Annotated in this window: 213 protein-coding genes and 4 pseudogenes; 113 read left to right on the plus strand and 104 right to left on the minus strand. The window is 66.0% G+C overall.

From position 1 onward, the window contains the following. The first annotated feature begins 225 nt into the window (after window positions 1–225). A complete protein-coding gene (locus ABL838_RS31675) occupies window positions 226–1,593 on the plus strand; it encodes a HEAT repeat domain-containing protein (RefSeq protein ID WP_418126532.1) in 1,368 nt (455 codons plus the stop codon). A gap of 238 nt (window positions 1,594–1,831) precedes the next feature. Continuing rightward, on the plus strand, window positions 1,832–2,284 hold the full coding sequence (locus tag ABL838_RS31680) for a hypothetical protein (RefSeq protein ID WP_418126193.1): 453 nt from the start codon (window positions 1,832–1,834) through the stop codon (window positions 2,282–2,284). Here ABL838_RS31680 and ABL838_RS31685 read toward each other — a convergent pair. The 6 genes from ABL838_RS31685 to ABL838_RS31710 form a co-directional block, all read right to left on the minus strand. After that, on the minus strand, window positions 2,227–3,255 hold the full coding sequence (locus ABL838_RS31685) for a ChbG/HpnK family deacetylase (protein ID WP_418126194.1): 1,029 nt from the start codon (window positions 3,253–3,255) through the stop codon (window positions 2,227–2,229). The two genes, ABL838_RS31680 and ABL838_RS31685, sit on opposite strands and share 58 nt — an antisense overlap. After that, entirely contained in the window at window positions 3,248–4,834 is a 1,587-nt protein-coding gene (locus ABL838_RS31690; RefSeq protein ID WP_418126195.1) for an ArnT family glycosyltransferase, read from the minus strand. Before ABL838_RS31690 ends, ABL838_RS31685 begins: the two co-directional genes overlap by 8 nt. Further along, window positions 4,831–5,886: a glycosyltransferase family 2 protein gene (locus tag ABL838_RS31695; RefSeq protein ID WP_418126196.1), complete on the minus strand. Its 1,056-nt coding sequence runs from the start codon at window positions 5,884–5,886 to the stop codon at window positions 4,831–4,833. The genes ABL838_RS31690 and ABL838_RS31695 overlap by 4 nt, the downstream gene beginning before the upstream one ends. Then, on the minus strand, window positions 5,883–6,467 hold the full coding sequence (locus ABL838_RS31700; RefSeq protein ID WP_418126197.1) for a phosphatase PAP2 family protein: 585 nt from the start codon (window positions 6,465–6,467) through the stop codon (window positions 5,883–5,885). Before ABL838_RS31700 ends, ABL838_RS31695 begins: the two co-directional genes overlap by 4 nt. Window positions 6,468–6,552: 85 nt before the next feature. Further along, entirely contained in the window at window positions 6,553–6,822 is a 270-nt protein-coding gene (locus ABL838_RS31705) for a hypothetical protein (protein WP_418126198.1), read from the minus strand. A 15-nt stretch (window positions 6,823–6,837) separates the two neighbouring features. Continuing rightward, a complete protein-coding gene (locus tag ABL838_RS31710; RefSeq protein ID WP_418126199.1) occupies window positions 6,838–7,443 on the minus strand; it encodes a methyltransferase family protein in 606 nt (201 codons plus the stop codon). A gap of 177 nt (window positions 7,444–7,620) precedes the next feature. On the opposite strand from ABL838_RS31710, the gene ABL838_RS31715 reads away from it, so the two are divergent. The 4 genes from ABL838_RS31715 to ABL838_RS31730 all read left to right on the plus strand — a co-directional run bounded on the left by ABL838_RS31715 (window position 7,621) and on the right by ABL838_RS31730 (window position 11,422). Beyond that, on the plus strand, window positions 7,621–8,112 hold the full coding sequence (locus ABL838_RS31715) for a TolC family protein (protein ID WP_418126200.1): 492 nt from the start codon (window positions 7,621–7,623) through the stop codon (window positions 8,110–8,112). After that, entirely contained in the window at window positions 8,109–8,918 is an 810-nt protein-coding gene (locus tag ABL838_RS31720) for a MipA/OmpV family protein (RefSeq protein ID WP_418126201.1), read from the plus strand. Before ABL838_RS31715 ends, ABL838_RS31720 begins: the two co-directional genes overlap by 4 nt. 559 nt (window positions 8,919–9,477) lie before the next feature. Then, the gene (locus tag ABL838_RS31725) at window positions 9,478–10,146 is read left to right on the plus strand and encodes a response regulator transcription factor (protein WP_418126202.1); all 669 of its coding nucleotides are present in this window, start codon (window positions 9,478–9,480) and stop codon (window positions 10,144–10,146) included. Next, a complete protein-coding gene (locus tag ABL838_RS31730) occupies window positions 10,136–11,422 on the plus strand; it encodes a sensor histidine kinase (protein WP_418126203.1) in 1,287 nt (428 codons plus the stop codon). The genes ABL838_RS31725 and ABL838_RS31730 overlap by 11 nt, the downstream gene beginning before the upstream one ends. Window positions 11,423–11,642: 220 nt before the next feature. Here ABL838_RS31730 and ABL838_RS31735 read toward each other — a convergent pair. Together ABL838_RS31735 and ABL838_RS31740 are read right to left on the minus strand one after the other, a co-directional pair. Beyond that, window positions 11,643–12,263 (minus strand): annotated as a pseudogene (locus ABL838_RS31735) (efflux RND transporter permease subunit); the annotation flags it as partial. Between the two features lie 291 nt (window positions 12,264–12,554). After that, a complete protein-coding gene (locus ABL838_RS31740) occupies window positions 12,555–13,964 on the minus strand; it encodes a PLP-dependent aminotransferase family protein (RefSeq protein ID WP_418126204.1) in 1,410 nt (469 codons plus the stop codon). A 197-nt stretch (window positions 13,965–14,161) separates the two neighbouring features. Here ABL838_RS31740 and ltaE point away from each other — a divergent pair, with 197 nt between their 5' ends. From ltaE to ABL838_RS31760, 4 genes are read left to right on the plus strand one after another with little or no spacing between them, the layout of a single operon-like run. Then, entirely contained in the window at window positions 14,162–15,208 is a 1,047-nt protein-coding gene (ltaE, locus tag ABL838_RS31745; RefSeq protein WP_369662853.1) for a low-specificity L-threonine aldolase, read from the plus strand. Further along, window positions 15,201–16,304, plus strand: a complete 1,104-nt coding sequence (locus tag ABL838_RS31750; RefSeq protein WP_418126205.1) for a four-carbon acid sugar kinase family protein — start codon at window positions 15,201–15,203, stop codon at window positions 16,302–16,304. Before ltaE ends, ABL838_RS31750 begins: the two co-directional genes overlap by 8 nt. Then, on the plus strand, window positions 16,304–17,302 hold the full coding sequence (gene pdxA, locus ABL838_RS31755; protein ID WP_418126206.1) for a 4-hydroxythreonine-4-phosphate dehydrogenase PdxA: 999 nt from the start codon (window positions 16,304–16,306) through the stop codon (window positions 17,300–17,302). Before ABL838_RS31750 ends, pdxA begins: the two co-directional genes overlap by 1 nt. An 11-nt stretch (window positions 17,303–17,313) precedes the next feature. After that, a complete protein-coding gene (locus tag ABL838_RS31760) occupies window positions 17,314–17,985 on the plus strand; it encodes a 4-hydroxythreonine-4-phosphate dehydrogenase (protein ID WP_418126207.1) in 672 nt (223 codons plus the stop codon). A gap of 47 nt (window positions 17,986–18,032) precedes the next feature. On the opposite strand, the gene ABL838_RS31765 is transcribed toward ABL838_RS31760, so the two are convergent. From ABL838_RS31765 to ABL838_RS31790, 6 genes are read right to left on the minus strand one after another with little or no spacing between them, the layout of a single operon-like run. Further along, window positions 18,033–19,013 (minus strand): ornithine cyclodeaminase family protein, encoded by a 981-nt coding sequence (locus tag ABL838_RS31765; RefSeq protein WP_418126208.1) that lies wholly within the window; start codon window positions 19,011–19,013, stop codon window positions 18,033–18,035. 15 nt (window positions 19,014–19,028) lie between these two features. Further along, the gene (locus ABL838_RS31770; RefSeq protein WP_418126209.1) at window positions 19,029–20,171 is read right to left on the minus strand and encodes a DSD1 family PLP-dependent enzyme; all 1,143 of its coding nucleotides are present in this window, start codon (window positions 20,169–20,171) and stop codon (window positions 19,029–19,031) included. Between the two features lie 36 nt (window positions 20,172–20,207). Further along, the gene (locus ABL838_RS31775) at window positions 20,208–21,656 is read right to left on the minus strand and encodes an NAD-dependent succinate-semialdehyde dehydrogenase (RefSeq protein WP_418126210.1); all 1,449 of its coding nucleotides are present in this window, start codon (window positions 21,654–21,656) and stop codon (window positions 20,208–20,210) included. A 24-nt stretch (window positions 21,657–21,680) separates the two neighbouring features. Beyond that, a complete protein-coding gene (locus tag ABL838_RS31780; RefSeq protein WP_418126211.1) occupies window positions 21,681–23,006 on the minus strand; it encodes an NAD(P)/FAD-dependent oxidoreductase in 1,326 nt (441 codons plus the stop codon). Window positions 23,007–23,025: 19 nt separating this feature from the next. Next, window positions 23,026–23,745 carry a cupin domain-containing protein gene (locus ABL838_RS31785; RefSeq protein WP_418126212.1) on the minus strand — a complete coding sequence of 240 codons (720 nt, stop codon included), beginning with the start codon at window positions 23,743–23,745 and terminating at the stop codon, window positions 23,026–23,028. Between the two features lie 29 nt (window positions 23,746–23,774). Continuing rightward, on the minus strand, window positions 23,775–25,235 hold the full coding sequence (locus ABL838_RS31790; RefSeq protein WP_418126213.1) for an aldehyde dehydrogenase family protein: 1,461 nt from the start codon (window positions 25,233–25,235) through the stop codon (window positions 23,775–23,777). Window positions 25,236–25,364: 129 nt separating this feature from the next. Here ABL838_RS31790 and ABL838_RS31795 point away from each other — a divergent pair, with 129 nt between their 5' ends. Further along, window positions 25,365–26,216: a GNAT family N-acetyltransferase gene (locus ABL838_RS31795; protein ID WP_418126214.1), complete on the plus strand. Its 852-nt coding sequence runs from the start codon at window positions 25,365–25,367 to the stop codon at window positions 26,214–26,216. Here the strand turns inward: ABL838_RS31795 and ABL838_RS31800 are convergent. Then, window positions 26,197–27,114 carry a LysR substrate-binding domain-containing protein gene (locus ABL838_RS31800; RefSeq protein ID WP_418126215.1) on the minus strand — a complete coding sequence of 306 codons (918 nt, stop codon included), beginning with the start codon at window positions 27,112–27,114 and terminating at the stop codon, window positions 26,197–26,199. The two genes, ABL838_RS31795 and ABL838_RS31800, sit on opposite strands and share 20 nt — an antisense overlap. Window positions 27,115–27,619: 505 nt before the next feature. Here ABL838_RS31800 and ABL838_RS31805 point away from each other — a divergent pair. Genes ABL838_RS31805 through ABL838_RS31880 form a run of 16 tightly spaced genes read left to right on the plus strand, consistent with a single transcriptional unit; the run spans window position 27,620 to window position 44,576 of the window. Continuing rightward, the gene (locus ABL838_RS31805) at window positions 27,620–27,946 is read left to right on the plus strand and encodes a (2Fe-2S)-binding protein (RefSeq protein WP_418126216.1); all 327 of its coding nucleotides are present in this window, start codon (window positions 27,620–27,622) and stop codon (window positions 27,944–27,946) included. After that, window positions 27,928–29,313: an FAD-dependent oxidoreductase gene (locus tag ABL838_RS31810; protein ID WP_418126217.1), complete on the plus strand. Its 1,386-nt coding sequence runs from the start codon at window positions 27,928–27,930 to the stop codon at window positions 29,311–29,313. Before ABL838_RS31805 ends, ABL838_RS31810 begins: the two co-directional genes overlap by 19 nt. Continuing rightward, entirely contained in the window at window positions 29,310–30,479 is a 1,170-nt protein-coding gene (locus ABL838_RS31815; protein ID WP_418126218.1) for an NAD(P)/FAD-dependent oxidoreductase, read from the plus strand. The genes ABL838_RS31810 and ABL838_RS31815 overlap by 4 nt, the downstream gene beginning before the upstream one ends. Before the next feature lie 30 nt (window positions 30,480–30,509). Next, window positions 30,510–32,195: a peptide ABC transporter substrate-binding protein gene (locus ABL838_RS31820; protein WP_418126219.1), complete on the plus strand. Its 1,686-nt coding sequence runs from the start codon at window positions 30,510–30,512 to the stop codon at window positions 32,193–32,195. Window positions 32,196–32,211: 16 nt separating this feature from the next. Continuing rightward, window positions 32,212–33,168: an ABC transporter permease gene (locus ABL838_RS31825; protein ID WP_418126220.1), complete on the plus strand. Its 957-nt coding sequence runs from the start codon at window positions 32,212–32,214 to the stop codon at window positions 33,166–33,168. After that, on the plus strand, window positions 33,165–34,052 hold the full coding sequence (locus ABL838_RS31830; RefSeq protein ID WP_418126221.1) for an ABC transporter permease: 888 nt from the start codon (window positions 33,165–33,167) through the stop codon (window positions 34,050–34,052). Before ABL838_RS31825 ends, ABL838_RS31830 begins: the two co-directional genes overlap by 4 nt. Before the next feature lie 11 nt (window positions 34,053–34,063). Beyond that, the gene (locus tag ABL838_RS31835) at window positions 34,064–35,125 is read left to right on the plus strand and encodes an ABC transporter ATP-binding protein (RefSeq protein WP_418126222.1); all 1,062 of its coding nucleotides are present in this window, start codon (window positions 34,064–34,066) and stop codon (window positions 35,123–35,125) included. Then, entirely contained in the window at window positions 35,125–36,114 is a 990-nt protein-coding gene (locus ABL838_RS31840) for an ABC transporter ATP-binding protein (protein WP_418126223.1), read from the plus strand. The genes ABL838_RS31835 and ABL838_RS31840 overlap by 1 nt, the downstream gene beginning before the upstream one ends. A 9-nt stretch (window positions 36,115–36,123) precedes the next feature. Next, complete coding sequence (locus ABL838_RS31845) at window positions 36,124–37,452, plus strand: NAD(P)/FAD-dependent oxidoreductase (RefSeq protein ID WP_418126224.1); 1,329 nt, start codon at window positions 36,124–36,126, stop codon at window positions 37,450–37,452. 30 nt (window positions 37,453–37,482) lie between these two features. Further along, window positions 37,483–37,839 (plus strand): cupin domain-containing protein, encoded by a 357-nt coding sequence (locus ABL838_RS31850; protein WP_418126225.1) that lies wholly within the window; start codon window positions 37,483–37,485, stop codon window positions 37,837–37,839. 2 nt (window positions 37,840–37,841) lie between these two features. Then, on the plus strand, window positions 37,842–38,768 hold the full coding sequence (locus ABL838_RS31855; RefSeq protein WP_418126226.1) for a 2-hydroxyacid dehydrogenase: 927 nt from the start codon (window positions 37,842–37,844) through the stop codon (window positions 38,766–38,768). 3 nt (window positions 38,769–38,771) lie between these two features. Further along, window positions 38,772–39,947: a M20 aminoacylase family protein gene (locus ABL838_RS31860; RefSeq protein WP_418126227.1), complete on the plus strand. Its 1,176-nt coding sequence runs from the start codon at window positions 38,772–38,774 to the stop codon at window positions 39,945–39,947. Then, entirely contained in the window at window positions 39,947–41,341 is a 1,395-nt protein-coding gene (thrC, locus tag ABL838_RS31865; protein WP_418126533.1) for a threonine synthase, read from the plus strand. Before ABL838_RS31860 ends, thrC begins: the two co-directional genes overlap by 1 nt. 7 nt (window positions 41,342–41,348) lie before the next feature. Further along, complete coding sequence (locus ABL838_RS31870; RefSeq protein WP_418126228.1) at window positions 41,349–42,302, plus strand: homoserine kinase; 954 nt, start codon at window positions 41,349–41,351, stop codon at window positions 42,300–42,302. A gap of 19 nt (window positions 42,303–42,321) precedes the next feature. Continuing rightward, the gene (gene kbl, locus ABL838_RS31875; RefSeq protein ID WP_418126230.1) at window positions 42,322–43,524 is read left to right on the plus strand and encodes a glycine C-acetyltransferase; all 1,203 of its coding nucleotides are present in this window, start codon (window positions 42,322–42,324) and stop codon (window positions 43,522–43,524) included. Further along, on the plus strand, window positions 43,521–44,576 hold the full coding sequence (locus ABL838_RS31880) for an NAD-dependent epimerase/dehydratase family protein (RefSeq protein WP_418126232.1): 1,056 nt from the start codon (window positions 43,521–43,523) through the stop codon (window positions 44,574–44,576). The genes kbl and ABL838_RS31880 overlap by 4 nt, the downstream gene beginning before the upstream one ends. A 351-nt stretch (window positions 44,577–44,927) precedes the next feature. Here the strand turns inward: ABL838_RS31880 and ABL838_RS31885 are convergent, their stop codons facing one another. From ABL838_RS31885 to kynU, 6 genes are read right to left on the minus strand one after another with little or no spacing between them, the layout of a single operon-like run. Beyond that, a complete protein-coding gene (locus tag ABL838_RS31885; protein ID WP_418126234.1) occupies window positions 44,928–45,848 on the minus strand; it encodes a LysR family transcriptional regulator in 921 nt (306 codons plus the stop codon). Between the two features lie 33 nt (window positions 45,849–45,881). After that, window positions 45,882–46,820: a tryptophan 2,3-dioxygenase gene (locus ABL838_RS31890; RefSeq protein ID WP_418126236.1), complete on the minus strand. Its 939-nt coding sequence runs from the start codon at window positions 46,818–46,820 to the stop codon at window positions 45,882–45,884. A 17-nt stretch (window positions 46,821–46,837) separates the two neighbouring features. Beyond that, window positions 46,838–47,731 (minus strand): alpha/beta hydrolase, encoded by an 894-nt coding sequence (locus tag ABL838_RS31895; protein WP_418126237.1) that lies wholly within the window; start codon window positions 47,729–47,731, stop codon window positions 46,838–46,840. Next, complete coding sequence (locus ABL838_RS31900; protein ID WP_418126239.1) at window positions 47,728–48,717, minus strand: tripartite tricarboxylate transporter substrate-binding protein; 990 nt, start codon at window positions 48,715–48,717, stop codon at window positions 47,728–47,730. The genes ABL838_RS31895 and ABL838_RS31900 overlap by 4 nt, the downstream gene beginning before the upstream one ends. Window positions 48,718–48,766: 49 nt before the next feature. Then, window positions 48,767–50,164 (minus strand): FAD-binding oxidoreductase, encoded by a 1,398-nt coding sequence (locus ABL838_RS31905; protein WP_418126241.1) that lies wholly within the window; start codon window positions 50,162–50,164, stop codon window positions 48,767–48,769. A 51-nt stretch (window positions 50,165–50,215) separates the two neighbouring features. Next, window positions 50,216–51,469, minus strand: coding sequence for a kynureninase (gene kynU / locus ABL838_RS31910; RefSeq protein WP_418126243.1), 1,254 nt, complete (start codon window positions 51,467–51,469; stop codon window positions 50,216–50,218). Window positions 51,470–51,578: 109 nt separating this feature from the next. Between kynU and ABL838_RS31915 the strand changes: the two genes are divergently transcribed. The 6 genes from ABL838_RS31915 (at window position 51,579) to ABL838_RS31940 (ending at window position 57,732) form a co-directional block, all read left to right on the plus strand. Further along, complete coding sequence (locus tag ABL838_RS31915; RefSeq protein WP_369662885.1) at window positions 51,579–52,049, plus strand: Lrp/AsnC family transcriptional regulator; 471 nt, start codon at window positions 51,579–51,581, stop codon at window positions 52,047–52,049. Between the two features lie 457 nt (window positions 52,050–52,506). Beyond that, window positions 52,507–53,469 (plus strand): dihydrodipicolinate synthase family protein, encoded by a 963-nt coding sequence (locus ABL838_RS31920; protein WP_418126245.1) that lies wholly within the window; start codon window positions 52,507–52,509, stop codon window positions 53,467–53,469. 31 nt (window positions 53,470–53,500) lie between these two features. After that, window positions 53,501–54,304, plus strand: coding sequence for an aspartate dehydrogenase (locus tag ABL838_RS31925; protein ID WP_418126246.1), 804 nt, complete (start codon window positions 53,501–53,503; stop codon window positions 54,302–54,304). A 26-nt stretch (window positions 54,305–54,330) separates the two neighbouring features. Then, on the plus strand, window positions 54,331–54,876 hold the full coding sequence (locus tag ABL838_RS31930) for a 3-hydroxyanthranilate 3,4-dioxygenase (RefSeq protein ID WP_418126248.1): 546 nt from the start codon (window positions 54,331–54,333) through the stop codon (window positions 54,874–54,876). An 82-nt stretch (window positions 54,877–54,958) separates the two neighbouring features. Continuing rightward, window positions 54,959–56,392: an NAD-dependent succinate-semialdehyde dehydrogenase gene (locus ABL838_RS31935; RefSeq protein WP_418126250.1), complete on the plus strand. Its 1,434-nt coding sequence runs from the start codon at window positions 54,959–54,961 to the stop codon at window positions 56,390–56,392. 164 nt (window positions 56,393–56,556) lie between these two features. Further along, a complete protein-coding gene (locus tag ABL838_RS31940) occupies window positions 56,557–57,732 on the plus strand; it encodes a branched-chain amino acid ABC transporter substrate-binding protein (RefSeq protein WP_418126252.1) in 1,176 nt (391 codons plus the stop codon). Here ABL838_RS31940 and ABL838_RS31945 read toward each other — a convergent pair whose 3' ends face one another. Further along, window positions 57,733–57,939 carry a hypothetical protein gene (locus ABL838_RS31945; protein ID WP_418126254.1) on the minus strand — a complete coding sequence of 69 codons (207 nt, stop codon included), beginning with the start codon at window positions 57,937–57,939 and terminating at the stop codon, window positions 57,733–57,735. Window positions 57,940–59,009: 1,070 nt separating this feature from the next. On the opposite strand from ABL838_RS31945, the gene ABL838_RS31950 reads away from it, so the two are divergent. Further along, window positions 59,010–59,249, plus strand: coding sequence for a hypothetical protein (locus ABL838_RS31950; RefSeq protein ID WP_418126534.1), 240 nt, complete (start codon window positions 59,010–59,012; stop codon window positions 59,247–59,249). A gap of 14 nt (window positions 59,250–59,263) precedes the next feature. On the opposite strand, the gene ABL838_RS31955 is transcribed toward ABL838_RS31950, so the two are convergent. Continuing rightward, window positions 59,264–60,382 (minus strand): YihY/virulence factor BrkB family protein, encoded by a 1,119-nt coding sequence (locus ABL838_RS31955; protein WP_418126255.1) that lies wholly within the window; start codon window positions 60,380–60,382, stop codon window positions 59,264–59,266. A 277-nt stretch (window positions 60,383–60,659) separates the two neighbouring features. On the opposite strand from ABL838_RS31955, the gene ABL838_RS31960 reads away from it, so the two are divergent. Further along, window positions 60,660–61,520, plus strand: a complete 861-nt coding sequence (locus ABL838_RS31960; RefSeq protein WP_184641809.1) for an IclR family transcriptional regulator — start codon at window positions 60,660–60,662, stop codon at window positions 61,518–61,520. Window positions 61,521–61,538: 18 nt separating this feature from the next. Here ABL838_RS31960 and ABL838_RS31965 read toward each other — a convergent pair whose 3' ends face one another. The 5 genes from ABL838_RS31965 to gstA (ABL838_RS31985) are packed head-to-tail and all read right to left on the minus strand — an operon-like array spanning window position 61,539 to window position 65,917. Continuing rightward, window positions 61,539–62,543: a Bug family tripartite tricarboxylate transporter substrate binding protein gene (locus tag ABL838_RS31965; protein ID WP_418126257.1), complete on the minus strand. Its 1,005-nt coding sequence runs from the start codon at window positions 62,541–62,543 to the stop codon at window positions 61,539–61,541. Between the two features lie 39 nt (window positions 62,544–62,582). Then, the gene (locus ABL838_RS31970; RefSeq protein WP_418126258.1) at window positions 62,583–63,566 is read right to left on the minus strand and encodes a Bug family tripartite tricarboxylate transporter substrate binding protein; all 984 of its coding nucleotides are present in this window, start codon (window positions 63,564–63,566) and stop codon (window positions 62,583–62,585) included. A 35-nt stretch (window positions 63,567–63,601) separates the two neighbouring features. Beyond that, the gene (locus ABL838_RS31975) at window positions 63,602–64,579 is read right to left on the minus strand and encodes a Bug family tripartite tricarboxylate transporter substrate binding protein (RefSeq protein WP_418126260.1); all 978 of its coding nucleotides are present in this window, start codon (window positions 64,577–64,579) and stop codon (window positions 63,602–63,604) included. 32 nt (window positions 64,580–64,611) lie between these two features. Continuing rightward, window positions 64,612–65,259, minus strand: a complete 648-nt coding sequence (gene gstA / locus ABL838_RS31980; protein WP_418126262.1) for a glutathione transferase GstA — start codon at window positions 65,257–65,259, stop codon at window positions 64,612–64,614. A 31-nt stretch (window positions 65,260–65,290) separates the two neighbouring features. Continuing rightward, entirely contained in the window at window positions 65,291–65,917 is a 627-nt protein-coding gene (gstA, locus tag ABL838_RS31985; RefSeq protein ID WP_184641814.1) for a glutathione transferase GstA, read from the minus strand. Window positions 65,918–66,498: 581 nt separating this feature from the next. Between gstA (ABL838_RS31985) and ABL838_RS31990 the strand changes: the two genes are divergently transcribed. From ABL838_RS31990 to ABL838_RS32045, 12 genes are all read left to right on the plus strand, one after another. Beyond that, window positions 66,499–67,485 (plus strand): Bug family tripartite tricarboxylate transporter substrate binding protein, encoded by a 987-nt coding sequence (locus ABL838_RS31990; RefSeq protein WP_418126264.1) that lies wholly within the window; start codon window positions 66,499–66,501, stop codon window positions 67,483–67,485. 50 nt (window positions 67,486–67,535) lie between these two features. Next, window positions 67,536–69,095: an acetolactate synthase large subunit gene (locus ABL838_RS31995; protein ID WP_418126265.1), complete on the plus strand. Its 1,560-nt coding sequence runs from the start codon at window positions 67,536–67,538 to the stop codon at window positions 69,093–69,095. Window positions 69,096–69,141: 46 nt separating this feature from the next. Then, on the plus strand, window positions 69,142–69,936 hold the full coding sequence (locus ABL838_RS32000) for an SDR family NAD(P)-dependent oxidoreductase (RefSeq protein ID WP_418126266.1): 795 nt from the start codon (window positions 69,142–69,144) through the stop codon (window positions 69,934–69,936). Between the two features lie 25 nt (window positions 69,937–69,961). Continuing rightward, window positions 69,962–70,999, plus strand: coding sequence for a WD40/YVTN/BNR-like repeat-containing protein (locus ABL838_RS32005; protein ID WP_184641817.1), 1,038 nt, complete (start codon window positions 69,962–69,964; stop codon window positions 70,997–70,999). 16 nt (window positions 71,000–71,015) lie between these two features. Next, entirely contained in the window at window positions 71,016–71,534 is a 519-nt protein-coding gene (locus tag ABL838_RS32010; protein ID WP_418126268.1) for a VOC family protein, read from the plus strand. A 55-nt stretch (window positions 71,535–71,589) separates the two neighbouring features. After that, the gene (locus ABL838_RS32015; protein ID WP_176666444.1) at window positions 71,590–72,192 is read left to right on the plus strand and encodes an amino acid synthesis family protein; all 603 of its coding nucleotides are present in this window, start codon (window positions 71,590–71,592) and stop codon (window positions 72,190–72,192) included. 20 nt (window positions 72,193–72,212) lie between these two features. Next, window positions 72,213–73,064 carry an alpha/beta fold hydrolase gene (locus tag ABL838_RS32020; RefSeq protein ID WP_418126269.1) on the plus strand — a complete coding sequence of 284 codons (852 nt, stop codon included), beginning with the start codon at window positions 72,213–72,215 and terminating at the stop codon, window positions 73,062–73,064. Window positions 73,065–73,091: 27 nt separating this feature from the next. Continuing rightward, window positions 73,092–73,388, plus strand: a complete 297-nt coding sequence (locus ABL838_RS32025; RefSeq protein ID WP_418126270.1) for an NIPSNAP family protein — start codon at window positions 73,092–73,094, stop codon at window positions 73,386–73,388. A 47-nt stretch (window positions 73,389–73,435) separates the two neighbouring features. Then, window positions 73,436–75,118 (plus strand): bifunctional 3-(3-hydroxy-phenyl)propionate/3-hydroxycinnamic acid hydroxylase, encoded by a 1,683-nt coding sequence (locus tag ABL838_RS32030; protein ID WP_418126272.1) that lies wholly within the window; start codon window positions 73,436–73,438, stop codon window positions 75,116–75,118. A 77-nt stretch (window positions 75,119–75,195) separates the two neighbouring features. Then, window positions 75,196–76,635 (plus strand): NAD-dependent succinate-semialdehyde dehydrogenase, encoded by a 1,440-nt coding sequence (locus ABL838_RS32035; protein WP_418126274.1) that lies wholly within the window; start codon window positions 75,196–75,198, stop codon window positions 76,633–76,635. Window positions 76,636–76,646: 11 nt separating this feature from the next. Further along, the gene (locus ABL838_RS32040) at window positions 76,647–78,098 is read left to right on the plus strand and encodes an NAD-dependent succinate-semialdehyde dehydrogenase (RefSeq protein WP_418126276.1); all 1,452 of its coding nucleotides are present in this window, start codon (window positions 76,647–76,649) and stop codon (window positions 78,096–78,098) included. Between the two features lie 129 nt (window positions 78,099–78,227). Next, window positions 78,228–78,818 carry a nitroreductase family protein gene (locus tag ABL838_RS32045; protein WP_418126278.1) on the plus strand — a complete coding sequence of 197 codons (591 nt, stop codon included), beginning with the start codon at window positions 78,228–78,230 and terminating at the stop codon, window positions 78,816–78,818. Between the two features lie 27 nt (window positions 78,819–78,845). Here the strand turns inward: ABL838_RS32045 and ABL838_RS32050 are convergent, their stop codons facing one another. The 6 genes from ABL838_RS32050 to ABL838_RS32075 all read right to left on the minus strand — a co-directional run bounded on the left by ABL838_RS32050 (window position 78,846) and on the right by ABL838_RS32075 (window position 87,870). After that, entirely contained in the window at window positions 78,846–79,874 is a 1,029-nt protein-coding gene (locus ABL838_RS32050; RefSeq protein ID WP_418126280.1) for a WD40/YVTN/BNR-like repeat-containing protein, read from the minus strand. Window positions 79,875–79,894: 20 nt separating this feature from the next. Further along, the gene (locus ABL838_RS32055) at window positions 79,895–82,165 is read right to left on the minus strand and encodes an efflux RND transporter permease subunit (protein ID WP_418126535.1); all 2,271 of its coding nucleotides are present in this window, start codon (window positions 82,163–82,165) and stop codon (window positions 79,895–79,897) included. Between the two features lie 203 nt (window positions 82,166–82,368). Further along, window positions 82,369–84,033 carry a DUF1302 domain-containing protein gene (locus tag ABL838_RS32060; RefSeq protein WP_184641825.1) on the minus strand — a complete coding sequence of 555 codons (1,665 nt, stop codon included), beginning with the start codon at window positions 84,031–84,033 and terminating at the stop codon, window positions 82,369–82,371. A 46-nt stretch (window positions 84,034–84,079) separates the two neighbouring features. Continuing rightward, window positions 84,080–85,480 carry a DUF1329 domain-containing protein gene (locus ABL838_RS32065; protein WP_418126282.1) on the minus strand — a complete coding sequence of 467 codons (1,401 nt, stop codon included), beginning with the start codon at window positions 85,478–85,480 and terminating at the stop codon, window positions 84,080–84,082. 267 nt (window positions 85,481–85,747) lie between these two features. Next, the gene (locus ABL838_RS32070; protein ID WP_418126284.1) at window positions 85,748–86,377 is read right to left on the minus strand and encodes a cytochrome b; all 630 of its coding nucleotides are present in this window, start codon (window positions 86,375–86,377) and stop codon (window positions 85,748–85,750) included. A gap of 38 nt (window positions 86,378–86,415) precedes the next feature. Beyond that, window positions 86,416–87,870: an aldehyde dehydrogenase family protein gene (locus ABL838_RS32075; RefSeq protein ID WP_418126286.1), complete on the minus strand. Its 1,455-nt coding sequence runs from the start codon at window positions 87,868–87,870 to the stop codon at window positions 86,416–86,418. A 296-nt stretch (window positions 87,871–88,166) separates the two neighbouring features. Between ABL838_RS32075 and ABL838_RS32080 the strand changes: the two genes are divergently transcribed. Both ABL838_RS32080 and ABL838_RS32085 read left to right on the plus strand, forming a co-directional pair. Then, window positions 88,167–89,129 (plus strand): helix-turn-helix domain-containing protein, encoded by a 963-nt coding sequence (locus ABL838_RS32080; RefSeq protein WP_418126288.1) that lies wholly within the window; start codon window positions 88,167–88,169, stop codon window positions 89,127–89,129. 150 nt (window positions 89,130–89,279) lie between these two features. Beyond that, window positions 89,280–90,752 carry an APC family permease gene (locus tag ABL838_RS32085; protein ID WP_418126290.1) on the plus strand — a complete coding sequence of 491 codons (1,473 nt, stop codon included), beginning with the start codon at window positions 89,280–89,282 and terminating at the stop codon, window positions 90,750–90,752. Between the two features lie 18 nt (window positions 90,753–90,770). Here ABL838_RS32085 and ABL838_RS32090 read toward each other — a convergent pair whose 3' ends face one another. Further along, window positions 90,771–91,319: a GNAT family N-acetyltransferase gene (locus tag ABL838_RS32090; RefSeq protein ID WP_418126292.1), complete on the minus strand. Its 549-nt coding sequence runs from the start codon at window positions 91,317–91,319 to the stop codon at window positions 90,771–90,773. A gap of 158 nt (window positions 91,320–91,477) precedes the next feature. On the opposite strand from ABL838_RS32090, the gene ABL838_RS32095 reads away from it, so the two are divergent. Next, window positions 91,478–92,218: an IclR family transcriptional regulator gene (locus ABL838_RS32095; protein ID WP_418126294.1), complete on the plus strand. Its 741-nt coding sequence runs from the start codon at window positions 91,478–91,480 to the stop codon at window positions 92,216–92,218. 34 nt (window positions 92,219–92,252) lie between these two features. Here the strand turns inward: ABL838_RS32095 and ABL838_RS32100 are convergent, their stop codons facing one another. Beyond that, entirely contained in the window at window positions 92,253–93,575 is a 1,323-nt protein-coding gene (locus ABL838_RS32100) for an aspartate aminotransferase family protein (protein ID WP_418126537.1), read from the minus strand. A gap of 328 nt (window positions 93,576–93,903) precedes the next feature. Between ABL838_RS32100 and ABL838_RS32105 the strand changes: the two genes are divergently transcribed. From ABL838_RS32105 to ABL838_RS32115, 3 genes are all read left to right on the plus strand, one after another. Further along, the gene (locus tag ABL838_RS32105) at window positions 93,904–95,259 is read left to right on the plus strand and encodes a flavin monoamine oxidase family protein (protein WP_418126296.1); all 1,356 of its coding nucleotides are present in this window, start codon (window positions 93,904–93,906) and stop codon (window positions 95,257–95,259) included. 61 nt (window positions 95,260–95,320) lie between these two features. Beyond that, window positions 95,321–95,698 (plus strand): nuclear transport factor 2 family protein, encoded by a 378-nt coding sequence (locus tag ABL838_RS32110; protein WP_369662536.1) that lies wholly within the window; start codon window positions 95,321–95,323, stop codon window positions 95,696–95,698. A gap of 41 nt (window positions 95,699–95,739) precedes the next feature. After that, the gene (locus tag ABL838_RS32115) at window positions 95,740–97,191 is read left to right on the plus strand and encodes an APC family permease (protein WP_418126297.1); all 1,452 of its coding nucleotides are present in this window, start codon (window positions 95,740–95,742) and stop codon (window positions 97,189–97,191) included. A gap of 124 nt (window positions 97,192–97,315) precedes the next feature. Here ABL838_RS32115 and ABL838_RS32120 read toward each other — a convergent pair whose 3' ends face one another. The 8 genes from ABL838_RS32120 to ABL838_RS32155 are packed head-to-tail and all read right to left on the minus strand — an operon-like array spanning window position 97,316 to window position 107,296. Beyond that, window positions 97,316–98,605: a porin gene (locus ABL838_RS32120; protein ID WP_418126299.1), complete on the minus strand. Its 1,290-nt coding sequence runs from the start codon at window positions 98,603–98,605 to the stop codon at window positions 97,316–97,318. A 43-nt stretch (window positions 98,606–98,648) separates the two neighbouring features. Further along, window positions 98,649–99,605: a Bug family tripartite tricarboxylate transporter substrate binding protein gene (locus tag ABL838_RS32125; protein ID WP_418126301.1), complete on the minus strand. Its 957-nt coding sequence runs from the start codon at window positions 99,603–99,605 to the stop codon at window positions 98,649–98,651. A gap of 31 nt (window positions 99,606–99,636) precedes the next feature. Continuing rightward, the gene (locus ABL838_RS32130) at window positions 99,637–101,049 is read right to left on the minus strand and encodes an MFS transporter (protein ID WP_418126303.1); all 1,413 of its coding nucleotides are present in this window, start codon (window positions 101,047–101,049) and stop codon (window positions 99,637–99,639) included. A gap of 43 nt (window positions 101,050–101,092) precedes the next feature. Further along, the gene (locus ABL838_RS32135; protein ID WP_418126305.1) at window positions 101,093–102,163 is read right to left on the minus strand and encodes a CobW family GTP-binding protein; all 1,071 of its coding nucleotides are present in this window, start codon (window positions 102,161–102,163) and stop codon (window positions 101,093–101,095) included. 2 nt (window positions 102,164–102,165) lie between these two features. Continuing rightward, on the minus strand, window positions 102,166–102,534 hold the full coding sequence (locus ABL838_RS32140; RefSeq protein ID WP_184641838.1) for a hypothetical protein: 369 nt from the start codon (window positions 102,532–102,534) through the stop codon (window positions 102,166–102,168). 8 nt (window positions 102,535–102,542) lie between these two features. Beyond that, window positions 102,543–104,330, minus strand: coding sequence for a hydantoinase B/oxoprolinase family protein (locus ABL838_RS32145; protein ID WP_418126307.1), 1,788 nt, complete (start codon window positions 104,328–104,330; stop codon window positions 102,543–102,545). Next, complete coding sequence (locus tag ABL838_RS32150; RefSeq protein WP_418126309.1) at window positions 104,327–106,429, minus strand: hydantoinase/oxoprolinase family protein; 2,103 nt, start codon at window positions 106,427–106,429, stop codon at window positions 104,327–104,329. Before ABL838_RS32150 ends, ABL838_RS32145 begins: the two co-directional genes overlap by 4 nt. A 15-nt stretch (window positions 106,430–106,444) precedes the next feature. Further along, the gene (locus ABL838_RS32155; RefSeq protein ID WP_418126311.1) at window positions 106,445–107,296 is read right to left on the minus strand and encodes a fumarylacetoacetate hydrolase family protein; all 852 of its coding nucleotides are present in this window, start codon (window positions 107,294–107,296) and stop codon (window positions 106,445–106,447) included. A gap of 154 nt (window positions 107,297–107,450) precedes the next feature. On the opposite strand from ABL838_RS32155, the gene ABL838_RS32160 reads away from it, so the two are divergent. Further along, complete coding sequence (locus ABL838_RS32160; RefSeq protein ID WP_418126313.1) at window positions 107,451–108,380, plus strand: LysR family transcriptional regulator; 930 nt, start codon at window positions 107,451–107,453, stop codon at window positions 108,378–108,380. A gap of 182 nt (window positions 108,381–108,562) precedes the next feature. Here the strand turns inward: ABL838_RS32160 and ABL838_RS32165 are convergent, their stop codons facing one another. From ABL838_RS32165 to ABL838_RS32180, 4 genes are all read right to left on the minus strand, one after another. Then, window positions 108,563–110,212, minus strand: a complete 1,650-nt coding sequence (locus tag ABL838_RS32165; RefSeq protein ID WP_418126314.1) for a cyclic peptide export ABC transporter — start codon at window positions 110,210–110,212, stop codon at window positions 108,563–108,565. Between the two features lie 186 nt (window positions 110,213–110,398). Continuing rightward, entirely contained in the window at window positions 110,399–110,719 is a 321-nt protein-coding gene (locus tag ABL838_RS32170) for a hypothetical protein (RefSeq protein WP_418126316.1), read from the minus strand. A 161-nt stretch (window positions 110,720–110,880) separates the two neighbouring features. Beyond that, window positions 110,881–111,057, minus strand: a complete 177-nt coding sequence (locus ABL838_RS32175) for a hypothetical protein (protein WP_418126318.1) — start codon at window positions 111,055–111,057, stop codon at window positions 110,881–110,883. A gap of 174 nt (window positions 111,058–111,231) precedes the next feature. Then, window positions 111,232–112,146, minus strand: a complete 915-nt coding sequence (locus ABL838_RS32180; RefSeq protein WP_418126320.1) for an NmrA/HSCARG family protein — start codon at window positions 112,144–112,146, stop codon at window positions 111,232–111,234. Window positions 112,147–112,289: 143 nt separating this feature from the next. Here ABL838_RS32180 and ABL838_RS32185 point away from each other — a divergent pair, with 143 nt between their 5' ends. Beyond that, a complete protein-coding gene (locus ABL838_RS32185) occupies window positions 112,290–113,210 on the plus strand; it encodes a LysR family transcriptional regulator (protein ID WP_418126322.1) in 921 nt (306 codons plus the stop codon). Between the two features lie 93 nt (window positions 113,211–113,303). Here the strand turns inward: ABL838_RS32185 and ABL838_RS32190 are convergent. Then, a pseudogene (locus tag ABL838_RS32190) lies at window positions 113,304–113,387 on the minus strand (DNA-binding response regulator); the annotation flags it as partial. 150 nt (window positions 113,388–113,537) lie between these two features. On the opposite strand from ABL838_RS32190, the gene ABL838_RS32195 reads away from it, so the two are divergent. From ABL838_RS32195 to ABL838_RS32205, 3 genes are read left to right on the plus strand one after another with little or no spacing between them, the layout of a single operon-like run. Beyond that, complete coding sequence (locus ABL838_RS32195) at window positions 113,538–114,713, plus strand: efflux RND transporter periplasmic adaptor subunit (protein ID WP_184642803.1); 1,176 nt, start codon at window positions 113,538–113,540, stop codon at window positions 114,711–114,713. Window positions 114,714–114,723: 10 nt separating this feature from the next. Then, on the plus strand, window positions 114,724–117,867 hold the full coding sequence (locus ABL838_RS32200; protein WP_418126324.1) for a multidrug efflux RND transporter permease subunit: 3,144 nt from the start codon (window positions 114,724–114,726) through the stop codon (window positions 117,865–117,867). 4 nt (window positions 117,868–117,871) lie between these two features. Beyond that, complete coding sequence (locus ABL838_RS32205) at window positions 117,872–119,281, plus strand: efflux transporter outer membrane subunit (protein WP_418126325.1); 1,410 nt, start codon at window positions 117,872–117,874, stop codon at window positions 119,279–119,281. A 488-nt stretch (window positions 119,282–119,769) separates the two neighbouring features. Here ABL838_RS32205 and ABL838_RS32210 read toward each other — a convergent pair whose 3' ends face one another. Together ABL838_RS32210 and ABL838_RS32215 are read right to left on the minus strand one after the other, a co-directional pair. Beyond that, a complete protein-coding gene (locus ABL838_RS32210) occupies window positions 119,770–120,639 on the minus strand; it encodes an SDR family oxidoreductase (RefSeq protein WP_184642806.1) in 870 nt (289 codons plus the stop codon). A 54-nt stretch (window positions 120,640–120,693) separates the two neighbouring features. Then, window positions 120,694–121,629, minus strand: a complete 936-nt coding sequence (locus tag ABL838_RS32215; protein ID WP_418126326.1) for an NADP-dependent oxidoreductase — start codon at window positions 121,627–121,629, stop codon at window positions 120,694–120,696. 103 nt (window positions 121,630–121,732) lie between these two features. On the opposite strand from ABL838_RS32215, the gene ABL838_RS32220 reads away from it, so the two are divergent. Further along, window positions 121,733–122,608, plus strand: coding sequence for a LysR family transcriptional regulator (locus tag ABL838_RS32220; RefSeq protein WP_418126328.1), 876 nt, complete (start codon window positions 121,733–121,735; stop codon window positions 122,606–122,608). 537 nt (window positions 122,609–123,145) lie between these two features. On the opposite strand, the gene ABL838_RS32225 is transcribed toward ABL838_RS32220, so the two are convergent. Beyond that, window positions 123,146–123,316, minus strand: coding sequence for a hypothetical protein (locus ABL838_RS32225; RefSeq protein ID WP_418126330.1), 171 nt, complete (start codon window positions 123,314–123,316; stop codon window positions 123,146–123,148). Window positions 123,317–123,382: 66 nt separating this feature from the next. Between ABL838_RS32225 and ABL838_RS32230 the strand changes: the two genes are divergently transcribed. Further along, a complete protein-coding gene (locus ABL838_RS32230; RefSeq protein ID WP_418126331.1) occupies window positions 123,383–124,030 on the plus strand; it encodes a hypothetical protein in 648 nt (215 codons plus the stop codon). A gap of 179 nt (window positions 124,031–124,209) precedes the next feature. Here the strand turns inward: ABL838_RS32230 and ABL838_RS32235 are convergent, their stop codons facing one another. Next, window positions 124,210–125,133, minus strand: coding sequence for a YihY family inner membrane protein (locus ABL838_RS32235; protein ID WP_418126333.1), 924 nt, complete (start codon window positions 125,131–125,133; stop codon window positions 124,210–124,212). Between the two features lie 84 nt (window positions 125,134–125,217). Here ABL838_RS32235 and ABL838_RS32240 point away from each other — a divergent pair, with 84 nt between their 5' ends. From ABL838_RS32240 to ABL838_RS32250, 3 genes are all read left to right on the plus strand, one after another. After that, window positions 125,218–125,484, plus strand: a complete 267-nt coding sequence (locus tag ABL838_RS32240; RefSeq protein WP_418126335.1) for a hypothetical protein — start codon at window positions 125,218–125,220, stop codon at window positions 125,482–125,484. Between the two features lie 57 nt (window positions 125,485–125,541). Next, window positions 125,542–126,243, plus strand: coding sequence for an SH3 domain-containing protein (locus ABL838_RS32245; protein WP_418126337.1), 702 nt, complete (start codon window positions 125,542–125,544; stop codon window positions 126,241–126,243). A 344-nt stretch (window positions 126,244–126,587) separates the two neighbouring features. Continuing rightward, complete coding sequence (locus ABL838_RS32250; protein WP_184642813.1) at window positions 126,588–126,818, plus strand: hypothetical protein; 231 nt, start codon at window positions 126,588–126,590, stop codon at window positions 126,816–126,818. On the opposite strand, the gene ABL838_RS32255 is transcribed toward ABL838_RS32250, so the two are convergent. The 3 genes from ABL838_RS32255 to ABL838_RS32265 form a co-directional block, all read right to left on the minus strand. Then, window positions 126,807–127,037, minus strand: coding sequence for a hypothetical protein (locus ABL838_RS32255; RefSeq protein ID WP_418126338.1), 231 nt, complete (start codon window positions 127,035–127,037; stop codon window positions 126,807–126,809). The two genes, ABL838_RS32250 and ABL838_RS32255, sit on opposite strands and share 12 nt — an antisense overlap. Window positions 127,038–127,226: 189 nt before the next feature. Further along, a complete protein-coding gene (locus ABL838_RS32260; RefSeq protein WP_184642815.1) occupies window positions 127,227–127,544 on the minus strand; it encodes a CcdB family protein in 318 nt (105 codons plus the stop codon). Window positions 127,545–127,551: 7 nt separating this feature from the next. Further along, entirely contained in the window at window positions 127,552–127,821 is a 270-nt protein-coding gene (locus ABL838_RS32265) for a type II toxin-antitoxin system prevent-host-death family antitoxin (protein ID WP_418126340.1), read from the minus strand. A gap of 51 nt (window positions 127,822–127,872) precedes the next feature. Here ABL838_RS32265 and ABL838_RS32270 point away from each other — a divergent pair, with 51 nt between their 5' ends. The 5 genes from ABL838_RS32270 (at window position 127,873) to ABL838_RS32290 (ending at window position 132,016) form a co-directional block, all read left to right on the plus strand. After that, complete coding sequence (locus tag ABL838_RS32270; protein WP_418126341.1) at window positions 127,873–128,247, plus strand: hypothetical protein; 375 nt, start codon at window positions 127,873–127,875, stop codon at window positions 128,245–128,247. A gap of 345 nt (window positions 128,248–128,592) precedes the next feature. Next, complete coding sequence (locus ABL838_RS32275; RefSeq protein ID WP_418126343.1) at window positions 128,593–129,678, plus strand: type IV toxin-antitoxin system AbiEi family antitoxin; 1,086 nt, start codon at window positions 128,593–128,595, stop codon at window positions 129,676–129,678. Continuing rightward, the gene (locus ABL838_RS32280) at window positions 129,666–130,535 is read left to right on the plus strand and encodes a hypothetical protein (protein ID WP_418126344.1); all 870 of its coding nucleotides are present in this window, start codon (window positions 129,666–129,668) and stop codon (window positions 130,533–130,535) included. Before ABL838_RS32275 ends, ABL838_RS32280 begins: the two co-directional genes overlap by 13 nt. A 442-nt stretch (window positions 130,536–130,977) precedes the next feature. Beyond that, on the plus strand, window positions 130,978–131,526 hold the full coding sequence (locus tag ABL838_RS32285; protein WP_418126346.1) for a signal peptidase II: 549 nt from the start codon (window positions 130,978–130,980) through the stop codon (window positions 131,524–131,526). Window positions 131,527–131,857: 331 nt separating this feature from the next. After that, complete coding sequence (locus ABL838_RS32290) at window positions 131,858–132,016, plus strand: hypothetical protein (RefSeq protein WP_418126348.1); 159 nt, start codon at window positions 131,858–131,860, stop codon at window positions 132,014–132,016. A gap of 67 nt (window positions 132,017–132,083) precedes the next feature. Here the strand turns inward: ABL838_RS32290 and ABL838_RS32295 are convergent, their stop codons facing one another. Continuing rightward, window positions 132,084–133,076 carry a Bug family tripartite tricarboxylate transporter substrate binding protein gene (locus ABL838_RS32295; protein WP_418126349.1) on the minus strand — a complete coding sequence of 331 codons (993 nt, stop codon included), beginning with the start codon at window positions 133,074–133,076 and terminating at the stop codon, window positions 132,084–132,086. A gap of 34 nt (window positions 133,077–133,110) precedes the next feature. Further along, a complete protein-coding gene (locus tag ABL838_RS32300) occupies window positions 133,111–134,340 on the minus strand; it encodes a M20 aminoacylase family protein (protein WP_418126351.1) in 1,230 nt (409 codons plus the stop codon). 103 nt (window positions 134,341–134,443) lie between these two features. On the opposite strand from ABL838_RS32300, the gene ABL838_RS32305 reads away from it, so the two are divergent. Then, entirely contained in the window at window positions 134,444–135,406 is a 963-nt protein-coding gene (locus ABL838_RS32305; protein ID WP_418126353.1) for a LysR family transcriptional regulator, read from the plus strand. A 169-nt stretch (window positions 135,407–135,575) separates the two neighbouring features. Here ABL838_RS32305 and ABL838_RS32310 read toward each other — a convergent pair whose 3' ends face one another. Continuing rightward, window positions 135,576–135,950, minus strand: coding sequence for a nuclear transport factor 2 family protein (locus ABL838_RS32310; RefSeq protein ID WP_418126355.1), 375 nt, complete (start codon window positions 135,948–135,950; stop codon window positions 135,576–135,578). Between the two features lie 104 nt (window positions 135,951–136,054). Between ABL838_RS32310 and ABL838_RS32315 the strand changes: the two genes are divergently transcribed. The 3 genes from ABL838_RS32315 (at window position 136,055) to ABL838_RS32325 (ending at window position 138,744) form a co-directional block, all read left to right on the plus strand. Continuing rightward, window positions 136,055–137,080: a LysR family transcriptional regulator gene (locus ABL838_RS32315; protein WP_418126357.1), complete on the plus strand. Its 1,026-nt coding sequence runs from the start codon at window positions 136,055–136,057 to the stop codon at window positions 137,078–137,080. A gap of 378 nt (window positions 137,081–137,458) precedes the next feature. Continuing rightward, window positions 137,459–137,920 carry a hypothetical protein gene (locus tag ABL838_RS32320; protein ID WP_418126359.1) on the plus strand — a complete coding sequence of 154 codons (462 nt, stop codon included), beginning with the start codon at window positions 137,459–137,461 and terminating at the stop codon, window positions 137,918–137,920. A gap of 332 nt (window positions 137,921–138,252) precedes the next feature. Further along, window positions 138,253–138,744 (plus strand): helix-turn-helix domain-containing protein, encoded by a 492-nt coding sequence (locus tag ABL838_RS32325; RefSeq protein WP_418126361.1) that lies wholly within the window; start codon window positions 138,253–138,255, stop codon window positions 138,742–138,744. A 248-nt stretch (window positions 138,745–138,992) separates the two neighbouring features. Here ABL838_RS32325 and ABL838_RS32330 read toward each other — a convergent pair whose 3' ends face one another. The 3 genes from ABL838_RS32330 to ABL838_RS32340 are packed head-to-tail and all read right to left on the minus strand — an operon-like array spanning window position 138,993 to window position 140,460. After that, window positions 138,993–139,472, minus strand: a complete 480-nt coding sequence (locus tag ABL838_RS32330; protein WP_418126363.1) for an SRPBCC family protein — start codon at window positions 139,470–139,472, stop codon at window positions 138,993–138,995. Next, on the minus strand, window positions 139,469–139,810 hold the full coding sequence (locus ABL838_RS32335) for an ArsR/SmtB family transcription factor (protein WP_418126365.1): 342 nt from the start codon (window positions 139,808–139,810) through the stop codon (window positions 139,469–139,471). The genes ABL838_RS32330 and ABL838_RS32335 overlap by 4 nt, the downstream gene beginning before the upstream one ends. Beyond that, entirely contained in the window at window positions 139,810–140,460 is a 651-nt protein-coding gene (locus ABL838_RS32340; RefSeq protein ID WP_418126367.1) for a glutathione S-transferase family protein, read from the minus strand. The genes ABL838_RS32335 and ABL838_RS32340 overlap by 1 nt, the downstream gene beginning before the upstream one ends. Before the next feature lie 529 nt (window positions 140,461–140,989). On the opposite strand from ABL838_RS32340, the gene ABL838_RS32345 reads away from it, so the two are divergent. Further along, the gene (locus tag ABL838_RS32345) at window positions 140,990–141,343 is read left to right on the plus strand and encodes a hypothetical protein (protein WP_418126368.1); all 354 of its coding nucleotides are present in this window, start codon (window positions 140,990–140,992) and stop codon (window positions 141,341–141,343) included. After that, complete coding sequence (locus ABL838_RS32350; RefSeq protein WP_418126370.1) at window positions 141,343–143,214, plus strand: RecQ family ATP-dependent DNA helicase; 1,872 nt, start codon at window positions 141,343–141,345, stop codon at window positions 143,212–143,214. Before ABL838_RS32345 ends, ABL838_RS32350 begins: the two co-directional genes overlap by 1 nt. Window positions 143,215–144,346: 1,132 nt before the next feature. On the opposite strand, the gene ABL838_RS32355 is transcribed toward ABL838_RS32350, so the two are convergent. Both ABL838_RS32355 and ABL838_RS32360 read right to left on the minus strand, forming a co-directional pair. Next, on the minus strand, window positions 144,347–145,126 hold the full coding sequence (locus ABL838_RS32355; RefSeq protein WP_418126372.1) for a hypothetical protein: 780 nt from the start codon (window positions 145,124–145,126) through the stop codon (window positions 144,347–144,349). Between the two features lie 256 nt (window positions 145,127–145,382). Next, on the minus strand, window positions 145,383–145,973 hold the full coding sequence (locus ABL838_RS32360; protein ID WP_418126374.1) for a hypothetical protein: 591 nt from the start codon (window positions 145,971–145,973) through the stop codon (window positions 145,383–145,385). A 433-nt stretch (window positions 145,974–146,406) separates the two neighbouring features. On the opposite strand from ABL838_RS32360, the gene ABL838_RS32365 reads away from it, so the two are divergent. The 10 genes from ABL838_RS32365 (at window position 146,407) to ABL838_RS32410 (ending at window position 156,724) form a co-directional block, all read left to right on the plus strand. Then, a complete protein-coding gene (locus ABL838_RS32365; RefSeq protein ID WP_418126539.1) occupies window positions 146,407–146,493 on the plus strand; it encodes a hypothetical protein in 87 nt (28 codons plus the stop codon). 439 nt (window positions 146,494–146,932) lie between these two features. Then, window positions 146,933–147,706 carry an enoyl-CoA hydratase/isomerase family protein gene (locus tag ABL838_RS32370; protein ID WP_418126375.1) on the plus strand — a complete coding sequence of 258 codons (774 nt, stop codon included), beginning with the start codon at window positions 146,933–146,935 and terminating at the stop codon, window positions 147,704–147,706. 135 nt (window positions 147,707–147,841) lie between these two features. Then, window positions 147,842–148,483 (plus strand): TetR/AcrR family transcriptional regulator, encoded by a 642-nt coding sequence (locus ABL838_RS32375; RefSeq protein WP_418126377.1) that lies wholly within the window; start codon window positions 147,842–147,844, stop codon window positions 148,481–148,483. Window positions 148,484–148,585: 102 nt separating this feature from the next. Then, a complete protein-coding gene (locus ABL838_RS32380; protein WP_418126379.1) occupies window positions 148,586–149,557 on the plus strand; it encodes a Bug family tripartite tricarboxylate transporter substrate binding protein in 972 nt (323 codons plus the stop codon). Between the two features lie 10 nt (window positions 149,558–149,567). Beyond that, complete coding sequence (locus ABL838_RS32385) at window positions 149,568–150,335, plus strand: SDR family NAD(P)-dependent oxidoreductase (RefSeq protein WP_418126381.1); 768 nt, start codon at window positions 149,568–149,570, stop codon at window positions 150,333–150,335. Window positions 150,336–150,349: 14 nt separating this feature from the next. After that, the gene (locus tag ABL838_RS32390; RefSeq protein WP_418126383.1) at window positions 150,350–151,540 is read left to right on the plus strand and encodes an acyl-CoA dehydrogenase family protein; all 1,191 of its coding nucleotides are present in this window, start codon (window positions 150,350–150,352) and stop codon (window positions 151,538–151,540) included. A 4-nt stretch (window positions 151,541–151,544) separates the two neighbouring features. Next, window positions 151,545–152,639, plus strand: coding sequence for an acyl-CoA dehydrogenase family protein (locus tag ABL838_RS32395; protein ID WP_418126385.1), 1,095 nt, complete (start codon window positions 151,545–151,547; stop codon window positions 152,637–152,639). A 10-nt stretch (window positions 152,640–152,649) separates the two neighbouring features. Continuing rightward, on the plus strand, window positions 152,650–154,764 hold the full coding sequence (locus ABL838_RS32400) for an acetate--CoA ligase family protein (RefSeq protein WP_418126387.1): 2,115 nt from the start codon (window positions 152,650–152,652) through the stop codon (window positions 154,762–154,764). Then, window positions 154,751–155,308, plus strand: coding sequence for a nuclear transport factor 2 family protein (locus tag ABL838_RS32405; protein WP_418126389.1), 558 nt, complete (start codon window positions 154,751–154,753; stop codon window positions 155,306–155,308). The genes ABL838_RS32400 and ABL838_RS32405 overlap by 14 nt, the downstream gene beginning before the upstream one ends. Window positions 155,309–155,497: 189 nt before the next feature. Next, on the plus strand, window positions 155,498–156,724 hold the full coding sequence (locus ABL838_RS32410; RefSeq protein WP_418126391.1) for a porin: 1,227 nt from the start codon (window positions 155,498–155,500) through the stop codon (window positions 156,722–156,724). On the opposite strand, the gene ABL838_RS32415 is transcribed toward ABL838_RS32410, so the two are convergent. Then, on the minus strand, window positions 156,721–157,515 hold the full coding sequence (locus ABL838_RS32415; protein WP_418126392.1) for an SDR family NAD(P)-dependent oxidoreductase: 795 nt from the start codon (window positions 157,513–157,515) through the stop codon (window positions 156,721–156,723). The two genes, ABL838_RS32410 and ABL838_RS32415, sit on opposite strands and share 4 nt — an antisense overlap. Window positions 157,516–157,714: 199 nt before the next feature. On the opposite strand from ABL838_RS32415, the gene ABL838_RS32420 reads away from it, so the two are divergent. Continuing rightward, window positions 157,715–158,470, plus strand: coding sequence for an IclR family transcriptional regulator (locus tag ABL838_RS32420; protein WP_418126394.1), 756 nt, complete (start codon window positions 157,715–157,717; stop codon window positions 158,468–158,470). A 148-nt stretch (window positions 158,471–158,618) separates the two neighbouring features. After that, window positions 158,619–160,292: a flavin-containing monooxygenase gene (locus ABL838_RS32425; RefSeq protein ID WP_418126396.1), complete on the plus strand. Its 1,674-nt coding sequence runs from the start codon at window positions 158,619–158,621 to the stop codon at window positions 160,290–160,292. A 91-nt stretch (window positions 160,293–160,383) separates the two neighbouring features. On the opposite strand, the gene ABL838_RS32430 is transcribed toward ABL838_RS32425, so the two are convergent. The 19 genes from ABL838_RS32430 to ABL838_RS32520 all read right to left on the minus strand — a co-directional run bounded on the left by ABL838_RS32430 (window position 160,384) and on the right by ABL838_RS32520 (window position 179,868). Next, a complete protein-coding gene (locus ABL838_RS32430) occupies window positions 160,384–161,172 on the minus strand; it encodes an SDR family NAD(P)-dependent oxidoreductase (RefSeq protein ID WP_418126397.1) in 789 nt (262 codons plus the stop codon). A gap of 14 nt (window positions 161,173–161,186) precedes the next feature. Then, entirely contained in the window at window positions 161,187–162,146 is a 960-nt protein-coding gene (locus ABL838_RS32435; RefSeq protein ID WP_418126399.1) for a branched-chain amino acid ABC transporter permease, read from the minus strand. A 10-nt stretch (window positions 162,147–162,156) separates the two neighbouring features. Next, window positions 162,157–163,038: a branched-chain amino acid ABC transporter permease gene (locus ABL838_RS32440; RefSeq protein WP_418126401.1), complete on the minus strand. Its 882-nt coding sequence runs from the start codon at window positions 163,036–163,038 to the stop codon at window positions 162,157–162,159. Window positions 163,039–163,080: 42 nt separating this feature from the next. Beyond that, on the minus strand, window positions 163,081–163,800 hold the full coding sequence (locus tag ABL838_RS32445) for an ABC transporter ATP-binding protein (protein WP_418126403.1): 720 nt from the start codon (window positions 163,798–163,800) through the stop codon (window positions 163,081–163,083). Beyond that, on the minus strand, window positions 163,793–164,542 hold the full coding sequence (locus tag ABL838_RS32450) for an ABC transporter ATP-binding protein (protein ID WP_418126405.1): 750 nt from the start codon (window positions 164,540–164,542) through the stop codon (window positions 163,793–163,795). The genes ABL838_RS32445 and ABL838_RS32450 overlap by 8 nt, the downstream gene beginning before the upstream one ends. A 20-nt stretch (window positions 164,543–164,562) precedes the next feature. Then, a complete protein-coding gene (locus ABL838_RS32455) occupies window positions 164,563–165,315 on the minus strand; it encodes an SDR family NAD(P)-dependent oxidoreductase (RefSeq protein ID WP_418126407.1) in 753 nt (250 codons plus the stop codon). A gap of 15 nt (window positions 165,316–165,330) precedes the next feature. After that, entirely contained in the window at window positions 165,331–166,224 is an 894-nt protein-coding gene (locus ABL838_RS32460; protein ID WP_418126409.1) for an SMP-30/gluconolactonase/LRE family protein, read from the minus strand. A 51-nt stretch (window positions 166,225–166,275) separates the two neighbouring features. Next, window positions 166,276–167,499 carry an ABC transporter substrate-binding protein gene (locus ABL838_RS32465; RefSeq protein ID WP_418126411.1) on the minus strand — a complete coding sequence of 408 codons (1,224 nt, stop codon included), beginning with the start codon at window positions 167,497–167,499 and terminating at the stop codon, window positions 166,276–166,278. Between the two features lie 88 nt (window positions 167,500–167,587). After that, on the minus strand, window positions 167,588–169,240 hold the full coding sequence (locus tag ABL838_RS32470; protein WP_418126413.1) for a long-chain-fatty-acid--CoA ligase: 1,653 nt from the start codon (window positions 169,238–169,240) through the stop codon (window positions 167,588–167,590). 218 nt (window positions 169,241–169,458) lie between these two features. Beyond that, window positions 169,459–169,629: an IS66 family insertion sequence element accessory protein TnpB gene (gene tnpB, locus ABL838_RS32475; RefSeq protein WP_418126416.1), complete on the minus strand. Its 171-nt coding sequence runs from the start codon at window positions 169,627–169,629 to the stop codon at window positions 169,459–169,461. A 394-nt stretch (window positions 169,630–170,023) separates the two neighbouring features. Next, window positions 170,024–171,430, minus strand: a complete 1,407-nt coding sequence (locus ABL838_RS32480) for an FAD-binding oxidoreductase (RefSeq protein WP_418126418.1) — start codon at window positions 171,428–171,430, stop codon at window positions 170,024–170,026. A 21-nt stretch (window positions 171,431–171,451) separates the two neighbouring features. Beyond that, a complete protein-coding gene (locus tag ABL838_RS32485) occupies window positions 171,452–172,204 on the minus strand; it encodes an ABC transporter ATP-binding protein (RefSeq protein ID WP_418126420.1) in 753 nt (250 codons plus the stop codon). A 22-nt stretch (window positions 172,205–172,226) separates the two neighbouring features. Next, the gene (locus tag ABL838_RS32490) at window positions 172,227–173,357 is read right to left on the minus strand and encodes an ABC transporter substrate-binding protein (protein ID WP_418126422.1); all 1,131 of its coding nucleotides are present in this window, start codon (window positions 173,355–173,357) and stop codon (window positions 172,227–172,229) included. Between the two features lie 78 nt (window positions 173,358–173,435). Beyond that, window positions 173,436–175,259 carry an ABC transporter permease subunit gene (locus tag ABL838_RS32495; RefSeq protein WP_418126424.1) on the minus strand — a complete coding sequence of 608 codons (1,824 nt, stop codon included), beginning with the start codon at window positions 175,257–175,259 and terminating at the stop codon, window positions 173,436–173,438. Window positions 175,260–175,269: 10 nt separating this feature from the next. Continuing rightward, window positions 175,270–176,142 carry a branched-chain amino acid ABC transporter permease gene (locus ABL838_RS32500; protein WP_418126426.1) on the minus strand — a complete coding sequence of 291 codons (873 nt, stop codon included), beginning with the start codon at window positions 176,140–176,142 and terminating at the stop codon, window positions 175,270–175,272. A 54-nt stretch (window positions 176,143–176,196) separates the two neighbouring features. Continuing rightward, a complete protein-coding gene (locus ABL838_RS32505) occupies window positions 176,197–176,802 on the minus strand; it encodes a DAK2 domain-containing protein (protein ID WP_418126428.1) in 606 nt (201 codons plus the stop codon). Then, entirely contained in the window at window positions 176,802–177,800 is a 999-nt protein-coding gene (locus ABL838_RS32510; RefSeq protein WP_418126430.1) for a dihydroxyacetone kinase subunit DhaK, read from the minus strand. Before ABL838_RS32510 ends, ABL838_RS32505 begins: the two co-directional genes overlap by 1 nt. A 158-nt stretch (window positions 177,801–177,958) precedes the next feature. Next, on the minus strand, window positions 177,959–178,939 hold the full coding sequence (locus ABL838_RS32515; RefSeq protein ID WP_418126432.1) for a Bug family tripartite tricarboxylate transporter substrate binding protein: 981 nt from the start codon (window positions 178,937–178,939) through the stop codon (window positions 177,959–177,961). A gap of 38 nt (window positions 178,940–178,977) precedes the next feature. Then, on the minus strand, window positions 178,978–179,868 hold the full coding sequence (locus ABL838_RS32520; RefSeq protein WP_019655277.1) for a dihydrodipicolinate synthase family protein: 891 nt from the start codon (window positions 179,866–179,868) through the stop codon (window positions 178,978–178,980). A gap of 156 nt (window positions 179,869–180,024) precedes the next feature. Between ABL838_RS32520 and ABL838_RS32525 the strand changes: the two genes are divergently transcribed. Next, complete coding sequence (locus ABL838_RS32525) at window positions 180,025–180,756, plus strand: GntR family transcriptional regulator (RefSeq protein ID WP_418126434.1); 732 nt, start codon at window positions 180,025–180,027, stop codon at window positions 180,754–180,756. Window positions 180,757–180,821: 65 nt separating this feature from the next. On the opposite strand, the gene ABL838_RS32530 is transcribed toward ABL838_RS32525, so the two are convergent. Together ABL838_RS32530 and ABL838_RS32535 are read right to left on the minus strand one after the other, a co-directional pair. Beyond that, a complete protein-coding gene (locus ABL838_RS32530; RefSeq protein ID WP_418126436.1) occupies window positions 180,822–180,995 on the minus strand; it encodes a hypothetical protein in 174 nt (57 codons plus the stop codon). A gap of 40 nt (window positions 180,996–181,035) precedes the next feature. After that, on the minus strand, window positions 181,036–181,704 hold the full coding sequence (locus ABL838_RS32535; RefSeq protein ID WP_418126438.1) for a TetR/AcrR family transcriptional regulator: 669 nt from the start codon (window positions 181,702–181,704) through the stop codon (window positions 181,036–181,038). Window positions 181,705–182,081: 377 nt separating this feature from the next. Here ABL838_RS32535 and ABL838_RS32540 point away from each other — a divergent pair, with 377 nt between their 5' ends. Genes ABL838_RS32540 through ABL838_RS32550 form a run of 3 tightly spaced genes read left to right on the plus strand, consistent with a single transcriptional unit; the run spans window position 182,082 to window position 185,402 of the window. Beyond that, window positions 182,082–182,915: a tripartite tricarboxylate transporter substrate binding protein gene (locus ABL838_RS32540; protein ID WP_418126440.1), complete on the plus strand. Its 834-nt coding sequence runs from the start codon at window positions 182,082–182,084 to the stop codon at window positions 182,913–182,915. Then, window positions 182,915–183,688 (plus strand): cyclase family protein, encoded by a 774-nt coding sequence (locus ABL838_RS32545; protein WP_418126441.1) that lies wholly within the window; start codon window positions 182,915–182,917, stop codon window positions 183,686–183,688. Before ABL838_RS32540 ends, ABL838_RS32545 begins: the two co-directional genes overlap by 1 nt. A gap of 19 nt (window positions 183,689–183,707) precedes the next feature. After that, window positions 183,708–185,402: a CocE/NonD family hydrolase gene (locus ABL838_RS32550; protein WP_418126443.1), complete on the plus strand. Its 1,695-nt coding sequence runs from the start codon at window positions 183,708–183,710 to the stop codon at window positions 185,400–185,402. Between the two features lie 450 nt (window positions 185,403–185,852). Here ABL838_RS32550 and ABL838_RS32555 read toward each other — a convergent pair whose 3' ends face one another. Further along, complete coding sequence (locus ABL838_RS32555) at window positions 185,853–186,620, minus strand: alpha/beta fold hydrolase (protein ID WP_418126445.1); 768 nt, start codon at window positions 186,618–186,620, stop codon at window positions 185,853–185,855. A 55-nt stretch (window positions 186,621–186,675) separates the two neighbouring features. On the opposite strand from ABL838_RS32555, the gene ABL838_RS32560 reads away from it, so the two are divergent. Together ABL838_RS32560 and ABL838_RS32565 are read left to right on the plus strand one after the other, a co-directional pair. After that, complete coding sequence (locus ABL838_RS32560; protein ID WP_418126447.1) at window positions 186,676–187,014, plus strand: MerR family transcriptional regulator; 339 nt, start codon at window positions 186,676–186,678, stop codon at window positions 187,012–187,014. Between the two features lie 96 nt (window positions 187,015–187,110). Beyond that, a pseudogene (locus tag ABL838_RS32565) lies at window positions 187,111–187,561 on the plus strand (IS5 family transposase); the annotation flags it as partial. 145 nt (window positions 187,562–187,706) lie between these two features. On the opposite strand, the gene ABL838_RS32570 reads toward ABL838_RS32565, so the two are convergent. The 6 genes from ABL838_RS32570 to ABL838_RS32595 are packed head-to-tail and all read right to left on the minus strand — an operon-like array spanning window position 187,707 to window position 192,533. Further along, window positions 187,707–188,528, minus strand: coding sequence for an aldolase/citrate lyase family protein (locus ABL838_RS32570; RefSeq protein ID WP_418126449.1), 822 nt, complete (start codon window positions 188,526–188,528; stop codon window positions 187,707–187,709). Window positions 188,529–188,539: 11 nt separating this feature from the next. Continuing rightward, window positions 188,540–189,358 (minus strand): 2-oxo-hept-4-ene-1,7-dioate hydratase, encoded by an 819-nt coding sequence (hpaH, locus tag ABL838_RS32575; RefSeq protein WP_418126451.1) that lies wholly within the window; start codon window positions 189,356–189,358, stop codon window positions 188,540–188,542. Beyond that, entirely contained in the window at window positions 189,355–190,230 is an 876-nt protein-coding gene (locus ABL838_RS32580) for a fumarylacetoacetate hydrolase family protein (RefSeq protein WP_418126453.1), read from the minus strand. The genes hpaH and ABL838_RS32580 overlap by 4 nt, the downstream gene beginning before the upstream one ends. After that, entirely contained in the window at window positions 190,227–191,129 is a 903-nt protein-coding gene (locus ABL838_RS32585) for an amidohydrolase family protein (RefSeq protein WP_418126455.1), read from the minus strand. The genes ABL838_RS32580 and ABL838_RS32585 overlap by 4 nt, the downstream gene beginning before the upstream one ends. Before the next feature lie 10 nt (window positions 191,130–191,139). Further along, window positions 191,140–191,586 (minus strand): RidA family protein, encoded by a 447-nt coding sequence (locus ABL838_RS32590; RefSeq protein ID WP_418126457.1) that lies wholly within the window; start codon window positions 191,584–191,586, stop codon window positions 191,140–191,142. Then, the gene (locus ABL838_RS32595) at window positions 191,544–192,533 is read right to left on the minus strand and encodes a Bug family tripartite tricarboxylate transporter substrate binding protein (protein WP_418126459.1); all 990 of its coding nucleotides are present in this window, start codon (window positions 192,531–192,533) and stop codon (window positions 191,544–191,546) included. The genes ABL838_RS32590 and ABL838_RS32595 overlap by 43 nt, the downstream gene beginning before the upstream one ends. A 155-nt stretch (window positions 192,534–192,688) precedes the next feature. On the opposite strand from ABL838_RS32595, the gene ABL838_RS32600 reads away from it, so the two are divergent. From ABL838_RS32600 to ABL838_RS32610, 3 genes and pseudogenes are all read left to right on the plus strand, one after another. Beyond that, entirely contained in the window at window positions 192,689–193,306 is a 618-nt protein-coding gene (locus ABL838_RS32600) for a flavin reductase family protein (RefSeq protein WP_418126540.1), read from the plus strand. A gap of 18 nt (window positions 193,307–193,324) precedes the next feature. Further along, on the plus strand, window positions 193,325–194,128 hold the full coding sequence (locus tag ABL838_RS32605) for an IclR family transcriptional regulator (protein ID WP_418126461.1): 804 nt from the start codon (window positions 193,325–193,327) through the stop codon (window positions 194,126–194,128). Between the two features lie 133 nt (window positions 194,129–194,261). Beyond that, a pseudogene (locus tag ABL838_RS32610) lies at window positions 194,262–195,583 on the plus strand (IS3 family transposase); the annotation flags it as partial. 13 nt (window positions 195,584–195,596) lie between these two features. Here the strand turns inward: ABL838_RS32610 and ABL838_RS32615 are convergent. The 5 genes from ABL838_RS32615 to ABL838_RS32635 all read right to left on the minus strand — a co-directional run bounded on the left by ABL838_RS32615 (window position 195,597) and on the right by ABL838_RS32635 (window position 199,600). Further along, window positions 195,597–196,118, minus strand: coding sequence for a DUF6527 family protein (locus tag ABL838_RS32615; protein ID WP_418126463.1), 522 nt, complete (start codon window positions 196,116–196,118; stop codon window positions 195,597–195,599). Then, the gene (locus ABL838_RS32620; RefSeq protein WP_418126465.1) at window positions 196,115–197,524 is read right to left on the minus strand and encodes a phosphotransferase; all 1,410 of its coding nucleotides are present in this window, start codon (window positions 197,522–197,524) and stop codon (window positions 196,115–196,117) included. The genes ABL838_RS32615 and ABL838_RS32620 overlap by 4 nt, the downstream gene beginning before the upstream one ends. A 101-nt stretch (window positions 197,525–197,625) precedes the next feature. Next, window positions 197,626–198,954, minus strand: coding sequence for a HesA/MoeB/ThiF family protein (locus ABL838_RS32625; protein ID WP_418126466.1), 1,329 nt, complete (start codon window positions 198,952–198,954; stop codon window positions 197,626–197,628). After that, the gene (locus ABL838_RS32630) at window positions 198,951–199,334 is read right to left on the minus strand and encodes an E2/UBC family protein (protein ID WP_418126468.1); all 384 of its coding nucleotides are present in this window, start codon (window positions 199,332–199,334) and stop codon (window positions 198,951–198,953) included. The genes ABL838_RS32625 and ABL838_RS32630 overlap by 4 nt, the downstream gene beginning before the upstream one ends. A gap of 5 nt (window positions 199,335–199,339) precedes the next feature. Then, window positions 199,340–199,600 (minus strand): hypothetical protein, encoded by a 261-nt coding sequence (locus ABL838_RS32635; protein ID WP_418126470.1) that lies wholly within the window; start codon window positions 199,598–199,600, stop codon window positions 199,340–199,342. 300 nt (window positions 199,601–199,900) lie between these two features. Here ABL838_RS32635 and ABL838_RS32640 point away from each other — a divergent pair, with 300 nt between their 5' ends. The 11 genes from ABL838_RS32640 to ABL838_RS32690 all read left to right on the plus strand — a co-directional run bounded on the left by ABL838_RS32640 (window position 199,901) and on the right by ABL838_RS32690 (window position 210,305). After that, a complete protein-coding gene (locus ABL838_RS32640; protein ID WP_418126472.1) occupies window positions 199,901–200,506 on the plus strand; it encodes a hypothetical protein in 606 nt (201 codons plus the stop codon). Beyond that, window positions 200,503–200,907, plus strand: a complete 405-nt coding sequence (locus ABL838_RS32645; protein WP_418126474.1) for a hypothetical protein — start codon at window positions 200,503–200,505, stop codon at window positions 200,905–200,907. The genes ABL838_RS32640 and ABL838_RS32645 overlap by 4 nt, the downstream gene beginning before the upstream one ends. A 5-nt stretch (window positions 200,908–200,912) precedes the next feature. After that, entirely contained in the window at window positions 200,913–201,710 is a 798-nt protein-coding gene (locus tag ABL838_RS32650) for an ImmA/IrrE family metallo-endopeptidase (RefSeq protein ID WP_418126476.1), read from the plus strand. A 932-nt stretch (window positions 201,711–202,642) separates the two neighbouring features. Further along, complete coding sequence (locus ABL838_RS32655) at window positions 202,643–203,704, plus strand: ThuA domain-containing protein (RefSeq protein ID WP_369662581.1); 1,062 nt, start codon at window positions 202,643–202,645, stop codon at window positions 203,702–203,704. 106 nt (window positions 203,705–203,810) lie between these two features. Continuing rightward, window positions 203,811–206,033, plus strand: a complete 2,223-nt coding sequence (locus ABL838_RS32660) for a PQQ-binding-like beta-propeller repeat protein (RefSeq protein WP_418126478.1) — start codon at window positions 203,811–203,813, stop codon at window positions 206,031–206,033. Between the two features lie 39 nt (window positions 206,034–206,072). Continuing rightward, complete coding sequence (gene pqqA / locus ABL838_RS32665) at window positions 206,073–206,147, plus strand: pyrroloquinoline quinone precursor peptide PqqA (RefSeq protein WP_080898329.1); 75 nt, start codon at window positions 206,073–206,075, stop codon at window positions 206,145–206,147. Window positions 206,148–206,201: 54 nt separating this feature from the next. Then, the gene (pqqB, locus tag ABL838_RS32670) at window positions 206,202–207,122 is read left to right on the plus strand and encodes a pyrroloquinoline quinone biosynthesis protein PqqB (protein WP_418126480.1); all 921 of its coding nucleotides are present in this window, start codon (window positions 206,202–206,204) and stop codon (window positions 207,120–207,122) included. 30 nt (window positions 207,123–207,152) lie between these two features. Further along, window positions 207,153–207,881 carry a pyrroloquinoline-quinone synthase PqqC gene (gene pqqC, locus ABL838_RS32675; protein ID WP_418126542.1) on the plus strand — a complete coding sequence of 243 codons (729 nt, stop codon included), beginning with the start codon at window positions 207,153–207,155 and terminating at the stop codon, window positions 207,879–207,881. After that, window positions 207,878–208,147, plus strand: coding sequence for a pyrroloquinoline quinone biosynthesis peptide chaperone PqqD (gene pqqD / locus ABL838_RS32680; RefSeq protein ID WP_418126482.1), 270 nt, complete (start codon window positions 207,878–207,880; stop codon window positions 208,145–208,147). Before pqqC ends, pqqD begins: the two co-directional genes overlap by 4 nt. Beyond that, window positions 208,125–209,309, plus strand: a complete 1,185-nt coding sequence (pqqE, locus tag ABL838_RS32685) for a pyrroloquinoline quinone biosynthesis protein PqqE (protein WP_418126484.1) — start codon at window positions 208,125–208,127, stop codon at window positions 209,307–209,309. Before pqqD ends, pqqE begins: the two co-directional genes overlap by 23 nt. A 12-nt stretch (window positions 209,310–209,321) precedes the next feature. Beyond that, entirely contained in the window at window positions 209,322–210,305 is a 984-nt protein-coding gene (locus ABL838_RS32690; protein ID WP_418126486.1) for an alpha/beta fold hydrolase, read from the plus strand. Here ABL838_RS32690 and ABL838_RS32695 read toward each other — a convergent pair. Genes ABL838_RS32695 through ABL838_RS32715 form a run of 5 tightly spaced genes read right to left on the minus strand, consistent with a single transcriptional unit; the run spans window position 210,286 to window position 215,040 of the window. Further along, a complete protein-coding gene (locus ABL838_RS32695; RefSeq protein WP_418126488.1) occupies window positions 210,286–211,722 on the minus strand; it encodes an ELWxxDGT repeat protein in 1,437 nt (478 codons plus the stop codon). The two genes, ABL838_RS32690 and ABL838_RS32695, sit on opposite strands and share 20 nt — an antisense overlap. Before the next feature lie 3 nt (window positions 211,723–211,725). Continuing rightward, the gene (locus ABL838_RS32700) at window positions 211,726–213,006 is read right to left on the minus strand and encodes a TRAP transporter large permease (protein ID WP_418126490.1); all 1,281 of its coding nucleotides are present in this window, start codon (window positions 213,004–213,006) and stop codon (window positions 211,726–211,728) included. Beyond that, the gene (locus tag ABL838_RS32705; RefSeq protein WP_418126492.1) at window positions 213,003–213,566 is read right to left on the minus strand and encodes a TRAP transporter small permease; all 564 of its coding nucleotides are present in this window, start codon (window positions 213,564–213,566) and stop codon (window positions 213,003–213,005) included. The genes ABL838_RS32700 and ABL838_RS32705 overlap by 4 nt, the downstream gene beginning before the upstream one ends. Next, window positions 213,563–214,018: a type II 3-dehydroquinate dehydratase gene (locus ABL838_RS32710; RefSeq protein ID WP_418126494.1), complete on the minus strand. Its 456-nt coding sequence runs from the start codon at window positions 214,016–214,018 to the stop codon at window positions 213,563–213,565. Before ABL838_RS32710 ends, ABL838_RS32705 begins: the two co-directional genes overlap by 4 nt. A gap of 20 nt (window positions 214,019–214,038) precedes the next feature. Continuing rightward, a complete protein-coding gene (locus ABL838_RS32715) occupies window positions 214,039–215,040 on the minus strand; it encodes a TRAP transporter substrate-binding protein (RefSeq protein ID WP_418126496.1) in 1,002 nt (333 codons plus the stop codon). Window positions 215,041–215,192: 152 nt separating this feature from the next. Between ABL838_RS32715 and ABL838_RS32720 the strand changes: the two genes are divergently transcribed. From ABL838_RS32720 to ABL838_RS32735, 4 genes are all read left to right on the plus strand, one after another. Continuing rightward, entirely contained in the window at window positions 215,193–215,975 is a 783-nt protein-coding gene (locus ABL838_RS32720) for an IclR family transcriptional regulator (protein WP_418126498.1), read from the plus strand. 26 nt (window positions 215,976–216,001) lie between these two features. Then, window positions 216,002–217,018 carry a TRAP transporter substrate-binding protein gene (locus ABL838_RS32725; protein WP_418126500.1) on the plus strand — a complete coding sequence of 339 codons (1,017 nt, stop codon included), beginning with the start codon at window positions 216,002–216,004 and terminating at the stop codon, window positions 217,016–217,018. 330 nt (window positions 217,019–217,348) lie between these two features. Next, window positions 217,349–217,600 (plus strand): hypothetical protein, encoded by a 252-nt coding sequence (locus ABL838_RS32730; protein ID WP_184642408.1) that lies wholly within the window; start codon window positions 217,349–217,351, stop codon window positions 217,598–217,600. Further along, entirely contained in the window at window positions 217,590–218,243 is a 654-nt protein-coding gene (locus ABL838_RS32735; protein ID WP_418126502.1) for a hypothetical protein, read from the plus strand. The genes ABL838_RS32730 and ABL838_RS32735 overlap by 11 nt, the downstream gene beginning before the upstream one ends. Window positions 218,244–218,502: 259 nt before the next feature. Here the strand turns inward: ABL838_RS32735 and ABL838_RS32740 are convergent, their stop codons facing one another. After that, the gene (locus ABL838_RS32740; RefSeq protein ID WP_221297835.1) at window positions 218,503–218,718 is read right to left on the minus strand and encodes a hypothetical protein; all 216 of its coding nucleotides are present in this window, start codon (window positions 218,716–218,718) and stop codon (window positions 218,503–218,505) included. A 799-nt stretch (window positions 218,719–219,517) separates the two neighbouring features. On the opposite strand from ABL838_RS32740, the gene radC reads away from it, so the two are divergent. The 3 genes from radC to ABL838_RS32755 all read left to right on the plus strand — a co-directional run bounded on the left by radC (window position 219,518) and on the right by ABL838_RS32755 (window position 222,395). Next, the gene (gene radC, locus ABL838_RS32745; RefSeq protein ID WP_418126504.1) at window positions 219,518–220,144 is read left to right on the plus strand and encodes a RadC family protein; all 627 of its coding nucleotides are present in this window, start codon (window positions 219,518–219,520) and stop codon (window positions 220,142–220,144) included. 310 nt (window positions 220,145–220,454) lie between these two features. Then, window positions 220,455–220,850 (plus strand): ATPase, encoded by a 396-nt coding sequence (locus tag ABL838_RS32750; RefSeq protein WP_418126506.1) that lies wholly within the window; start codon window positions 220,455–220,457, stop codon window positions 220,848–220,850. Window positions 220,851–221,495: 645 nt separating this feature from the next. Next, window positions 221,496–222,395: an ArdC family protein gene (locus ABL838_RS32755; RefSeq protein WP_418126508.1), complete on the plus strand. Its 900-nt coding sequence runs from the start codon at window positions 221,496–221,498 to the stop codon at window positions 222,393–222,395. Window positions 222,396–222,579: the final 184 nt, after the last annotated feature.

Below are 222,579 nucleotides of genomic sequence, written 5' to 3' on the forward strand. Positions count from 1 at the left end.
ATGCTGGACCAAGCACGTATAGCGGCCGCGGAAAAAGAGGCCGACCAAGCGACTGACATCGCCGGGCGACTTGCCCCCTGGTTGCCTTTGTGGGCCGACGGGGATGAAGAAACGCGCAGTGCCGCCTTATCTGGCTTGGCAGATTCTCGATCAAGAGGGGATGCAGTGACGAAGGTGTTCGTCGAAGCCGCCTGCGATCCCTTTCCAGCCGCAAGATGTCAAGCCATGTGGTGGTTCGGCGACGAGGAGGACAGGGGCGTCGGCACGGCGGCATTCGAGGCGTTGACGGCGGGCCTGCGGGACGTGGATGCCTGCGTGCGCGCCGCCGCCGCTCAAGGTCTGCGTTTCAGCGACCCCGCTGCGATCGAACCGCTGTTGGTCGCACTGCGCGATACGGATGCCGATGTGCGCAGCAACGTCGTGATCGCTCTCAAGGACTTCGACCTGCCCGTCCCGTCCATCTTCGAGGCATTGATCCGCGTTTTCCACCACGATCCCGACTTGGAAGTTCGAGAGAATGCGCTCCATGCACTGGCTTACCTGGACGCAACCCAGGCATTGGATGTGCTCCGAACGGCCGCTCGCGCCGAGGACTTGAGGCTCCGGTTGGCCGCTGCACTGGCGCTTGGCGATTCACGCTCGCTGCCTGAGGCGCATCGGCTTGAACTCGTTTCGTTGATGCTGGCGGATACCGATGAGGAAGTCCGTGAGCGGGCCGTCCGCTCGCTAGCCCCTTTGTTCGACGAGCAGCCTGGAGCTGCTTCGCTTCCGCTTTGGCATGCTGCGCTGCGCGACCCCGCTGAAAATGTCCGGGTGGCGGCGCTGGAGGCATTGCCGCTTGCAGGCCAAGGCGTTGCAGAGCGCTTGTCGTCGCTCGTGTCCGAGCTGCTGGAGGACCCCGTTGACGAGATACGCCATGCCGCGATCAAGGCACTTGAGTTCGACGCGGGCGCGCCGATTCCTCCGGCATTGCTCCGTCTATTGCAGTCGCCTGGGAAGACTGGCCTCCATGCTCGCAAGCTGGCGGTGCAGGCACTCGCCGACCGTGGTCTCGCTGATGACGCGGTCCCGCTGTTGTTGCCACTCCTGAGTGAGAACGAGCTGACAAGGGACGTGACGGACGCGCTCATCGATCTACCGGATCGCCGTGCACTCGCCCCATTGATAGCGCAGCTCGATAACGAGGATGACGATTGCTGCGCCAACGCCGCGCTGGCACTGGCTGCGATTGGCGATGGCGAAGCTATCGGGCCGTTGATCCGCACTTTGGACAGACGTGAGCCTTACGTGCGCCGACGCATCGTGTGGGCGTTGAGTTTCTTCACCTCGAAGCGTGTGATGCCGGTATTGACCGGGAGCTTGTCGGACTCTGCCCCCAGTGTTGCGCGTACGGCAGCCAGGGTGCTGCTGGAAACGCTCACGCCAGCCCAGGTTCGCGCGTTGCTGTCCCGCTTGCCTCTGCTTCGTCGGTTATCGGCGCCGGCGCGCGAGCTGCTGCGCCGCGAGCTCGAGTACGAATTGGAAGAAGGTGATGGTTCTTCGGGTCCGAGGTGTCAGCGTCTGGTTCGTCTGGGAGCCACAGAATATGAATAAGCGCGGCGAACGAATCGAGCGAGGTTGCAATGAGTCGTTGGAACTGTTTTGCCAAGCAGTGACGCCGCGAAGACACTGTCCGCAATGACGAATGACGAATGACGAATGACGAATGACGAATGACGAATGACGAATGACGAATGACGATTGGTACAAGTGGCTCGAGAAGATGATGACCCGGAACCATGGAGAAGGTAGGTAAGGCATGAATGCAGATCGACTGTTTACGCTGGTTGGAATGACCGATACGGACAATGACGTGATCGATGCGATCAAGGTCAATGGTGGTTCCATCGATGCGCTTTCTTCGAAGAAGCTCAAGGAGTTGACGATCGACTTCGTCCAGCTGAATGATCTGGGTGTTGCGCTCGCATTCACGCCAAAGGAATTCTTCTCTCGAAACTATCGAGATCCGATGGGGTCTGGTCCGTATGCGATGAGTGGCGTGTTCTATTACCCGAATGGAGCACCAAAGGTATCCGCATACCTGGGATCCATTCCGTTCGCCACGGGTTCGGTCGGGAGTCGGGAGGAGGCGCTCGCGGCTTTCGGGCAACCACAGGAAACCGAGGAAGAAGACGGCGACGTCTATTGGGATATCTGGATGAAGGATGGCCGGCAGGTCAAGGTGGACTACAACGATGAACTGGCGGTAAAGACGGTTCTGGTCTCGTTCCCGATGAAGGATTGAGAACTCGGTTTCAATGAGTACGGGCAGGCATGCGGGGCAGAGTGGATGGATATGAATGACGGTCTCATCGAGGTCGCACAGGGCCGGCCTGCTTGGCTCGGCCCCGGACTCCGCCACAGCACACGCGCACCGCGCTGCAGCAACTCCGTCAGCGGTACTGGGCAAACGTGGCAGGCATCGCCGTGCCAGGGGAAGTCGATGGCGCGCAGCACTGCGTACTCTCGCATTCGGGCATGCGCATGCGGGTCTGCGAACAAGGCCGCGGAGGGGTGACACATCAGCACATCGCCGGTGCGTGCGGTGCGCAGCCAGCCATACAGCCGCGCGCGGTAGGCGTCGGCATCGCCGCCGAAGTCGTACACGCCCAGCAGTCCGCGGCTGTGGGGAATGCCACGAGCGCACGCTCTTCTCTGCAGGGCTGGCCCACCGAGCGCGTGGATCACCCGAGCCTTCAGGCCCTCCCTGCGCAAGGCGCCGCCCGGCGCGGTGCTGCGAAGCCAGGGCAGCGAGGCCGAATAGCGCCTGGAAATTTCCTCGAGCAGCAACTCGCGCACCACCGGGAATTGGTGGACATGCCGGTGACCGTCGATGAAGGCGGGCTGGCGTCCCATGGCGTCCTCGAAGCGTGTCAGCTGGTCGCGGATGTCGGCCAGCAGTCCCGCAGCGAACAGCGTTCGCGTGTAGGCCTGCGCGAGCAGGCGCGCGAGGCCGGGCTCAGGCCCCTCGACGCTCGCCGGACGCGTGAGATCCAGGTGCAGCCCGACGTCGAGCCGTGCCGGTGCGATCGAGCGCAGCGTCCGCGCACCGCTCAGCCAAGCGCCGCGGCGCACCATGGCGCTGGTGGCGGAAATCGTGCCGTGCCGGGCCAGATCGACGACTGCCGCATTGACGCCGGCGCTCAGGCCGAAATCGTCCGCGCAGATGCAGATTTCCTGCATGACGGTCGCCGCAACCTCCGTGGCCTCACTCATTGCCGATGGCTCCGGAAGCCGTTGCATCGGACGTGGAGCCCAGGCAATGGGGATCGCTGGTGGCACTCCCCGCGAAGCGCCATGCGGCGATGGCATCGTTGACCGCCACCAACCGGGCGCGAACCAGCCAGGCATTCGTCAGATGCGCAGTGTTCGGCGCGACGATCCAGGTGGCGCGCGGCACACAGAGCCAGGGGGCGAGCCTGCTTCGATCCAACAACGTTGCAGCCGTGCGCCCGGGCTCGAAGCGGCCCGCGTCGGAGAATTCCTTGCGCCAGTTGTCGCGCGTGTCGCGGGCCGCGGCCTGCCAGTCGTCGGACACGAGCACCGGTTCGCGCAAGTTCCAGTAGAAGGGAATCTCGTAGAAGTAGCGCTCGAGCATGAGCACCCGCTCTCCGGGCGCGATCGACATGCCGGTCGGCAGTCGCAGCCGTGTGCCCGGCGGCACGGAATAGATGGCCATGGCCGCCACGCAGGTCACGCACACCGCGGCGGACGCGAGCGCGGTCGCGCGCAGCCGGGTCCGCAGCGCATCGGGGGAGCGGCCGGCGAACACGCGCTGCGCGATCAGGTACGCGAGCGGCGGCAGCGCCGGCAGCACGTAGCCCACGAGCTTGGAGCGCGGCATCGAGAAGAACACGACGATCACCACGAGCCAGATCCACATGAGCCGATCGACGTCGCTGTTCTCGCAGCGCGCATCGTCGTCCTTGCCACGCGGCACCAGCAGCCAGCCGAACCACGGCAGCGTGAGCCCCGCCAGCACCGGCAGGTAGAACCAGAAGCCTTGCTCGTTGTTGAAGCCCGACGACGCAAAGCGCCGGAAATGCTGTCTGATGACGAAGTAGTCGAAGAAGTCGGGGTACTTCATCTGCATGGTAAGGAACCAGGGCCCGGCCACAGCGAGCAGCACGGCCCAGCCGGGCAGCCACAGCGCGAGCCGCAGTGCCAGCGACAGCCGGCGTGTCGCGCTGCACCAGATCGCGATCACCATCGCGGGCAACACCAGGCCGATGAGGCCCTTGGCCAGCAGACCGGCGGCCGCGAACAGATAGGCGCCCGCCAGCAGCATGCGCCATGGTTCCTCGCGCTCCTTGCTCAATGCCGCGCCCGACGCGAGCAGCACCGTGCACGCGATGCACCCGGCCACCAGCATGTCGAGGTTGGCGAACTGCGCGCCCAGGAAGAAAAAGGGCATGGTCGCCAGCACCACGGTGGACAGCAGCGCGACATGCGCCGCCGACCAGCGACGAAGGAAAAGGTACAGCGCCGTTGCACCCGCGACTGCGCCCAGCACCGAAGGCAACCGTGCCGCCCATTCCACCGGCCCCGTCACCGACATCGCAGCGGCGCCGATCCAGTAGAACAGCGGCGGCTTGTGAAAGAAAGGCAGGCCGTCCAGCCGTGGCACCAGCCAGTCGCCGGAGCGCAGCATCGCCAGCGCAACGCCGCCGTAGCGGCCCTCGTCGGGTGCCATCAGGGGCCGCACCCACGCGGTGGCCAGCAGCCATGCGAAGAGCGCGAGGAAGAGCCACAGCGGCCGGGGTGACATCCGATCCGCGGAACTGGCGCGCTTCATGGCTTGCCGGCGCGCAGGCCACTCCCGTGCTCGTGGCTCACGACGTACAGCGGCCGGCCCTTGACCTCCTCGTAGATGCGCGCGATGTACTCGCCGACGATGCCGGTGGAGATCATCTGCACGCCGATGAAGAACATCAGGCTTACGACGATGGTCGTCCAGCCGGAGACCGGGTTGCCGAACAGCAGGTAGTCGATGCTCACGTAGAGGCCGTAGCAGAAGGCGGACAAGGAGAACAGCAACCCGACCACGCTGACCAAGCGCAGTGGCCAGGTGGTGAAGGCCGTGAGGCCGTCGATGGCCAGGCGCACCAGGCGCCGTGCGTTGAAGGTGCTCGAGCCCTGCGCGCGTGGCGCAGGCGTGTACGGCATCGCCACCGCGCGAAAGCCGACCCAGGCATACAGGCCCTTCATGAAGCGGCTGCGCTCGGGCAGGCTCATGAGCGCATCGACCACCTTGCGGTCCATCAGGCGGAAGTCGCCAGCGTCCTTGGGAACGGCAAAGCGGTCCGAGGTGTCGAGGAGGCGATAAAAGAGCTTGCTGCCCAGTTGCTTGAAGCGGCTTTCGTCGCCGCGCTCCTCCCGCACCGCGTACACCACTTCGGCGCCTGCCGTCCATTGGGCGATCATCTTGTGGATGAGATCGGGCGAGTGCTGCAGGTCGCCGTCGAGCAGCACCACCGCGTCGCCCGTGGCGGCGGCGAGACCCGCGGTGAGCGCGGCTTCCTTGCCGAAGTTGCGCGACAGCGAGATGCAGCGAAAACCCGAGAGCTCGCACCAGGCGCGCGCGACTTCCGCGGTGTCGTCGGTGCTGCCGTCGTCCACCACGATGATCTCCCAGCGCAGCTTGGTGGCCCAGAGGATCTCCTCGAGGCGGGGCAGCAGGTGCCGAAGGTTGGCGCCTTCATTGAAGCAGGGAATGACGCAGGAGATGCCAGGCGTTAGCAGCTCCAATGGCGAACGTGCCTGCGAAGGTGCCTCCGGGGCGTCGACGTCCCCGATGGCCATGGCGGCCGCGACGCCTGCGGCTTCGGTCTTCGTGGGCGAGATCATGAATGCCTCCATGGCGAACGCGACGCCTGATGCGTGGGCGAACCGGGGTCCGCTCGCAGCGTGAGAAGGCCAAAGAGCCAGCGACCGACGGCAGCGATGCCGGCCACCGCGGCGCCGAGCACCAGGCCCGCGGCGATGTCGAGCGGGAAATGAACCCCGACATACACGCGAGCCCATCCGGTGATGGCCGCCAGCGCCAGAAGCGGCAGGCCGAGCTTGCGCAGGCCGGGGCTCAGCAGGAAGCCAAACGCAACCATGAACATCACCGCCGCATGCGTGCTCGGCAGCGAGCCGCGCGCGGAATGCGCGATATAGGCCGGCGCCAACCCCAGCACGAAGGGGCGGGGCACATCGAGCGACGTGGCGATGGCGTGCGACAACAGCGACGTGAGCGCCGCCGCGGCGGCAACCATGCCCAGGTAGGCGCGGTCGACGCGATGCCGCCACAGCGCGACCGCGACGATGAGTGCGCCCGGCCAACTGGCCCAGAGCGCGAAGGCCGAGGCGATGGAGAGCACCCACGGCGTGGGACGGCTGCCGGCGGCGAGCCAGTGGAAGAGCGTGAGGTTCAGCGCATCCATGGCGCTGTTCCGGAACGGGGGAACGAAAAGACGGGCGCAGGGAGGCACCCGGTGCGGCATGCGCACCTGCGGGAACTGGACATGGTCAAGACCTTTCGACGAGGAAGGAGCGCCGGACTGCGGCTGCGACGGGACGCGTCACGAGGCCATGACGTTGTCGTGCGGGACCGCGCAGCGAGGTGGTGCGACGCGCGCGGCGTCGCTCCGATGCCAGTGGCAGCGCCTTCATCCCTGCGCGGATTCGCACATGCATGGCATGCAGCGCCTGCTCTTGCAGGTAGCGGGGGACGATGATGTTCAGCTGCAGGCCGGCGTGCTGTCCGGTCGGGGCGAGGGACGGAGGATGGATGCTCATTGCGCCGCGCACGTCTCAGAAGACCACGAACAGCGGCGTCACCAGGCGGGTGCCCAGCGCATCGGCCAGCGCGACCACGCCCACGAGCCACACGAACCAGACGACATCGCCGGCCGTGCGGTGGAAATACCGCGGCCGCACCTCGCAGGCGTCGGGTTCACGGTAGAGAACGATCGAGGGAAAGAAGCGGGGCGTGCGTTCGCAGTACGCCTCGAACGCGGCGCCGAACTTGTTGCGCAGAAAGGCTTCTTCGCTGGCGATCACGCAGGGATACACCGCCGCGAAGAACAGCACGGCGGACAGCGCGAAGCTCACGCTGCGGGTGGACAGGCCCAGGCCCAGGAAGCCCAGCAGCGAAAAGAAACACTGCGGGTTGCGGGTCATCGAGTAGGGCCCTTGGCTCACCAGTTCGTCGTTCTTGCGCCCGCCGATGTAGAGCGCGCACCAGAGCCTTCCGACGATCGCGAAGCCGATCAGCATGAGGCCGATCGTCAGCAGCACGTTGCCCATCAGCCGGTCGGCGAACACGCGCTCGCTCAGGAGCAACGCCACCAGTGCGAGCAGCCAGAAGAGCCGCGAGATGGCTTTGCGGTGACGGGCGATGAAGAGGGAAAGAGGCATGGCGTGGCGTGGGCTGGAGGGGGACGGGGGTGGTGGCCGGGATGCTAGGCAGACGGTCGTGAACGAAAGATCAACGTGCCGCGCTGATGCCCCGGGGGCGTTGCGCATTGATATTTGCTTCACGCAAGGCTTCCTACGATCGCGGCCCCTTCCACTGCCAGGCCGTGCCCTGACCTCATGAACCTTCCCCGTACCCGATGGCTCCTGCCCATCGCCAGTACCTTCGCACTGATCGGCTGCGCGCTGCAGTCGCATCCGACGGTCATGGCGGCCGGGCACGAGCGCGCGGCGCTCTGGGACGAGATCGGCGTGGCGCGCGCCGAGCGCCTGCCGCGGCTCGATCTGGCCGCGTTGCTGGGCACGCAGTGGCTGCGCCCGGGCGGCGGCGCGACCTTGGTGTTGCGCACCTGGTCGGGGGCGCCTTCGCTCGCCGCCACCCTGTTCGACGGCAGACGAGGCGCGGCGGGCGTGGCGGCTGCGCAAGCGCGCTACCGGCACACGGTCGCGGTGCTCGAGAGCAGCGTGCGCACCGCCGCGCAGGACGTTGAGAACGCCCTGGCCGATCGGGTGTCCGCCACCGACCGCCTCATGGACATGGGTCTGCAACCACGGGCCCGCATTCGATCCCACGAGGCTCGTCCTCTTTTTCACCCACCGGAGTATTCATGAGCGTTTTCAGTTCCACCGTTGCCTTGCTGCCCGTTCCGCGCCTCGTCCACGGCGTGGTTGCATTGGCATCACTGATGGCCTTGCCCTCGGCATGGGCCGACCTGCTGGGCGACCAGACAGGGCCGACGGAAACCCGGTTCGGCCTCGGTCTCGGCTTCATGGCCAACACCAAGCCGTATGCCAAGTTCGGCAACGACACCGGCGCGTTGCCGATCCTGGCGGTCGAGAACAACTGGCTCAGCATCGCCGGCCCGCGCGCCGACCTCAAGCTCTATGCCGTCAACGGACTGTCGCTGCGGTTGCGCGCTGCCTATGGCGTCTCGGACGGCTACAAGGCCACGGACGCCGTGGTCCTCCGGGGCATGGCGGAAAGAAAGTCGTCCGGTTGGCTGGGCGTGGCCGCGCTCTGGCGCACCGACGTCGCGACCTTCTCGGCCGAATGGCTGCGTGCCTCGAGCCAAAGCAAGGGCCAGACGCTGAGGCTGTCCGTCGAGCGCGACTTCCCGGTGACCAGCGCCTTCAGCCTCACGCCCCGCGTTGGCGTGGTGCGGTACGACAAGAAGTATGTGGACTACTACTACGGCGTGCGTCGCGAAGAAGCGACGTTCAACCGGTCGGCCTACGCCGGCAGCGCCGTCACACAGGCCGAGCTCGGCCTGCGCATGACCTACGACATCGTGCCGAAGGCGCAGAGCGTTTTCCTCGACGTGAGCGTCACCTCGCTCGGCAAGGGCATCAAGAACAGCCCGCTGGTCGACCGCTCCAGCACCAGCAGCGTCAAGCTCGGCTACCTCTACAGGTTCTGATCGACATGCCGTCGTTGTTCAAGCCATGCGGCGGCATCCTGGCGGCGGCGCTGCTGGTGGGGTGCGGACCCGGCGGTGGCATCACGCAGGCGTTCGTTCTTGCCACCGTGCCTGCGTCGGTCCCCGCACCGGCCGCTGCACCCGCACCTGCGGTCCCGGGGATCGCCCCGGTTCCCTTTGCGCCGGGTGTGTTCAAGGGCCTCGGCGCGACGGGCACCGTGTCCGAGGTGATGGCCGCGCGGCCGGCTGGCTGGCCGATCCGGCGAATCGCGATGCGGCCAATCGCGATGCGGCGATGGCGATGTTGCTGGTGTCCTGGCCCGACATGCCGCGTTCGACGACCGAACGGCGGGCCGCTGCAGGCCCGGCGGCGTGGCACCGGCCTCCAACGGGGGCCGCGCGCCGGCCGAAGTCACGAGCCACACCGGCCCAGCCCCGCTCAGCTACCTCGTGGTGCCGCAGCAGGCCCATTCCCGTGCGGTCGGGTCTGCGTTGCCACGGCCTGCGATTGATTGCAAAGTCCGGGCACATCGCGCATTCGCATCGAGGAAAGTGTTTCATGAGAGTTCTTTTGCTGGAAGACAACCCGGCCCTGGCGGGCACCCTGTCCGACTACCTGGAGGTACAGGGCTGCGAGGTCGACCTGGCCTTTCACGGTCAGGCCTTCCTCGACATCGCGCAGGCCGCGACCTTCGATGCCTACATCCTGGATGTCGCGGTGCCTGGCATCGACGGCCTGCAGGTGTGCGAGCGACTGCGCAGCGGCCACCGCGACGACACGCCCGTCATCTTCCTGACCGCGCGCGACACGCTGGAGGACAAGAAGGCCGGCTTTGCGCGCGGCGGGGACGACTACCTCGTCAAGCCCTTCGAGATGGAAGAGCTGCTGTGCCGCATCCAGGCGCTCACCGCGCGCGGGCGGCGGCCGCAGGTGTCGACGCAGACGATCGGCGACCTGGTGATCGACCACGGCGCCGGCACGGCCGCCCGCAACGGACGCCGCATCAAGCTGCACGAGCTTCAGCTGCGGGTGCTCAAGATCCTGGTGGCGCGCGCGCCCGACGTGGTGGACCGCAGCTTGCTCGAGAAGGAAATATGGGGTGAGGACGTCCCCGACAGCGATCCGCTGCGCACCCACATCTATCGCCTGCGCAGCGCATTGTCTGCACCTGGCGAGAAGCCGTTGATCGAAACCGTGCATGGCAAGGGGTGGCGGTTTGTCCCGTAATCTGCATTTTCAACGCCGGCTCTCGCGCGTTTTCGTGCATTTCGCCGCGGCCACGAGCCTGCTCTACGGATTGCTGGTCTACGTGGCCGCACAAGCAACCGAAGAATTTCTGTTGCGGCGCTACGTGGGGGCGGTCCTCGAGTGGGCGATGAAGGATCTGGCGCAACAGCCGGCGGCCGGCCTGCCGCGGGCGAACAACCTAGAGCGCCTGCAAGCCCTCACCGGGGAGTCGCACGGCACGGCCCGCCCGACCTTGGCCGAGGATGTAGCCCGCCTCTACGTGCGCGCGTCGCCGGACCTGCCGGCCTGGGCGCGCGACTATGCGCCGGGCATCCACCGGCGCCTGGACGGCGACGCCGACGGCTCGATGGTCGGCGTCGCATCGCTGGACGGTGGCCAGGATGCGCTCTATGTCATCGTCGACGGCGACGGCCTGCTCGATATCGACCAGCTCGAACCGTACCTGCTCGTCGCGCTGCTGCTGATCGGCGGCGCGGTGACGGCGCTGGGCGGATTCACCGGCAAGGCGCTGGCGCGCAAGCTGGCGCAGCCGCTGGTCACGCTGACGGAGGAAATCGATGCGCACGGCGAAGGGCCTGCCGTGTTCTCGGGCATCCAGCGCGCGGACGAGATCGGTGCGCTGAGCCGCGGCTTTACCGGCCTGGTCGACCGGCTCAGCGGCTTCCTGCAGCGCGAGCGCGAGTTCACGCGCTTCGCGAGCCATGAATTGCGCACGCCGGTGGCGGTGTTCAAGAACAATCTTTCGCTGCTGCGCGTGACCAGCGATCCGGCGGTGCGCGAGCGGGCCCTGTCGCGCATGGCGCAGAGCGCGGAAGAGATGGAGGCCCTGGTCGCGACCTTTCTTGCGCTCGGCCGCGAGGCGTCGGAAGGCACGCTCCAGAGCCGGCAGCTGCGGCTGCAGGCGGACGTCGAGCGCGCGCTGGCGTATCTCTCGCCGGTGATCCGGCAACGCCGGCTGACGGTGGCGCTCGACGGGGACGGCGATGCGACCGTGTCGGCGCCACCCGAGCTGCTCGCCGTGCTGGTCGACAACCTGCTGCGCAATGCGGTGGCCTATGCCGCGACACACATCCGGATATCGCTGCGGCACGGTGTGCTGGAGATCTTCAACGATGTCGATCGCGATGTGCCGTCGTCAACCGGCTACGGCTTGCAGATCGTTGCTCGCTTCTGCGAGCGGCAGCAATGGACGTACACGCGCGAACAGGGCGATGCCGCGCACACGATGCGCATCGCGTTCACGCACGGGGACTGAGTGCGAAAGGGTGTGACGGCAGTCACACCCGAACCTGGGGCCGATGGGGGCGTTGTTGCATAACCCTGCGAGATTGGTCTCCGATCGTGGTCAGGCTCGACAGATGGGCAAACCACCGCGGGGAAGTTCTCCACAGTGACAGCGAAAATCCGGGCAGCGCATTGGGTGCGATCTGCCTGCGCTTTGCGGCCTGTCGGCGGAGTGGCCGCAGCGTGAGCTCTCATGGCGAAGCCTGCCCCAACGGATCGAGCGCCTTTGAGCGGGGCGTGAAGCGCTGCCGCAACCATTGAACGCCATCGTCCACGAAGCTATAGACGGCCGGGATCACGAGCAGGCTCAGGAAGGTCGAGGTCATCAACCCGCCGATGACGACGACGGCCATGGGAACGCGAAAGCTCGGATCACCCCCCAACCCCAAGACCACCGGAATCATGCCGCCGCCCATGGCCATCGTGGTCATGACGATGGGGTGCGAGCGCTTGCGGCAGGCATCGAGAATGGCCTCCGTGCGATCCATGCCGCGGTCACGTCGTGCAAGGATGATGTAGTCCACGAGCAGGATCGAGTTCTTCGTCGCGATCCCCATTAACATGATCAGGCCGATCATGGAAGGCATTGACAGCGCGGAGCCGGTGACCCATAGCGCGAGCATCGCTCCTGGTACGGAAAGCACCAGAGCCGCCAGGACCGTTCCCGGTTGCACGAAGTCCTTGAACAGCAGCACCAGGACCATGTAGATGCACAGCACGCCAGTCAGCATCGCCATTCCGAAGCCAGCCGCGAGCTCCTTCATCTCCTCGGCTTCGCCGAGTTCACTGCGCATGACGCCGGGCGGAAGCTGGGATTCAGATCCCGCCATCGGCCGACGAACCCGTACGTGGACCGGGCCGCTTAAGCACCAACCTGGTTCGCATACTGAGTCGCTTAACGAGTCAGGAGCCGCAATGGCGGATCGTCCCGACGAAGCCAAGCTTATCCCCGGCGACATCGCGCCGACCACGTGCCGGAGATTCACATCAACAGCGCCGCTTGGCGGCGCTAGATCCTGTGGTGGTTCGCACCGATGCGATGAGTTCCTCTGACCAGCCGAACCCATGGGAGGTTGATTTGTTCGAATGCTCGGCAACTATCGTCAGATGGCCGCGCACGCACCGCGAAGCAGATCGGCTGCCGCTTGAGTCTCCGTCCTTTCCATATGGCCATAGCCCATCAGGACCTCGTCGGTTTCGCCGCCGAAGTCGGTGACTGTCTGCAGCACGACCCCTCGCGCTTTCAGCTCCTTGGCTAGCTTCCGATCCAACTCCTTACGCCCGAGCGTCAATAAGAAATGCAGTCCGCCCTCAGTGCCGCGCACTTGCAGTTCAGGACATGCTTGGCGAATGGCAGCAAGTAGACGATCACGTTGGGTGGCGTGGTGACGCCTGACGCGGCGCAGATGCCGTTGAAGCTCTCCAGAGGCCAGCATCCACTGCAGCGACGCCTGCACGGGCCAGCTCGCGTGCAAGCCTTGTGCGGCGATAGATGACGCCAGCGCATCTGCCACGCGCTGTGGGGCGGCGATGAATCCGATCCTCAATGCTGGGCTGATGGATTTGGCGAACGTGCTGACCAAAACGGTTTGACCAGCAAGGGTCGCGGCCAGCGGAGCGTGGTTCTGTCCTTCGTAGATGAATTCGTGGTCGTACTCGTTCTCGATGACAAGCGTTCCCGCCTTCGAAGCAAGAGCTGCAAGCTCCGCGCGGCGCAACCCTGAAAGGCGCCCGCCCAGCGGGTATTGATTCGCGGGCGTCAGATGAAAAACGCTGGGAGCGGTGTTCGCGAAAGCCTCCTTGACGATCGCGCCTTGCTCGTCGATAGGCACGCGCACGATGGTGCCGCCCGCTAACTCAAACGCGTCCAGCGCACGCGAATAGCCGGGGCTTTCCACGGCGCAAAGGTCTCCTGGCCGCACGAGCGTCCGCGCAAGCAACTCCACCGCGCTTCCAGTGCCCTGAGTGATCACGATCTGCGCCGCTTCGTATCGCGTACCGCGGTGCCTGCGCAGCCATGCAGCGATCGCTTCACGCAGTGTGAACAGCCCTTGGGGATCCCCATAGCCCGACGGCGGAAGATTCCGCCCGGCCTCGCGGCACGCTGCACGCCACACATCCAAGGGGAGCAGTTGAGTGCCGCTCTGACCCAATCGCCAGTCCTGCGATACCGCACCGGGCGTGGTGGACGTTGAGGGCAAGCGTCGCACGATGCGAGGAAGCGAGGTTGCTGGCTGCAGGACAGCCTTGGCTTGCCGCGCCACAAAGGTGCCGAGCCGTCCACGGCTTTCGAGCAATCCCTCCGCCGTGAGGTCGGCGTAAGCGTCCACCACCGTGTTGCGACCCAGTCCAAGCTGACTTGCGGCATCCCGCGTCGGAGGCAGCCTAGAGCCGGGAGGCAGGCGCCCATCGCGTATCGCTTGCGAAAGCGCCAAAGCCAATTGGGTATTCCGAGCTTGGGATGTGTTGGACATCTCCAGTGTCGGGAGCACGCAAGCCGCGATGTTCGGCATCAATTTGGTTGCTCAATTTAGGAAGAAATTGGAGCTTAACAACCAACCAATGAACACGCAAACTTTTGAGCATGCAGATCCGGCCGTCGCGGACCTGACTCGGAGCAATTAAGAAGAAGGCTACGCATGAAGCATTTGGAATCCATCCCCACGGAGTGTGGCAACGCCATGCTGCACAACTTCTCGGACCAGGCGAAATGAACCCCTTAGTAGACCTCCGCAGCGACACCGTTACGCAACCGACGCATGCCATGCGCGAGGCCATGATGGCCGCGCCGCTGGGTGACGATGTGTTCGGCGAGGACCCCAGCGTGAACGCGCTGCAGGAAAAAATCGCCTCGCTGCTCGGTTTCGAGGCGGCGCTTTTCGTGCCGACCGGCACGCAGAGCAACCTGTGCGCGGTGCTGGCGCATTGCCAGCGTGGCGACGAATTCATCGCGGGCCAGTTACAGCACTGCTATCGCTGGGAGGGCGGCAATGCGGCCGTGTTTGGCGGCGTGCAGCCCCAGCCGATCGCGCACCAGCCTGACAAGACACTCGCGCTGGCCGACATCGCGGAGGCGGTCAAGCCGGACGACCAGCACTTCGCGCGCAGCAAGCTGCTGGCGCTCGAGAACACGATGATGGGAAAGGTGATCCCGCTGGACTACATCGCGGAAGCCACCGCCCTGGCGCGCAGCAAGGGACTTGCGACGCATCTCGACGGCGCGCGCTTGTTCAATGCGGCCGTGGAGCAGGCGCGCCGCACAGGAGGTGACGCCAAGGCGGAGGCCAGGAAGATCGCGCGGTACTTCGACACGGTTTCGGTGTGTTTCAGCAAGGGGCTGGGAGCGCCGGTAGGTTCCGCTCTCTGTGGTTCACGGGAACTGATCGCTCGTGCACGGCGCACCCGCAAGATGGCGGGCGGCGCGATGCGACAGGCGGGCTTCCTGGCGGCCGCGGTTTCGCATGCACTGGACCACCATATCGACAGGCTCTCAGAGGACCACGCGCTCGCGAGGCGGCTGGCCGAAGGCTTGCGTGGCATCGAGGGCCTGCAGGTCGAGGAGCCTGACACCAACATCCTGTTCGTCGACCTTCACGGTCCGGCGCGCGACAAGTCGGACGAACTGCTGGAAGCGCTCAAGCGCGAAGGCGTGCTGGCATGGGGGCTGTATCGCTTGCGCTTCGTCACCCATCTCGGTGTCGATGCCCAAGGCATTGACCGCTGTATTGCGGCGGTGCGGAGGTTCTTCCATGCCTGACGCGCAGCATCTCGCCGGGATAAGACAAATCCGGGTGATCGCCGATGATTTCACCAGCGCAACGGATGCGCTGCCCGCGTTCGCGCAGCGGGGATGGCGCACTTGCGTGGTACTTGGAGAACGGCTTGCCTCTCCGGAGCTTCCAGAGGTCTGGAGCACTGACACCGACAGTCGTACGCTGGACGACGCCAGCGCGGGGGGGCGAGTCGCGGCCTGGGCGCGCCAGTGGCGTGACGCGGACATCCTGGTCAAACAGTTCGATTCCACGCTGAGGGGGCCCCTTGCCTGCGAAGTGCTCGCCGCATGGCGGGCCAGTGGACGCGGGAAGCTGCTGGTAGCACCGGCTTTCCCTGCCGCCGGGCGTACCACGGTCAACGGCGAGGTGTGGGTCGATGGAGTTCCTGTCGCGGAGACGGATTTTTCCCGTGACCCTCAGTTACCAGTGCGAGTCAGCAGCGTGCCCGGCTTGTTCGCTGCCGCAGGTCAGCGACTGCACGTTGCCCGTGACGCGACCGAGGCCATCAGCCTTCTGGACAGGGTCAATGCGGTGGTGGTGGACGCATCCACCGAAGCCGATCTGGAAAAACTGATTGTTGCCGCCGGCCAAAGAAGAGATCTTCTTTGGGCCGGCTCAACCGGACTGCTGCGCGCACTGGCCGTTGCATTGCCCGGCCGGCAGCAGGTCGCGCCGGCCTGGAAGGGCGCGCAGTGCCCCGGCATCGTGGTTGGCAGCTTCAATCCCAGGTCACGCGCTCAGTTGCGTCACGCCGAAGCCTGCGGCGCCCTTGTCTGGGCCACCCCGGATGAGCGGGGTGCGTCAGCGGCGCTGACGGCCGATCTCGTTGACAGGGTCTGCGATGCGGTGCTGGCTGGTCGCTGCGACGGCCTTGCCGTCACGGGAGGCGAAACGGCCAAGCACATCGCCCGCCGTCTGCAAGCATTCGAGATCGTGGTGCTGCGTGAAGTTCAGCCGGGTATTCCTTTGTGCCTGATGCGGACACCCGAAGGGGAGTTTCCGTTGGTCACGAAGGCAGGAGGTTTTGGGGACGACGACGTCTTCAAGCGTTGCCTCAAATCTCTGGAAGGAGCAATCTGATGAAGCCCATCGTGGTCACTTTCGGCGACGCCGCGGGCATCGGCCCTGAGATCGTCGCCAAGACCTTCGCCGACACCGAGTTCATGGAACAGTATCCCGCCTTCGTCGTCGGAGACATAGGCATCATGAAGAACGCCGCGGCGCGTTGGGGTTCCTCGCTGGTGGTGGAGCCCATCCTCGCCCCTGAGGAATACGCACCCGCCGCCCGGCGAATGCAGGTGGTCAGTCTGAGTGGATTGCCCGCGGACCTGCGACACGGCGAAATCAGCGCGGCGGCCGGGGCAGCAGCTTTTGGCGCCATCCGCCAATCCATCGAATGGGCCAACGACGGACGCGTGAGCGCCATCTGCACGGCGCCGATTCACAAGGAGGCGCTAGCTGCCGCAGGCGTACCTTACCCCGGCCATACCGAAATGCTGGCCGATCTCTCTGGTACCAGCGACTACGGGATGATGCTGGCCAACCCGCACCTGCGCACACTGCTGGTGACGGTGCACTGCTCGATCCTGGACGCGGTTCGCAAGCTCAGTGTCGAGCGTGAACTGCAGGTCATCCGTCTGGCCCATCGAAGCCTGCAGAGCATGGGCATCGCCCAACCGCGCATTGCGGTGGCTGGCCTGAATCCTCATGCGGGCGAGGGCGGGCTGTTCGGCAGCGAAGACATGGAGTTGATCGCGCCAGCGGTGGCCCAGGCCCGGCAGGAAGGCATCGACGCGGTCGGTCCGCTTCCCGGCGACACGGTGTTCATGCAGGCCCGCAAAGGCCGCTTCGACATCGTGGTCGCCCAGTACCACGATCAGGGATTGATCCCCGTAAAGCTTCTGGGCGTGGAGGACGGCGTGAACGTTACGGTGGGTCTTCCCTTCGTGCGGACCAGCCCGGACCACGGCACCGCGTTCGACATCGCCGGCCAGGGCATCGCCGATCCATCCAGCCTCAAGACCGCGCTTGTCACCGCGCACCAACTCGCTCGCAGTTCCTCTGCGGCAACCATTTGAAGGAAATCACCATGTCCCACTTCGTCTTCATGCTCACAAAGGAGGACCGCACGGTCCCGGACGCCGCCAAGATTTACGCAGACTTGGCACACACTCCGCTTCGCTATATCGGATTCAAGGACATCGGCCTGCCCGTGGCGGAACTGGTGTCCCTTGCCACCGCCATGAAGCGGGACGGCAAGAAGGTGATGCTGGAAGTTGTGAGCACCAGCCGAGAAGCGGAAATGCGTTCCGTGGAGGCAGCCCGGGAGATCGGCGTGGACTACCTGCTGGGCGGCCGCAATGCGGAAGAAGCGGTTCGCATCCTTAAGGGCACCGACATCCAGTACTTCCCCTTCACGGGCCGTACCGAAGGCCATCCCACGCGGTTGGTAGGAACGATTGACGAGATCGTGGAGGATGCCAAGCGCCTGGCTTCGCTGCCGGGCGTGCATGGATTGGACCTGCTGGCCTACCGCTTTGCCGGCGATGTGGAGCAGCTGGCTACGCGAGTCGTTCAATCGGTCAAGGTCCCGGTCCTGGCGGCGGGCAGCATCGACGGCAATGAACGCGTGCAGGCCATGCGTCGCTGCGGCGTGTGGGGCTTCACCGTGGGCAGCGCCGTCTTCGACGGAGACTTCCTGCGCGAACCTGTTCCCCAGCAGATCGAGAACATCCTGAAGCTGGAAGGCGTCACGGCGTGACGGCGTGACGCAGCATGCGCGGCAGTCCCGAGCTGCCGCGCATGCATTCACCAAGGCCAGACGATCCGGTGCCCCAGCGCCTGAGCGCACGCTCGCTCGTAGATGAGGCGCGCCACCGTCAGATCCTGTAGCGCCAGGCCCGTCATGTCGAACACCGTGATGTCGCTGGCCGCGCGCGACAACGGCGTTTCGCCCAGGAGCAGGGAGCCAAGCTCGACGCAGGCGGTTTCACGCGCCCACTGCATCTCGCCCAGATGCAATGCCTGCTCGCGGTCATCGACCACCAGCCGTGCGCGCTCCAGAACGCCCGGCGGCAGTTCGCGCTTGCCCGCAGTATCGGCGCCTACGCAGTTCAGGTGAGTGCCTGGGCGCACCGCGCTGGCGTCGAAAAGCGGCCCTCCGCCCGGCGTTGCAGTGATGACGACATCGCTCTCAGCCACGGCACGGTCGGCATCTTGAGCGCAGTGCATGTCGCACTGGTCCGCGAACAGGGCCTCGAAGGCGGGGTCGGCCTTCCGGTCGACGGACACATACCAAACAGTGGCAATGCGGGGCAGTACGCGCAAGGCGAAGCGCAGTTGCGAGCGCGCCTGCACCCCGGTGCCGAAAACCGTGAGGCGCGTGCTGTCCTGGCGGGCGAGTTGTTCCAGCCCCAGTCCACCCGCTGCGCCGGTACGTACCGTGGTGATGGCATTGCCGTCGATCACGCACCGAGGCCGGCCCGTGGCCGGATCGAACAGCAGAATGGTCGCCTGGTGCGGCTCGCCGCCCAGCTCGCGGTTATGCGGCCAGAAACCAGCAGCTTTGAAGCCGAGCAAGCCCTGCGAGGGCACATCGCCGGATTTGATACCGAACACGCCGCCGGTGGAGAGCTTCTCGCGCACCAGCGGAAAGACGCGCCCTTCGTGCCGCCCGTGCAGCACGAAAGCCTCACGCACCGCCTGCGTGGCCTCGGCGGGCGTGAGCAGCTGTTCAACTGCGCCCTTGTCCAGCAGGAGGAGGGTCGCTTCGGAAGGATGGGATGTCATGCTCGCCCGCCGCCGCTATTGCCAGCCGCCAAACCGCGGCCACTGTGCTTCCACCCTGCTGGAACTGCCCCGTACCACGTGATAGTGCCCATGCTGCGCAGCTGTGGCGCAGGCGTGATTCGGCAGGACACGAACGCGGTCGCCGATGGCAAGGTTGGGCAGCACGCCGCCCGATCCGGGCCGCACCGTGATGATCCCGTGTTCCTGGTTGGCATCGGCCACGATCAAGTCTGCATGCGGCTGGCCGGCGATGTCGCAGACGATGCCGTAGCCCCGGTCGATCTCCTGCTTGCGCGTGCCCCGGTCCTGCGACATGGCCATCCAACCGGCGTCCGTGAGAATCCAGCCCTTTTCGCGCTGGTGGCCGATGACGGTCGCCAGTACCGAGAGGGCGATGTCGTCGACGCTGCAGACACCCACGCCCGCCATGACCAGGTCGAAGAACACGAACACGCCAGCCCGCACCTCCGTGACGCCGGTGAGATCCGCCGCGTTGTGCGCGGTCGGTGTCGAGCCCACGCTGCGCACGGGGCAGGCCAGGCCCGCCTCGTGCAGGATCGCAGCTGCATCGACCACGCTGCGCCGCTCGTCTTCCGCGCACTGCTGCAGTGCCGCGCCTCGCGCGGCATAACTGCCGCCCGCATGGGTCAGCACGCCGCGCAGTTCCGCGCCATCCGCCAGGGCGCGGCCGATGTCGATCAGGCGTTGCCTATCGTTGGGACGCACACCCGAGCGATGGCCATCGCAGTCGATCTCGATGAGGGCGGGTATGCGCGCTCCCGTCTCGCGCGAGGCCCGCGCCACCGCTTGCGCCTGCTCCACCGTATCGAGCACGACGGCCACATCGGCACCCTTGGCGCGCAGCGCCAGCACCTGTGGAAGCTTAGTGGGCACGATGCCCACCGCGTAGATGATGTCCCGCACGCCGGTGGCCACGAATTGCTCCGCTTCCTTGAGGGTCGACACGGTGGCCGGGCCGGCCGACGAGCTCATCACGCGCCGCGCGACCTCCACCGACTTGGCCGTTTTCAGGTGTGGGCGCAGCGCCACTCCCATTCCATCCAGCCGCTGGCGCAAGCGGGCGATGTTGCACTCCATGCGGTCCGCGTCGAGCACCAGGCAGGGCGTCGGCAAGTCCTTCAATGTGGTTGCTGTCATATCAGTCCGGGGGTGTTCCATTTCAGCTTGCTACGTTCACAGGTTGCCTTGGCACAGGTACTTGGTGTGCATGTAGTCTTCCAAGCCCCAATGGGAGCCTTCGCGTCCGTAGCCCGATTCCTTGACGCCTCCGAACGGCGCGCTCGGCGCCGAGATCGCCCCTTCGTTGATGCCCACAATGCCTGTTTCCAGCGCGGACGCTACGCGCCAGATGCGGCGCACGTCCTGGGAGTAAAAGTAGCCTGCCAGGCCGAACGGCGTGTCGTTGGCCAGGGCAATCACTTCGGCTTCGCTGTCGAAACGGAACACCGGCACCACCGGGCCGAACGTCTCTTCGCACGAGAGCTCCATCTCACGTGTGGCATTGACCAGCACGGTGGGCGCGTAGTAGTTCGGTCCTTGCGCAATCTCGCTGCGCACGCGGTGGCCGCCGACCACCGCCCTTGCGCCCTTGGCCACGGCATCTTTCACATGCCGCTCGATCTTCTCGACGGCGCGGCCATTGATCATCGGGCCGATCTCGGCGTCTGGCGAGGTGGCGGGACCGACGCGCAGCGCGCCTACGCGGGTCGCGAGCTTGTCCACAAAGCGGTCGTGCACGGCCTGATGGACGTATACGCGGTTGGGGCTCACGCAGGTCTGGCCGCCGTTGCGGAACTTCGCTGCCATCAGGCCCTCGACTGCAGCATCCACATCGGCATCGTCGAACACGATGAAGGGTGCATTCCCGCCCAGTTCCAGCGACAGCTTCTTCAGAGTGCCCGCCGATTCGCGCGCCAGCAGCTTGCCCACCTGCGTGCTGCCGGTGAAGCTGATCTTTCGTACCCGGCCGTCGGCCAGCCACACGCCCACCACCTCGGGCGTACGCTCGCGCGAGGCGGTCACGATGTTCAGCACGCCGGGTGGCACACCGGCTTGCTCGGCCAACTCCACCAGCAGCAGCGACGTGAGCGGCGTGTCCTCGGCCGGTTTGGCCACCACCGTGCAGCCGGCTGCCAGCGCGGGAGCGATCTTTCGGGCGATCATCGCGGCCGGGAAGTTCCAGGGCGTCACCACGGCCACTACGCCGACTGCTTCCTTCAGGACGAAGAAGCGTTTGCTCGCCACCGGGGCCGGGATCATCTCGCCATTGGCGCGCACGGCTTCCTCGGCGTACCACTCGACGTAACCGGCGCTGTAGGCGACTTCACCGCGGCCTTCGGCTAGCGGCTTGCCTTGCTCGCGCGAGATCAAGGCTGCAATGGCTTCTGTATTCTGCACGATGAGTGCGTGCCAGCGCTTCAGCACTTGGGCACGCTCCTGCGCAGTCGTCGACTTCCACCTCGCGAGTGCAGCCACGGCGGCATCGACCGCGCGCGATGCGTCCTCCACGCCGCTGTCGGGCACCTGCGCGATCAAGCTCTCGTCGGCCGGGTTGCGCACGTCAAACACGCGGCCGTTCGTGGCAGGCTGCCATTGGCCATGGATGTGGTTCAGTGTTTTCATATCATGTCAGTGGTGGTGCGTCGTCTAGAAGTCGGCGACCTTGCCCCAGGACGAGTCGCCAAACCGGCTGGGGTGATAGGGACGGGGATCAACGATTGGCGCGGCGCCCGTGGCCAAGTCCGCGATCAGGTGGCCCGCCCCTGGGCCGATGCCGAAGCCGTGCCCGGAAAAACCCGCGGCTAGGATGAACCCCGGTACGGACGCTACCTCGCCGATGGCCGGAACGCCGTCCGGCGTGCAGTCGACGAAGCCTGCCCACGTGTGCGTGACCTGGGCCGGCCGAAGTTGCGGCAGCAGTTCGACCGCACGGCGATGCGTCTTCTTGACGGTGGGCAGGTCGGGTTTGGGGTCGAGGATGCGCACGCGCTCCATGGGGGTGGGTGCGTCCAGGCGCCACCGCTTGAGTGTCTCGTGCCCGCCGCGGATGCCCTCGAGGCCGCCGGGGATCATGCTGCGCCAGCGCTTGGCGAACATTGGCACGAAATGGGTGGCAAACCGCATGAACTGCGGCGTCACATCCACCCGCGCGCGGCCGCTGATGGCCAGCGCATAGCGTCCGTCGGTCCGCCGGGTGACCGAGACGTCTTTGGTGAAGAGAGCATCGGGCAAGGGGACATCCACCGGCGACACGCTGAGGATGGTCTGCCGCACCGAAGCCTGCGGAAACCGGATGCCGAGCTGGCGGCAGAACGATGATGCCCAGGCCCCGCCGGCCATCACCACCATCCGGGTTTGGATGACTCCGGCTTCGGTCACCACGGCGCTGACGCGCCCGCCCTCCAGCTCGACGCCGCGCGCGGCACACTGCTGGATCAGCTTGCCGCCCAGCTTCATGAACGCACGGGCGACGGCCGGGGCCGCCTTGGCCGGATCGGCCGTGCCATCGCTGGGAGAGAAGACGCCGCCCTTCCACTCGCGTCCCGTCGCTTGTCCGCGCTGGGCGGCCTGCCGGCCATTGAGCATGATGGAGGTGACTCCCTCGCCTTTCGCGAAATCACGCCAGCTCGCCCAATGCGCGAGTTCCGCCTCGTCGTTGCTGAGGTAGAGCAGGCCGCAGCGGCGAAAGCCGGTGTCCTCGCCGGTCTCGGCGGCGAATCGCTCCCAGAGGTCGAGGCTCTTGCTGGCCATCGGCAGTTCGCGTGCGTCGCGGTTCTGCTGGCGGCACCAGCCCCAGTTGCGGCTGGATTGCTCAGCGCCGACACGGCCTTTCTCAATCAGGGTCACCAAAAGGCCGCGCTGTGCCAGGTAGTAGGCCGCGAACGCGCCGACGATGCCGCCGCCGATGACGACGGCGTCCGCCGAGGGCGGCGGCGTTTGTGGCGTCTCGATGTATTGGAGGGGAGGGGACATGGTCAAGCCGGCACGATGGTCAGGCCTGAGGGGTCTGGGTGGCGTAGAACTTCGCCACGTGCTCGTGGCTTTCCCAGCCGATGGATGCGCCCAGGGGGACGAAGAATGTGTCGCCGGTGGCGAGGGACAGCGCGCTGCCGTCCGGCGCCGCGAATCGCACGCTGCCGGCCACCAGGTGCATGAACTCGTTGGAGCGGTGCGGTCGCACGATGCGGTGGTAGGGCGTGGAATCCCAGGTGCCCGACGTGAATCGGGCAGCATCCTCGGTAAAGACGTTGTCGCTGCGGCATTCCGGTGCCGGGCCGAACAGCGCCTCCGGCGGCAGCGATCGCGACGGTTTGAAATCGGCATCGGCGCGTAGCCGCGCGATGCCGCTGCGCGTCGGTTTGTCGCAGGCTGCCGCGCAGAAGGACATCTGCACCCGCGAACTGGCGTGGATGCGCAGCGAGGTGCCGCATCCGATGACCGCGCCCGTGTGGGGACCGAGCACCAGCGGCGCCGCACCTGCTGCTGTGAGCGTCAGTTCGCCCTCGACGACAACGAGCGTCTCGACGTGGGGAAAGCTGGCGATGTCGAGTTCGCCGATGAAGCTGGTGCGACCGACGGCCATGGCGTCGGGTCCTTCCCAGGCGATCTCGCGATGGCGCGTGAAGGGATCGTCCTTGCCGAAGGCGGCCCGTCGGAACGACGTGGAAACGGGTGCGCCGTTGGCGCGATGCAGCACGAGGGCTACGGTCATTGATTGCTCCTGCGCGTTGTGCGCTGTTTTTAGTGAAAGCCGAGAATGGCCTTGGTTTCGAGGTACTCCTCCAGGCCTTCGATGCCGTACTCGCGTCCGTTGCCGGAGTGCTTGTAGCCACCGAACGGCGCATGGGGGCTCCAGGCCGGATGGTTGATGTGCACTTGGCCGGAACGAATGCGCTGGGCCACGGCGCGTGCCGCCACGATGTCCTTGCCCTGCACGTGAGCGCCGAGGCCGTAGACGGTGCAGTTCGCGATTTCCACGGCCTCGTCGACGCTGTCGTAAGGGAGCACGACAAGCACTGGCCCGAATATCTCTTCCTGCGCGATCTGCATCGGGGCACCGACCGAGGAGAACACTGTGGGCCGGCAGTAAAAGCCGCGGCGCAGATCGTCCGGGCGGCCGGCCCCTCCGCAGACGAGCCGCGCGCCTTCGGCGATGCCCGTCGCAATCATTTCCTGCACCCGGTTGAATTGGGCGCGATTGGCCACCGGGCCATGCGTGGTCTGCGCGGAGCGTGGATCGCCCACCACGAAACTCGCCGCCGTTTCCGCCGCGAGCCGTTCGACTTCCTGGAGCCGCTCGCGGGGGACGATCATGCGTGTGGGAGCGCTGCACGACTGGCCGACGTTGCGCATGCCGGCTGCAACGCCAAGGGGAACGGCCCGCGCCAAGTCCGCATCCGGCAAGAACACGTTAGGCGATTTGCCTCCGAGCTCCTGTGCAACGCGTTTGACGGTCGGCGCCGCCGCCTGAGCAACCAGCACCCCCGCGCGGGTCGAGCCTGTGATGGAGATCATGTCCACGTCCGGATGCGCCGACAACGCTGCGCCGACTTCGGGCCCCGTGCCGTTGACCAGGTTGAACACCCCAGGAGGTACGCCTGCGTCGTGCATCAACTCGGCGAAGAGCAGGGCGCTCAGCGGCGACAGCTCGCTGGGCTTGAGCACGACCGTGCATCCCGCGGCCAGCGCGGGGCCCACCTTCGCGGTGATCTGATAGAGCGGCCAGTTCCAGGGCGTGATCAGGCCGCACACGCCGATGGCCTCGCGCTGGATGGCCAAGTCACCGCGCTGCGAGAGGAAGGGGTAGCTCGTCGCGTTGTCCCGGGCGACGCGAATGTGCTCTGCCGCGACGGGGACCTGCGTGCTGCGTGCGAAGGCGATGGCGGCACCCATCTCCAGCGAGATCGCTTGCGCGAATGTCTCGGCGCGCTCCAAGATGAGGCTGTGAATGCGGTCCAGCAACGCAGCCCGTTCGTGGACCGGACGGACCGACCACGTGGGGAAGGCGCGCCGCGCGGCCGCGACCGCATCGGCCACGTCCCGTGCATCGCCCAGCACCATGTCCGTCAGGGGTTCTTCCGTGGATGGGTCGATCACGATGGAACGCGCCTGCCCATGGGGCCTGACCCACTCGCCTCCGATGAAAACCCGGTCCAACCGGCCGTCGAGGCGTTCGACGATTAAAGAGTCCGTTCGTGTCATGACGGCGCAGTATCGAAACGGCAGTTCATGCAGTCAAATTCCAATATTGCCCGTGTTCATGCTAGTTTGATATGAATGATCTGAGTCCTCCAACCGCATACTTCAGGCTCCCAGGAAAGGACTAGAGGTATGAAGCAAGGCATCAGCACCATCAACCTACGCCCATTCAGACCCGGCGACGTGCGATTGGCGCACGTCTTGTCCAGCGATCTGAAGTGGCCGCACCGGCCCGAGGACTGGCAGTTCGCGCTGTCCCTGGGTGAAGGTGTGGTCGCCGAACGCGATGGGAAGGTGCTGGGCACAGCGCTGTCATGGCAGTGGGGCGCGGACTACGCCACCATCGGACTCGTGATCGTCGCTCCCGAACTGCAGGGTCAGCGCATTGGCAACCGCATGATGCAGGCCCTGCTCGACCGCTTGGGTGCGCGCCATGTGCTGCTGCACGCGACGCAAGCAGGACGCGGCCTTTATGAGCGGCTGGGTTTCGTCGCTATGGGCGAGGTTTGCCAACACCAGGGCATGCTCGAGCGTTCACCGCAGCCGCACCGGCGGGAGGGCGATCACCTGCGGCCACTCGAGGAAGATGACATCGAATCTCTCATTGCCCTCGACGCTCGGGCCACAGGCATGCTCCGCACCGAACTACTTCGGCGCGCGTTTGCGGAAGACAGGACCGTGGTCCTGGAACGAGGCGGCCAGACCGCAGGTTTCGCAGTTTTGCGGCGTTACGGTCGCGGTCAGGCGATCGGCCCCGTGGCCGCTCCGGACCTCGAAGCCGCGAGCCTGCTGATATCGGACTGCTGTCGGCACGTCGACGGGTTTCTGCGTGTCGACGTACACGCCGATGGTGGCTTGTCGCAGTGGCTGCAGACGCAAGGGCTGCCGTGCGTCGGCGGCGGCACCGTCATGGTCCGCGGCCGTGTCTTCGAGCGGGGACCGGCGCGCGGCGGCTGGGTTGTGTTTACCCAGGCGATCGGCTGACCCTCTTGCGCGCGGCGTTCTCGCTGCCGCGCACCACGATCCGCAGCGCCTCGACGAAGTCGGCAACCAGCGCTTGCTCCGGCTGCTGATGGGCCCGTATCAGGTAGCAATCGAAGTGGATGGCTGGTTCGAACTCCAGCGCATGCACGCCTGCGAGACCGAGATCGGTGAGAACTGCCGGATTCACGATGCTGACGCCCAACCCGCGGGCCACCATGGCACACATCGTGGTGGCCAGCGTCGTCTCGATCTCGAGCTTGCGGACCTCGGGAACGAATGCCTTGTCGATCTCCGCACGTGCCACGTCCGGGGGCGAAGCCGAGATGAAAGACTCCCCAGCCAAGTCCCCCGGATTGACCTTGCGGCGGCGCGCCAGCCGGTGCCCCTTCGGCACGATGCAGACGGCACGCTGCGAAAGAACGAGCTCGCTGTCGACTTCCTGCGGCAGCGCGACGTAGGGCGCCAGGCCCAGGTCATAGTAGCGCGACGACACACCTTTGCAGATGGTTGCGGAATCCGCTGTGGTGACCACGATGGGCACATGCGGTCGCATGCCGCGAAATACCTGCAGGATGCGCGGCACAGGGTTGATGGCCAAGGCCGGCGTCACGGCGATCCTGAGGCCATCCACACCCAGCGTGCGGATGCGCTCTGCTGCTGCGCCGATGGACTCCAAACCCACGTAGACGCGGTCCACTTCCTTGAGCAATGCGTGCGCTTCGGGCGTGGGAAGAACCCGCAGTCCGACGCGCTCGAACAGCTTCATCTGCGTTTCGCGCTGCAGCAGCGCGATGGCCCTGCTCACGTTGGGTTGCGAGGTGTGCAACTGCGTGGCGGCAAGCGTCATTGAGCCTGTGTGCATGACGGCGCGGAAGCATTCGATCTGGCGGAGGTTCATGTCGGTAGTGTATGAAGTTCGAGAGAACTTCTATCTGGGTGCATGAAATCGCGTGTCGACCCCGAGGGGCTCCAGCACTTTGAAGGAGTCTCTCGATGACCGCACTGCATGGTCAAGGCCCTGCCGCCGGTCCAGGGCGAAGTTGCAGAATGGGCGCGGCGAACAGGTCGCTACAACGATCAAGTCCAGGTCGCCCAACGTCCGGCCCGGCTTCCAGTCCATGCTCCTGAGTCGCCGCTGAAGGGGTTCCCTGTGTGACGGCAAGGGTCGGGTTCGAGTAGTTGCATCCGCGAGGTCCGCTTTTGCGCTTTCGTGACGGTCGACCGGGAGCAGACACCCCTGCGATGAACTCCCACAGCGAATGGAAGCGACAGTGCCATGTGACACCCGACAGTACATATCCGAAGTGCATCAAGTGACCTGAAACTTGTATTTGACCGCATGCAGTGCCCCTTCGATACTGACTGAAGACAGCCAATCTTCATGTGGTGCAACGAGGCAACGAATGGACAGCAAGAACCCGCCAGAACGCCGCTTCGTGCGACTTGGCGAAACCGAGAGACGTGCAATTCAGATTTGGATCGATGGCCGGCCCGCACATGCTCTCGAGGGCGACACACTGCTCGTGGCGCTGCTGTCCAGCAGGGGTCACTTGCGCCATTCCGAGTTTTCAGACGGCGTGCGCTCCGGCTTCTGTTTGATGGGCGCGTGCCAGGATTGCTGGGTGCGGGACGAGCAGGGGCAACGCCTCCGCTCCTGCAGTACGCCTGCCCGTGACGGCATGCGCATCCTCACTTCCGCACAGGAGGTCGAATGGGCCAGGCTCGCATAGCCATCGTCGGCGCCGGCCCTGCGGGGGTCCGCGCGGCGCAAGCGCTGGTCGAGCGCGGAGTCCGGCCGGTCGTCGTGGACGAGGGGCGCCGTGACGGCGGGCAGATCTACCGCCGGCAACCGGATGGGTTCACGCGCCCCTACGCCAAGCTGTACGGAACGGAAGCCGACAAGGCGCAAGCCTTGCATCGCAGCTTCGATCAACTGCGAGACCGGATCGAATGGCGCGCCGAGACGTTGGCCTGGCACCTCGAGCCCCATGCGTTGCATGTCGTTCGCAATGGTGAAGCCGAAGTCCTGCCCTTCGATGCGTTGATCGTCTGCAGCGGCGCCACGGACAGGCTGATGCCGGTGCCGGGTTGGGACTTGGCGGGCTGCTATAGCCTGGGTGCCGCGCAGATTTCGCTCAAGTCGCAGGCCTGCGCGATTGGCCGGCGCGTGGTGTTCATGGGCACTGGACCGCTCCTGTATCTCGTCGCCTCTCAGTATGTGGCCGCGGGCGCGCAGGTGGAGGCAGTGCTGGACACATCGGCTTCGGTACTGCGCCTGCGAGCGCTGCCTAGGCTTGCCGCGCGGCCCGGCGCGCTGCTCAACGGCTTGAAGCTCGTGGCCTCGCTGCGGAGGGCGGGCGTGCACGTGATGACCGGCGTCACGCCCGTCGAGATCGGCGGTTCGCCTCGACGCGGCGTGACTGGCGTGCGCGTACGCGACGGACGTGGACGCGAACATGCATTCGAATGCGACGCCGTGGCGCTGGGCTATCACCTGCGCTCCGAAGCCCAGCTTGCGGACATCGCCAGATGCGAGTTCCGGTTCGATGCCGCGTCGCGCCAATGGCTGCCTCGCATCGACCAGGACGGCCGCAGCAGCGTCAAGGGCATGTACCTCGCGGGAGACGGCGTGCGTCTCTCCGGTGCGGATGGTGCCGAAGCCGCGGGCCGTCTGGCGGCGCTGACCTGCCTCGCAGACCTCGGCATTGAGCGCTCTGATCGTGCGGAAGTGGTGCAACTGCGCGCAGCCCTCGACAAGATGGAGCGCTTCCGGCTGGGCCTGCTGCAGGCGTTTCCCTGGCCGCACCGCGCGGCGGCCGCATTGCCGGACAGCACCGTCGTCTGTCGCTGCGAAGTCGTCACGGCGGGCGAGTTGCGCACAGCGGTCAGCGAACTCGGGGCCTGCGAGATCAACCGCGCCAAAGCCTTGTGCCGCGTGGGGATGGGGCGTTGTCAGAGCCGATACTGCGGCCACGCGGCAGCGGAGATCGTGGCGCATGCCGCCGGAATTCCTTTAGAGCAGGTTGGGCGCATCCGCGGCCAAGGCCCGGTGAAGCCGCTGTCCGTGTCGGCGCTGACAGTCGGAGGTGCGGAATGAACAGCAGGCATTTCGCCGCTGACGTCGTGATCATCGGCGGTGGCATCGTCGGTGCGGCTGGCGCCTTCTTCCTGCGCCGGCGAGGCCTCTCGGTCGTATTGCTGGAGCGCGGCCTGGTCGGCCAGCAGGCCAGCGGTGTGAACTTTGGCAACGTGCGCCGGCAGGGGCGGTATCTGCCGCAGCTGCCCTTGGCGCACCGTTCGCGCGAACTCTGGGGACGGTTGCCGGAGTTGATCGGCCATGACGCCGAGTTCACTGTCACCGGTCACGTGCGCGTGGTGTACGACGTGGACGGCATGGCCGCCATCGAAAAGTATGCCGCTGATGCGCGGCTTTGGGGCCTCGATTTGCAGATCCTCGGTCACGCCGAAGTTCACAAGCGGTTTCCTTTCCTTGGGCCAGACGTGATCGGCGGATCGCTGTCTCCGAACGATGGCCATGCCAACCCCCGCCTGGCGGCACCGGCGTTCGGTCGCGCGGCGCGCAAGGCGGGCGCCACCGTGCTGGAAAACTGCGAGGTTCTGGACCTGCAGAAGGGCGCACTTGACTTTCATGTCGCGGTCAAGGATGGAACCCGCGTCACTGCGCCTGTGGCGCTGCTCTGCGCAGGAGCCTGGGCCGGCAAATTCAGTACATGCTTCGGAGAACCGGTGCCGCTGGTGCAACGCGGTCCCACGATGGGCGTGACCGAACCCGTGCCCTACGGGATCTTGCCGGTGGTCGGCGTCAAGAGTTCCAACCCGGCTGACGACATGTACTTCCGCCAAGTCAAGCGGGGCAACATCGTGTTCGGCGGCAGCGTGCGCAACGACGCCTATCTTGACGAACGCCGCGCGCAGCCCAGGCCCGGCAACACTTTGCTGCAGCTGCCGCATCTGCGGCGCATCGCTCCGGCGCTCGCCAACCTTCACGTACTTCGCACCTGGAGCGGCGTGGAAAGCTATTTCCCGGACGACCTGCCGGTCATGGGACCCAGCCACAGCGTGAGCGGCCTGTATTACGCCTTCGGCTTCTGCGGCCACGGCTTCCAGACCGGGCCCGGCGTCGGGGACGTGATGGCAGAACTCATCGCCCGCGGTACCACCAGCATCGACCTGACCCCCTACAGCGTCCGCCGTTTCGGCGAAACCATCGGCGCGCCGCAGGCGAGTCTCGCCACCGTGTAACCACCCCGCAAACCAGCACAGGAGACAACCATGACTGACCACAAAAATAATTCAAGCTCCATCGGCCACCCTGGCCTGGGCAATCTGACACGGCGCGACGCCATGTTCGCCGGTGCGGCGGCCTTTGCGGCCGGGTCGCTGGGATTGGCTGTGAGTGCACGCGCTGCGGCGCCGGCTGCGAAGCCGACGGGCCAAGCCATTCTTGGGTTCTCGCAGGAAGTCACCGTCCTGCATCCGCTGATGACGTCCAACGAAGTGGATCAGGGCGTCTGGTGGAACCTGTTCAGCCCTCTATGGCTGATCGACGCTCGAGGCAACTTCGTGCCCGTGTTGGCCAAGTCGGTTCCGACCTTGGAGAACGGCGGCATTTCGGCCGACGGCCTGAGCTGGCGCGTGGAACTGCGCAACGACGTGAAGTGGCATGACGGCAAACCGTTGACGGCGGAGGACGTGCGCTATTCGATCGGCCTGATGAAGAACCCGGCCTTCCGCGCCCGTAACCGAACGGCCTTCGACATGATCGCGAGCGTTGCCGTGGAGGGCACTCATGTGATCACGTGGAAACTGAAGGAGCCCTATGCGCCGCTCACCTCCACGCTGAGCTGGACCTTCATCGTCCCGTCGCACGTCCTGTCGCAGGACCCCGATCCCAACTCTCCGAAGTTCGCGGCCGCACCTGTGGGCACCGGCCCCTATCGCTTCGTGAGCCGCAAGACTGGCGACTACGTGATGCTCGAGGCGAATCCCGGCTACTTCGGGACGGTGCCCGTCGTGAATCGGTTGATCTTCAAGTACGTGCCGGACCTGAACGCGATGTACACGCAGTTCAAGACGGGAGAGATCGACTTCGTCGGTCTGGCGGGCATACCGGCCAATTTCTACAAGGAAGCCTCGGCGCTGCGCGGTCGCCGTGTCTATCCTGCGGCGCGCTCCGCGGTTGAGAACCTGACGCTCAATCTGGCCCACCCCGCGCTGGCGGACAAGGCCGTGCGGAAGGCACTGAACATGGCCATCGACCGCCAGTCGATCTGCGACATCGTCTACTACGGCCTGCCAAAGCCCGCCAACAGCTTCCTGGTCCCCGGACACTGGGCCTACAACGCCAGTCTGCCCAAGTTCGAGTACGACCCCAAGAAGGCCGCCGCGATGCTTGACCAACTCGGCTGGGTGAAGGGTGCCGATGGCATCCGTGTGAAGAATGGCGTGCGCCTGTCTTTCACGAATTCCACCGTCACGGGCAACCAGCTGCGCGAGCAGACGCAGCAACTCATCGCTGACGACTTCAAGAAGATCGGCGTCGAGATGCTGATCAAGAACATGGTGGCGGCGGTGCTGTGGGCCGACTTCTGGCGGAACTCCGAGTTCGACAGCCTGATGACGGCGCCGACCTACACCATCGCCTCGGATCCGGATGTCACCCATCGCTTCGGTTCGGGAGCCATTCCGAAGGAAACCAAGTCGGGCTCGAACGTGAGTCTCTACAAGAACGCTGGGGTGGACACGCTGCTTGCCCGAGGCCGTCAGGAATACAACCTGGCCAAGCGCAAGGAGATCTACGCCAAGGTCCAGGAACTGATCATGGACGACCTGCCTTTCCTGCCGTTGTTCAACCTCGTGGAGGTTGAAGGCACGAAGGCGGGGCTGGACGGGTATGCAGGCAACGTGAACGCGCTGTCCAATGCCTGGAACGCAGCCAGCTGGCGCTGGACTGCCTGAAAGCGAGTGTCGCGTCATGAGCCGATATCTCCTGAGCCGCTTGCTGCAGGCACTGCTGCTGCTGTGGCTGGTTTCGATGATCGCTTTCGCGATCCTTCACCTGGCGCCCGGTGGGCCTCTGTCGCAGTTCCTGGCCACCGGTACCCTGGGGCCGGAGGACATCGAACGGCTCATGGCCCAGTACGGCCTGAACCGGCCGCTGCCTCTCCAGTACCTTGACTGGGCCGGCAATCTGCTAAGAGGCGACTGGGGCCGGTCGTATCGTGACGACCTGCCGGTCTTGACGAAGATCGGCATGCACGTCGGCCCCACGCTCGAGCTGATGATCTCTTCCACGCTGTTGGCGATGCTTATCGGTGGAATGATCGGCATCCTCGGTGCCGTAAGGCGGTATTCATTCTTCGACCACCTCGCCACCATCGGCGCCATGGTGGCCCTATCGATTCCCACCTTTTGGTTCGGGTTGGCGGTGATCTACGTCTTCTCCGTGAACCTGGGATGGCTGCCGGCCGGCGGACGGGAAACCATCGGCGATGGTTCTGTGCTCGATCGCATGCAGCACCTGATGTTGCCCTGCATCGTGCTGGCATTGGTGTCGACGGCAGTGTGGAGCCGATACATGCGTTCCTCGATGCTGGATGTGATCAATCAGGATTACATCCGCACGGCCCGCTCCAAGGGCGTCGCTCCGGTGCGCATTCTCATTCACCACGCCCTCCGCAACGCCTTGTTGCCCATGATCACCATCACCGGCTTGCATGTTTCCACGCTGCTGAGCGGCGCTCTCGTGACCGAAACCGTTTTCACCTGGCCCGGCATGGGGAGGTTGTTCCTGGACAGTGTGGGCAACCGGGACTATCCGGTGGTGATGGGCATGCTCATGTTCACTGCATGCATGGTGCTGCTGGGCAGTCTGCTGGCTGACCTGCTCTATTCCGTTGCGGATCCCCGCATCAAGGTTGGTGTCCAATGAGCGCCGTACATTCAACATCCCTCTCGCTCGTTCGTCGGTCCTTCAGCGAACGGCATCCTGCGATTCGCCGCTTCATGCGGCACCGTCTTGCCACGCTGGGACTGGTGGTGATCGGAGTCATGACGTTGCTGAGCTTCGTCGGACCTTATCTGACGCAGTTCAATTCTACGGACACCGACATCCGGAACCGCCTGGTTGCTCCCTTCGCGGGCGTCCATATCCTCGGCACGGATCCCCTCGGCCGCGACATCCTGGCGCGCCTGATGTACGCGGGGCGCATCTCCTTGTCGGTGGGCTTCGCCGCCACGTTGCTGTCCATGGTGATCGGCGTACTGGTGGGACTGGTGGCGGGTTTCTATCGCGGCGCAATTGGCACCGTACTGATGCGCTTCGTGGATTCCATGTTGTGCTTTCCGACGATCTTCCTGCTGCTGGCGGTCGCGGCGCTGATAGAGCCCTCGGTCATTTCCATTGTGGTACTTATCGCTGCGGCCAGTTGGATGGAGGTGGCGCGCGTGGTCGAGGGACAGGTCCGCTCTCTGCGTTCACGCGACTTCGCGGTTGCGGCAGAGTCGCTTGGCGCCAGCGACGTGAGGATCATGTTCCGCGAACTCCTGCCGAACGCAGTGGGACCCATCGTCGTTGCCGCAACGCTGAACATCGCCAACGCGATTTTGGCGGAGTCCTACATCAGCTTTCTCGGCTTCGGCATCCACCCCCCGACGCCGAGCTGGGGAAACATGCTCGAGAACGCGCAAAGCTATCTGACGAATGCGCCGTGGCTGGCCATCGTACCGGGGGTCGCCATCACGCTTACGGTGACCAGCTTCAACTTCATTGGTGACGGCCTGCGCGATGCGCTGGACACCAAACTGGATCGTTAAGGATGCTTGCCATGGACCATCTCGAGCCATTGCACTTCGTGCCCGCTGCCGAAAGCGCGGAAGTGGACAACATCCTGGAAGTGCGTGACCTGAACGTGACGTTCCGCGCATCTGGCGGACCCGTGCGGGCCGTGCGCGATGTGAGCTTTACTTTGCGCCGGGGCGAGAACCTGGCGTTGGTGGGAGAAACCAGTTCGGGCAAGAGCGTGACCTGCCTGGGCCTGCTCGGCCTCACCCCACCTGCGCCGCACTGCACCATCAGCGGTTCTGCCCGTCTGGCGGCGCGCGATGGCAAAACCTACGAACTCGTGGGTACGCCCGAGCGTGTGATGCGGCAGGTGCGCGGGGGCGCCGCCTCGGTGATTTTTCAGGAGCCGATGACCTCGCTCAACCCGGTGCACACCGTCGGGGCGCAGATCTGCGAGAGCCTGCACCTTCACCTGGGGATGAAAGGCCGTGCCGCCACGGAGCGCGCCGCTGAACTCCTGAACGAGGTCGGCATCTCTGATCCCAAGCGGCGGCTCGCGAACTACCCGCACGAACTGTCCGGCGGCATGCGCCAGCGCGTGATGATCGCCATGGCGATCGCATGCGAACCGTCCCTGCTGATCGCCGACGAACCTACCACAGCGCTGGACGTGACCATCCAGGCGCAGATCCTGGAGCTGCTGCAGAAGCTGCAGTCCGACAACGGCATGGCCATGATCTACATCACGCACAACCTCGGGACGGTTGCCGAGATCGCAGACCGGGTGATGGTGATGTACGCGGGACGCATCGTGGAAACGACGGACGTGGTGTCGCTGTTCGCACAGCCGCGCCACCCCTACAGTCGCGGACTGATCCAGTCTGTTCCACGGCTGCACTCTAATCGCGCCCGCAAGACCCCGCTGTTCGCGATCCCGGGCAACGTCCCCGACCCCACGTCTCACCCGCCGGGCTGCACTTTCGGGCCGCGCTGCAGCCATTTCGAGCCGGGACGCTGCGATGTCGCAGTGCCGGACCTCGATGGCGTCGGGCCTGGCCACCTGGTGCGGTGCGTGCGTTGGCCTGAAATTCAAGGAGCCGTGTGATGCAGCAAGAACATACAGCTGCCGCCCTATTGCAGGTCGAAGGCATGCGCAAGTGGTACTCGATCGGCGGGGGCTGGCTGGGCAAGCCAGCTCAGACCGTGAAGGCCGTCGACGGCGTGAACTTTGACATCCGCCGGGGCGAGGTGTTGAGCCTGGTGGGCGAAAGCGGTTCCGGCAAGAGCACCATCGGCCGCGCGATCCTGAACCTCGATGCGCCAACGGCAGGTCAGGTGCGATTCGACGGCAAGCCTCTGGTGGGCCTCACGCGCCGCCAGATGCGGCCCCTGCGGCGCGCGATGCAGATGGTCTTTCAGGATCCGTACTCGTCGCTGAATCCGAAGCACACGGTGGAGGAGTTGCTGTCGGCGCCGCTGCAGATCCACATGCCGGAGCTCACCGTGCAGGAGCGCCGCGACAGGATCGACGCCATACTGAAGACAGTGGGACTCAATCCCGCACATCGGACCCGCTATCCGCACGAGTTCTCGGGCGGCCAGCGACAGCGCATCGGCATCGCTCGCGCGCTGATGACCGAGCCGCAGCTGCTGGTGGCTGACGAGCCGGTGTCCGCGCTCGACGTTTCGGTGCAGGCGCAGGTGATCAACCTGCTGCTGGAGCTGAAGCAGCGCTTGGGTCTTACGATGCTGTTCATCAGCCACGACCTCGCTGTCGTGGGCCACATTTCCGATCGCATCGCGGTGATGTATTTAGGCCGGCTGGTGGAAATCGGCGACGCCGAATCGTTGCTGAACGATCCTCGGCATCCCTACACGCGCGCCTTGATGGCGGCGGTTCCGAACATCGACCCGCAGCAGCGGCGCCCACGCCAGCTGCTCAAGGGCGACATCCCCAGTCCGCTGGCGCCGCCCTCGGGTTGCGCCTTTCGCACGCGATGCCCGCATGCCCAGCCTGCTTGCGCGAACGCCGTTCCTGAACTCAGGTTTGTTGAGCGGCACCACGCGACCGCGTGCATCCGCGACGACATCTGACGCCAATCCATGTCGCCTTCTATCCTTCGCGTTCGCAGCGACGACAAGTTGCCCGAGCAAGCCGATGCAGTGATCATCGGCGGTGGCATCGTCGGTGTCTCTACGGCGTACTTCCTGGCCCAGCGTGGCCTTTCTGTGGTCATCCTGGAAAAAGGCTATATCGGCGGTGAGCAGTCCAGCCGCAACTGGGGTTGGTGCCGCCAGCAAAACCGCGATGCACGCGAGCTGCCGCTTTCGGGTCTCTCGATGCGTTTGTGGGATGAGATGGCGCGCGACATCGGGCGTGACCTTGGCTTCCAGCGCTGCGGCCTGTACTACGCGAGTGACGACCCGAAGCAACTCGCCACCTGGGAAGCCTGGGGAGCGCAGCATGGACGTCCTTTTGGTGTGCGCACACGCATGCTCGACGCCAAAGAGGCCGGAAACGTGATGCGAGGCAGCAACGCCCGCAGGTGGCTGGGCGGCGTGCACTCCATGGACGATGGCACCGCGGATCCGGCGCTAGCGGCACCTGGCATCGCAGAAGGAGCCCGTGCTTTCGGTGCCAAGATCCATCAGGACTGCGCGGCCCGCGGGCTTGACATTTCCAACGGTGCGGTCAGTGGCGTGTTCACCGAGAAAGGCTTGGTCAGGACGGGCGCCGTCGTGTGCGCCGGGGGCGCCTGGGCGTCTGGGTTCTGCCGCCGGCACGGCATCTCCTTCCCGCAGGCTAGTGTCCGTGCGTCCGTGCTGCGCACACCGCCCATTGAAGGTCTTGCACCAGCGCTGGCGACCCCGGAGTGCACGCTGACGCGCCGCCCCGATGGCGGCTACATCGTCGCCATCAGCGGAAAAGGGACGCTGGAGCTCACCCCCCAGGGCCTGCGGTACGCGCGTGAGTTCATGCCGATGTTCGTCAAGCGGCTCAAAGCGGTGGAGATCGGCGTAGGGAGTTCCTTCTTCCGTGGACCCGAGGCACTCAACCGCTGGGAGTTCGACGAGAAATCGCCGTTCGAGCAAATCCGTGTGCTGGACCCAGCGCCGGACCCAAAGGCGATCAACTACCTCTTGGACAGCTTCAAGCGGCTCTACCCGGCGCTGCCTGGGATCACGGCGTCCCAGGCCTGGGGGGCGTACATCGACAGCACGCCGGATGCGGTGCCCGTCATCTCGCCTGTGGACCGCATCAAGGGCTTCGTGCTCGCCGCCGGCTTCAGCGGCCATGGCTTCGGTCTGGGCCCCGGGGCGGGGCAACTGGCAGCGAGCATGGTCACGGGCGACGCGCCTCCTGTGGATCCCACGCCTTTCCGCTACTCGCGCTTTGGCGACGGCTCGAAGGTCAAGGTCGGCGCTATCTGAGCAGCTTCGATAAGTAAGGAAACCATCTTCATGAACAATCTCACCTTCTTCAAGTTCGACGATCTGGGTACGGCCCGCGAGGGCGGACCCTTGCCGGAACGCGTCCTCGCAGGCACTGCCAAGTTCAAGAACTGGGACGTCGACCGTTCCAACGACGAAAAGGTCCGCGCTGGCGTCTGGGAAACCACGCCTGGCACCTACCGATCCATCAAGGGTGGCACCTGGGAGTTCTGCTACATCCTCTCGGGCCTGTCGGAAGTGACAGAGGACGGAAAGGAGCCCGTGCGGGTGCGCGCGGGAGATTCCTTCGTCATGAGACCCGAATTCACGGGCATCTGGCATTGCATCGAAACGACCCGCAAGATCTGGGTGGTCTACAACAAGTAGCCATGGTCTTCGTCTACAAGGCCGACCCCGTGCGCGGGGCGGAATGGGCACGCCTGTTCGCCGCCAAGGCGCCCGAGATTCCGTTTCACATCTGGCCCGACATCGGCCCGCCCGAACGCGTGCGCTATCTCGCAGCGTGGACGCTGCCAGAAGGCTTCGAGCGGCAGTTCCCCAACGTGGAACTGGTATTCTCCACGGGTGCCGGCGTGGACCAGTTCGACCTGAGCAAGGTGCCGCCGGCCCTGCCTGTGATGCGCCTCGCCGAGCCTGGCGTGGTGGCGGGCATGGTGGAGTACGCCACCATGGCGGTGCTGGCTTTGCACCGGGACCTGCCAGCCTACATCGAGCAGCAGCGGCAAGGAAAATGGGCCGCGCACCGCGTCCATCCTGCCGCCAAGCGACGGGTGAGCGTTCTTGGCATGGGAGTGTTGGGTCGGGCGGTCCTCACGCAGCTTCGAAGTTTTGGATTCCAGCTTGCGGGCTGGAGCCGGACGCGTCATGAGTTCGAAGGCGTGACTTGCTACGTGGGTGAGGGCGAGCTATTGGGGATGCTGGCTGCCACGGACGTCCTGGTCTGCTTGCTGCCGCTGACGAGCGAGACGCGCAACATTCTCGATGCGAAGCTGCTCAATGCTTTGCCCTGTGGTGCATCTCTGGTGCATGTGGGGCGCGGCGCACAGCTCGACCACCAAGCCTTGCTGGACGCGCTCGACAGCGGGTGGATTTCTTCCGCCGTGGTCGATGTCACGGCACCCGAGCCGCTGCCTGCGAACCACCGGTTCTGGTCACATCCGCGCATTCTGTTGACGCCGCATATCGCCAGCATGACCCAGCCGGAAACAGCGGTTGATCTCGTACTGGAGAACATACGGCGCCATCAAGCAGGCGAGCCGTTGGTCGGTCTTGTGAGCCGCGACAGGGGGTATTGAGACGTGAGTGCAACCATTGACGATCTTCTGCCCGATCTGATTGCGCTGCGACGCGATCTGCACGCTCATCCCGAGCTGGCGTTCGAAGAGCGCCGAACCTCTGGCATCGTCGCAGCGGCGCTGCGTGAGGCGGGGCTGGAGGTGTATGAGGGCATCGGTGGAACGGGCGTGGTCGGCGTTCTGCGCCGAGGAGGCTCGCCACGGATGGTCGGCCTGCGTGCAGACATGGACGCTCTGCCCCTTGTGGAGCAAGGTGAGCGGCCGCATGTCAGTCGCTTCCCCGGCCGTCACCACGGGTGCGGGCACGACGGCCACACAGCGATGCTGCTCGGCGCAGCCCGGCAACTCGCTCGCGATGAAGCATTCGAGGGCTGCGTCGCCTTCATCTTCCAGCCGGCCGAAGAAGGACGAGGCGGTGCGCGCGAGATGGTGCTAGAAGGTCTGTTCGAGCGCTTCCCCTGCGAAGCCGTGTTCGCCGTGCACAACTGGCCGGACCTCCCGCTGGGCGTGGCGGCGACGCGGTCCGGCCCCATCATGGCCGCAGCGGATCGTTTCGATATCGTGGTGCGTGGACGTGGCGGGCATGCGGCGCAGCCGCACCACACACCTGATGTGGTGCTGGCCGCCAGCACGCTGGTGGCCCAGCTACACACCATCGTGTCACGGCGTGTGCCGCCCACCGAGAACGCGGTGCTCTCGGTCACCCGCATCAGTGGCGGCCAGTCGCACAACGTTCTGCCGGCAGCGGTGGAGCTGACAGGCACGGTGCGGAGCTTCAACGGGGCGGTGCAGGACATGCTCGAGCAGGCCCTGCACGACATGGCCGCAGGTATTGCGCGCGCGAGCGGCACCACTATCGACGTGGAGTACACGCGCTACTACCCGGCCACCATCAATAGCCCGGCGCACGCGCAGCTCGCGCTCGAAGCGGCACGCCGCGCCGGCCTGGAAGCGCAGACGGCTGGAGCACCCGCCTTCACCTCGGAAGACTTCGCGTTCATGCTGCAGCAACGGCCGGGTGCCTATCTCTGGCTTGGCCAAGGCGCGGGCACGAGCCCTGCGCCCTTGCACCACCCCTCCTACGACTTCAACGACGACGTGTTGGCCTTCGGTGTGCGCTGGTTTGTGACCGTTGCGCAGCTGGCGCTGCAGGACACGTCCACTCCTTCCCAGAAATGATGCTCTACCTATCCACCCGGGGCGATCCCGAACGCAAGCGCTTCTGCGAAATCCTGCTCGAAGGCCTCGCGCCCGATGGCGGCCTCTACCTGCCCGAGCAATACCCGCAGGTCGACACCGTCACGCTCGCCCAATGGCGCAAGCTGCCGTACGCCGAGCTGGCCTTCGAGATCCTCTCGCTCTACATCGACGACATTCCGCCGGCCGACCTGAAGGCGATCTGCGCGAAGACTTACACGGCCGAAGTGTTCGGCACCGACGAGATCGTGCCGCTGCGCGAGCTGGAAGACGGCGTGTACCTCGAAGCCCTGTCCAACGGCCCCACGCTGGCCTTCAAGGACATGGCGATGCAGCTGCTGGGCAACCTGTTCGAGTACGAACTGGCCCGCCGCGGCGCCGAGCTCAACATCCTGGGCGCCACCAGCGGCGACACCGGCAGCGCGGCCGAGTACGCCATGCGCGGCAAGAAGGGCGTGCGCGTCTTCATGACCTCGCCCGACGGCCGCATGAGCCCGTTCCAGCAGGCGCAGATGTTCAGCCTGCAGGACGCGAACATCCACAACATCGCCATCACCGGCGTGTTCGACGACTGCCAGGACATCGTCAAGGCCGTGTCTAACGACCTGGCCTTCAAGCGCAAGTACCGCATCGGCACGGTCAACTCGATCAACTGGGCGCGGCTGCTGGCGCAGGTCGTCTACTACTTCGCGGGCTACTTCCAGGCCACGGCGGCCAACGACAAGCCGGTGAGCTTCACCGTGCCCTCGGGCAACTTCGGCAACGTCTGCGCGGGCCACGTGGCGCGCATGATGGGCCTGCCGATCCACACGCTGGTGGTCGCCACCAACGAGAACGACGTCCTCGACGAGTTCTTCCGCACCGGCGTGTACCGCGTGCGCGGCGCCGTTGACACGCACGAGACTTCCAGCCCGTCGATGGACATCAGTAAGGCCAGCAACTTCGAGCGCTTCGTGTTCGACCTGGTGGGGCGCGACGCGGCGAAGGTGAAGCGCCTGTTTGGCGAACAGCTGGCGAGCCAGGGTCGCTTCGAACTCGCGGTTGATCCCAAGTTCGGCTTCGTGTCGGGCAAGAGTACGCATGCAGACCGTGTCTCGACCATCCGCGATACTTTTCATCGCTTCGGCGCGATGGTTGATCCGCACACGGCCGACGGCGTCAAGGTGGCGCGTGAGCATGTGCGCAAGGGGACGCTCATGGTCGTGCTGGAGACCGCGCTGCCGATCAAATTTGCGGCCATGGTCGCGGAGGCGCTGGGACGCGCCCCGGATCGACCGGCCAAGTTCGAAGCTATCGAGGAGCTGCCGCGCCGCGTCACGGTGCTTCCGGCCGAGGTTGAGCAGGTGAAGGCCTACATTGCTGCCCACGTGGCCTGATCGTCCCATGGCTGTCTTTACCGAACTTTCATTCGACGAGGCCGCAATGTTCCTGCGCAAGTTCGAGCAGGGTGAATTGCGGGCCCTTCTCGCTTGTTCCGGGGGCATCGAGAACACGAACTACTTCGTGGCGACGGATGCGGGCTCTCATGTGCTGACGCTGTTCGAGCGGCTGGCAGACGAGGAACTGCCCTTCTACCTGCACCTCATGCAACACCTGGCGGGACAGGGGATTCCTGTGCCCGACCCGTTGCCGGACCGCGAAGGACGCATCCTGCATCGCCTGAAGGGCAAGCCCGCCGCGATCGTGTCCAGGTTGCATGGCAGGAGTGAACTGAAACCCTCCGTCGCGCACTGCAGTACCGTCGGAGCGGTGCTCGCCCGAATGCACTTGGCTGGCAAGGACTACCACCGTTACCAGCCCAATCTGCGAGGCTTTCTTTGGTGGAGCGAAACCGCTCCCCTGGTCATGCCGTACCTCGACGATGGTCAGCGAGCGCTACTTACGCGTGAAATGGATTGCCAGAAGCGCATCGCGGCATCGGATGACTACGCGGCCTTACCTCGTGGCCCTATCCACGGTGACTTGTTTCGCGACAACGTCTTGTTCGAGGGGGAGCGTATCACGGGCGTTCTCGACTTCTATTTCGCCGGCTGCGACACGTGGCTGTATGACATCGGCGTATGCCTCAACGACTGGTGCGTTGACCTGGATAGCGGGCAAGGGAATGCAGCGCGTGAAGCCACTTTTCTGTCGGCCTACGAAGCAGTGCGGCCGCTACAGCCGGCGGAGCGTGGCCTTTTGCTCGCGATGCGGCGCGCCGCCGCGCTTCGGTTCTGGTTGTCACGCCTGCGCGATCTGCATCTGCCGCGGCCAGCCGCAGTCTTGAAGGCGCACGACCCGCGGCAATTCGAACAGGTTCTGCGTCACTGCACGAGCGACGCTGACGCGATTCTCTAGACACAACAAGGACGATCTGATGGGAACCACCAAAGACTACTACGCCGCGTTGCGGCAGGAACTTGAACAGATCCAGACGGCCGGCCTGCTGAAGGTCGAGCGCGCCATCACGTCGCCGCAAGGCGGTCGGATCACCACTGCCAGTGCACCGGCGTTGATCAATCTCTGCGCCAACAACTACCTCGGTCTGTCGTCACACGCCGACGTCCTGCAGGCCGCCCATGCGGCACTCGACGCACGCGGCTTCGGCATGAGCGGTGCCCGGTTCATCTGTGGAACCCAGGATCTGCACCAGGCGCTGGAGGCACGGCTCTCCACTTTTCTGGGCATGGAGGACACCATCCTGTACGGATCAGCCTTCGACGCGAACGGTGGATTGTTCGAGCCGCTGCTGGGCCCGGAGGATGCGGTCATCAGCGACGAGCTGAACCACGCCTCGATCATCGACGGCATCCGCCTGTGCAAGGCCAAGCGATACCGCTATCGGCACGATGACATGAACGACCTGCGAGTGCAACTGGAGGCGGCGGACGAGGCTGGGGCGCGGCACAAGCTCGTGTTCACTGACGGGGTCTTCTCGATGGATGGGACCATTGCAAGCCTGCACGAGATGCGCGCGATCTGCGATGAATTCGGGGCATTGCTGGGGGTGGACGACTCGCACGCCACCGGTTTCCTGGGCAAGAGGGGGCGCGGTACCCACGAGCACTGCGGCGTCTTTGGCAAGGTCGACATCCTCACGGGCACCCTTGGCAAGGCACTTGGCGGTGCGTCAGGCGGATTCACGAGCGCGAAGCGGGAGGTGGTGCAACTGCTGCGGCAGCGCTCGCGTCCCTACCTGTTCTCCAACAGTGTGGCTCCGGCCATCGTCGGCGCCACGCTCAAGGTGCTCGATCTCCTGGAAGCTGACACGAGCCTGCGTGACCAGTTGCAAGACAACACTCGATATTTCCGAGCGGGCCTCATCGCGCGGGGCTTCGAGCTCAAGGCGGGTGATCATCCCATCGTGCCCGTGATGCTCTATGACGCGGAACTGTCGCAACGCTTTGCCCGGCGTCTGCTGGAGCTGGGGGTCTACGTGACGGGCTTCTTCTACCCCGTCGTCCCGAAGGACCAAGCCCGTATCCGTGTGCAGATCAGTGCGCAGCACACGCGGGGCCAACTGGATGAAGCCCTGCGCGCGTTCGAGCAAGCAGGTAAGGACACGGGGGTGATCGCATGAGCGATGCGCCTCGCATTCTCGTGGTCGGCGCCAACGGCCAGCTGGGGACGGAACTTGCCGTCGCGCTCGCTGAGCGCCACGGCGCGGAAAACGTCATCGTGAGCGATCGGCTCGAGATCGGCCAACATCAAAGCCTGCGGTATGAAACGCTTGACGTGACCGACACCCGGCGCCTCGCCGGGCTGATCGAGAAGCATCGCATTACCCAGATCTATCATCTGGCGGCAGCCCTTTCGGCGAGCGGCGAGACGCGACCGGCATGGGCATGGAAGCTCAATATGGATGGCCTGTTGAATGTCCTGGAGGCGGCCCGCCACTATAAGCTGGACAAGGTGTTTTGGCCGAGTTCGATTGCGGCATTCGGCCCAACGACTCCGGAAGACGGCACGCCGCAGACAACGGTGATGGAGCCCGGTACGGTCTATGGCATATCGAAGCTTGCCGGCGAAGGCTGGTGCCGGTGGTACTTCGAGAAGCACGGCGTCGATGTGCGGAGCTTGCGCTACCCGGGACTCATCTCCTGGAAGGCGAGCCCCGGAGGGGGTACGACCGATTACGCGGTCGACATTTTCCATGCCGCCTTGAAGAGCGAGCGCTACACCTGCTTTCTGGAGCCCGACGAGTCCCTGCCCATGCTGTACATGGACGACGCGGTGCGCGCGACCCTGGAATTGATGGAAGCTCCCGCAACCGAGATCACGGAACGCGGCAGCTACAACCTTGCAGGCTTGAGCTTCGCGCCCAGGGAAATCGCGGCGGAGATTCGCAAGCATCTGCCGGATTTCGACATCGTGTACGAGCCAGATTTTCGCCAAGCCATTGCCAGCAGCTGGCCCAACTCCATCGACGACCGCTGCGCGCGGGCCGATTGGGGGTGGCGGCACCGATATGACCTCTCGCAATTGGTGAACGAGATGTTGAAGAATCTCTCTCGAACCTTTGGGCGGGGGACCTTGAGCAAGGCGGAGCTAAAAGGCTGGCGGGATGGGGGCAAGCTGGCTCGCACATCTCGGGATGTAGACGTAGAGATCGGGTCCGTTGAGCTTCGCTGACTTGATCAAGGTCATGATGTCCGCGGCGCGCTGGGCCGCCGACGCGATCCTGCGAGCAACCTGATGGATCTGTCGATGGCAATCGGCTTGGTCTAGTTTCCGCCCAGTTATGTCGTCCGTTGGCGGACCGCCGTCATCGATGTAGCGCGTGGCGCACGTCGGCGCTTGAAGCTGTAGTCGATGGCCTCAGCAGTAGCTGAGCCCTCGGGCACCATCTGCCGCTGCGCGGCGAGCCGGTAGTGCAGCGCACCGGCTGGCCGTTCTCATCAGCAAAGTCACACCAGATCGAACATCGCTTCTCCAGCTCGATGGCCTTCCGGGTTGCCAGAACCAAGCCAGTACTTTTCCCCGTCACGAGCTGAATATCTTTTTTGATTCATGGCAGGAGTACGCCAAGAATGCTTCGCTGGATTCGGGTAGGCTTTGCCCGGCCCTGCAAATCGCTACAACGGCCCGCTTTATCACCGGATCCACCAAGGGGATCCACACGACATTGGCTGGCAACGCGCACGACAGTACGAAGGACGGAAGTATCGATATGCCGTGGCCGGCCTGCACGAGTCCGATGGCGGTGGTTACCTGCGCTACTTCATAGGCGGGCTTGAACGTTTCTCCGATTTCGGCGAAACCCTGCTCGACCAGTACGCGCAGTCCGCTGCCTTGGCGTAGCAGCACAAGAGGTTCATCGCACAGATCGGACCATCGCACTTCACGCAGCGAGGCGAGCGCGTGATCTACCGGGCAAGCGAGCATCAAACGATCCTGGCAAAGAACCGTGGTCGCGAGATTCTGCGCATTCAGATCTGAAGTGCATATGCCAAATGCTGCTTGCCCGCTACGCACTGCCGCGGCAACGCTGTCCACCGGTAGATCGAGTATCTCCACCCTGACCTGCGGGAAACGCTTCTTGAAACTCGCAAGGAGGTATGGAACCAGCGTGGATGCAAGCAGAGGGGAGGTCGCGACGGCGAAACGATGCGCGCGCCGGTCGACGAAACCACGAAGACCCTCGAACGCGCTCTCGAGACTCTCGAATACGCGTTCAATCGATGGCAACAACTCCTGGCCTGCCTCCGTGAGTGCGATCTTGCGTGTCGTCCGGTCAAACAGGCGAACAGCAAGTTCGCCTTCCAGCGCACTGATCAACATGGACAGGGCCGAAGGCGTGAGATACAGGCGTTGCGCCGCGCGCGTAATGCTGCCCTCGTGGGCAACCGCGACAAATGCGCGCAATTGCCGGATGGTCACTGCCGACTGCGGAAAATACGGCATGCGCACGCTCACCTTGTTCGCACCCGCTATCCGTCAGAAATCCGTGCGAATCGACCACAGCTCGGGAAAATGGCGATGCTCCGTGACGTGCTGGAGCCAGCCCACGCCAGCAGAGCCGCCCGTTCCCGCCTTGAATCCAATCAGCCGCTGGACCGAAACAAAATGCCTCCAGCGGTACTGGCTGATCTGGTCGCTCAACGCAACCAGTGCTTCTGCGAGCCGATAAAGGTCGTTGCCGGGGCCGGGGTCTTCGTAAACCTTGCTCCAGGCTTGTTCGACGGAAGCATTCACGCTGTAGGGTTGCGACCAATCCCTCTCGAGCGCCGCCTGGTCGATCGCGTGACCACGCCTGGAAAGAAGCGCGATGGCTTCGTCGTAGAGGCTGCGCGAGTGCAAGGCGGCGTGAATGCCGGGCCAGACATGGGGCATGTTCTTGAAGGCGCTTGCAAGCCTCGCGCTCTTGTTGCCCAGCACGAACTCGACGTGTCGGTACATGAACGAAAGCTGGCCCGACGCCGTGCCAAGGTAGTCGCGAAACTCATTGAATCCCGCGGGTGAGATGGTCGAAAGCACGTCCCACGAACTGGTGATGTACTGCGCATAGGCCTTGGCCCGCACCAGGATCTCGCAGGCGTTGTCCACGCAATCCTTCGTCAGTTGCAGCTGCGCGTTGTACAGCTCGAAATGCAAGGCCTTGAACAACAACTCCTTGACCTGTCCCATGATGAAGAAACATGTCTCGTCATAGCCGGGGCTGCGGGGATGCTGCAGGGACAGCAGCAGATCGATACTCTGGTAGTCGACGTAGGGGTTGCTCTTGCCAGCGAAGTCGACGAGGGGTGCGCCCCCGGTCGACTGGGCGGTTTCGGCCCGGCTGGTGTCCGTTGTCATGGGCATCGGCCGAGCTTCAGCGGAGGCATTGACGCCGCTGATGTCGACGATGTGCGGGAATTGAGGGCGATAAGCGGGCATCGTTTTTCTCCAATGATTCAGGGGCGGGCGAGCAACGCCAGGGCAGCGTCGCCGAGCGGCGTGTCGCGTTGGGCGAGATCCAGGATGACGTCGAAGTGATTGCGCGACGGCACTTCGAAGGCGCTGATGCCAGTGTCAGTGTCAGAACCTGATCGCGCTCGGCTGATGCGCGACGCGAATTCCGTGCCTTGACGCTTGAACTCGTTTGTCTCGAATTCGCCCCAGCACAACAACGCGGGCGGAAATCCGTCCAACGGCAGCAATCCAGGACTGACGAGTGCTGCTTCATTGGGAGTCAGCGATAAGGCCGCGTCGATCGATGTGCCGATGAGCGGTTCGAGCACGTAGATGCCCGAGACCAGCACCGCCGCCTGCGGCAATCCAGGTGGGAGATCCGGGTCGCTCGCCCAGCCTCGAAGGCAGCACATGGCCGCGAGATGGGCACCCGCCGAGCTGCCGGCGACCACGATGCGCTGTGGGTCGAAGCCGAGTGCGGCGCCTTGCGCATGCAGCCAGCGCAGGGCGGCCCTGCACTCTCTGACGATGTCCAGCACGCTGGCTTCCGGGGCCAGCGTGTAGTCGATGGCAGCGAAAGCGATGCCTTCGGGCACGCAACCATTCGCGGGGAAAAGCGAGGACGCCTTCGTCAGCTCCTGCCAGTAACCCCCGTGAATGAACACCAGCAACGGAGGCAAGGTCGCCGTTGCGGGCGCAGGAAAGAAGTCAAGCCGATTCGATGCCTTCTCGCCATAGGAGAGATTCAGTACCACCGCATGGCGTTGCAGGGCCTCTTCGCTACGGGCCTGGTATTCGTCCAGGAACGGTTGGTAGTTGCCGCCGATGCAAGAGCTGGGGGAGTATTCCCGCTCCCGGTCAGCCAAGGTCATGGGGTATTCGATGCCCGTGCTCATTGTGGTTGGAACCCTGTGCGCTTGACCATCGATGCAAAGCTGGTGTCGGCGGCGTGCATCAGCTTCTTTACGTCTTCGGACGCACCCTGCACCGCGGTGGCGCCGAGGGCGGTCATCTTCTCGGAGAAATCCTTCGAGCCCACGACCTTCGAAGTCGCGGCAGCATAGGCTTTCACCAGTGCGTCGGATGTTCCCGCAGGTGCGTACAGCGCGGTGAATCCGACTGTCTCGTATCCAGCGATGCCGAGTTCGCCGTAGGTCGGCACGTCGGGCAAGCTCGGCGAGCGCGCCATCCCGTTGATCGCGACGATCCGGATCTTGCCTTCCTTTGCGGCCGGCAGCGTCGCGGCGATGGAGCCAATGCCCGCCGGAATCTGGCCTGCGATCAAGTCCTGGATCAACGGCGCTTCGCCGCGGTAAGGCACCGATACGAGCTGCGCCGAGATCTCGGCGGAAATCATCGATACCGCGAAGTCCGGCGCGCTGGCGGGGGCCGGAACGCCGACGTTGCCCTTGCCGGGATTGGCCTTGGCCCAGGCCGCGAAATCCTTGAGGCTCGGCGTCGAACCCGGCACGCCCCTGGTACTTACGACAAGCACGTCTGGGATGAGCGCGACGAGCGCCACAGGAGAAAAATCCTTGGCGGGGTCGTAGCCGGGCTGCCGGACTGTCAGCGGAATCATCGAAATGGCGTGGCTGTTGGACAGGAAGATCGTGAGGCCGTCAGGTTTCGCCTGCTTGAGCGCCTGGGCCGCGATCTGTCCGCCCGCGCCCGGCTTGTTGTCGACGACCACGGGCCGCCCCAACTCCCGCTGAAGGCCAAGGGCCAGGTGACGGGCAATCATGTCGGTACTCCCGCCCGGAGAGAAACCCACCAGTATCCGGATGGGGGAATCGTTCTGCGCAAATGTCGAAGTCGGTGCAAGCGCGAATGCAATCAATGCCGATACGCTCAGTTGCTGGACAAGCCGGGCCGCAAATTTCATCTGATTTTTCTCGGTGGGTTTAGGTCGAACAGGGACAAAGGCAAGGGGCTCAAGACAGATCGAAGATCTTTCCGGGATTGAGCAGATTCAGTGGATCGAATGCCGCCTTTACCGAACGCATCGCGGCGATCTCGCTCTCGGTGCGGCTGAAGCGGAGGTATGGCTTTTTCAACAGCCCGATCCCATGCTCCGCGGACACGCTGCCCCCCATCTGCGCCACGAGATCGAAAACGAAGTGCTCCACCATGCGTTCGGCCTCTTCGGGAGGGGCGTCGATCGATCTCGCATCCGTCGTCAGATGCAAGTTGCCATCGCCGAGATGGCCGAAGCGCACCGTTCGATGGCCGGGCCACCGTTGCGACATGGCTGCCACGCAGCTCTGCGCAAAGTCCCCGAGCTTCGACACCGGCAGGCTGATGTCGAAGCTGATGGGGTGCATCCGCGAATGGAACTCGGCCGGAATCTCGCGGCCGCGCCAGAGCGCGCGCGATTGCGCACTGGTCTGGGCAATGACGGCATCCGCAACCGCCCCTGTTTCCATCAGCGAAGCCAGCACGCTCTCCAGTTGCGCGGTCGTCGAAGCATCCTCAGGGCCATCGATGTCGATCAAGGCGAACAGAGGGTAGCGCTCGGAAAAGGGAGGCGCCATGGCGTTCCAGGCGATGGCGAGCCGATGGAAGTCTTCCCACATCAGCTCGAACGCCGCGACGGCGCCCGGAAAGCTGGTCTGCAGCCGTCTCAATGACACGATCGCGCTGTTGTAGTCAGGGAGCGCGAGAAAAGCGGTCGTCCTGGAACGCACCTCGGGACGGAGCTTGAGCAAGGCGCGCGTGATCACGCCGAGAGTTCCCTCGGCGCCCACGAAGAGTTGCTTGAGGTCGTAGCCGGTGTTGTTCTTCAACATGGGCCGCAGCATGTTCAGGATGCGGCCATCGGCCATCACGACCTCCAGGCCCAGCATCTGTTCGCGCATCATTCCGGACTGGATGACGCCCATGCCACCGGCGTTGGTCGACAGGTTGCCGCCGATCTGGCAGGAGCCGCGCGCACCCAGATCGATCCCGAACGAGAGCTTCTCGGCCTGCGCTGCCTCCTGTACGGCCTGAAGCGTCGCGCCCGCTTGAACCTCCACGCAGGACTCCTGCTTGTCGATGGGGCCTATGGCGTTCATCCGCACCAGCGAAAGCGCAATGCCGTTGCCGACGGGCCTCGCACCGCCGGCCAGGCCGGTGAGCCCTCCCTGCGGCACCACGGGTGTACGGAAGCGCTGGCACAGCCGCAGGACACCGGCGACCTCTTCGGTGCTGGATGGCATGACCAGTGCAAGGGGCTTCACCGGCGCCATACCGCTCCAATCCGTCGCGTGATGCAGCGGAACGGCGTCGCCGACTCTGACGGCCGACGCTCCCAGGAGATCGACCAGCCGAGCTGGAAAGTCATTGTTCATCGCTGCAACACAGGAAATGGAAAGAACACACGAGAGACGGATGGCGCAAGTTCAGGTGACCGCCTTGCGCACCATGTACCGGTCGCTCTTCCACGCGCCTGTGGTCATCACATCCTTGATCTGCGCCACGGCGTCCCACACGTCGGCAAAACGCAGATAGAGCACCGCAAAGCCGAAGCGCAGGATGTTCGGTGCACGGAAGTCGCCGATGACGCCTCGCTCGATGAGGACCTGCATGATCGCGTAGCCGTGTTCGTGCGCCAGCGACACTTGGCTGCCGCGCAGCGCCGCTTCGCGCGGCGTCGCCACGGTGAAACCGTCCAGCTCCTGGTCTACAAGCTCGATGAAGAGCTCGGTCATCCGTTCGCTCTTGCGGCGCAGTGCGGCCATGTCGACGTCGTCGAATGCATGCAGGGCTTCCTCCAGCGCGATCAGCCCCAGTTGAGGCGCCGTGCCGACGAGCATCCGGTCGATGCCCGTCGCCGGCTGATACTGCTGGACAAATTCGAAAGGCTTCGCGTGGCCGTGCCAACCCGACAGCGGCTGATCCAAAGCCTCCTGATGGCGTTCGGCGACAAAGACGAACGCCGGAGCGCCCGGGCCACCATTGAGGTACTTGTAGCCGCAGCCGACCGCGAAGTCGGCACCGCAGCCATTCAGGTCGCAAGGCATCGCTCCGGCCGTATGGCACAGGTCCCATACCACCAGCGCGCCGACCTCGTGGGCGCGCGCGGTGATCGCCGCCATGTCATAGAGACGCCCCGTGCGGTAGTTCACGTGGGTGAGCGAAACAATGGCGACTGTCTCGTCGATGGCGTCGAGGACATCCGAAGCCTCGACCGCACGGAACTGCGCGCCCATCAGGCTGCTCACGCCGCTGGCGATGTATGCGTCGGTAGGAAAGTTGTCCTTCTCTCCCAGGATGACCTTGCGCCCCGGCCTCATCCGTAGAGCCGCACACAAGACCTTGAACAGGTTCACGGATGTCGAATCGGCAGCGATGACTTCGCGCGCTCCGGCGCCGATCAGGCGGGCGATCCGGGAGCCCACACGTTGCGGGGCGGGATACCAGTCGGCGTCATTCCACGAGCGGATCAATCCATCCCCCCACTCGACCTCCACGGCCTCACGGAGCCTCTGCTGAACGCTCTTGGGAAGGGCTCCCAGCGAATTGCCGTCCAGGTAGATCACGCCTTGCGGCAACTGAAAGCGCGCACGGTGCGCGGACAACGGGTCTTCGCTGTCCAACCCGAGGCAGAACTCTCGTGTCAAAGGGATCGATTTCGTAAGTGCAGGGGTGTTCATGGGGAATAAAGTGTATGCAGCATGATGCGCATTTGTTAGGCTTCATTGCGCCTGAATGCCGTCTATCACGACTAATCAATCTCAATATCTCTTCACTATTGGATAAATCATGCAAATAGAGCTGGATCGAATCGACCGCCTGGTGCTGCGGGAGCTTCAGCTGAACGGCCGCCTGACCAGCACGGAACTGGCGGAGCTCACTCATCTTTCGCAGTCACCGAGCTGGCGGCGCGTCCGGCGGCTGGAAGAAGCAGGGGTCATCGCGGGCTATCAGGCAAGGCTGGACCGGCGAGCGCTTGGGTGGGGAGTGCTTGTGTTCGTGACGATCAGCATCGACAGCCAGGACGAAGCGCACTCGATGCTGTTCGAGCAAAGCGTGAAAGACATCCCGGAGGTGATTGCCTGCTACGGCGTGTCCGGTCCGGAGGACTTCATCCTGCTTGTCGTCGCACAGGATCTGGAGCGCTACTCGACGCTGATGCAGCACAAGCTCAGGCGATTGCCGGGCGTGAAGATGCTGCGCAGCAGCTTCGCCATGCAGGAAGTGAAAGCGGCGATCGGCGTTCCGATTCCCGAATAAGGAAATTGCCGATGCGGGCCGGGATGGGAGCGGCTCGTTACTGAGGGGCCTGCCCTTCGCGGCAGCGCGCGACGACCGGCGGGCATGGCGACGCCGGCGGCTGGTCTCGCCCGCGTCATGCACCATGCATCGGGCCCGCATCGAGACAGCGTCCACCCGTCTCGCCCGACATCACGGTGAATGCGACGCGTGAGGCGAGACAAACCTTGGCGACTTTGCAGAAACGCTGAGCAATCCTTCAAAGTATTTCGCTTGTTCTGGCGCCTGCAAGACGGCCAAATCCGACCCATCGCAACCAAGGGTGCGGAGCAGGAAAAAGGAAGCGGCGCGTGGCCCCGGCTCCGCCGCATGGCGGGGCAAATTCCCATGCCGCCGGTCGACTCCGTCCCGATGCGCTCTGTGCCGACGCAACACATCCGGTGCGATAGGCAACAACCCTTTTCAAGAAAGCAGCTCCATGAACCGCAAGTACCGCAAGCAAGATGCCAAGGCCTATGCCCGCGAACATTTCCGTGGCGTCTGGGCCGCGACCGTCACGCCGTTCCGCGAAAACCTGTCGTTCGATGAAGGGGGATTCCGCCGCAATCTGCGCCATTGGGTGCACACGCTGCGGCTGGGTGGACTGTTCGTCACCGGCAAGCAGGGAGAGTTCTTCTCCATGTCGCTGGCAGAGCGCAAACGAAGCTTCGAGATCGCCGTCGAGGAAGCTGCGGGCCATTGCGGCATCGTGACTTCCTGCTCGGATGCCAATCTGGACGTTGTGCTTGCCCTGGCTCGCCATTCCCAGGACATCGGCGCTGACTACATCGTCGTGCACAGCCCCGTCCTGCACTTCCACCAGGACGTCGAAGAAACGGTCTACGAGTACTACCGCTACCTCAGCGAGCAGCTGGACATCGGCATCGCCTTGTGGAATCACCCGGATTGCGGCTATGTGATGAGCCCCGAGCTGTGCGCGCGCATCGCCGAGCTGCCCAACATCGTTGCCATCAAGTACAGCGTCGATCGCGCGCTGTACCGCGAACTGACACGGCTGGCCGGCGACAGGATCCTCGTCAGCACGGCCTCGGAAGAGGAGTGGCTCGAAAACATCGTCGAACTCGGCTGGCAGTTGTACCTGTGCTCCACCCCGCCCTTCCTGCTGCAGACCGCAGTCGACCAGCGCATCAATGCCTACACACAACTCGCATTCGACGGCAAGCTGGCCGAGGCTCGTGCGATACGCGACAGCCTGGAACCCGCACGCACCGCTTTTCGTTCGGCACGCCCGAGCGGCACACCCCAGGCGTATACGAAGTATTGGCTGGAGTTGCTGGGCCAGGTCGGAGGCCCGGTGCGCCGGCCTCTGCTGAACTTGACCGAAGGGCAGAAGGCTGCAGCACGCGAAGCGTTCGCCCGCAGCGGTCTCAAGCAGGCCTGAGCCGGACCATGGAAGAAAAAAGGGGCATTGAATGCAGCGCATTGGTTTGATCGGCTATGGCGCCATCGGTCGCGCGCTGCATCAGCTTCTGCTGTTGCATGCGAAAGCTTCAGTGGAAGTGGCCGCCATCCTCGTCTCCACGCCCGCATCCGTTCAACCGCATGCCCAAAGTTCATCGCTCGCGGTGACGAAGGACCTGGAAACCATGCTGAACTTCGGTCTCGACATGGTCGTCGAATGCGCGGGCCATCAGGCGGTGGACACATACGCAGCTCCCGTCCTGCAGGCGGGCATCGATCTGGTGCTGGTCTCGAGTGGTGCTCTCGCGGATGCCTCGCGCGAACAACGGTTGCGCGATGCGGCCACTGCTGCAGGCCGCCAGATCCTCGTGCCGTCGGGCGCAATCGGCGGCATCGACTGGCTCGGTGCAGCGCGCACGGCAGGACTCACGCGCGTGGTTTATCGGGCGTCCAAGCCGTCACAGGCGTGGGCTGGCAGTGTTGCGGAAAGAAGCGTGGACCTCGCTTCGCTCGCAAGCCCGACGGCTTTTTTTCAAGGCAGCGCGCGCGAGGCCGCCGCCCTTTTCCCTAGAAACGCAAATGTTGCAGCCACTGTGGCGCTAGCCGGTCTGGGCCTGGACGCAACGCAAGTCGAATTGATCGCAATTCCGGGCGCGGCCGTCAACGTGCATGAGATCGAAGCGACGTCGGCAGGCGGGAGCATGGTCACTCGGATCGCCGGTCAACCCGACGCCGGCAACGCACGCACCTCCGTCATGACGGCGCATAGCGTGCTCAGGACCATCCTGAGCCGTTGCGCCGCCATCGTGATCTGAGCGCCTCTTATCCCTATGGAGACTCCATGTTGAAACCCATCAATTTCCCCAAGTGGATTGCCGAGAACCAGCACCTGCTCAAGCCTCCAGTCGGCAACCAGCAGATCTGGAAAGACACGGACCTGATCGTGACAGTAGTGGGCGGACCGAATCAGCGGACGGACTTCCACGACGACCCTTTCGAGGAATACTTTCACCAGTTCAAAGGCAATGCACACCTGTTGGTGGCAGACCGCGGCAGGTTCGAACGCATCGACCTGCACGAGGGCGACATCTTCCTGCTGCCCGCCCATGTTCGCCACTCGCCCCAGCGTCCCGAGCCCAACAGCCTGTGCACGGTGATCGAGCGCACCAGGCCGCTGGGCACCATCGATGCCTTCGAGTGGTATTGCGCGGAATGCGGTCACCTGGTGAACCGCACTGAAATCCAGCTTCAGAGCATCGTCAACGACCTGCCGCGCGTCTATGAAAGCTTCTACGGCGCGGCGCCGGAGCAAAGGCGCTGCCCCTCGTGCGGCGCGGTGCATCCGGGACGGGATTGGCAAGCGTGGCACGCGGCGCGCGGCGCGTGAGCGCCGCGCTTCGGCTTCATCGTTCATCCATTCATCACTCATTCATTCGGCAGCTGCGGGCCTTCCATCTGCCGAGCACACCATGCCTACCTATCCCGATCTGAAACTGTACATAGACGGACAATGGCGCTGCGCGTCCGAGACGATGCCGGTCATCAACCCCTCGGACGAATCCACCATCGGCACGTTGCCCGTTGCGCGTCAATCGGACCTCGATGATGCGCTCGAAGCCGCGGCAAAAGGCTTGAAGACGTGGAGCCGTACCGCACCGCGCAAACGCGCTGAAATCATGATGCGCGCCAGTGCGCTCCTGCGTGAGCGCAATGAGGAGATCGCCTACGCCATCAGCTCCGAACTGGGCAAGCCGATCAGGCAGGCGCGCATGGAAGTGATCCGGGGCTGCGAGTTCTTTGAATGGGATGCCGGCGAGGCGCAGCGCATGTATGGCCGCGTCATTCCAAGCGAGCCGGGGATCCGGTACATGACGGTGCATCAGCCCATCGGGACGGTCGCAGCCTTTTCGCCATGGAATTTTCCGATGAGCCAACCTGCGCGGAAGGTGGCAGGCGCCCTGGCTTCGGGTTGCTCGATCATCCTGAAGGCGGCCGAAGAAACCCCGGGCGGTGCTGTGCACATTGCACGCGCCTTCCATGATGCTGGGCTTCCGCCCGGTGTCCTGAACCTGGTGTTCGGCATTCCGGCCGAGATTTCGAGTTATCTGATCCCGCACGACCAGGTACGGATGGTTGCCTTCACGGGTTCGACGGCCGTCGGCCGGCACCTGACTGGGCTCGCCGCACAGCATGGCAAGCCGGTGCTCATGGAACTGGGCGGCCATGCACCGGTGATCGTTTGCGACGACGTGGACCCCTACAAGGCCGGCGTGCTGTCGGCCACGAGGAAGATGCGCAACGCGGGGCAGGTGTGCACTTCGCCAACGCGCTTCTTCGTCCACGAGAAAGTCTTCGATCGTTTCGCCGATGCTTTCGTCGAGCACGCGGCGGCAATCGTGGTTGGCAACAGCATCGAGGAGAGAACCGAGATGGGGCCCGTAGCCAGCGGCCGGCGAGTCGAAGCGCTGACGGCGTTTTCGGAAGATGCGGCTGCCAGAGGCGCGAGAACCCTTACCGGGGGGCACCGGATCGGAGACAAGGGGTACTTCTTCGCGCCGACGGTCCTGGCGGACGTTCCTGACGACGCGAAGGTCATGCAGGAGGAGCCCTTCGGGCCGATCGCCATCATCAACAGGGTCTCCACCCTCGATGAGGCCATTGCAAAGGCGAACTCGCTGCCGTTCGGCCTTGCCGCTTACGGGCTCACGCATTCCGTGGCCAACGTGGACCGGATGATCGACGGAATCGAGACGGGAAATCTCTCCTTCAATACCTTGGAAGCATCAGTTGCCGAAACGCCTTTTGGCGGGGTCAAGGCCAGTGGATTCGGCCGTGAAGGCGGCGCGGAAGGCCTTCTGCACTACACCGTGGTGAAGACCGTGTCCCACAAGATGGCGCTCTGATACGGTTGCTGCGCTTGAGCAGCGTCTTTCGATCGGCTCCTTCGTCAACGACGCCAGGCAAGCACGAGGGTGCCGCTGGTTAGCGGCGAGAAGTTTGTGCGGCCTGAACGCCGAATCGCACAACGGTTTTCGACTTTTTTCCCCCACCATGCTCTGGAGCTTTTATGCAAATTAAATGGATTGCGGTCGCGTTGGCCGCACTCACCCTGGCTGCTTGCGGCAAGAAAGAAGAAGCCGCGGCATCCGCGGCAACGGCTCCGGACGCAGGTGTGCTGATCGTCAGGATCGGACACGCCGGCCCGACCAGCGGTCCCATCGCCCACCTCGGCAAGGACAACGAGCTCGGTGCCAAGATGGCGATCGAAGACCTGAATGCAAAGAAGCTCAAGATCGGCGACAAGGTCGCCAGGTTCGAGCTGGTTCCCGAAGACGACGCTGGCGATCCGAAGCAGGGCACCGCGGTGGCCCAGAAGCTGATCGACGAAAACGTCAAAGGCGTGGTCGGCCACATGAATTCGGGCACTACCATTCCCGCCTCCAGGCTGTACAGCGACGCTGGCATTCCGCAGATCTCGCCTTCGGCCACCAACCCGAAGTACACCCGCCAGGGCTTCAAGACCGCTTTCCGCGTCGTGGCTGACGACACGCAGCTCGGCGGCACGCTGGGCAAGTACGCCGTCGAAACGCTCAAGGGCAAGAACATCGCCGTGATCGACGACCGCACCGCCTACGGCCAGGGCGTCGCCGAGGAGTTCGAGAAGTCGGCCAAAGCCGCTGGCGCGACCATCGTGGGCCACGAGTTCACCACCGACAAGTCGACCGACTTCAACGCCATCTTGACCAAGCTGAAGGCTGCCAAGCCCGACGTGCTGTTCTTCGGCGGCATGGACGCCGTCGGTGGCCCGATGCTCAAGCAGGCCAAGCAGCTCGGAATTGACGCGAAATTCATGGGCGGCGACGGAATGTGCAGTACCGAACTTCCGAAGCTAGCTGGGGATGCCGTGGGCGAGGGGGCGGTTGTGTGCGCCGTGGCAGGGGGCGTCGATGACGACGCCAGGCAAGCGCTGGAGGAGTTCAAAACCAGATTCAAGGAAAAGAACGGTGTAGACGTGCAGATCTACGCACCGTATGTGTATGACGCGATAGGCGTGTTGGCCGATGCGATGGTCAAGGCTGGCTCGGCGGAGCCTTCCGTTTACCTGCCTGAACTGAGCAAGGTGAAATACGAGGGGTTGACCGGAACCATCGCCTTCGATGAAAAGGGTGACATCAGGAACGGCGCGCTGACTTTGTTCACGTACAAGGGTGGAATCCGTTCGCAGATTGCTGTGGTTCGATGATTAGATGGGTCGGGCACGGTGCCGAGTGCAGTGGCCAACGCCGATGCACCCGCTGGTGAGCGCCGCACCAGTGGCGAAGCCCGACCGGGCAAGCTGCATTCCTTCCACGATCAGCACCAGGACATCGGCGGATGCGATGGCGGCGCCGAGCCAGCGCTTTACCGTCCTCGCAACGGCCACGGAGTTCGGGAAATGGATATCGGCCATGCGGAGGTCCGATGGAGGTGAGGAGGGGGAGCATTGGACCTCCAGGGCGGCTGGCTGTAGATGTAGAAATAGGCCGCCCATGAAGCGCTTTTGACTTCCATTTCCATCACGGCGTGATCTTCTTCGCAATGACTCGCCGTCGCGGCGCAGGGTTCGCACTGCGACCCGCGCAAGATGCATCGGTGAACGCCTGACCGGCCGATCGGATCGGCGGTCACTGCTTTGATGCGGCCCGTCGCCCGGTGACATCGCCGGTCGTCACTAGTTTCGCGTGGCCCCGGTCTGGCGGATGGCGCTCAGGGCCTGGGCCATCCGTACATGATCAAGGTCGATACGAACCAGGGCATGGTGCGGGGCGCGGGTCGAGCGTCCGGCTACGGGGCCGGTGTCGCCTTGCACCATCCACCCGCATGATCGAGGTTGTCTCCTCGTTCAGCCCTGCGGGTTGCCGGCCAGACGGGCAACACGCGAGCGGGCCCTTGTCGTCCGCCTGGGGGGCACGCTGCCGCCGGTCGATCGCGCATCCAGCGCGCCATTGCCTTGAGCAAGCTTTCAGGAAGCCGCAGTGCGCTCCGCGTAGCTTCCTTCGTTGCGGCAGGCCACCACGGCGCGCAGGCTGGCACTACAGGCGCGCAAAATAGCGTCGCAGTCGGCGCGTTCCTTGGGTTCGATGACGTCCCGCCAAGGTGGTGCGGATTCAACGGCACTTGACGTCGTAGTCCGAGACGCTCGGGAACCCGTCTTCGCCGACGGTGGTCAAGGTCAGCTTCAAAGTCCTGGCCACGGGTTTGTCTCGTACCCGTGCTGCGTCTCATGGGCGATGCCCGGGCGGGGCTGCAGAAACAGGGGCGGTCGTTCGCGAACCCGCGCGAGCGCCTCCGGCGACCACCGCCAGCAGGGCCGCCGGGCCGGCCCGCGCCTCGCGGTTCCTCCTACAACCGTGAGAGGGACCAGCCGACGAGCTGCGGCGTGCAGTCTGCCTACCTTGTCGCGAAGTCCTTCCGAGGGTGAGGGCCCAGATGATCGGCGTCGTTGCGTTCGGTCCAAAAATTGCGATGAGCACAATCGTCATGGACAACATGCTGGATCTGATTCAGTGGCCGGCTTTTCTGGCGTCACTCGCTGCGGCCTGGCTGGTTGCATCCGATACGAGGCGGCGCAGAAACTGGGGGTTCTGGGTGTTCTTGCTCAGCAATGTGCTGTGGACAGCGTGGGGCTGGCACCGCTCTGCTTTTGCACTGATCGCGCTGCAGGTCTGCTTGGCGGCCCTCAACATGCGGGGGCTGCTCAAGACAGAGCCTTCGGGGTAGGCGTTCCACATCTCTCATGCTGCGGCTTGTTGAACTGCCGGGCGAGCACTGTGAATGACGCACTGAATGAGGACCGCCGCCACGACAAGCCGCCCGGCGAGCGCCACGATCAGGTCCTTGCGCTCCAGAGCCGCGTGCGCCTCAGAAGGCTTGCGCAGGCCCCCGGGCGTTCCTTCTACATCGTCTGTTCCTGCTTCGGCCTTGTGCGCTGTTTCCTGGGTGGCGGCTTGCGCCTTGGCCGCCGCCACAGAACCGTGCGCATGGGCGTAGACCTTGGTGAACTCGGCGCCGAGCAAAAAGATCTGCGCCGCGTAATAGACCCAGGCCAGCAGGACGACGAGGGAACCTGCCGCTGCAAATGATTCGTTGACACCGCTCTTGCCGAGATACAGACCGATCAGCACCTTGCCGATCTCGAACAGCACCGCCGTGACGGCCGCGCCGGTCCAGACATCCCGCCACGCGATGGGGGCGCTTGGCATGAACTTGAAGATCATCGCGAAAAGGACCGTCAGGATGCCGAGCGACACGAGCAGGTTGAGGCCCTGCAACATCACCTCCCATCCCGGCACCAGGGTCGCGCTCCAGGTGCCGAGCGCGGCCAGGGCGGCACTCACCACGAGGGAAACCATCAGCAGGAAGGCCAGACCCAGGATCAGTCCGAACGACAGCACGCGCGCGCGCAGGATGCCCCATAAGCCGTGAGGCTTCGCGCGCTCCGGCACGTGCCAGATGCGATCGAGCGCACTTTGGAGCTCCGCAAAAACCGTCGTTGCGCCCACCACGAGCACGGCGATGCTGATCGCCCCGGCGATCAGCCCTCGGGAGGGCTCGCTGGCACTTCGGATCAAGCCTTGCACCGCGAGTGCGCCTTCCTCGCCCACCAGGCCCGAGAGCTGTGCGGCGATCTGGCCCTGCACGGCCTCCGTGCCGAACAGCGCGCCTGCCACCGCGATGACGATGACCAGCAGCGGTGCCAGCGAAAACATCGTGTAGTACGCGATCGCCGCTCCCATGCTGGGCGCCAGATCGTCGATCCATGCACTGATCGCCTCCTTGCACAGAGGCAGGAGGCGGACTTTGCGAGAGTGGCTGCCTGAAGCATCGGGTGCTGGGAGACGCGCTCGTGTCATCCGGTGCCCTTCGCTGTGTATGGCGCGTGGCGCTGAAATCGGTCCATGGCGGCATGATGCGCAGTTCAGGCGGCTGTTCAGTAGGAAAGCGGCGGCAGTGGGCGTCGGGCAGTGGACGGCCGGCCGTACAACGTTCCCATTGGCGGACGGATGGACGCGAACGAGGCGAGCATGTTGATCGGCGCAGCACTGGCGGACATCGGCGCGGTATGCGTTCCCGACCTGCTCGCGCAACCTTACGTGTTTCCCACGAATCGCATCCACTAAGATCAGTTCGATGAAGCAAGAGGGCGGGCGCGGGGCGCGCCGGATGGAAAATATGGAGCGCGGGGCGCGTGCCGGTGCAGGCGCGCCGGCGGCGGCCGACGAGCTCGATGGGGGATCGCGCGGCGCGCCTGAGTCGAGCCTTTCGCGCCTGCTTGGCACGCTGGGACTCTTCTCCACGGCCAGCCCCTCGCTCACGGTCGAAGAGATCGCCACCCGCCTCAAGGTGCCCAAGAGCACGGCCTACCGCTACATCCAGGAGCTGTCGAAGGTGGGCCTGCTGGTGCGGCTGGACCGCAGCATCACGCTGGGTCCGCGCATCATCGAGCTGGACCGCTGCATCCGCGAGTCCGACCCGGTGATCCGCGCCGCCGCACCGCCCATGCGCGAACTGGCCGAGCAGACGGGCCTGGATGTGTTCCTGTCCAAGCTCTATGGCCACTCCATCATCACGGTGCACACCGAGTTCAACGACCCGCTGCCGCACCTGCGCTATGGCCGCGGGCGGCCGGTGCCGGTGTCGCGCGGCGCGAGCGCGAAGGCCCTGGTGGCCTTCCTGCCGGCCGCGCGGCTGCGCAAGCTGCACCAGGAAATGGCCGGCGAGGCGGCCGACACCCCGCCGTGGGATGCGTTCTACGAAGAAGCCCAGCGCATCCGCCGCGAGGGCTACTGCCGGACCTCGGGCGAACTCAACGAAGGCAAGACCGGGGTCTCTGCGCCGATCTTCGGGCGCGGCCGGCTCGTGGTCGCCAGCGTCACCGCGCTGGGCAGCGATGCGCGGTTGGCGCTTTTCGATGCGGAGGCGATCGCCGAGCTGGTCAAGCGCACCGCGCACATGATCAGCGTGCGCCTGTCGGCCGACGGGCACCTGTAGACGCGCCAGCCAGCTCGTTCAGAAGACGATGTTGGCCTTCTTGACGATGGGCGCGGCCGCGGCCAGCGAGCGGCGCCAGGTCTCCAACGCCTGTGCAGGCGTGCTCACCACCGGCTCCAGGCCCAGCGCCACCATGCGCGACTGCACCTGCGCATCGCCCGCGATGGACTGCAGCGCCGCCGCCAGCCTGGCCACGACCGGGGCCGGCGTATCCGCGGGAGCGAACACCGCGAACCAGCCGGCGTTGCCCATGTCGCGCACGCCCAGCTCCTCGAAAGTGGGCACCGCGGGGAGCGAACTCACGTGGCGCAGGCCCGTCACCGCCAGCGGGCGCACCGAGCCGGCCGTCACCATGGCCTCGACGGCCGCGACGGTGAGGAACACCGCATCCACCTGGCCGCCCATCAGGTCGGTGAGGGCGGGCGACGAGCCCTTGTAGGGCACGTGCAGCAGCTCGACGCCGGCCGATCCGGCCAGCACCTCGCCCATCACGTGGGCCGAGGAGCCCGCCCCGAAGCTGCCATAGCTGAGCTTGCCGGCCTTGGCCTGCTGCAGGAAGGCGCGCAGGTCCCTGGCCGGGCTGTCGGCGCGCACGGCCAGCACCAGCGGCGCGTTGGCCATCACGCTGACGATGGTGAAGGCCTCCTGCATGCTCTTGCCGGGCGCCACCTGCTGCTTCGAGGCGAGCGCGGCGATCACATGCGTGGAGTTGCTGCCGAACATCAGCATGTGGCCGTCGGCCGGCGGCTGCAGCACGGTGCGTGCGGCGATCAGGCCATTGGCGCCAGGTTTGTTGTCGATCACGACCGTGCCGCCCAGTGTGCCCTGCAGCTTCTGGCCGATGAGGCGGGCCACCGTGTCGGTGCCGCCGCCGGCTGCGAAAGGCACCACGAGGTTGATCGGCCGTTCCGGCCAGGTGGCGGCGCGTGCCGGGCCGCTGCCGCAGGCGACCAGCGCGGCGAGTGTGCCGAGAACCTTGCGGCGATGGACGAGAAGTTCGCGATGGAACGAAGCTGAAGTCATGGTGTGGCGGGAAAGCTGGGAGAAGAAGAGGGCTGTGCGTCAGTCGACGCGGATTTGCCGCGCCTTGACGATGCGGTCATAGGTTGCGCGGCCCTCGGCGATGCGGGCCGCCATCTGCCCGGGCGTGCTGTAGACGGTCGTGAAGCCCAGGTTGCCGAATGTTTTGGTCACAGGCTCGGAGGTGAGTGCGGCCCGCATGGCCGCGTTGAGCCGCGCCACGATCTCCGGCGGCGTGCCCGCGGGCGCCAGCAGGCCGAAGAAGCCCTGGATCGTCATCTCGGGCAGGCCGGCCTCGGCGGCGGTGGGAATGTCGAGAAAGGCCGGGTCGCGCCGCTCGCCGGTCATGAACAGCGGCACCAGCTGGCCGGCGCGCAGGGCGCCGATCAGGGGCGAGGTGACTTCGTCCATCAACTGCGCCTCGCCGCGGATCACCGCGTCCTTGGCCATGACGGCGCCCTTGTAGGGCACGTGCACCACGGGCGCGCCGGTGGCGGCCAGAAAGATCTCGCCCAGCAGGTGGTTGCTGGAGCCCGCGCCGGCCGAGGCGAAGTTGAGCTTGCCCGGCTCGCGCTTTGCGAGCGCGACGAACTCCTGCACCGTGCGCACGCCCAGGCCCGGATTCGTGACGAAGACGAAGGCCTGCGTGGCGCCCAGGCTCACCGGCACCAGCGTGGCGACGTGCTCCTGATTGGGGTAGATCGCCGGTGCCGCCGTCAGGCTGCTGCCGCTGCCCCACAGCAGGGTGTAGCCGTCGGGCCTGGCCATGGCCGCCGCCTTGGTGCCGATGCGCCCGCCCGCGCCCGCGCGGTTCTCGACCACCACGGGCTGCTTGAGCTCCACCGACAGTGCCTGCGCGACGGCACGCGCCGAGATGTCGGTGGAGCCGCCCGGCTCGAAGGAGACGATGAGCGTGACGGGGCGCGAGGGCCAGGCATCGGCACGGGCGACAGTGCCACCGAGCAGGCATGCAGCGGCCAGGAGGGAGAGGGCGGCGCGGCGACGGATGGAGAAAAGGATCGGCACGGCAGGGCTCCTTGGGAAGATGTGCAATGGCAGCTTCAGTCCAGCGACACGTTGGCCTCGCGGGCCACGCGACGCCACTTGTCCAGCTCGGCCTGCAGCCTGGCGCGGAACTGCGGGCCGTCGGCCGCCGTCACCGCCACACCGCGCGCAGCGAGGCGCGATGCCATGTCGGGCGTGCGGATCACCTTGTCCAGCGCGGCGCCCAGGGTCGCCACCGCGGCCGGCGGCGTGCCCGCGGGCGCGAACACGCCCATCCAGCCTTCGGCCACCAGCCCGCCGTAGCCCAGTTCCTGCAGCGTGGGCACATCGGGCAGGCCAGGCAATCGGCTGGGAGACGGCGTGGCCAGGGCGCGCAGCTTGCCGGCCTTGACCTGCGGCAGCACCACGGCGGTAGTGTCGAAGGTGAAGTCCACGTCGCCGGCCAGCAGCGAGGTCATGGCCTGCTGGCTGCCCTGGAAGGGCACATGCGCGGCCCGCGTGCCGGTGGCTTTTAGGAAAAGCTCGCCGATCAGGTGGTTGGTCGAGCCCATGCCGAAGGACGAATAGTTGAGCTTGCCAGGCTGCGCTTTGGCGGTGGCGATGAGTTCGCGCACGTCCCGCGCCGGCGAGCCCGCGGGCACGGCCAGCACGAAGCTCACGGTGCCCACCTCGGTGATGGGGACGAAGTCTTTCAGGAGCTCGTAGGGAGCGGTCTTGCGCGTGACCGGGTTGATCAGCAGTTCGGCGCCCGTGCCGAAGAGGAGCGTCTGGCCGTCGGGCCTGGCGCGTGCCACCGACTGTGCGCCGATGGTGCCGCCGGCACCCGCGCGGTTGTCCACCACGACCGACTGCCCGAGTTCCGGCGCCAGCTTCTCGGCGATCAGCCGCGCCGCGCCGTCGGTGCCGCCGCCGGGCGGAAAGGCGACCACCAGGTGGATGGGCGCCGAGGGAGAGGCCTGGGCGCAGGCCAGTGCCGGCAGCAGGCCGGCGAGGGCCGCCAGGCAGGGCAGCAGGAGGCGTCGGAGCATGGGCATGGTCGTTCCTTGCGAGGGTGGCGAAGACGGGCTCAGTGCGCGACTGCGGCTGCCGCTGCCGCACGCTCGCGTTCGCCCTGCGCGGCCGCGGCGGCCTCGGCCGCGCGCACGCTGGGCCGGGCGCCGCAGCGCGCCAGGTAGGCCTCCAGGTGGGGCCAGCGCCGCGTGTCGATGGCATGCGCGCGCGTCCACATGGCGATCGTGTAGCAGTGCGCGTCGGCGATCGTGAAGGTGTCGCCGGTAAGGTGGGCGCGGCCTGCCAGCTGCTCGTCGATCCACTGCAGCTTGGCCTCGACGATGCCGCGCGCGATGGCCTTGTACTCGGGCGGCGTGACAGCCTTGAACAGCGGCATGAAGCCGCCCTTGTGCAGATCGGCCGCGATGAAGCTCATCCACTCCAGCACGCGGTAGCGCGGCAGTCCTGACGCGGGCAGGAGCGTGTTGCCGGGGCACTGGTCGGCCAGGTACTGCATGACGATGCAGCCCTCGCTCAGGTGCTGGCCGTCCGGCATCTCCAGCGTGGGCACCGTGCCCTTGGAGTTGACGCTGAAATAGTCGCGGCCGTCGGCCAGCCGCTTGGTCTTCATGTCGACCCATTCGAGGGCGAGGGGCAGCTGCAGTTCGCGCGCGACGATGTCCACCGCGAGCGAGCAGCCGCGGACTTCGTGATAGAGCTTCATGGGTTCTCCGGATCGAGGGGGTGCCGGCGGCTCAGGCCGCGGCTTGGGTGGCGAGCTCGTCGCGCTCGGCGGCCAGCGCCGCCTGCACGCTGGGGCGCGCCGCGATGCGCTGCAGGTAGGCATGCAGGTGCGGCCACTGCGCCAGGTCGATGGCGTGCAGCTCGGCCCACATGACGATGGTGAAGCAGTAGGCGTCCGCCGCGGTGAAGCGCTGCGCATGCAGGAAGCCCCGGGTGGCCAGCACCCGGTCGAGCCAGGCGAAGCGGCGCAGCAGGTTCTCGATGGCGATGTCGCGGTAGGCCGGCGGCGTGCTGGCACGGAACAGCGGCGTGAAGGTCTTGTGCAGCTCCGAGCTCATGAAGCCCATCCACTCCAGCACGCGGTATCGCTCCATGTCGAGGCTGCGAGGCAGCAGGTGGTCCGCCCCGTGCCGGTCGCACAGGTACTGAATGATCACGCCGCCCTCGGTGAGGAACTGGCCGTCGTCCGTCTCGAGCGCCGGCACCTGGCCCTTGGGGTTGATGCGGTGGAGGTCGCCGCCGTCCTTGAGCTTCTTGGCCCGCACGTCGACCCAGACGAGCTCGAGCGCGAGGCCGATCTCGCGCGCCACGATGTCGACGGCCAGCGCGCAGGTCCTGGGAGTGAGATAGAGCTTCATGGCGGGAAGGCGCTTTCTGGGGATGGAGAGGCAGGCCTGCGCGTCGGCAGGCCCGAGGCGAACGCCGACGCGGGCGCTCTTGCGGTGCCGGCCCGCCGTTTGCACGGCGTTCTGGTGCAACGGCGCCCCGTTCTGTTGCATAGGGTCGAAGGCATGGTCATCAAATTATTTCTATGCGATAAATATGCCATTCGATTGGGGCCGATCGCGTCGGTAGAACTACTCGGATCGCTGGTAAACGTTGGGTTCGGTGCTACTTCGACGATCTCCAGGCCCTCTTCCCCCTCTTGGCGACTGTCATGGATCGCAACTTATCACTATGCAGTAATAGCTGGATCGACATCGCAAAACCTTCCTGGAACGCCGATTGCTTGCTCAAGCATCACATGGACGAAAGTTGACCCTAAGGGAAACCACTAACAATCGTTTTATTTGCTGAATTTCGTTTATCCGACAAAACAGCATATGATTCGGTGACCGATGAGTGTTCGGTGCCGTCAGTCGTCCATTGCCGCCCAGGTGCATCCCCTCTGGTTCCTGGTGCCGGCCCCGTCTTCGCAGGGGTGCCTAGGAATCGCGCAATGAAAAGAAAGTCCGTTCTGCAGGTCTGTGGTGCCGTCGCCTTGGCGGCGGCATGCGGACTGGTGTCGCCGCTGGCTTTGGCCCAGGGCAGCTGGCCCTCGCGGCCGATCCGCATCGAAGTGCCCTACCCGCCGGGCACGGGTCCCGACGTCATGGCGCGGCTCGTGGGCGAGGGGCTCTCCAAGGAGCTGAAGGCCTCGGTCGTGGTGGAGAACAAGGCCGGGGCCAACGGCATCATCGGCACCGCCGAGGTGGTGAAGGCGCCGGCCGACGGCTACACCTATCTGCTGGTCGACCGGCTCACGCTCACCGTCAACCCGCTGCTCTACCAGCCGCCCTACGACCCGAAGAAGGACCTCGTTTCCGTCAGCAACATCGCCGACGTGAACCTCTACCTGGTCACCAGCGCGCAGCTGCCGGCCAACGACTTCAAGTCCTTCATCGCCTATGCCAAGGCCAACCCGGGCAAGGTCACCTTCGGCACGGGCGGCGTGGGCAGCGTGATGCACCTGAACATGGAGCTGCTCGAATCGGGCACCGGGGTCAAGTTCCTGCACGTGCCCTACAAGGCGCTGGCGGAGGTGATCCCGGCCATGCTGGGCGGCCAGGTCGAGGTCACCTCCGGCGGCGTGGAGGCCATGCTGCCCTACGTGCAGAAGGGCAGCTTCAAGCTGCTGGCCGTGGGCGCGCCCACGCGTCAGGCCATCGTGCCGAACGTGCCCACCATCGTGGAGGCGGGCGGCTCGGACATGCTGCTGTCCACCTCCTACTCCTTCCACGCGAAGAGCGGCGTGCCGCCCGAGATCCTGGTGCGCATGAACGCGGCACTCACCAAGGTGCTGGCGCAGCCCGAGCTCAAGCGCTGGGCATCCGAGCGCGGCCTGGGCGCCGGCGCCTCCACGCCAGCGGAACTGGACGCACGCATCGCCGTGGATAACGACCGCATCGGCCGCCTCGTGCGCGAGCGCGGCATCAAGGTGCAGTGACGCCGGTCGCGGCATTCCCAACAGAGAGAAGCAACGAGAGGACATCGGCGATGACTGAGCAGACTGGCGCGCAGGCCCTGTGGGCGGCACTTTCCGGCGAAGGGGTGGACACCTGCTTCGCCAACCCCGGCACGACGGAGCTGGACCTGGTGCGCGCGCTGGAAGGCCAGGATTCGATCCGCTGCGTGATCGGCCTGCAGGAGAACGTCTGCACCGGCGCGGCCGACGGCTATGGCCGCATGCTCGGGCGGCCCGCCGCCACGCTGCTGCACCTGGGCCCGGGCTTCGCCAACGGCATCGCCAACCTGCACAACGCGCGGCGCGCGCGCACGCCGATCGTCAACCTGATCGGCGACCACACCAGCTGGCACCTGCCCTTCGATGCGCCGCTGAGCTCGGACATCGAATCGCTGGCGCGGCCGGTCTCGGGCTGGGTGCACCGCATCGCCAGTACGGCCGATGCGCCGCGTGCCGCGGCAGAGTCCGTGCGCCAGTCGCTGGCCAACGGCGGGCAGGGTGCGACGCTGATCTTTCCGGCGGACTACCAGGCCGATCCGCTGCAGGGCGCGACGGCCGCCGCCGGCACGCCGGCGCCGGACGCGGCGTCAACCGCGCCCGTCGACATCGCCGCCTGCGCGCAACGCCTGCGTTCGGCGCGCCGCATCGTCTTCCTGCTGGGCGGCGGTGGCGAACTCGGTGGCCTGGGCGTGCGCGCGCAGCACGCCGCCGCGCGGCTGTGCGCAGCGCTGGACGCCACCGCCTATGCCGAAACCTTCCCGGCCCGCGCGGAACGCGGCCAGGGCCTGCCGGCCTTCGACCGGCTGCCTTACTTTCCCGAGCCGGCACGCGCCGTGCTCGACCCCGCCGACCTGGTGGTGCTGGCCGGCGCACTGCCGCCCGTCACCTACTTCGGCTACACGGGCCACCCCAGCCTGATGGTCGAAGCCGCTTGCCTGCTGAGCCTGGGCGAGCCCGGCCATCCGGTGGCCAAGGCGCTGGAGCAACTGGCCGATGCGCTGCAGGCCCCCGCCTTCGAGGCGCCGGTGCATCCGCTGCCGGCGGAGCCCGCCGGCGCGCTCACGCCCGCGGCCATCGGCGCGGTGCTCACGCGCGCATTGCCCGAAGGCGCCATCGTCTCGGTCGAAGGCGGCACCTGCGGCTATCCCTTCTATGCGGCGTCGGCCGCCGCGGCACCGCACACGACGCTGACCAACACCGGCGGGGCCATCGGCCAGGGCCTGCCCGTGGCGGTGGGCGCGGCCATTGCCTGCCCCGGGCGGCGGGTGGTGGGGCTGCTGTCGGACGGCAGCACCCAGTACACGATCCAGTCGCTGTGGACGATGGCGCACGAGCAGCTCGACGTGGTCGTGCTCATTGCCGCCAACCACCAGTACGCCATCCTGCGCAACGAACTGCGCCGCGGCGGCGCCGCGCTGGGTGCGCGCGCCGAGGCGCTCACCGCGCTCGACTCGCCGCGCATCGACTGGGTGGGCCTGGCGCAGTCCTATGGCGTGCCGGCCACGCGCGCCGCCACCGCCGAGGAACTCTCGGTCCAGCTGCGCGAGGCCTTCGGGCGCCGCGGGCCGGCCCTCATCGAAATGGCGCTCTGAGCCACTCGGACTGGCGCCTTTCCCACCATTCAAGGAGCAATCGAACATGGATCTCAGACTCAAGGGCAAAGTGGCCGTGGTGACGGGCGGCAGCCTGGGCATCGGCCGGGCGGTGGCGGAAGCTTTCGCGGCCGAGGGCGTGCGCGTGGCCATCGTGGCGCGCAGCCAGGGCGCGCTGGAGGAAGCCGCGCGCGAAATCACCGCGAAGACGGGCGTGGAGGTGCTGGCCACCCCCGCCGACGTGAGCGACACCGCGCAGGTGCAGGCCGCCGTCGACAAGGCGGCGGCGCACTTCGGCCGCATCGACATCCTGGTCAACGGCGCAGCCCATCCGGGCGGCCTGGTGCGCAGCGAGATCGAGAACGCCGACCCCGAAGGGCTGCTGCAGGACATCGACATCAAGGTCGTGGGCTACATGCGCTTCGCCAAGGCCTGCGCGGCGCACATGCGAAAGGGCGGCTGGGGCCGCATCATCAACATCGGCGGCCTCACCGGCCGCGGCAGCAAGCAGCTCTCGGGCATGCGCAACGTGGCCGTGGCGCACATGACCAAGACGCTGTCGGACCAGCTCGGCCCCTCGGGCATCACGGTCAACGTGATCCACCCCGGCGTGGTGGAGACGCCGCACATCCACGAGCTCTACGCGAAGGAAGCGAAGCTGCAGGGCCTCACGCCGGCTCAGGTCGAGGCGAACTACGCCAAGGCCACGCCCATCCGCCGCGTGCTGCAGGTCGACGAGATCGCCGACGTGGTGCTCTTCCTCGCTTCGGACCGCGCGGCGGCCATCACCGGCGAATCCATCGCGGTCGATGGCGGCATCACGCGCGGCATCTTCCTCTGAGCCATCCATCCAAGGAGTCGCAGACATGAACGGAACCATTCTCGTGGGCACGGCAGGGCAAGGCATCCTGCGCAGCGTGGACGACGGCGCCACCTGGCACCGCCTGGGCCTGAAGGAGGCCATCGAATTCGACGGCACGGTGCGCGCGCTGGCCGTGGACCCGTCGGACCCCAGCCGCGTGCTGGCGGGCGCCGACGCGGGCATCTGCCTGTCGACCGACGGCGGCGCGCACTTCCAGCGCATGGCCTCGCCGGCCGATGGCCAGACCGTGTGGGCCCTGGCCTTCAGCCCGCTGGACCCGCAGCTGGTGTTCGCCGGCACCGGCGCGCCTTCGCGGGCGCGCATGTACCGCTCGCGCAACGGCGGCCTGAGCTGGCAGCTTCTGGACGTGGAGCTGCCCGAGTTCTGCTCGGGCGTGCACCGCCCGCGCATCCTCACCATCGCCTTCCACCCGCAGCGCGCAGGCGAGGCCTGGTTCGGCGTGGAGGAAGGCGGCGCCTGGCGCACGCGCGATGCGGGCGACAGCTGGGAGCGCATCGACACGCCCGGGCGCGGCATCAACAACTCCGACATCCACGCCATCTCGGTACTGCCCGCCACGCCGGATGCGCCGGCCAAGCACATCGTGGTCACCGTCAACTCGGTGTGCGAGAGCATCGACGATGCCCAGAGCTTCGTCTGCCACCCGTCCAAGGACCGCTTCGACGGCCTGTACTACACCCGCACGGTGCAGCCGCTGGATGCCGATGGCCGCGAGCTGCTGCTGGCCCTCGGCGACGGCACGCCGGGTTCGCGCACGCGCATCTATCGCTCCGCCGACCGCGGCGCGACCTGGGTGCCGACGCTGCTGAACACCGCGCCCAACTCCACCGTGTGGGCCTTCGGCGCGCATGCGAGCAACCGAGGGCTGCTCTTTGCGGGCACCAAGTACGGCCACCTGCTGCGCTCCACCAACGGCGGACGCAGCTGGTTCAAGGAGTGGCGCGATTTCAGCGAGATCACCTCGGTGGCCTGGACGCCCTTCGTGGCACCGGTGCACGCGCATCCGCAGTCCATCCACTGAAGCACGGAGGCCGGCCATGAACACCCGCGACCCCGCTTCCACCGACGGCGCCGGCAACACCGGCAGCACTGGCGAAGAGGTTCGCCCGCGCATCCGCCGCACGCACCTGGCGCTGTTCGTGAAGGACCCCTTCGCCTCCGCCCCCTGGTATGAAGAGGTGCTGGGCATGCAGGTCACGGCGCGCGGGACGCGCTGGGTGTTCCTTTCCTTCGGACAGAAGCACCACGACATCGCGCTCATCCAGGTGGACGAGCCCGAGGCCGCCACCCGCGGCACCGTGAACATGCAGCACTACGGCCTGGAGATCGAGGGCGGCCTGGACGACCTGCGCCGGCTCTACGGCATGTTGCTGCGCAAGAACGTGGAGGTGGTCAAGACCACCGACCACAAGGTGGGCTACGGCCTGTACTTCCACGACCCCGACGGCCACCGCTTCGAATTCTTCCTCGAGCTCGTCCATGACGACGAGGAAGCCAAGCGCCTGCTGGGCGAATACAACGCGCCGAGCAACGCCTTGGACCTGCAGCCGCTGTGAGCGGCGGCTCGCTGCACATCCATCCCATCCACTCCCATTCCTGGACACGATCACCATGAGCACCCCCGACCTCAGCGCCTTCCACATCCGCAAGTGGTACCTCCAGATCGAGGACACCCTGGCCGGAGAGACCGGCGCACCCGCCGACGGCGAGCCGCTGCGCAAGATCGTCATTGCCGCCTGCCTGCGCAACCCGTTCGCGGGCCGCTACGTCGAAGACCTGTCGTCCTGGATCGCGCCTTCGCCCGAGCTGGGCAAGGAGTTCGGCCGCCGCATCCGCGAGGCCGCGGGCGGGCAGGCCATCGAGAGCTACGGCAAGGCCTGCCTGGTGGGCATCGACGGCGAATACGAGCATGGCAACGCGCTGCTGACCAACCCCGCCGCCAACCCGGTGCGCGAGGGCGTGGGCGGCGGCAAGTCGTGGGTGCCTTCCACCGGCAAGCGCGGTGGGCCCGGCACCGTCATCGACATTCCGCTGGCGCACAAGGACGCGCTGTACGTGCGCTCGCACTACGACACCGTCTCGGCCATGTTCGGCGACGGCCCCAACCGCGACGAGGTGGTGCTGATCTGGGCCTTCGCCACGCGCGGGCGGCTCAACGCGCGACTGGGCGGCCTGAAGGCCTCGGAGATCAAGGGCGAGGACGGCCTCGTCTGAGCGCCGCCGGAGCAACGCACATGCAGCGCCGCGACTACCGCCTGCTCCACGATGGCCTGGGCTTCCACGTCACCGAATGGGGCGAGCCCGACGCCTGGCCAGTGCTGATGCTGCACGGCATCCGCGGCTATGCCGAGACCTTCGCGGGCGTCGCGGCCGCGCTGCAGCCCGGGTTCCGCGTCATCGCCTTCGACCAGCGCGGCCGCGGCGAGACCGACTGGGACCCGAGGCATGACTACTACACCGACGCCTACGTCGCCGACGTCGAGGCGCTGGTGGCGCAGTTGGGCCTGCAGCGTTTCGACCTGCTCGGCCATTCGATGGGCGGCATCAACGCCATCGTGTATGCCGCGCACCATCCCGGCCAAATCCGCCGACTGGTGATCGAGGACGCCGGCCCCGGTGCCTTCGACGCCAGCGACGGTGCCACGCGCATCCGCAGGGAACTGGCGAGCACGCCCACCGCCTTTGCTTCCTGGGACGAAGCCGCCGCGTTCATGCGCGCGCTGCGCCCCACGGTGACGGAGGAAGCGCGCCAGCAGCGGCTGCACAGCATGCTCAAGCCCATGAGTGGCGGCGGCTTCACCTGGCGCTACGACCATGCGGGCATCGCCGCCACGCGCCTGAACCCGGATCCCGCCCGCCAGGTGGACCTTGCCGCCGATGTGAGCCAGCTGCAGTGCGAGACGCTGGTGGTGCGCGGCGGCCGCTCCGACTACCTGCAGCCGGCCATGGCCGAGCACATGCGCGCGCTCAACCCGCGAATCTCCACCCTCGAGATTCCCGATGCGGGCCACTACGTCCACGACGACCAGCCGGCGCTCTTCGCCGAGGCCGTCACCACCTTCCTGAAGCGGCCTGACGCGGTCTGATGCGGCCGCCGCAGGCCTGTCCCATCCATGATCCACGAACTCAGAACCTACACCCTCGTGCCCGGTGGCGTGCGCGACTACCTGCGCATCTACAACGAGTGCGGCCGCGCGCTGCAGACCCGCACGCTCGGGCAACTGGTCGCGTTGATGACGCCGGAAAGCGGCGACATCAACCAGCTGGTCTTCCACTGGGCCTTCGACAGCCTCGAGGAACGCGCGCGCCGCCGCGCCGCGCTGATGGCCGACCCGGCCTTCGCGGAATTCCGCAAGCAGGTGCGGCACCTGCTGGTGCGTCAGGAGAGCCGGCTGCTCTCGGCCGCCTGAGGCGCTCGCGCAAGCTGCCGTTCCCCTCTCAGTCCCAAGGAGTTTTCATGAGCGCTTCCGTGGAAGCCCCCGTCCTCATCATCGGCGCCGGACCTGTCGGCGTGACGCTGGCCAACCTGCTGGGCACCTACGGCGTGCAGACCCTGGTGGTCGAGCGCAGCACGGCGGTGTTCGACTTTCCGCGCGCCGTGGGACTGGACGACGAGGCCCTGCGCACCTTCCAGGCCACCGGCCTGGCCGAGGAGATGCTGCGCGACATGATCCAGAACGTGCCCATGCGCATGTACACCGCGCGCAAGCAGTGCTTCGCCGAGATCCTGCCGAGCACGCGCGAGTTCGGCTGGTTCCGCCGCAACCTGTTCTCGCAGCCGCTGGGCGAGAAGACGCTGCGCCGCGGCCTGGCGCGCTTCGACCATGTGCAGCTGCGGCTCGGCCTGGAGCTGGTGGGCCTGGTGCAGGACGAGGCAGGCGTGACCGCCACCCTGCGCGACGAGGCCGGCGCCGAGCAGCAGGTGCGCGCCGCCTATGCGGTGGCCTGCGACGGCGGACGCAGCGCGGTGCGCGAGATGCTGGGGCTGTCCTACGAGGGGCGCACGCACCCGGCCAAGTGGGTGGTGATCGAATGCGACCAGGATCCGCTCGACGCGCCCTACACCGCGCTGCACTGCGAACCTGAGCGCCCCTACGTCTGCCTGCGCCTGCCCTACGGGTTGCGGCGCTGGGAGTTCATGCTCTTTCCCGGCGAGGACGGCGAGCAGATGCTCGCGCCCGACAAGGTGCGCGAGCTGCTGGGCCGGCATGTGGCCGACCCGGCGGCGCTCAATGTCATCCGGGCGCGCGTCTACACCCACAACTCGCGCGTGGCGGGCAGCTTCGTCGCGGGCCGTGTCTGCCTGGCCGGCGATGCCGCGCACATCACGCCGCCATGGATCGGCCAGGGCCTCAATGCCGGCGTGCGCGATGCGTTCAATCTCGGCTGGAAGCTCGCCTGGGTCCTCCAGGGCCGTCTGCGGCCCGAGCTGCTGGCCAGCTACCACGACGAGCGCCATGCCCATGCCAAGGCCATGATCGACCTGGCCGACACCTTCGGTGCCGTGCTGTCGCAGCGCAACCCGCTGCTGGCCTGGGCGCGCGATCGCTTCTTCATGGCGATCCGGAACATTCCGAAGGTGCGCGACTACGTGCTGCAGATGAAGTTCAAGCCCATGCCGCGCTTCGCGAAGGGCATCGTGCGCAACACCGGCGTGGCCGGGCGCGATGCGCTCGTGGGCCGCATGTTCATCCAGCCCAACGTGGAGCGCGAGCGCGGCCTGTCGCAGAAGCTCGACGACGTGGTCGGCGCGCGCTTCGCGCTGCTGAGCTGGCGCTGCGATGCGCTGGCCGGCGCGCCTGCCGCGCTGCACGCGCAGCTCGCCAGGCTGGGCTGCGACCACTACGTGGCCGTGCGCTCGCGCAGCAAGGGCAACGAGGCCGGCTCGCCGATGCCGGGGCAGCTCTCGGGCACGGTGATCGAGGACCTGGAGAACACGCTGCACTTCTGGTTCCACGGCAAGGACGTGGACTGGGTGCTGATCCGTCCCGACCGCTTCATCGCCGCCGTCGGCCGCCGGGCCGATGCCGCGGCCGAACTGGAGAGCTTCTGCGAAGCCGTGCTGGCCCCAGCCGATACGGCGCAGACACAGGCTGCAGCCCATCAATCCCTCGTGCAGGCCGAGGCCCTGGCGGCCTGAAGCCTCGCGCGAACCGCGCCCCAATACCGGCGCCCCATACCCGCGCCCCACATTCCCGCGCCGCGGGCCCTCCCACCATGTACCCAGAACTCTCGCTCTATATCGCCGGCCGCTTCATCGACGCGCAGGGCCGGCGCACGCAGCCCGTGCACGATCCGGCCACGCTGCAACCGCTGGGCCTGCTGCCGTGGGCCGAGGCCGAAGACGTCGAGGCCGCCGTGCAGGCCGCCCATGCGGCCTTCGCGGGCTGGCGGCGCGTGTCGCCGCTCGAGCGCTCGGACCTGTTGCGCCGCGTGGCCGCGCTGGCGCGCGAGCGCGCGCCGGAGATCGGCCGCGCCATGACGCAGGACAACGGCAAGCCGCTGGCCGATGCCGTGGCCGAGGTGCTGAACGCCGCCGAGCATGTCGAGTGGCATGCGGAGGAGGGCCGCCGCGTCTACGGCCGCGTGGTGCCCGCGCGCCAGCCCGGCGTGCGTCAGTTGGTGGTTCGCGAGCCGATCGGTGTGTGCGCCGCCTTCAGCCCCTGGAACTTTCCCTTCGGCCAGGCGATGAAGAAGGCCGCCGCCGCCATCGCGGCCGGCTGCCCCATCGTGCTCAAGGGGCCGGAGGAGTCGCCCAGTGCGCTGGTGGCCATGGCGCACCTCTTCCACGATGCCGGCCTGCCGCCGGGCGTGTTCAACCTGCTGTGGGGCGTGCCGGCGGACATCTCGCGCCAGCTCATCGAGTCGCCGCTGGTGCGCGTGGTCTCGTTCACCGGCTCGGTGCCGGTGGGCCGGCAACTGGCCGCGCTGGCCGGCCGGCACATGAAGCGCATGACGATGGAGCTGGGCGGCCATGCGCCGGTGCTGGTCTTCGACGATGCCGACGTCGACGCCGCTGTGGCCTTGCTGGCGCGGCTGAAGACGCGCAACGCAGGCCAGGTGTGCGTGTCGCCGACGCGCTTCCATGTGCAGTCGGGCGTCCACGACCGCTTCGCGGCCGCCTTCGCCGATGCGCTCGGTGCGGTGAAGGTGGGCCACGGCCTGGAGGATGGCGTCCAGATGGGCCCGCTGATCCACGAGCGCCGCTTCCAGGCGGTGCAGGCGCTGGTGGACGACGCCCGCGCACGCGGCGCCGAGCTGCTGGCGGGCGGCGGGCGCATCGGCAAACAGATCGGAGCAGAAGGCCACTTCCATGCGCCGACGCTGCTGGCCCATGTTCCCGCCGATGCGCGCGTCATGCACGAAGAGCCCTTCGGTCCCGTCGCGGCGCTGTCGCGCTTCGACACCGTCGACGAGGCGCTGCAGCAGGCCAATGCATTGCCCTTCGGCCTGGCCAGCTACGTTTTCACCCGCTCGCTGCAGACCGCGAACCGCGTGGGCGACGGCCTGGAGGCCGGCATGGTGAACATCAACCACTCGGGCATGGCGCATCCGGAGCTGCCCTTCGGTGGCGTGAAGGACAGCGGCTTCGGCAGCGAAGGCGGCACCGAGTCCTTCGACAGTTTTCTCAGTACCAAGCTCATCACCCAGATCTGAATCGGAACCCCATGCTGACTCTCGACGACCCCTCGCTGCTGCGCGAGCAATGCCTGGTGGCGGGCGAATGGATATCCGCCGAGCGGACCATCGCCGTCACCAATCCCGCCACCGGCGCGCTGATCGCGCACGTGCCCCGGCTGGACGCCGCCGCCACGCGGCGCGCCATCGAGGCGGCCGATGCCGCCTGGCCGCAGTGGCGCCGCCGCACCGCGCACGAGCGCTCCGCCATCCTCGCGCGCTGGCACGCGCTCATCCTGCGGAACCAGGAAGACCTGGCCCGCATCATGACGGCCGAGCAGGGCAAGCCGCTGGCCGAGGCGCGCGGCGAGATCGCCTATGCGGCCTCCTTCATCCAGTGGTTCGCCGAAGAAGCCAAGCGCGTGTATGGCGAGACCATCCCTTCGCCCGTGGCGTCGCAGCGCATCGTGGTCGTGCGCGAGCCGGTGGGCGTGTGCGCGGCCATCACGCCATGGAACTTTCCTGCGGCGATGATCACGCGCAAGGCCGGCCCCGCGCTCGCAGCCGGCTGCACGATGGTGGTCAAGCCTGCGAGCCAGACGCCGCTCACGGCCCTGGCGCTGGCGGTGCTGGCCGAGCGCGCCGGCGTGCCCGCGGGCGTGCTGTCGGTGCTGACCGGGTCGGCCGGCGACATCGGCACCGAGCTGGCCACCAACCCCGTGGTGCGCAAGCTCAGCTTCACCGGCTCCACCGAGGTGGGGAGGCTGCTGATGCAGCAGACGGCCTCCACGGTCAAGAAGGTGTCGATGGAGCTGGGCGGGAACGCGCCCTTCATCGTCTTCGACGACGCGGACCTCGACGCGGCGGTCGAAGGCGCGCTGGTCTCCAAGTTCCGCAACGCGGGCCAGACCTGCGTGTGCGCCAACAGGCTGTACGTGCACGAGCGGGTCTACGACGCCTTCGCGCAGAAGCTGGCCGAGGCGTTGCGCGCGCTCAAGGTGGGCCCCGGCGACCAGGAGGGCGTGCGCATCGGCCCGCTGATCGACGAGGCCGCGGTGCGCAAGGTGGAAGAGCACCTGGCCGATGCGGTGGCGAAGGGCGCGCAGGTGCTCAGCGGCGGCCGCCGCCATCCGCTGGGAGGCAGCTTCTTCGAGCCCACCGTGCTGACCGGCGTGACGCAGGCGATGACGGTGGCGCGCGAAGAAACCTTCGGCCCGCTTGCGCCGCTCTTTCGCTTCCGCGACGAGGCCGAGGTCGTGCGCATGGCCAACGACACCGAGTTCGGCCTGGCGAGCTACTTCTATGCCCGCGACCTGGGCCGCGTGTGGCGCGTGGCCGAGCAGCTGGAGTACGGCATGGTCGGCGTCAACACCGGCCTCATCAGCAACGAGGTCGCGCCCTTCGGCGGCGTCAAGCAGTCGGGCCTCGGCCGCGAGGGCTCGCGCCACGGCATCGACGACTACCTGATCATCAAGTACATCAACATGGCCGGCATCGCCTGATGCGCGGCTGAAGCGCCTTCTCCTGCGCCTTCTCCTGCGCCTTCGTTTTCCCGCGCGGCGTCTTCGCGGCGCGTCCCTGCGCGGCACCGCCATGCCGCATCTTCCTTCATCGTTCCCCTGGAGTCTTCAATGAGCAATCCCCGCCAATCCACCCACCCCATCGACCCGCTGTTCACCAACCGGTGGTCGCCGCGCGCTTTCGCCGAAGAGACCATCGCCGAGCCCGCGCTCATGAGCCTGCTCGAAGCGGCCCGCTGGGCGCCCTCGGCGTACAACGTGCAGCCCTGGCGCTTCATCTACGCGCGCCGCGACACGCCCGCCTGGCAGCCCATCTTCGACAGCCTCGTCGAGTTCAACCAGATGTGGACAAGGCGCGCCGCCGCGCTGGTGGTCGTGGTCTCGCAGCGCGAGGCCCTGTTCCCGGGTCGCGCCGAGGCGGCCCCCAACCAGTGGCATTCCTTCGATGCCGGCGCCGCCTGGGCCAGCCTCGCGTTCCAGGCCACGCTGTCGGGCTGGTCGGCCCATGCGATGGCCGGCATCGACGCCGAAAAGCTGCGCGCGGCCATCCAGCTGCCGCAGGGCTACGCCATCGAGACGGTCGTGGCCGTCGGCAAAAAGGGCGATCCGGCCGTGCTGCCCGAGGGTGTGCGCAAGCTCGAAGCGCCCAGCGATCGCCGGGCGCTCGCCGAGACGGCGGCCGAAGGCGTGTTCCGCCAGTAGCCTGCCTGCTTGCCGGATCCGGGGCGCTCAGCGCGCCGACGGATCCTTCGTGCTGGTGGCTGCCACCACGCCCTGGCGCGAATACATCGTCGCGCGGCCCTGGCCGTCCAGCACAACGCTGGTCAGGGGCAGGCGGTCTTCGCGCGTGCTGGCGGCGAAGCTCGCACCGCCGTCTTCGCTGCTCAGCACCAGCCCGTCGAGCCCGACACCGACGATCCTCGAGCCCGCGCCGGCCAGCGCGGTGATGGACGACTCCGTGTGCGTGTCCACGCGCTGCCAGCTGCCGCCGTCGTCGACGCTGCGGTACATCGAGCCGCGCAGCCCCGCCGCCAGCAAAGTGCCGCCGAGGCCCGCGATGCCGCTCCAGAACGAACCCGCATAGCCGGTCGGCATGTAGCTCCAGCTGCGGCCCCTGTCGTCGGAGCGCAGCACCATGCCGCGCTCCGCCGGCGCGAACAACCGGCCGCGCGCGTCGGCGAACAGCCCGAAGAGGTTGAGGTCGGCGCGCTTGCCGCCCTGCGGCGGCGCCAGTTCGACGGGCTGCCAATGAGCGCCGCCGTCCTCGGTGCGCAGCACCAGCGACCACAGGCCCACGGCCACGCCTTGTTTCTCGTCGAAGAAGTGCACCGCGAACAGCGGCCGGTCCTGCGCCGCGTCGCTGCGCTGTATCTGCCAGGTCTCGCCGCCGTCCGTGGTGTGCAGGATCACGCCCCAGTGGCCCGCGGCCCAGCCCTGTCGGGCATCGATGAAGGAGACCGAGGTCAGCGCCACGTCCACCGGCACCTGGCGCGCCTGGCGATGGCTGCGGCCGCCGTCGTCCGACAGCAGCACCACGCCGTGATCACCCACCGCGACGATGCGCTCGCCCGCGCGGGTGCTGGCCAGCATCGTGGCGCGGGCGGCATGCGCGGCGCGAACCGAGGGAACCAGCGCAGGTATGCCATCGGTGGCGGCGGGGGCTTCTTTTGCCTGAGGTGCCTGCGCCGCACAGGCCAGCGACAGGGAAACGAGGGCGCCGGCCAAAGCCGAGCGCGCAAGAAGGGAAGTTGGTTTCATCTTCGATCGTGGGATGGATGTCAGTGCTGCTGCAGACCGGTCGCCCGCACCGGCTTGCGGCGCGGGAAGAGCCTTTCGAGCCATACCGCCATGGCGGGCAGGGCGGTCATCGCCATGACCATGTTCACCATGAACATGAAGGCCAGCAGCTTGCCCATGTCGGCCTGGAACTTCAGCTGCGAGAACGACCAGGTCGCCACGCCCACGGCCAGCGTGATGGCGGTGAAGATGGTGGCCGTGCCTACTTCCAGGATCGCATGCTCGATGGCCTTGACGATGGTCTGGCCCGCGGCCATGTGCATCAGCAGGCGGTTGTAGATGTAGAAGGCGTAGTCCACGCCGATGCCCACCGCCAGCACCATCACCGGCAGGGTCGCCACCGTGAGGCCGATCTGCAGCTCCTTCATGAACCAGTAGCCGATGAAGGTGCCCACCGTGAGCGGCAGGCAACAGGCCGCCACGGCGCGAAGGTCGCGGTAGACCAGGAAGACCAGCACCACGATGGCCGCGTACACGTACAGCATCATCGGCAGTTCGCTCTTTTCCACCTCGTCGTCGATGGCCGCCAGCACGCCGGCGTTGCCCGCGGCCAGACGGATGTTCACGCCGGGCATGGGATGGCCGTCGCGGAACGCCTTCACCGCGTCGATCACGCGCTGGATGGTGGTGGCCTTGTGGTCGGTCAGGAAGAGGTTCGCCGCCGTCATGCTGCAGTCCTTGCGCATGGTGCCGCGGATGCGCGCGATCTCGGTGGACAGGGCGGCGTAGTTGGCCGAATCGATGGGCACCACGGCCATCTTGGGGTTGCCTTCGTTGTAGCCCTCGTTGTACAGGCGCAGCTGCCCGGCGTACGACGAAATCGAGAGCACACCCTCCACCGGCTGCATCGCCCAGACGAAGCGGTCCTGATAGAGCCCGATGTTCACGTTGCCGCAGCTCTCGGGCGGCGCCTCGAAGACAACGGTCAGCCAGTCCAGGCCCGTGTCGAAATTGCGCGCGATGGACGCGGCGTCGCGGTTGAAGCGGGCGTCCTCGCGCAGCTCCGGCGCGCCGGGCTGCAAGGTGCCGACCACGCGGTCGCGGCTTTGCCACACGGCGGCACCGAACACCACCGCGGTGACCAGCAGCATCGCGGCCGCCGCGCGCGGCTGGGCGAGCCGGGCCAGCACGCGCAGCCAGCCCGAGCGGCGCTCGCGCTGCAGCAGGGCCTGGTCAGCGAAGTCGCGGCTCACCTCGAAGAAGGAGGCGGCCACCGGCAGCATGACGAGATTGGTCACAATCTTGTAGGCCACGCCCAGGGAGGCCGCGATGGCCAGCTCGCGCACCATCGGAATCGGGATCATCAGCAGCGTGACGAAGGAGACGAAGGCCGTCACCAGCGCCAGCGTGCCGGGAATCAGCAGCCCGCCGAAGCTGTCGCGGCAGGCTTCGTAGGTCGTGCGGCCCTGCGAGATGCGCCGCACGATGTAGTTGATCTGCTGCACGCCGTGCGACACGCCGATGGCGAAAACCAGGAAGGGCACCAGCACCGCGAGCGGATCGAGCCCGAAGCCCAGCAGCCGCAGCGTGCCGAACTGCCACACCAGCGAGGCGAGCGAGCAGGCGATGGGCAGCAGCGTGAAGCGCACCGAGCGGCAATACCAGTACACCGCGCCGGCGGTGAGCAGCAGCGCGACCAGGCAGAACTTGAGCACCGACTGCGCGCCGTCGGCGATGTCGCCGATCTGCTTGGCGAAGCCGATGATCTGGACCTCGAAGTCGCCGTCCTCGAAGCGCGCGCGGATCTTTTCTTCGAGCAGGTGGTTGTAGGCCACGTAGTCCAGCTTGCGGCCCTGCGCGTCGTACTCGGCCAGCTCGGCCGTGACCATCGCGCTGGTCTGGTCGCGCGAGACCAGCGTGCCGATGAAGCCGCCCTGCGCGGCCGCGCGCTGGATGCCGGCGATGATCTCCGGCGTGAGCCGATCGGGCGTGATGGTGGCGTCGATCAGGGGATCGGCGCGAAACCCTTCCTCGGTGATCTCGTTGACGAAGCTGTTGGGCGTCCACATCGACTGCACGCCCAGCCGCTCGATGCCCGGCAGGTAGGTGACGGCCTGGGTCACCTCATACAGGCGCTTGAGGGCCGGCGCGGTCCAGATGGTGCCGTGGCGGGCCCTGACCACCACGTTGAGCCGGTTGGCGCCCAGCACGTCCTCGCGGTAGGCCTGGAAGGTCTGGATGTACTCGTGGCCCGAGGGCATCTGCTTGTCGAAGCCGGCGTCCATGCGCAGCTGCGCCGCGAACCACGCCATGGCCAGCGTGAACAGGGCCAGCGCGACGAGGATGCCGCGGCGATGGGAGAAGCAGAAGGCCTCGAGGCGCTGCACGGCGCGCTGCAGCGCGGAGGCCTGGGCGGGAACAGGTGCGGGGGCGGGGGCGTGATTGGGATCGGACACGGAGTGCTTTCAGCAGGCGGCGCCGCCACCGCCGCGCGGGCGGTGCGCGGCGCGACAGGTCAGAAGTTGCGCGACAGGGTGAGGCCCACGAAGTTGCGGTCGCGATAGGGCTGGTCGAACACGCGCTTGCCGCCGAAGAAGGCCGCGTAGTTGATCGAGGCCTGCCACTTCGCCGGGTTCTGCACGAAGGTCACGACCAGGTTGACGGACTTGGCGCCCTCCATCAGCTGGCCCGCGCCGTTGGGCGTGCGCCCCTTCACGGCCTGGAAGTAGTACACCTCGGGAATCACCTGCCAGCCCGGAATCAGCGAGCCGTCGTAGACCCAGCTGAAGTCCAGGTTGTAGCCCCACGCCGTCTTCGAGCCGACCGGCTGCGGCGTGCCCGCGGCGCTGAACTCCTGGCCCCAGCCCCACGCGCCCGCCGCGATCGGATCGGACCCGTAGTACTTCTTGAGGTTGGGATAGCGCACCACCACGGCCTCGGCCATCAGCGTCGCGGTGTCCGCGCCGAGGGCGCGCAGCACGCCGCCTGCATTGCTCGGCGTGAGGCTGAGCATGCCGGTCAGGTGCCACTGCAGCTTCTTCTCGTCGACCCAGCAGTTGCCGTGGTTGAACGAGCAGCCGCTCGCCGCCGGGTTCAGCGCCACCGCATCGCGCGGACGGTACGACAGCTCGGTGCCCACCGACCAATCGCCCACCGGCATGTTGGCGCTCAGGCCGTAGAGGCGGCGGTTCTCCGGGTAGGCCCAGCCCGCGCGGCCGGTGCCGCCCGCATTGGTGCTGAAGTTCAACGACTTGTCGTTGTAGTTCATCACGTAGGCACCCAGGTTCAGCTGCGTGCCCTCGGGTTGCCACTTCAGGGCGGTGCCCCACTGGCCGCCGTTCTTCGGCTTCGTCTCGATCAGGCCGTAGGCGTCGTGGCCCTTGCCCATGCCGTTGGCCACAGACCAGTAGGAGCCGGTGGGTGCCATGTAGTTGCCGTTCCAGCGCGCCTGCACGTAGGCCTCGAAGTTGAGGCCGTGGCCCAGGCCCGTGGCGAAGCTGGCGATGGGCGCGGGCAGCACCGCCTCCTTCAGCTGCGTGCCGGGCTGCGACAGCCGCATGATGTCCAGCGCGTTGGTCGCGTTGATGCCGCCGGGCAGAAAGAGGCTTTCCCCCCAGCTGATCACCTGGTTGCCCACACGCACGCGCGCCGTTTCGCCGCCGAGCTGGAAGGTCTTGCTCACCCAGAAGTCCAGCAGCCGGGCCTTGAAGCGCAGGTCGCTGCGCGCGTCGCTGGCCAGGCCGTCGGGCAGGTACTGCGTCGCGGCGGCGCTGGTGTAGCCGGTGGTGTGGGTGGCCGTGAGGTCGCGGACCCAGTTCACCCGCCCGAGGAAGGTGATGTCATCGGGCATCTTCAGGAGCAGCTCGTGGCTGCCCTTGACGTAGGTGGTGAAGGCATCGCCCTTGCGGTAGTTCAGGTTGCCCTGGTCGCCCATCGACGAGGTGGGTGCCAGGCAGCCGGCGGGTGCGCCGACGCCCACCGCACCCTGGATGACGAGCGTGCAGGAGGGGTCCTTGACGCGGATGCCGGTGCCGATGGTGATGGTGGAATCGAAGCTCCCTCGAACGTTGTCGGTCTCGAAGGTGAAGGCATGAGCGGCCCCCGTCGCGGCGAGCAGGCAGGCGGCGGGCACGGCGCTCAGCCGGGCGAGGGTGCTGGAGGGGCGGGCGGTGAAGTTCATCGGTTCTTCTCCTCGGGGCTTGTTGTCGTCGTTCTGGGCGCGGCGTTCAGCGCTCGCTGATGGCGCGCAGGTTGTCGGCCGTGTAGAAGCCCGAACGCATGCGCGGGCCGGTCGGCTCGGTGAACCAGCGGATGTCCTTGCCGACGCCCACGGTGTGCGTGTCGAAGACGTAGCGGCCCTCGGCCAGGTTGTTCTGCACCATGGCCATCGCGTCGCAGGAGCCCGTCTCGTACACCGGGATGAGGAAGCCCTCGCGCATCTTGGCGAGCTTGTTCTGCCCGTCGAAGTCGTCCATCAGCAGCGGCGCCCAGCTGTCCTCGTCGAGGTAGACGGTGCGCTTGGGCGCCGAATGGCGCATGCCGGCCTTGACGGTGGCCTCCACCACCCACACGCGGTGCAGCTCGTAGCGGCGATGCGACTGTGCGATGAAGTCGTCGCGCGCCACGTCCTCGAACTTGGCCTTGAAGTCATAGGCGCCGAAGGCGTTGTAGGGAACGTAGATCTCCTTCTTGCCCACCAGCTTCCAGTCGAAGCGGTCGAGCGCGCCGTTGAAGACCTGCGGTTCGTCCAGCGTGTACTGGTTCTCCATGCCGATCTGCGGGGAGTCGTGCGAGTAGGTCGGCATGCGGCGCACGCGGCGCTGGCCGGGGAAGTAGTAGAAGGTCTCGTTCTCGGCCTGGTTCATGTACTGGGTGATCGCCAGGGCCTGCCCGGCCAGCGCGGCGGGCGAGGTGTAGCCGAAGTACACATAGAACTCCACCGGCGGCAGCGAGGACAGCTGCTGCGAGCCCTTGGCGCCCGAGGGAATGAACACCGTCTGCTCCGAGTCGGCGCGGATCCACTCCGTGCTGCCGCGGCGCGGCGAGACGGCGGTGATGGTGCCCTTGTAGTCGACGCCCACGCCGCGGTAGCGCATCTTGGAGTTCCACATCGCCTCCACGCCATTGGAGGGCAGGGGGAATGGATAGCCCGGCACGGTCGCCTCCTTCAGGCTCCAGCCGTCGTCGTTGAGGCGGGCGGTGCCCACGTTCTTGCGCGTGTTGGCGGCCACGAAGTCCGGCACGCCGCAGGTGCGGTGCGACGGATAGACGTCCATGCGGTAGTCCTTGCGCTGCTTGAGCATGGCGACCTGGCCGGCCGAGAGCTTGTCGGCGTACTTGTCGACGTTGGCCGCATCGATGGTGAACAACGGCTTCTCGTCCTTGTGCTTCCAGAAGTCGCGCCTCAGCTTGCCCCACTCCCAGCCGGCCAGCGGCGGCTCCGCGCCCTGCCAGGCGGGAATGCTGCCGTCGGCGTTGCCCTCGCGCTGGGCGCCCGAGGGCGTGAGCTTGTCGAGCTGGGCCGCGTCGGGCGCGGCCATGGCGGAGAAGCCGGGGCAGAGCAGGCCCGCGGCGAGGGCCGCCGCCAGGGCGAGGGGGCGAAGGGTTCTTGCACAGTGCTGGGTCATGGGAACTCCTGAAAGATGAAGAGGCGAGGTGTGTGGATCCGGATCGCCCGGACCGTGGCCGGGCTGCGCCGATGCCCGCTTTACCAACCGGCAGTGGGGTCTTTGGACTATCGAAGGGAGGCGGCGCTGGCCGTTATCCGAGATCGGCATCTGCTTGCGGCCACGCGATCGCGCCGCTCCCGGCGTGGCTGCACGACGCCGCACCACGCCGCAACGCACCGCAATGCGGTGTGTCGTGGTGCGGGTCGGGTAGCGGAGGGGGGTGGATCAGCCGGTGCTGCGACGCAGCGGCAGCATGCGGCGCAGCACGGCGTCCTTGCGCACGAAGTGGTGCAGCAGCGCAGCCCCGATGTGCAGCACCACCAGCGGCCAAGCCAGCCAGGCGCCGATGAAGCTGTGCACCGCCCAGGCCGCATCTTCCAGCTGCGCCACGGAAAGGTCGAATGCGCCGCGAATTGCGGCTGCGAAGGCGGTGTCGCGGCAGGCCGGGATCACGAACAGCCCGAAGTCGGTCGGGTCGTAGGTCGTCATGTAGCCCGACAGGGGCATCAAGATCAGGATGGCGTAGAGCGCCCAGTGCGCCGCGTCGGCCGACAGACGCTCCAGGCGCGAGCCCGCGACATGCCGCGGCACGCCGCCGGCGATGCGCCACACGAGCCTGGGCAGCGTGAGGAAGCCGATGGACAGGCCCAGCACCCAATGGATGTTGAGCAGCGGCACCACCCGTTCGGCATTGGGTGTGGTGCCAAAAAGCGCCGGCTTGATGCTGGTCTGCGGATCGACGAACCAGATCACGTAGTACACGACCACGTAGGCAGTGATGAAGGCCGCGGCCGTGGCCCAGTGAAAGAGCATCGAGGCCCGGCCCCAGGCGTCGATCGTGTTGCGCCAACCCATGTCAGGATTCCTTGTGTGGTGCATTGTGAGGCCGGGCCTCAGGCCGGCAGCAGCACGGTGATGACCTTCTCCTCGGTGTACGCCAGCGCGCCGGGCAGCCCGCCCTCGCGGCCGATGCCGCTGGTCTTGAGGCCGCCCCAGGGCAGGTTGGCGTCCAGCGGACTCCAGCAGTTGACGCCCACGGCCCCGGCCTTGACGCGTGCGGCCACGCGGTGCGCCCGGGCGAGCTGCGTGGTCCACACCGTGGCCGCCAGCCCATAGAACGAATCGTTGGCCAGCGCGATGGCTTCTTCCTCGGTGTCGAAGGGGATCACGGTGCCCACCGGGCCGAAAATCTCCTCCCGGGCGATGGTCATCTGGTTGGTGGCCTCGGCAAAGATGGTGGGCTGCACGAACCAGCCCTTCTCGGGCCGGGAGACGCCGCCGGCCAGCAGCACCGCGCCTTCATCCTGGCCGAGCTGGATGTAGCGGTTGACGCGTTCGAACTGCGCCTTCTTGGCCACCGGCCCCATCTGCACGCCGGCCTGGCGCGGGTCGCCGACAGTGACCGCGCGGGCGGCCTCGGCCAGTGCCTGCGCGAAAGGCTTCGCGAGGCTGCGCTGCACCAGGATGCGCGAGCCGGCGGCACACACCTGCCCCTGGTTGACGAACAGGCCCATGGCGCAGCCGCGCAATGCGTCGTCGAACGAGGCATCGTCGAACACGATCTGCGGGCTCTTGCCGCCGAGCTCCAGCGTGACTCGCTTGAACAGCGGCGCGGCGATGCGCTGGATGGCGCGGCCGGCCTCGGGACTGCCGGTGAAGCTGATCTTGGCGACCAGCGGGTGCTCGCACAGCGCGCGGCCCACGACGTCGCCGAAGCCGGTCACCACATTGATGACGCCGTCGGGAAAGCCCGCTTCCTGCGCCAGCCGCGCCAGGTGCAGGGCGGACTGGGGCGTTTCCTCCGCGGGCTTGATCACCACTGTGCACCCGGCGGCCAGCAGGGCGGCGAGCTTCCACACGGTGATCATCAGCGGCGAGTTCCAAGGCACGATGGCCCCGACCACGCCCACGGGCTCGCGCAGCGTGTACGACAGCGTGGGCGTGCCCATGTAGCCCCCGGTGGGCACGGTGCGGCCTTCGAGCTGTTGGGTCCAGCCGGCGGCCGCGCGCAGGTTGGCGACGGCGTTGGGCACGTCCATCATGCGCGGCTCCATCGGCGAGCGGCCGATGGCGTTGGCGTCCATGTCGGCCAGCAGGGCCGTGTCACGCTCGACCAGGTCGGCAAGGCGCAGCAGCAGCTGGGCGCGCTGGCCGGCATGCAGCCGGCTCCAGGTGCCGCCTTCGAGCTGGGCATGGGCCGCGGCCACGGCGCGGTCGACATCTTCGGCGGTGCCGCGGGCGGCACTGCCGTATTCCTGTTCGTCCACGGGGCTGAGGAGGCGCATGCGCGCGCCGTCGGAGGCTTCGGCGTGGGCGCCTTCGATGAAATGCTTCAGGTTCTGGGTCATGGGGGTGTCTGCGGATGTTCGAGCGGCCGCAGTGTCCGGGACGGCGCCGTGCGGCGTTAGCCCAAATCAGCAACGGTGCGCGACAACGACGCACCGCAAGGGTGCGGTTGGCTTGCGGCATGTGTGCACGATTGTTGCTGTGAACAAATCAAGCAAGCAGAAGATCAGCTTCGCGGCGGGATCCATCGGGTTTCCCCTGTCTGGCGTCAGGCATGAAAAATGCAGAATTTTCCCTATTTGAGAAAAGTGCATATCTGTTGATCGACGCAGCCCTTCCAGATCGAGGACTCCGCACCATGAACCGAAGCATCCACCACTTCCAGGACGTGCATGCGCATGCCGCATCAGTCGCTCATTGGAGCCAGCTCGTCTACAGCCAGCTCGCGTCGGGCGCACTGGAGAGCTCGCTGCAGCAATTGTCCAGCGAACACTGCCACGCCTTTCGTGAGCGCATCAACAAGCGCGTTGTGCAGCAGGGCGAAGCACCCCGCGACAGCGTGTGCTTTGCGGTCCCCATCTCCATGCCGGGGACCGTCCGGATGCAGGGGCGCGATGCGGACGGCAGCAGCCTTTACTTCCTGCGCGGCGGCGAGGAGTTCATGTGCCACATGCCCACCGGGATGGACCTTCTGTCCATCGCCTTCGACCGAGCCTTCTTCGACGCCACGCTCCGGGAGGTGCCGTTCGCCGACGACATCGCCCGGCTGCTGCGCCAGCCCGTCATCAAGGTGCCGCAGCAGCGCTTCGTCGAATGCCGCCAGCGCCTGCTGGCGATATTCTCCGAGGCCCTGGTCAACGACGAGATGAGCGGCACGCCCGCGCGGCAGGACGAACTGGAACACGCGCTGCTGGGCGAGCTGCTGCGGCTGGTGATGGATCCGGCCTGCGACCGGCACCAGCGCAGCGGCAGTTCCACCCAGGACTTCATCGTCGAGAAGTGCCACCGGATGGCCATGGCCGAGACCATGAGCGCCCCCAGCGTGATGGAGCTGTGCGAGCGCTTGCAGGTCAGCCGGCGCACGGTGCAGAACAGCTTTCGCGCGGTGGCGGACACCACGCCGCTGAGCTACCTGCGCTCGGTGCGCCTGAACGGGGTGCGGCGCGCCCTGATGGGCAGCCGCGCCGGTGACCTGACCGTGGGCGACGCGGCGGGGCAGTGGGGCTTCTTCCACCTGAGCCATTTCGCAGCGGAATACCAGGAGCTTTTCGGTGAACTGCCGTCGCAGACGCCGCGGGCGGCGAGGTGGCATGACGCCTGAAGCGGGCCTGCGCGTCCGGATTGCCGATCCGGGATACCGCTGCGCGCGCATGCCTTCCTAGACTGGCTGTCTCAGCGGCCGGCGCTCCGGTGCACGGCCTTCTCTCTCCAAGCTGCACGCGTTTGCGCGCGGCATGCATTGCGACGCACCATGGAAACGCTGACCCCCGCGATGACGCCTGCCCAGGAAACGCGCCACCCCCACGCCACCAGCCTGCGCCGCGGCACGCTGAGCGCCGGATTCATCACGCTGCTGGTCATCTCGGCCGCGAGCCCGCTGAGCGTGGTGGCGGGCGGCTTCCCGATCGGGATGATGCTGGGCAATGGCGCCGGCACACCGGTGCTGGTGCTGGTGGCACTCGGCCTGCTGCTGATGTTCGCGACCGGCTACACCGCCATGGCCACCTGCGTGACCAGCGCCGGAGGCTTCTATGCGATGGTGGCGCGCGGCCTGGGCGGCAGGGCGGGCGGGGCGGCGGCCATGGTGGCCGTGTTCGGGTACGTCACGCTGCAGTTCGGGCTCTACGGCCTGCTGGGCGCGGTGGCGTCCGAGGCGTTGCAGGCGCAGTTCGGCCTGGCGGTGCCCTGGTGGGCCTGCGCCTTCGCGGCGATGGCCAGCGTGGCGGTCTTCGGCTACCGGCAGATCGACTTCTCGGCCCGGGTGCTCGCGGTCTTCGTGGTGGCCGAGTACCTGGCGGTGCTGGCACTGGACGTGCTGATCCTGTCCAAGGGCGGTGCCCACGGCATCGATGCCCACTCCTTCTCTCCCGAGGCCTTCACCAGCGGCAACCCCTTCATCGGCCTGCTGTTCTGCTTTGCGGCCTTCATCGGCTTCGAGGCCACCACCATCTACAGCGAAGAGGCCAAGGACCCGAAGCGCAGCATTCCCATCGCCACCTACGCGGCGCTGTTGCTGGTGGGGGGCTTCTATTCCTTTTCGCTGTGGTGCCTGGTGCTCGGTGCGGGCAGCGACCGGGTGGTGACCACCATCGCGGCGCTGGCCGATCCGACCAACCTGCTGTACCTGCTGTCGGACACCTATGCGGGCCATGGCCTCACCGTGCTGCTGCGCCTGATGTTCATTGCCAGCATCTATGCGGGGCTCATCGCCTTCCACAACTCCAGTGCGCGCTATTTCTACGCGATGGGCCGCGAGGGGTTGATGCCCGCTCGCCTGGGCTGGACGCATGCGCGCCACCGCAGCCCGCACGTGGCCTCGGTGCTGCAGACGGTGCTGAGCGCCGTCGCGGTGGGCCTGTTCGCGCTGCTGGGCGCCGACCCGGTACTGACCCAGTTCGCCTGGCTCAGCAACCTGGCCACGCTGTGCCTGCTGGTGCTGATGATCGCGACGGCCGTGGCGGTGGTGCGCTTCTTCCGGGCCGACTCGCACGGTTATGGCCGACTACGGATCCGCGTGCTGCCGCTGCTGGCGTGCGCGGGCTTGCTGGTGGTGCTGGTGCTGGCCGTGGGCAACTTCCATGTGCTCACCGGCGCGAGCCGGGGTATTTCCGCGGCCCTGGTGGTCACCGTGCTCCTGGCCGCGGCGGCCGGCTGGCTGGCCGCATCGCGGCTGGCGAGACGCGATCCGCAGCGCTTTGCCGCGTTGGGCCAGGACCGCGGCTGAGCGCCGGCGTGGCGCCCGTCAGGCCGATGAAGCGCGCAGCCATTCCTTGTGCAGGATCGCGTACTGCATGGTGTTCTCGTAGATGGGCTCGCCCTGCGCGTCGTTCTGGAACGAGATGAACTCCAGGAACAGCCCTTCGGCGCGCATGCCCAGCTTCTCGCACAGCCGCCGGGAGGCAGCGTTGTGGTCCTCCACGTAGGCATAGAGCCGGCGGGCGGCGCGGGCAGTGAAGAGATGGGCGAACAGCGCCGAGGCTGCCTCCTGGGCGTAGCCCCTGCCACCGAAACGCGGGTTGAGGTTCCAGCCGACCGAGAAAGTGTCTTCCTCCTGCATGGCGAACAGATCGCCGATGAGCCGCCCCGATTCCTGGAGGCACACAGCCACGTGCTCGCCGTCGGTACTGCGTCTTCGGGCCTCGGCCCGCGCGGCTTCGAGGTCCGCGAGCGCGAGCGACAGGAAGCAGCTCGCGGTCGGTGCATGCAGGTAGTCGAACAGGTCCGCCGCGTCCTGCTCGCGAAAGCGCCGGAGGACGAGCCTCGGGGTGTGGATGGATTTCTCAAGGGGCATGGTCTTTACTTGCGTCCTGTCTCAGGTGTCTGTGCCTCGGGGATCCGGCACCGCCGCGGGCCTCGATCAGGTCCACGGATGGTGCCCGACAATGAAGGGCGCCACGCCTTCGCGTGCCCGTACGATTTCTTGTTTCACGACCGCAGCCTTCCCAGACGATGAACAGCCTTCGCCGCATGCTCGATGTCCTCGATCTCTTCCGGCCCGACCAGCCGGTCATCGACGTCGAGATCATCTGCAACCAGCTCGGCTACACGCCCGCCAGTGCCTACCGCTACCTGCGCGAACTCGGCGATACCGGCCTCCTCGTGCGCCTGCCCCGCGGCTATGCGCTGGGGCCGCGCATCATCGCGCTGGAGCACCAGATGACCGACTATGACCCGGTGCTGGTGCGCAGCCGCGATCTCGTCGAGAAGCTCGTGGCCGAGACGGGCCTGGACGCCGTGATCAGCGAGTGGTACGGCGACTCGGTGGTCAACGTGCTGATCCAGCGCGGCCCCGACCCCGGGCCCGTGGGCGGAGGCCGCGGCCGCCCCATCGACCTGTTCCACAGCGCGACCTCGCGCGTGGTGCTGGCCTACCTGCTGCCGCGGCAGATCCGCCGCGTCTTCGATGCGCATGCCAGCACGCCCGAGGGGCAGCAGCAGGGGCTGGAATGGAAGTCTTTCTCCAAGGGCCTGCTGGCGATCCGCAAGCAGGGCTACTGCATCAGCGAAAGCGAACTGCATCCGGGCCGCACGGGCGTGGCAGCGCCGATCTTCGACGAGAAGCAGCGCGTGCTCGGCAGCATGACGCTGGTGGGACGCAACGAACGCTTCAGGGCCTTCCAGGAAAGCTACCTGTGCACGCTGGTGACCACCGCCGCGTCGGAGCTCACCGCCCGCATCGCCCAGCAGTAGGCGAGGGGGGCGTACCGCGCGCGGCACGGCCGGTTCAGAGCGAGGCCAGCGCCTCGCCGAAGACATCCAGCGCGCGGTGCAGCAGCCGCCTCGAGATGGTCAGCGACGGCATCACGCGCATCACGTTGCCATAGCGCCCGCAGGGCACCATCAGCACGCCGTGGCCGAGCACGTACTCCATGATCCGGCCGACTTTCTCCGGCGCCAGCGGCTCCTTGGTGGCCTTGTCCTCGACGAGCTCGATGCCGATCATCAGGCCCTTGCCGCGCACTTCGCCCACGTACGGGCTCTGGAAGCCGCGCACCCGCTCCTGCACCTCCTGGCCCAGCAGCTCCGCGCGCGGCATCAGCCCGAGTTCGGGGTCGTGCAGGATCTCGAGGTTGGTGAGCGCCACCGCGGCCGACAGCGAGTTCGCCGCGAAGGTGTTGGGGACCGAGCCATCGGGAACGCGCGCGGCCAGGTCGCTGCGCATGGCGATGCCGGCCATGGGGACGTCGCCGCCGATGCCCTTGCCGAAGGTCAGCATGTCGGGCTTCACACCCGTGTGCTCCACCGCCCACATGCGGCCCGTGCGGCCCGCGCCGCACTGCACCTCGTCCACGATCAGCAGCGTACCGCTGCGGTCGCACGCCTTGCGCAGCAGTTGCAGGAACTCGGGTGAAGGCGGCACATACCCGCCTTCGCCCTGCACCGGCTCCACGATCACGGCGGCCACGTCGTCGGCGGCCGTGTAGGGCGTGTTCAGCAGGTAGTCCACGTATTCGCCGGCGATCTGTTCCACCGACTTGTGGGTGGTGTCGAACGGGAAGCGATAGGCGTACGGGTAGGGCGCATGGATCACGCCGCCCATGAACGGCCCGTAACCCTTGCGGTAGGCCGTGCCCGTGGTCAGCGCATTCGACGCATGCCACACACCGTGATAGCCGCCGTGGAAGGCGATGATCTGGTGGCGGCCCGTCACGCGCCGCGCGAACTTCACCGCCGCTTCGAGCGCATCGCTTCCGCTTTGCGCGAAGAAGGTGATGCAGTCATTGCGCAGGCCTTCGGGCATCAGGGCCGACAGGCGCGCGGCTAGTTCGGTGCGGCGGGTGCTGCTGACCTCCATCGCATGCATCAGCTGCTGCGACTGCTCGACGATCGCCTTCTGCACCTTGGGATGGCAGCGGCCCACGCTGCTCACGCCCACGCCGGCCGACAGGTCGATGAAGGTGCTGCCGTCGGGGTCCTTGAAGGTGGCGCCGAAGGCGCGGTCCATCACGACCGGCATGCGTCCGCCGCCGCGCGCCATGGATTCGGTGCGCGCCGACAGCGCCAGGGCTTCGGCCGCGCGCGGTCCGGGATAGGGGCCCGCAACCATCTTCGGTGCGTCCGGGAAGTGCAGGGTTTCAAGAATGGATTCGATGTCGGTCACAACATGCCTCGTTGAGTCTCTGGGTGCTTGAGTGCAGGCGCGTTCAGCACGCCGGCTGCAGCCATGGTTGCATCGATCACCGGAGCCCGTTAGCCCGAATCGGCAAGTCCGCTGCCCTGCCGATGGCCCGCAACGCGCCCCGCAGCGCTTGCCGATTTCGGCTACTTGCACCCGGCGGGATTCGCAATCATTGGGCCCCATCCCCGACACAACACCATCCATTCATCCCGTGAAAAAAACTTCAGACGGATTCAACATCAAGCCAGGACTCCCATTGAGCCGCGGTCTGACTTCGCCCGCAGCGCTTCCTGCAAAAGGCCTGCCGCACGACGACTACGACGTGGTCGTGATCGGCGCCGGCTTTGCCGGCCTGACGGCGGCCAGGGAGCTGGGCCTGAGGGGCCTGCGCGTGGCCATCATCGAGGCGCGCGATCGAATCGGCGGCCGGACCTTCACGGCTGAGCAGGACGGGCAGAAATTCGAAATCGGCGGCACCTGGGTTCACTGGGGCCAGCCATACGTCTGGAATGAACTGCATCGATACGGACTGGAGACCACCGAGTCCGTCAGCGGCACGGCCGACTCGATCAGCCTGCTGACTGCCGAGGGCCTGGTGACGGACTCCGCGGAGGCGATGGGCAATGACCTCGACGCGGCGCTGAGCGCGTACTGCAATGTGGATGGAGCGAACGGCCGGATCGCATTCGCGAACCCTCATGTTGATTCCGATAACCTGCTGTCGGACTTCGATGGCCAGAGCCTGACGGATCGATTCAGGGACGTGCCCGTCTCCGGCCGGCAGCGCGATCTGCTGCTCTCGTTCATCTCCATGAACGCCGCGACCGATCCGGCAAAAGGCGGCCTGTATGACCAGCTGCGCTGGTGGGCGCTGGGCGACTACTCGGCGGACTCGCTGCTCAAGCGCCTGGGACGCTACAAGATCTCGAAAGGCACGTCCGCACTGGCGCTTGCGTTGCTGAAGGATTCGAATGCCGATCTGGCGCTCGCAGAGCCGGTCTCCAGCGTTGAAACGGTGAACGGCAAGGTCCGGATCCAGGCGAAGAGCTTTTCCGTCGGCTGCAAGGCGGTGGTCGTCGCGGTTCCGATGAACGTGTTGAGCGACATCGACTTCGTGCCGAAGCTGCCGGAGGCACGCTCGGCTGCACATCGCGAACGACATGTCTGCGCGGGCACGAAATTCATCGCCCGTGTCGATCGCAATGTCGGCGCGTGGGTCGGCTTCGCGCCTTATCCCAATCCGCTGACCATGGTGGTTGCCGATCGCGAGGTCGACGGCAAGTCCGTCCTGGTCGGCTTCGGGCCGGACGATGCGGTCGACCTTCGGGACATCCGCGTGGTCGAAGCAGAACTGCGCAAGTTCATACCGGAAATCAATGTGCAGGAGGTCGTTGCGCACGATTGGACGCACGACCCGTACGCCAAGGGCGGCTGGACCTGGTTCTCGCCAAACCAGACCTCCAGGGTTTTGGCAACGCTCCAGACCCAGGCACCGCCGCTTTTTTTCGCCAGCACCGATTGGGCCACCGGCTGGAGGGGGTTCATCGATGGTGCGATCGAAGACGGGATTCGAGGTGCCAGGGATGCACTCGAATTCTTGCGATCGCAGTAGCAATAAAGGTCCCAAGAGCCCCCCGATCCCGACACACCATTTTTCAAAGGAAAACAAAGCAATGACACTGGAACAGGCCATCGAAAGACTTCAGAGCTTGTGCCGCCAAGGCGACGCTCGCTTGCTGCAACAGGAGATGTTCGCGCCGGACGCGAGCGTCAGCGGCGAGGGCGCTCCCGGCATCACCGTGGGTGCCGACTTGCTGCCAGCGCTCACGGAAATGCTCAAGATGACGCCCAAGCTCTCGATTCGCTCCGTGCGGACGATGGAGCTCTCGGAAGGCGCGGCGGTCACTTGGCTGGAGTGGACTTCCCCGCCGGCAGACGGGCCGGCCGGCGAGGTGATCGCATTGCGATCGCTCACGGCCTGGCGCAGGCAAGGGGCTTCCTGGGTCATCGCGGCCGACATGTATGGCATGGGCGATTTCGGTACCTCCTAGGCCGGCGGCCAGACCCCTGATTTATGTGCAAGGAGCATGCGATGTCTGAACCAGCGAGTCCGCCAGCGGAACGCACGGGCCTCAAGCGGGATGCGATCGGTTGGTTCGGCATCTTCCTGATGGTGATCACGACGAATGGTCCGCTGACCTCCATGGGCGGCGGTGTACCCGTGAGCATCACGCTGGGCAATGGCATCGGCCTTCCGGGCTCCTACGCCATCGTCTGTGCCGCGTATCTGCTCTTTGCCGTCGGCTTTTGCGCCATGAGTCCCCATGTGGAGAACGGTGGAGCCTTCTACGCCTACATCACCAAGGGCCTGGGCACCATTCCGGGCATCGGGGGCGCATGCATTGCGGTGTTGTCGTACATCGCGATCCTGCTGGCCTGCTATGCGATGCTGGGGCACTTCGTCCACATGGCGATGGCTTCACTGGGCCTTGACGCGCCATGGTGGGCCTGGGCAATGGGCTGCGCCGTGGGCGCACACCTGCTTTGCGTACGCGGCATCGAGTTCAGCGGGCGGCTGCTCCTGATCCTGATGCTGTCGGAGGTCGGCGCCATCTTGTTGGCGGACCTTCTCGAAGTCTTCAACCTGCGGCTTGCCGGGCACGCGCTGTCCCTCGCGCCGTTCTCGCCGCAGGCCGTGTTCACCCCCGGGTTCGGGCCTTCGCTGATCTTCGTCGTCGCATCGTTCATGGGCTTCGAAACCGCGGCGATCTACTCGCAGGAAGCCAGAGACCCTCGACGCTCGGTGCCTCGAGCGATGTACCTGTCGATCGCATTCATCGGCATTCTGTATGCGGGGTCCATCCTGCTGATGCTGAACCATTTCGGCCTCTCGCAGGCGGTGGTCGTGGCAACAAACGACCCCGGCGGCATGTGGCTGTCGATGTTCTCGACCCTGGCCGGGCCCACCGCAGCCAGGATCGGCGCGGTGCTGGTCATCACCAGCCTCTTTGCCGCCGTCCTGAGCTTCACGAACGTGCTGGCGAGATACTGGCACGCGCTCGCCGTCTGCGGCCTTGTCTGGAGCCGGCTGTCCCGCACGCACCACAGGCACAGATCCCCGCACGTGGCGTCCGCCGCAACGCTGTGCATATCGGTGATGCTGGTTCTGCTGTGTGCAATGGCGGGCCTGGATCCGATGCTCCAGGCCCTGCCCTGGGCGAGCGTCCCGTCGGCGATCGGCGTGTTGACCTGCCAGGTGCTCGCCGCGCTGGCTGTCATCGCGTTCTTCCGGAAGCATCCGATGAAGGTCTCGCGCTGGCGATCGCTGCTTGCACCGGTGATCAGCGCGGCCGTGCTGACGTTCTTCCTGTGGCAGATGATCACCCACGTCCAGCTCCTGTCGGGGCTGCCGGCCGGCCCGAGCTACGCATTGGCCTTCAGCGTGCTGGCAGCCGGATTGCTGGCGGCGATCTATGCGCTCCATCTGCGCTTCCGATCTCCGCAGCGGTTTGCGCAGCTGTCATCGCTGGTCCGGCTGCAGTGATGCCATGTCGAACGGGTCCGAAAGGAACTTGCAGGTCGGGGTGATGAGCATGCGAATCATGACCTCGAGATCGATCGATGACCGACCAGTGCGACTGTAGAACGCAGCCAGATGTCGGCGCGCCTCAGAACACGTGCCTGATCCCGAAGTCGTATCCCGTGGACCGGCTCGGCGCATAGCCCGAACCACCCGCCGCACCGGTCGACAGATAGGGCGCAGTTCCGGTGGCCGCGCCGATGATCGCGGCATTGTTCTGCGCATCCTTTGCCCGGATCCAGGCAACCGTTGCATACAGTGCCGTGCGCTTGGAGAGGTTATGTTCGTATCCGATCGCGAGCTTGCTGACGGAAGCGTCGCGACGCGGCATGAATGGCGTCGCCAGCGGCCCCAGGTCGTTGTCGAACTTGACCCGGGAATAGGCTGCTTTGATCAACCCGGGGCCCACCGGAACCGTGACCCCGACGAGACCACCGTTGTACTTGTCGACGTCGCGGGCGATGAGCAGGGTCCCCAAACCAGATGGCGCCGTCGTGGTCGACTGATCCCTGACCCGCGACAGTTCACCGAAGAGTTTGACAACCCCGAAGTTGTAGGAGGCTCCGAGATTGAACGTCTTGATCTTTTCGTTCGCTCCCACGCCGGTGGGGAGTCCGAGCGCATTCACGGCAGTGGCATCCGCCGCGGTGCTTTGCCCATAGGCCACAGCGACATCGAGAGGTCCGGAGGCATAGCCGAAACGCCCGCCGGCAAACTGCCCTTTTCGTGTCGGGCTTCCAGGCAAACCGCTCTGCGCAACGTTCTCGTGCAGCGCATATTGCAGCTGGCCGTAAAAGCCACCGAGGTTGGGCGGCAGGAAGTAGCCGATGCTGTTGCTGGCGCGCAGGTAGTTGTCGGAAGCCGCGACAGCGGAACCCGGTCCCCTGGCGATGGCCAGATTCGTTCCTACCGTGGATACGACGTTTGCCCCGACGCCGATCGTGCTGAACGGACTGAACACCGAGTCGTTCCAGAAGGTCGGCGTGAAATCGCGCCCGAGCCGGACTTCACCGAAGCCGCCGGAGAGACTGATTGTCGAGCGACGCGAGAAGCTGGTCAGTCCGCCAGCACCCGAATCGTTGGCGAGTGGAGATTCAAGCCAGAAGCTGGCGGCCAAGCCTCCGCCCAGGTCTTCGGTTCCGCGCAATCCCAGCCGGCTGTTCGAGTTGGCGCTATTGGACAGGACCGTTTGAGTTCGGGTGACCGCATTGCCATTTGCGGGGAGCGGCACGATGCGGCCGGAGTCGTTGTAGAACTCGCTTCGAGCTGTGTAGTGGCTGATGGCAGCGTCCACAACGCCAAAAAGCGTCACGGACGATTGAGCGGAAGCAGCGGCGGCAGAGGACAGCAGCGCTGTTGCCACGAAGGCGGTTTTCATGGATGTCTCCTTTTTCTGGTGGTCGGAAAAAACAAGAGGGACGTCACTCGGGCTTGAAGCCCGCGCTTTTCAGGAGGTCGGCGCTCTGGGTTACGTACCCTGTGATGTAGCGAGCGAATTGGTCCGCGTCCTGGCTCACGGGGTCGATGCCCAGGCCCGCGAATGCGCCGGATCTGGTGAGCTCGTTGACCGAGGCGTTGATCGCCTTGTTGAGAAGTTGCACGCGCTCCGGTGCCGTGCCCTTCGGCGCCCAGATGCCGTACCAGGACGCATAGGTCAAGCCGGGCAACCCGCTTTCTTGCGCTGTCGGTACCTCCGGCGCGAGCGGACTGCGTTTCGGCGAGGTGATCGCGACGGGCTTGACGCGGCCGGCTTTCGCCAGCGGCAGCACCGAGATCATCGAGTCCAGCATCAGCTGCACATGGCCCCCCGCGACATCGACCAGCGCGGGCTGCGTGCCCTTGTAGGGAACGAAGCTGAAGGTGACGTTGCCCTGTTTGGCCAGCAGAAGCGTGGCCAGGTGGCTCGGCGCGCCAGCCGCCGGGATCGCGGCCGTCCACGTCGTCTGCTTCGCGGCGGCGAGCAGTTCCGGCAGCTTCTGCACTTCGAGTTGCGGCGCGATCACCAGCATCAACGGCGCCTCGGCGACGCGTGCCACGGGGGCGAAATCGACGACCGGGTCGTAAGGTGCGTTGCTCAGCACCTGTTTGGCGAGGACATGGGTGGCTGCCGAGAACAGCAGCGTGTAGCCATCGTTGGTCGCTGTCTGCACTGCCTTGCCGCCAAGCACACCGTTCGCGCCGGCGCGGTTCTCCACGATCACCGAGACACCGAGCTGGGTTTGCAACCTGTTGGCGACCAGCCGAGCCGTAGAGTCGACCCCGCCGCCTGCGGCAAAGGGAACGATGATCCGGATCATTCGATCCGGGAACTTGGCAGTCTGTGCCCCTGCGGGTGCCGCAAAGATCGCAGCGAGGGCAATCAGGCTTGGGATTTTCATCACGTCTCCAGTTCGTTTTGGTTTGGGTTTGTCACGGCGAGATCTCCTCAAGCGCACGGTTGGCCGTCTCGACCATGCGCTGCGCCGCGAAAAATCCGGCCACGTTGGCCAGCGCGAACATCAGGAAGACCGACGCGATGCCATGGGAAGTCAGGACGATCCCGACGATGGCGGGAGCGGTAGCCGATGCCACGCGCAACCACGATGTCGCCAATCCGGTTCCGATCGCGCGCATCCGGGTCGGGTAGATCTCCGGCGTGTAGAGATAGAGCAGCACGGTGGTCGTGCCCATCACCGCGTAGGCCGTGGACGCCAGCACCACCACCGACCAAGGGCTGCCAGCCCCGATCGCGGCGAGGAGGCCCAGCAACAGGCCGCTGACCAGGAAGCTGGAGGTCGCCCATCGGCGCCGGCCGACGCGATCGACCATCAAGGCGCATGCCAACACCGCGCAGGTACTGAGAACATTCGTCAGAGACGCCATGCGCAGCGACTCCTGAAGCGGCAGGTGATAGACCGTGCGGTAGAGCGTGGGCAACCAGTTGTTGATGCCGTTGGCCACAAAGTAGGAGGATGCCCACAGCACCCAGACGACCAGCGTGCGCGGTCGGTACAGCGGTGAAAACAGTTCCTTCCACGATCCCTTTCGGGTGTTGGCCAACCCGGTCGCGAGGGCAGCAATGCGCGCCGCGACCTGGTCCTTCTCTCGCGTGATGTCCAGGCTCCTCTTCGTGGTGCTCGCCTCGATGCCGGTGATCACGCGCTCGGCGTCGGCAAATCTTCCCTTCGAGGTGAGCCAGCGGGGAGATTCCGGCAGACGCGCCATGAAGACCAGGATGAGCAGCCCCGGGATGCCGCCGGCGAGAAACATGTATTCCCAGCCGAAGCGAGGCACAACGAATGCGCCGACCTGGGCCGCCGCGAGCAGCCCCAGAGGAAAGATCAGTTCATAGAGGATGAAGAAGCGGCCGCGCCCCTTCGCCTGGGAGAGTTCGTTGATGTAGGCGGCCGCGATGGGTACCTCGCCGCCGACGCCGATGCCCTGCAGGAAGCGCAGCGCAAACAGCACGTCGAAACTGCCGGCCGTCGCGCATGCGATGCTCATCACCGACATGAGGGCCACGGTCGCCGTGACGCTCGGCACCCGGCCGTAGCGTTCCGCGAGCCATCCGAAAAGGAGAGCACCGATGACCTGCCCCGCGTAGCCGGAGGCGATCAGCATGCCTACCTGCAGGGGTGACAGGTGCCAGAGCCCGATCAGGACCGGCAGCACGAACGCCAGTGCGAGCGCATCGAACGCGTCGAAGAAAGTGGCGCTGCCCATGATGATGCGGGCCTTGGTGTGCCAGCGGCTGAACGGCACGTTCTCGATGCGAAACAGCAGTCTGGCAGCCTGTTGAATGGCGCTCCTGCACTGTCCCGTCTGGGTCGAATCGACTGTCATCTTGTCTCCGGAATCTTTTCTGTTTGAGTGTTGGAGCAGCGGATCAGGGCGGTGCGCCTGCTAACCTGGGCCCGTCTCGCCGGATATGCCGGCGCACCATCACGTCCAACGTTTCGTCCAGAGACTCCGCATCGACGCCACGGGTGATGAAGACGATCCGCGTACGCCGGTCCGGGCTGGGCCAGGCCGCAAGAAATTCCGGCGGTGCAAAGAGGTGCTGCACGCCGTGGATGACCATGGGGCGATCGGGCTCGTCGGCAAGCTGCACCAGCCCCTTGACGCGCAGCAGGTCCTCCCCGCGCATCGCGATGACCATGTCCAGCCAGGCGGAAAACGCAGCGCGCGGCAACGCGACGTCGCGAACCACCATGAACGACGAGATGCCATCCCTGTGCCGTGTGGCAGGCTGCGCGGCCTGCGCTGCCGGCCTGTAGAAAGGCGTGTCGCTCACATCCTCATTGCTGCCTGAGGCCGTGCGAACGAGATGAGCGAGCAAACGCAGCTGTTCCTCGCGGCTGGTACGCCAAGGCGCCGCGGCGTTGATGCCACGCACGCGCTCGAGCAGGGCCGTTGGAGGTGCTGCGGCGTCCAGCAAATCTGTCTTCGTGAGGAACAGGTCATCCGCGACCGCGATCTGCCGAACCGATTCCGGGTGACGGTCCAGCGTCCCCATGGCCAGCACCGCATCGACGGTGCACACCAGCCGATCCAGTGCGAATCGCGCGCGGATTCCGGCGTCGCCCGTCAGCGTGCGGATGATCGGACCGGGGTCGGCCAAGCCGCTGGTTTCGATCAGCACATGGCGCAATGGGCGATCCGTTCGCGCGACGAGCCGGCCCAGCGCGTCGACAAGATCACCTCGTACGGCACAACACAGGCAGCCGTTGGCGAGCAGCACGGTGTCGTCATGGGCTTGCGCGATCAGGTCGTGGTCGATCCCCACTTCGCCGAATTCGTTGACGATGACGGCGACACCATGGAGCTCGGGCTCACGCAGCAGCGCGTTCAGCAGCGTGGTCTTGCCGCTGCCGAGGAAACCCGTGAGCACGGTCACCGGCACCCGGGCGGCAAGCGCTTCGGGCTCGGCCAGCAAGGAGGAGAAATGTCCGCCCATGGTCAGCCCCGCGCCTTGGGTCCGTGCAGCTCTGCGAAGGAGCGCAAGGTCTTCTCCAGCTTGGGCAGAAGCCATTCGGCCACCGCCGCCGAGAGCTGGTCGTTGCGAGCGTCTTCCAGAATCTGGCGCAACGGTTGCGACGGCATCCCTGCCTTCTGCAGGTCACTGAAGAAATCGATCACCTCCGCAATGCCTGACCGCAGGCCGTTGTCTTCGAGGTAGCCGACGATGTCGAGTTCGAAGTCATCGAGCCGCAGGCTGATGCCGCCTGTGCCGCAAGCACAGGCACCGCCCAACGCCACATGGAGCATCGACAGTTCGCTCCACAGCGACAACAGGCGGTCGGCGCGCTGCGAGACCTCGTCGGCCATGACTGCGATCACTGACCGTCCCAGGCGACCGCAGGCGACGGGATGCTCGCGGCTTTCCCGGGAGCGCGGCGCAGACCTTGCGTGGCGTTCCTGTCCACCTCGCCGCGCGAATCCAGCGCCACACGGTAGACCTCGCGGGCGACTTCCGCGCTCACATAGCCTTCGCGCACGTCCTCGGCCACCAGGTCGATGTCACGCTCCAACGGGTCGCCGAAGCCGCCGCCGCCGCCCGACAGCATCTTGTAGGCGTCTCCGCGCTCCAGCCGCACATTGAAGATCTTGGCGTTCAGGTGGTCGGTCTTCCACTCACCCTTGTGGCGCACCGCCAGGCCGTTGCCCATGGCATCGCCACCGCCCTCCAAACCCCAGGGCTTGCAATGCACCCGGTCGATGCGCGTGGTGACGGTGAACGGCGACAGCGCCTGCACCACCATCTCGGCGCCCAGTCCGCCACGATACTTGCCGGCGCCGGCGCTGTCCCTGCGGATCTCGTACTTCTCCACCAGCACCGGGTACTTGGCTTCCAGCTGCTCAGTCGGGCTGTTGTGCGTGTCGCCGTCGTTGATGCAGACGGTGACCGAGACGCCGTCCTCGGTGCTCTTGGCGCCCCAGCCGCCGCCCAGCGGACCAATGCCCACGATGAACAGCCTCCCATCCTCCGGCGAGATGCCATGGATATTGGGGAACACCAGGTCGGCATGGTGGCCGGCAATGGAGCGGCCGGGAATGGCTGGTGCGAGCGCCTTGAAGATGGTGTCGATCACCGTCATCGGGAACGTCATCCACACCCGCATCGGGTATGGCCGCTCGGCACTGATCACCGTGCCCATCGGCATGACGACCTTGAGCGACCGGAAGCTGCCGTCGTTGACCGGGTAGTCGGTGGGCGTGGTCAGACACTTGTAGGCCACCTGCGCACAAGCGATGCCGGTCGTGAAGCCGGAGTTGTAGAAACCGCGCACCTGCTTGCTGACGTCCGACAGGTCCACGGTCATCTCGTCGCCCGCGATCGTCACCTTGACGCGTATCGGAATGCGCTTACCGATCTCCAGGCCGTCGTCATCCATGAAGGACTCGGCCTCATAGACTCCGTCCGGAATCGACAGCGTGTTCTTGCGCGCCACCGCTTCGGATGAATCCATGATCTGGCGGATCGAAGCATTCACCGCCTCGGCGCCATAGCGCTGCAGCAGCTCGACGTAGCGGCGCTCCCCGGTGGTGATGGCCGTGATCTGGGCACGCAGATCACCCAAGGCCCGCTCGGCCAGCCGCACATTCATCGCGATGATGTCGATCAGGTCCTGGTTGACCACGCCCTCGCGCTGATACTTCAGGATGGGAATCTGTATCCCTTCGCTGAAGATATCGGTGGTCACGTTGCCCAGCGTGCCGCCCACATCCAGCCAGTGGGCCATGCAGCAGGTAAAGCCCTCCAGCTTGCCCTCGTGGAATATCGGCATCGTGAACGTGAAGTGGTTCAGATGGCTGCCTGTGGTGTACGCGTCGTTCGTGACGAGGATGTCGCCAGGCAGGATGTTCTCGTAGCCGAAGTGCTTGATCTTCGCCTTGACCGTCTCGGACATGCCGCGGATGAACATCGGCAGGCCCAGGCCGATCGAGACGGTGTCGCCCTCCTTGGTGAAAAGGCCGACCGTGAAGTCCAGCGCCTCGTAGATGATGAGGTTGTAGGCGGTGCGCGTGAGGTTGGTCTTCATCTCCTCCGTGACTGCGTACAGGCCGTTGCGGATGATCTCGACGGTGACCGGGTCGATCGGCTTGTCGTGCGGGTTGCTCATGTCCTGTCGCTCCCAATGGAAATTTGAAGGTTGCCCAGTTCGTCGACGCGCAACTCATCGCCCGGCTGCACCACGGTGGTGGAGGCGTGCTCCTCGATCAGCGCAGGCCCTGCCAAGACGTTGCCCGACAGCAGCAGGTCGCGCTTGTAGACCGGCGTGTCCGCCCAGCCTCCCGAACGGAAATACACCGGCTTGATGACGCGCAGGGCCGCCTTTTCGGGCTGCTTGGAGCCCGCCTCGACACTGTGCTTTGGCGGCTTCTTCATGGTGCCCAGCACCGTGACGCGCAGGCTCACCAGGTCAGCAGGCTCCTTCGGCGCAGAAGTGCCGTAGCGCACTTTGTGAAGTTCGTCGAACTGGCGCTTGATCGCCGAGCGGTCCTTGCTCTCGAAGAAGGCCATCGGGAGGTCGACGGTCACAGCGTGTTCCTGGCCGACATACCGCATGTCGGCGGCCCGCTCGATGACGATCCCATCGGCTTTGACACCGGACTCCGCCAGCGCGGCGCGGCCCTCGTCTTCCATCCCCTGGTAGAGCGATTCGATCTCTTCGAACGACACGTCGTTGAGCTTGCGAAACACCGAGCGCACGTAGTCGTAGCGCAAATCGGAAAACAGCATGCCGTAGGCCGAGAAGTAGCCGGGAGCGAAGGGGATGAGCACCTTGCGAATGCCGATCTCTCGCGCAATGGCCGAAGCGTGCAGGGGACCCGCACCGCCGTAGACCACCATGGTGAAGCTGCCGGCATCAAGGCCGCGTTCGGTGGTCACCGCCTTCACAGCATGCGACATCTGCGTCACGGCGATGCGAAGGATGCCGTCGGCCGCCTCGGTCGGATCCAGCCCCAGCGGCCCGGCGACGCGCTCGCGCATCTGGCGTTCGCAGCCGGCCATGTCGAGTTTGAGTTCTCCACCCAGGAAGTGGTCGGCGTCGAGCCGGCCCAGCAGCAGGTTGGCGTCCGTCACGGTGGGTTCGGTGCCGCCGCGGCCGTAGGCCACAGGCCCCGGAATCGAGCCGGCGCTCTGGGGGCCGACGCGCAGTGCACTGCCGGTTTCAACCCGCGCAATGCTGCCGCCGCCGGTGCCCACTTCGTGGATGTCCATCATCGGGATCTGGATCGGCAGCGCGCGTTCGTAGCCACCGATCAGCGCCGAGCCCGTCGTCAGGGGGCGCCCCTCGCTGATCACGCCGGCCTTGGCTGTCGTGCCACCCATGTCGAAGGCGATCGCATCCCCCATGCCGAGCTGGGCGCAGATGGCCTGCGCGCCGATGACGCCGGCCGCCGGGCCCGACTCCAGCATGCGCACGCAGTCTCGCCGGGCATGCTCGCTGGGAAAGAGCCCGCCGGTGGACTGCACGACGTAGAAGTCGCCCTCGAACCCGCCCTTGGCAAGGTGCTTCTCCAGTTCGCCGAGATAGGCCGAGACGCGGGGGCCGACGTAGGCATTCGCCACGACGGTGGAAACGCGTTCGAACTCCCGGTACTCCTGGGAGAGTTCGTGCGAGGCACTCACGAACGCGCCCGGCAGTTCCTCCTGCAGGATCTGCTTGACGCGCTGCTCGTGCGCGGGGTTGCGATAGGAGTGCAGCAGCAGCACGGCGACCGCCTCGATGCCCTGTCCGCGCAGTTCTCGCGCGAGGTCGCGCACGGCCGCCTCGTCGAGCGGCTTGTGCGTGCTCCCATCGGCACGCAGCCTTTCCGCAACCTCGAAGCGCAAGGAGCGCTTGACCAGCGGCGTGTGCTTGTTGAAGAAAAGGTTGTACGCGTCTGGGCGATTGACGCGGCCGATCTCGTAGATGTCGCGGAACCCCTCGGTAATCAGCAGCGCTGTCTTGGCGCCGTTGCGCTCGAGCAGCGTGTTGATCGCGATGGTCGAGCCGTGCAGAAAAAGATTGCCGTTGTGCACGTCGATGTCTGCGCTGTCCAGCGTGTGCTGAATGCCGTCCACGAGTTGTCCATGCGTGGACAGCGCCTTGCCGAACAGGAGCTTGCCGGAGACTTCATCGAAAGCCGCCATGTCGGTGAACGTGCCGCCGATGTCGACGGCTATGCGCAGCTTGGCGCTGACGGGAGGCACCGCCTGGGATTTGTTTGCCATGGTGATTTCGTGCGGTCAGGCCGCGGTACCGATGCGGTTCTGGAGAATGCCGAGGCCGGTGATTTCGACCTCGACCACATCGCCGTCCTTCATGTACACAGGCGGCGTGCGGCGGTCGCCCACGCCACCGGGCGTGCCGGTGGCAATCACGTCACCAGGGGACAGGGGGGTGAAGCGGGAGATGTATTCGATCAGCACCGGGATGGTGAAGATCAGGTCGGCAAGCGAAGCCTTCTGCATGACTTCGCCGTTGAGGCGCGTCTCGAGGGTCAACGCGTTGACGTCCGGGACTTCGTCGGCGGTCACGAGCCAGGGGCCCAGCGGACCGGTTCCGGGAAAGTTCTTGCCCGGCGTCCACTGATGCGTGTGGCGCTGCCAGTCGCGCACGGTGATGTCGTTGAAGCACGCGTAGCCGGCAACATGGTCGAAGGCTTGTGCCTGAGAGATCGCACGTCCCTCCTTGCCGATGACGACGGCGAGCTCGCCCTCCCAATCGAAGCGCTCCGAGAAAGACGGGCGATGCACGACGTCCCCGTTCGCGGCCAGTGAATCCGCGAAGCGCACGAACAGGGCGGGATATTCGCTGTCGTCGCGCTTGGTCTCAGCGACGTGGGTCTTGTAGTTCAGGCCGACGCAGATGAACTTCTGCGGGGTGGGCAGGACCGGCAGGGCCTGCGTCGCTGCGACCTGAATCGAAATACCGCTGCTGATTGCGGCCTGTTTGAGCTCGCGTTGTGCGTTGGCGCGCAGCACTGCGGCGAGGTCCGGATAGCGGTTCAGAAAGTCGGCAGGGGGCTGCAGATAGCGGTCTGCCTGTGCCACTCCATAGGTGGCTCGTCCGTCGTGTTTGAAGCTGGCGAGTTTCAAGGTATCTCCTTGGGATGGATCTCTGCGGGTTTGGAATTTCGTTTGCTCTTGCGAAGCGCTGGAGCAAATGTAGAAATCGGCGAGCCATCCGCCTAGATAGAATTCAGGCGTTTCAGAATTGCCAATTTAGGCATGGCTCTTAAGGGAAATCCCTATGAACATCGCAAGCGTCAGGCTCTTCCTCGACGTGGTCGAGGCCGGTAGCCTCAGCAAGGTGGCAGCACGCCGCCAGACGGTGCAATCGCATGTCAGTCGTCAGATCAGCGAGTTCGAAGCGGCACTGGGCGGCCCGCTCTTTCGCCGCACCGGCCGTGGTGTGACCCTGACCGAACTGGGCGCAAGGGCTTCGGTGCGACTGCGCTCATGGCTGCAGGAAACGGAACGCCTTACAGAGGAACTGCGCACGGAGTCAGGCAAGCTGCTCGGTGAAGTCCGGATGGGCATCATTCCTTCAGGCGCACATCCACTGGTGACCCGGTTGTTCGAGCGGCTGCGCTCGGAGCACCTGGGCATCCGTCTCAACATTACCGAGTCTCAAGGCACTGAACTCGATACGCTGCTGGACAGCGGTGCCGTCGATATGGCGGTTCTCTTTCGCTTCAACCGACCGAGCGGCCGAGAGGAGAAGCTGTTGAGCGTCGCGCATACGTACCTGGTCTCTGCCCCTGGCGACGAGATCACGCGCGAGTCCACCGTGAACTTCTCTCGTTTGTCCGGACTGCAGTTGGTTCTTCCGCGCAGGCCCAGTCATTGGCGCGAAGCACTCGATGAGGCGGCACGCAGCCTCGGATTCAAGCTCGTATCCGTCGCCGAAGCGGACTCATTGACGGTGCAGAAGGAATTGGTGGCCCGGACGCCGGGCCTGTACTCGGTGCTCGGTCCGTACTCGATGACCGCCGAGCTGCAGAGTGGCCGTCTGCAAGCCAGCAAACTGGTGAAGCCCGACCTGGTCCGACATGTGACGTTGGCTTTTCCGAAGCAAGGCAAACTCTCGCCGGCGAGCCGCGTTGTCGCGGAGTTGGTTCAGCAGCTGGTTGAAGCTTGGGGCGGCCAACTTACCGAACCGGCGACTGAAGGCAAATAGGTAGTCAGCTATCTGCCCAGGTTGCCTTCGGGATGAACATCGAGCAAGCCTCGACGACAAATGGTCGGGGTGTCTGCGGGGGCGGCATTCGCCTTGCCACGTTCAGCAAAGGCTCTGAGGCTCGGTCGGTTTGCGCAGTTGCCATCGCTGTTCCGACTGCAGTGATGCAGCCGCAACCAGGCCTATCGGACATCCGCCATGAAGGCCCTGGATGACTTCGGCTTTCCAGGCGGGACGAACTCTTCGACGACCCGACCCGCGCTCATTCGGATCACACGGTCCGCGACGTCGAAGTAGCGGTCGTCATGCGAGATCACGATCAGGGTCTTGCCCTCGCGCTTGAGTTCCGGCAGCAGCTCGCGATAGAAGACGCTGCGGAACTCCGGGTCCTGGTCCGCGGCCCATTCGTCGAACATGACCACCGGGCGGTCTTCCAGCCAGGCATGCACGAGCGCGAGGCGCTTGCGCTGGCCCGTCGAGACGTCCGTCGTGGAAAACTTGCCATCGACGAGCTGGACCTTGTCCGCGACTCCCAGGCGGCGCATCAGTTCGCCGGCGGCCCGGATGTGCTCGGCATCCTGCGCAACCAGTTCATCGAACAGGTGGTAGTCGGAGAAGATGGCGGAGAAGAGCCCGCGATAGGCTTCGCGGCTGCGGTCGTTCACGGGCGCTGCGTCGAGCAGAAGCTGTCCTTCGCTCGGCTGGTAGAGGCCCAGGAGCAGCTTGACGAGCGTCGTCTTCCCGCTGCCGTTGCCGCCGACGATGAACAGCGTCTCGCCGCGCCGGAGCCTGAGGTCGATCGGCCCCACCTCGAAGGGTTTAGCGCCTTCCTGCCGCGCTTCGAAACGGTAGCGAGCCTGCCGCAGCTCGATGTGGCTCGCGAGAAATGCCGGCTGTGCGGAATCGACGGCGTGCGGCTCCTTGCGGAACTCCGCCGACAGGCGCGCGATCCGGCGGAAAGCCACCTGGGCCTGGCTCAGGAAAGGCAGCAGGGCGGCCAATTCCTCGATCGGTCCCTTGACGAAGAGCAGCACGATGATGAAGCCGCTGACGACCTGGGCATCGATTCCCAGCGACGGACGCGCGGCCAGGATCCACACGACGACCAGGAAGAAGATGGCCGAATTCGTACCTTCGGCGGCCCAGAACAGGCCGAGCGCCCGGGCCTTGAGCCGCGCGATGAGATCCGCCGCGCCCGACAGGCGCACGCCATGCACCTGGGCTCGGCGCATCCGGTTGAGCCGGAGCTCCTTGGCGCCCTCCACGACGCTGCGGTAGTGCTTCTGCAGTTCGTCCTCGCCGGTCCGGGCCTTCTCGAAGTTGCGGCTCCAGGCCCTTGCCGCGGCGAAATTGATCCAGATGCCCACGACCAGCGCGAGCGCGCTGACGAGGAAGAGAACGGGCGAGAGCTTGAACAGGTAGATCGCGCAGCCCGCCGTGACCGCGAAGGCCGAAGCATGGCCGGCGAACTCCGACGTGAAGTCGCTGATGGTGTCGATGTCCTCGTTGAGGATCGCCTGCAGCCGGTGGCTCTTCATGCGCTCGACGGCAGCGATCGGCGCGCCCATGATCCGCAGGGAGACGTCCTTGCGAAGGGCTGCGACCACCCGCTGGCCGGTGACGCTGTTGAGAACGCCTGCCACCGTATGCCCGCCCACGGCGAACACGGCCAGGACCGCGAGCCCGGCGATGGCGGAAACGGAAATGGCCGCACTGCCGTGCAGCGCCGAATTGATCTGCTCCAGCAGGGCGGCCGTGGCCAGGCCACCCACGCTGCCGATGAGCGTCGCGACCGCAGCGACACCGGCGAAGGGTTTCAGGAGACGCCACATGTCGGTGGCAAAAGGGGAAAGGCCCGCAGGCAAGGCATTCATCGGAGCAATGGAGTTCTGCCGCCGCGCATGCAACGGGCATGTCGGGCAGCGGCGCAGGCGAGCGATGACCCTGCGGTTGGACGATGACTTCAGGGCAGGTGCGTGCTGCGCGGCGCCTCGCGCCGCGCAGCTCACCGGCGAGCGTCAGTCGTCATCGCAGTCGTCGTCGTGCCTGTGGTGGTAGTAAGGGTCGGGGTCATGGTCGACGCGCAGGGCGACGGACGGCGGCTGATAGATGACCGGCGGAGCAACGACGACCCGCGGCACGACCGGATACACCGGCGCCGGGACCACGTAGGCCGGCGCGGGTTCATAGACCACGGCCGGCGGCCGGGGCGCCACGACCACATTCGGCGAACCGATGCCGATGGACCAGCTCACGCCAGCGGTTGCCGACCCCGCTGCCAGCAGCAGGAGCGCAGCCATTGCGGAGGAACACCGTCTTTTGCGTTGCGGGTTCTTCATGAAAAGTCCTTGCATTGAAGTCCTTGAGGTGTGACAGGAGGGGCGGACCTGCGTTTGCGGAAGCAGCAACGGCGTGCGGTTTCCGAGGCCCTGAAATTGATCCATGCCGCCATGCTGCCGATGCTTCATCGAAGTTCGGTGGGCGCAGCATCAAGGATTGGTCAAGCGGCCTTCTTCTCGAAAGCTCTGTAGCGCGACGTTGCGCCGTGAGCAGGCGAACGGCGCTTCGAACGGTGTTTTCTCCCTCCCTCCCGGGAAAGAACGCTCATCCGCCAGTTGATCTGCTTCTCGCTGCGCTGGATCTTGGACGGGTCGACATAGACGTCGAACTGGGCCATCGTGCAATCACCATGGACGGCATGCCAGCGGTGTGCTGATCGACCCGGAACTCGCCACGCGAAGGATGAAGCGCTATCTTTCCGTCGCGTGCTGCTTGGCGCACGAGGGCCGCACGAGCAGACAGGCTCAGCAGGTACGGCGGCCCTATCGCTACTTGAGCACCGTCCTGTGCTTCAGGCCCGAGAAGCTTGACCGGTCCGGAAATTGTCCCTCGCCCAAGACGCGAAAGGAGTCGGCGTCCGTCCGGCAATCCTGTTCGCGAGCGCGATCTCATCACTGTGGGATCCTGGGCCGAGGTAGGTATAGGTCTCGTAGTAGGCCAGTGTTTCGCCCAATGCGTCCGCCCCAGGGAAGAAGCCTGCGTACACCTCTCGCGGAACGCGGGTGAAGGTGAGTTGATGGCCCAGCTCGTTCAACGCACCGACCATGTCGTCGAAGCTCAGGAAGTCGCCGACCAATGGCAGGTATGCGCCGTTGCCGGTTTCATCGGGGTGCGCGAATGCACCGGCAACGATGTCGCCCAGTTCGTTGATGTCGCCCATGTGAAAGCAACGCACCGTAGGATCGATGGGCAGAACCCACCCCAGGCTGCCATCCGGCTGTTTCTGCGGCCCGAAGGGGCCTGAGAAGTTCTGGTAGTAGGCGGGCGGCACGACAAAGGTGTGGCGCGCGAATCCGGCCTCCTTCACGATCGCATCGACCCTTGCCTTGCCCGTGAACTGGGGAAGCTTGAACTCGCCGCCGCTGATCGCCTCGACGTTCGGCAGCGTCGACCAGATCAGATGGCTCACGCCGGCAGCCTTCGCGGCCTTGATGGCCGCTATCGCCTGTTTGATCTCATCGGCGCCCTCCTGCCAGAAGTTGGTGACGAGAAACACGCCGTGCGCGCCCTCGAGCGCGGGCCCAAGCGTCTCTGGCCGCGCCAGGTCCGCGGCGATAACTTCGTCGGCGCCACCCTTGTACTTGCCCGGCTCGCGCGAGAGCGCTCGAACCTTGAATTGGCCGTTGGCTATCAGGGCTCGCACAACCCCGGATCCCTGGTTTCCCGTTGCGCCAAAGACGGCAATCAGCTTCTTTTCGACGGACATCACTGCACCTCTTTCGGGTCTGGCTCCAGCGCGTCGGCACGGACGCGGGAACGTTTTGTTGATCGGATAGGTGGATCTTCTATTCGATCGATATTCGTGGCAATGCCGCAAAAATTGGCAGCATTTGCTAGGATTTGATCCATATGGACGATCCTGTCGAAACATCAGAACTCATCGCCTTCACCAAGACGGTGGACGCCAACTCTCTTTCACGGGCAGCCGCCGAACTGGGCGTTCCACGCGCGACAGTGAGCCGTCGTCTCGCGCGCCTCGAGGAGCGTCTTGGGGCGCGTCTTCTGCGCCGCACCACGCGAAGCCTTGTCCTCACCGAAGTCGGGGAGGTCTTCTACCGACAGGCCTGCACTGCGCTCGAAGCCGTGCGCCTGGCCGAGCAGAGCGTGCGCAAGAGCGACGAGGTCGTGCGTGGCGACCTGCGCGTCTCGATCCCGCCGATGATGGACGCCAGCTTCCACGCGATGCTCTGCGACTTCGCGGCGAGCCATCCCGCGCTGCGCATGTACGTCCACACGTTGAGCCAGCACGTTGACATCCTCCACGACGGCTATGACGTCGCACTGCGTGCCAGCAGCCAAATGCAGCCCGGCCTCATCGCGCGCACGCTCTTGCGCGATCCGATGATTGCCGTGGCGGCACCCGCCTACCTCATCGCTCACGGTACGCCCCAGACGCAGCACGATCTCCGTGCGCACCGTTGTTTGCTCGGCTTCGCTCGTGGCGAGCTGCCGCAGTTTCACTGGCCCTTGGTCTCGGGAGCCAAGCTCCAAGTCGACGGCGTATTCTTCTCGAACGATATCGGCCTGTTGTGTGACGCCGCCGTCCGCGGGCTGGGCATCGCGCTCCTTCCGCACGGCCTCGCAGCACCGCACCTGGACAGCGGCTCGCTTGTACAGGTGCTGGCCGACATCGTCGGCGCTGAAATGCAGATCGCGCTGGTCTACCCGGAGCGAGCGTTTCTACCGCCGAAAGTACGCGCCTTTATCGACGCGGTCGCCGCCTGGGTATCGCGCGAACTGGACCCAGCCCGGCAGACTCGATCACGCTAATCGTCGGAGTTCGTCACGTGACCAAGGGAGAGTTGCTCCCTGATCTTCGATCAATCACACGGCCTAGGGCTACGCTGAAAAAGGTCCACCGCCACGTGCCACCGTCTCTGTGGCGTTGAAGGGCTTGACCACATCGTCGTCCGCGCCGATGCACAGGCTGGCCAGCTTGTTGACGTCCTAGTCCATGGCTGTCGGCCTGCGGCGAACCTTGCGTTCTCAAATTCTCCATCGAATCTCGACACAGGCTCATCCAAGCCCCAACGCTGCCCTTGAACAATCGTCTTTTGTTGCCGCTCGCGGAGGTCCGCCAGCTTCTCGAAGACACCCATGAAGATCGATTTTCTGCTCCGCCAGGGCGGCACGTTCGCCCTGGTATTGGTCCTTATCGCCGGCTGTGGCGGCGCGGAGACCGAAACCGGGCAGGCCGCGCCGCCCGCGCCCATCGTCTCGGTCATGACGGTGCGTGCCGCCCCGCTGGCGCTGACGCAGGACCTGCCGGGTCGCGTGGCGGCCGTGCGTGTCGCCGAAATCCGTCCCCAGGTCAGCGGCATCGTTCAGCGTCGGCTGTTCGAGCAGGGCACAGAGGTGCGCGCAGGCCAGGGCCTGTTCCAGATCAATCCGGCTGCGTTCAAGGCGGAAGTCGACACGGCTGCGGCAAGCTTGCAGCGTGCCGAGGCCGCGCTGGCACGCGCACGGACGCAGACGGCGCGCCTGCAGCCCCTGGTCGAGGCCGATGCGGTCAGTGGCCAGGCCTATGACGACGCCGTCTCCCAGCGCGAACAGGCCGCCGCCGACGTGAAGCAGGCCCGCGCGACCCTGGCGCGCAGACAGCTTGACCTCAGGTTCGCACTCGTGGAGGCGCCGATCTCGGGCCGTATCGACCAGGCCCTGGTCACCGAAGGCGCCCTCGTTGGCAGCGGCGACACCCATCCGATGGCACGCATCCAGCAGATCGACCAGGTCTACGTGGACCTGCGCCAGCCGGCCGCGTCGCTCGACGCGCTGCATGATGCGCTTTCAACACTTCAGCCGGGCTCCCGGGACGGTCTGGCGGTGACCCTGCTGCGAAGCAATGGCGCGCCGTACGCAGCCAAGGGGCGCATCCTGTTCTCCGGTGTGAACGTTGATGCCGGAACCGGAGCGCTGCTGCTGCGCGTGCTCGTGGACAACCCTTTGCGCGAGCTCCTGCCAGGCATGTTCGTGCGGGCGCGGGTACCGCAAGCCAGCCACGCCCAGGCTCTCATGGTGCCGCAGCAGGCGGTGGTCCGCGTGGCGGGCCAGCCGCAGCTGTGGGTGCTCAACGATCAAGGGCAGGCACAGCGCAAGGCGGTCGAATTGGGTGAGCTGGTCGAGCGCAGCTACCGCGTGCGTTCCGGCCTCCGTGCCGGCCAGAGGATCGTTGTCGAAGGCATGGAGCGCCTGTCGGAGGGCGCATCCGTAACGCCCCGGGACTGGAAGCCGGCCGATGTGGCTACGGCGGCCGATGCCGCGGCCGCTCGCTGAGAACGCCGCCATGCCGCAGTTCTTCATCCAACGCCCGGTCTTCGCCTGGGTCCTCTCCCTGTTCATCATCCTGTTCGGGGTCATCGCGATCCCGATGCTGCCGATCGCCCGCTATCCCTCGGTTGCGCCCCCCACCGTCAGCATCACCGCCACTTACCCGGGAGCGTCGGCGCAGACCATGAACGACGGTGTCGTCAGCCTCATCGAGCGAGAGCTGTCCAGCGTCAAGAACCTGCTGTACTTCGAATCGTCCGCCGACGCCTCCGGTTCGGCCTCCATCGTGGCCACATTCAAGCCGGGCACGGACCCTGCCATGGCCCAGGTCGACGTGCAGAACAAGCTCAAGGCCATCGAGCCGCGACTGCCGCAGGCGGTGCGCCAGAACGGTCTGGCGGTGGAGTCCGCGGCATCGGGCTTCCTGATGATCATCGGGCTGAGCTCGAAGGATGGACGTTTTTCCGAAACGGAGTTGAGCGACTACATGGTCCGCAACATCGTCGAGGAATTGCGCCGCATCCAGGGCGTGGGCAAAGTGCAGATGTTTGGCGCCGAGCAGGCCCTGCGCATCTGGGTGGACCCCGCCAAGCTGATCGCGTACGGCCTGTCGATGAACGACCTGTCGGCTGCAGTCACCCAGCAGAACGCGCAGATCGCGCCGGGTGCCATCGGCGCTTCGCCATCGCTGCCAGGGCAGCGCGTGACCGTGCCGCTGACGGTGCAGGGCCAGCTGAGCACGCCCGAGCAGTTCGCGGCGATCGTGCTGCGCGCCAGCGCCGACGGCTCCAAGGTGACAATGGGCGACGTGGCACGGGTCGAACTGGGTGCGCAGTCCTATGGCTTCATCAACCGTGAGAACGGGAAGGTCGCCACGGCGGCGGCCGTGCAACTGTCTCCGGGCGCCAATGCCGTGCGCACCGCGCAGGGCGTGCGCGACAGGCTCGACGAGCTCAAGCGCACCATGCCGGCGGGCATGGACTACTCGGTCCCGTTCGACACCGCGCCCTTCGTGAAGATCTCCATCGAGAAGGTGATCCACACCCTGATCGAAGCCATGGCGCTGGTGTTCCTGGTGATGTTCCTGTTCCTGCAGAACATCCGCTACACGCTGATTCCGGCCATCGTGGCGCCGATCGCCTTGCTCGGCACTTTCGCCGTGATGCTGGTGTCGGGCTTTTCGATCAATGTGCTCACCATGTTCGGCATGGTGCTGGCCATCGGCATCATCGTCGATGACGCGATCGTCGTTGTGGAGAACGTCGAGCGGATCATGGCGAAGGAAGGCCTCGCGCCACGCGAAGCGACGATGAAAGCCATGCGGGAGATCACCGGCGCAGTCGTCGGCATCACGCTGGTGCTGACGGCCGTGTTCATTCCCATGGCCTTCGCCAGCGGCTCCGTGGGCGTGATCTACCAGCAGTTTGCGCTGTCGATGGCGGTGGCGATCCTGTTCTCCGCCTTCCTGGCGCTGACGCTGACGCCTGCGCTGTGCGCGACGCTGCTGAAGCCGGTGGCGCAGGGACACCACGAGAAGCGGGGTTTCTTCGGCGGATTCAACCGGCGCTTCGATGCCATGAACGCGCGCTACGCCTCGCGCGTCGGCCAGCTGGTCGCGCGCGCCGGCCGTGTCATGCTGGTGTTCGTGGCGCTCTGTGCCGTGTTGGCCCTTGCGTTCCGGCAACTGCCCTCGGCCTTCCTGCCCGAAGAGGACCAAGGCTACTTCATGACGGTGGTACAGCTGCCCGCCGATGCCACCATGGAGCGCACGCTGGACGTCGTCAAGAAGTTCGAGGCGCACACGGCGAGCCGCCCTTCGATCCAGTCCAACATGACCGTTGTCGGCTTCGGCTTCTCCGGCTCAGGTTCCAACGCGGCCATGGCATTCACCATGCTCAGCGATTGGGACAAGCGCAACGGCGCGACCGCCAGCGGCGAGGTAGCTCTGGCGCAGCAAGCCATGACGGGAACCACCGAGGGAACGGTCATGAGCCTCATGCCGCCCGCGATCGACGAATTGGGCAACAGCTCGGGCTTCGCCCTGCGGCTGCAGGACCGAGCCAACCAGGGCCATGCCGCGCTCAAGGCCGCCGAGGCCAAGCTGCTTGCGCTGGCCGCGCAGAGCAAGGTCGTGACCGGCGTCTACCCGGATGGGCTGCCGCAGGGCACCAGCATCCGTCTGGATGTCGATCGGCAGAAAGCCGAGGCGCTGGGCGTGTCCTTCTCCAACATCAGCGAAACGCTGTCCGTTGCGATGGGATCGGCCTACGTGAACGACTTTCCCAACGCGGGGCGCATGCAGCAGGTCGTCATTCAGGCCGATGCGCCGGCGCGCATGCAGATCGACGACGTGCTGCGCCTGCACGTGCGCAACAGCAGCGCAGGCATGGTGGCATTGAAGGAGGTGGTCACGCCCGTGTGGACGGACACGCCGTTGCAACTGGTGCGCTACCAGGGGTTCCCCTCCACGCGCATTTCAGGCAATGCGGCACCGGGTGCTTCCAGCGGAGCGGCGATGGCGGAGATGGAGCGGCTGGCTCGGCAGCTGCCGCCCGGCTTCGCGCTCGAATGGACAGGCCAGTCGTTGCAGGAGCGGCAGTCCGCCGCCCAGGCACCGATGCTGATGGCGCTGTCCATGCTGGTGGTGTTCCTCGTGCTGGCGGCGCTTTACGAGAGCTGGGCCATCCCGCTGTCGGTGATGCTGGTCGTCCCCTTGGGCCTGCTGGGCGCGGTGGCGGCCGTCCTGCTGCGCGGCATGCCCAATGACGTGTTCTTCAAGGTCGGGATGATCACCGTCATCGGCTTGTCGGCAAAGAATGCGATCCTGATCGTGGAGTTCGCCAAGCAACTGCATGAGCAGGGCGAGGGGCTGATCGAATCGGCCGTCGAGGCGGCGCGCCTTCGGCTGCGCCCCATCCTGATGACATCGCTCGCTTTCGGCATGGGGGTGGTGCCGCTGATCATCGCCTCGGGCGCCAGTGCCGAGACACAGCGCGCGATCGGCACCGGTGTGTTCGGCGGGATGGTGACGGCCACCGCCCTGGCCATCTTCTTCGTGCCCGCCTTCTTCGTGTTCGTGATGGGCTTGCAGGAGCGCATCGCGGCGTCGCGTAGGGCGCGCCGCCCCCACGCCGGGCATGACCGTGGGCAGGAGGGCTGACGCGATGCGGCGCCTCTTTCTTCCTGTCGTGATGGCGTTGTCCGCCTGCTCGCTGACGCCCGAACTGGTCAGGCCTGCGAGACCGATCCCTGAGGTGTATCCGGGCCAAGTGACGACCGATGCCAAGGCGCACGGCGCAGACCTCGGCTGGCGCAGCATGTTCGGCGACCGGCGGCTGCAGCGATTGATCGCACTGGCACTTGAGAACAACCGCGACCTGCGCATCGCCGTTTTGAACGTCGAGGCGGTGCAGGCTCAGTACGGCATCCAGCGCGCGGCGCAGAGGCCCGCGATCGATGCGACCGGCAACGCGACGCGCCAGCGGAGCGCGGCCAATGACACATCGAACCCCGTCGTTCCCGCCGCTGTTCAGAATCAGTTCGGTGTGAGCGTGGGCACGAGCGCGTTCGAGATGGATCTCTTTGGCCGCGTGCGCGCACTGTCGGACGCAGCGTTCGCGCGCTACCTGGCGAGCGATCACGGACGGCGGGCCGCGCAGATCGCCTTGGTCGGCGCAGTGGCCGATGCCTACTTCACCGAGCGCCTGGCCCAGGAGCAGCTGCAGTTGTCCGAGCGCACGCTCGCCGACTGGCGCCAGTCGCTGGACTTGGCGCGTCGGTTGAAGGCCGCGCGCCAGAGCAGCGGGCTGGAGGTGGCTCAGGCCGAGGGGCAGGTGGCGACCGCCGAGGCGGATGTGCAGGCGCGAAGGCGCGCCATGGCGCAGGCCGGCCATGCGCTGCGGCTGCTGGTGGGCGCGGAGATCCCGGCCGGCTTGCCGGATGGGCTGCCCCTGCAGGCTCAGCCGGTGGTGAGCCAGCTGCCGGCGGGGTTGCCCTCGGACCTGCTGTATCGGCGGCCGGACATCCAGCAGGCCGAGCAGGCGCTCGTCGCGGCCAACGCGGACATCGGCGCTGCGCGGGCGGCCTTCTTCCCGCGGCTCTCGCTGACGGCATCCCTCGGCTACACCAGCCCAGCCATGGGCAGTCTGTTCGATGGCGCGCAGCGTGCGTGGAGCTTTGCGCCGCAGCTCTCCGTCCCGTTGTTCTCGGCCGGCCGGTTGCGCGCCGAGCTGCGTCTGGCCGAAGTGCGCAAGTCCAGCGCGGTGGTGGCATACGAGCGGGCGATCGAGACAGCCTTCCGAGAAGTGGCCGACGGTCTGGCAGGGCGGGAGACCTTCGCTGTGCAGCTCGAAGCCCAGGCCCGCGCGGTGGCGAGCGCAGAACGCCGTGCGGAGTTGTCCAACCTGCGCTACCGTGCGGGAACGGAGGGGCGCCTCGAACTGCTCGATGCACAACGCCAGCTCTATGCCGCCAGGCAGGCGCAGCTGGATCTGCGGCGCAGTGCGTTCGGCAGTGCGGTGGCGCTGTACAAGGCCCTGGGCGGCGGCTTGATGGATTCGGATGCCAGGCTCTGAATTCGGGCGCGGCGCGGGGAGTCGGGAGGACGGCTGCGCCTCTGGGTCATTCGCACGTATTGTCCATTCATTCCGCTGGCGCTTGGCCCAATGCCACGGCTGCCCGCTTTGGCTCTCTTCCCAAGGGGGTGTACGTGCTGTGGCTGCACCTGAGCCCGGGCCGAACGACCGCTCCTGGCGTATGAAAACGTGCGGAGGTCGTGATTTTCGCGGGCAGCCAAAACCATTCCCCGAGGCATGATTGTCGATCATGGTGCGATCTGAGAGATCGCCTTCAGGCAATCGGCACGACGGCGGCGTTTTACACGGCCTCGGCCGATGGTACTCGTTCGCGCTTTGCCGCTGAATGCCAGCAATCGCTGCACCACGGAACAGATATCAGGGGCCTCGGAGCGCATCTGGTGATGAATCCTGGATACCTGTCCGCGTGCACAAATCAGCATTGCTTGTGGCCCGTGGTCCCGGCCGACGTACGCGAAGCGCTCCGCCTACGACGCGGCCGTGGCCTCTTTGACAAAGTCGGCGTACTTGCGCAGGGGACGGCCAAGGATGGCCTGCAGGCGGTCGATTGTGCCGTCCGTGCCGTGCATGCCAAACTTCTGGATGCCGACCATCATCAGGCGCATGTCATAGGCAAGCCAGGACGGCCCCAACGCGGCCAGCTGTTCTTCGAAGGCCGCCGCGTCGTCTCCGCCGTAAATCACTTCGCGATCGAGCGCGGCACTCCAGATCCTGGCCACCGACTCGCCGGTCAACAGCTCTGGCCCGACCAGGTCCAGCGTCGTGCGCGGTGAGGGGCCGGGCTCGCGATCGCGACGCAGCAGTTCGGCGACGGCGGCGTCCGCGATGTCGCGCGCATCGATCATCGCGACGCCCGCCGAGCCGATCGGCATAGGATAGACGCCGTAGCCCTGGATCACCTGCTGGACCGAGCGCTCGTTCTGCATGAAGTACGCCGGTCGCAGGATGGTCGCCGGAATGTCGAGGGACTCGATCATTCGCTCGACCGTGTGCTTGCCGGTGAAGTGCGGCACGTTGGTGAACTTGTCCGCGTGGATGACCGACAGGTAGACCACGCGCTCGATGCCGGCCTCGCGCGCCAGGTTCAGCGCGACGAGGGCCTGGGTCACCTCGTCGGGCGTGACAGCGTTCAGCAGAAACAGCGTGCGCACCGATGAGAGGGCCGCGCGCAACGACGGCACGTCGGTCAAGTCGCCGACGACCTCCTTGACGCTGGCCGGAAAGCTTTGTTTTCCGGGTGTGCGAACGAACGCGCTGACCTGTGCGCCGGCGGAGGCCAGCCCTTGGACGACGAGGGAACCGATGGTGCCGGTGGCACCGGTGACGAGAATGCTCATGAAGATCTCCAGGTGGTTGAGGGAAACGGTTGAAGGGATGGATCACAAGGTCGATCAACGTGAGAAATCCGCGACGACCTTGCCGATGCGAGCGGCTGTGCGATTGCGCTCGATGGCCACGGGGATGTCGTCGAAGCCCACGACTTCGTCGAGCTTCGAGACCAGGGTGCCTTGGGCGATCTCCGCTGCGAGCCGCTCCAGGAGGGCTGCGTCCGGCTGGTTCATCAACCACAGGCCACGACGGCCGGCGGGCGTTCGGGCAAGGATGTCGGGCGATGTCGTGCCGACGATCGCGCCGTCCTTCGCCAGCACCTGCCACGAGCGATCGAGCACTTCGCCCCCGACGTAATCGAGCACCAGGTCGATGTCGCTCGCGACCGATTCGAAGCGTTCGCGCCGGTAGTCGATGACGCGGTCTGCGCCCAGGCTGCGAACGTATTCGACGTGCGCAGCCGACGCTGTTGCGAAGACCATGGCGCCTGCCCGCTTGGCGTACTGCACGGCATAGCCACCCAGGCCTCCGGCCGCGCCGTGGATCAGGATTCGCTGACCTGCGGCGATCGGACCGGCGTGGTGCAAGCTTTGCCATGCGGCCACGGCCGCCACCGGGACTGCAGCCGCATGGACGTCGTCCAGGCTGTCCGGCGTGCGCACCAGGTGGGCCTCGTCGACGGCCACGAAATCGGCATAGGCACCCAGCCTGCCAAGCGGCCCCATGACGCGATCGCCCACGAGAAAGCGTGAGCTTCCGGCCCCGACGGCCTCAACGACACCCGCGAGTTCGATACCCAGCACGGCCGGCAGTTGAAGCGGGAAAGCGTCCCGGACGAATCCTTCACGAACTTTCCAGTCGATGCCGTTCACGCCGGCGGCTCGAACGCGGACCAGGACCTGGCCCTGTCCGGGAGCGGGCCTCGCGATCTGGGCGACCTCGGCGGCGGCGGCACCGCCATAGGCCCGGATCAGGACAGCGCGTTGATTGGTGGTCATTTCAATTTCCTCATGTCGAAGTTGCGATGGGGAGAAGATAGTTCGTTGCATTAATAAAACGAAGATGCGAAGATAAAGACACCTCGTTTCAAATTCGGAACACATGGACCTGAATGCATTGACCGACTTCGCCCTCGTCGCGGCGAATGGAGGCCTTGGCAAGGCAAGTCGCGCGAGCGGGCGATCGAAGGCGACCTTGTCCCGGCGCATCGCGGAGCTGGAAGAGCAACTCGGCGTGCGGCTCATCGAGCGCAGCGCCCGCGGGCTCAAGCTCACGGAAGCCGGACAGATGCTCATGGATCGCACCGAAGGGCCGATGCACGAGGTGGCCGATGCCATGACCTCCGCGCGCGAGGGCTTGTCGGTGCCCCGCGGACGCTTGCGCATTGCTTCGCCGGTGCTGTTCTCGCAGTTGGCGATGGGGCGCATCTCCGCCGGGTTCTGCGCGGCCTACCCGGATGTCACATGCGAGGTGGTGGCGGACGATCGCTTGGTCGACCTCGTCGAAGAGCAGTTCGACGCCGCGATCCGGATCAATCCAAGCCCCGACAGCAGCCTCGTAGGCCGGTGCTTCGCCAAGGACCGGCTAGTGGTCGTGGCGGCGCCCTCCGTTCCCTTGCCGCCCCCCGGCAAGGTCAGCCCCGTTCCGGGCATCGTGTCCACAAGTTTTCAACCCACGAACTGGACGCTCGACGATGGGCGCCTGGTCCTGGAGCCGATTCCGAGGCTGAGGCTTTCCTCATTCCTGATGATTCGCGACGCTGCAGTCGCCGGCGCTGGTGCTGCCCTGATGCCGCAATCCATTGCGTGGAACCAGCTGACGCGCGGAGAACTGGTTCAATGGGGCCGGGTCTCGGGTGCGGAGGTCGAGCTCTGGGTCCTGCATACATCACGACGACTTCCCGCGCCGAAGGTTCGGGCGTTTGTTGATTTCATGTGCGAGCAATATCCGCAGGGATCTCTCGTATTGAATGGCTAGAAGACCCGCAGGGCGCGCATCGGCGAGACCATGGGGCCGGGCTGGGCCTGGCAATCTGCCATGAAATCGCCGTGGCGCATGACTGGTGGCTCAGGGCCCAGTGGGCAGCGCCCGGAATGCGCTTCCGGCTGTCCAATGAGGTGGCGGAAAAGTTTGCCTGAGCGACCAGGCCCGTGTTCGTTGGGCCGCAGGCTTGACGGATGCTGAGCGCGAGCACTGTGCACGTAGCACATTGAACGTGCCATGTTCGAAGACTTCGATGCGTGCCGACGGAACGCGGTGCAGTAGTCCAGCGGAAAGACTTCCTGATGGGCCAGCCCGAGGCGTTTCAGGTTACGCTGGGTTTGGGCGGGTGAATCGCCTTGCGAAAAAAGGCCCTGACCTTCGGTCGTGAACAGCGCGACCGCCGCGACATCGAAGCCAGCTTGCGTGTCGCAAACATCACGCCTGGATAGACCCGCCCGCCGGCCAGCCTCAGGGCGACGGCGACACCGAGCGAGGAGTCGTTGTCCGGCACTTCGCTGGTCGGGTCCGGCTTCACCCCAGGTGGTCCTGCTCTTCGCCGTCTCCATCCTCATCCACGGCGAACTCCCAGACAGGGAACGTCTCCAGTTCGGCGGCCGTGAGTTCATCGACGGGCTTGCGTGTGGCGAGGATAGGGGGCATGGGCTGCAGTTTCAGATCGAAATCGATGGGCGAAAAACGCATTCGTGTGGCTTCTGCCTTCGCGCGAAGTCCCGGGGACGCCGCGGTGCCGCGCGATACATTGCAACCATGGAAAAGTCTGTGAAACGCGCCAAGCCGCTGCGGGACGTTCGCTACTTCGAGAGTCCCGAGCACCTGCGGCCCGGTTCTCCCATGCCGGGCTACGCGGGCGAGCGCTTCAAGCTCCCGAAGGACGCGATCGCCCTGGGGCAGCGCATCGGCAGAAAGTGCGAGGAACTCGGCATATCGATCGGGGATGCCGACCACCTGTATGTCTGCCTCACGCCCTGCATCCCTGAGGCCAGCCTGCTACACACCGACTACGCCCTGGAGCGATGGCACAGGTTTGTCATGGTCGGACTGGCCAGCGACTACAGCGATCGCCCGCCGGGCGAGCAGTTGTCAGTGGTTCAGAGCGCGACCTTCGGGGCGATCGCGGCGCTGGCAACAAGGGGTGTGGAGTTGCTGCCCCTGCTGCAGCAAGAGATGGCCAGCAAAGGCAATGCGCTGCGGGTGACGCTGCGGACCAAGGAAACGAAGAAATACCGCATACGCGTGGAGCAGGACATTCCGGTCCATCCCGCGCCGAGCCGGGTGTTCGCACGCATCGAGGAACGCGCCACTTCGCGCGCTCTGGAGGTTCAGGTCGCGCAGGTCCGGTTCCATGATGATGCCCCTAGCCTGGTCGACCGGCTGTCCTCGTGGACGAGGTGCTGACGATCCATCCTCGCAAGTCCTTCCGGGCGGAGCTCATCGGTCGCGACTACGAGCTTCCGCTGAAGGTCAGTCTGCGGGAGCTTGTCGAACCTGGCGGAGGCTGAGGCCCTTGCGCCGCGACTGGAGCCAGTGCGGCGCGCAGACGCCTTCCTCGCCGATGGGGCGACCGGCGGCCGAGTTCACGCCCGGGCAGGTTTGCCTGCCGCTTGCCGGCGGTTGAGCGCCAGGTTGGCCGTCACCATGGCCGCGACCAGGGTGACCAGCCACGAGAAGTACACCCACAGCAGGAACATGGGAAGAACCGCGAAGGCTCCATACAGGGCCTTGTATGTCGGGATCTTGACCAGGTAGGCGGTGAAGCCCCGCTTGCCGAGTTCGAAAACCATGCTGGCGATCAAGCCGCCCGTGAAGGCATCGCGCAACCGGACCTTGGTGTTCGGCACGAGGTAGAACATGCTGGTCAGCATCGCGACGCCCAGCAGGAACGGCCCGAGGTCGAGCACGAACGCGAGCGACGGCGGCAGCGCGCCGATCAGGCCCATGGAAATGCCCAGCAGGTACGACGTCGCCCACAGGCTCAAGCCCAGAGCGGGCGGGCCGATCGCCAGCATCAGCAGGTACAGGCCGACCCTTTTGAAGAAGGGCCGGTTCCTGCGCACCTTCCACATCTGGTTCAGCGCGTTCTCCACCGTCAGCAGCATCGCGATGGCGGTGCCCAGCAGGAAGAGCGAGCCCACCCAGGTCATGCCGCTTGCATTCGCGGCGAAATGGTTCAGGTACTTCAGCACCGTGCGCGCGATGTCCGTGGGAAGAAGCCTCCTCAGCAAGAACTCCTGAAGCGCGTCCTGGAACCGCGAGAAGACCGGGAATCGCGTGAAGAGCGCAAAGCTCGTCGCGAACAGGGGCACGATCGAGAGCAAGGTGGTGAACGCAAGGCTTCCGGCGACCTGGGGCAAGCGCTCCTTCCGGGCGCGGTCGATGGTCAGGCTGATCAGTGCAAACATGTATCGCTGGGAGAAGAGGGGAGGAGTCGACCGGCGTCGCGGGGCAAGAGCCGCCACCGCTGGGGGCGCTTGCGGCCGGCAGACGATAACAGCCGCCATCAGGTGCTTGCCGCAGCGCCGTTGTGGGGCCACTCGAGGGCTGCCGACCCTTCCGGAAATGCTGCAGGCCGAACAGAATGGACCATGCCGCGCCCTTCCGATCCTTCGCCGACCCCACCCGCGCAACGCCACCCCGTGCTGCGGCTGCTGATCACCCTTGCCTGGGTGGTGCCAGCCGGTCCGGTCCTCACACTCGTCCTGTATCCCTTCTGGTCATGGTGGGAGGCCACCACGGGCTGGGAGTCCGTCGGCCATTCGGGGCCTGCGGACTGGTGCTACCTGGCGACGTGGGCGGTATTGCTTGCCGTGGCCTGTCTGGTGCCGCTGGTTGCACGTCGCCGGGCCGGCTGATGGTGCAGAAGGTGTAGAAGAGGCCGGCACTCCACCACATTCTCTCGATGGCTACCGATGGCTGCTGATTTCCACCTCCACAGGGCGATCCTGATCGCCATCACTGCCTGTCTGGCCGCGCTCGCCAGCGGCGCGAAGGCCGCGGGTCCCGCCGACGGTGCTTCGCGCCCGGCGTCGCCGGTGGTGACACCGGCCAGATCCTGCAGCTTCGGTGCCTTCGTCGCCGAGACCGACCCGGCCGGGCTCAACGTCCGCGAGGCGCCGAGCACTGCGGCCAGGGTCTTGGGCAGGCTCCCGCCGACCTTCGTCGAGCCTGCGATGAACTACGGTGTTCGCGTCGAGGTCGAGGTCATCGGCGTGCGCGACGGCTGGTTCCTGATTCGCAACGCCAAGGACAACGCCGATCTCACCGGTCGTCCGGCGCGGCCGATGTACAGCGGCAGGGGATGGGTCAGCGGCAGCAAGCTCACCGTGAAGTCCCAGGCGGATGCGGGCCGCGCGCGACCGGCGCGTGCCGCCGCGGTCCACCTGCGCGTGGGCGACGGCGAAACCTTCGATGGCGACAGCTTCATCGAAGCCGCCCGCCTGAGCGACTGCCAGGGCGAATGGGCGCAAGTCGAGTTCGCGGATCAGCGCTTCCCCGCCCAGGATCGCGCCACGCTGAAGGTCGAACCTGCTGCGCGCGCGGGCCTGCCGCCGGGCCGTTTTCGCGTCTGGGTGGATCGCCTCTGTGGCATCCAGGAAACCAGTTGCTCCTGACCCGTCCGATCCGGGCGTCTCGCCCTGTGGCGTTCTCGCGAGTGGGCAGCGTCCCGCTCAGCTCGGCTCGCCATGTGCCCGTAGCAGGCCTTGAGGGCTGTGTAATCGCGGTGGTGCGCCGTAGCCGTGTCGATTTCCATGGATCCTGACCCCGGCGGGGGCGGCATGAAAACCAGTCCAAGTTTTTATCCGCCCACCATCACCTCTGGTGATGCGTTTGCGATCTCGATGCACACGCCATGTGGGAAACATGCCCCATCCCGCAAAGGGCTCGGGATTTCTCCGACATTGGCAGCATGGAAAGTCAGTGAGATTCAATCAATCAGTTCCCGCTTCGGTCTGTCATGCCGCTCAACTACCTCCAGCGCCTTGAAAAATCGAGCTTGCCGCTGACCGTCACGGATCCAGATGAGGTTCGTAAGGTAGAGGTACTTCGAGCAGCACTGCTGATCGAAGCGCGGCTGCGTCGCGCCACTGGTGCAGGCTCTGTTCATTCGGCCATCGTCTACTCGATCACATCGGCTGGCATGGAGCACCTCAGGAGGCTGCGCCGATCTCCCGGATCAAGTGGATGAAGCTTTCGATCGGCGCAGGATCTCAACCGGCCCGATGCCGCTGTAAACGGTGGTGCCGTCCTTCAGCGAGATGACGGTCCACCGCTCGCCGGCGAGGCCGGGCGAGACCTTGTAGTCGGCCGGGCTCAGCGGCAGCTCACGTTCTTCACGCGTCTTGTCGCTGTACCAGGCTGGCGTGTAGAGGGTGGTGCGTTCTGAGAAGAAATCGGTCTGGCTCATCGGGGAATTGTCGCAATACAGGTTGGCGCCTTGGGCCATGGGTCGCTGGGCCGCAAGCTACGACCACCGCGACGGTTGCGCGGAGGGCCTCATAACGCTCATCCTGTTGATTTCCATGGAATCCTGACCCGGCGGGGGCGGCATCAAACAGTCCAAGTTTTCGTCCGCACCCCCTGCCGAAGGCTCGACTCAGATTCCGCTAATCACTGCATCGAGCGCGGCCACGAAGTCGCTGGCTTGAGATCGCAGGTTGCCCTGGACAGAGCCCAGATCCTTGACCCGAAAGGGTGCAGCCAGATGGGGCAATGCCACCAGCATCGCTCCGTTCCAGCCGATGGTCGGACAGAGGGACCGCGGCATCGCCGCCGGCATGTGGGCACGCAGTGCCAACGGCATCACGAGGCGGGTCGGGAGCTTGTCGAGGATCTCGCTCTGGATGTCCACCATCCAGGGAATCTCGCCGCGCTGGGTCTTGGACGGGTTGGCATAGACATCGAACTGGGCCATCGTGCAATCACCAGGGACGGTAGTCCTCGCCGAAAACACCCACGCGCTCGACAAGCTCGTTCTGGGCTGCAATCCACTCCGCATAGGTTTCGTTGAATTCGCGCTTGCGCTGGCCGAGCGTCTTCGTCCGTTCGAGTGCCTCGAGCTCGGCGTAACGGGCTGCCGAGACCATCACAACTGCGACGCGGTCGTTCTTCATGACCTGCACGGGCTCGCGCTCGGCTTGACCCAGGTAGTAGCCGAAGCGGTTCTTGGCATCGGTGGCACTGACTTGCATGATTGGACTCGGGTGAGAGTGATTAGCCATTTTAGCCATTCTTCAGCAGGAATGCCTTGGCATTCCCCTGGAGTCAACGCACCGAAGAGTTGCTGTCTCATCGCTGGCAATCCTGGAATTTCCCTCGGAGCCAATGTCATCCTCTGCACGGGCCGGCTGGCCGAGGTCGAGGGGTTCGAGCGCAGGGCCGGCGAGCTGGTGCGGGCCTTCCTTGAGGCGCATCGCGGCGAGCTGCACCGCGACCTGGACCTGGGGCTGGCCACCTTCGTCTGCGTGTCGAGCGTGGAAACCCTGGCGCACGGCGCGGTGCTGCATCGACCGGAGCTTCTTGCGGGTGACAGGGGGACCCTTCATCGACGAAGTGACCCGGTTGGTGGTCCGGTACCTCACCTAGGCCGGCAGATAGCTGCGGCCGGCGTCACGTAACAGAGCCACCCGCGGGCTGGATGCGCCTTCACCTCGGCGTCGGGCCGCAGTTCACTGGACTCGTAGAGGATGTAAACGTCACACAGAACTGTTTAAATATACAGTACTATTTCGCCATGGACGGCGAGATCTCCCGACCTTTGGATCTACTACTGCGCGCTGCAGCTGAAGCGGCACTGGCGCACGATCGATCCTGACTAGCTCGAGGAGCTGGTCCGGCGTCGATGCGTTCTGTCCTTTGATTTGCCGCAATTTCACCAGTTTGCCGCATTTCAGCGGTTGCTGGAAGCGGGATTTTTGGTGAAATTCCCTTGATAATTTCATCAAAAATGGTATTTTCAGCAGATGCTGAAAATCGATGATTCGGTGAAAAATGTCGAGCGCCAGGCTGCTGCTGCTGCCCTTCGCCTGCTCCTAGAGCAAGTGCCAGCCATCCAGCTTCTGGCCATCGAGCACGAAGCGCTGAGCCCCGATCACGGGGTCGATATCGTGGCGCACTTCGAGGTGTACGGCAGGCGACAGGCGTTGGTCTGCGAAGTGAAGTCCACTGGCCAGCCGCGCCACGTCCGCCTCGCGCTGCTGCAGCTGCGCGACTACGTGATGAATCAAGCAAAGGATGCCGTGCCCGTCTTCATCGCACCCTACCTGTCGCCTGAGGCCCAGGCACTGTGTCGCGAGCACGAGGTGGGCTACCTTGACCTGGAAGGTAACGCGAGGTTGGCGCTCGACAGCGTTTTCATCGAGCGCCAGGTAGCGAGCAAGCCTGCTGTGGAGCGGCGTGAACTCAGGTCGCTTTTCAAGCCGAAGTCCGCCCAGGTGTTGCGCGTGATGCTTCGAGATCCGCAGCGTGCATGGCGCGTTACGGAGCTTGCAGAGGCCGCCGAGGTCAGTCTGGGGCATGTGAGCAATGTGCGCGTTGGCTTGTTGGACCGCGAGTGGGCGCAAGTCTCCAGCGAAGGCCTGTACCTGTCCGAGCCCGACGTGCTTCTCGATGAATGGCGCGACGCCTACGAGCCGCCAGTCGGCCGGCGTATGAGTTTCTACACGACGTTGCACGGCAGTTCGTTCGAGGAGGCTGCGCGGCGAGTGATGAGTTCGCAGCATGCAACGGGACTTTTGGCAATGGCGTCCTTCTCGGCGGCGCACTGGCTTGCTCCGTATGGCCGCACCGGCACGCAGTACTTCTATGCGGACGATGCGGGCCTGGAACATCTGCGCTCGGGCCTGAAGCTGTCTTCCGCCTCGAAGGGCGAGAACGTGACGGTGACCTTGCTCAAAGACCTCGGTGTATTCCGCGATACGGTGGAGCCGGCACCTGGCGTCACCTGCACCAGTCCCGTCCAGACCTACCTGGATCTCGCAGCAGCCGGCGAGCGGGGGCGGGAGGCGGCCGACCATCTACGACAAGAAAGGTTGAAATGGCAGAAGTGACCCCAGGCGAGCCACAGTCCGCCGCCGACTACGACGATCGCACGACGGCGGCAGTCAAAACGGTGTTGCTCGAAATCGGCCAGATCCTCGGAAGTTTCAAGGGCAAGTTCGCCATCGTCGGCGGTGCCGTACCGTGGCTGCTGCTTGGCAATGAGGACATGCCGCACGTCGGCACGCTCGATGTGGATCTCGGGCTAGATGCTGAGGCCTTGGGTGACGGCGAATACGCCACGCTGGTCGAGGCTCTGCAGGGGCACGGCTACCAGCAGCGTCATGACCTTCGGCGTTTTCAGCTCGTGCGCCAGATCGCGACTGAAGATGGCGGTGCTCCGATCGACATCGTTGTCGACTTTCTGATGCCTCGCAATGCCGAGATCATCAAGAACGTGCCGCCGCTGATCACCGACTTCGCGGTGCAACGAGCAGACGGCGCTGATCTGGCCCTTCGCTTCTATCAACTGGTAGCGATCACTGGCTCGATGCCCACCGGTGGTACGAACCGCGTCGAGATCGCAGTTAGTTCGATACCGGCTCTTCTGGCCATGAAGGGGCATGCGATCGAGGGGCGCTACAAGCAGAAAGATGCCTACGACATCTACTACTGTGTCCGGAACTATCCTGGAGGGCCGGAGGTGCTGGCTGAGGAGTGCCGGCCGCTGCTTGACCATGCCAGTGGCGCCGCAGGCTACGAATTCATTGCCGGCAAGTTCGACACGGTCGATGGTTTTGGACCGACCTGTGTGCGTCGCTTTGTCGAGGAAACGAAAGTGCTCGGTGAACGCAGCCCCGAGCAGTGGCAGCAGGATGCTTTCGGTCAGGTCGATGCTTGGTTGCGCGCACTTGGTTTGAGAGGATAGGTACCGTGGTGCAAGCGTCTTTCAACAACTTCGATGCTGCCGCAGGCGGTCGCGGAACGCGCGACTCAGGCGTGGCTGATCGCCGTCGACGGCCGCTTGCAAGCAGCGTCTAGAAAGATGCGGTCGGGGCAGTGCCCAAGCCAGCTCATAGCGCCATGCAACTGCTTCGCCGACTCGGTCACGGCGCGCCTGAATCACCGCGGCCAAGCGATCTTCAGATCCTTGTCTTGGAACGCAATGTGCTTCTCGGAAAAGATCATGACGTCATCGCCGAAAAGCATGTGTCCGGCGAATCCATCTTGATCGGCTTCTGGGCTCGGCCAGCATGGCGCCCGCCAGGTCCCGGGCTGATTCACGCATTGGGAGGCAAGACCAAAACCCGCTGCGGAGCCCAAGGTCACGAGCTGCCTATGCGGCGACTGACGCGGGGTAAACTTGTTCGATGTCGAGCAACCAGCGCCTCAGGCCAATCACGTCCGAGACCTCCGCCGTACGCAAATCCGTTCCGGCGCGTCGGTCCCGGCTTGGCTTGCTGACTTCCCTTGCGTTGATCGTGTTGATGGTCGATCAGGTCACCAAAGCATGTGCGCTCTCCGGTCTGGAGCAAGGGGTGCAGCACCCAGTCCTGGGCAACGCACTAGGCATCCAACTGCTGTTGAACCCCGGCGCCGTCCTTGGCCTGGGCAGCGGGAGCACTTGGCTGCTCACCGTGATTGCCGTCGCGGCAACCGTCCTCATCGTCCGTTTCTCCCGCCGTCTGAGCAGCACCTGGTGGACGATGACGCTCGGTTTGCTGCTCGGCGGCACGCTTGGGAATCTGATCGACAGGCTGATGCGCGACCCCGGCTTCGGTAGGGGCCACGTGATCGACTTCATTGCCTACGGGAATTTCTTCGTCGGCAATGTCGCAGACATCGCTATCACGGTGGCCGCGGGGCTGATGATGATTCTTTCCGACCGCGGAGTGCCGTTGGACGGGACCCAGTCCTGAAGCCGCGCGGCCCTCAAGGTGAGAGGCTTTCGACTTGAGAAATGAGTTCTCGGCTGACGCCGAGCTCGAAGTACGCCTTGTAGCCACTGAAGTCGCCGCATACCAGCGTGCCGCGCCATGCTCGGCTGGCGGCCGGGGGAAGGCGCGAGCGTGCTGCCGCAGGTGCCGGTGTGACGTGGTCCCCGCCGCTCATTGGCCGGCACGACGGCCACATATAGCACGCTGAAGCGCTGCTTGCTTTGCTTGTCGAACAGCGGACCTGTCGGTCCTTCATCGCCGCAATGCGAGCCTCGCGCAGCTTGCAAGTGCTTCAGTCCCTCCTGCACCAGAGTTGGCCTGGAAGCTGAGGTTCGGCTGCGGCGCGGGCATGGTGGCCACCCTCATCTTTGCCAAGGTCTATCGCGTGGGAAATCCGCGCCACGTGACGATCCTGTTCCAGGGCGGCTACCACGGCATGGGAGATGACCGGGACGTTGCGGCGGAACCCTGAGGTTTTCTGCCGCCACCAGTTGTTGAAGTCACCGGTATCGGGTTGCTGCATGGGTGGGGCGCGGTGCTCACTCGCGGATGTTCGCGAACTTCACCAGCGTCCCATAGCGTGCCACGTCCTGCTCGATCAGGCGCACCATGTCCTCGGCGCCCGCCGCGGGAAGCGCGCCGTTTTCCTGCAGTCGCCGGCGCACCACCGGATCCTGCAACCCGGCCTGCAACTGTGCACGCAGGTGCTGCACGACGCCGGACGGCATGTTGTGCGGGCCGACGAGTCCGAACCAGCCGGAAAGGTCGAAGCCTTGGAGGAGCGGGTGCTCGCCGAGCGACGGCACCTGCGGCAGGCCGGGCCAGCGGGATGCGGAACTCACGCCCAGAGCGACCATGCGTCCATCCTGCAGGAAGGGGGCGGCGATGGTGGGCGACAGACCCGCGAAATCGACCGCGCCGCCGATGACGTCGCTCACCAGCGCGCCGCCGCTGCGATAAGGGGCGTGGATGAAGGCCACCTGCGCGCGTTGCTTGATGAGTTCGCCGACGAAGTGCTGCAGCGAACCCACACCGGAGGTGCCGTAGCTGCACTTGCCCGGATTCTTCTTCACGCGTTCGAGGAATTGGTCGAGGTTCTTCACCTGGGTGGCCGCGCTGGCCACCAGCAGCACCGGCGCGGTCGCGATCAGCGCGATCGGCGTGAAGTCCTTGCGCGGATCGTATTTCTGCACCGGGTTCACCGTGATGGTGGCGGCGAGCTCGTTGCTGCTGCCCATCAGCAGCGTGTAGCCGTCTGCGGGACTGCGGGCGACGCGCAGTGCGCCGATGGCGCCTGCCGCGCCAGCCTGGTTCTCCACGATCACCGCCGATCCGAGCTTCGCGGCCATCAGGTCGGCGACGATGCGACCGATCACGTCAACCGAGCCGCCCGCCGCGTAGCCGACCACGAGCTTGATGGCATGGGCGGGATAGGCTTGGCCGAACGACGGGACGGCCAAGCCGACGCTGGCAGCGCCGAGGCTGGCGACGACCTGGCGGCGGGTCAGCAGCGTAGGGGGATGGAAGCGCATGATGACCTCGAAGCGAGATGGTTGGGGGGAACGCTCAGCCCTGCGGGACGAGGAAGCGCCGCGCGAGGCGCACCCAGTAGCTGGCTGCGACGGGCAGGATCGCATCGTTGAAGTCATAGCCGGGGTTGTGCACCTGGCAGCCGCCGGTGCCGTGCGTGTCGCCCTCGCCGTTGCCGACGATGAGGTAACTGCCGGGGCAGCGCTCGAGCATGAAGGAGAAATCCTCGCTGCCGGTCACGGGCTGCAGGTCCTGAACGATGCCTTCTTCGCCCAGCCATTCGCGCGCCACCTCGCGCGCCAGGCGCGTGGCCTCGACGTCGTTGATCACGGCGGGATAGCGCCAGTGGTAGTCGACTTCGGCGCGCACGCCCAGCGTTGCGGCCTGCGCCTGCACCAGTTCGGTGATGCGCTCGCGCAGCATGGCACGGGTTTCCGGCCGGTAGGCGCGCACCGTCAGGCGCAGGGTCACGGTTGCTGGAATGACGTTGGGCGCGTCGCCGCCGTGGATGGCGCCGACCGAGACCACCGCCGTGTCGCGCGGATCGACGTTGCGCGAGACGATGGTCTGCAACGCGATGACGATGTACGCCGCCGCGACGATGGGGTCAGCCACCAGGTGCGGCGTCGAGCCATGCCCGCCGCGGCCGAGGACCTTGATCGTCACCGAATCCGACGATGCCGTGAACTGCCCTTCGCGAAAGCCGAAGCGGCCCGCGGGGAACCCCGGCATGTTGTGCAGCGCGAAGACGGCGTCGCAGGGGAAGCGCTCGAACAGGCCCTCTTCAACCATGCGGCGCGCGCCGCCCAGGCCCTCCTCGGCAGGCTGGAAGATCAGGTGCAAGGTGCCGTCGAAGCCGCGCTCCTGCGCGAGCACGCGCGCCGATGCCAGCAGGATGGCCGTATGCCCGTCGTGACCGCAGGCGTGCATGCGCCCGGCGTGCTGGCTCGCGTAGGGCAGCCCTGTTGTTTCGTGGATCGGCAGGGCGTCCATGTCTGCGCGGATGCCCAGCCGGCGCGTGCCCTGACCCAGCTTGAGCGTGCCGACGACGCCAGTGCCGGCCAGGCCGCGGTGGACTTCGTAGCCCCATTCGGCCAGACGCGCAGCGACCAGGTCGCTGGTCTCGAATTCCTGATACGCAAGTTCCGGGTGCGCGTGCAGGTGCCGGCGCACCTGGATCATCTCTGCTGCGATGCTGCGTACTGCCGGCAGCACGTGGTCGGTTTGGGCGGGATAGGGGGCCGGGTGTTCGGTCTTGTCTGTCATGCGGCCAGTCTAGGCAGCGGCTGCGCCGGCCGGCAGACAGGCAGGGCTGTGCGCTGCGCGGCTGTGCCTGTCTGTCCGTCTGTCTGCCGCGGATAATGCCGCGATGAAACTGCACCAGCTGCGCTATCTCGTGGCCATCGCAGCCGACGGCAGCATCCGCGCTGCGGCACGATCGCTCGGCGTCACGCAGTCCACCGTCACGCAGGGCCTGCGCGAGCTCGAAGCCGAATCCCGCGTCGCACTGCTCACGCGCGGCAGCGCAGGCATTGCACTCACGTCCGCCGGCCAGGAACTGCTGGAGCATGCGCAACGTGTGATGACGCAGCTTCGCCAGGCCGAAGACGCACTGGCGCGCCATCGCGACGGTGCATCGACGCAACGGCTTGCCATCGGTGTCACGGCGTGGATCGCCCAGACGTTGCTCGCGCGCGTGCTGCCACCGTTTCGCGCCGAACTGCCGCACGTGCAGCTGGAGTTCTTCGACGGCTTCTCGCGCTTGAGCTATCCCATGCTGCGCGAGGGCGCTCTGGACCTGATGATCGGGCGCATCGCTCCACCCGAAGCGATGGAGGGCCTGCAGGCGACGGCCCACTTCACATACGACACGACGGTGGTGGCCCGCGACGGCCACCCGCGCGCTGGCGCCCGGACCATGGCCGAACTGCTTGATCAGGACTGGATACTGAACTTTGCACCCACCGAGCGGGCCGCCCTGATGGACAACCTCTTTGGCCAGCACGGCCTCGAGGCGCCGCACCATCGCATCCACCTGGCTCATTCGGCTGCCTTGTCGCTGGCGCTCGTGCAGCAGACCGACATGCTGAGTCTATGCCCGTGGCCGCTGGTGGAAAGCCTGCGAAGCGGCCTGGTGCCGCTGCCACTGCGCGAGCGATTCCACGCGAGCCGTGTCGGCATCGTTCGCCGCGCCAATGAAGCACTGCCGCATGCCGCATCGCGCTTTCTCGAACACTTCATGGCGCAGACGCGCGCCTGCCTCGCCTCCGATGATCCGCAGTTGCGGCGGGTGTTTCGTTCGGTGGAGCTGGTCGGCGACGACGGTGCCTAGGTCGCGATGCGTGCTGCTGTCGCCATGCAGGTGCTCGACCTCCATGTCATTGATGCGCCCCCTCTGTTCTGTCTTCCGAGATGGCGGCAGGGACGGGTCGGATCCTTTCGAATCCCTGGTCGCTCGGAGATTGGCACACGGGCGCCGGCAGGCGGCGCTGCGCTCATGTTCAATCGAACAAGTGCACCACGACGGACGACTTGTTCGTGATCAACCAGCTTCCCTGGACCTTGTGCAGGACGAAATGATCGTTGAACAGCTTCGGCCCGATCCGCACTCTCACCGTTGCGGTTGAAAGGCTGTACGAGAGGTTCTCCAGGGAGAGAATCGCCTCGTCTCGGGGCGCACCCATCGATCGCGGACTCGGCCTTGCGTGAACGAGTTCCGCGTAGTCCGGCGATGTCAGCGTCTGCAACTGGCCTTCATGAAGCCACTGCACCAGACAGCTCGGATGGAAGACCTTGTCGAAGTCGCGGCTCTTCGGTTCATAGGCCAGGTTGAAATAGTCATCGATCAAGGCGACGACGGCTTGGGTTTGGGTCATGGCGAGCTTTCCTTTTGCATTTGAAAGATGCGTATAGTGAAAGATCGCCTCTCCCTCGGCTACGGCGAAGCGGTTATCGCTGCCATTACCGGAACACATAGATCATGGACGACCTCGACGCGGGCCTTGTCAGCGGCCTGATTGCGCTTGCAGCCGTGGCCGAATCCCAGAGCTTTGGCCGTGCCGCATCGCGCCTGGGCAAGACGCAGCCCGCGGTGAGCCGCGCCGTCCAACGCTTGGAGGACCGCCTGCGCGCCAAGCTCGTGCACCGCACGAGCCGACGCGTGGAGGTGACGGACGCGGGGCACGAGTTGTTGTCCACGGTGCTTCCGCTGCTGCAGGGCATCGAAGAGGCGAGCGCTGGCATCTCGGCGCACACCACGGTCGTCCAAGGGACGCTGCGCGTGGCGTGCGATGCGGTGTTCGCCCGCCTTGTGCTGGCACCGGAGCTGGCTCAGTTCCTGAGGGCCCATCCCGCACTTCAACTGAAGCTGGAGACCAGGAGCGACTTTCCGGACCTGGTGAGTGAAGGATTCGATCTCGCCATCCGATTCGGACAGCCCTCCATTTCAACTTTGGTCTGTCGCAGGCTCTACAGTCCGCGGGTCCTGACGGTGGCGGCGCCTTCCTACCTGGCGCAACGCGGTCGGCCAGGATCGCCTAAGGATCTGGTCGAGGATGGCCATGAATGCATCCATGCCATCGACCCGGCAACCGGAAGGCCGTTCGACTGGGAGTTCTGGCGGGGCGATGAGAAGGTGAAGGTGGCCGTTGGTGGCAGCCTCACGGTCACGGACGCCGGAACCAAGATTGGAGCCTGTCTTGCAGGCTACGGGATCGCTCAGGTCATCGACCTTGGGATCGACGCGCACCTGCGCGCGGGTACGCTGGTGCCGATCCTGACGGACTGGCCTGACGAGACGTACCCTCTGTATGCCTACTATCCCAGCCGAAGCCACGTTCCCGCCAAGGTCAGGGCGTTCATCGACTTTGTGGCCGGCATGATGCCGGAGCTGGAATCGAAGGCAGTGGTGCGCGCCGGCGATGGCCCTCCGGACTCGCGGATCGAAGCTTCCCGCTCGAGAAAGAGTAGCGAGGAATCCGTCCTCCAAGTTCAACTGAGCGAATAGCGCCGGTGGCAGACGGGGCCTGGCGAGCTCGAGGCTCGGCGACCGTCTCGGCGTGCCACGCTCACGCGGCTTTTCCAAGCGCTGCCGGGTGCCCAAGCCTCTCTCAGGAATTGTGCGAGATGCCCAACTGCAGTCCGCTCGTCCCCGCGCCCGGCATGCAACCTGGGGGCGACGCATCGCTGACTACATAGGCCGCGTTCCCTCAAGAGCCCTGGAGATTCAACCGGTCGCTGCAACACACCACCGCCGCATGGTCGGAAGGAGTGTTGCAGATGAAGAGGAGGCCCGGGACCCGATACATCCATTCGCCATGCCAGGCAGCGGCTCACGGCCGCTGGATCACCCGGTTCCGCGCCGACGTACTTCCCGCCATACCAGGTGGGCGATCTGGGCTACTTCGCCGACGGCGGCACCTTCGCCAACAACCCCTCGATGACCGCGATCGTGGAGGCGATCTACCAAGGCTATGCGAGTGCCACATCGGACATCGTGATGCTGTCGCTGGGCACCGGCGTCAATCCGGTGGGCGTGCCGACCAGCGCCGTGTCCAACCCTCTGGACTGGGGCGTCACGCATTGGCTGTGGCCGTTCAGCAATGGCGTGGTCCCGGCCACGGCACTGCTCAACCTCACGATGGATGCCACCGCGGAACTCGCGGCGCACCAGGCTGCGCAACTGCTCGGCGGCAACTACATGCGCGCCAACGTGCCACTGGCCCAGCCCTTCGGCCTGGACGACTATAAGAACGTGGGCGAGTTGGTGAGTGCGACGCAGAACTACATCGAGACCTCGCCCGATTGGGCCAATGTGCGCACCTGGATGGGGAAGAACTGGAAGTGAACGAAGGGCGTCGCCGTGGCGCTCGACCGTGACCCGCGGGCCCGGGCGGCGTAGATTGTCCAGCGTCTCCGGTGGCCGCTGTGGCCCGCGGTTATCGCGCGGCGTGCTCCGTTGCGCAAGTGGTGCGATGAAAGGGCGACGGCACCGCTCCCGCCGCGCATCCAGCCAGCGGCAGCGTGCCGGTTGATCTGTTCCTACGGGGGCGCTGCTTCATGATGTGAGGTCAAGGCGTTGCCGTGCAGGGCGAAGACACAGCAGCCCGTCGTTGCAGGAGGGTGTGGATCAGCATAGTATGTCAAATATTTTTGACATCCTTTCGGCTGCGACTTTCCGTGAACCTCATCGACATCGGCCATGCCGTGCGGGTGCGACGTACGGAACTGGGCCTGTCCCAGGTGCAGTTGGCACGCCTGAGTGGCTTGTCTCGTCAGACCGTGATCGGCTTGGAAAACGGTGCTCTGAGCGATCTGGGCGTCAATCGTGTAGGGCAGGTGATGGCGGTGCTGGGTTTGGACACCCCCAAACCAGATACGCTGGCGCGGCGCAAGAAGCGCGGCCTGTGGGTGGCCGCCAAGACGGCCAGCGTCAGCTATGCGCGCGAACTGGCCCCCGAGGCGCTCGAACAGGTCCTGGCAAGCGGTGATGTGCCGCCTCCATTTGCCCCGCACCTGATGCATTTGCTTGACGAGGCACCCGTGCCGATCATGGTGATGGCCGTGGAGGAGACGGCCTCACGCGCGCACCTGCCTCCAAAACAGATATGGCGAAATGTGGCGAAGCTGGCCGAATCTTTGTCCGTGCATCGGCGAGCGTTGTGGGCATGAATTCAGGATCGCCGGCCGCCGGTGTTACCGACATCGGCGTCGTCACACCTCGCTTGAGCGACACGGCGGCGGACTTGACGCAGGACTGCACCGAGCAGCTCGGCGCTTTCGTCAACTGCAGTTCGAGGATGGCGAGGTCGACTTCGTGCGTACGCTGGTTGAGCGCCACACTGCACATTCCAAGAGTTCGATCTGCAGGACGATCTAACGATGCTTACCTCGAGTTTGAACTCAGGCATCGCCTTCCGTCAGTGCTGCAGATACGCAGTGAGCTTGTCGATGATCTCGCGGCTGCCGCGTTCCCGGCTGCCGTTGTCATCGAAGCCATCGAGGAATGCGCCCTGTTCCGTCATGATCAGCCGGGTCCCTGTGCCCGATGCCTTGAACTCGAGGGTGGCCAGCGAGATCGAGATCTTGCGTGCGTCCAGGTGCATCTCGTAGGCATAGACGATCCGTTCACCGGGAATGATGTCGAAGTAGGTCGCTTCGAACTCGGTCACCATGCCGGATTTCCATTGGCCCTTCAGCCGCTCGCGGCCGCCGACCCTGAAATCCATGGTCCGCTCGACGATCTTCCAGTTGTCGTTGGGTGCCGTGAACCAGCCGTTCTTGCCCTCGATGCTCGCGAAGGCGTCGAACACCCGCTGCGGCCTCACGTCCGCATAGGTGCGTTCGATGGTGAAGACGCCGTGGGACACGCTGCGGGTCGGTTCGGTCTGAGGGGTCATTTGGGTTCTCCGTCTGGAAAGCGCTTGAGGTGTTCGCCGAGGCGGTCGAGACCCTGGTCCCACTCCGCCCGGCGCCGGTTGAACCACTGCTCGGCAAGACTGAGCGTGGCGGTATCTATGCGGCAGGTGCGCACCCGCCCGATCTTTTCGGAGCGCACCAGGCCACTGGCCTCCAGCACTGCCAGGTGCTGGACGATGGCCGGCAGCGACATCGCGTAGGGTTCGGCGATCTCACTGACAGTGGCCTGGCCGCGCGACAAGCGCTCCACGATGCCGCGCCGCGTCGGATCCGCGAGCGCCTGGAACGTCAGGTCGAGATTGGCGGTCGCATGTGGCATCAGCCATTCCTCAAGGGGAAATACTGGAAGTAGGGTTCGGCCTCGGCCAGCACGCGGGCCACGCTGGGGCGTGCCTTCAGGCGAAGGAGATAAGCCGCGAGTTCGGGCCATTCGCTCAAGCGGACGGCGTGGTCGGCGTAGAACAGCGCCGGCAAGGCCGCGCAGTCGGCCAGGGTGAAGGATTCGCCCATGGCCCAGGAACCGCTGATCATGGGGGCGACGAGGTCATAGCCCGATCGGATCTGGCGACGCGCCTGTTCGGTGCCGAAAGGATCATGCTGTCCATCCGGGCGCAGCCGTTCGGCCACCACCTGCTGGAACGGTGCGTGGATGTAGTTGTCGATGAGTCGATCTTTCAAGCGGGTCTGCATCGCCAACTCGGGATCGCCTGGAAGCAGGGAAGCAGCGCGGGGCTCGGTGCGCGCCAGGTAGTCGATGATGATGCTCGACTCCGGGATCGTCTTGCCTCGCGCGTCATCGCGCAGCACGGGGAACTTCGCCAGCGGCCAGACCGCCTGGAAGGCGGCACGGTCGGCCGGGTCGCCGAGGTTCACCAGCCGCGGCTCGAAAGCGATGCCGGCTTCATAAAGTGCGATCAGCACTTTCCAGCAGAAAGAAGACAGCGGGTGGTAGTAGAGGGTGAAGGACATCGCCGGCCTAAAACTTAAGAAGATGCTTAAGTATCTGGGGTGGCCGGTGAAGCGTCAAGCGGTTTGTCGGTGGCCAGATCCGGACCGATGCCTGTTCCGTGGCGTGCTTGCTCCGAAAAATCGACGGCTCGCGCTGTTGTCGTGCTCACGCTCCATGACGTTGCGCTGAGCACTCCGATTCCCGTGCACGCGCGATGCCGGCGATGCAGCACGAGATCGGGCGCAACGGTCCTTGTCCCTGCGGCAGTGGCAACAGGTTCGAGAAGTGCCGCGGCGTGGCAGACGCGTTGCGCTGAAGCACTGCTGTCCGCACGCACCGCATGGCCTGCACTTGAGGGACCGGGAACCGGGCCTCGGTGGATCAAACGGTTCGGCGGCCCCCTGGGCTTGCCTGCGTCGCGCATGGACCTGCCATGACCTGCTGCGTCTCGACCGAAATCAGAAGCGGCCGGAACGCGCAAATCTCCTACTTCCTCGGCGTCCAGCGGCGCGCAGTCTTGGCGCATCTTCCTATCGAGGCAAAGAGATCATGGCAACCAGCAGCATCCTCGGCGGCGAGCACGCGCCCGTCACACCCAAGGGCACCGATGCGGAGAGCCTCGGGCCGAGTGACTCCAGCGACAGCGGCAGCGACGCATCGGGCGACAACCGCGCGGCGGCCGAAGGCGGGCTCGAAACCCCCACCAATGCCGACATACTCCCGGACCGCGTAGGTGTCCTCCCGGATGCCGCGGCCGAGGTGGAGAGCTCGGTGGACGACCCGGAGGCACTCAGCGCGCAGGACCTGGCCGACGAAGTCGCAGCCGATGGAGAAGACGAAGAGGAAGCGGGCGGCCGCGAAGAGGGCGGAGAGGGCGAGGGCGAAGGTCACGGGCAGCGCTGATGCCTTCCACCCGCGCCCCTGCCGCCACCGGACAGTGGCCATCCTCCAACCCGCTGAACCGCACCCTGCGCCGCGTGTTCGGGCACACCCGGCTGCGCGCCGGCCAGGCCGAAGTCATCGAGCGGGTCATGCAAGGGCTGTCCACCCTCGCCGTGATGCCCACGGGCGCAGGAAAGTCGCTGTGCTATCAGTTGCCGGCGCTGCTGCTCGAGGGACGCACGGTGGTGGTCTCCCCGCTGATCGCGTTGATGAAGGACCAGTGCGACAAGCTCACAGCCTTGGGCATCCAGGCGATCCAGGTCAACAGCGCCCTTTCCGCGGACGAGCTCGCTGCGGCCGAAACGGCACTGCGCGATGGCAGCGCGCGCATCGTGCTGACCACACCCGAGCGGCTCGCCGATCACGCCTTCCTGGAGCAGCTCGCGGCCCATCCTGTGGCCCTGGTGGCGGTGGACGAGGCGCACTGCATCTCGCAATGGGGCCATGACTTTCGGCCGGCCTTCCTCGACATCGGCCCTGCCATCCGGGCGCTGGGCACTCCCACCGTGCTGGCGCTCACCGCGACGGCCGGCTCGGAGGTCGCCGCCGACGTGATGAAACACCTCGCGATCCCGCGCGGGGGATTGGTCGAGACGGGCGCCTATCGCGCCAACCTGCACTTCGCGGTGGAGCAGATGCAGCAGGAGGAAGATCGCCAGCGGCGCATCGTGGAACTGGTGCAGCAGGAAGCCGGCAGCGGCATCGTCTATGCCGCCACGGTGAAGGCCGCCGAGCAGGCCTTCGAGCTTCTGCGCGCGCGGAACGAGTCGGTCGCGATCTATCACGGCAAGTTGGGAACGCGCGAGCGTGGTGAGGCACAGGAGCGTTTCATGAGCGGCGCCGCGCGGGTGATGGTGGCGACCAACGCGTTCGGCATGGGCATCGACAAGCCCGACATTCGCTTCATCGTTCACTGCCAGATGCCGTCGAGTCTGCACGCCTACTACCAGGAAGCGGGGCGCGCCGGTCGTGACGGAAAGCGAGCGCGCTGTGTGCTGCTCTTCCAGGCCAAGGACAGGGTGGTTCAGCAGTTCTTTCTGGCCGGAAAATATCCCCAGCTCGAGGACCTCGATGCGGTCTATCGCCAGTTGCTCGCCACGCCGCCCGGGGACGAGGGCTGGACCACCGCCAGCCTCCTCGAAGCATTGGATCGCCCGCGCAGCAAAATGCAGGCGGCTGTGGCTTTGCTGCGGCAGGCAAAGTTGCTGCGCATCGGCCGGCGAGGAGAGATGGCACTTCGACAGAAGGCCGCTTCGCGCGCCGATCTGAGCGCGATGCTCGACGCCTACAAGGAGCGCCGGCTGCAGGACCGGCAGACGCTCGAGCGCATGCTGTCGTACGCGCAGACGGGGCAGTGCCGCTGGCAACTGCTGCTGGCCGATCTGGACCCCTCGGCCGAGGCGAAGCGCTGCGGCACATGCGACAACTGCCGTCGTATTGCAGCCCATGAGGCCACGCTGGCGCAGCCGATCCTCGTGGGCACGCCGTCGACAACGGCGGCTGCGGCCGCTGCTGCGAACCCTCAGGCGAAGGCGCGCGCACGCAAACCGGTGCTTTTCGCCGAAAGCGATCCGGTCAAGGTCAGGCGTTTTGGTGCGGGCGTCGTCGTCGCCTCGACGGAGGGATCCGTCACGGTGGCTTTCGAGGATGGCACCCAGCGCTGCATCCATCCGGACTACGTCACCCGTCGTCGCATGCCGCGAAAGTCGGCGAGCTCCGATTCCGAGATCGAGACCGGTGGCCTCTTGGCCAGCCGTGCGTCGGCGCGCGCCCTGGCCAAAAGTAAGCATGCCGGCTTGAGTGCCTCTGCAAGATGGAGTCAGCCCGGCTGAGCGGCTCGACCTGAGCGATAGGTCGCCTCGGATCGTGGGCTCGAAAGCATGGCAACACTGAGCTCAGGTGGGGCCTCGGGACGCTGTCTCCTGGGCAGCTTGAGCCTTCCACCCCCGCAGAACCAGACCATGGCCATTGTTATCAACCGCGGCCATGGTACAGGCTTCGAAAGGTGCTCAAGTCCTGACTGCCTGGAAACAATAAAGTTGGTCGAAAAGAAAAAAGACGATCGAAAAAGGGGCGCCTTGAAGTCCATCGACGCTTCAATGGAGGGTAAGGCCTCGGAGTAGGCCTATTTTGTGTTTCGGAGGCAGGGACGCGATGGCCCGTGCGGGTGACTTCACGGCTGAGCGTCTGACGTAGTTGTTTCTGCTATTCACTGGGCTCGACGCGAGGTTTCAGCGTTGAGCAGATCGGTGCACCACACGCGATCGCGCATCGATCACTGGGCTGGTCGGCCAGTGCTCAATGCTCAGCGCCGTTCGGCGGGAGACGAGGTTCAGCATCAATGCTTGGTGGCCCTCGTTCGATATGCTGGGCCTGGCCACGGAGTGAACGACATGTCGAAGAGCGGCTCAGCGCGTGTCAGGTCTCCAGATACAGCGGATACGAACAGAGCATCGCGAACGAAGCCCTCTGGCTCAATGCAACGATGTGATCAGAGCGTTTTCACCAGTTCCGGCGCATGCACTGGTGCACGCACAGGCCGTCAAGGTAGCGCGCATCGGGCTTCATGGTGACGGAGATCATCGTGTGAGCCCCGACAACGTGATCAAGATGTTGTGGAAATCCGCGCGGCCGACTTGGTGATCAGCAGCAGTCGCAGGGCGGCCAGCACCGACACGTTGAGCTGGTACTCATAGCCGGCTTGCGCCGCCGCCGCGCCCGAAGTTGGCGTCGACGACGGGGATACCCCCGGCGGCGGGCCGGCCGGCCGGCATCCTCAGTAGAGCTGTTGTGCTTGCGTGGCTCCAAATTCGATGGATGGCATCCGGTGGTGGTTCTTGCCGCGGGGGACGCCCCCCGGGCAATGGGTGCCTGGGTCGGGGGATGCCTGAAGGGTGGGCGAGCCTAGGCCTGCCCACTTGCGCTCCCCGTTGCGCCCGTCGAGGGAGAGACCGATCGGCTGCGTTACCGCTCGATGAAGTCCGTCACGGTATCGGCGGCCGTGAACCTGGAGTCGGCGTATTTGATGGCGAGCAGCAGGCCATACTGTGCGAAGTACACGTTCGTGAACTTCGATTCGCCGCCTGACTCGTGCGTCGCATTGCAAGCGAGCCACACCGCGTTGCCCCGGATTTTGGGGTGGATTTCCGAGGCCGCGCCCAGTCTCTCGGTCGTGCAAGTGACCTTCGACCAGCGGAAGTTGAACTCTTGCAGCGGGAAGGCGTTGCCGTAGTCGACGGAGAACCTGCTTCCCGGCGTGAGCTTGGAGGGATCCAGCTTGAAGGGTTTCACTTCCTTCACGACGGATTCAAAGGTCGTGAGCTTGGCGTTGGTGTACGCGTTCTCCTTCTTGAGGCTGAGAGCGCCCAGGAAGGTCAGCTCGTAGCTTCGATTGACGAGGAAGCCGTTGTTCTCGAGCGTCCTGACATGCTGGAAGAAGCCGTTGCCCAGCGGCTTGTATGTGGCCTGCGGTGCAGTGACCGAGTCTTCGGTCGCGCCGATGTTTCTATAGCGGTGGTCGAACTTGAACGTGATCTCCTTGAAGTCGGTCGGCCCCGGTGCGCCCACCGCCTTCAAGGTCTCGACATAGCTGGGACGCAGCGCCTGCAAGGTGTAGTTCTTCGCCAGGAAAGCGTCGGGATTTGCATTCGCTTCCTTCACCTCGGTCGGCGGCGTGCCGCAGCCGGCCAAGCTGATGACGGCTGCCATCGACGCCAACGTCATCGGAATGCAAGTTGTCGTCATGCGCTTCGACTTCTTCGTCTCTTGGAATCCCACGATCACTTCCCTCCATTGGTTGTAAAGAGGTGTATCTTAGCCAGCACCGAAGTGCTGCAGGACCATCATCTCCCGACTGGAATCGCGTTGAACCCAGGCTCGGCATGCGTAAACGCAAGGCTTCCTGCGACCTGGGGCAAGCGCTCCTGTGGACGCGCTCGCCGCGCCGCGGCGATGAGACCGGGGACGGGACAGAACGAAAGCGCGGCAATCCCGCGCGCCATCAGAGATTGGCGTTCTTCTTGGATTTGAGCGACGCACTGCATGCGTCGAAATTGTCGAACTCATACTCGAGGTTGATCGAGTACCTGCCAGAACTCGTCGCGATCGCCTCCACGGCGATCCTCGACACCTGATCGACGGGCGGCGTGGGCGTCCAGAACGCGACGAGCTTGCGCTCCTTCTTGGCGAGCGACATCGTCCAGTCCTTCGGTTCGTTCCAGATGCTTCCGGAGCGCAGGTAGTCGAACTTCTCGGGCGCGCCGTACTTCGCGGTCAGGGCCTCCTGCCAGGAGCGGAAATCGCGCCGGATCTCGTCACCGTAGGCGCTGGATTGGGCGGCCGGCGTCCACGCCGCGATCCGGCACAACCCGGTGGCGGGGCCGAAGATCAACCGGTAGCTGTCAAGGTCGGGATGACCGTTGGGAAGCCGGCTTACCGTGTAGACGCCTTGCTGCTCGGTGGGCTTGAGTTGAGCGACCTTGCCCACGGTCTCGACGGTGTCTCCTGCATTGAGCCCGAAGGGGCCGGCGGCTGCCGCCACGGCTGCAGTGGCCATGCAGATTCCGATCAGCCCTCGTGCTTTTTTCTTCATTGCCTCGCTCCTGTGAATAGAGATCGATCCTAACCAGGTGCGTGCTCGCGATGGCATCCGTTGTTCGTCTTTGCCATTGGAGCGAGTTCACAATCTGGTTGGGGCTGCGGGGCTCGGGAGCGGCTCGCTTCGGCTCGCAATTACCCGAAGAAGGAGAAAAGAAACAAGGCCGCAGTGACGGTGTGTGGCTTGTCGGCGCCTTGATCGTGGCACACCGTTCTCGCCGTCAACGTCTGCACGCGCCTCTCTCATCGCGGCGCGCTGGCGGCCTCAGGGCCGTCTCTCGAAACTGACGGCTGCGCTGCGGCGTGCCGGCAACGGTGCCGAGGCCCGTTGTCAAGCTGTTCGCGCCCGATGCGGGCGCCACCCGGCTGCTCGGCGCCGATCGACCCCTGGGGACCCCGACATCGCGTTCGGCCTGTGCGGTCTCGGGATGGGCCTTCCCGAACTGGGCTGCGTGCGCCTGCCGGGACTGGCGGCCCTGCGCGGCATCCTTTGGGGCCCAGTGAGCAGAATCTGAATTTCCGCGCCGACCGGCGATGGAGCGCCTATGCGAGGCAGGCCCGCATGGCCGCGCGCATCCAGGCCCGAAGGTGCCAGATGCAGACGGGCCATGGGGCATGCGGCATGCGCTGCGGGGTGGGCGGCGAGCGTCACAGCGCCGACGGGCCTGTCGCTCGGCGGCGCTGCCGACGCCTAGAAGTTCTTCAGCGTGTCCCACTGGACCTGCGTGAGGCCGCGTTGGTGGGCCATTTCCGTGTCGTGGCGTTGATTCAATGCGATCACCCGCGGCAGCGAGCGCGGGACGTGGTGCTCTCGACGGCGCGATCGTGGCGAAGGCTGCACCGCCACAGTCCCCATGGGGACAGATGTGTGGGCGGCAACCATTGCCAACGCCTCAGCTTTCACGCACCATTACTTACCGTGCGACAGGTAATTTATTCACACACGAGGCAACCATGGAACTGAAAACCATCCAGCTCACCGTGAGCGAGCGCATCGCGCTCGTCACGCTCAACCGCCCGCCGGTCAACGCCCAGAACGCCGAGTTGCGCAGCGAACTGACCCAGGTGTTCGACGAGCTTTCCGATCGTGAGGACGTCTCGGTGGTCGTTCTCACCGGCAGCGGCAAGACCTTCTCCGCCGGTGCTGACATCCGGGAGCGCCCCAACCTGGGAGCGACGCCGGGCGCCTACGGCCGCCACAACCGTCTGGTGCGTGAGTCGTACTACGCGGTGGTGGAATGCGCCAAGCCCGTCATCGCCGCCATCAACGGCCCGGCAATGGGTGCGGGCTTCGGTCTGGTGATGGCGTCCGACATCTGGGTGGCCTCCGAGGATTGCTTCGTCTCCATGCCCGAGATCAACGTCGGCCTGGCCGGTGGCGTGACCTTCCTGCAAGAAGTGTTCGGCCGCTCGCGTGCACGGCGCATGTTCTACACGGGCATGAAGGTCACCGGCCAGGAGCTGTACCGGCTCGGCTTGGTGGAGGCCTGCCTGCCCGCCGACCAGCTCATGCCGTACGCGATGGAGATCGCTGCCGAGATCGCCTCCAAGAGCCCGATCGCGCTGCGCCTGGCCAAGGAGGCCGCTCGCATGACGCAGGTAATGCCGTCACGCGATGCCTATCGTTACGAGCAGGGGAACACGGTGGCGCTGTCCAAGACGGACGATGCCAAGGAAGCGCAGCGCGCATTCCTCGAGAAGCGCGCACCTGTCTACACGGGGCGCTGACGGCAGTCGCTGCAGGCCTGGCGCCAACACGGTGCGTGCTATTATTTTTTGATCAGCCGTGGGTCGCGCGCAGGGGCCCAACTACGCGCCACCGCCGCCGGCTCCCAGCCAAGAACTTCAAGAGGACCTTCGCCCATGGCCACCCTGTCCAACGCCGCCGAAGCGGCAGATCCGGAACGGGGCTCCAGGCGCAAGTCCGATGTGCGCCAGGAGCAATTGACCGAGATCGCGTGCCGGCTCTTCGCCAAGAAGGGCTATGAGGGCACATCGTTGCGCGACATCGCCGACGAAGCCAAGATCACCAAGGCCGCGCTGTACTACCACTTCCCCAACAAGGAGGCGCTGTACGAGCGCATCGTGCTGGAGTCGATGCAGGCGCTGGTGGATTCGGTGCGCGAGGCGATGTCCCGCGGCAAGGGTCCACTGGACAAGGTGCGCCTGTTCATGGAGGCATCGGCCGACTTCCTGGATCGCAGCCGCGATTCCTGGATCGCGGGTTCCAACGCCTTCTGGTCGGGCAGCGAGGGTGATCCGCGTGCTGGCGCTGTCTACCTGCGCGACGAGTATGAGCACCTCCTGCGCGACTGCATCGCCGAAGCCATTGCGAAGGGGGAAGTCCGCAAGGTCGATCCCGCCATCGCCGGGCGCATGCTGCTGTCGATGCTCAATCACATCTGCCGCTGGCATTCGCCCAAGGGACGCCTGAGCACGCGCGAGGTGATCGAGCAATACCTCGACATGGCCTTCGGCGGCCTGCGCGCGAAACCGCGCGCCTGACCTTCCTTGAACCTGCGGCGCGAACATGCGCTGCACCTCTGGAAGGGTAAACCCGCGCATTAACTTACCGGCCGTTAGGTAAACTGAATTGGAGATTCAGCGATGCGAGTCCTTCGATCAATCCTTCTTTCGGTGTGCTGCGGCATCGTCGCCGCACTGCCGACGCTGGCCCTGGCGTTTCCCGACAAGCCGGTGCAACTGATCGTCCCGTACGCGGCCGGTGGTCTGACCGACAACCTGGCGCGCCTCATCGCGCCGGCGCTGTCTGCCCGCTGGGCGCAGCCGGTGGTGGTCGACAACCGCAACGGGGGAGGGACCTCGATCGGCACCGCCGCGGCGGCCCGCGCACCCGGCGATGGCTACACGCTGCTGCTCACCGCGTTCGGCTACATCGGCAATCCGCTGCTGATGAAGAACTTGCCGTACGACCCCGCCGCGCTGGTGCCCGTCACCATCGTGGCCGATGCGCCCAGCGTGCTGTTCGTGTCAGCCAAGCTGCCCGTAGACACGGTGCCCCAGCTGATAGCCTACGCGAAAGCCCATCCGAAGGAGGTGGTGTTCGCTTCCTCGGGCAACGGCTCGAGCCCTCACATCGCTGCGGAGCTGCTGGCGTCGCTCACGGGCATCGAAATTGTGCACGCGCCCTACCGGGGCAACGGACCCGCGCTGAACGACCTGCTCGGTGGCCAGGTGCAGGCCATGTTCGATTCCTCCGCCTCGATGTCCTATGTGCGCGCCGGACGGCTCAAGGCGCTTGGCGTGGCCAGTGAAGCGCCCGTGGCACGCCTGCAGGGGATGGTGCCCATCGCGCGCTCGGGCGTGCCGCAGCTTTCGAACTTTGCCGCGGGCGGCTGGTTCGGCTTCTTCCTGCCAAGCAAGACGCCGGCCGAGCTGCAGCAGCGCATCTATGCCGATCTGCGTGCGGTACTGGAGACCCCTGAGGTGCGCGAGGCCATCGAGCGCGCGGGCGTGGAACCCAGGCTCATGACACAACCCGAGTTCGCGGCCTATCTGCGCGCGGAGCACGAGCGCTGGGCACCGGTGATCCGCGAGCGTCGCATCCAGCTTGATTGAGAACGAAGCGATGACCATCTTCCAAGCCGATCCTGGCCGACCGCTCGACCTGCGCGCGCCACGCCTGCAGGGACGGCGCATTCTTGTGACGGGCGCGGCCTCCGGCATCGGTGCCGCGGTGGCCGAACTCTTCGCGTCCGAGGGAGCATGCGTGGCGCTGGCCGACTGCCAGCCGCTTGCCTCCTTGCCGCCGGGCGACACTATTTCCTTGTCCATGGACATCCGCGACGAGGCGTCGGTGGCACGCGGCGTGGCCGAGAGCGTTGCCCGCTTCGGCGGGATTGACGGTGTCGTCAACGCCGCGGGTGTCGCCAACACCGACTTGCTGGCCGACCTGGCGCCTCGCGCATGGCGAGAGGTGATCGACATCAACCTCACTGGCACCTTCCTGGTCTGCCAGGCCTGCGAGCCGCACCTGCGGCGCTGCGCCAACGCCACGATCGTGAACCTCTCTTCGGGCCAGGGGCTGCAGCCCTTCAAGCGCCGTGGGGCCTATGCCGCGTCGAAGGCTGGGGTCATCTCGCTGACCAAGACGCTGGCGCTCGAATGGGCTCCCATCCGCGTCAACACGATCTGCCCCGGTGCCGTCGACACGCCCATGGTGCGCGGCGGCTACAGCGCCGAGGTGCTGCGCGACGAGGTCGCCCCGCGCTACGCGCTGCAACGCATCGGCCAGCCGCTGGAGATCGCGCATGCGGCGCTCTACCTGAGTTCCCGCGAGTCGTCCTTCGTCACGGGCATCGCCCTGGCCGTCGACGGCGGCCGCAGTTTTCATTGAGACCTCCCCGACACATGACCAGCCCCACATCGACCGACCCCTACGCCGCGTTCCGCGAGGAGCTGCGCCAGTTCGCCACCGAGCAGTGCCCGGAAGAACTCAAGCAGTTCGTGCGCAGCAATCGCAAGATCACGCGCAACGAGTACCGCATCTGGCAGGAAAAACTGTTCGCACGCGGCTGGGCCGCCCCCAATTGGCCGGTGGAGCACGGCGGCACCGGCTGGGACCTGCAGCAGCGCTACCTCTTCGAGGAGATCACGGCCCAGGCCGACTGTCCGCCGCAGTACCACCATGGCCTGGGCCACATCGGCCCGGTGATCCTGCATTTCGGCACCGAGGCGCAGAAGGCGCGCTTCCTGCCACGCATCCTCGACGGTAGCGAGTGGTGGTGCCAAGGCTATTCCGAGCCCGGCGCCGGCTCCGACCTGGCCTCGCTCAAGACCTCCGCGCGCTTGGACGGCGATCACTACGTGCTCAACGGCCAGAAGATCTGGACCTCGCATGCGCAAGAGGCGGACATGATGTACACGCTGGTGCGTACTTCGAACGAAGGCCGCAAGCAGGCGGGCATCTCGCTGCTGCTGGTGCCAATGAACACGCCCGGCATCGAGGTGCGCCCGATTCCCACCATCGACCACTGGCACCACGTCAACGAGGTGTTCCTCAACGAGGTGCGCGTGCCGCGTGAGAACCTGGTCGGCGCCGAGGGCGAAGGCTGGAAGTGCGCCAAGTTCCTGCTCGACCGCGAGCGCCTCTCGCCCGCGACCGTGCCGCGCCTGGCCCGACTCGCCGAGCAGGTCGGGGAGTTGCTCATGGCCAGGCGCCGCGCCAGTGCGGCTTCGCCCAGCTTCCACGTGCTGCTGGAGCGCCTCTACCTGGCCCAGGCTGGCGTGAAGGGCGCGCGCGAGATGCTGCTCAGCGCCATCCAGGAGGAAATGCAGGGCACGCTGGCCGCGTCGAAGTCCTCGGCGCTCAAGCTCTTCTGTTCCGAGTTGTCGCAGCAGATCATCGGCATTGCGCTCGACATCGCGGGCCCGGCCCACACGGCGCGGCTGGTAGCGTCCAGCGGCGTCGACACGCAGCAGGGCGTCGACCTGCAGCGCGAGCTCGTGCACACCTATCTTTTCTACCGCTCGCGCACCATCGCGGGCGGCACCAGCGAAGTTCAGAAGAACGTCATCGCGCGCGACCTTTTCGGAGCCTGAATTCATGCCATTCCATGCAGAGCCGATGTTCCCCGGCGACCTCTACGACACCACGCTGCGCGTTGCCTCTGCGGCGCCCGCTGGCGCCGATGCGGACGCATCGGGCGCGACCTGGCGTCAATTCCTGAACCTGGGCTGGCAGGCCGTGCTGGTGGCAGAGTCCAGCGGTGGCGCGGGCGCCACGCTGGGCGACATCGCGGCGATGGCCGAGGCAGCGGGCCGCCACGCGCTCGTCGCACCGCTGGTCGAGCGATGCGCCGTGGTGCCCGCCCTGCTGTCGGGCATTGCAGGCAACCCCGCCGCCCAGGCGCTGCTCGGCGACATCGCCAGCGGCGAGGCTTCCGTCTGCCCGGTGCTCGCGCTCGGCGAACCCGCCCCGAAGGGGCGCCTGCAGGGCGCGCGCGTGGTGCTTGACGGCTGCCTGCACGGCGCCGACCTCACCGAGCCCGTGACGCACCTGCTGGCACTGGTCGAACTCGACGGAAAGAAGGCCCTCGTGCTGCTGCCGCGCGCCGCGCTGACGGGCGCGGCGCGCAGCTACACGGGCATCGATGCAAGCCACATCACCGATGTGGACCTGACGGGGCTCGCGCTGCCCGAATCCGCCGTGCTGCTGCACGGCGACCCGGTCGCACCGCTGGTGGACCATGCCAACGCACTCGGGGCACTGCTGTCCTGCGCGCAGATGGTCGGCGCCATCGGCGCGATGATCGAGCAGACCATCGAGTACCTGAGCACGCGCGAGCAGTTCGGCGTTGCGCTCGCCACCTTCCAGGCCCTGCGTCACAAGGTGGTCGAGATGTATGTGGCCTACGAGAACGTGCGCGGCATGGTGCGCCAGCAGGTGTGCGTGCTCGACGATGTTGCCCCGGCGCTGCCGCAGCGCGAGCTGCGCCGCGAACTGTCGCTCGTGAAGCTGTACCTGGCCGTCACCGGCCGGCAGGTCGCGGAGACCGCGATCCAACTGCACGGGGGCATCGGCATGTCGCGCGAGTTGCCCGCCGCGCGCCTGGCCATGCATGCACTGGCCTGTACCCTGCGGTGGGGCGACCGCTTCAGCCAGCTCGACCGGCTCGCCGCCGATGCCGTGCTGCATTGAGGAGGCCGGCGTGCACTTGCTCGATTCACTTTTCAATCCTTCGTCCGTGGCGCTGATCGGCGCCTCCTCCGATCCAGAGCGTATCGGCGGGCGGCCGCTGCGCTTCATGCTCGAAGGCGGCTTTGAGGCGCCGCTCTATCCGGTCAACAAGAGCGGCGACACGATCCAGGGCCTGCCGGCCTTCGCCAGCGTGCTGGACATCCCGCACCCGGTCGACCAGGCCGTCATCGCCGTGCCGGTTCCCGGCGTCGAAGCCGCGGTGCGCGACAGCATCCGCAAGGGCGTGAAGGCGATCCAGGTCCTGACGGCTGGCTTCGCCGAGATCGATGCCGCCGGGCGCGCGCTGCAGGACCGTCTCGTGCAGATGTGCCGCGAGGCCGGCGTGCGCATGGTGGGGCCCAACTCGCTGGGCCTGCTCAATGTGCCGACGCGTTTCTTCTCGACTTTCTCCACGGCGCTCAACGGCCTGAAGCCCAAGGCCGGGCCGATCGCGCTGGCCACGCAAAGCGGGGCCTTCGGTTCGGCCGCCTACGGCATGGCCTCGCTGCGCGGGCTGGGCTTCAGCAAGATCATCGCGACCGGCAACGAAGGCGATGTCGATGTGGCGGAGTGCATCGACTACCTCGCCGACGATGCCGACACGCGCATCATCTGCGCCGCGCTCGAGTCGTGCCGCGACGGCGAGCGTCTGCGGCGCGCGCTGCTGAAGGCGGCGGGCGCCGGCAAGCCCGTGCTCATCATGAAGGTGGGCCGCACGGAAGTGGGCGCCGCTGCGGCCTCGACCCACACCGGGTCGCTGGCCGGCAACGACACGGTCTACGACGCGGTCTTCGCCGAATGCGGCGCGTGGCGGCCCGAATCGCTGGAAGAAATGCTCGACATCGCCTATGCGTTCTCGGTGTCGAACGCGCTGCCGCACAACGCCGAGATGGGCATTGTCACGGGCTCCGGCGGCATCGGCGTGCTGATGGCGGACGATGGTGGCGCCCGGGACATGTCCCTGCCGCCCCTGCCTGCGGCTGCGCGCCGTGCCGCCCTCGAGCTGCTGCCCTTCGCGGTGGCGAGCAATCCGCTGGACATGACGGCGCAGGTGACTGCGGTCCCGAGCGGTGTCTCGCGCACCGTGGGCGTGATGCTGGATCACACGGCCTACGGCACCGTGTTCGCCTACCTCGCCCACGTGGGACTCTCGCCTGAACGCTTCGCCTCGACGCAGGCGGAGTTGATCGCGCAACGCCAGCGGCATCCGGATCGGCTCATGGTGCTCGTGATGCTGTCCAGGCCCGAGGTCAACCAGGCGCTGGAACAGCATGGCATCCCGGTGTTCGAGGATCCTTCGCGCGCGGTGCGCGCGGTAGCCGCGCTGGCCCATCTGCGCGCGCGCCGCGAAATGCTCTATCGGCCGGTGCAGCGCCAGGCCGCAGCGGCGCTGCGCAGCGACGTGTCGACGGAGGACGGCGCCAAGCGCGTATTGGCACTGGCCGGCCTGCCCGTGCTGCCCGAGCGCCTGTGCCGCAGCAAGGACGAAGCGGTGGCGGCCGCACGTGCCCTGGGCTTCCCGGTGGTCGCGAAGATCGTTTCGCCCGATATCCCCCACAAGACCGAGGTCGGCGGCGTCATGCTGCGCCTGCAGGACGCGGCGGCCGTGGAGGCCGCGCACGAGGAACTGATGGCGCGCGCGGCCACCGCGCGGCCCGATGCCCGGCTCGAGGGCGTGCTGATCGCGCCGATGCTGCAGGGTGGGGTCGAGGTCATCCTGGGCATCCATCGGGACCCGACCTTCGGGCCGATGGTGATGTACGGCTGCGGCGGCACGGCTGTCGAGCTCTTCAAGGACGTGGCCTTTGCCTCCGCGCCACTCGTGCCGGCCCGCGCCGCTGCCCTCGTTGATCGCGTGCGTTCCACGCAACTGTTGCGCGGTTGGCGCGGCGGTCCGCGTTATGACGAGGCCGCGCTGATCGATGCGATGTGTCGCCTGTCCGATTTCGGCATCGCGCATGCGAACGAGCTGGAAAGCGTCGACATCAATCCGTTCGTCGTGCGCGTCGATGGCGCAGCCTGCCTCGACGCCGTGATCGTGTTGCGAGCCACGGATGCCAAGGAGCAAGCGCATGCAGACCACTGAAGAGCGTCTTCTCGTCCTGGAGGCCCGGGTTGAAGCGCTGAGCGCCCAAGAGGCGATCCGCGCCTGCCTTTATCGCTACTGCCGCGGCATCGACCGCTGCGACGAGGCGGCGCTGCGCTCGACGTACTGGCCCGATGCCACCGATCGGCACGGTCCCTACAGCGGGAGCGCGAACGGTTTCATCGACTGGGCTCTGGTCAAGATCAGGGAGAGTGGCCGGGTGATCCACACGCTGGGCAACATCTCGATCGAGTTGCGCGGTACCGAAGCGGCGGTGGAGAGCTACTTCCAGGCGTTCCAGACCGATATCGACGCGTTGGGCCAGGAGCGCGCGACCTTCCTCATCGGCCGCTATGTCGACCGCTTCGAGCGGCGCGGCGCGGGCGAATGGCGGGTGGCCGCGCGTACGGTGGTCTATGACTGGATCCGTGAATCGCCCGTACCCATCGGCAGCGAGGCCGAACGCTTCGGCGTACGCCAGCCCAACGGCGGCCGTTTCCCCGACGACCCCTGGTACGCGTTGACGGCATCGCTTTCCCGCTGAAGAGGCCGCGCCAGGCATCTTCCTGGCGAAGCCTTCAGACCTTCCTTCCTGTCTCCTCCCATCCGCCCCCGGCAGTGCCGCAGGGCGGCTTCGTGCATGCCAGCCGGCAGCCATGCGCGAACGGCGGCCAGGCCCGAGGCCGTGCGGGCCTGCAATCAGAAATGCCATACGCATACGAGGAGACAAATCTTGAGCTTCCTGAAATCGTCGAGCGCGCGCGACCGCGCTCAGCATCCCGTGCCGTGGGCCGCAGCGTTGGTCGCGGCAGGGTTCTGCGGCGCTTCGCCGGTCCATGCCCAGCAGGCACAGAAGGAGGAATTGAGGCAGATCGTGCAACCGGCCGGCGGCATGGCCTCGTCGCCGTCGAGCCTGACGCTGTACGGTCTGGTGGACACCAGCCTGGCCTTCGCCAGCAATGCCGGAGGGCGGGTGCGGCGCATGGACAGCGGACACATGAACGGTTCGCGCCTTGGCTTCAAGGGCAGCGAGGATCTCGGCGCAGGCCTGCGCGCCAATTTCCTGCTGGAGATGGGCTTCAACTCCGACGCCGGGACCCTGGGACAGAACCAGGGCGCGGGTGCCAAGTCTTTCGGCCGGGGCTCGGTCGTCGGTCTTTCGGGGCCGCTTGGGGAAATCCGCCTGGGGCGCACCGTGGTGGCGATCGGTTCGGAGGTGCAGGCGGTCGGCGACGCCTTCGGACTCGGTGGTGGTGGCAACCTGCAGGGCATCCAGCCCGCGCCGGGGCGCGTCAACAACACCATCTGGTACCAGACGCCGAGCTTCGGCGGCTTCCTCGCCAAGATGTCGTATTCGCCTGGAGAAACCACGGTCACAAGCAACGGCACGGGACGCTTCAAGGCCGGCGCGAGCACGGCCGTGTCGGTGTTCTACGCGAGCCGCGGCCTGAGCGCTGCCATCGGCTATTCCACCTACAAGCAGTTGGCGGACGCCAGCACCTTGCGCTGGTTCCACTCCGCGGCTGCCTACGACTTCGGCGTGGCCAAGCTCTTCGGTTCGTACGCAACCTTCCGCAATCCTGGCATGGCCACGACGCCGGCGACCCAGGCTGCAGCGGACAACAACCTCATGTTCGCGGGTTTTCCATTGGTGGGCTACTACAGTGGGCAGAACGACCGCAGCGGCTCCATCGGCATTGCCGTTCCCTTCGGGGCGAGCACGGTGCTCGCACAGGTGGTGCGGGTCGATGACAGGGGGCCGCTGAATCGCGACGCGACGCAGTTCGGCATCGCCTATATCTACGCGTTGTCCAAGCGCACCAGCCTCTACGCCGACTACGGGCGCGTGCGCAACCGCAACGGTGCGGCATACGCGGTGACCGGTGCCACCACCCAGGCGGGCCTCGGCAGCAGCGGCAACAGCCGCGCCACCCACGTCGGCGTGCGCGTGGCGTTCTAGCGCGCACCGGCGGCTTGCCAGCCCGACATCTGCAGCGAACCCATGAGCGTGTTGCCCAGGCCGCCGTCGATCACCAACTCGGCACCCGTGATGTACGCCGCATCGCGGCCGAGCAGGAAGGCTGCCGCGCCGGCCATGTCCTGCGCTTCGGCGAGTCGTCGCAGCGGCACGCGTTGCTCGCGCTGCCGCCGCGCGGCGGGGCTGGCATGCGCGGCGGCAGTGCCGGGTGTGAGCGTGAGGCCGGGCGAGATCGCGTTGACACGGATGCCATCCGTTCCCCACTCGTTGGCCAACTGCTTGACCAGCATCAGCGCCGCGGCCTTGCTCGGGCTGTACGCCCCCAGCGGCGAAGTGGCGTGCGTGCCGGAGATGGACGCAGTCAGAAGGAACGCGCCCCGCGAGTCCTTCAATGCCGCGTGCGCGGCTTTCGCCAGCAGCCAGGGTGCGCGCACGTTGACTGCGAAGACGCGGTCCCACGACGCCAGCTCGTACGTTGCGAGTTCGCCGGGAATGGCGAAGCCTGCGTTGCTGACCACGGCATCCAGTCCCCCGAACGCTTCGAGCGCAGCCACCACGAGGCGCGGCGTCAGCGCCGGATCGCAGAGGTCACCGGTCAAGACCAGCGCCCGGCTGCCGAGCGTGTGCAGTTCGTCGGCCAGCATGTCGAGTTCGCCGTGGTGCTGGTCGATCAGCGCGAGCTGCGCGCCACCATGCGCCACAGCGTCGTGCGCGAGCCGCTGTGCGATGGCCCGCCCGATGCCGCGTGCGGCGCCTGTCACGAGGCAGCGCATCCGCGTACCTCCATGCAGGGGGTCTCGGTCGCGCAGGGGCGCGACGGCTTGTGCAAGACGCCGGACGCTTTCTTCATGGGTGAACCTTCGAAAGTAGGTTGGTGGGGCTCGTCCCATGATGCTCGCCTCATGGTTCACCCGCTAGAGAAAGGGCCGATGCGGTCACTACTATCACATGTGTGATTCCGGAAGGAGATCGATGCCCGCAGGCACAGTCAAATCGGCCACACGCGTGTTGCAGGTGCTGGAATATTTCGCGCAGGTGCGCAAGCCATTGGCCCTCAAGCAGATCAGCGAGGCCTTGGGGTATCCGCAGTCCAGCACCACAGTGCTGCTGAAGAACCTCATCACACTGGGCTACCTCAACTACAACCGCGCCGACCGCGTCTATTTCCCCACGCCGCGCGTAGCGTCGCTGGGCGACTGGGTCACGCAGGCGCTGTTCGGGCAGGGCCGCATCGTCGAGGTGATGCGCGACCTTCACAGCGTCACGGGCGAGACCGTGTCGATCTGCATGCTCAACGACATCTACCTCCAGTACATCCGAGTGATCCAGTCGACGCATCAGCTGCGCTTTCACACGGACGAGGGAAGCATGCGGCCCCTGACTCTCTCGGCAGCGGGATGGCTCCTGCTGACCGATCGCTCCGATGCGGAGATCGAGAACCTCGTGCGCCGCGCCAACATCGCGGCATCGCGTAAGGAGGACCGCGTGGCGCTGGATGTCATCGCGCCGCAGGTGGCCGATGCGCGCGAGCGCAAGTCGCTCTACATGGAGAACATGCCGCTGCTTGGCGGTGCCACCATCGGGGTGGTGTTGCCGTGCCGGGTACAGGGGCGCATCGCGGTGCTGGGCATGGGCGGCACCATCGAGCGCATGCGGCCGAACCGTGCGCGCTACACGGCCCTGATGCGAAGGCTGGTACAGCAGCTGGACGAAGGCGCGCAGGCATAGAGAGGGGCTTCTTGACCTTCCTCAGAAAATCATGGATGTGATGTTTTCGAGCGCCGATGTGATTTTCTTGATGGCCTGAAAAGCGCTGGGCATCATTTCTCCTGAGTGCATCGCCGTCCGTCGAGGGCGGAACAAACAGGAGACAGACATGACAGCCGAGGCCCGCACCCTGCATCCATCCACCCCCGCATCGCGCCCGCAGCCGGGCACCAGGAGGCTTGACGTGGTCGTCGTCGGCGCCGGTTTCGGGGGTATGTACGCGATCTACCGTTTTCGTGAAATGGGCCTCAGGGTCCAGGGCTTCGAAGCGGGCGCCGATGTCGGTGGCGTCTGGTACTGGAACCGCTATCCGGGCGCGCGCGTCGATCTGCCGAGCATCGACTACAGCTTTTCCTTCTCGCCGGAGATCGAGCAGGAGTGGACCTGGTCGGAGCAGTTCGCGGCCCAGCCCGAGCTGCTGCGGTACATCAACTTCGTGGCCGACCGGCTCGACCTGCGCCGGCAGATCCAGTTCAACACGCGCGTGACCCGCGCGGTATGGGACGAGGTGCGCAAGCTTTGGAGCGTGACGACCGACAAGGGTGAAAGGTACGAGGCCACCTACTGCATCATGGCGACCGGTCCGCTGTCGATCCCGAAGGATCCTGAAATTCCGGGTGTCGAGCGCTTCCAGGGGCAGTTGCTGCGCGCGGCCAAATGGCCACACAAGCCTGTCGACTTCACAGGCCGGCGCGTGGGGGTCATCGGTACGGGATCGACCGGCATCCAGATCGTCCAGGAGGTGGGCAAGGAGGCCGGCGAGCTCTTCGTGTTCCAGCGCACGCCGAGCTTCACCATGCCGATGCGCAACGAGGCGCTCGAGCCGGACTACGTGGCCGAGGTCAAGCGCAACTACGCCGGCATCCGCGAGTCCGCGCGCAACAGCGCGGTGGGTGGCGTGCGCCCGCAATCCACGCGCGCGTTCTTCAGCGTGACGCCGAAACAGCGCCGGCAGCTGCTGGAGGATGCGTGGAAGAACGGTGGCCTGGCCATGCTCGGCACCTTCGCCGACTTGTTGACAAACCCGGAGGCCAACGAGCACGTGGCCGAGTTCGTGCGCGGCAAGATCGACGAGATCGTGAAAGATCCCGAGACGGCCGAAAAACTGAAGCCGCGCGGCTACCCCATCTTCGCGAGGCGCCCTTGCCTGGACAGCAGCTACTACGAGACCTTCAACCGGCCGAACGTGCACCTGAAGGATTGCCTCTCGGATCCCATCGAGGAAATCACTGAGCGCGGCGTGAGAACACGCTCGGGCGAGGTCGAGCTGGACGCACTCATCTTCGCCACCGGCTACGACGGCCTCACGGGCGCACTGCTGGCCTTCGACATCATTGGGCGCGACGGACGCACGATGAGCGACAAGTGGAAGGACGGTGCGCGCTCGCACCTGGGCCTGATGATGGAAGGCTTTCCCAATCTCTTCATGACTACCGGGCCGAACGGACCGGCCGCGCTCGCCAACATCATCCGCATCAGCGAGCACGACGTCGACTGGATCGCGGCGGCGATGACGCACATGGACCGGAACGGGCTGTCGACCATCGAGCCGACGCCGCAGGCCGAGCAGGCCTGGATGGACATCGTCTTCGCGCTTTCGCAGCGCTCGCTGCTGCTCAAGGCCAAGACTTGGTATGTCGGCGCCAACGTGAAGGACAAGCCGCAGGGGCTCACGCTCTTCACGGGCGGGTTCCACAAGTACAGGGAGTACTGCGCCGCGGCGACGCAGGGCGGCTACCGCGACTTCGTCTTCGATCACGCGCAGGAGGCGCTCGCGGCTTGAGCCCGGCGTGTTGCCATGGAGGGCGGTGGCGGCATCGCCTTCCAGGGCCTCGTTCAGCCCTGACCCGCGAGACGCGGGGGGGTCGGAAAACCTACACCGCCAGCGTGCCGCCGTCCACAGGCAGGGTCGTGCCGTTGACGAAGCTCGCAAGCCCGGAGGCAAGGAACACCGCGGGGCCCGCGAGTTCGTGGGGCTGGCCCAGGCGGCCGGCTGGAATGCGTTGCATGAAGCGGCCCAGGCGCGCGGGGTCGGCGCGCGTCGCCTCGGTCATGGGGGTCTCGATCACGCCCGGTGCCAGCGCGTTGACGCGGATGCCGTCCGGCGCGAGGTCGAGCGCCAGTGTCTGCGTGAGCATCTTCACCGCGGCCTTGGAGGCCGAGTAGCCCAGCGCGCCGCCTTGCGCGATGAACGCGGCGCCCGACGCCACGTTGATGATGCAGCCGCGCGTGCGCCTCAATGCCGGCAGCCATGCGTGCACAGTGTTGAAGACGCCGAACAGGTTCACGTCCATGGTGCGGTGCAGGTTCTCCTGCGCGCGCGGGCTGTCGATGCCTTCGCGGATGATCACGCCCGCGTTGTTGACCAGCGTGTCGATGTCGCCAGCGGTGTCCTTCACCGCTTCCGCCAGCGCGAGGCAGGCCTGGGCATCGGACACGTCCAGCGCATAGGCCCAGCCCTCCGTGCCCGCGGCCCGCACCGCCTCGAGTGTCTCGGCGCAGCGCTCGCTGCGCAGGTCCGTGACCACGACGCGCGCGCCCGCCTGGGCGAAGGCGATTGCGATGGCGCGGCCGATGCCGCTGGCGGCGCCGGTGACCAAGGCCAGGCGGCCGGAGAGCAGCCCGGGCGTGGCGGGCCAAGTCGGGGGAAGGTCATGTGCCATTGGCGGTGCCTCGGTCAGGGTGCCGTGGCCGCGCGACGCTGGCGGCGGGTGGCGAGATGCGAATGGATCTGGCCGACGATGCCCTTGCGGAACATCATGACGACCAGCACGAAGACGACGCCCTGGATGATCAGCACCCATTCGGCGAACGATGCGAGGTAGTTCTCCATCGACACGATGACGATGGCGCCGACGACCGGGCCCAGCAACGTATGCATGCCGCCGACGATGCAGATCAGCAGCGCCTCGCCGGAAGTGGCCCAGTGCACGTCGGTGAGCGAGGCCAGCTGGAACACCAGCACCTTGAGCGAGCCGGCCATGCCCGCCAGCGCGGCCGACAGCACGAAGGCCAGCAGCTTGTAGCGGTTGACGCGGTAGCCCAGTGACTGGGCGCGCGGTTCGTTGTCACGGATCGCGCGAAGCACCTGACCGAACGGCGAGTGGACCACGCGGTGGATCAGCCAGAAACCGAAAACGATCAGCGCGGTGACGAAGTAGTACAGCACCATGGTGTCGTGCAGCGAGAACAGCCCCAGCACCATGGGCCGAGGAATCTCCTGGATGCCGTCTTCCCCGCCCGTGAAGGGCATGCGAAGCGCGATGAAGTACACCAGCTGCGCGAAGGCCAGCGTGATCATGGAAAAGTAGATGCCCTGGCGGCGGATCGCCAGCAGGCCGGTGAACAGGCCCAGCAGCGAGGCTGTCGCGATGCCCGCGAGGATGCCGGCCGCGCCGTCCCAGCCCCAGACCTTGACCGCATGTGCCGTGATGTAGCCCGCCGCGCCGTAGAACATCGCGTGCCCGAAGGACAGCAGCCCCACGTAGCCGACCAGCAGGTTCACCGAGGCGGCCAGCAGCGCGAAGCACATCAGCTTCATGAGGAACATCGGATAGACCGCCAGGGGAGCAAGCGCGAGCAGCGCCACGGCGGCGGCCAGCAGTGCGATGTTCGTGCGGCGCGAAAGTGCGTCCATGTCGGGTTCCTCAGTGGGCGCGGCCGAACAGGCCGTGGGGACGGACGGCGAGGACCAGGATCATCACCACGAAGATGACGACGCCGGCACCGTCCGGATAAAAGATCTTCGTCAGGCCCTCGATGGCGCCGAGGCCGAAGCCGGTGACGATCGAACCGAGGATCGAGCCCATGCCGCCGATCACCACCACTGCGAACACCACGATGATGAGGTTCGACCCCATCAGCGGGCTCACCTGGTAGATGGGCGCGGCCATCACGCCGCTGAGCCCGGCCAGGCCCACGCCCAGGCCGTAGGTCAGCATCAGCATGCGCGGCACGTTGATGCCGAAGGTGCGCACCAGCGGCGCGTTCTCGTTGGCGGCGCGCAGGTAGGCGCCGAGCTGCGTCTTCTCGACGAAGTACCAGGTGCCCAGGCACACCGCCAGCGCGGCCACGATGACCCACACGCGGTACAGCGGCAGGAAGGTGACGCCCACGTCCAAGCCGCCCGACAGCGGGTTGGGGTAGGGCTGGCCGCTCACGCCGAACTGCAGGCGGAACGCGCCCTCCATGAGCAGGGCGACGCCGAAGGTCAGGAGCAGCGCGTAGACATGGTCGAGCGCGTACAGCCGCCTGAGCATCCAGCGCTCGAACAGCAGGCCGAAGGCGGCCACCACCAGGGGCGCGATGACGATCGCGCCCCAGTAGCCGATGCCGAGGTATTCCAGCAGGCCCCAGGTGACGAAGGCGCCGAGCATGTACTGCGCGCCATGCGCGAAGTTCACCACCCGCAGCAGCCCGAAGATGATCGACAGCCCGAGGCTCATGAGCGCGTAGAAGGCGCCGTTGATGAGGCCCACCATCAGTTGCCCGATCAGTGCCGCCAGGGGGATTCCGAATAGCCCGTCCATCGTGATGTGTGTCCGTGTTCGTCTGAGGGATGGCGGCCGTGCTCAGAGTCCCAGCAGGGACTCGACGTGGCCGCGCTGCGCGCCGAGTTCGTCGCGATGGAAATGCGCCACGACCTGGCCTTCCTCGATCACGTAGAAGCGGTCGGCCAGCGTGGAGGCAAAGCGGAAGTTCTGCTCCACCATCAGCACGGTGAAGCCGCGCTCGCGCAGCATGCCGATGGTCTGCCCGATTCGCTCGACGATGACCGGCGCGAGGCCTTCCGTGGGTTCGTCCAACAGCAGCAGCCGGGCCCCGGTGCGCAGGATGCGCGCGATGGCCAGCATCTGCTGCTCGCCACCCGACAGCCGCGTGCCGGGGCTGTGTCGGCGCTGCTGCAGGTTGGGAAAGAGCGCGTAGATCTCGTCGATGCCCAGCCCGCCCGGGCGCAGCACTGGCGGCAGCATCAGGTTTTCCTGCGTCGTGAGGCTCGCGAAGATGCCGCGCTCCTCCGGGCAGTAGGCCAGTCCGAGCCGTGCAATCGCTTCGGGCTGCAGGCCGATGGAGGATGTCGTGCCGACGTGGATGCGTCCTTCGCGGCGCCCCAGCAGGCCCATGATCGCGCGCAGCGTGGTGGTCTTGCCCGCGCCGTTGCGTCCGAGCAGGCAGACCACCTCGCCCTCGTGCACCTCGAGGTCAATGCCCTGCAGCGCCAGCGTCTCTCCATACCAGCCGCGCAGGCCTTCCACTCGCAGCATGGGCGTGGTTTCGGTGACCTCAGGCATGCGCGCCCCCCACGTAGGCCTCGATGACGCGTGGGTCGCGCGACACCTCGTCGTAGCTGCCTTCGGCCAGGACCTCGCCGGCCTGCAGCACGGTCACGCGATCGCACAGGGCTTCGATGACCTTCATGTTGTGCTCGACCATCAGCACGGTGCGGCCCTTGGCCGCGTCGCGGATCAGTTCGACCACCGGGGCGATGTCCTCGTGGCCCAGACCGGCCATCGGTTCGTCCAGCAGGATCATCTCGGGGTCCATCGCGATCGTGGTCGCCAGCTCCAGCGCGCGCTTGCGGCCGTAGGGCAACTCGCCGGCCTGCGTGTCGCGCCAAGGCGCGAGCCCCACGCGTTCGAGCAGTTCCATGGCGCGCGCGTCTAGGCTGCGCAACACCCGCGCGTTGCGCCAGAACGCGAAGCTGCCGCCCGCCTTCTTCTGCAAGGCGACGCGCACGTTCTCCAGCACCGTCATCTGGCCGAACACGGCGGAGATCTGGAAGGAGCGCACCAGGCCGGCCATGGCGACCGAGGCGGGGTTGCTGCGCGAGATGTCGCGGCCATTGAAGACCACCTGCCCGGCGGAGGGCCGCAGGAAGGTGGTCAGCAGGTTGAAGCAGGTGGTCTTGCCCGCGCCGTTGGGGCCGATCAGCGCATGCACGGAATGCCGACGCACGCGCAGGTCGACGTTCTTCACGGCGAAGAAGCCGCTGAACTGCCGGCTGAGTTGCCGCGCCTCGAGGATGGTGTCCATGACGGGGACGGTGCCTGCGTTCAGAGGAAGGCGTGCGTCACGCCGCCGTCTACCAGCAGCGACTCGCCGGTGATGAAGCTGCTGTCGGACGAGGCGAGGAAGCAGGCCGCCCTGGCGACGTCGTCCACGGCCCCGAGGCGCTTCATCGGCGTCTTGGCGAGACGGACCTTGACGTGCTCGGGCGTCAGGTTGATCTTCACGCCCTCGGTTGCGATGGAGCCCGGACAGATCGCGTTCACGCGGATGCCGCGCGGCCCCAGGTCGGTTGCCGCCGAACGCGTGAGCCCCAGCACGCCGGCCTTCACGCCGCAGTACAGCATGCCTTCGGGCAGGCCCAGGTAGGCCGCCGACGAGGCGATGTTGACGATGCTGCCGCCTTCGCCCATGGCTTCGGCCGCCACCTGGATGCCCCAGGCGACCGAGTTGAAGCCAGTGCCGACCATGCGCTCGAGCATCTCGGGCGTGATGGCTTCGATGGGTCCGTAGCGCACCCAGATCGCGTTGTTGACCAGGATGTCGAAGCTGCCGAACTGCTGCTTCAGCGCCGGGATGGACTGAGCGAAGGTGTCGCGGCGTGCCACGTCGCCGCCGAAAGCCACGGCACGGCCGCCTTGCGCCTGGATGGCCTCGGCGGCTTCGCGGGCCAGGTCTTCCTGTCGGTCGAGCACGCCGACGATGGCGCCTTCGGCCGCCAGGGCCTCCGAGATGGCGCGGCCGATGCCACGGGCGCCTCCGGTGACGAGCGCCACCTTGCCTTCGAAACGTTGGGTCATGTCGTCTGCCTTCATTCAGTTGGATGGGGGGACGTCGGCGAAGCGGGCCTCTTCGAGCCCGCGCACGCCGGCGCCGTGGATGGCGAACACCGCGCCGGCGTCCGGATGGTCGCTGCGCAGCAGGTTGCCGCTGTTGCTGATCGAGGTGACGTAGATCACGTCGAGATCGGGGCCGCCGAAGCAGGGGCAGGTGACGTAGGTCACCGGCAGCTGGATGGTGCGATCGAGCCGTCCCTCAGGCGTGAATCGTGCGAGCTGGCCTGTCTGCACGAGCGCCACCCAGAGGTGGCCTTCGGCATCGACGGTGGCGCCGTCGGGCGCCGAGTCGAGCGCGCGTGTGTCCACCAGCACTTCGCTCGGCCCCGCGGTGCCGGTGGTCCGGTCGTAGGGGTAGCGGCGGATCTGGTGCGTGTGGCTGTCCGCGAAGTAGAGCCAGCGCCCGTCGGGGCTGAAGCAGGTGGCGTTGGCCAGCATGATGCCGGTGTCCAGCGTGGTCACTGCAAGGTCCGGGGCCAACTGGTACAGCGCGCCCGCGGGTTCGGCGCGGCCCAGGGTCATCGAGCCCACGACGAAGCGGCCTGCGCGGTCGGTGCGGCCATCGTTCAGGCGCATGCGCCCGGCGGCATGCGTGATGCCCGCTCCTGCGGGCACGAGCGAGCCGCTGCCGGGGTCGAGCAACCAGAAGTCGTCTTCCAGCGCCAGCAGCAGGCGGCCGCTTTCGCACAGCGCGATGGAGCCGATGTGCTGCGGCGCCTGCCATTGCGCGCTCGCGCCGGTGGCGGGGGTGTGGCGCCGCACGTGCTGCGCGCGACCGTCGATCCAGTACAGCGACTGGCTGCGCACGTCCCACAGCGGGCATTCGCCGAGCAGGTCGCGCCCGGGCACGAGGATGTCGATGCGCAATCCCATGGTGCTTGGTGCTTTCTGGTCTTCATGTGTGCGGTGGCGGGCAAGGGAGGCTCACTTGGCCTTGATGAAGTCGCAGCTGCTCTCGGCCAGCGGGCGCCAGGTCTGCTCCTGCGGGATCTCGGCGCGCACGGAGTAGTAGTCGTTCGCGCCCTTGGATTCGGCCGGTTTCTTCACCTGCACGGCATAGACGGGGCGAAGTGCCTGGCCGTCCTCCCGGATCTTGACGTCCTTCGAGAAGAAATCGTGGATCGGCATGGCCTTCATCTTCGCCGCGACCGTGGCGCCGTCGTCGGTGCCTGCGGCCTTGACGGCATTCAGGTAATGCAGGGTCGCACTGTAGGCACCGGCATGGATGTAGGTCGGCACCACGCCCTTGTTGCGGGCCATGAAGCGCTTGGACCATTCGCGCGAGGCATCGTCGCGGTCCCAGTAGAAGGGCACCGTGAGCTGCAGGCCCTGGGCCACGTCCAGGCCCATCGCAGCGACGCTGTTGATGGTCATGCCGAACACCGACACCACCTGGCCGTTGCGCGTGAGCTTGTATTCGGCCGCCTGCTTCAGCGCGTTCGACAGGTCCAGGCCCGCGTTGAGGATGACGATGGCCTGCGCGCCGCTGGCCTGCGCCTGCAGCAGGTAGGACGAGAAATCGGTGGCGCCCAGCGGGTGCTTGACCGAGCCCACCACCTTGCCGCCCGCGGCCTGGATGAACCGGGTGGCGTCGTCCTGGAAGGCCTGGCCGAAGGCGTAGTCCACGGTGATGAAGTAGAAGCTCTTCACGCCCTGCTTCATCAGGCTCTGCACGCCCGCCTTGGGCAGCGCATAGGTGTCTGTGAGGAACTGGAAGTTCATCGGCGAGCACGACTTGTTGGTGAGCTCCGCGCTCACCGTGCCGGCAATCAGGTACGGCTTCTTGCGCTCCTTGAGCAGCGAGGACACGCCCAGCGCGATGGAGGAGGCCGAGCCGCCGACGATGGTGTCCACCTTCTCGGTGTCCAGCCATTTGCGCGCGATGTTCAAGCCCACGTCGGGCTTGTTCTGGTCGTCGGCCACCAGCACCTCGATCGGCTTGCCGAGCACCTTGCCGCCGAAGTCCTCGACGGCCATCTTCACGGCCAGCGAGGAGCCGGGGCCGCCATTGCCCGAGTAGGGGCCTGTCTGGTCGGCCATGACGCCGATGCGCACCACGTCGTCGCTGACGGCGCTGCCTTGTGCCGAAGCGCCCGCGCAGGCGAGCAGGGCGACCATGCAGGCCGCGAGGCGGAATCGATGTTGCATGCTTGTCTCCGTTGTGTGTGTAGGTGCTGTCGCTTGAAACCTGGTTGCTGCGCGGGCGTCCGGGCTCGCGGGGGGGAGGGCGAACGCCTCAGGCGCCGGGCACGTCGGTGGGCAGCCGGTGGTCGCGAAACTGTTCACGCAGCCGGGTCTTCTGCAGCTTGCCGGTGGCGGTGTGGGGCAGCTCATCGACGAAGACCACGTCATCGGGCATCCACCAGCGGGCCACGCGGTCCTGCATGAAGCCGAGGATTTCCTCGGCCGTGACCTGCGCGCCGTCATCAGGCACCACGATCAGCAGCGGGCGTTCCTGCCACTTGCTGTGGTACGCGCCGATGACGGCGGCTTCCTTGACCTTGGGGTGGCCGACAGCGAGGTTCTCCAGGTCGATGGACGAGATCCATTCGCCGCCGGACTTGATGACGTCCTTCGAGCGGTCGGTGATCTGCACGTAGCCGTCCCGGTCGATCAGCGCGACGTCGCCGGTGGCGAACCAGCCATCGGCATCGAGCACCGCACCGGGCTCCTGGCCGTAGTAGGCAGAGACAACCCAGGGGCCGCGGACCTTCAGTTCTCCCGGTGTGTGCGCATCGTCGGGCAGCCGGTGTCCTTCGCTGTCGAAGACCGCGATCTCGACGCCGAAGATGGCCCGCCCTTGGCGCGCCTGCACGTCGAAGCGTTTTTCCAGGGCAATGCCCTCGTGGCGCGGCAGCAGATTGCAGATCGTCGAAAGCGGGCTGGTCTCGGTCATGCCCCAGGCCTGGATCACATAGGCGCCGAACAGATGCTCGAATTTCTCGATGATGGCGCGCGGCGCGGCGGAGCCGCCAACTACAACGCGTTCGAGGCACAGGGCGGCGCGCGCGGTCGCGTCGAGCTTCTCGGCGTGCTGGAAGAAGCCGAGCCACACGGTCGGCACACCGAGCGAGAAGGTGCAGCGCTCGTCGCGCATCAGCTCGAAGAGGCGCTCGCCGCCAAGGTCCGGCCCTGGCAGCACCAGCTTGGCACCGCACATCGCGGCTGCGTACGGAATGCCCCAGGCGTTCACATGGAACATCGGCACCGCGAGCAGCACGCTGTCGCGCGTGCCCAGTTGCAGACCGTCGGCCGCGCACGCCGCCCACGAGTGCAGCACGGTCGAGCGGTGGCTGTAGAGCACGCCCTTGGGGTTGCCGGTGGTGCCGGAGGTATAGCAAAGCGAGGAGGCCGTGTGTTCGTCGAGGGCGGGCCAGCGGGCCAGCGGCTCGGCGTCATTCACGAGGTCTTCGTAGCAAAGCAGCGGGCTGGGCAGGTCCAGCGCCGGCAGCTCCTCGCGGGAGCACAGGGCAACGAACGCCTTGACGGACCCCAGTTGGGGCGCGACCTGTGCGAGCAATGGCGCGAAGCCGAGATCGAAGAAGAGCAGTTCGTCGGCCGCGTGGTTGACGATGTAGCTGATCTGTTCGGGAAAGAGCCGCGGGTTGACCGTGTGCAGCACCGCCCCGATCCCCGAGACGGCGTAGTAGAGCTCCAGATGCCGATGCGTATTCCAGGCCAGCGTCGCGACACGCGCGCCGGGCTGGATGCCATGTGCCTGCAGGGCCGAGGCCAGCCTGGCCGCACGCTGCGCCACCTGTCGCCAGTTTGTTCGCTCGCACTGTTGCAGGTTGACGTGCGAGACGATTTCCACGTCTGGATGGTGTCGCGCCGCATGCTCCAGCAGCTTGGAAATCAGGAGCGCATTGCTCTGCATCAAGGCGTTCATCTCGTTGTCTCGTGTCTTTCTTCTGTCACGTCGAGCGATGGGCTTGGCATTGTTTTTACATGCCGGCCGGTAAGTTAAGTCATGCTAGCAGCTTTGATTGCCTGCCACAACGCGGGCCGGCCCCGGGGGAAACCCGGGGTGCCCGCGGCGAAGTAGAAGTGAGCCACCGTGCACGCCCACGCATCAGCACATTCGGCAATTGCACTGCAGCACGCAGATCACCCCAGCTTCGCCGATCTGCTGCCACGGCGGTCCGAGCACCAGCGCATCGAACTGGGGAGGGGCGGGCTGAGGGTGATGCCGCTGTCCTTGGGCCAGACGAACTTGTCCTGGTGCAGGCGTCGTGCCGACAGCCAGATTCCGATGCCGTCGTGCACCAGGACCTTCATGCGATTGGCGAACAGGTAGGGCTCGGAGGTTCGGGGGCGAGCATCGCGCACATGCTGTGCAAATCCTCGCACGCATTACGGATGTATCGGTACTAGCCGGCTCGCTGAGGTCGAGATGCGATCCATGCATCAAGCTCGTCTTCTCTATATCCCGAATCAGTTTCTTGGCATTCCAGGGAGGCGCAGGCTGTTAGTTTGGGGGCGTCTGAAAGTCGGCCAGCCACATTTGTTCCCAGAAACACCCGGTGAGCGTCCGGCCTCGTATTGGCCTAGCGAGAATGAATGCATGTGGGGGCGACGTGTGCGTAAGCGAACTGCTCTGACGCACGTGATCGAAACACTGGCTGCCGTGAAGAGCGACGGTGTGGAGCGGGCTTTGAGGCCTACCACAGGACTACATCTGCAGCATCTTCCCTGGATTCATGATGCCTCGGGGATCCAATGCGCGCTTGATGTCTCGCATGAGTTCGATGGCCTCGCCGTGTTCGATTTCGATCTGTCCGATGCGGTGCAGGCCGACGCCGTGCTCGCCGGTGCAGGTGCCTCCGAGGCGGATCGCACGCAGCGCCACGTCCTCGGCCAGGGCCTCCGCCTTGCGTCGCGCCGTAGGATCGGTGTCGTCGTAGATGATGCCCAGATGGAAGTTGCCATCGCCCACGTGGCCGACGATGGGTGCGTACAGGCCGCTCTCCCGGATCGCGGCCTCGGTCTCGGTGATGCATTCCACCAGCGCGGAGATAGGCACGCACGCATCCGTACCCATGGAGCTCCAGCCGGGGTGCATCGCGAGGTTGGCGTGGTAGCAGGAGTGCCGCGCCTTCCACAGCCTCGAGCGGTCTTCGGGCTGGTGGGCGTAGCGAAATCCGCTGCCGCCGTTGTCGAGCGCGAGCGCTTCCACCGTCGCGACCTGTTCCGCCACGGCGCTCTCGCTGCCGTGAAACTCGATGAACAGGGTGGGGCGAGCCTCGAATTCGTCGAGCTTCGAATAGCGGATGCAGGCGTCCATCTGCACGTCGTTGAGAAGCTCGATGCGCGCGACCGGCACGCCCAGCTGCAGCGTGGCGATCACCGTGTCCATGGCGGCGCGCAGGCTGTCGAACTGGCACACGGCTGCCACTACGTGCTCGGGCAAGCCGAACAGGCGCAACTGCACCTCGGTGATGATCCCCAGCAATCCTTCGCTCCCGACGTACAGCCGTGTCAGGTCGAGCCCCGACGCCGACTTGCGTGCGCGCGTGCCGGTACGCACGATGCGCCCGTCGGGCGTGACCACCGTCAGGCCCATGACGGTTTCACGCATGGTGCCATAGCGCACCGCGGCGGTGCCGGAGGCCCGCGTCGAGGCCATGCCGCCCAGCGACGCGTTGGCGCCGGGATCCACCGCGAAGAAAAGTCCGCTGGCGCGCAGGTGCTCGTTGAGCTGCTCGCGCGTCACGCCCGCCTGCACGCGGCAGTCCATCGATTCGGTGGAGACCTCGAGCACGCGGTCCATGCGCGAGACGTCGATGCAGACGCCGCCGTGGATCGCCGCGACGTGCCCCTCCATCGAAGTGCCGCTGCCGAAGGCGATGACCGGCACCGCCTCGCGGTGGCACAGCTTCAGGGCGGCCGCCACTTCCTCGTTGGTCAGAGGGAACAGGACCACGTCGGGCTGGCCGGGGTCCGGCAGGCCCTCTCCATGGCTGTGGTGCGCGCGCACCGCCGCGGACGTGACGGCACGATCTCCGAAGATCGCGCGGAACTCGGGCATGAGGGATTCGACTGCGGCTGCAGTCTGGGCGAGTGTCTGGTGAAAGGCCATGGTCTCTGATGGGTGGTCGTGTCAGGCCCCGAGGTAGGCGTCCCGCACATGGTCGTCGTGCAGCAGCTGCGCGGCGGAGCCTTCGAGGGCGATCCGCCCGCCTTCGAGCACGTAGCCCTGGTCGGCCACGCTCAGTGCCGCGAATGCGTTCTGCTCGACGATCACGACAGTGCGGCCGGCGCGCGCGATGCGGCGGATGTCGAGGAACATCTCGGTCGTGAGCTTGGGCGACAGGCCCATCGACGGTTCGTCCAGCAGCAGGATGCGGGGACCGGCCATCAGTCCGCGTGCGATCGCCAGCATCTGCTGTTCTCCGCCGGAGAGCACGCCGCCCATCTCGCCAGCCTTGCGCTTGAGCACCGGGAACAGCTCGTAGATCTCGTCCAGCGTGGCACTGATCGCGCCCTTGTCGCGCCGGCGCACGTAGGCGCCGACCTCCAGGTTCTCCTTGACGCTCAGGGTCGAGAAGATGCGTCGGCGCTGGGGCACGCAGGCGATGCCCGAAGCCACGATCTGCTCCACCGAAAGCCCGCCAATGTCCTGGCCTGCGAATTCCACGCGCCCCGCGCCGGCCTTGAGCCGGCCGACGATCAGGTTCAGCGTGGTTGACTTGCCCGCGCCGTTCGCGCCGATGACCGCGACGATCTGGCCCGCATAGGCGCGGATCGACAGGTCGAACAGGATCTGCACCTTGCCGTAGAACACGTCGACATGCGAGAGCTCGAGTTCGGGCCGTTCGGTGACCATGGCACGCGGCAGGTCTGCTTGCATCATGGGGTTCCTCGCTGCGTGGGGCTCAGAACTTGACCGCCGAGCGAACGACCGGCTGACCGCCCTTGATCTCCACGATGTTGACCTGCCGGTTGCAGTCGCCGGCCTTGTCGCACTTGTAGTCTGCGAGCAGGCCGCTGTAGCCCACCCTGGAGAACGCCTCGCGGATCTTCTCGACGTCGGAAGACCGCGCCTCGTTGATGGCCTTCGCGGCAAGAATGGTCGCGTCGTAGTAGGTGGCGGACCAGACGTCAGGCGCCATCCTGTACATCGCCTCGTACTTCTTCACGAAGGCCTGCACGGCGGGGTTGGGATCCGTCGGCACGAAGTAGGAGGCGCTCATCGAGCCTTCCGCGGCGCTGCCGGCCAGCTTGAGGAACGCTTCCTCGGACAGCACGGCGCCCGCGAACTTGAAGGGCAGGCCGAACTGCTTGGCCTGGCGCAGGATCAGCGCCGCATCCGTGTCGTGCGCCCACAGGATGACCAGCTCCGCACCGGCCTTTTGCAGCTTGGCGAGCTGTGCCGAGTAATCCTTGTCGCTGGGGTTGTGGCTTTCCACGGCGACGGGCTTGAGCCCCAGCGAAGCCATCTGGGCGACCACGCGCGCCTGCCCCGACTTTCCGAAGTCGTCGTTGGCATAGAAGATGGCCGTCTTCTCCCCAGCCTTGAGTTCCTTCTGGGCATAGGCGATCAGCGCCTTGGCCTGCACGTCGTCGTCGGAGCGGGTGCGGATCACGTAGTTGCAGCCGCTGTGCGTGATGGCCACCGACGTGCCGCCGGTGAGCGACACCACCTTGCCGTTGCAGTAGGTCTTCTGCGTGGCCATCTGCGTGACCGAGTAGTGCGGGCCGATCATCACCGGCACCTTGCCGACCTGCATCAGCTTGTTCACCGCGTTGATCGCGCCGTTCGGGTTGTCGCCCTGGTCGTCCTCGAACACGACCTCCAGCGGCTTGCCCAGCACGCCGCCCGCGGCGTTGATCTCCGTGACCGCCAGCTCCACGCCTTGCTTGAAGTTGCGCCCGACGAGCGCCTTGGGGCCCGTCTGCGGCAGCGAGACGCCGATGAGCGCATCGGCCATCGCGGGCAGCGACAGCGCGAGCGACGCTGCGGCGATCCATGCGCGGCGTGACGAGGGAAGGGTGGTTTTCTTCATGCTTTTGTCTCCAGTGGATGGCGCGGTGCGCATTAATCTGAGAGGGAACGAAAACTGGGAGGGCGCACGGCCGGCGGCTCAGCCCGCCACCGGCTGGACGGCGAGCGGGCGTGCGGTCTCTTGGGGCACGCGTTCGCCCAGGTAGGCCTCGATCACTGCCGGCGTGTTCATGACCTCGGCCGGCGCGCCGTCCGCGATCTTGTGGCCCAGGTTGAGCACCACGACGCGGTCGCACATGTTCATGACCAGCTTGATGCGGTGCTCCACCACGAGAATCGACATGCCCTGCGCGCGCAGGTGCTGCAGGATCTGCGCGAGTTCCATGATCAGACCGCCGCGCAGCCCCGCCGCCGGCTCGTCGAGCAGCAGCAGGCGGGGCTTGTTGACGATCGCGCGCGCCATCTCCACCAGCCGGCTCTGTCCGAAGGACAGGTCGCCGCCGCGCCGGTAGGCGAGGTGCGCGACGCCCATGCTGTCCAGGGCTTCGAGCGCCGCCGTGCGGCAAAGCGTTTCGCGCGAACCGGGCACGCCCCTCGGTGGTTGCCACGCGACCATGACGTTCTCCAGCACCGTCATGGATTCCCAGAGCCGCACGTTCTGGAAGATTCGGGCCACGCCCTTCGCGTGGATCGCCCATGGCGCGTGGTTGTCGATGCGCTCGCCTGCCAGTTCGATGCCGCCTTCCACGCCCACGGTGCCCGAGCAGGCGTTGATCATGGTCGACTTGCCCGATCCATTCGGGCCGATCAGCCCGAGGATCTCGCCGCGGCGCACGTCGAAGGCGACGTCGTCGAGGGCCTTGACGCCGCCGAAGCTGCGCGACACGCGGCGCACCTGGAGCAGGGGCTCGCCGCTCACGGGCACCGGCGTGCGGCCGGCCAAGGCCGCGCTCGCGGCGGATGCGGCCGCACCGAGGTTCAGCGGCGCGGCGGGCGCTTCGCCCACCGGCTCGCGCCGGCCCGTCAGGAACGCGCCGAGCAGCCAGTCGCCGACCACGCCGAGGCCGCGCGGCGCAAGCAGCAGGATCGCCACCACGCCGATGCCGAACGCGGCCAGGTAGTAGGTCTGCAGGCCGCGCAGTGCCTCGGGCAGCACGGTGATCACCACCGCGCCAAGGAAGGTGCCGGCGATCGAACCCAGGCCGCCGAGCACCACCATCAGCATCACCTTGATGCTCTCGAAGACCGTGAAGTTGTTCGGTGCTGCGAACCCGACCAGCAGGACGTAGAGGCCGCCTGCGAGCGAGGCCCAGACGCTGCACACCGCGAAGGCGATGGTCTTCACGCGGCGCGAATCGACGCCCATGGCCTCGGCGGCGATCTCGTCGTCGCGCACCGCACGCATGTCGCGGCCGAGGCGCGAGCGCTGGAGCCAGACCATCGCGGCGTAGGCCACCAGGCTCAGCACGAGTAGCGGAAAGTAGAGCTGCTTGTCGATGTGATCGCCCAGCGCAGGGATGTTCAGCGTCGGGATGTCGCGCATGCCCATCGGCCCGCCGGTGAGGGCTTCCTCGTTGAGCGCGACCATGCGGAAGATCTCGTTGAGCGCGAGCGTCACGATGGCGAGGTAGTGGCCCTTGATGCGCGTGCTCACCGCGCCCAGCAGCACGCCCACGGCGGCGCTCAACAGCATGGCGGCCGGCAGCGCCAAGAACCAGGGCAGCGACAGGCGCATCATGAGCAGCGCCGTCGCATACGCGCCGAAGCCCACGAGCGCGGCCTGGCCGAGCACGATCTGCCCGGTGATGCCGGTTGCCACCTGCAGGCCCAGCGCGGCGATCGCGAAGATCCACGCCAGGTTGAGCACGTGCAGGTAGTAGATGTTGAGATCGAGTGCGATCGGCAGCGCCAGCGCGGCGAGCACGGCGACCCACGCCAGGGGGCGCATCCAGGTGTTGTGCATGATGGACTCCTCAGGCGCGGTCGGCGTTGCGTTCCGGAAGGATCCCCTGCGGGCGCAGCAGCAGGAAGATCAGCAGCACGCCGAACGCGATCGCGTCCTTGTAGGTGGAGGAGATGGTGAAGGCGCCGACGTTCTCGATCACCCCGAGCAGGACGCCGCCGAGGATGGCCCCCGGCACGCTGCCGAAGCCGCCGATGATCATCGCAACGAATCCCTTCAGCCCCACGAGCGTGCCCATCTCGGTCGTCACGTAGAACAGCGGCGCGAGCAGGATGCCCGCGAGCGCGGCCAGCACCGAGGAGAACGCGAACGTGCCGGCCAGCACGCGGTTGACCGGAATGCCCATGAGTTGGGCGGTCTCGCGATCCAGCGCGGTGGCGCGCATGACCTTGCCGATGGTGGTGTAGCGCAAGGCCAGGTATTGCAGCACCATCACCAGCACCACGATGACCATGATCACGAGCTGCTGCACCGGAATGCGCAGGCCGCCCAGGTCGATCACGCCGTCGCCGAAGGGGCTGGCGTACAGCAGCGGTTCGGGCCCGTAGATGATGCGGGCCATCTCCTTGAGGAAGATGCCGAAGCCCACGGTCGCGATGATGGCCACCAGTGCCCGTTGCCGCTGGAGCCGGGCGAACACCAGCCTGGAGAACAGCGCCCCCAGCAACGCCATCACAGCGGCGGTCAGCAGCGCGGCGAGCCAGAAGGGCAGGTGCATGCTCGTCGTGAAGGTGGCGACGAAGACGAACGCGGAAAAGGTCAGGAACTCGCCGGCCGCGAAGTTCACGATCGCCATCGTGTTCCAGACGTAGGCGTAGCCGAGCGCGATCAGCGCGTAGATGCAGCCCATGGCGAGGCCGCTGACGATCACTTGTCCGAGCATGTCGATCTGTCTCCGTGTTCGTTTTTCTTTGGCGAGGGGCGCGCGCGGGTGCCGTCAGAGCGCTTCGACCATGCGCAGCAGCGCGACCATGCCGGGGTCGTCCAGGCCGATGGTCTTGTCCGCGAACATGCGTGCACGGCCCATGCGGTTGGGCTTGTCGCGGAAGGCGTCGAGCGATCCGCGCAACGCCGCGCCGGCGAGCGCGAGGGCGGGAGCATCGGCCGCGGCACCGGACAGGGCGCGCTGGATCGCATCCAGGCCGTCGAGCACGGTCTTGTCGCCGAGGGCGGCGCCGCCGCGCGCGGACAGCGTAGTGATCACTCCGGACAGCAGCGCCGCGACGTCCTGCGCCGAGAGCAACTCCCTGCCGGCACAGTGCTTGCCGGCCGTCATGAGCGCGACGGTCAGCAGCGTGCCGAAGCTCGAGCCGGAGGCCTTCGCCGAGGCCTGCGCGCAGCGCTTGAAGATGCCTTCCAGCGAGTCGGGTGAAGCGGGTGAAACGGGCAGCGCCTGCTCCATCAGCGTGGCGCACTTGTCGAGCGTGGCGCCGAGATCGGCGTCGCCCAGGCGGCCGTCGAGGGCGTTCAGTTCAGGCGCGGCGGCATGCATGGCGGCGCACCAGCGCGGCACCGCGCGGGCTAGGACGTTGGCATCGAGCATCACCGCACGCTCCAGAACGGACAGGTTGCGGGCGCTGTCAGCAGTGCCTCGAGGTCGGCGTCCAGCTTCATCACGCTGAGGGAGGCGCCGGCCATTTCCATCGAGGTGGCGTAGCGGCCCACGAGCGAGAAGGCGATGTCGACGCCGCGCCCGGCGAGCACGGTCGCAATGCGGCGATAGAGGATGTAGAGCTCTTCGGACGGCGTGGCGCCCAGGCTGTTGACCAGCACTGCCAGGCGGTCGCCGCGCGAGACCGCCAGTTCGGGCAGCACCCGCTCGAGCATCTCGTCGGCCAGGGCGTCGGCGGTCTTGAGCGGGCCGCGCCAGATGCCCGGCTCGCCGTGGATGCCCATGCCGAACTCCACTTCGTCGTCAGCGATCTCGAACGAGGGCTTGCCGGACTCCGGCACCACGCAAGGCGTGAGCGCGACGCCGATCGTGCGGCAGGCGTCGTTGGCCTTGCGCGCCGTGGCGGCCACCTCCTCGAGCGTCGCGCCCGCGGCCGCCCTGGCGCCGGCGGCCTTGTAGACCAGCACGAGGCCTGCCACCCCGCGGCGCTTCTCGCGCTGCTCGGGCGGCGCGCTCGCCACGTCGTCCGACACGCGCACCGAGGCCGTCTTCATGCCCTCGAGTTCCAGCATTTCGGCGGCCATCTCGAAGTTCATGCGGTCGCCGCCATAGTTCCCGTACAGCTGCAGCACGCCGGCACCGCCATCGGCCGCGCGCATCGCCTCGATGCAGTCGTCCATGCGCGGTCCGGCGAACACGTTGCCGACGGCGCAGCTGTCCAGCAGGCCTTCGCCGACGTAGCCGAGGAAGACGGGCAGGTGGCCCGAACCGCCGCCGGTGACGATGCCGACCTTGCCCGCGACGGCGCCGCCGCGCCTGACCACCACGCGGCCGCCTTCGCCGCGCCGCGCCAGCTCCGGATGCGCCAGACAAAGTCCGTCGAGCATTTCGTCGACGTAGGCCTGAGGGTCGTTGAGGATCTTCTTCACGTTGCTGTCTGCCTTGCTATGGGTCTACGGAGTGCCCCTGCATGCGGGCGCGTCCGCGCGCCGGTGGCGGCCGGGCCGCACCGTGCGAATGGATGAATGTGCGAGGGCTTCTTGCGCATTCGCAGGCACGCGGCCCGCGATGCGCAGAAGCACGGTCTTCAGTCGACCTTGAGGCGGCCGTCCCGCGTGGCCTGCGTGGCCAGCGCGTATTCGGCGTCGAGGATCCGCGCGAACTCCTGCGGCGTGCTCGACAGCGCGACGCTGCCGAGTTCGCGTGCGCTCGCCACGGTCTGCGGGTCCTTCACGGCCTGCGCGAGCGCCGCGGCCAGCTTGTCCTGGATGTCCTTCGATGTTCCTGCCGGTGCGAGCACGCCCACGTAGGTCGTGCCGTCGATGTCGCCGAACCCGAGCTCCGCGACCGTCTGGACGCCTGGCAGCGAGGGGTCCTGCGTCGGACCCAGAACCGCCAGGGCCTGCAGCGCGCCGCCCTTGATGTGTTGCAGCGAGCTGGTGACCTGGTCGAAATGCACGTCGACCTGGCCGCCGATGACGTCCACCAGCGCGGGGCCGGAGCCCTTGTAGCTGACCGTCGTGAACTTCGCCTTCAACAGGCTCTCGAGCTGGAGCAGCGCCAGGTGGTTGGGCGTGCCGGGCCCCGAGTGCGCCGCCGTGACCTTGCCATCGCCGGAGCGCGCATAGGCGGCGAACTCCTTGAAGTTCTTGAAGCGGGTTTCGTTCTTGCGCGCAAGCAGCACCATGGAGCTCTTGTTGACCAGCCCCAGCGGCGCGAAGCTCGCACGGCTGTAACTGGTCTTGACCATCTCCGGCACGGTGACGATGACGCCGGCCCCGCACAGCAGCAGCGTGTAGCCGTCGGCCGGCGAGCGCGAGACCTGCATCGCGCCGATCGAGCCGCCGGCGCCTGCGCGGTTGTCCACGATCACCGATTGGCCCAGCACCTTGCCGAGGGCGACGGCGACGGTGCGCGCCACGATGTCCGTGTTGCCGCCCGGCGCGAAGGGCACGACGAGCGTGATCGGCTTGGCCGGAAAGCCCTGTGCCCACGCGGTGGGCAGCAGCGTGGTTCCCAAGGCTGCAGCGGCGCCCATGCCGAGGATCTGCCGACGCTGGATTCTCATGTTCATGTCTCCTGTCTTTCTTGTTTGCGGGGCCTGCTTCAGGCGTCGAAGCGCAGGACGTCTTCCATCGCGGCCTCGATCTTCCTGCGCTGCTCCTCGCCGGTGGCCGGCATCGGCGCGCGCGGCAGGCCGGCCTGGCAGCCCTGCAGCGTGATAGAGGTCTTGATGTTGGCAGGCAGGTTGTCGCCGACCAGCGCGTTCCAGAATGCCAGCATCGACTTGTGCATTTCCAGTGCCTTGACGTGGTCGCCGGCCTGGACCGTGTTCCACAGGTTCACGCAGACGCCGGGCAGGGCCGCGGGCGTGGCGGCGATGGTGCCGTGGGCGCCGAGCGCGAACGACGAGTACAGCAGGGCATCGACGGCGGAGAACACCTTGCAGCCTTCGGGAACGCCCAGCAGCAGGTCGGCCATGAGCTTGAGGTCGCCCTGGCTCTGCTTGATGCCCTGCACGCCGGGCAGCTCCTTCATCAGGCGGATCATCTGGGCCGGGTTCAGGTAGTTCCAGGGCACCACGTTGTAGATCACCACCGGCGTGTCGACCGCCTCGGTCAGGGCCTTGAAGTGGTTGTGGGTGGCCTGCTCGTCGGGCTTGAAGAGATAGTGCACCGGCGTGACCTGCAGCGCCGCGACCGGCAGATGCGCGATCGCCTTGGCGCGGTTGATCGCGTCGCGGGTGCTGTTGGAGATGATGCCGGCGACGATCGGCACCTGGCCTGCCACCTCGGCGGCGGTGATCTCCATGACGCGCTTGAACTCGTCGACCGTGAAGGTGTGACCTTCGCCGGTGCTACCGCCGGGGCACACGCCGTGGACCTTCTTGTCCAGATTGAAGCGGATGACCTTGCGGTAGGCCGCTTCGTCGATGCTGCCGTCGGCGGTGAAAGGGGTGACGAGGGGAGGGATGACGCCGGTGAGACCGAGACCCATGGAACTGCTCCGTTCTGAATGCCTGTGGATTGAAGACACGGCTGCTGCCGCGCTGGTATCGGACTATACGCCGACTAACATGTTAGATGAATGTCAGTATTAACCCTAGATCGAGGACAATGCGCTCCAAGGCCCTCAGCCCCTTACGATGACCCCATGAACATTCCCGCCGCAGCCTTGTCCGAGCCCACCACGAAGCCCTCGTCCCTTGGCGGCGAGGGCGAGCCGGTGAACCAGCGCAGCCGCGCCTACCAGGGGTTCCGCCAGCAGATCATCGATGCGCGGATCCGGCCCGGGCAGTTCGTCTCCCAGCGCGAGCTGATGGAGCTGCTGGAGATGCCGCTGGCGGCCGTTCGCGAGCTCGTGCCGCGGCTGGAGGCAGCTGGTCTGATCAAGACGGTGCCCAAGCGCGGACTGCAGATCGCCTCGGTCGACATGAAGCTGATTCGCAACGCATGGCAGGTGCGGGCCATGGTCGAGCGCGAGGCGGTGATCAACTTCGCCCGCGTGGCAAGCCCCGAAACGCTGGCCCGGCTGATCGAGCGCCATGAAGCCATCCTAGAGCGCGCCCTGCAGCCCCAGCCCGACGCGACGCTGGAGCGAGACGCGCAGGCCGTCGACTGGGGCCTGCACGATCTCATGGTCGACACGATCGGCAACGAGATCCTCTCGGAGATCTACCGCGTCAACAGCCTCCACGTCCGGCTGATCCGCTACGACGCGGATTCGATGCGGCCCGTTCAGGTCGTGCCCGCGATGCGCGAGCACCTGGAGTTCCTGCATGCGCTCGCGTCGCGGGACTTCGACGCAGCGCTTGCGCACATGATGTCGCACATCGAACAGTCCAAGCACAGGGTGCTGGCGGGCATGCTGCGCGTCGGCCAGTAGACGCGCAGCGAGGCCAAGTGCATCGTGGTCATCAAGGAAGGAAAACTCTGCGCGCCCTGGCTCAATCAGGCGCTCGCCGGCCGGGCGGCGACGGAGTAGCGCAATTGGCGCAGGGTGGGTTGCATGGAGGCCGTCTCCGGAGGGGCCTTCTGGGTCACGCCGCGGCTGTCGACCAGGTCGACCACAACGGCGCGCAGCACGTCGCAGGCTGTTCTGGCTTTTGGTGCCGGCTTGCTCAAACGCACAGCGCTCGCGGTTGTTGCGTGGACAGGCGTGGTTTCACCCCGAAGCCGGCGCCCGTATTCCTCCAACAATGAAGTCAATCAGTGCGGTTCGGATAGTCTGGCGGTCGGCTGCCGTGGCCTTGCTGCCCGAAAGGCGCTGAAGGCGGCTTGTCCGTCCCCTGTCGCTCAACGAGAGCACGACGGTGCTGACCATCAGCATGTAGCGCAGGTACATCAATTCCAGCGGAATCTCCGGCACTGCGTCGTGCAGGGCCGCGACGAATTGCTTGGCCATCGGATCGAAGTGCTTCTTGATCACGCGCTCGGTCATGGCTGAAGGCGCCAGGCGATGTTTCAGGATCAGCTGCGCGAGCAGTTGGCCCTCGGTGGCGGCATCGGGTCCGACGTATGGGGCAACGAATGCGTCCACGATATCTTCGACATCGGGCTTGTGTCCGGTCGCCTCGGCAGCCGAGGTGAGTTCTTGCAGCGCGCGTGTGCGACGTTTGTTCACACGTGCGGAGAGTTCGCCGAAGACGGCTTCCGCCAGCGCCTCCGTGCTTCCGAAATGGTAGTGGATCGCCGCGACGTTGACCCCCGCGTGGCTGGTCAAGGCGCGGACAGGGACGCCGTCGATGCCCTTCTCGGCATAGAGCGCCAGCGCGGAATCAATGATCTTCTGCTGTGTCAGGCGATCGGATGAGGGAGACGGTCGTCCAGGCATATCCACAAGAAGGAGGAAAAGGAGCCGGTTCCGGAGCTGTCGTAGAGAGGCCGGGTGGGGCGTGCCGATTCTGCATCAGTTTCGGACCGGGCATTCATCGATCAATCGACTGTTTGAATCAGTCGATTGGAACGGCCATGCAAGAAAACAATTGATTGAAACATGTGTTTTATTTGCCTAGAATTCGCGCACTGACGGTTCCCAGTGCAAAACATGCGCCCCGCGGCGCTTCAGGAGACAAGCCCATGTTGAATCGAAGAGCGGTACTCGCCGGTGCAGCGGCTACCTTGGCAGTCCCGATGGCAAAGGCCGCGACGCTCCTGCCTGAAATGCTCAGGATCGTGATGCCGTTCCCTGCGGGAGGAGCCTTGGACGGAATGACACGCATCTTTGCCGACACCTATCAGAAGGTGACGGGCCGCACGTGCATCGTCGACAACAAGCCCGGGGCCGCGACGTCCATCGGGGCGGCCGAGGTGTCGCGCGCGAAGCCCGACGGCTCGGTCGTGCTGTGGACGACCGGCGGACATCTGACCAACGGCGTGTTGATGAAGAAGCTGCCCTACCACCCGATCGAGGGTTTCACACCCTTGTCGATGGTCTACACGACCTACGGCTTCGCTCTGCTGCACAGGGCGAACGGGCCATTCCACTCCCTGGCTGACTTCATCGCGGCCGCGAAGAAGCAGCCGGGCAGGTTCAGCTACGCCTCGGCCGGCAACGGCAACACCACGCACGTGGTGGGTGCCCTGTTCGCGAAGCAGGCCGGCATCGAGCTCATCCACGTGCCCTACAAGGGCACGCCGCTGACGGACCTGATCAGCGGCGTGGTGGATGTGTCCTTCATCGCGCCGTCTTCGGTGATGCAGTACATCGAGGCCGGCAAGATCAGGGCGCTCGCGATCACCGGCCCGCAGCGCGCGGATACGCTGCCGAGCGTGCCCACGTTCGCGGAACTGGGAATGCCGGACATCGACATTCCCGCATGGATCGGCATGCTGGCGCCCCCGAACATGTCGCCCGACGTGCTGGCCGCCTTGTACGGAGGGGTCTCGAAGACGCTGGCTGACCCGGGTTTCAAGGCCAAGATGACGACGTTCGGCAACCAGGTCTCGGGCATGCCGCCGCAGCAATTCAAGCCCTACCTCGAAAAGGAGTTCGCGCGCTATCAGCGCATCCTTCCTCCTCTCGGCATCGAAATGGACTCGTGATGTTCAAGAAGATCGTGGACCTTTCCATCTTCCTGGAGAACGACGTGATCTCCGATCCGCCGGCCTTCGCTCCCAGGATCCACTACATGGACCATTCGCAGAGCTTCGGCCGCCTGGCCCAGTTCTTCCCGGGGCTGAAACCGGAGGATCTTCCCGACGGCGAGGCGTGGGCGGTCGAGAAGGTCGAACTCAGCACGCACAACGGCACGCACCTCGATGCGCCCTGGCATTTCGCTTCGACGATGAATCGCGGCGAGCCTGCGATCACCATCGACCAGGTGCCGCTCGAATGGTGCCTGCAGCCTGGCGTGAAGCTGGATTTCAGGCACTTCGAGGATGGCTACGTGGTGCAGGCCGCGGACGTCGAGGCAGAATTGCGGCGCATCGGCCACACGCTGCAGCCGCTGGAGATCGTGATGATCAACACGCGCGCCGGCAGTCGATACGGCCAACCCGATTTCGTGCAATCGGGCTGCGGCATGGGCTACGAAGCGACCATGTATCTCCTCGAGCGCGGCGTGCGTGTGACGGGCACGGACGCCTGGAGCTGGGATGCTCCTTTCCAATACACCGCAGAGCGATACGGGCGCGACAAGAACCCCGCCGTGATCTGGGAAGGCCACAAGGCAGGCCGCGACATCGGGTATTGCCATCTCGAGAAGCTGCACAACCTGGAAGCGCTGCCTGCCGACGGATTCTTCGTGTCCTGCTTTCCGGCCAAGGTCCGGGGCGGTTCGGCGGGGTGGACGCGCGCCGTGGCGCTGTTCCAATGAACAAGGAAGAGACAGGAAAATGATCTTCGAAAAGAACGTGCCCATCCGCCTGAGCGATGGGACGGTGCTCAGGGCCAATGTATTCAGGCCCGACGATGGCGTGCCCGCACCTGTTCTCATGACGCACGGGCCCTATGGCAAGGATGCGCATTTCGAGGACGCCTTCAAGCCACAATGGGACGAGCTCAAGCGGCTGTACCCGGGCATCGACACCGACGGCAGTTCGGGCCGGTACCTGCGCTGGGAGGTGGCCGACCCGGAGCGCTGGATTCCCTGGGGCTACGCGATCGTGGTCGTGGACAGCCGCGGCGCAGGGGAGTCGCCCGGCAAGCTCTGGGCCTGGTCGCCGCAGGAGACGGACGACTATGCCGAATGCATCGAGTGGGCCGGTACGCAGGAATGGTCGAACGGCAAGGTCGGCCTGCTGGGCATCTCCTACTACGCGATGAACCAGTGGCAGGTTGCCGCGCGCCGTCCGGCCCATCTGGCCGCCATCTGTCCATGGGAAGGCGCCAGCGACCTGTATCGAGACGCCAGCCATCATGGCGGAATCTTCGGCAACGTCTTCTTCGAGTACTGGTTTCCCAAGCAGATCCTGTCGGTGCAGAACGGCAATGCCGGCAGCCCCTACTTCGATCGGGAAACGGGCGGGACGAGCACGGGCACTGCCCTGGATCAAGAAACGCTTCGCAGCAACCGCGTGGACGTGATCGAGGAATTCAGGTCGCATCCGCTGATCGATGACTGGTACGACGCCCGGACGGCGAAGCTCGCGGACATCGAGGTGCCGGTGCTATCCGCCGGCAACTGGGGTGGGATGGGATTGCACCTGCGCGGCAACGTTCAGGGCTTCATGGGCGCCGGCTCGCGGCAGAAGTGGCTGCAAATGCATGGCGGGACGCACTGGGAGTCCTTCTACCTGCCCGAGTACGTACAGCTGCAGAAACGCTTCTTCGACAGGTTCCTCAAAGGCGAGCCCAACGGCTGGGACGCACAGCCGCCCGTGATGCTGGAGGTCCGCCATCCCGACCGATTCGAGCAGCGCTCGGAACACGAATGGCCGATTGCCCGCACGCAGTGGACGCGCCTGTACCTTGACGCGGGCCACCGCGAATTGGCGTTCGAGCCATTCAGCGCCGTCGCCGTCGCGACTTATCGGGCACCGGGTCGTGGCATCGAGTTCTTGAGCGCGCCCATGGAGGCGCAGACGGAATTCACAGGGCCTGTGGCACTGGTGCTGTGGATCCGGTCGAGCACGACGGACATGGACCTCTTCGTGACGCTGCGAGCCTACGATCCCGAGGGGAAGGAAGTGCTCTTCCGTGGAGCGACGGATCCGCAGGTGCCGATCGCGCAAGGTTGGCTGAGAGCTTCGCACCGCAAGACAGATCCTCTGCGTTCAGGGCCGGCCCAACCTTTTCACATGCACACCAAGGTCGAGCCTCTCACACCTGGCGAAGACTACCGTGTGGAGATCGAGATCTGGCCGACTTCCATCGTGCTACCGCGCGGATATCGGCTGGCGGTGAGGATCGATGCTCAGGACTTCGAGCGTGAAGGTGCGGCTGGACCGCGCAAGGGATCTGGCCCGTTCCTGCACACCGATCCCCGAAACCGCAGGCCGGACGTCTTCGATGGCCAGAACGCCATCCTCACTGGCGGGCGCTACGACTCTCACTTGGTGCTGCCGTTGATTCCTCCCGCCGACCACTGAGCGACATGGAAAAAACGGACGTTCTTGTGACGACGATCGAGATGGCGCGGGCCGGCCTGGGCTTCACTCCCGCAGCAGGGCTTGACTGCATCTGCGAGTTGATCGGTCGGGAGGACCCCCGGGACTTGGATCACGACCAGAACGTGGAAAGGCTACTTCGACTCGCTGCGTGCATTTGGAGCCTGAGGCATTCCCTTCTTGCGCCCACCTCCGCCTCGGCTGCGCATCCGCCGTAGCTGAAGTCGCGGGGCAATGTCTCGGCCTCGCTCGATCTCGAGTCCAACACGCGAAACGCCCACTCGCTCGGACGGAACCAGATGGACCAGCCGACGCAGCAGACCACAGCACTGGTCGAGGAGCCCGCCGCAGCGGGAACGGGTGCCTTATTGTATTTTTGGGCCGGCGTTTGGAGAAACGTTTTCACACAGCCTCGGCCCAAAGCAGCCGTTCTCAGATCGACGCCGGCCTTTGGGCTTGGCGCGCGCTTGCGGCGTCGACACGTCGCAACCAACGCAGCAAAGCCGCAACGACCGCTGCCGGCTGCTCCAGGATCGACATATGACCCGCCTCGGCCACCGCCACAAGCTCGGTGTCCGGCAGCAGTGAGGCCATCTCCTGGCTCAGGCCGAAGGGTGTGATCTGGTCCTCACGCCCACACACCACCACGGCGGGCACCCGGATGCGAGGCAGCAGGTCGCGGGTGTCCACCCGGTTCATTGCGGCCCGCTGCTGGCGGACGAAGCCCTTGCTCCCCCCGGTCGACGCCATGTCGAACAGCAGTTGCAACAGTTCCCGGTCCTGCATCCTCGATGCGTGAACGAGCCGCGCGGCAAACCCCTGGGCGACTTGGCCGAAGGCGGAAGTGCCCGCGCCTTCGGCACCGTCCACGGCTTGGATCATCCGTTCTCGGGCCTCTTTCACTTCCTCGGCGTCAGCGCGGGCGCCCGTGTCCAGGAGCCCCAGTCCCGCAACGCGGCCGCCCGCCTGGCGGCACACCTCCTGCGCGACGTAGCCACCCAGCGAGAACCCTGCGACCGCGAATGCGCCGGCCGGCATGGCCGCTATCGCATTCCGTGCCGACTCGGCGATGCTGTCGTGCAGGTGCGTGGGAGCGACATGGCACGTGCGCTCTCCGGCGATGGCGGTCGTCAGCGGACGCCAGATTCGGGCATCATTCATCAGCCCGGGAAGGAGAAGAAGGGGTGTCGCTTGGTTCATAGCCAGAGTTATAACTATGCAGTTGGATGCATAGTCAAGACGGAGTACACGACAGGTGTGGATCGCTGAATTCGCGCGCCGCGCGGGAGTGAGGGAGACGACCGTCAGGCACTACCTGCGGGAAGGCCTGTTGTCGCCGCGAACAGGGGCCGCCGGCGGGTCGCGGCCTTACCTGGAGTTCACCGAATCCGACCTTCGCCTGCTGTCGGCCATCCGGGCCGGCCAGGCTCTTGGCCTCGCACTGCCGGAGATCAAGCTGCTCATTGGGGAGCGGCGTTCCGGGAGCGGGCACGCGCGGATGCTCAAGGCCTTGACCGCGCAGCGAGACAAATTGCGCGGCAGGGCTCTGGACTTGCAGACGATGCTCACCTTCCTCGACCGCAAGATCGCCTGACTCGAAGCGGGTGCGAAGGGGCCGCCGCCTTCACATGCAGCCGCCCGTGCCGCGAAGAGATGAGGGGGATGCGATGTCTGCTCCTGGCCGAAGCAGCCTGGGAAGGCGCTGCTCAAGGTCATCGAACCCCACTATCCAGTGGCAGGCCGAGGCCGTCGGCCCTACCCGTTGCAAGCCATGCTGCGCGTGCACCTGATGCAGAACTGGTTCGCGCTGAGCGACCCGGCGATGGAGGAGGCTTTGTATGAGATCGCCTCGCTGCGCACTTTCGCCGGACTCGGTCTGGAGGCGATCCCCGACGAGACAACCATCCTGAACTTCCGTCATGTGCTTGAGGCCAGCGACTTGGCCGAGGACATCTTCAAGCAGGTCAACGCCCACCTGGCCAGGAAGGGGCTGCTGCTGAAGCGCGGCTCCATCGCGGACGCAACCATCATTGCGGCACCCAGTTCGACCAAAAACAGCAACGGGCGAGCGAGACCCCGAGATGCATCAGACGAAGAAGGGCAACCAGTGGTACTTCGGGATGAAGGAGCACATCGGCGTCGTTGCAAGGCGTCCCATGTCGAAAAACTCCCCTCCTTCGCGGGAGCTGCGAAGGAGGGGAGGCCGATTGATGTGACTTCATTTCCCCTGCAACTTCCGGGCCCGCAAGATTGGTTCTCGGAGAATGGCAGGCGCGCGCCCCTTGCTCAATAGCTGGTTTCCTTCGCGCGCGCGGACATCAGATGTCCACGGAAGCGCGCAGCGTTCGTGTCCAGCGCACTTCGCAACGCCACCAGATCGAGCGCGACCGCCACGAACAGCGCGCCCAAAGCCAGGCATTCACGCGCTCGTTCTTCATCGGCCATGAGAATTCCGGGCGCCTTGCCGGCAGAACGAATGCGACGGATGGCCTCATCGATGGCCTTATCCACCTCGGGGTGGCGAGGGTTGCCTGGATGTCCCATGCTCGCCGACAGGTCGGCAGGGCCGATGAAGATGCCGTCGACGCCGTCCACCGCGGCGATGGCTTCGATCTGGTCCAATGCCTCGCGCGTTTCCACCTGCACCAGCACACACAACTCCTCGTGCGCGCGGGCGATGTACTCGGCGCTGCGTCCGAAGTTGCTGGCACGCATGGAGCCGCCCATGCCGCGCATTCCGGCTGGCGCATAGCGCGTGGCCGCCACGGCGGCACGCGCCTCCTCGGCGCTCTGCACGAAAGGCAGCAGCAGGCTCTGCGCGCCCACATCGAGATAACGCTTGATGAGCACCGGATCGTTCCAGGCCGGCCGCACGACTGGTGTACAGGGCGCACAGCCCGCCGCCGGTTGGGCGGCCGCCACGGCCTGCAGCTGCTGCAGCATGAGCGGCACGTCGCTGGGCGTGTGCTCGGTGTCCAGCAGCATCCAGTCGAAGCCGGCGCCGGCCACCAGCTCGCTCACGTAGGGCGAGGGCAGGGTGGACCACACGCCGATCTGTGCCCGGCCTTCGGCCAGCGCCTTCTTGAAGCGGTTCATAGGCAATGCCATCTGTCTGCGCCTCAGCTGAAGTGGCAGGCCACGCTGCCGAACTCGCCGTAGTCGGCCACGATGGTGTCGCCCGCCGTCACGTCGATGGGCCGGATGAAGGAGCCGGCCAGCACCACCTCGCCTGCCGCCAGCGAGACGCCGTGCCGGTGCAGCCGGTTGGCCAGCCAGGCGATGCCGTGTCCGGGATGATTGAGCACGCCCGCGGCCAAGCCGGTTTCTTCCACCTCGCCGTTGCGGCTGACGATGGCGCCGATGCGGCGCATGTCCACGTTCAGCTGATCGGGCCTGAACGGCCGGCCGCCCAGAACGATCGCCGCGTTGGCCGCGTTGTCCGAGATGGTGTCCAGCACCGTGCGGGTGCGGCCGGTGGCCGGGTCCACGCGCTGGATGCGGGCGTCGAGGATCTCCAGTGCCGGCACCACGTAGGCGGTGGCTTCGAGCACGTCGAAGAGCGTGCAGTCGGGTCCGCCCAGCGGCTTCGCGAGCACGAAGGCCAGTTCCGCCTCGACCTTCAGCTGCAGGAACCGGTCCGCCGGGATGGACGCGCCGTCGCGGTAGAACATGTCGTCCAGCAGCACGCCGAAGTCGGGCTCGTCGATGTGCACGGCGCGCTGCATGGCCTTGGAGGTCAGGCCGATCTTGTGTCCCTTGACGGTGCGGCCCGCCTGCTGCTTGAGGGCCATCCAGGCGGCCTGCACGGCATAGGCATCGTCCACGGTCATGGCCGGATGGGCGCGCGATAGCTGGCCGCAGGGCACGCGGCTGCGTTCGGCCTCGTCCAGGCGCGCGGCGGCCTCGCGGCAGGCCTCGGCGCTGAGTGTCGTGCTCATTGCGCCTCCGCCTCGATCACGTTGCGCAGTACGCCGACGCCCGTCACTTCCACCTCCACCACGTCGCCCGGCTGCAGGAAGCGCGGCGGATCGAAGCGGATGCCCGCGCCGATGGGGGTGCCGGTGGCGATCACGTCGCCGGGCAGCAGCGGCGCGAAGGTCGACAGGTAGTGCACCAGGTAGGCGAAGTCGAACATCAGGTGTTCGGTCGTGTCGTCCTGGCGTGTCTCACCGTTCACGCGCGTTCGCACCCGCAGGTGGCCGAGGCCGGCCGGGTACTCGTCCGGCGTGACCAGCCAGGGGCCGATGGCGCCGGAGCGGAACCAGTTCTTGCCTTGCGTGACGTTGAACTTGGCGTGGTGCACCCAGTCGCGGATGGTGCCTTCGTTGATGCAGGTGAAGCCGCCGATGTGTGCCAACGCGGTCTCGCGCGGGATGCGCCTGCCGCCCTGGCCGATCACGATGCCGATCTCGCCCTCGTAGTCCAGCTGCTGCGATTCCGCCGGCCGCAGCAGGGGCTCGCCGTGTGCGCTGAAGGAGTCTGGCACCCGCATGAAGATGCTGGGGTAGCGCGGCAGCTCGCTGCCGTCCTTGTACTCGGCGTTGCGATGCGCATAGTTGACGCCGATGCAGAAGATGCGCGGCGGCTGGCGCACGGGCAGGTCCAGCTGCACGTCGCAGAGCGCGTGGTCGGCTGTCGCGCCAGCCCATGCCTCGCGGGCCTGCGACATGGCAGGCGCGTCACCTTCCAGCAGTTGCCGCACGCCGGCGATGTGGGGCAGGCGGCGGCCCAGATCGACCACGCCTTGGCCCCCGGCGTCCAGTGCACCCCAGCCCTCACGGCCCTGGTGGGTGTAGCTCAGCAGCTTCATGCGGTCACCTCCGGCGCGGCATCGAAGCCGAAGAAGGCGGCGGGGTTGTCCACCAGGATGCGGCGCAGCGTGGCCTCTTCGGGCGCGAAGCGGACCAGCAGGTCGAGCAGCGCGCCTTCGTTCGGCGGCTGCTTGACCGACACCGGATGCGGCCAGTCGCTGCCCCACACGCAGCGCTCGGGCGCGGCGGCGATCAGGCTGCGGGCCAGCGGCACCACGTCGTCCCATGGCTCGCTGGCGTGCGAGAGCTTCTCGGAGAGCGAGAGCATCACCCACACGTTGCCGCGCTCAAGCAGATCCAGCAGGCAGCGCAGGCTTGCATCGGCCTCGCCAGCGGCGGGGTCGGCGCGGCCCATGTGGTCGACCAGCACCGGCACCTTCAGGTGGGCGAAGGCCTTCATCTGCTCGGCCACGCCTGTGGGCTCGGGCTGCACCTTGACGTACCAGCCCAGCTCGCGCACGCGACCCAGCGCACGGTCCATCTCGGCAGGCCCGAAGCTGATGCCCAGGCCGCCGCGGGTGAAACGCGCGCCGCGCACGCCGGCGGCGTGCAGCTGCTGGAGGTAGGCGTCGTCCTTTTCGATGAGCACGGCCGCGTTGGCGCAGCCCATGTAGCGGCGGGGGCCGTCGCCGTTGAGGCCGGCCAGCGCATCCAGCACCACCTGGTGGTCGGCGCCGTAGGTGGTGGCCTGCACGATCACGCCGCGCTGGATGCCGAGCGTTGCATGCAGCCGCTGCGCGACCTGCCAGGTGGCCGTGGGCATCTCGTAGGCGGCGCCGGCACGCACGGGATAGCGCTCGCGCGGGCCGAACACGTGGAACTGGCTGTCGCAGGCCAGCGGCGGCAGCGGCCGGGTCGGTGCACGCGGATGGGGGTCGAAGGGCAGATAGTCGGGCATTGGCGTGGGTTCAGGTGATGTAGGCGGTGAACACGCACTCGATGAGCTTGCCCATGTCGAGCTCGGGCGCGTGGATGGCGTGGCGCGCGGGGCGCGTGGCGGCGTCGGGAAACATGGCGAGCCAGGGCACGTTGAGGGCAGGGCGCTGGCTGCGATCCTTCATCCAGACCGTCACCTTGACCACGTCGGCGGTACTGCCGCCGGCGGCCTCGACGATGCGGCGCAGGTTGTCCAGCATGTGGCGGCACTGCGCCTCGATGCCTTCGGCGATCTGGCCGGTGGCTGGGTCGGTGCCCAGCACGCTTCCGCTTTCCACCAGCGGGCCGATGCGGCAGGCGGCCGGGATGGGGTTCTTGTGGCCGAAGCCGTCCACGTAGATGGCGGTGCGGCCCACGGGCGCTGCGCGTGCGAGCGTCACTGCGCCGTGATGTTGGCTTGCTTGATGATGGGGATCCATCGCTTGTCTTCCTTGTCGAGGAACTGGGTGAATTGGGTAGGCGTCATGGCCCGCGCCTGCGAGCCCAGCACGTTGAAGCGCTCCTGCACCGACTTGTCGGCGAGGATCTTCTGCAGCGCCTGGGCGAGCTTCTGGACGATGGCGTCGGGCGTGCCCTTGGGCGCCAGGATGCCGGTGAAGGTCTCGGTGCTGAAGTCCTTGAAGCCGGACTCCTGCAGCGTCGGCACATCGGGCAGTTGCGGCAGGCGCTGCGGCGAGGTCACGGCCAGCGCCCGCGTGCGGCCCTGCTGGATGAAGGGTTGTGCCACCGAGATCTGGTCGAGGTTGAAGTCCACCTGGCCGCCCAGCAGGTCGGTCGTCGCTGGTGCGTTGCCCTTGTAGTGCACCGTGGTCCACCGGGCGCCGCTTTCGCGCTGCAGGTATTCGCTCACCAGGTGGTTCTGCGTCCCTGCGCCGGGCGACGCCATGGTGAGCTTGCTGCCCGGCTTCTTGCCCGCCTCGATCAGCTCGCCGATGGTCTTGTAGGGGGTGGAAGGACTCACCTGCAGCACCAGCGGGGTGAACGACACGGAGCTCACCGGCACGAAGTCGCGCCGCCAGTCGTAGACGTCGCGCTTGAAGATGGTGGGCGAGAACAGGATCGGCCCGTTCGCGCCCATGAAGAATGTGTATCCGTCGGGCGCGGCCTTGGCGACGAATTCACCTGCGATCAGCCCGCCCGCGCCCGGCTTGTTGTCGACCAGGAAGGGTTGCTTGAACATGGCCTGCAACTGGTCGCTGATGATGCGGGCCGCGCCGTCGACGTTGCCGCCGGGCGGGTAGGGCAGCACCAGCCGCACGGGCTTGTCGGGCCAGGCGGCGGGGTTCTGCGCATGCGCGGGATGGATGGCCAGCAGGAGGCCGACGCCGAAAGTCGCGGCCAGGCCGAGGGCCTTGATTCGATTCATGAGATTTGTCTCCGTTGGGCTGTTCGTGCAGCGTTCGCAATGCCACCACTGTAGGGAGACCAGCCGGTGGCTCGCAACGCCTATATGGCCAAAAAGTCCATGATGTGGACTTTCCGGCTTTGCGCCCGAGCGGGGTCATGTCCACAATGCGGACCATGCAGATCGAGCCGCACACCCTCACCCCCGAAGCCACCTATCGCCTGCTCAGCGGCCTGGTGGTGCCGCGTCCGATCGCCTGGATCAGCACGCTGTCGCCCGCCGGCGTAGTCAACCTCGCCCCCTTCTCCTGCTTCACCTTCGTGTCGAACAAGCCGCCGATGCTGGGCGTGAACGTCGGCCGCAAGGCGGGGCGCCGCAAGGACACCGGCGCACATATCCACAGCCGCGGCGAGTACGTGGTGCACATCGGCGATTCGTCGCAACTCCACGCCATCCACGAGAGCAGCGAGGAGCATCCCGAGGACGTGAGCGAAGCCGACCTGCTGGGCTTGGCGACCGTGCCCAGCGAGACGGTGGCTGTGCCGCGCCTGCGCGACGCGCCGGTGGCCATGGAGTGCCGGCTCTCCCAGGTCATTCCCTTCGGCGAGACGGGCGCGGAGTTCATCGTCGGCGAGGTCACGCGCTTCCACCTGCGCGATGGGCTGATGCAGGAAGGCAAGGTCGAGACCCTGGCGCTCGATCCGGTCTGCCGCATCGGCGGACCGAACTACGCCACGCTAGGACGTATCGTCACGCTGCGGCGGATGCAGCAGACCGCCAAGTCGGTGGTCTGATCGAGCCGGTCGTCGCGCATGACCGATGCAGCCTCCAAGTCTCCCGCCACCGCCGGCGCGCAGTCGGTGCGGCGGGCGCTGGCGGTGCTGCGCATCGTGGCCGCCGGGCAGGAGCACGGCGTGCGGCTGCTGGACGTGGCGCAGGCCACCGACCTGAACCGCGCCACGGTGCACCGGCTCCTGCAGGTCCTCATGGAGGAGGGGGCTGTCGAGCAGGACGCTGCCACGCGCCGCTACCTGATCGGTGGCGAGGTGTCGCTCATGGGCCTCGCTCGTTCGGCGGGCTTTCCTCTGCGCGCGGTGGCTGCGCCGCACCTGCAGGCACTCGCCGAGGCCGAGGGCGAGACCTGCTTTCTCACGATCCGCAATGGCGACGACTCGGTCTGCCTGGCGCGCCATCCGGGCAGCTATGCCGTCAAGGTGCTATCGATAGAAGTGGGCGCTCGGCGCCCACTCGGCGTTGGCGTGAGCGGTCTCGTGCTGCTCGGCAGCTTGTCCGAAGAGGAACGTGCAGCCACGATCCAGCGCAACACGCGTCGGTTGCGTGCGCTGCATATCGAGCCCGACGAACTCCGCCAGCGCCTCCGGCTGCTGCAGCGCCGCGGCTACGCCTACGCGCCAACCGGTGTCGTTCCCGGCACGCGTGCGCTGGCGGTGCCCGTACGGCATCCGCAGGGGGCTGTACTGGCCGGCCTTGCCGTCACCGCCATCAAGGACCGGCTCCCCGACGATCGGGTGCCGCGGCTCGTCCAGGCAATGGAACGGCATGCGCGTCAGATGGGGCAGCAGTGGGCCGAACGGGACCGCGTCAAGCGACGATGACATACGGCTGAGATGATGCCCGCCGCAGTTGCATCAAGAAGGCGGTCGGCGCAATGGTTGTTCGCTGTTGATTTCCATCCAGAAGGACCCAGTGGGGGTGCGGACGAAGACTTGGATTACCAAAAGGTAGTTCATGTATTCATACGAAGCTCGGATTCGAGCCGTTGAGCTCTACATCAAGCTGGGTAAACGCCTGCGGCCCACCATCCGCCAGCTCGGTTATCCAACAAAGAATTCTCTGAAGGGCTGGTACAACGAATACCAACAGAAGCTCGACTTGCCAGCGGCCTATGCGGGCCGCAGACCCAAGTTCTCGCAGGAACAGAAAGACGCAGCGATCGATCACTACCTCGCCCACGACCGCTGCATTGCTGCCACCATGAGGGCATTGGGCTACCCCGGAAGAGGGACACTGACCGCTTGGGTGCGCGAGGCCGCTCCTGAGGCCAGAAGGGCCGCCGTTGGCAGCGTGGGCCGAAGAAGGTACTCCGGGAAGCTGAGGCAAGCGGGAGTCATGGAGCTTTGCACGCGCGAGGAAAGTGCCCAGGCTGTAGCCGACAAGTTCGGCGTGTGCCGGCCAACGCTGTGCAACGGGAAGAACCAACTTCTGGGACGTGAGGCACCCGCATCCATGAAACGCACCAATCCATCGCCGCCATCTCAAGAGCGCGACGAGCTCGAGCGCCAGGTTGAGTCCCTGCGCCGCGAAGTCAGGCAACTGCTTGAGCAGGATCTCTTGAACAAGGCCAACGAACTGTTAAAAAAGGCCTGGGCGCGTCGACCTGCAGCTCCTGTCCAACCGGGAAAGACACTGCTGATTGACGCCCTCAGGGAGCACTATGGCCTGCCAGAGCTCCTTGCACAGTTGGATCTTGCGCGTAGTTCGTACTTCTATCATCGGGCCCGTTCAGCGGTGGGCGACAAGTACCTGGAGGTACGTCAATCGATCACCGAGATCTTCGAATCAAACCACCGCTGCTATGGCTACCGCAGGCTGCAGGCATCCCTGAGCGGCAGGACGTGGCGATCTCCGAGAAGGTGTTGCAGCGGCTGATGAAGCAGGAAAGCCTGGTTGTTCCGAAGCCCAGGAAGCCCAGGTATGCGTCATACCTGGGCGAGATCAGTCCAGCGCCTGAGAACCTCGTCAACCGCGACTTCCAAGCCGCGGTCCCCAACGAGAAATGGCTCACGGACATCACGGAGTTCCAGATCCCGGCTGGCAAGGTGTACCTCTCGCCCATGATCGAGTGCTTCGATGGAATGGTCGTCAGCTGGACCATTGGGACCTCTCCGGACGCTGAGTTGGTCAACACGATGCTGGATGCTGCCATCGAGACGGTGGCGAACACAGCCGATCGGCCCTTGGTCCACCCCGACCGAGGAGGTCACTACCGCTGGCCGGGCTGGTTGTCGAGGACGAGCGATGCAAACCTCGCACGCTCTTTGAAGGATAAGGCGTTCCCTTCCGTTATGGCACTTGGTGAACTAGGCGGAAGCAATGCTGGTTGTCTCCGCCGCCGCGTTGCACCAAGCCACGTGCCTGAAGCGTCAAGCTGGCCGACAAAACTGCCCATGGCACAGCAGACAAATGCTCAGCCACTGTCGCGTAAGGTTGCCAGTTCGCGGTGAGCGCCTCCAAGACTCGCTGCTCGAAGTCTTCGCCTGTCCGAAGGAAAGGATCATCCCAATCGCACCAGTAGATCCGCGATCGCCAGATGATGAAATGACTCTTGCAACCCGTGTGGCGCCACACAGATGGGTACAGGCTGACCGATTGGCCCTCCATATATACACGCCACGCTGGCCCGGTTCGACGGTCCAGGTTGATCGTCAGCGTTTCACCGCAATCGTCCGGGCATCGCAGAGCCAGTGAACGATCCACGCCACGGCGAACCAGAACGGCGTTCCCGGGCGCGGCCAGTTGCTCGTCGGCATCGTGCCGGTGTTCTACGAGCCCGCGGAAGTTCAATAATGTGGCGCGTTGTTTCATGCGGCCTCACGATATTCAAGGCACAGGGCTTGGACTCCCTCGAGCAATTGGCATCCGAGAATCCAAGCCCAGGTGCGGCGTGTCGAGTCGGCTTGCGGTGCGTCTGCGTCCGGCTCGAACATTGCGCGACGCAGCAGATACAGTGCGAGCGTGATGGCGTAGTCAACGCTTGGGCTGCTGGCCAGCGCCACGTGCCTGGTTTGCAGCACCGCGTCGCGCAACCACGGCAGCGAACTGTCCGGCGGAGCGGCTGGCGGTGTAAGCACGTGGTGCACGGCGAAGAGCTCCTTGACCGTTGCTAGCCATTGGCCTTCGTCAACGCCGTACTGGGACGGCGGCAACTGGAAGGCAATCCATACCTCCATGCACGCCGGGTCCGCGCTGGGCGGCCCTAGGACCACTCTCGCTAGATCGATAATGATCGTGTCTTCTCCACGCACCCGTGCGTTGTCTGCGTGCATGTCGCCATGCACAGGAGCCTTTGGCCAGATCCGCGTCGGCAGATTCAGGAAGGACTCCCAGACAGCTTGCGGCTCTCGCACGAATCCGAGACAGGCTGCGGCCTGCAAGTAGCGCTTGCGCACATTCTGATAGACGAACACCTTGCACAGCGCTGGCGCGATCGAGCCAACTTCACTCTGCAACGCTGCCTCGGGGGCCCGCCAGCCTGAAAGGGTTTCCTCGAACAAGTTGGCAATGGCGCGCCCGGCCCGGCCCTCCAGGATCAGCGCCCAAAGCGATTCGGATCGGGTGACGAAGCTACCGACGAGGATGCCAAGATCGGTACCCACGATGCAGCGTCTCGGCTGCAGATTGGGCCGCAGATGCCAGGCGATATGACTGTCTGCGTAGCGCTCGTAGCACTCGCGTTCAGTGACGATGTACGTAGCACGATCGAGCTTGGCAAAGAACGGAAGAGGGTGCGGGCCTGCCATAGAGTTCGACAGCGTTGCCTGCACCAGCACTGTCATTGCGGAACGGCCGCCTGTTAGCGGGCTCAAGGCCACCGAATCGCAGTCGGCGAACGCGCGCTGTAGCAGAAACGTCTGCGCTTCTGTCAGCAAGAAACCATCCGGCCTGTGGATAAGGAGTCCCTGATTGATTGCTGGCCCGGGATCGTGGCGTGCAAAAATCTCTGCTATCTCTGGAGGCGTCGCGCCAATGCGGTATTGCACTCGGTCGCGAGCCGGCCCCTTGGGGAGGAGTTTCTCGATCTTTTCCTGTACGAAGCCGTGGGCTAGGCTGTCGGCCAGCATGACGACCACATACAGGCCATGGTTGAGGGCGTGGGCCACACATTCGAGCACGGCCGTCACGGCCGACACCTTGGGCGGCATGGCGCACAGCACGAGCCCACGAGAATGCGCCAGGTCAAGAGCCCGACACCGGAAGTCTTCAAGTTCCACTTCGCACAACGCCAGCCCCCGATGCGCGTGCTCGGCGCGGTGGGGCGGCTGCGGCGCCGCTCCCAGCCACAGAACTTTGGCACGCTCAGGCCGGTGAAGCATCATGTGCGTACCGGCAGTGTCCAACTGTCGCCTCGTGCAAGTGCTCCTTCCGCCGAACACACGATACAGTGCGGCCGCGGTGACAGCAGCTGTGGCCGTATCGAACCGCGCATGCCGTCATAGTGCAATAGTCGCGCCTTGCCGGGATAGGAGGTCAGTGCGGACAGGAACATGGCGACTGCCGCCGACGTGACCATGCCGTTCAGTGGCATCACGGCAGGTTGCGGAACGGATGCGTTCTCGAAATAGGGATCAGCCCTGCGCTGTGCCGGAGTCATCATCTCCCAGCGCACCTGCTGGCCGTCGATGCCGTCGGCGCAGACCAAGCAGCCCAAGCCTGGCGCCAGCATTTGTGCACGCCCAGTGACGGATGCCAACCGATCGGCCTCGACCCGGATGGCCACACCCATGTCGATCACGGGGATCAGGTATTGGTAGGCGAGTTGGTTGAGGACCGCTCGGCTGGCCATCGAATCGGTGCAGCCGAAGATGAAGTCGACCTCGGCTAATCTCGCCGCCAGCGCGCTGCAAGTGATGTCGCCGACGTGGGGCTCACATATAGCGGAAGGATTGATCGTCGTGATCGCGCGCTCCGCAACGTGCACCTTGGGTAGGCCGATATCCTTTGGCGTGGCTCCAAGCAAGCGATTCAGGTTCGTGACGTCGACCACGTCATGGTCCATCAACACGAAACGCCCTACTCCGAGATGGGCTAGCTGCTGCACGACGATTGAGCCCGTCCCACCGAGGCCGATCACCGCGACGGTCAGTTGGCTCAGCGCGGCCTGTCCTTCGGCTCCGAAGGCACGGATCTGCCGGTCATAACGATCATCCGCCTCGAAGCCCTCAGCGCCCGAATAGACGCGCACGGCGGGGCCAACGGCCAGGGCGGAAGCCGCGATGCCGCCGCCCAATTCGCGCAGGTGTACTCGCGTACCCGTGACGACGGCCGCGAAGTGTTCGCGGTCCGGAATTCGGGCCTTGAAATAGCTGACCAGCGCAGCCTCGCCGGCGTCATCCACTTGCGAGAACCCCTCTAGCGGCCTCGCGCCGGGATGCGTGTGCAACAAGATGACGCCCGCCCCAATGGTTCGCGCGCGATTCGCGGTTTCGAGCATGAACTCTGGAGTCAGCGACGCACGTCCGGCACGGCGCTCCAGGTAAGCGTTCTCAGGCGCCAGCAGCAAGCCCTGTACCGTGTAGCGTGGCCGGTCAACCGACCCACCGGCCGTGTGCACGAAACCGACAGCACAAGTCTCGACCACCTGCGTCTGAGCGGCAGCATGCAACTGGGCGAGTGCCTCCCAAGGAAATGCGACCTGCTTCATACGGGCTGCGCCAATCGTTGGCGGATTACCGACAGCCAGGTCATCAGGTCGTCGCGTGCCGCATTCCATACCTGCAGGTGCCAGGAGAACCAGAGGGCCGGCTCGCCGGGGAAATGGGGGATCGGTGTGCCCAAGCCAGAGTTCTGCGGCACGTCGCCCGAACTGAGACGCAGGTCAGCATCGGCCCAGAAGCAGTCTGGCTGGGCAAAGGGATAACCTTGCGGCGCCAACAGGTGCACGGTTGTGTGCGGCTTGTTCCAGCCCGCAGGTAGCGGGACTTGCGGAATCGAGACCAACTGGCTGCCGTCCGGCAATTGGCGCACCAGCATTTGAGGCTCGCGCTGGCGCAAGCGGTCCAGGTGGATGTCGATCGGCCCCATGTGCATCAACCGAAGTTGGCGGGCGGCACCAGGGTGAAGCGGCGCGGGCCACCACGCTGCTCGTCCAGTGAAACCAGCTGGTCGTCGGCGATGATCTGGTCGGGATCGTTGCCATGACCTTCCAGTGACAACTTGGTTCCGGGGGGCACGTTGGCCACGTAGGCCTTGATTTGTGCGCCCGTCAAGGCGGGCTGGTCGGTTTCGAACTTTTCGTTGCCCACGAAGAACTTGTAAGTCTTCGGCTTGGGATCGTGCTTCTCATTCATAGGGTAAACCCTTTCTGGGTGGTTGAGGGGCGGTCGGTATCAGGGAAATCCGTGCCCCATACCTTCAAATGCTCCGGTGCGAACCTTTTTGTGACATCGCTCAGAAGAACTTCGATTCCTCCCCGGATGAGCGCCTTCCCATTCCCAGGAAATGCTCCAAGGCCGCTGCCTTGAGGCAGCCCCATCCCATCCCTCGAATGGGGGACGCGGTTGTGATCCACGTGTCCTATGCTGCTGTCGTGGTCGACGGATGGCGGCCGCGGGAGATGTCCGAGATCAGCGCCGGAAGGAGCAATTGGTGTGACTGGGAACAACAAAGATGCGATGAATGCGCAGGGCGAATGGACGGCCGAAGATTTCCAGCAGTGGATCGACGGCAACATGGCCAGTAACGCTGATCAGAAGCGATGGCTGCTTTGGGCGGCGAGCTTGCTCAAGGGCTTGCCTGTTGATCCAGAGGAATTGCTGCGCGAGACAGTCGTGCGAATCCTCGCGGGGCGGCGCACGTTGAGCCGTAAGGTGCCTATCGACGTGAACGTGTTCGGCATCATGCGCAGCATTGCTTCAAGCTGGCACAAGCGGCGTGCCCGAAAGCCCGAGATCAGTGTCGAGGACTTGATTGGAATGGATGACGATGGGAAAACGCAGGACCCACTCGAGGTCATTACCATCCCCGAAAATGCACAGGCAGCCAGCCCCGAACGGGAACTGGTCTTCAAACAGGAAATGGATGCCATATTGAGCTTGTTCGCTGACCGAGAGGATGCCCAATTGGTCGTGATTGGCCGGTCCGAAGGTTTCAAAGGTGCCGCATTGGCGGAGGCTTCCGGCCTGGACCAAGCCCAACTCGCCTCCGTGCAGCGCTTAATCGCTCGCCGGTTGGCCAGCTACAGGAGAGATGAATGACAAAGCCTGACGCACGGAAGCAGCTTTCCAACGTCTGGCAAGCCGCATTTGAAGACCTGATGGCGATGAGCGAGAGCGAAATCGACGCAGAGCTCAAGGAACTGGGTCTCGACCCTGCCACGGCAGCACAGAAGGGCAAGAAGGCCATTGAAGACGGCATTGCCCAAGCGCGGGCCCTGCACCGTGCGCAGCTACGCGAACGGATGGTTTCTGCGCGTGACCGGGCCATGGCTCCGCGCGATCAGACTGTATCGGTGGAGCTTGCGCGCCAGCGGATTGCACAGATGCAGGCGGCCAACGACGGGCGCCTGACGCTGGCCGCACGTAACCGTGATCCTAAGAATATGAGCGAAGAGGAGGTCTTGGACTTGTATTGGCAGATCGAGGAATTGAATCGGTAACAACCATGCGACGACCTGAAGATCTCCTGGCGCGTTGCTACGTCGACAGCCCTGACGACATCGATCTTGAGGTGATCGCCTTCGAAGCGGGCTTGCAAGTGCGTGATCGAGCGATGACTGGCTGCGAAGCCAGCTTGGTGGGCGTTGGAAATCGAGGGATCGTTACGGTGACAACCGGTATATCCCCGGAGCGTCGACGCTTTTCGATCGCGCACGAGATCGGGCACTGGGAGCAGCACCACGGCCAGAGCTTCTCGTGCCGAGTCGAGGAAAGGGCTCTGGATAAGGTCGAGAAAAGTAAGGAGCGAGAAGCCGACGACTACGCTTCGTCACTCATGATGCCTCGCGACATGTTCAAGGAAGCCATCAAGGCTCGCAAGAGCGGGGTGTCGCTGGCACTCATAAGCGACCTGGGGGCAGCGTTCAAGGTCAGCTTTCCGGCCGCTGCCATACGCTTCGCGGAGTTGTCCGGAGAACCAGTCGTCCTGATTTTCAACGGCGTTGGCGATGGCAGATGGTGGTCCGCACGCTCTCGCCGTGTCCCTGAGCATTTATGGCTCAAGCGGCAGGTTGAAAGCGACAGCTATGCCAGCGATTTGCTACTAGCTGGAGCAGCGACTACGAAGAACCAAGGAAAGATGCCCGCGGAACTATGGTTCGAATCGATTACCGAGGATCGATTTGAAGTCCAAGAACATTCGATCAGATTTTCCGAGGGTGTTTACACCTTGCTCCATCTGACGGACGAGGAATTGCTCGAAGAGCGCATGTCCGCCAAGCGAGCCTGGCGTTATCGCGAATAGACCTCCAGGAGACGGAGAGGTGCAGTGCTTGGGGAGAAACTTCGGCGAGGCCCGACCACGAAGTTCTCTTGTTCGTACTGGACGTGATGGCGTGCTCCTCCTGGGCACCGGCAAGGAGAATCGGGTGCATGAGCGATCTGTGTATGGCCGAGCTCAGTCAGCGTTATCGTCGAAAAGCCGGGCGATGCCGCTGGCGAGACTGGCTTCGGAGCGGAAGTAGCCCCCCAAACTGGCCACGCTCTGGCAGTTGGTCAGCGCCATGATTTAGGTCAGCGACATGTTCTGCCGGATGGAGATGGGGCGCTCTTCGAGCCCAACCGTGCAACTCTAGTGATCGAGGCATCTGTGCGACCTCAAATCGCTGGTGGACGTTGCAACTCAAACGCCGCTTACCAAGCCGGCATCGAATGTTTTGTTCTCAATCCTGCCGCTCCAGTTCACGTAGCCCTGGGGGTTGCACACCACCCGGCAAGACCGAACCTGATAGTCGAACTGCTGATGCGTGTGACCGTGAATCCCAAGCACAGGGATATCGAAGAAGGTCTCGGGACGTTCGGTGACGAGGGCACCCCGACGCCCAGTCATCGGCACGCGGCCTTGATTGCCGCGAGCCGTTGAGCGATTTGGGCCTTGCGTTGGGGTGAAGTTTTCATAAATGCGCCAGGGGACGTGTGGCTCCCTGGGGACTGGTCCGAACCAGATACATCCGGTCGTTGATCGCAACCGGCTCGGCTTTCGGCCGGCGTCCATTACTTGTTCAAAGCGGGGGAGTGGCTTCATCCGTCTGAAATAGGAAGGGATTTCCATTATGGAAATATTTTCCATAAAATTCTTATGATCGCCTCCGGTCAGCCCCGCCGCAGCGGACACGGCCGGCCGGCATCGGCAGAGCGCTCGCACTCTGCGCCATCGATCAGAACGAGGAGACTCCCTTGGAACTTGCCAAATCATTGACTCTCCGGCTCGCCTTGGCGGCGGCCGTGACGCTGGCCGTGACTGCATGCGGAGGAGGAAGCGGAGGCGGGGGAGGGGTGCCGCTCACGGCACTTCCCGTGTCGCCGACAGCACCGAGCAACCCGACCGAGCCCGCGGGAGAAACACCGGTCCAGCCCACGGACCCGGTGGCCGAAGCCCCCGACGACAGCTTCGACACCTACTACAACGTCTGCAGGGGAACGAATCCCAAGTGCTACAACGACTGGGGCGCCTTTGCTTCGACGCCGGACCGGGTGCTGGTCTATTCGCGCACGGCGGGGCCGCGTCATGCCGTGCTGGGCACGCCGATGGGCGCTGGCCTGAACCCGGTGATGAACCCGGACAACGTGATGCAGGCCGGCTTGGTGCGCATGCTGTCGGCCGAAGGCATCACGGTCGACTGGACCGAAGACGTGGCGGTCCTCAGCAGCCGCATCAACAACTACAAGGCGATCATCTTCGCGAGCTCGAACCGTGACACGCTGTGGAACGGCGCGGTCAGCACGAGCCAGGACGCCGCGCGCACCGCACTGCGCAACTACATGCGCCGCGGCGGCGGCTTCGTCGGCCTGCACAACGCGTTCGGTGCGGAATACAACTGGCCCTACTACGAAGGCCTGCTCGGCAACGCGAACTTCTACAACCATGGGCCGAACCGTGCCGGTGATGTCGAGATCGTCTCGGACGACCCGTCGACGAAGGATGTGCCCAAGCGTTTTTCCTTCCAGGACGAGTGGTACAACCTCATGCCCTTCCCCACGAAGGTGAAGTTCCTGGCCAAGGTCGACACCTCGACGCTGAAGCCGCTGACCGCGGCGCCGCATCCGGGCCATGCGGACTTCCATCCGGTCGCCTGGTGCCAGTACTACGACGGTGGCCGCGCATGGCTCACGACCCTCGGGCACAACGCCCACTCGTTCACTGCGGACCTGTCGGGCGTGGGGGCCATCGAATTCCAGAAGCTCGTGGTCCAGGGCGTCAAGTCGGCCATGGGCCTCACGCCCTTCTGCACCGAATAACGATCGAGCAATTGGCTGCCAGGCCAGCTTCGCGCACCGCGCCCTGCCTGTGGTGCGTGCGGCCTCGCGCACATCCGTTTCCCAACTTCACCAGGTAGAGACATCCATGAAACAAAGATCATTGGTCACGCTGCTGGTTTCCTGTGGCGTGCTCGCATCCCCCTTGTTGCTCGGCGCGTGTGGCGGTTCGAGCGGCGGCGGCGCGCCGGTGGTGCCCATCAGCCCGGCCCCCGCGCCACCGCCGGCATCGAGCGCGCCGCCACCGGCATCGCCGCCGGCGGCCGCCGCGCCCGCGGCCAACCTGTCCGAGTGCTGCACGGCCGGCGACAAGGACTTCCCCAAGGTGGGCGGCAACCTGGGCAACCAGAACTACTCCAGCCTGCGCAAGATCAACAAGGGCCTCGTCGGCCAGCTGGGCGGCGCCTGGGTCAACCAGATCGAGGGCGGCATGACCACCGGCACTAACCAGAGCACGACGGTGGCGGTCGACGGCGTGCTCTACATCGAGTCCGCGCTGGGCAACGTGATCGCGGTGGACGGCAAGACCGGCCTCACGAAGTGGAAATGGACCACGCCCTACGGGGCCATCACCCGCCGCGGGGTGGCGGTCGCGAAGGACCTGGGCCTGGTGTTCACCGTCGCCACCGGCAACCGCCTGGTAGCACTCAGGACGGACACGGGCGCCATCGCCTGGATCAAGCAGTACCCGAGCAGCAGCACCGACCCCGACTACCAGGGCGCGTTGCAGAAAGTGGCGCTCGTCTATCACGACAAGCGGCTCTACCTTGGCACCAACGACGGCAACCGCGGTGCGGCGTTCTCCGCCGATGCGTTGACGGGCAAGGTGCTGACCTCGTTCTGGGGAGTCCCGCGCGCCGGCGAGATCGGCTACGACACCTGGGGCGGCGCCGCCGAATCCGACCGCACCGGTGCGACCCCGTGGATCCATCCCGCGGTGGATCCCGAACTGGGCCTGGTCTACTGGACCTTCGGCAACGTGCGCGGCGGTTCGTCGCAGAACGGCTCCACGCGTCCGGGCCTGAATCTGTTCGCCAATTCGATCGTCGCGCTGGACCTCAAGACCGGCGAATACAAGTGGCACTTCCAGTCCGTGCACCACGACATCTGGGACATGGACAACGTGATGTCTCCCGTGCTCGCCGACGTCAAGATCGACGGGAAAGACCGCAAGGTCGTGATCTACGGCAGCAAGACGGGCATGTACTACATCCTCGATCGCAAGGATGGCAGCGCGCCGCTGGGCATCGACGAGGTGCCGGTGAAGCAGGACGCCCGCCAGGCCAGCTGGCCGACCCAGCCCTTCCCGCGCCAGGGCGCCTGGACCGAGACCTGCATCGTGGACCAGCCGCTGGGCACGACGATCCCCGGCGATCCCAACCGCGCGGTCCCGAACTACGTGAAGGGCTGCCTCTACGACGCGCACTGGGACGTGCCGATCCTCTCCATTCCGGGACACGGCGGCGGTGCCAACTGGAACCACCAGTCCTTCAGCCAGCGCACGGGCCTGGTCTACACGGGCATGGGCTACGTGTCGGCGGCGCACTCGCTCACCGAATCGAGCAACGGCCTGCGTCCGCCGGGCACCTACATGACCGGTGCGGTCGTGGCGGTCGATCCGAGCACCAACCTCGTGAAGTGGAAGAAGCAGATGCCGTATTCGCTGGCGCACGGCAACGGCATCCTGAGCACGGCCACCGACTTGTTGTTCATCGGACAGCCCGACGGCAACCTGCTGGCCCTGGATGCGCAGGACGGCAGCGAGCTGTGGCGCTTCCAGACCGGCGCGGCGATCAGTGCCAGCCCGGTCTCCTACGAGATCGATGGCGAGCAGTACATCGCGGTGTTCTCGGGCGGCACGGGCATCCCGTACGGCGATTCGGCACCGCGCGGCGACCGTCTGTGGGCCTTCAAGGTCGGCGGCTCCGTCGCGCCCGCGCCCACGCCGGTGCCGCCCGTCGTGCGCCGGCCGGTGTCGGGGGCGGCTGTGGAAGGCGCGGCATTGCCGACGCCGTACACGGTGTTCCTGGCGCGCGTGCAGACTGCCGCGAACGAGCCGGGCGCCACCGAATCGACGGCCGTGAATGCCATGACGCCGACCTTCATGCGCGTGCCGGCGAACACCACCGTGACCTTCACCAATCCGGGGACCAATGCGAACACGCATTGCGCCACGCAGTTCTTCGAAGGCCGGTTCGACTTCAGGCTGGCTCCGGGCCAGTCCGCGATCCACACCTTTGACATGCCGGGCGAATACTTCTACAACGACTGCCATAGCCCGCGCCCGACGGGCAAGATCGTCGTGTACTGATTCCGTTTCCTAACCCTCAACCACTGAAGGAGCAATGCGATGAAATGGTGCAAGCCTGAGTTCGAAGAACTGCGTTTCGGCTTCGAGATCACGATGTACATCTCCGCGCGCTGAGCGCGGCCCCCGACGGCACCGGCTTCGCGCCGGTGCCGTCTTTTTCTTGTGCCCATGAAGATTCTGGTTCTTGGTTCGGGAGCGGGCGGTGGCTTCCCTCAATGGAATTGCAACTGCCGCCTGTGCGCCGGCCAGCGAACCGGGCGGATCCGGGCCCTTGCTCGCACGCAGAGTTCGATTGCCGTGTCGGCCGATGGCGAACGCTGGGTGCTGCTGAACGCCTCGCCCGACATCGGCGCACAGCTGCGCGCCTCGCCGGCGCTGTGGCCTCGCCATGGCCTGCGCGACTCCGCGATCGAGGCCGTGGTGCTGATGGATTCGCAGATCGACCATGTCGCGGGGCTTCTGAGCCTGCGCGAGGGATCGCGGCTGCAGCTCTACTGCACGCCTGAATCGCATGAAGACCTCACCGGCAGCCTGCCGTTGTTGAAGGCGCTCGAAAGCTACAGCGGCGTGGACTGGCACCCGATGCCGCTCGCGCCCGGCGGCGGCGCGTGGCACGAGATCGCCGGCCTGCGCCTGCAGGCCGTGCCGGTTCCCGGCAAGGCACCCCCTTACTCGCCGCGCCGGCAGGCCGAGGCGCGAAGCGACAACGCGGCCGTGATGATCGAAGACCCGGCCAGTGGCAGGCGCCTGTTCTATGCACCGGGCCTCGCACGCGTGGGCGAGGCCGAGCGCCGGTGCCTCGACGGCTGCGACACCGTGCTGGTCGACGGCACCTTCTGGAGCGAGGACGAGATGGTCGCGGCGGGCCTCGGCAAGAAGCACGCCGCCGACATGGGCCACCTGCCGCAATGCGACGGGCCGCACGGCCCGGGCATGCTGGGGGCGCTGGACGCCTGCGCCGCGCGCAGGAAAGTGCTCATCCACATCAACAACAGCAACCCGATCCTCGACGAAGACGGGCCGGAACGCGCCGAGCTCGTGCGCCGCGGCATCGAGGTGGCTTTCGATGGCATGGAACTGGAGATCTGACGCGTGACGCACCAGCAACAACGGCAGCAGATGCAGCAGGAGCCCTGGCCGCCGCAGATCTTCGAATCGCAGCTGCGCGCGATGGAGTCGCGCTACCACAGCCACCATCCGTTCAACCGGCGGCTCAACGCCGGCGAACTGCAACCCTTCCAGGTCCGGGGCTGGGTGGCGAACCGGTTCTACTACCAGTGCCGCATTCCCGTGAAGGACGCAGCGATCCTCTCCAACTGCGACGATCGCGCGACGCGCAGGCGCTGGGTGGTGAGGATGCTCGACCACGACGGGCACGGCGACCACGAAGGCGCCCATGCCGGTGGCATCGAGATATGGACCCGCCTGGGCCTCGCGACCGGCCTGCGCCGCGATGTGCTGGAGTCGCACGCGCTCGTCCTGCCGGGCGTGCGCTTCGCCGTGGATGCGTACGTCAACTTCGCGCGCACGGCGCCCTGGCAGGAGGCCGTGATCTCCTCGCTGACGGAGATGTTCGCGCCGCGCATCCACAAGGACCGGCTCGCGGGCTGGCCCACGCACTATCCGTGGATCGACACCTCGGGCCTGGACTATTTCCGCAGCCGCATCCCGCTGGCCGACCGCGATGTCGAGCACGGCCTGGAGGTGGCGATGCAGTGGTGCACGACGCGCGAACGACAGGCCCGTGCCCTGCAGATCCTGGGCTTCAAGCTCGACATCCTCTGGGCCATGCTCGACGCGATCGAGAAGGCCTATCCCGACGACCTTGCGAAAGAGCAGCAGCCATGAGCGCATGGACCGACAGCGCGCAGCCGGAACTCGGCACGATGTACAGGATGCAATGGGAAGAGGCGCAGCAGTGCCATGTGCTGCTGTTCCCCGAGGGCATGATCAGGCTGAACCAGCCGGCGGCGGAGATCCTGAAGCGCTGCGACGGCAAGACCTCGGTCGCGGCGCTCGTGGCCGACCTGGAAAGCACCTTCGGCGAACCCGATCTGCGTGCCGACGTGCTCGAATTCCTGGAGCAGGCCCGTGGACGCCACTGGATCCGCTGAGCGCGCCCGTGCGGCCGCTGTGAAGCCGCCGCTGTGGCTGCTCGCGGAGCTGACCTATCGCTGCCCGCTGCACTGCGCCTTCTGTTCGAACCCCGTGGACTACACGCGCTATGGCAACGAACTCGACACGGATGAATGGATTCGCGTATTCCGCGAGGCGCGCGCCATGGGGGCCGTCCAGCTGGGATTCTCGGGTGGCGAGCCGCTGGTGCGCGAGGACCTCGAGGAGCTCGTCGCCGCCGCGCACGAGCTCGGCTTCTACACCAACCTGATCACCTCGGGCGTGGGCCTCGTGCCGCAGCGCGCCCAGGCGCTGAAGAAGGCCGGCCTCGATCACATCCAGCTGTCGTTCCAGGATTCCAGCCGCGAGCTGAACGACTTCCTGAGCTCCACGCGCACCTTCGACCTGAAGCAGCGCGTGGCCCGCACGATCAAGGACTTGGGCTATCCGATGGTGCTGAACTGCGTGATGCACCGCTACAACCTGCCGCATGTCGGGCGCATCATCGAGATGGCCGAGTCCATGGGGGCGGATTTCCTGGAGCTGGCCAACGTGCAGTACTACGGCTGGGCATGGCGCAACCGCGAGATGCTGATGCCTTCGCGCTCAGCGCTGGCGGGCGCCGAAGCGGTGGTCGAGGCGCACCGGCCGCGCCTGGCGGGACGCATGAAGATCCTCTGGGTGGTGCCCGACTATGCCGAGGGAAAGCCCAAACCCTGCATGGCCGGCTGGGGCAGCGTGTTCCTGGTGGTGGCGCCCGACGGCGTGGCCCTGCCGTGCCACAGTGCGCGGATGCTGCCCGGGCTGGAGTTCCCCAACATTCGCGAGCACGCCATTCGCAGCATCTGGCACGACAGTCCGGCCTTCGGTGCCTACCGCGGCACTGGCTGGATGAGCAGCACCTGCGCAAGCTGCGACGACCGGGACAAGGACCATGGCGGCTGCCGCTGCCAGGCCTTTCTGCTGACCGGCGATGCGGCCTCGACCGACCCGGTCTGCCCGAAGAGTCCGCGCCACGCGCAGGTCGAGGCCATGGTCGCGGCCGCGGCCGCGGCGGACGTGCGCGACAACGGCGGCGCGCCGCTTCGCTTCGTGCCGGGCGCCAGGCGGTCGGGCGAACTGGTCTTTCGCACGGACGCCAATGCACGGGCGCAGGGCTGAGCGGACCCGCGTGTGACGCAGGGTCCTCGTCCGATCGTTCACCGGCTGCCGCTGGACGGCGGACATGTCATGCATGTCGAGGAGCATGGCGATCCGGCGGGCCTGCCGGCGCTCGTGCTCCACGGCGGACCGGGCTCGGGCGGCTCGCCGGTGTTGCGGCGCGACTTCGATGCGCGGCGCTACCGCATCATCTGTCCCGACCAGCGAGGATCGGGGCGCAGCACGCCGGCAGGCACGATCACGGCCAACACGCTCGCCGATCTGCTTGACGACCTGCGGCGCCTGCGCGATCACCTGCGCATCGAGCGCTGGCTCGTGGTGGGCGGCTCCTGGGGCGCCACGCTCGCATTGGCCCATGCGCTGGACCAGCCCGGCGTCGTGGCGGGCCTGCTGCTGAGGAACGTGTTCCTGGCGCGCGGCGGCGACATCCACGGTTTTTTCGCGCAGGCGGTACGCCACGGTGACCCCGAATGGCGCGCGTTGTGGAACGAGGCGTGGCAGCGGCAATGCCCGATCACCGAGGTGATCGCGCAGGTCCTCGCGCACGGAACGCCGCAGCGCCAGTGCCGGATCGCCGCGCTCTGGTTCGGGTGGGAACAACGCATGGCCACGGGAAGGCCCGCGCCGCAGCCCGACGACGCGACGCTGCAGCGGCTGGTGGCGCGCTACCGCGTGCAGGCTCACTACCTGAGGCACGGGTGCTGGCTGCGCGCGCCCGCGCTCCTGGAGCGCTGCGTCGCATTGCCCACGGTCCCCACGCTGATCGTGCATGGCACGCAGGACCGCCTGTGCCCGCCGCAGGGGGCCCGGGCGCTCGCGCATGCCTTGCAGGGGCGCGCCATCCTGCGGTGGGCGGCGGGCGCCGGCCACGACCCCACGCACCCGGCCATCGCCGCAGCCATGTCGCGGGCGTTGCACGACTATGCGGTCACGCAGGCCTTCAGCGGCGCCGGCGAACCCGCGCCCGGCCTGCGGATCAGCGCAGGCGCTGGCTGAGCGGATCGCCGATCAGGACCACCCGGGCGTCCTTGCGGTGCGCCCACAGCCGTTCGTTGCCGTTGCCATCGTCTGCAACGAAGAGGACCGAGTTGCCCAGGCGGCGGAAACTCTGCGGCATGGAATGGCGCGCGCCCGACGCGATGTCTGCCACGGCGCGGGTGCCCGCTGGCGTACCGTCGCTGGTCCACGGCTCGACGCCGCTGGCGCTGCCGCCGTTGGCGGAGAACCAGAGGCGGGAGCCGACGACCGAGAAGCGCGCGGGCGATCCGTTCTGCGCGCCCGGCGCGATGTCCTTGACCAGGGCGGTCCCTGCGGCGGTCCCGTCGCTGCGCCAGAGTTCCGCGCCCGAGGTGCCGTCAGTGGCGGCGAAATAGAGCCGGCCGCCCATGGCCGTGATCGGGCTGGCAATGGCGCCGGAGGGTCCCGGGCGGATGTCCTTCACCAGTGTGGTCCCGCCCTCGGTGCCGTCGCTCTTCCAGAGCTCGAGGCCGTGCACCCCGTCGTCGGCGGCGAAGTACAGGGCGCGGCCGAGGGCCGTCAGGTGCATCGGTCGGGAGGGCCCGGGACCGGGCCGCAGGTCTTTCACCATGTGTGTGCCGCGTGCCGTGCCGTCGCTCTTCCACAGCTCGGTCCCGTGCAGGCCGTCGTGGGCGGTGAAGTAGAGTTCGTCGCCCACCGCCGTCAGGTTCTGGATGCCCGCGTCCTCGGGGCCGGGCCGGATGTCCTTCATCAGGCGCGTGCTCTCGGGCGTGCCTTCGCTGACCCAGAGTTCGTGGCCGTGCTCGCGCGTGGTCGCGGTGAAGAACAGGCGTTGGCCGGCCACCGTGAGCTGGCGTGCCAGCGCGCGCGGGCCGGCTTCGATCGAGGACACGCGCACCGTGGTGGGCGCGCTGCCCAACGTCTTCCACAACTGGAATCCCGAACGCCCGTCGTTGGCCACGAAGTACAGCGCATCGCGAAACACCGTCAGCTCGCTCGGCAGCGCGCTTTCCTCGCCCGGCTGGAGGTCGATCACCAGGGCGGTGCCCGCGGCGGTGCCGTCGGTGCGCCAGAGCTCGATCCCGTGCACGCCATCGGTGGCGGCGGTGTAGACATGGCCCTTGAACGCCGTCTGGCCGGCGGGGAAGGCGCCCCGGAAGCCCGGGCGGATGTCCTTGAGCATCGCGGTGCCCGCGCGGCTGCCGTCGGTGACCCAGAGCTCCTGCCCGCTTTCGGCATGGAAGGCGCTGAAGATCATTTTTCCGCGCAGCGGCGTCAGACCCGTGGGAGAAACGAAAGCCAGCGGCTGGCGCTGCTCGGGCAGCCCCTCGCGCTCGGGATCCTGCGCGGCCGCGGGCAACTGCGTCAGGAATGCGAGCACGCACAGGAGGATGCGGCCGCGCCGCCGCAGGCCGGAAGAAGCGCAGATCGCCACCGCCTAGCCTCCGAACCATCGCGCGGGCGCGATGACCAGCTGCGGGAATGCGACCATCGCGAACAGGATCGCGAACTCGGCAATCATGAAGGGCACCACGCCGCGCGTGACGTCGTCCATCGAGATCTTGCCGACGCCGGCCACCACGTTCAGCACCGTGCCCACTGGCGGGGTGACCAGTCCGATCGAGTTGTTGATGATGAACAGCACCCCGAAGTACACCGGATCGATCCCCGCGGCCTTGACGATCGGCATCAGCACCGGCGTGAGGATCAGGATGGTCGGCGTCATGTCCATCGCCGTGCCCACGACCATGACGAGCACCATGATCGCCGCCATCAGCAGGACCGGATTGCCCATGAAGGGCTGCAGCAGGCCCACGACCTTCGACGGCAGGTCGGCCACCGTGATGAGCCAGGCGCTCACCATGGCCGCGGCGATCAGGAACATCACGATGGCGCTGGTCTTGGCCGCGCTCACGAAGATGCCGTAGAGATCCTTCCACGTGATTTCCCGGTACACCACCGTCGACACGAACAGCGCGTAGACGGCAGCCACCACGGCCGCTTCGGTCGGCGTGAACACGCCCATGCGCAGGCCCACGAGGATGATCACGGGCAGCATGAGCGCCCACAGCGCCTTGCGGAAGGCCGAAACGATCTCGGCCGAGGATTTGCGCGGCGGCGGCACGATCTTCTCGCGCCGCACCAGCCATGCCCAGGTGATCCACAGGGCACCCCCGATGAGCAGGCCGGGCACGATCGCCGCGAGGAACAGCTTGGAGATCGACACGTTGGCCGCCACGCCGAAGATCACGAGGCCGATGCTCGGGGGGATCACCGGGCCGATCACGCCGGTGGCCGCGATGAGGCCGCCCGCGCGTGCCTTGTCGTGCCCCGCGCTCACCATCATCGGCAGCAGCAGCGCGGTCAGCGCGGCGGCGTCGGCCACGGCCGAGCCGGAGAGCGCTGACAGCAGGCAGCCGGCCATGATGGTCACGTAGCCCAGGCCCCCCTTCACATGGCCCATCAGCGCAAGCGCGAAATCGACGATGCGCTTGGACAGGCCGCCGACGTTCATGATCTCGCCGGCGAGCATGAAGAAGGGCACGGCCAGCAATGGGAAGCTGTCGGCGCCGCCGATCACGTTCTGCGCAAGGATCTGCGCATCGAACAGGTCGAGGTGCCACATCAGCGCCACGCCGCTGGCGAGCAGCGAGAACGCGATGGGAATGCCCATCGCCATGGCCAGCAGCAGGGTGCCCACGAAGACGAGGATGGTCATCGGCGCGCTCCCTGCGCATCGTCCTTCGCGCCGAGGATCTGCTGCAGCTGCACGGCTTCCTCCGACTCCTGGACCATCACGAGGTCGTTCTCGGCGATGCGCCCGGTGAGCAGGCGCAGCAGGTCGAGCGCCAGGATCAGGCCGGCGAGCACCGAGAAGACCACGCCCGAGGCATAGACGATGGCCATCGACGCGCCGGTGACGGGCGCGGTCACGTCCCAGTTGATGCGCGCCTGCGCGACGCTGCCCTGGAACAGCAGCCAGACGATGTAGAGCATGACGACATGTCCGACGGCCAGGCAGACCTTCTTGCCCAGGGGCGGCAATTTCTGCACCACCATGTCCACGCCCAGGTGCCCGTGCTCCTTCAGGGCCACCACGGCGCCCAGGAAGGTCATCCAGATGAAGAGCCAGCGAGACACCTCTTCGGACACGGTGATGCCCGAGTTGAAGCCGTAGCGCAGCACGACGTTGCCGAAGACGAGCACGACCATCACCGCGAGCGCGGCCGCGATCAGCGCCTCGATGCCGCGGCAGCACCGCTCGATCCAGCGGCTCATGCGGCGGCCCGCGCTTCGGTCTGCCTGTGCATCTCCACCAGCGCGCGCAGGGCGGCCAGGTACGACTGGGGCCCCAGGCCCTGGATGGTGCCCTTGACCGCCGGCGAGATGATCGAGTGGGCGCGCCAGGTTTCGCGCGCGGCGATGTTGGACATGTGTACCTCGATGGTCGGGAAGGGCATGGCCTTGATCGCGTCGTGCAGCGGCACGCCGTGCTGCGTGAGCCCGGCGGGGTTGACCAGCGCGCCCTGCGCGTCGTCGATGTGCGCGTGAAGGAAGTCGATCAGGTCGCCTTCATGGTTCGACTGGAGGGTCTTCAGCGTCACGCCGAGTTCGCCAGCCAGCGCCTGCAGCCGCGCATCGATCTCGGCGAGCGTGGTCTTGCCATAGATGTGGGGTTCGCGGCGTCCGAACAGGTTCAGGTTGGGGCCGTGGAGGACGAGGATCTTCATGGAGGTGGGGCGTGCAGCAGTCATTGTTTGCGGATGCGGGCGAGCTCGTCGTTGTAGAGCTTGACGATGGCGGGGTCGTACTGGGCCGCGAACTTGTCGATCGCCGGCTTGGCGATCTCGCGCATGCGCACCTGCTCGGCCGCGCTCACCTCGTTGAACTGGGCGCCCTTGGCCTGCAACTCGCCCACGGCCTTCTGGGCCGCCGCCCGGCTGACCTGGCGCTGATAGCCGCGCGCCTCGTCGGCGGTCTCGTGCATCATCTTCTGCTCGGCGGGGGACAGCGAGTCCCAGAACTTCTTGCTGACCAGCACGATGTTGGCGGCATACACGTGATTCGTCGCGCTGACGAACTTCTGTACCTCGAAGAACTTGTTCGACAGGATCACCGAATACGGATTCTCCTGGCCGTCGACCGCCTTGGCTTCGAGCGCGCCGTAGAGTTCCGCGAACGGCATCGGCACGGGGTTGGCCTTGAAGGCCTTGAAGGTCTCCAGGAACACGGGGTTGGGAATGACGCGGATCTTCAGGCCTTCGAGGTCCTCGGGCCTGCCGATGGGACGCTTGCTGTTGGTGACGTTGCGAAACCCCAGGTCCCAGTAGCCGAGGGCCACGAGGCCTTTGTCGGGCAGCTTGGCGATGAGTGCCTGGCCCAGCGGACCGTCGAGCAGGGCGTCGGCCTGGGCGAAGCTGCTCACGGAGAAGGGGAAGTCGACCAGGCCGAACTCCTTGACGATGCCCGCGAGCGACGTGGTGGCCGGCGCCGACATCTGCTGGACGCCGCCTTGCAGCGCGGACTGCTGCTGCATCTCGTTGCCGAGCTGGGAGGCCGGGAACTCCTGCACCTTCATCTTGCCGCCGCTCTTGGCCGCGAGCAGTTCGGCGAAGCGCTTCACGCCGAAGCTCACCGGATGGTCCGCATTGTTGAGATGGCCGAAGCGGATCACCCGTTCCTGTTGGGCCCAGCTCGGGGCGACAAGGCCGATGCACAGGCCGGCGACGGCAAGCGTACGAAGAAGTTTCACGGAAGGTCTCCAAAAGGAAGGCAGAAAGGACGGATTGCGGCGATTCTGGGTTTTCCGGAAAATCTTTCCATTATGGAAATCCCTTCCCGCGATCTGATAGAGTGATGCCGTCGAGACAGGCGGCTGGCCGCGATTGAACCGGGAGACATCAAATGAGCGAGATGCTGGGACGCAGCTTCAAAGTGTTGGAATACCTGGCGGAACACCCGCAGGGTGTTGCGCTGTCCACCGTGGCCAGTGAATTGAAGATCCCCCTGAGCGCATCGCACCGACTGCTCACGGAGCTGATTCGGTGTGGCTACGTACGGCAGAACGCGATCGATGGCCACTATGTGCTGACCATCAAGCTCGTTTCCGTCGGCCTGTCGTTCCTGAGCAATTCGGGCATCGTGGACGTGGCCCAGCCGCTGCTGGACCAGCTCGCCGCCGCCTCGGGCGAACTGGTGCGCCTGGCGGTGGTCGACGGCGAAGACCTGACTTTCGTGGCCAAGGCGCAAGGGGCCACGCACGGGCTGCGCTATGACCCGGACATGGGCCTGTCGGTGATGCTGTCGTGCAGCGCCGCGGGGCATGCCTGGCTCTCGACGATGAGCGAGGACGATGCGATGGCCCTGGTGGCCAAGAAAGGGCTGGGCAAGCCCGAGGACTTCGGCCCGAAGGCGCCCACCACGCTCAAGGCCGTGATGGCCTACGTGAAGGCGGCCCGCCAGCGCGGCTTCAGCATGATCAACGAGGTCTTCGCGCCGGGAATGACCGCCATGGCCGCCCCGGTCTTCTCCGTCCACGGCGCGGTGATCGGCGTGGTCACCATCGCGGGACCGGCCGTCAGGCTGACGCCGCATCGGATGGAAGCGCTGGGGCCGGCGCTGCTCGGCACGGCCGAGGAAGTCGCACGCGCCAGTGGCGCCTCGGCGCTGTTCAAGAAGAGAGCCTGACCAACCCCAACGAGGAGACAACCGCCATGAAGAAGGATCCGATTCGCAAGCTGTTCCTGGCCGCGGTGGCCGCCACGGCTGTCCTTGCCGCGCCAGGTGCGCTCGCACAGGTCAAGGAGCGCACGCTCAAGTTCGCGTTCCAGAACCAGACCGGCCATCCGCAGGCACAGGGCGCGCAGAAGTTCGCCGATCTGGTGGCCGCCAAGTCGGGCGGCAAGATCGCCGTCAAGCTGTTCGCGGGGGGCGTGCTCGGCGGCGACCTGCAGACCGTGTCGGCGCTGCAGGGCGGCACGGTCGAACTCACGGTGCTGAACGCGGGCATCCTCTCGGCGCAGGTGAAGGAGTTCGCGGCCTACGACTTCCCGTTCCTGTTCAACAGCGGCAAGGAAGCCGATGCGGTCACCGATGGCCCCTTCGGCCAGAAGCTGATGGCCAAGCTGGAGGACAAGGGCCTGCATGGCCTGGGCTATTGGGACCTGGGGTTTCGCAACGTCACCAACAGCAAGCGGCCGATCACCAAGGCGGACGACATCGCAGGCCTGAAGATCCGCGTGATCCAGTCGCCGATCTACATCGACATGTTCGCTGCACTGGGCGCCAACGCCACGCCGCTGCCGTTCCCGGAGCTGTATTCCGCCCTTGAGCAGAAGGCGGTCGACGGCCAGGAGAATCCGAACACCACCATCCTGTCGTCCAAGTTCGCCGAGGTGCAAAAGCACATCACCCAGACCCGGCACATCTACAACCCGCAGGCGCTGCTGGTCAGCAAGAAAACATGGGATGGCATGAGTGCCGAGGAGAAGAAGATCCTTACCGAAGCCTCGGCCGAGGCGACGGTGTTCCAGCGCCAGGCCTCGCGCGGCGCGGCCGACAGCGCGCTCGATGCGTTGAAGACGGCAGGCATGACCGTGTCGGAATTGCCGCCCGAGGAGATGGCCAGGCTGCGCGCCAAGGTCAAGCCGGTGATCGACAAGTACTCGGCGTCCGTGGGCGAGGCCACCGTCAAGGAGTTGATGGCGGAAATCGCGAAGGTGCGCAAGTAGCCGACGCGACAGCCGATGCGTGATCTCAGTTGATATTGCTTCCTGCGATTGCTTCATCCGGAGGTGGGCGTGGATGGAGTGGTGTCGAGCACCCGCAGGTTCATCAACGCCCTGATGTCCTCGAAACCGATGCGCGTCCGAGCGACCGACGTGGCACGGCGCGCCGCGGGGGGTGAAAAGTTCGCATGTGAAATACTTTGAGCTTCAATTTATATAAAAAGTTTCTCAAGGCGATACTTTTTCCGCTGGTATGGGAATACCTAATCCGGCAAAATTGCGTCATTAATTTCGATGCACCGAAAAGTGCTTCGTTAACTCATCAGAATCAAAATGACCAAGCCAAACGCTCAAATTCGCAGTGCGCCAGCACGCGGTGGCCGTGTTTCGGATCATGGTACCGATTGGGTTCGAGTGGTGGCAAAGACGGGCCGTCCCGTCACTTTGGCTGATCCCGAGATGGCCGAGTCTGTTCGCCGCCTTGAGAAGGCGGTGACGCAATCCCCGGTGAAAGCGCTCGAACTTCTGCAACTCGCTGGGATCGCGACGCCGACTGGACGCCTGAAGAAGGTATATGGCGGCTAGAAAGCCGCCTGACATCCCCGGCTACAGCAATTACCAGCGCCTGCCCAGCATGGTGCTGGGATTCCACGGCTGTGACAAATCTGTAGGCGAAGCTGTTCTCAAGGGCAAGGTGCCCCACCTTGAGACAAGTGCCAACGAGTACGACTGGCTGGGTGGAGGCATCTACTTCTGGGAGAACGATCCCCTCCGAGCCATGGAGTGGGCAATTGCTGGCATGAGCAAGCCAAACATTACCAAGGGAAAGATCACCAAGCCCTTCGTTATCGGCGCCGTCATAGAGCTTGGCCATTGTCTGAACCTGCTTTCGCGCAACAGCATCGAAGAGGTGAAGGTGTCGCACAGGGTGATGCTGAAGGCGATGGAAACCGCTCAGATTGAAGTACCGAAGAACACTGGCTATGGCGGGTTTCGGCGAAGCCTGGATCGAGCGGTGATCGAGTTTCTCCACGTGTCTCGTGGAAGGGAAGTGCCGCCGCTGCAGCCCTACGATACAGTCCGGGCGGCGTTTAGAGAGGGTGGTCCCGCCTATGGGGGAAAAGGTCCTCTCGAAAGCATGGCAGGTTTCGACAACCGAAGCCACATCCAGATCGCTGTTCGTGATAAGACCAAGATCAAGGGCTACTTTCGGCCCATTCACGACTGAGGCCATCGGCTATTTCCAGCAGGAAAAGCGCAACGCGTTGCGGGGCCGATGCGGAACAAGTCCAGGAATGTCAGCGAGCACTATCGTGTCTCGCTCTCCCAAACCGGGGCCGGAATCGGGATCCGGCTGCAGGCCGCATAGATACTGGACTCTTGACGGTGTCAGCCTTCAGTACCGACAAATCTCAAGTTGTCCCCCGTTGCGGCAGAAACTGGTGCGTTCATTCGGGGCGCCCCGGCCGGTATCGAGCAACCCGCTTTCACAATCGAACGCCCCGGACAGGGGCGGTTTCAGCGCAGGCAAGAACCAGATCGATATCGTGATGCGGTGAAGCTTGCAGCGCGTCGACCAAGACTTTGCCTGTTTGCGCTCCCTGCAGTCGCCGGAATTCCTCTGTCGCGCCGGCCACGATCTCGTCCCGACCATGAACGCTCACGTGCTGCGGCATCGCCAAGGGCGCGCCGTACAAGTTCACTGAAACGTGTGTGTCTTGGCATCCTGAAGCGGCCAGTACCCTGGTGGAAAGGGCTGGCCGCTTGGCTGGGGAATTGGGGGGCTCTGAAAATCTGCTCATGCCGATCAGATTGGCATCGCCGCCCGCGTGATGCAAGAAAAATCCGGTGCCACCATTTCTATGGCGTCCAAAGGCCGCGTATGCCCAAGCCTTTTGAGCTGGATGCAGGCTTCTGCGCGGCGCTTTGCCGGCGCAGGGAAAGCTTGCTTCGGCAAGCCGTTTCCCCCGACTCCTTCGCAGCGTTGTGGCCCCCCAAAAAAAGCATGTCTGGCCCACACCTTCCTGTGCCCCCTGCGGCCTTCGCAGAGGCCGCGATAAGCGCGGGCCTCTAGCCAAGGAGGGCGCCAGGATTTCCTCTCCAAGAGGCTGGATTACTGAGGAAATGCCCTCGGTGGCTGCAAAGCGCCCACTCATGGCCACCCAAACTGCTCCCTCCTGGCTGCGGTAATGCGCCATTGCGTCCCGTCTCGCTTCGCCTCGTGCGGGCCGGCGTAGAGGGACGTTTGGTTGGCCTCCTCGATGCGCCGGGCCTGGAGAACAGAGGCAGCGGGCTCCTACGTGACCTCTGTGCAGGGTGGGGGAGGGCTTGCCTGTGAGCCCTGAGGCTACCCCCTCGTTCTCGCGTTCAAGGCCCTGCGCGCGCACCGTGGGTGCGTGCTCGGCGCGTGCCGCGCGCCTGCGGCGGCCCTGAGCGCTGCGCTGCGACGGGGTGGCGGGGTCTCGCAGGCAATCCCGCCTGTGTCACCCACAGGAGTTCGTCATGAACGCTTCCTCTTTCTCTTCCTTCTCCTCTTCCTCCATGCCTTCCGCTTTCACGGCGCGCGAGCTCCAGGTGCTCGATGCGCTGCGTCCGTTCCTCGGTGCCGATACCGAGGGGCTGTACGCGGCGCAGGGCCGCTCGCTGCACCGGCTGGTGTGCTTCGCGCGGGACTCGTCGCTGCCGGGATGCGCGCAGCTGCTGTGCGGGCTGCGCCTGGCGCGGGAGCTGCTGGCCGAGGAACTGCGCCCCGGCGAGGCGTTCCGGTCGCTGTACGCGGTTTCCGACTACCTCAAGCTGCACTTCGCGGGGCAGGCGCACGAGAGCTTCGCGGTGCTGTTCCTCGATGCGCGCCACACGCTGCTGGCGTTCGAGGACCTGTTTCGCGGGACCGTGACGCAGACCGAGGTCTATCCGCGCGAACTGCTCAAGCGCGCGCTCCATCACAACGCCTCGGCCGTGATCCTGGCGCACAACCATCCATCGGGCGCGGTGGAGCCGTCGCGGGAGGACCTGGCCGTGACGCAGGCGCTGAAGTCGGCGCTCGCGCTGATCGACGTGCGGGTGCTCGACCACATCGTGGTGGGCGCGAACCGGGTGGCCTCGATGGCCGAGCGCGGCCTGCTCTGAGGGCGGCCGCGGGGGCGCTTCGGCGCCCCTGAAGCGATCCGGTCCGGGCGGCTCATGCGGTGCATGTGTCCGTCCTGCGCTGCGGGGATGCGGAGAGATGGAAGCCGAGAGATGGAAGCGGGGGGAAGGAGCAGGACGGGGAGGGCGGTCTTGCTATGGCCTTCAGCGTTGCACGGCGTTCTCGCCGTCAAGGGCTGCGCGCCGCGCTGCGGCGCTGGCGGCCTGGCGGCCGTCGTCGACCCCTGACTGCTGCGCTGCGCCGTGCGGGTTCCGGCCGCGGGCAATTCCGCCCGGACAACCGGAGATCGTCATGGACGAGAAATCACACGTTTCGCTGGAACAGCACCTCTGCCTGGTATGCGGCCTGAACTTCGATACCGGCGGCATCCTGCTCGAAAGGCGCCTGCGTCAGAGCATGCAGCGTCACACGGTGACAGGGTGGGGCCTGTGCGGCGAGCATCGCAGGCTCTTCGACGAGGGCTTCGTCGCACTCATCGAATGCGACCCCGAGCGCAGCGGTGTGCCGGCGGACCAGGACCACATGCGGCCCGAACAGGCTTGGCGTACAGGGCGGCTGGCGCACCTGAAGCGCGAGGCCCTCGCCAGGGTGACCCACGTTGCGCTGGCGCCCGACGTGCCCTGCGTCTTCGTGGAGCCGGGCGTGATCGAGCAGCTGCAGGCGATGGTCGGGCCCGAGGAGGACTGAGGATCCCTTGAGGTCCTCGGTGCGCCGTTTCGTGACTGCGAAGCGGCGCACTTTCTTTCCTGCCTGCCGTGTCTCGTTCCGGCGGCGCATGGCGGAACGTCGACGCCGGGGCGACGGGCGCGGTTGTCCGCTACGACCCGCCGGAGCCCCGGCATGCGCGCACGTGCGCCGGCAGGCGCATCAAGGCGCTCGATGCGTATGGCGTGTGGTCTCGTTGGCCGTGGCTGTGGCTGTGCCCGCTGTCGGTGGTCGGTCTGCGGTCGTCCCGCCTCTGGATCGACGCATGGCGCGGGTCGCTCCCCGCTCCAGGGTGAAGGCGCTGCCCCCGTCCTCGCCCGGTCCTCGCGACGCTCGGCTGCGGCCTGCGGGCGGGCCCCGGACCGTCTCGCTGGCCCCTTGCCGGCTTTGCGTCGAGGCGGCTCCGACAGCAGATTCCTTCCACCATCGCGGCATGCGCCGCAGAAAGGCTTCGCCATGGCCACGTCTTCTCGCACTTCTCGCTCTTCTCGTTGCGTCGTGCCCGCTCCGGCCGTGGTGCCGGATCCGAAGACCCCGGGCGTTCCCCCCGTGCCCCCCGAGGACTCTCCCACGGCAGGTGAATCAAATGAGGGGCGCGCCTGGCGGCGTTCGGGCAAGCGCGTGGGCATGGACATGGATGTCCGGCGCGTGATCACGGACCGGATCATGGCGATGCTGGCGCAGGGCGAACACGTGTGTCGTGCGCGCTGGGTCCAGGCCGCGACGCGCGGGGCGCCGCGCAATGCCGGCACCGGGCGGTCCTACCGGGGCGTGAACGCGCTGCTGCTGTGGGACGCGGCGATCGTGCAGGGTTACGAGGTGCCGCTGTGGCTGACCTACAGGCAGGCCAAGGCTCTTGGCGCCCAGGTGCGCAAGGGCGAGCGCGGCGTGCTGTGTGCGCAGTTCGAGCGGACGGGGGGCCGCGGCGATAGAGACCCGCACACCGAGTTACAGGACGGGCTCCTGCAATGCCGGCCATTCTGGTTGTTCAATGTCGCGCAGGTCGACGGGCTCCCGGCGAAGCGCCTCGATCCTCCGGCAGTCGCTGCCGCAGGCCCCTCGGCTGCGGAGCACGGGGCGATGGAAAGGGTGTTGCGGCTGGTCGGTGGCTGCAACGCAACGCTTCGCCATGGGTTCGAACGCGCAGCGTATGTGCCGGAGTTCGACGAGATCCGGTTGCCGTGGCCGAAGCGATTTGCAAGCGGCGAGAACTATGGGGCGACGCTGTTGCACGAACTGGTGCACTGGAGCGGACATCCGCAGCGGTTGCATCGCGAGTTCGGCACGCGCTTCGGCGACGCCGCTTGCGCGTTCGAGGCGCTCGTGGCCGAACTCGGTGCGGTCTTGCTGATGGGGCATTGCGGGCTTGTCGGCGCCGTCGTCGAAGGCCATGCGGACCCTCTCGCGGACTGGTTGGAGGTGCTGCGCCATGACCGCAGCGCGATCTTCACGGCCATGCGCTTTGCCGGCGAGGCCTGCGATTTCATCGTGGGACGGGAGATGCCGGTGCTCGCGCCACTCTCGTGACACGATCGCCTTCAGGCGAGCTGGCTTGCCGATCTTCGGCCGATGGATCCTGCGCCCAAGGCGCTCAGGATCCTGGTGACTTCGTTCGGCGATGCTCGAGCTCCTTATCGTCCTGTGCGACGGCGCGAGGACCTCGGGTATCTCGCTGGATGCCGCGCGGGCGCAGGCCGCCGGCCGCCTCGCT

It is taken from the genome of Variovorax sp. 160MFSha2.1, assembly GCF_048305075.1.
Taxonomy (GTDB): domain Bacteria; phylum Pseudomonadota; class Gammaproteobacteria; order Burkholderiales; family Burkholderiaceae_C; genus Variovorax; species Variovorax guangxiensis.

Excerpts from the sequence above, each read along its gene's own strand:
- ABL838_RS32365 (WP_418126539.1), top strand. The coding sequence starts at position 146,407 with ATGGGCCTTCCCGAACTGGGCTGCGTGCGCCTGCCGGGACTGGCGGCC.
- ABL838_RS31675 (WP_418126532.1), top strand. The coding sequence starts at position 226 with ATGTGGTGGTTCGGCGACGAGGAGGACAGGGGCGTCGGCACGGCGGCA.
- ABL838_RS32580 (WP_418126453.1), bottom strand. The coding sequence starts at position 190,230 with ATGAAGCTGCTGAGCTACACCCACCAGGGCCGTGAGGGCTGGGGTGCA.
- ABL838_RS31775 (WP_418126210.1), bottom strand. The coding sequence starts at position 21,656 with ATGAAAACACTGAACCACATCCATGGCCAATGGCAGCCTGCCACGAAC.
- ABL838_RS32700 (WP_418126490.1), bottom strand. The coding sequence starts at position 213,006 with ATGACCATCCTCGTCTTCGTGGGCACCCTGCTGCTGGCCATGGCGATG.
- ABL838_RS31800 (WP_418126215.1), bottom strand. The coding sequence starts at position 27,114 with ATGAACCTCCGCCAGATCGAATGCTTCCGCGCCGTCATGCACACAGGC.
- pqqC (WP_418126542.1), top strand. The coding sequence starts at position 207,153 with ATGCAGCAGGAGCCCTGGCCGCCGCAGATCTTCGAATCGCAGCTGCGC.
- ABL838_RS31820 (WP_418126219.1), top strand. The coding sequence starts at position 30,510 with ATGACTGACCACAAAAATAATTCAAGCTCCATCGGCCACCCTGGCCTG.
- ABL838_RS31850 (WP_418126225.1), top strand. The coding sequence starts at position 37,483 with ATGAACAATCTCACCTTCTTCAAGTTCGACGATCTGGGTACGGCCCGC.
- ABL838_RS31805 (WP_418126216.1), top strand. The coding sequence starts at position 27,620 with ATGGACAGCAAGAACCCGCCAGAACGCCGCTTCGTGCGACTTGGCGAA.
- ABL838_RS32420 (WP_418126394.1), top strand. The coding sequence starts at position 157,715 with ATGCCCGCAGGCACAGTCAAATCGGCCACACGCGTGTTGCAGGTGCTG.
- ABL838_RS31855 (WP_418126226.1), top strand. The coding sequence starts at position 37,842 with ATGGTCTTCGTCTACAAGGCCGACCCCGTGCGCGGGGCGGAATGGGCA.
- ABL838_RS32165 (WP_418126314.1), bottom strand. The coding sequence starts at position 110,212 with ATGTGGCGTCTCCTGAAACCCTTCGCCGGTGTCGCTGCGGTCGCGACG.
- ABL838_RS32180 (WP_418126320.1), bottom strand. The coding sequence starts at position 112,146 with ATGTCCGTCGAAAAGAAGCTGATTGCCGTCTTTGGCGCAACGGGAAAC.
- ABL838_RS31845 (WP_418126224.1), top strand. The coding sequence starts at position 36,124 with ATGTCGCCTTCTATCCTTCGCGTTCGCAGCGACGACAAGTTGCCCGAG.
- ABL838_RS32545 (WP_418126441.1), top strand. The coding sequence starts at position 182,915 with ATGTTCAAGAAGATCGTGGACCTTTCCATCTTCCTGGAGAACGACGTG.
- ABL838_RS32705 (WP_418126492.1), bottom strand. The coding sequence starts at position 213,566 with ATGAGCCGCTGGATCGAGCGGTGCTGCCGCGGCATCGAGGCGCTGATC.
- ABL838_RS31955 (WP_418126255.1), bottom strand. The coding sequence starts at position 60,382 with ATGACACGAGCGCGTCTCCCAGCACCCGATGCTTCAGGCAGCCACTCT.
- ABL838_RS31840 (WP_418126223.1), top strand. The coding sequence starts at position 35,125 with ATGCAGCAAGAACATACAGCTGCCGCCCTATTGCAGGTCGAAGGCATG.
- ABL838_RS32260 (WP_184642815.1), bottom strand. The coding sequence starts at position 127,544 with ATGGCCCAGTTCGATGTCTATGCCAACCCGTCCAAGACCCAGCGCGGC.
- ABL838_RS32000 (WP_418126266.1), top strand. The coding sequence starts at position 69,142 with ATGGATCTCAGACTCAAGGGCAAAGTGGCCGTGGTGACGGGCGGCAGC.
- ABL838_RS32340 (WP_418126367.1), bottom strand. The coding sequence starts at position 140,460 with ATGTCCTTCACCCTCTACTACCACCCGCTGTCTTCTTTCTGCTGGAAA.
- ABL838_RS32095 (WP_418126294.1), top strand. The coding sequence starts at position 91,478 with ATGAACAGCCTTCGCCGCATGCTCGATGTCCTCGATCTCTTCCGGCCC.
- ABL838_RS31705 (WP_418126198.1), bottom strand. The coding sequence starts at position 6,822 with ATGAGCATCCATCCTCCGTCCCTCGCCCCGACCGGACAGCACGCCGGC.
- ABL838_RS32280 (WP_418126344.1), top strand. The coding sequence starts at position 129,666 with ATGGCAGAAGTGACCCCAGGCGAGCCACAGTCCGCCGCCGACTACGAC.
- ABL838_RS32270 (WP_418126341.1), top strand. The coding sequence starts at position 127,873 with ATGCCTTGGCATTCCCCTGGAGTCAACGCACCGAAGAGTTGCTGTCTC.
- ABL838_RS32350 (WP_418126370.1), top strand. The coding sequence starts at position 141,343 with ATGCCTTCCACCCGCGCCCCTGCCGCCACCGGACAGTGGCCATCCTCC.
- ABL838_RS32645 (WP_418126474.1), top strand. The coding sequence starts at position 200,503 with ATGACAAAGCCTGACGCACGGAAGCAGCTTTCCAACGTCTGGCAAGCC.
- ABL838_RS32125 (WP_418126301.1), bottom strand. The coding sequence starts at position 99,605 with ATGAAAATCCCAAGCCTGATTGCCCTCGCTGCGATCTTTGCGGCACCC.
- ABL838_RS32535 (WP_418126438.1), bottom strand. The coding sequence starts at position 181,704 with ATGCCTGGACGACCGTCTCCCTCATCCGATCGCCTGACACAGCAGAAG.
- ABL838_RS32455 (WP_418126407.1), bottom strand. The coding sequence starts at position 165,315 with ATGACCCAACGTTTCGAAGGCAAGGTGGCGCTCGTCACCGGAGGCGCC.
- ABL838_RS32435 (WP_418126399.1), bottom strand. The coding sequence starts at position 162,146 with ATGGACGCACTTTCGCGCCGCACGAACATCGCACTGCTGGCCGCCGCC.
- ABL838_RS31765 (WP_418126208.1), bottom strand. The coding sequence starts at position 19,013 with ATGACATCCCATCCTTCCGAAGCGACCCTCCTCCTGCTGGACAAGGGC.
- ABL838_RS32100 (WP_418126537.1), bottom strand. The coding sequence starts at position 93,575 with ATGGTTGCGGGCCCCTATCCCGGACCGCGCGCGGCCGAAGCCCTGGCG.
- ABL838_RS32450 (WP_418126405.1), bottom strand. The coding sequence starts at position 164,542 with ATGGACACCATCCTCGAGGCGCGGCAACTCAGCCGGCAGTTCAGCGGC.
- ABL838_RS31920 (WP_418126245.1), top strand. The coding sequence starts at position 52,507 with ATGAACCGCAAGTACCGCAAGCAAGATGCCAAGGCCTATGCCCGCGAA.
- ABL838_RS32555 (WP_418126445.1), bottom strand. The coding sequence starts at position 186,620 with ATGAACCAAGCGACACCCCTTCTTCTCCTTCCCGGGCTGATGAATGAT.
- ABL838_RS32115 (WP_418126297.1), top strand. The coding sequence starts at position 95,740 with ATGTCTGAACCAGCGAGTCCGCCAGCGGAACGCACGGGCCTCAAGCGG.
- ABL838_RS32605 (WP_418126461.1), top strand. The coding sequence starts at position 193,325 with ATGACCGATGCAGCCTCCAAGTCTCCCGCCACCGCCGGCGCGCAGTCG.
- ABL838_RS32405 (WP_418126389.1), top strand. The coding sequence starts at position 154,751 with ATGCAGACCACTGAAGAGCGTCTTCTCGTCCTGGAGGCCCGGGTTGAA.
- ABL838_RS31740 (WP_418126204.1), bottom strand. The coding sequence starts at position 13,964 with ATGCCGAACATCGCGGCTTGCGTGCTCCCGACACTGGAGATGTCCAAC.
- ABL838_RS32635 (WP_418126470.1), bottom strand. The coding sequence starts at position 199,600 with ATGAATGAGAAGCACGATCCCAAGCCGAAGACTTACAAGTTCTTCGTG.
- ABL838_RS32495 (WP_418126424.1), bottom strand. The coding sequence starts at position 175,259 with ATGCACAACACCTGGATGCGCCCCCTGGCGTGGGTCGCCGTGCTCGCC.
- ABL838_RS32070 (WP_418126284.1), bottom strand. The coding sequence starts at position 86,377 with ATGGGTTGGCGCAACACGATCGACGCCTGGGGCCGGGCCTCGATGCTC.
- ABL838_RS32315 (WP_418126357.1), top strand. The coding sequence starts at position 136,055 with ATGGACGACCTCGACGCGGGCCTTGTCAGCGGCCTGATTGCGCTTGCA.
- ABL838_RS31780 (WP_418126211.1), bottom strand. The coding sequence starts at position 23,006 with ATGTCCCCTCCCCTCCAATACATCGAGACGCCACAAACGCCGCCGCCC.
- ABL838_RS32720 (WP_418126498.1), top strand. The coding sequence starts at position 215,193 with ATGAGCGAGATGCTGGGACGCAGCTTCAAAGTGTTGGAATACCTGGCG.
- ABL838_RS31895 (WP_418126237.1), bottom strand. The coding sequence starts at position 47,731 with ATGAGCACGGGCATCGAATACCCCATGACCTTGGCTGACCGGGAGCGG.
- ABL838_RS32485 (WP_418126420.1), bottom strand. The coding sequence starts at position 172,204 with ATGATGCAAGCAGACCTGCCGCGTGCCATGGTCACCGAACGGCCCGAA.
- ABL838_RS31680 (WP_418126193.1), top strand. The coding sequence starts at position 1,832 with ATGACCGATACGGACAATGACGTGATCGATGCGATCAAGGTCAATGGT.
- ABL838_RS32285 (WP_418126346.1), top strand. The coding sequence starts at position 130,978 with ATGTCGAGCAACCAGCGCCTCAGGCCAATCACGTCCGAGACCTCCGCC.
- ABL838_RS31750 (WP_418126205.1), top strand. The coding sequence starts at position 15,201 with ATGCCTGACGCGCAGCATCTCGCCGGGATAAGACAAATCCGGGTGATC.
- ABL838_RS32170 (WP_418126316.1), bottom strand. The coding sequence starts at position 110,719 with ATGAAGAACCCGCAACGCAAAAGACGGTGTTCCTCCGCAATGGCTGCG.
- ABL838_RS31685 (WP_418126194.1), bottom strand. The coding sequence starts at position 3,255 with ATGAGTGAGGCCACGGAGGTTGCGGCGACCGTCATGCAGGAAATCTGC.
- ABL838_RS32515 (WP_418126432.1), bottom strand. The coding sequence starts at position 178,939 with ATGAGAATCCAGCGTCGGCAGATCCTCGGCATGGGCGCCGCTGCAGCC.
- ABL838_RS32020 (WP_418126269.1), top strand. The coding sequence starts at position 72,213 with ATGCAGCGCCGCGACTACCGCCTGCTCCACGATGGCCTGGGCTTCCAC.
- ABL838_RS32505 (WP_418126428.1), bottom strand. The coding sequence starts at position 176,802 with ATGCTCGATGCCAACGTCCTAGCCCGCGCGGTGCCGCGCTGGTGCGCC.
- ABL838_RS32205 (WP_418126325.1), top strand. The coding sequence starts at position 117,872 with ATGCGGCGCCTCTTTCTTCCTGTCGTGATGGCGTTGTCCGCCTGCTCG.
- kbl (WP_418126230.1), top strand. The coding sequence starts at position 42,322 with ATGGGAACCACCAAAGACTACTACGCCGCGTTGCGGCAGGAACTTGAA.
- ABL838_RS31930 (WP_418126248.1), top strand. The coding sequence starts at position 54,331 with ATGTTGAAACCCATCAATTTCCCCAAGTGGATTGCCGAGAACCAGCAC.
- gstA (WP_184641814.1), bottom strand. The coding sequence starts at position 65,917 with ATGAAGCTCTATCTCACTCCCAGGACCTGCGCGCTGGCCGTCGACATC.
- ABL838_RS31795 (WP_418126214.1), top strand. The coding sequence starts at position 25,365 with ATGAAGCAAGGCATCAGCACCATCAACCTACGCCCATTCAGACCCGGC.
- ABL838_RS32005 (WP_184641817.1), top strand. The coding sequence starts at position 69,962 with ATGAACGGAACCATTCTCGTGGGCACGGCAGGGCAAGGCATCCTGCGC.
- ABL838_RS32540 (WP_418126440.1), top strand. The coding sequence starts at position 182,082 with ATGACACGCATCTTTGCCGACACCTATCAGAAGGTGACGGGCCGCACG.
- ABL838_RS31700 (WP_418126197.1), bottom strand. The coding sequence starts at position 6,467 with ATGGATGCGCTGAACCTCACGCTCTTCCACTGGCTCGCCGCCGGCAGC.
- ABL838_RS32430 (WP_418126397.1), bottom strand. The coding sequence starts at position 161,172 with ATGGCACATGACCTTCCCCCGACTTGGCCCGCCACGCCCGGGCTGCTC.
- ABL838_RS32595 (WP_418126459.1), bottom strand. The coding sequence starts at position 192,533 with ATGAATCGAATCAAGGCCCTCGGCCTGGCCGCGACTTTCGGCGTCGGC.
- ABL838_RS32200 (WP_418126324.1), top strand. The coding sequence starts at position 114,724 with ATGCCGCAGTTCTTCATCCAACGCCCGGTCTTCGCCTGGGTCCTCTCC.
- ABL838_RS32175 (WP_418126318.1), bottom strand. The coding sequence starts at position 111,057 with ATGGCCCAGTTCGACGTCTATGTCGACCCGTCCAAGATCCAGCGCAGC.
- ABL838_RS32385 (WP_418126381.1), top strand. The coding sequence starts at position 149,568 with ATGACCATCTTCCAAGCCGATCCTGGCCGACCGCTCGACCTGCGCGCG.
- ABL838_RS31760 (WP_418126207.1), top strand. The coding sequence starts at position 17,314 with ATGTCCCACTTCGTCTTCATGCTCACAAAGGAGGACCGCACGGTCCCG.
- ABL838_RS31725 (WP_418126202.1), top strand. The coding sequence starts at position 9,478 with ATGAGAGTTCTTTTGCTGGAAGACAACCCGGCCCTGGCGGGCACCCTG.
- ABL838_RS31870 (WP_418126228.1), top strand. The coding sequence starts at position 41,349 with ATGGCTGTCTTTACCGAACTTTCATTCGACGAGGCCGCAATGTTCCTG.
- ABL838_RS32150 (WP_418126309.1), bottom strand. The coding sequence starts at position 106,429 with ATGGCAAACAAATCCCAGGCGGTGCCTCCCGTCAGCGCCAAGCTGCGC.
- ABL838_RS31785 (WP_418126212.1), bottom strand. The coding sequence starts at position 23,745 with ATGACCGTAGCCCTCGTGCTGCATCGCGCCAACGGCGCACCCGTTTCC.
- ABL838_RS32730 (WP_184642408.1), top strand. The coding sequence starts at position 217,349 with ATGACCAAGCCAAACGCTCAAATTCGCAGTGCGCCAGCACGCGGTGGC.
- ABL838_RS32725 (WP_418126500.1), top strand. The coding sequence starts at position 216,002 with ATGAAGAAGGATCCGATTCGCAAGCTGTTCCTGGCCGCGGTGGCCGCC.
- ABL838_RS31790 (WP_418126213.1), bottom strand. The coding sequence starts at position 25,235 with ATGACACGAACGGACTCTTTAATCGTCGAACGCCTCGACGGCCGGTTG.
- ABL838_RS32310 (WP_418126355.1), bottom strand. The coding sequence starts at position 135,950 with ATGACCCAAACCCAAGCCGTCGTCGCCTTGATCGATGACTATTTCAAC.
- ABL838_RS31950 (WP_418126534.1), top strand. The coding sequence starts at position 59,010 with ATGGACAACATGCTGGATCTGATTCAGTGGCCGGCTTTTCTGGCGTCA.
- ABL838_RS31975 (WP_418126260.1), bottom strand. The coding sequence starts at position 64,579 with ATGCCCATGCTCCGACGCCTCCTGCTGCCCTGCCTGGCGGCCCTCGCC.
- ABL838_RS32265 (WP_418126340.1), bottom strand. The coding sequence starts at position 127,821 with ATGCAAGTCAGTGCCACCGATGCCAAGAACCGCTTCGGCTACTACCTG.
- ABL838_RS31695 (WP_418126196.1), bottom strand. The coding sequence starts at position 5,886 with ATGATCTCGCCCACGAAGACCGAAGCCGCAGGCGTCGCGGCCGCCATG.
- ABL838_RS32460 (WP_418126409.1), bottom strand. The coding sequence starts at position 166,224 with ATGGGATTGCGCATCGACATCCTCGTGCCCGGGCGCGACCTGCTCGGC.
- ABL838_RS32060 (WP_184641825.1), bottom strand. The coding sequence starts at position 84,033 with ATGAACTTCACCGCCCGCCCCTCCAGCACCCTCGCCCGGCTGAGCGCC.
- ABL838_RS32235 (WP_418126333.1), bottom strand. The coding sequence starts at position 125,133 with ATGGCGGCTGTTATCGTCTGCCGGCCGCAAGCGCCCCCAGCGGTGGCG.
- ltaE (WP_369662853.1), top strand. The coding sequence starts at position 14,162 with ATGAACCCCTTAGTAGACCTCCGCAGCGACACCGTTACGCAACCGACG.
- ABL838_RS32370 (WP_418126375.1), top strand. The coding sequence starts at position 146,933 with ATGGAACTGAAAACCATCCAGCTCACCGTGAGCGAGCGCATCGCGCTC.
- ABL838_RS32145 (WP_418126307.1), bottom strand. The coding sequence starts at position 104,330 with ATGAGCAACCCGCACGACAAGCCGATCGACCCGGTCACCGTCGAGATC.
- ABL838_RS32080 (WP_418126288.1), top strand. The coding sequence starts at position 88,167 with ATGAACCGAAGCATCCACCACTTCCAGGACGTGCATGCGCATGCCGCA.
- ABL838_RS31990 (WP_418126264.1), top strand. The coding sequence starts at position 66,499 with ATGAAAAGAAAGTCCGTTCTGCAGGTCTGTGGTGCCGTCGCCTTGGCG.
- ABL838_RS32040 (WP_418126276.1), top strand. The coding sequence starts at position 76,647 with ATGCTGACTCTCGACGACCCCTCGCTGCTGCGCGAGCAATGCCTGGTG.
- ABL838_RS32735 (WP_418126502.1), top strand. The coding sequence starts at position 217,590 with ATGGCGGCTAGAAAGCCGCCTGACATCCCCGGCTACAGCAATTACCAG.
- ABL838_RS32245 (WP_418126337.1), top strand. The coding sequence starts at position 125,542 with ATGGCTGCTGATTTCCACCTCCACAGGGCGATCCTGATCGCCATCACT.
- ABL838_RS32375 (WP_418126377.1), top strand. The coding sequence starts at position 147,842 with ATGGCCACCCTGTCCAACGCCGCCGAAGCGGCAGATCCGGAACGGGGC.
- ABL838_RS32600 (WP_418126540.1), top strand. The coding sequence starts at position 192,689 with ATGCAGATCGAGCCGCACACCCTCACCCCCGAAGCCACCTATCGCCTG.
- ABL838_RS32355 (WP_418126372.1), bottom strand. The coding sequence starts at position 145,126 with ATGACGACAACTTGCATTCCGATGACGTTGGCGTCGATGGCAGCCGTC.
- ABL838_RS32660 (WP_418126478.1), top strand. The coding sequence starts at position 203,811 with ATGAAACAAAGATCATTGGTCACGCTGCTGGTTTCCTGTGGCGTGCTC.
- ABL838_RS32220 (WP_418126328.1), top strand. The coding sequence starts at position 121,733 with ATGGACCTGAATGCATTGACCGACTTCGCCCTCGTCGCGGCGAATGGA.
- ABL838_RS32240 (WP_418126335.1), top strand. The coding sequence starts at position 125,218 with ATGCCGCGCCCTTCCGATCCTTCGCCGACCCCACCCGCGCAACGCCAC.
- ABL838_RS32275 (WP_418126343.1), top strand. The coding sequence starts at position 128,593 with ATGCTGAAAATCGATGATTCGGTGAAAAATGTCGAGCGCCAGGCTGCT.
- ABL838_RS31995 (WP_418126265.1), top strand. The coding sequence starts at position 67,536 with ATGACTGAGCAGACTGGCGCGCAGGCCCTGTGGGCGGCACTTTCCGGC.
- kynU (WP_418126243.1), bottom strand. The coding sequence starts at position 51,469 with ATGAACACCCCTGCACTTACGAAATCGATCCCTTTGACACGAGAGTTC.
- ABL838_RS32480 (WP_418126418.1), bottom strand. The coding sequence starts at position 171,430 with ATGGCCTTTCACCAGACACTCGCCCAGACTGCAGCCGCAGTCGAATCC.
- ABL838_RS32415 (WP_418126392.1), bottom strand. The coding sequence starts at position 157,515 with ATGCGCTGCCTCGTGACAGGCGCCGCACGCGGCATCGGGCGGGCCATC.
- ABL838_RS32295 (WP_418126349.1), bottom strand. The coding sequence starts at position 133,076 with ATGCGCTTCCATCCCCCTACGCTGCTGACCCGCCGCCAGGTCGTCGCC.
- ABL838_RS32050 (WP_418126280.1), bottom strand. The coding sequence starts at position 79,874 with ATGAAACCAACTTCCCTTCTTGCGCGCTCGGCTTTGGCCGGCGCCCTC.
- ABL838_RS31945 (WP_418126254.1), bottom strand. The coding sequence starts at position 57,939 with ATGGCCGATATCCATTTCCCGAACTCCGTGGCCGTTGCGAGGACGGTA.
- ABL838_RS31770 (WP_418126209.1), bottom strand. The coding sequence starts at position 20,171 with ATGACAGCAACCACATTGAAGGACTTGCCGACGCCCTGCCTGGTGCTC.
- ABL838_RS31890 (WP_418126236.1), bottom strand. The coding sequence starts at position 46,820 with ATGCCCGCTTATCGCCCTCAATTCCCGCACATCGTCGACATCAGCGGC.
- ABL838_RS32055 (WP_418126535.1), bottom strand. The coding sequence starts at position 82,165 with ATGGCGTGGTTCGCGGCGCAGCTGCGCATGGACGCCGGCTTCGACAAG.
- pqqB (WP_418126480.1), top strand. The coding sequence starts at position 206,202 with ATGAAGATTCTGGTTCTTGGTTCGGGAGCGGGCGGTGGCTTCCCTCAA.
- ABL838_RS32045 (WP_418126278.1), top strand. The coding sequence starts at position 78,228 with ATGAGCAATCCCCGCCAATCCACCCACCCCATCGACCCGCTGTTCACC.
- ABL838_RS32585 (WP_418126455.1), bottom strand. The coding sequence starts at position 191,129 with ATGCCCGACTATCTGCCCTTCGACCCCCATCCGCGTGCACCGACCCGG.
- ABL838_RS32360 (WP_418126374.1), bottom strand. The coding sequence starts at position 145,973 with ATGAAGAAAAAAGCACGAGGGCTGATCGGAATCTGCATGGCCACTGCA.
- ABL838_RS32300 (WP_418126351.1), bottom strand. The coding sequence starts at position 134,340 with ATGACAGACAAGACCGAACACCCGGCCCCCTATCCCGCCCAAACCGAC.
- ABL838_RS32230 (WP_418126331.1), top strand. The coding sequence starts at position 123,383 with ATGGAAAAGTCTGTGAAACGCGCCAAGCCGCTGCGGGACGTTCGCTAC.
- ABL838_RS32570 (WP_418126449.1), bottom strand. The coding sequence starts at position 188,528 with ATGGCATTGCCTATGAACCGCTTCAAGAAGGCGCTGGCCGAAGGCCGG.
- ABL838_RS31810 (WP_418126217.1), top strand. The coding sequence starts at position 27,928 with ATGGGCCAGGCTCGCATAGCCATCGTCGGCGCCGGCCCTGCGGGGGTC.
- ABL838_RS32120 (WP_418126299.1), bottom strand. The coding sequence starts at position 98,605 with ATGAAAACCGCCTTCGTGGCAACAGCGCTGCTGTCCTCTGCCGCCGCT.
- ABL838_RS32085 (WP_418126290.1), top strand. The coding sequence starts at position 89,280 with ATGGAAACGCTGACCCCCGCGATGACGCCTGCCCAGGAAACGCGCCAC.
- ABL838_RS31925 (WP_418126246.1), top strand. The coding sequence starts at position 53,501 with ATGCAGCGCATTGGTTTGATCGGCTATGGCGCCATCGGTCGCGCGCTG.
- ABL838_RS32195 (WP_184642803.1), top strand. The coding sequence starts at position 113,538 with ATGAAGATCGATTTTCTGCTCCGCCAGGGCGGCACGTTCGCCCTGGTA.
- ABL838_RS32305 (WP_418126353.1), top strand. The coding sequence starts at position 134,444 with ATGAAACTGCACCAGCTGCGCTATCTCGTGGCCATCGCAGCCGACGGC.
- ABL838_RS31720 (WP_418126201.1), top strand. The coding sequence starts at position 8,109 with ATGAGCGTTTTCAGTTCCACCGTTGCCTTGCTGCCCGTTCCGCGCCTC.
- ABL838_RS32090 (WP_418126292.1), bottom strand. The coding sequence starts at position 91,319 with ATGCCCCTTGAGAAATCCATCCACACCCCGAGGCTCGTCCTCCGGCGC.
- ABL838_RS32630 (WP_418126468.1), bottom strand. The coding sequence starts at position 199,334 with ATGGGGCCGATCGACATCCACCTGGACCGCTTGCGCCAGCGCGAGCCT.
- ABL838_RS32160 (WP_418126313.1), top strand. The coding sequence starts at position 107,451 with ATGAACATCGCAAGCGTCAGGCTCTTCCTCGACGTGGTCGAGGCCGGT.
- ABL838_RS32525 (WP_418126434.1), top strand. The coding sequence starts at position 180,025 with ATGAACATTCCCGCCGCAGCCTTGTCCGAGCCCACCACGAAGCCCTCG.
- ABL838_RS32225 (WP_418126330.1), bottom strand. The coding sequence starts at position 123,316 with ATGCGTTTTTCGCCCATCGATTTCGATCTGAAACTGCAGCCCATGCCC.
- ABL838_RS32590 (WP_418126457.1), bottom strand. The coding sequence starts at position 191,586 with ATGGATCCCCATCATCAAGCAAGCCAACATCACGGCGCAGTGACGCTC.
- ABL838_RS31815 (WP_418126218.1), top strand. The coding sequence starts at position 29,310 with ATGAACAGCAGGCATTTCGCCGCTGACGTCGTGATCATCGGCGGTGGC.
- ABL838_RS32550 (WP_418126443.1), top strand. The coding sequence starts at position 183,708 with ATGATCTTCGAAAAGAACGTGCCCATCCGCCTGAGCGATGGGACGGTG.
- ABL838_RS31885 (WP_418126234.1), bottom strand. The coding sequence starts at position 45,848 with ATGCCGTATTTTCCGCAGTCGGCAGTGACCATCCGGCAATTGCGCGCA.
- tnpB (WP_418126416.1), bottom strand. The coding sequence starts at position 169,629 with ATGAAGGTCCTGGTGCACGACGGCATCGGAATCTGGCTGTCGGCACGA.
- ABL838_RS32210 (WP_184642806.1), bottom strand. The coding sequence starts at position 120,639 with ATGAGCATTCTCGTCACCGGTGCCACCGGCACCATCGGTTCCCTCGTC.
- ABL838_RS32185 (WP_418126322.1), top strand. The coding sequence starts at position 112,290 with ATGGACGATCCTGTCGAAACATCAGAACTCATCGCCTTCACCAAGACG.
- ABL838_RS31715 (WP_418126200.1), top strand. The coding sequence starts at position 7,621 with ATGAACCTTCCCCGTACCCGATGGCTCCTGCCCATCGCCAGTACCTTC.
- ABL838_RS32755 (WP_418126508.1), top strand. The coding sequence starts at position 221,496 with ATGGACATGGATGTCCGGCGCGTGATCACGGACCGGATCATGGCGATG.
- ABL838_RS32750 (WP_418126506.1), top strand. The coding sequence starts at position 220,455 with ATGGACGAGAAATCACACGTTTCGCTGGAACAGCACCTCTGCCTGGTA.
- radC (WP_418126504.1), top strand. The coding sequence starts at position 219,518 with ATGAACGCTTCCTCTTTCTCTTCCTTCTCCTCTTCCTCCATGCCTTCC.
- ABL838_RS32130 (WP_418126303.1), bottom strand. The coding sequence starts at position 101,049 with ATGACAGTCGATTCGACCCAGACGGGACAGTGCAGGAGCGCCATTCAA.
- ABL838_RS31690 (WP_418126195.1), bottom strand. The coding sequence starts at position 4,834 with ATGAAGCGCGCCAGTTCCGCGGATCGGATGTCACCCCGGCCGCTGTGG.
- ABL838_RS32140 (WP_184641838.1), bottom strand. The coding sequence starts at position 102,534 with ATGGCCGACGAGGTCTCGCAGCGCGCCGACCGCCTGTTGTCGCTGTGG.
- ABL838_RS32255 (WP_418126338.1), bottom strand. The coding sequence starts at position 127,037 with ATGAGCCAGACCGATTTCTTCTCAGAACGCACCACCCTCTACACGCCA.
- pdxA (WP_418126206.1), top strand. The coding sequence starts at position 16,304 with ATGAAGCCCATCGTGGTCACTTTCGGCGACGCCGCGGGCATCGGCCCT.
- ABL838_RS31880 (WP_418126232.1), top strand. The coding sequence starts at position 43,521 with ATGAGCGATGCGCCTCGCATTCTCGTGGTCGGCGCCAACGGCCAGCTG.
- ABL838_RS32075 (WP_418126286.1), bottom strand. The coding sequence starts at position 87,870 with ATGACCCAGAACCTGAAGCATTTCATCGAAGGCGCCCACGCCGAAGCC.
- ABL838_RS32330 (WP_418126363.1), bottom strand. The coding sequence starts at position 139,472 with ATGACCCCTCAGACCGAACCGACCCGCAGCGTGTCCCACGGCGTCTTC.
- ABL838_RS32470 (WP_418126413.1), bottom strand. The coding sequence starts at position 169,240 with ATGAACGCCTTGATGCAGAGCAATGCGCTCCTGATTTCCAAGCTGCTG.
- ABL838_RS32520 (WP_019655277.1), bottom strand. The coding sequence starts at position 179,868 with ATGGGTCTCGGTCTCACCGGCGTCATCCCTCCCCTCGTCACCCCTTTC.
- pqqD (WP_418126482.1), top strand. The coding sequence starts at position 207,878 with ATGAGCGCATGGACCGACAGCGCGCAGCCGGAACTCGGCACGATGTAC.
- ABL838_RS32710 (WP_418126494.1), bottom strand. The coding sequence starts at position 214,018 with ATGAAGATCCTCGTCCTCCACGGCCCCAACCTGAACCTGTTCGGACGC.
- ABL838_RS31830 (WP_418126221.1), top strand. The coding sequence starts at position 33,165 with ATGAGCGCCGTACATTCAACATCCCTCTCGCTCGTTCGTCGGTCCTTC.
- ABL838_RS31915 (WP_369662885.1), top strand. The coding sequence starts at position 51,579 with ATGCAAATAGAGCTGGATCGAATCGACCGCCTGGTGCTGCGGGAGCTT.
- ABL838_RS31905 (WP_418126241.1), bottom strand. The coding sequence starts at position 50,164 with ATGAACAATGACTTTCCAGCTCGGCTGGTCGATCTCCTGGGAGCGTCG.
- ABL838_RS31935 (WP_418126250.1), top strand. The coding sequence starts at position 54,959 with ATGCCTACCTATCCCGATCTGAAACTGTACATAGACGGACAATGGCGC.
- ABL838_RS32490 (WP_418126422.1), bottom strand. The coding sequence starts at position 173,357 with ATGAAGAAAACCACCCTTCCCTCGTCACGCCGCGCATGGATCGCCGCA.
- ABL838_RS32010 (WP_418126268.1), top strand. The coding sequence starts at position 71,016 with ATGAACACCCGCGACCCCGCTTCCACCGACGGCGCCGGCAACACCGGC.
- ABL838_RS32135 (WP_418126305.1), bottom strand. The coding sequence starts at position 102,163 with ATGGGCGGACATTTCTCCTCCTTGCTGGCCGAGCCCGAAGCGCTTGCC.
- ABL838_RS32110 (WP_369662536.1), top strand. The coding sequence starts at position 95,321 with ATGACACTGGAACAGGCCATCGAAAGACTTCAGAGCTTGTGCCGCCAA.
- ABL838_RS31825 (WP_418126220.1), top strand. The coding sequence starts at position 32,212 with ATGAGCCGATATCTCCTGAGCCGCTTGCTGCAGGCACTGCTGCTGCTG.
- ABL838_RS32615 (WP_418126463.1), bottom strand. The coding sequence starts at position 196,118 with ATGAAACAACGCGCCACATTATTGAACTTCCGCGGGCTCGTAGAACAC.
- ABL838_RS32500 (WP_418126426.1), bottom strand. The coding sequence starts at position 176,142 with ATGCTCGGACAAGTGATCGTCAGCGGCCTCGCCATGGGCTGCATCTAC.
- ABL838_RS31960 (WP_184641809.1), top strand. The coding sequence starts at position 60,660 with ATGAAGCAAGAGGGCGGGCGCGGGGCGCGCCGGATGGAAAATATGGAG.
- ABL838_RS32465 (WP_418126411.1), bottom strand. The coding sequence starts at position 167,499 with ATGCAACATCGATTCCGCCTCGCGGCCTGCATGGTCGCCCTGCTCGCC.
- ABL838_RS32250 (WP_184642813.1), top strand. The coding sequence starts at position 126,588 with ATGCCGCTCAACTACCTCCAGCGCCTTGAAAAATCGAGCTTGCCGCTG.
- ABL838_RS31900 (WP_418126239.1), bottom strand. The coding sequence starts at position 48,717 with ATGAAATTTGCGGCCCGGCTTGTCCAGCAACTGAGCGTATCGGCATTG.
- ABL838_RS31940 (WP_418126252.1), top strand. The coding sequence starts at position 56,557 with ATGCAAATTAAATGGATTGCGGTCGCGTTGGCCGCACTCACCCTGGCT.
- hpaH (WP_418126451.1), bottom strand. The coding sequence starts at position 189,358 with ATGAGCACGACACTCAGCGCCGAGGCCTGCCGCGAGGCCGCCGCGCGC.
- ABL838_RS32030 (WP_418126272.1), top strand. The coding sequence starts at position 73,436 with ATGAGCGCTTCCGTGGAAGCCCCCGTCCTCATCATCGGCGCCGGACCT.
- ABL838_RS32440 (WP_418126401.1), bottom strand. The coding sequence starts at position 163,038 with ATGGACGGGCTATTCGGAATCCCCCTGGCGGCACTGATCGGGCAACTG.
- ABL838_RS32025 (WP_418126270.1), top strand. The coding sequence starts at position 73,092 with ATGATCCACGAACTCAGAACCTACACCCTCGTGCCCGGTGGCGTGCGC.
- ABL838_RS31710 (WP_418126199.1), bottom strand. The coding sequence starts at position 7,443 with ATGCCTCTTTCCCTCTTCATCGCCCGTCACCGCAAAGCCATCTCGCGG.
- ABL838_RS32425 (WP_418126396.1), top strand. The coding sequence starts at position 158,619 with ATGACAGCCGAGGCCCGCACCCTGCATCCATCCACCCCCGCATCGCGC.
- ABL838_RS31835 (WP_418126222.1), top strand. The coding sequence starts at position 34,064 with ATGGACCATCTCGAGCCATTGCACTTCGTGCCCGCTGCCGAAAGCGCG.
- ABL838_RS32390 (WP_418126383.1), top strand. The coding sequence starts at position 150,350 with ATGACCAGCCCCACATCGACCGACCCCTACGCCGCGTTCCGCGAGGAG.
- ABL838_RS32650 (WP_418126476.1), top strand. The coding sequence starts at position 200,913 with ATGCGACGACCTGAAGATCTCCTGGCGCGTTGCTACGTCGACAGCCCT.
- gstA (WP_418126262.1), bottom strand. The coding sequence starts at position 65,259 with ATGAAGCTCTATCACGAAGTCCGCGGCTGCTCGCTCGCGGTGGACATC.
- thrC (WP_418126533.1), top strand. The coding sequence starts at position 39,947 with ATGCTCTACCTATCCACCCGGGGCGATCCCGAACGCAAGCGCTTCTGC.
- ABL838_RS32445 (WP_418126403.1), bottom strand. The coding sequence starts at position 163,800 with ATGCCTGAGGTCACCGAAACCACGCCCATGCTGCGAGTGGAAGGCCTG.
- ABL838_RS32335 (WP_418126365.1), bottom strand. The coding sequence starts at position 139,810 with ATGCCACATGCGACCGCCAATCTCGACCTGACGTTCCAGGCGCTCGCG.
- ABL838_RS32395 (WP_418126385.1), top strand. The coding sequence starts at position 151,545 with ATGCCATTCCATGCAGAGCCGATGTTCCCCGGCGACCTCTACGACACC.
- ABL838_RS32345 (WP_418126368.1), top strand. The coding sequence starts at position 140,990 with ATGGCAACCAGCAGCATCCTCGGCGGCGAGCACGCGCCCGTCACACCC.
- ABL838_RS32215 (WP_418126326.1), bottom strand. The coding sequence starts at position 121,629 with ATGACCACCAATCAACGCGCTGTCCTGATCCGGGCCTATGGCGGTGCC.
- ABL838_RS32015 (WP_176666444.1), top strand. The coding sequence starts at position 71,590 with ATGAGCACCCCCGACCTCAGCGCCTTCCACATCCGCAAGTGGTACCTC.
- ABL838_RS32380 (WP_418126379.1), top strand. The coding sequence starts at position 148,586 with ATGCGAGTCCTTCGATCAATCCTTCTTTCGGTGTGCTGCGGCATCGTC.
- ABL838_RS32035 (WP_418126274.1), top strand. The coding sequence starts at position 75,196 with ATGTACCCAGAACTCTCGCTCTATATCGCCGGCCGCTTCATCGACGCG.
- ABL838_RS32625 (WP_418126466.1), bottom strand. The coding sequence starts at position 198,954 with ATGAAGCAGGTCGCATTTCCTTGGGAGGCACTCGCCCAGTTGCATGCT.
- ABL838_RS31965 (WP_418126257.1), bottom strand. The coding sequence starts at position 62,543 with ATGACTTCAGCTTCGTTCCATCGCGAACTTCTCGTCCATCGCCGCAAG.
- ABL838_RS32065 (WP_418126282.1), bottom strand. The coding sequence starts at position 85,480 with ATGACCCAGCACTGTGCAAGAACCCTTCGCCCCCTCGCCCTGGCGGCG.